The following is a 215,580-nucleotide window of genomic DNA, read 5'->3' on the forward strand; positions in this document are numbered from 1 at the left end:
CTTTTTCCAGCGCATCCGGCGTGTGGGCATAATCAACCACCACCGTGGTTTTGCCCGGCGCGCTGAACACTTCCATACGTCCACAAACCGGTTGCAGGCGCGCAGCCGTTTTCAGTAATTCTGCTAACGGATACCCGAGCGCCAGCAGCGTTGCCAGCGCCAGCAGCAGGTTGCTGACGTTGAATGCCCCCATCAGGCGGCTTTCAATTTCACCGTCGCCCCACGAAGAAGTGAAACGAATTGTCGCGCCGCTGTCGTGGTAATTCACGTCTACTGCTTTCAACCAACGTCCGTGACAGTTAGGGTTGATATGGTCTTCCATCGAAACGGCAACCGCATCCGGCAGTTTTGCCAGCCAGCGACGACCAACTTCATCATCGGCATTGACGATGGCCTGACCGCAATGATGGGTGGAGTACAGCAGCCATTTAGCCGCTTCGTAATGCTCCATATCGCCGTGATAGTCGAGGTGATCACGACTTAAATTGGTAAATACCGATGCGGCAAATTTCAAAGCCGCCACGCGATGCTGAACCAGACCGTGGGACGAGACTTCCATTGCTCCAAACGTTGCACCCTGCTCAACTAGTCCCGCCAGCACGTGCTGAACGTCAACAGCTGAACCGGTGGTATTCTCGGTCGGGATCACTTTGCCCAGCAGACCATTGCCTACCGTGCCCATCACTGCACTGGTCTCACCAAGCAACTGACTCCATTGCGCCAGCAGTTGGGTGGTGGTGGTTTTACCGTTGGTCCCGGTCACACCGACCAGGCGCATATTCTCAGATGGCTCGTGGTAAAAGCGACCCGCCAGTGCAGATAAACGTTCATTAAGCTGGCTAAGATAGATTACAGGCACACCGTGCATTTCACGGATTTCACCGTCGGTTGCCTCGTCTTTTGCCTCTGCAATTATGGCAGCTACACCTTGCGCTATCGCCTGCGGGATATATCGACGCCCGTCCGCCTGATGACCTACCACTGCCACAAAGAGATCCCCCGATGCAGCCACACGGCTGTCGAGTGTCATCTCCCGCAGTGCTCGCTCCGGTGCACCCGGCACCCATGGAGCAAGAAGGTCGCGCAAATTACGATCTGCCACCTGTTGCCTCGCCTTGATTATTCACAAATTCATTTTTATCGCTCGTTGCCAGCGCATCCGGTTCGATGTTCATGGTACGCAGTACGCCGCCCATGATGGCACCAAAGACCGGCGCGGAAACGGCGCCACCGTAGTATTTACCCGCCTGCGGATCGTTGATAACAACAACCAGCGCGAAGCGCGGCTGACTCGCAGGCGCAACACCTGCGGTATAAGCAATGTATTTATTGATGTAGCGGCCATCCGGCCCTACTTTTTTCGCCGTACCGGTTTTAATAGCGATGCGATAGCCTTTAATCGCCGCCTTCACGCCGCCGCCGCCAGGCAGCGCGACGCTTTCCATCATGTGCACCACGGTGCGTACGGTCGACTCCGGGAAGATACGCTCGCCCGGAACAGGAGGATCAACTTTGGTAATCGACAGCGGACGATAAACGCCATAGCTGCCGATGGTTGCATAGACTCGCGCTAACTGTAACGGGGTTACCATTAGCCCATAGCCGAAAGAGAAGGTGGCCCTCTCTATGTCAGACCACCGTTGTTTTTGAGGATATAAGCCACTGCGTTCTCCGACCAACCCCAAATTGGTCGCTTTTCCCAGCCCAAAACGTGAGTAAGTATCTACTAACGCTGAGGACGGCATCGCTAACGCCAGCTTGGAAACACCGACGTTACTCGACTTCTGCAAGACCCCGGTGAGGGTCAATTCGCTATAACGCGCCACGTCTTTAATTTCGTGACCATTAATTCGGTAGGGAATAGTGTTCAGTACGGTATTTTCGCGAACCACACCGCGCTGCAGTGCCGTCATCACTACCATCGGTTTGACGGTAGAACCCGGCTCAAACACGTCAGTGATGGTACGGTTACGCATTGCATCCTTCGGCGTACCGGTGAGGTTGTTTGGGTTATAAGAAGGGCTATTCGCCATCGCCAGCACTTCACCCGTGTTAACATCGACTAACACGGCGCTGCCCGATTCTGCTTTGTTAAAGGCAACAGCGTTGTTCAGTTCGCGGTAGACCAGCGCCTGCAAGCGCTCATCAATACTTAATGCAAGATTATGCGCCGCCTGGCTATCGGTCGACGAGATGTCTTCAATAACACGGCCATAGCGATCTTTACGCACCACACGCTCGCCAGGTTGACCGGTGAGCCATTTATCAAAACTCTTCTCAACGCCTTCAATCCCCTGGCTGTCGACGTTGGTGAAACCGATGAGGTGAGCGGTCACTTCCCCGGAAGGGTAGTAACGACGGGATTCTTCACGCAAATGGATCCCCGGTAGCTTCAGTTTCTTGATGTAGTCAGCCATGTCAGGGTTGACCTGACGTGCGAGGTAGATAAAACGCCCTTTCGGGTTAGCGTTAATTCTGGAGGCCAGTTGATCAAGCGGAATGTTCAACGCAGTCGAAAGCGCTCTCCAGCGTTCACCAACGCTAACACCGCCCGCATCATGCACTTCTTTTGGATCAGCCCAGATAGCCTTAACCGGCACACTCACCGCCAACGGACGTCCTGAACGGTCGGTAATCATACCGCGCGATGTGGAAACTTCCTGGACGCGCAGAGAGCGCATGTCGCCCTGGCGCACCAGCATGTCAGGCGCGATGATTTGCAGCCAGGCAACGCGCCCCAGCAGGAACCCCAGCGCCAGCAAAATACAACCGCACAGTAACGCAAAACGCCAACTGATAAAGTTGGCTTGTTCTTCCTGGCGTTTTGGTTTGTGCGTCTTTGCCGCTGCTTTCATGCGTCGCGTTTATCCTTATTTTTGTACTACGATATTTTCTTGTGAGGGATCAACATGCTGCATTTGCAGTTTTTCCGTTGCGATCCGTTCAACACGGCTATGGTCGCCGAGCGCGTTCTCCTCAAGGATCAGGTTGCGCCATTCAATATCCAGCGCATCTCGTTCCAGAACCAGTTGTTCGCGTTGCGCGGTCAGTAAGCGCGTATGGTGCGCTGTTGTTACGACGGTGACCGCCGTCAAAATAATGCAAATGAACAAGCAGAGTGGCAGCTTCCCAAACCGCAAAAGATCGTCACCGATCACGCCAGGCAAGGCATGGCGCTCGTTGCTTCCTATCGATCCTTTAACTTTGCTGAGGGCTTCTGTCACTCTGCTGATCATGCGTTCGTCCTCTCTGCAATACGCAGAACTGAACTACGGGCACGAGGATTTTCAGCTACCTCTTCTTCACCCGGCATCAACTTGCCTAGTGCTCTCAACTCACGGCCGCCCAACTTTTTGATCTGCGCTTCCGTCATCGGTATTCCAGCCGGAACCTGCGGACCGCGGCTTTGTTCACGCATAAAGCGCTTCACAATACGGTCTTCGAGCGAGTGGAAACTGATGATTGAAAGCCGACCACCTGGTGCCAGCACGCTGAGCGAGCTTTTTAGCGCCTGCTCTATCTCCTCCAGTTCACTGTTCACCCATATGCGCACCGCCTGGAAGGTACGGGTCGCGGGATGTTTAAATTTGTCTTTTACCGGCATTGCCGCCGCAATCACTTCCGCCAGCTCTTTAGTACGAGTCATCGGTTCAATGCGGTTACGCTCCACGATGGCGCGGGCAATGCGCTTGCCAAAGCGCTCCTCACCAAAGGTTTTAATCACCCAGGCAATATCAGCTTCATCGGCGGTTTGCAGCCACTCGGCGGCAGACTGACCACGTGTTGGGTCCATACGCATATCTAATGGACCGTCACGCATAAATGAAAAGCCGCGTTCAGCATCGTCAAGCTGCGGTGAAGACACGCCAAGATCAAGGAGGATTCCATCGATCTTGCCGGTAAGTCCGCGCTCGGCTACATATTCAGCCAGCGCAGAGAAAGGTCCATGAATGATGGAGAAACGGGGATCGTTAATGGTCTGGGCAACGGCAATAGCCTGCGGATCGCGATCGATTGCCAGCAAACGTCCCTCTTCGCCGAGCTGCGAGAGAATCAAACGTGAGTGACCACCGCGACCAAATGTCCCGTCAATGTAGATGCCGTCTGGACGAATATTCAGGCCGTTTACGGCTTCATCCAGCAACACCGTTGTATGTTTATAATTTTCCATCATCTTATAGAGACAAATCCTGCAATCGTTCCGACAGCGCGCCAGTAACAGACTGCTCAGCGTCGATATCTTCCCTGACCTGTTGATACCAGGTCGTTTCATCCCACAGCTCAAACTTATTGAACTGCCCAACCAGCATCACTTCTTTCGTCAACCCTGCATGTTGTCGCAGAATGGGAGCGATCAGTAATCGACCTGCGCTGTCCATCTGACATTCGCTGGCATGCCCTAACAGTAAGCGCTGTACGCGGCGCTCAACCGGATTCATGCTCGACAGGCGCGATAACTTCTGCTCGATAATTTCCCATTCAGGCAGGGGGTACAGCAGCAGGCACGGGTGATGGATGTCAATGGTACAAACCATTTGACCGGCAGCACTCTCGAGCAGTTGATCCCGATAACGGGTAGGCACAGATAAGCGCCCTTTACTGTCGAGATTAACTAACGTTGCTCCCCGGAACATGCCAGCCTCACCCCCGATTACCACTTTATCCCACAAATTCCCACTTAAAGGAGTTTACGGAGCGGAGGAAAACCTTGTCAAGCAAGTCACGGCGCTTAGCGGAGCAAAAAACCCAATGTTTACGGCTAATATCAGCGTTGAACAGATTTCGTACAGCAAACGAAGCAAATTAACGTCATGAATATTTGTAAGAAAAAGATCCAACAACTCATCACTGTTTAAAACAACTCAATATCATCTAAAGAAAATATAAAGTGTCAGTTTGCGACGCGAGCGGCATTTTAGGACAATATGCAGCGAGATAACAGTGCCAGTTAATCGGTCTGTACGCCCCGTACGACAGAGATATACGAGAATTATCTGCAATAAAGAAGCAAAGTGTTTGTTAATTCGGCAATTCCACACAAGCATGTAACAAAATAATACAACAGTAACGCGTCGTTACGTATCAATAACCCAAAAACAGACGGCAGTATTTTAAATCGAGGTAATTAAGAAATGAATTTCAGATAATTCTAAAGAATATTCTTAATTATAATGAGGTTATTTCTCATAATTGATATTTGATAGCGCCAGAAGGGTATCCTACCGGCGCATACTGCAGAGGAGACTTAGCTGCGGCTGAGAATACCGCGACGATATAGATTACGTTTAATGCGTGTGAGTCCTGGTTTTGGCTTACGCGGCTCATCCAGGCTGGCTAGCACGATTTCCAGTACGCGTTCGGCAACATCACGATGGCGTTGCGCGACTGCCAACACCGGACATTGTAGGAAATCGAGTAGTTCATGATCGCCAAAGGTAGCAATGGCTAAATCTGACGGTAATTGCCCATCGCGGCGTAGTGTCACGTCCATCACCCCCTGCAACAGGGCAAACGAAGTGGTAAACAGCGCCTGAGGCATAGGGTGCGTTTCCAGCCATTTATCAAACAACTGTGCGGCGGCCTCCCGCTCATAGCTGTTAGCGTACAGGAAATTCACTTCTCGCGGGTCATCCTTCCAGGCGGTACGAAAACCCTGCTCACGCAGGAAACTCACGGATAATTCAGGGAGAGCCCCCAGATAGAGCACGTTTTCAGCCGGAAATTTACGTAATTCCTCAGCCAGCATTTCTGCATCATCCTGATCAGCCCCCACAACACTGGTGAAATGCTCACGGTCCAGTGCACGGTCTAACGCCACGATAGGGAATGAGCTATTTGCCCAGCGCTGGTAGAACGGGTGCTCAGGTGGCAAAGACGTTGACACAATGATGGCATCAACCTGGCGTTGTAAAAGATGCTCAATACAGCGCATTTCGTTATCCGGCTGATCTTCAGAGCAGGCTATCAGCAGTTGATACCCACGCTGTCGTGCCTGGCGCTCCAGGTAGTTTGCAATCCGGGTATAACTTGTGTTCTCCAGGTCAGGGATCACCAACCCGATAGAACGTGTGCGTCCAGCACGCAGCCCGGCTGCCACAGCATTTGGGTGGTAATTATGCTCGCGCACCACTGCCATGACTTTTTCAACCGTCTTGTCGCTTACGCGATATTGCTTTGCTTTGCCGTTAATAACGTAGCTTGCAGTCGTTCGCGAAACGCCGGCCAGCCGAGCGATTTCATCCAGTTTCACAATTGCCCCTTGCGTAAAATGTACAAACCATAACCTTTGAGATGGCATGGGTTAAATTTATTAACATCTAAGCGCAGAATAATGACTGCGGCAACCGCTTTTGTCTCTGGTTACTGCTGATTTCGCAAAAAAAAGCCCAACCGCTACTGTCAGGCTTGCGAATTAAGAACATGGTCATGATTAGCGCATAATTTTATCGCCGCGAGAGAGACCCACAACACCTGAGCGAGCAACCTCGACGATCTTTGCGACTTCACGTAATGTCGCCAGGAACGCATCCAGTTTATCGCTGGTGCCAGCCAGTTGTACGGTGTAAATAGACGGCGTGACGTCAATGATTTGCCCACGGAAAATTTCCGTGTTGCGCTTCACCTCTTCCCTGCCGTATCCGCTGGCCTGAATTTTCACCAACATGATTTCTCGTTCAACATGGGCGCCCTGTCCCAGTTCACTCACACGCAGGACATCCACCAGTTTGTGCAGTTGCTTTTCAATTTGCTCGAGGACTTTTTCATCCCCTACAGTCTGGATCGTCATCCGCGATAAGGTCGGATCGTCCGTTGGCGCGACTGTCAGGCTTTCGATGTTGTAACCGCGCTGGGCGAAGAGACCTATCACACGCGACAATGCACCCGACTCGTTTTCCAGCAATACCGATAATATCCGGCGCATAATCAGGTCCTCTCCGTTTTGCTTAACCACATTTCATCCATACCGCCCCCACGAATCTGCATTGGATAAACATGCTCACTGCCATCAACGGTAACATCGACAAACACCAAACGATGGTTGCGCACATGCTCCAACGCTTCAACCAGTTTGCTCTCCAGTTCGTTTGGATGGTTTATCTGGATACCAATATGCCCATAGGCTTCAGCAAGGCGGACGAAATCAGGCAGCGACTGCATATAAGACTGCGAGTGCCTTCCGGAGTAGATCATGTCCTGCCACTGTTTGACCATACCGAGGTAGCGGTTGTTAAGATTGAGTACCAACACTGGCAGTTCATACTGCAGCGCTGTCGACAACTCCTGGATATTCATCTGAATGCTGCCATCGCCGGTCACACACACTACCGTTTCATCAGGTAGCGCCATCTTGACACCTAACGCTGCGGGTAAACCAAATCCCATCGTGCCAAGACCACCGGAGTTAATCCAACGGCGTGGTTTATCAAACGGGTAGTAAAGTGCGGCAAACATCTGATGCTGCCCAACGTCCGAGGTCACATACGCATCCCCTTTCGTTAACTGCCAGATAGTTTCAATCACAGCCTGCGGCTTAATACTTTCACTTTGGGTGTCATATTTCAGGCACTGACGGGCGCGCCATTGCTCAATCTGTTGCCACCAGTCACGGTTATCATCCAGTGGTTGCTGCGACTTCTCCTGCGCCAGCAGCTCCAGCATCTGATCGAGCACCAACCGGGCATCACCAACAATAGGAATATCCGCCGTCACTGTTTTCGAAATTGAAGTAGGGTCGATGTCGATATGCAACACGGTCGCATGCGGGCAATATTTTGCCAGGTTATTGGTCGTGCGATCGTCAAAACGAACACCGATGGCAAAAATGACATCAGAATGATGCATGGTCATATTTGCTTCATAAGTGCCGTGCATTCCCAACATGCCCAACGCCTGACGATGCGTTGCCGGAAACACGCCTAACCCCATCAACGAAGACACAACCGGCAGGTTAAGTGCTTCTGCAATCTGCCCCAGTTGCTCGTGACAGGCCGCATTAACTGCACCGCCACCAACATACACTACCGGTTTTTTGGCTGCTATCAGCGTTTGCAGTGCGCGTTTTATCTGCCCTTTATGCCCGGTGGTTGTAGGATTATACGAACGCATACTTACCGATTCCGGCCAGCTATAAGGCAGTTTCTTCGCAGGATTCAGAATATCCTTCGGTAAATCCACCACCACTGGACCTGGACGGCCGCTTGCCGCCAGCCAGAAGGCTTTTTTCAATACCTGCGGGATGTCCTCTGTTTGCTTTACGAGGAAGCTGTGCTTCACCACCGGGCGGGATATGCCGACCATATCGCACTCCTGAAAGGCATCATAGCCAATCAGAGAGGTTGCAACCTGCCCGGAGAGGATCACGAGTGGTATGGAGTCCATATAAGCCGTTGCAATTCCGGTAATCGCATTGGTAGCTCCTGGTCCCGAAGTGACCAGTACGACGCCCACTTCTCCCGTGGCTCGCGCCAGGCCATCGGCCATATGTACTGCAGCTTGTTCATGGCGGACCAGCACATGATCAATTCCACCGACCGTATGTAGTGCATCATAGATATCGAGGACTGCCCCCCCGGGATAACCGAATACCTGCTTCACACCCTGGTCGATGAGCGATCGGACGACCATCTCGGCTCCAGACAACATCTCCATGGCTTGCCTCCACTCTTATAATGAATAACGGTTTAACAACACATTAACCGCTGACGATGACGCATGGCAATTCGCACCGACGTGGTGGCATTACAGCGAATAAGAATAAAACGGAGGAAAGAGTCGAATAAACGGAGAATTAAACCAGTAGAATTAAGTGGAATGATAAATAATCGCTTAAAAATGGGAACTTACAGCGATTACTCTATTTTTTTACATTTCAGAACAAATGTAAAAAGAGGAATTCAGCATAAAATTTCAAATAAAAAGAAAAAAGCAGAATAAACCAGATATGACATCGAATTTATTCTGCTATACCCAATGGATTTCGAGTCGCATTGAGGCGGCAAGCCCGTGACACGTTCGTCTGAAACGAATATAAACAGCCAAAGACTGCATCTGGGGAGGGACAGAGATGCCTCCTCATTCCCCCAGCAGCATAGATAACAATGTGGCTGGGGAGACAAAGCTGCTTGAAAAACAAAGGATATAAATGCTACTTCTTGCAGACGGAAACTAACAATTCTTCCATCCATTTATGTCCTTTATCCCGACCTGCTGCTTCATGCCAGGAAAGATAACATGTGCGACTGTTCAATTTTAATGGTAAAGGCAATACCTGCAGGTCTAAAGACTCTGAGAACTCTTCTGCTAACCAGCGCGGTGCAATGGAGACCAATTGGGTTTGAGAAACAATATTCAATACACTTATTAATGCCATTCCCTGATAAGCAACGCAGGATTGTTTATCCGGTGTGTCGTACCATGGTTGGCTAAATGAAGCATAGCGGTCAAGAGAAACCACAGCATGTTGCTCATTATAGACATCACTTTCCAATAATGGACCACTTATGCGTGGATGTTTTTTGCTCGCTACCAGCACCATTTCGTCATTGAACAACGGTATGCTTGTGAATTCAACCCGGCGGAATTCTTCATAACTAATAACAAACTCTGTTTCCTGATAGCGCAATTGGTGTTCTGTATTTTGATTAAGTGAAGATTTAAATACGACATTAATATTAGGCGCTACATCCTCAACTCGATTATAAATCAAGGATGTCAGAATATTATCCAATGGGCTACATACGCAGAGGTTGAAAACACGCTCGCTGATGGCAGGTTCAAACCCCGATCCTGGCAATTCATTCTGCACCAATTGTAACGCCTGACGAACTGAACCAAATAGCTGGAAAGCCCTTGCTGTCGGCTGAATCCCTCGCCCATAACGAACAAAGAGCTCATCATTAAACATGACCTTCAGACGCGCAACTGCATTACTGACCGCAGGTTGTGACATCCCCAGAGAATGTGCAGCACGTGTAATGTTCTGTTCTTGCATAACCGCATCAAAGACGGTTAATAAATTAAGATCAACCATGCGAAGCTGCGGTTTCCCAATATCTATAAGATTGGATTTATCTATTATTTTTACTTCTGGCATAATTAACTCCACTGTCACTCTAAACTCCCTTTTCCCCAGACGGAGTGAATAATCTCCGATAATATGATTTACCATACATATAGAATGAGAAAAAGAGAAAACATTAAAATTAGGAAAACATAAAGGCACTAACCTAAATGAACATAAAAACAATGCGAGCGCAGTGTGGCAGATGTCACTGCACGATGATTCATATGTTTTAATTTCATAAACAATATAACCATAAGCATGACGAATGTACAATCATACACACAGTGAATACGTAATTAAGATTTAATTAAATATTTATATTTTTAATACATTAATGATTAACATTAATTTATCAATTATTTGTTACCACCTTTACCACACCCATTCAGAGTTACTATAAAAATAGATAAATCATAAAGATAAAAAATTCTTTACCGACACACCTCTTCATCTGTTCCATTACAACAATTGAAAATAATTATGCTTAAACATTTCAAATAATGAAAAGTATGTACGCCGCATACTGATTTATTTTATACAAACATAAAAATTCAGCACAATTCGCTCAAACATGGAGAGGTATTTCTCTCTGAACGGAGGGATTTGCAGTGAGCAGGGTTGACATCAGACTTCATATCCAGTACCACTAAAAGCATATCGCATTCGCCTGGAGCCTGATTGATGACTTACATTGCTCGTTTTAACGGTCTACTACTACTAAACGCATCTTCGTTGCGCGGTAGACTGGTGAACGACATTCAGCATTAAGTCAGCTCCAGTTAAGACAAAAAACCCGCGCCGTTGCGCGGGTTTTTTTATGCTCGAAGCAAGGCGCCCTAAACACCAAGGACCTAAACCATGAGCCAGCAAGTCATTATTTTCGATACCACCTTACGCGATGGTGAACAGGCGTTACAGGCAAGCCTGAGTGTAAAAGAAAAACTGCAGATTGCTCTGGCTCTCGAGCGTATGGGCGTTGACGTGATGGAAGTGGGTTTCCCTGTTTCGTCGCCGGGTGACTTTGAATCAGTACAAACCATCGCCCGTCAGGTTAAAAACAGCCGCGTTTGTGCATTAGCCCGCTGTGTAGAAAAAGATATTGACGTCGCGGCTGAATCCCTGAAAGTGGCAGAGGCTTTCCGTATTCATACGTTTATTGCCACCTCACCGATGCATATTGCGACCAAGCTGCGCAGTACGCTGGATGAAGTTATTGAGCGGGCTATCTATATGGTTAAACGCGCTCGTAATTACACGGATGACGTTGAATTCTCGTGCGAAGACGCTGGCCGAACCCCTATCGCTGATCTGGCTCGCGTGGTGGAAGCGGCTATTAATGCGGGAGCCAGAACCATCAATATCCCCGATACCGTCGGTTACACCATGCCTTTCGAATTTGGGGCAATTATTTCCGGTCTGTATGAACACGTACCGAATATCGACAAAGCGATCATATCTGTACACACCCATGACGATTTAGGTCTGGGTGTCGGTAATGCGCTGGCGGCAGTGCATGCGGGGGCTCGTCAGGTAGAAGGGGCAATGAACGGTATCGGTGAACGTGCTGGTAACTGCTCGCTGGAAGAAGTCATCATGGCGATCAAAGTCCGCAAAGATATCCTGAATGTGCAGACCCGCATCAATCACCAGGAGATCTGGCGTACCAGTCAGATGGTCAGCCAAATCTGTAATATGCCGATTCCGGCAAACAAAGCGATTGTTGGCAGTGGCGCTTTTGCCCACTCCTCAGGCATTCATCAGGACGGCGTGCTGAAAAACCGTGAAAACTACGAAATCATGACCCCGGAATCCATCGGTTTGAATCAGGTGCAGTTGAACCTGACTTCCCGTTCCGGACGTGCCGCCGTAAAACACCGTATGGATGAGATGGGTTACAAAGAGAGTGAATACAGTCTGGATAATCTGTACGACGCATTCCTGAAACTGGCGGATAAAAAAGGTCAGGTATTCGATTACGACCTGGAAGCCCTGGCCTTCATTAACAAACAGCAGGAAGAACCAGAACATTTCCGTCTGGATTATTTCAGCGTGCAGTCAGGTTCTAATGATATCGCTACCGCCTCCGTCAAGCTGGTCTGTGGCGAAGAAGTCAAAGCCGAAGCAGCCAACGGCAACGGGCCGGTCGATGCCATTTATCAAGCCATCAACCGTATTACCGATTACAACGTTGAACTGGTGAAATACAGCCTGACCGCGAAAGGCCACGGTAAAGATGCGCTGGGTCAGGTAGATATTGTCGCTAACTATAACGGGCGCCGCTTCCATGGCGTCGGTCTGGCAACAGATATCGTCGAATCTTCCGCAAAAGCGATGGTACATGTGCTGAACAATATCTGGCGCGCCGAAGAAGTCGAAAAAGAATTGCAACGCAAAGCTCAGAACAACGAGAACAATAAGGAAACCGTGTGATGTCGAAGAATTATCATATTGCTGTTTTACCGGGTGACGGTATTGGCCCGGAAGTGATGGCGCAAGCCCTGAAGGTACTGGAAGCAATTCGGACGCGTTTTAATATGCGCATTACCACCAGCCATTATGACGTAGGCGGAGCCGCCATCGATAACCACGGTCAGCCGCTGCCACCCGCTACGGTTGAAGGTTGTGAGCAAGCCGATGCCATTCTGTTTGGCTCCGTTGGTGGCCCGAAATGGGAAAACCTGCCGCCAAACCAGCAGCCTGAACGCGGTGCTTTACTGCCATTACGTAAACACTTCAAATTATTCAGCAATCTGCGTCCCGCTAAGCTGTATCAGGGACTGGAAGCATTTTGCCCACTGCGCGCCGACATCGCCGCCAACGGTTTCGATATCCTGTGCGTACGCGAACTGACCGGAGGCATCTACTTCGGTCAGCCAAAAGGTCGTGAAGGCAGCGGCCAACATGAGAAAGCCTTTGATACCGAGGTGTATCACCGTTTTGAGATTGAACGCATTGCGCGTATCGCCTTTGAGTCTGCACGCCAGCGCCGTCGTAAAGTGACGTCGATTGATAAAGCTAACGTGCTGCAAACCTCTATTTTGTGGCGCGAAATCGTCAATGAAATCGCTAATGAATACCCGGACGTTGAACTGGCTCATATGTACATCGATAACGCCACGATGCAGTTAATCAAAGACCCATCCCAGTTCGACGTGCTGTTGTGCTCAAACCTGTTTGGCGACATTCTGTCTGATGAGTGCGCCATGATCACCGGCTCAATGGGCATGCTGCCCTCTGCCAGCCTCAATGAGCTGGGCTTTGGCCTGTACGAACCCGCTGGCGGCTCCGCTCCGGATATTGCCGGGAAAAATATCGCTAACCCAATTGCCCAGATCCTGTCTCTGGCGCTGCTGTTGCGCTACAGCCTCGATGCCAATGATGCAGCCACCGCAATTGAGAGCGCCATCAACCGCGCATTAGAAGAAGGCATTCGTACGGGCGACTTAGCCCGTGGCGCAGCCGCAGTCAGTACCGATGAAATGGGCGATATCATCGCTCGTTACATCGCAGAAGGGGTGTAATCATGGCCAGAACGTTATACGAAAAATTGTTTGATGCGCACGTGGTGTATGAGGCGCAAAACGAAACTCCGCTGTTATATATCGACAGACATCTGGTGCATGAAGTGACCTCTCCACAGGCATTTGACGGTCTGCGTGCGCACAATCGTCCGGTTCGCCAACCAGGAAAAACCTTCGCGACCATGGATCATAATGTCTCAACGCAAACCAAAGACATTAACGCTTCCGGCGAAATGGCGCGTATTCAGATGCAGGAACTGATCAAAAACTGCAATGAATTCGGCGTCGAGTTGTACGACCTGAATCATCCGTATCAGGGCATCGTCCACGTCATGGGGCCGGAGCAAGGCGTGACTCTGCCGGGCATGACCATCGTCTGTGGTGACTCCCACACTGCCACTCATGGTGCGTTTGGCGCGCTGGCGTTTGGTATCGGGACTTCCGAAGTCGAACACGTGCTGGCTACGCAAACCCTGAAACAGGGCCGGGCAAAAACCATGAAGATTGAGGTTAACGGCACTGCTGCTCCGGGTATCACGGCTAAAGATATCGTGCTGGCGATCATTGGTAAAACCGGCAGCGCAGGCGGTACCGGCCATGTGGTTGAGTTTTGTGGCGATGCCATCCGTGCGCTGAGCATGGAAGGCCGTATGACTCTGTGCAATATGGCGATTGAGATGGGTGCCAAAGCGGGTCTGGTCGCGCCGGATGAAACCACGTTTAACTATGTGCAGGGTCGTTTGCATGCGCCGAAAGGCCAGGACTTTGCCAACGCGGTTGAGTACTGGAAAACGTTGAAAACCGACGACGGTGCGACCTTTGATACTATCGTAACTCTGCAGGCCGAAGAGATTGCACCACAGGTAACCTGGGGAACGAATCCAGGCCAGGTGATTTCCGTGAACGATAATATTCCCGACCCAGCATCGTTTACCGACCCAGTTGAGCGCGCTTCGGCAGAAAAAGCGCTGGCTTATATGGGGTTGAAGCCGGGGATCCCGCTGACCGATGTGGCGATCGACAAGGTGTTTATCGGATCCTGCACTAACTCACGTATAGAAGATTTACGTGCCGCTGCGGAAATCGCTAAAGGGCGTAAAGTCGCGCCAGGGGTGCAGGCGCTGGTGGTACCAGGTTCCGGCCCGGTAAAAGCACAGGCAGAAGCGGAAGGGCTGGATAAAATATTCATTGAAGCCGGTTTTGAATGGCGCTTGCCGGGTTGCTCAATGTGTCTGGCAATGAATAATGACCGCCTGAATCCCGGAGAACGTTGCGCTTCCACCAGCAACCGTAATTTTGAAGGTCGTCAGGGCCGCGGTGGACGTACGCACTTAGTCAGCCCGGCAATGGCCGCCGCTGCCGCCGTTACCGGCCATTTTGCCGATATTCGCAGCATCAAATAAGGAAACCACCATGGCAGAGAAATTTACCCAGCATACCGGCCTGGTTGTCCCACTGGATGCCGCCAACGTCGATACTGATGCAATTATTCCTAAACAGTTTCTGCAGAAGGTAACGCGTACCGGTTTCGGCGCACACCTGTTTAATGACTGGCGTTTCCTGGATGAAAAGGGCCAACAACCCAACCCAGAGTTCGTCCTGAACTTCCCGGAATATAAAGGTGCCTCAATTCTGCTGGCGCGGGAAAACTTTGGCTGCGGCTCATCGCGTGAACACGCGCCGTGGGCGTTGACTGATTACGGCTTCAAAGTGGTGATTGCACCAAGCTTCGCTGACATCTTTTACGGCAACAGCTTCAACAATCAGCTTCTGCCAGTGAAGTTAAGCGATGTAGAAGTTGATGAGCTGTTCAAACTGGTGCAGGCGCATCCGGGGATCCGCTTTGAAGTGGACCTTGAAGCGCAGGTAGTGAAAGCGGGCGATAAGTCATACAGCTTCAAAATTGATGATTTCCGCCGCCACTGCATGCTCAATGGCCTGGACAGCATCGGCCTGACGTTGCAGCATGAAGACGCCATCTCCGCTTACGAAAATAAGCAACCGGCGTTTATGCGCTGATACTCAACATGCCGGATAGCGACACAAAAGTGTCTTATCCGGCACGCTGATTACACATCTTTTACCCGTCCGGTCATCACCAGCGTAATCAGAGAAATCCCCGCAATCACCCAGTAGACGGCAAAATGCCCGTAGCTTTGCGCCACCGCCCCCTGAATAACCCCCGCCAGAATCACGCCCGTTGAAATACTGTTGGTAAACAACGTCGTCGCCGAACCAGCACGCCCAGGCATCAGATCCTGAAACCACAGCATACCGATCCCCGCAACGATACCGATAAATACCGCATTAAACAGCTGCAGGATAAGTAACGCCGTGTGGCTATGAAAGAAAATAAGGCCGAGATAAAACAACACGCCAGCCGCTACGGCAGTCATCATCATCCGCCGTTTACCGAAGCGCTTCACGTAATAGCCCGCCAGAATCATCGCCGGAATTTCCAGTCCCGCCGCAGTCCCCATCAGGATCCCGGCAAGCTTGTCAGGCAGACCAAGCTCAAGGCTGATCCACAGCGGCATATCGATGATGTACATGGTGTTACAGGTCCACATCAGCGTAGAGGCGATAAACAACATGCGCACATTTTTATCCTGCCAGCCGCCAGCCTGTTCAAGCGTGACATCAACAGGCTGTGCTACCCGAGCCACGGATGGCAGTATCAGCGCGATCAGCACCAGGCTAATCGCGAAAATGCCTGCGGCAATAGAGAACATCGCCGTGAAACCGTAATTCAACGCCAGCATAAAGGCCAGCGGCGGCCCAATCACCCACGCCAGCGAAAGCTGGGCACGCATAACCGAACTAAACATCACCACTTCGCGTGCCGAGTTATCAGCATACTCTCGTGCCAGCGCAAACAGCTGTGGCATAGCCGTATTCGCCAGTGAGGCCAGCAGTACTCCGCAGGTTATCAGCGTTAAATAATGGCGATTAAAGGCAAACAACAGTGCGTTACCAATAGCCATCAGGCAGCAGAACATAATCAGTTTACGCCGATCGCCCTGGCTATCTGATCGTTTTGCCAGACCAAGACTAACCGCAATCCCGGCAATCGCATTGACGGTGTAAAACAGACCGACCCAAAATGGCTGCGCCCCAACCTCACGACTCAGAAACAGGCTCAGCGTGGGTGCCTGTAATGCACCCGCTACGCCCATCATGAATGCAACCAGCATAAATGCGGCATAAACGCCGTTAAGGCGCCGTCCCATCGTCATAATCCAGAGCATTACCTTTCCTTTTGCGCAGCGGAAACGAAAAAAAGCCAGCAGGTAATATCTGCTGGCGGGTGAATCGAGGCGGTAGCCTGCACCAATACTCAGTCACACATGATGTCTGCAATTCGGCATTCAGAGGTCAGTTTGTCAGCTCCCACTGCATCAGTTCTTCGAGCATCTTTAAGCGCTGCGGTGCGCTCAGGCAAGCCAACCAGGACAAGCGTTCTGTCGCGGTAAAGTATTTCAACCAGAACTGACGCATAGATGACCCCTTTGTCGTCTCATCGCTTCATCGGAATCTATTATTGACTTAATATAGGGATAATAAAATTGCTGAGTTTTCCGCAGGAGTTCCCCTTTTATGTCTTCTGGTCGTTTGCAACAACAGTTCATCCGTCTGTGGCAATGCTGTGACGGCAAAACGCAAGATACTACGCTGAACGAACTGGCGGAGCTTCTTAGCTGTTCCCGACGCCACATGCGTACCCTGCTTAACACCATGCAGGAACGCGGCTGGCTAACATGGGAAGCAGAAGTCGGACGCGGCAAACGATCGCGCCTGACGTTTCTCTATACCGGGCTTGCGCTCCAGCAGCAGCGTGCAGAAGACCTGCTGGAGCAGGATCGTATTGATCAACTGGTGCAACTGGTCGGGGATAAAACAGCCGTACGGCAAATGCTGGTTTCCCATTTGGGTCGCAGCTTTCGTCAGGGCCGACACATCATGCGTGTCCTCTACTATCGCCCTATGCACAACTTGCTCCCCGGTACAGCGTTACGCCGTTCTGAAACCCACATTGCCCGGCAAATCTTCAGCGCCTTAATTCGGGTAAATGAGGAAAATGGGGAACTGGAAGCCGATATAGCACATCACTGGCAACAAATTTCCCCGCTGCACTGGCGCTTCTTCCTGCGCCCTGGGGTCCATTTTCATCATGGTCGCGAGCTGGAAATGGAAGATGTGATTTCCTCACTCACGCGTATTAACAATCTGCCGCTGTACTCACACATCACGCAAATTGTTTCCCCCACGGCCTGGACGCTGGATATCCACCTTTCGCAAGCGGATCGCTGGCTTCCCTGGTTATTGGGACAAGTGCCCGCAATGATCCTGCCGCGTGAATGGGAAACGCTCAATAATTTCTCCAGCCACCCCATTGGTACCGGCCCCTATGCGGTAATGCGCAACACGCATAGCCAGCTAAAAATTCACGCATTTGATGATTACTTTGGCTACCGGGCGTTGATCGATGAAGTTAACGTTTGGGTCCTACCGGACATCGGTGAAGAACCTGGCGGCGGTCTGATGCTGAAAGGCCCAACCGAAGATGAAAAAGCGATCGAAAGCCGCCTGGAAGAAGGCTGCTACTACATGCTGTTTGATTCACGTTCCCATCGAGGGGCAAATCAGGACGTTCGCGAATGGGTAAGCCGCATTCTCTCACCGACGAATTTAATTTTTCAGGCTGATGAACAGTATCAACGACACTGGTTCCCCGCCTACGGATTACTCCCCCGCTGGCATCACGCGAGACCAGGACTCGGTGAAAAACCGGCAGGGCTGGAAACGCTGACGCTTACTTACTACCGCGATCATATCGAGCATCGGGTTATCGCGCAGATCATGAAAACATTACTGGCGGAACATCAGGTACAGCTGAATATTGAGGAGATCGACTACGATCAATGGCATGCAGGCGAGACCGTCAGCGATATCTGGCTCAACAGTGCCAACTTTACCTTGCCACTGGACTTCTCACTGTTCGCCCATTTATGCGAAGTCCCGCTGCTGCAAAACTGTATTTCTCTGGACTGGGAAAGCGACGCCGCCCGCTGGCGAACCGGCGAAATGAGTCTGGCAGCGTGGTGCCAGCAACTGCTTGCCAGTAAAGCTATTGTGCCGCTGATCCATCACTGGCTGATCATTCAGGGACAGCGGAGTATGCGCGGGTTACGTATGAATACCCTCGGCTGGTTTGATTTTAAATCTGCATGGTTCGCACCACCGGATCCTTAAGGCTTTTGATTTATTCACGTAATCATTACAATGTGCCGTTCTCAACGGGGTGCTGCGCCGAGTGCGCGGGCTGAGAAAATACCCGTCGAACCTGATCCGGATAACGCCGGCGAAGGGATTTGAGGCTACAGCTCAAGTCCTTTGCCACTCTTTTAATGAGGTGCAAAGTGTTAAAAAAATGTCTTCCCCTGCTGCTACTGTGCGCAGCGCCTGCCTTCGCCAAACCTGTTTTGACTGTCTATACCTACGACTCGTTCGCCGCTGACTGGGGCCCCGGTCCAACCATCAAAAAAGCCTTTGAAGCTGACTGCAACTGCGAGCTAAAACTGGTGGCGCTGGAAGATGGTGTATCACTGCTGAACCGCCTGCGTATGGAAGGAAAAAACAGTAAAGCCGACGTAGTACTTGGTCTGGACAACAACCTGCTTGAAGCCGCAATGCAAACCAAACTGTTTGCCAAAAGCGACGTGGCGAACGATACCGTCGCAGTCCCTGGCGGCTGGAAAAACGACACGTTTGTACCGTTTGATTACGGCTATTTCGCCTTCGTTTATGACAAAAACAAGCTGAAAAACCCGCCGAAAAGCCTGAAGGAACTGGTCGAGAGCGACCAAAAATGGCGTGTAATCTACCAGGATCCACGCACCAGCACGCCGGGTCTGGGACTGCTGCTGTGGATGCAAAAAGTCTATGGCGATAAAACGCCAGAAGCCTGGCAGAAACTGGCAGCAAAAACCGTCACCGTCACCAAAGGCTGGAGTGAAGCCTACGGCCTGTTTCTGAAAGGTGAAAGTGATCTGGTACTAAGCTATACAACTTCTCCTGCGTATCACATCATCGAAGAGAAGAAAGACAACTACGCCGCCGCGAATTTTAGCGAAGGTCACTATCTGCAGGTTGAAGTTGCTGCCCGCACCGCTGCCAGCAAGCAGCCGGAACTTGCAGAAAAATTCCTTAAATTTATGGTCTCTCCGGCATTCCAGAACGCCATTCCGACGGGCAACTGGATGTATCCGGTTACCCAGGTCGCCCTGCCGCCAGGATTTGAGCAACTGGAAAAACCATCTACCGCACTGGAATTTACTCCGCAGCAGGTAGCAACCCAACGTCAGGCATGGATTAGCGAATGGCAACGCGCCGTCAGCCGTTAATACCCGGCTGGCTGATACCAGGGCTTTCAGCCGCCACGCTGATGGTGGCTGTCGCTCTGGCAGCATTTCTGGCGCTGTGGTTTAACGCGCCACAAGGGGACTGGTTCTCGCTGTTGCAGGACAGCTACCTGTGGCATGTGGTGCGCTTTTCCTTCTGGCAGGCGTTTTTATCCGCAGCGCTGTCCGTCATCCCGGCGATTTTCCTCGCCAGAGCACTCTATCGCCGCCGTTTTCCCGGACGTCTGGCGTTGCTGCGCCTGTGCGCGATGACGCTGATCCTGCCTGTGCTGGTCGCCGTCTTTGGTATCCTCAGCGTATATGGTCGCCAGGGCTGGCTGGCCTCAATCTGGCAAACATTCGGACTGGAATGGACGTTTTCCCCGTACGGCCTGCAGGGCATTCTGCTGGCCCACGTCTTTTTCAATCTCCCAATGGCCAGCCGCTTACTGCTGCAATCACTGGAGAATATTCCCGGTGAACAGCGTCAGCTCGCAGCGCAGTTAGGTATGCGCGGCTGGCATTTCTTCCGCTTTGTTGAATGGCCATGGCTGCGTCGTCAGATCCTCCCCGTCGCTGCACTCATCTTTATGCTGTGTTTCGCCAGCTTCGCTACCGTCTTGTCGCTCGGTGGTGGGCCACAAGCAACCACCATTGAGCTGGCTATCTATCAGGCGCTGAGCTTTGATTACGATCCTGCCCGAGCCGCCATGCTGGCGCTGATCCAGATGATTTGTTGTTTAGCCCTTGTGCTGCTTAGCCAACGTCTGAGCCGGGCGATCGCCCCCGGTACCACGCTGGTCCAGGGGTGGCGCGATCCCGACGATCGCCTGCACAGCCGCCTAGCTGACGCAATCCTGATTATTCTGGCCCTGCTGCTGTTGCTGCCGCCGCTGCTGGCGGTGATGGTCGATGGTTTAAATCGCCATGTACTGGATGTGCTTATGCAGCCAGTACTGTGGCAAGCGCTGTGGACCTCACTGCGCATCGCGCTGGCAGCAGGCATGTTGTGCGTTATTCTCACCATGATGCTGCTATGGAGCAGCCGCGAACTGCGTGCCCGACAGCAGGTACTGGCAGGCCAGACGCTGGAACTTAGCGGCATGATGATACTCGCCATGCCGGGCATTGTGCTGGCTACCGGCTTCTTCCTGTTGCTTAACGACACTATCGGGCTACCGGACTCTGCGGATGGCATTGTCATTTTCACCAATGCGCTGATGGCGATCCCTTACGCGTTAAAAGTGCTGGAAAATCCAATGCGTGATGTAACCACACGCTACAGTAGGTTGTGTCAGTCTTTGGGTATTGAAGGGTGGTCACGGCTGAAAGTGGTTGAACTGCGCGCCCTGAAACGTCCGCTGGCGCAGGCAATGGCCTTTGCCTGCGTGCTCTCTATTGGCGATTTTGGCGTGGTGGCGTTGTTTGGTAATGATGATTTCCGCACATTGCCATTTTACCTGTATCAGCAAATTGGTTCTTATCGCAGCCAGGATGGTGCGGTAACGGCATTATTGTTGCTTATCCTGTGCTTTACGCTGTTTACCGTTATTGAGAAATTACCGGGTCGAAATGTTAAAACTGATTGATATCACATGGCTGTACCACCATTTGCCGATGCGCTTTACGTTGTCAGTTGCGCGGGGTGAGCAGGTCGCGGTACTTGGGCCAAGCGGTGCCGGGAAAAGTACCCTATTGAATCTGATCGCCGGATTTCTGACACCGGCCAGCGGTACCATGTTGATTGAAGGTGAAGATCACACCGCCACGCCGCCCTCTCGTCGTCCTGTTTCCATGCTGTTTCAAGAAAACAACCTGTTCAGTCACCTGAGCGTACAGCAAAACATTGGCCTGGGCCTTAATCCGGGATTAAAACTGAACGCGTTTCAGCAGGAGAAAATGCACCATATCGCCAAACAAATGGGGATCGAAAACCTGCTGGAGAGACTTCCCGGCGAGCTTTCCGGCGGACAGAGGCAACGCGTCGCTCTGGCACGCTGTCTGGTTCGCGAACAGCCCGTGTTACTGCTCGACGAACCGTTTTCCGCGCTCGACCCCGCTCTGCGTCAGGAGATGCTAACGCTGGTAGCCGATGTTTGTCGTGAGAAGCAATTGACTCTGCTGATGGTGTCACACAGCGTAGAAGACGCCGCGCGTATTGCGCCGCGTTCAATTGTGGTCGCCGACGGACGTATAGCGTGGCAAGGCAAAACGGATGAGTTATTAAGCGGTCATGCCAGTGCCTCAGCATTGCTCGGAATTGAGCGTCAGTAGCCAACCACTTTGCGCAGAATATCAATATAAACAGGCATCAATGGATGGCGCACCAGGGCAACCAGCGCAACAACGCCGATACCGAGAATAAGTGGTGCCAGCCAGAGCAGACGGCCTCGTGGCAAATACGGCGTTAAACGATCAACCGCGGCTTTGCCACTGCGCCACAGTCGCCAGCACAGCCAGCCTCCAACCCACAGCAGCAGCGCCGTCGCCAGCAACAACCATTTGAAATCCCCGCTCTGTATCTCAGAAGGAATATCAATCGCCGCGCCAGCCAGAATACCCGGCAAAAAATAGAAAGGGGGCCACAGTATGCAACCAATGATATTGGGCACGATAAATTTTGTGACCGGCAGATCCAGCATACCCGCCACCATCGGCACCAGCGGGCGCGTCGGCCCTACAAAACGGCCTACCAGAATGGTGAACATGCTGTGCTGATGGAGCGCATGTTCAGTTTTATCCAGTAATGCCTTGTTCTTTTTCATAAAAGACCAGCGATGAAGCGGCTTTTTAAAGCGCCATCCCAGCCAGAAAGAGATCCAGTCACCCAACAAACAACCAACGATGCCCGCAAGCCAGGCGTGCCAGAAGTTCAGTTCACCACTGCCAATCAGTGCGCCCAGCCCCGCCATCATTACGGTACCGGGTAAAATCAGGCCCACCAACGCCAGTGACTCCAGAAAAGCCACCAGTAGTACGGCTATCAAAGAGTACACGGCGGACTGGAGGATAAAGTGTTCCAGCAATGCTTGCATAATGTGTCCGTCAGATTTACGAAGCAGGGATTCTGATAACCCTTCCCAACTTCGTCAAGCCATCATTTGTCTGAATAGTTTGCGAGATATGACAACTTTCAGGACACATCATTCACTTTTTATTCACACCCTGCACGAAATTCGCTTGGGCTGGCACCGGTACATTTCTTGAAAACACGCGAGAAATAGAGCTGATCGTCAAATCCAACATTACGCCCGACCGTAGCGATAGGCATGCGCGTGGTGCTCAACAGGAGTTTAGCCTGGCTAATACGCTGATCCTCACGCCAGCTCAATACGCTAATACCCAACTGCTGGCGGAACAGGTGCGATAAACGCGATGGCGACAGGCAGACATGTTGTGCGACGCTGGCAATATCAAAATTGCTGTCTGCAAGGTGATCGCTGATGTACTGGCAGGCATCACGTACGCGGTTATCCATCGGCGGGTGCAGCGATTCATTAATTGCTTCCATACGTCTGAGCAGCAGTTGCTCCAGCAGATTAATCGCCAGCAGTTCCGAGTATCGCCCTTCCCCCTGTCCGGCACTGATGATCTGACCAAACAGTTCGTTAAAATGCGGCTGATGCGCTTCGTCCGGACGAAAAAAACCAGTCTGAGCAAAAATCGTCGGCCAGGTCAGCCACTCCTGCCAGTATGCGCGTGGTCGAAAATAGACCCACTGGTGATACCATTCGCTGGCATCGGGGTGGCGTCCGTAGTGGTGAATTTCACCCGGTGGGAACAATAAAATATCACCTGGCCGGCAGACAAACTGCTTGCCCTGATTATTGATAACCCCTTCCCCACGGATGGTAAGGTTCAGGATATAGCCCTTCATGCCTAACGGCCTGTCGATAAAAAAATCCAGGTATCCGTTTGCTTCAATGGGGGTTAATCCCGCCACCAGATGTGCGTTAAACGAATAACCCGGCAGCAAGGGATCGTTTTGCGTTTCAGCCATAATTTCAATACTCCCGATGCTCTGATAAGAAACAAATCGTCCATATTGCGCAAGACATCGTCACCCTCGCTTTAGTGGATCGCCGAATTTTCAGAAATTGACCATAAACCCCGCTTGTGAAAAGCATCTTGTAAAAAAGCCGTACCACATCGACGACAAAAACGGCTAACAAAAGTGTCTATAACTACGGCAGAAATGTCCACATTGATTATTTGCACAGCGTCACACTTTGTGATGTCACAGCATTTTAATCCATAAGATTAGCGGATCCTGCCTGACGGTTTTTATCCCTACTATCTACTGTTTATCCATACCTGTTTTTTTGGATGGAGCAAGACGATGGCAATTGCAATTGGCCTCGATTTTGGTAGTGATTCAGTACGAGCTCTGGCGGTGGACTGTGACAGCGGCAAGGAAATCGCCACCAGCGTAGAGTGGTATCCACGCTGGCAGGAAGGGCTGTATTGCGATGGCCCAAATAACCAGTTTCGCCATCATCCGCGTGACTATATTGAATCAATGGAAGCGGCGCTCAAAACTGTGCTGGCCGAACTGAGCGCTGAGCAGCGCGAGGAAGTGGTCGGGATTGGCGTTGACAGTACGGGGTCAACCCCGGCTCCCGTTGATGCCGATGGCAACGTCCTCGCACTGCACCCGGCGTTCGCTGACAACCCGAACGCCATGTTCGTGTTGTGGAAAGATCACACTTCAGTAGAAGAAGCAGAAGAAATTACCCGCCTGTGCCACACGCCAGGCAAAGCCGATTATTCCCGCTATATCGGCGGTGTTTACTCCAGCGAATGGTTCTGGGCAAAAATCCTGCACGTTACCCGTCAGGACAACGCTGTTGCACAGGCCGCAGCCTCCTGGGTTGAACTGTGTGACTGGGTTCCGGCCCTGCTCTCAAATACTGTGCGTCCACAGGATATTCGTCGTGGACGCTGTAGCGCCGGACACAAGTCTCTGTGGCATGAAAGTTGGGGGGGGTTACCTCCGGCAAGTTTCTTTGATGAGCTCGACCCGCTTATCAACCGCCATCTGCAATACCCGATGTTTACTGACACCTTCACCGCTGACCTGCCTGTTGGCACGCTGTGTGCCGAATGGGCGCAACGCCTCGGTTTGCCAGAAAGCGTGGTGATTTCAGGCGGCGCATTTGACTGCCATATGGGAGCAGTCGGCGCAGGAGCGCAACCCAATACGCTGGTAAAAGTTATTGGCACTTCTACCTGCGACATTCTGATAGCCGACAAGCAAAGCGTGGGTGAGCGCGCGGTGAAGGGAATTTGCGGTCAGGTTGATGGCAGCGTCGTACCCCATTTTATTGGTCTGGAGGCTGGTCAATCCGCCTTCGGCGATATCTATGCCTGGTTTAGCCGCGTATTGAGCTGGCCACTGGATCAGCTTGTAGCGCAGCACCCTGAACTGAAAGCTCAAATTAAAGCCAGCCAAAAACAGTTGCTGCCCACGCTGACCGAAGCATGGGCGAATAATCCTTCGCTGGATCATCTGCCGGTGGTACTCGACTGGTTCAACGGTCGTCGTACACCAAATGCCAACCAGCGCCTGAAAGGGGTCATTACCGATCTTAACCTTGCGACCGATGCTCCAGCACTGTTTGGTGGCCTGATTGCCGCAACGGCATTTGGCGCACGTGCCATCATGGAATGCTTTACCGAACAAAGTATTGCAGTCAACAACGTGATGGCCCTCGGCGGCATCGCGCGTAAAAACCCGATCATCATGCAAGCCTGCTGCGACGTACTTAATCGCCCGTTGCAGATTGTCGCTTCAGATCAATGCTGTGCGCTCGGCGCAGCCATCTTTGCCGCCGTCGCCGCAAAAGTTCACGCCGATATCCCGACCGCTCAGCAAAAAATGGCAAGTGCCGTGGAAAACACGCTGCAACCCCGCACTGAACAGGCTCAACGTTTTGAACAGCTTTATCGCCGCTACCAGCAGTGGGCTGTAAGCGCTGAACAACAATATCTTCCGACTGCCGCTCCGGCGCAAACAGCCCCGGTCAACCAGGCAACCCTGACACATTAAGGACACGACAATGACGATTTTTAATAACTATGAAGTGTGGTTTGTGATTGGTAGCCAGCATCTGTATGGGCCAGAAACTCTGCGTCAGGTAACCCAACATGCCGAGCACGTCGTAAACGCGCTGAATACCGAAGCAAAACTGCCCTGCAAACTGGTTTTAAAACCGTTGGGAACTTCACCTGACGAGATCACCGCAATTTGTCGTGATGCCAGCTATGACGATCGTTGCGCTGGGATGGTGGTCTGGCTGCATACCTTCTCTCCGGCCAAAATGTGGATCAACGGCCTGACGATCCTTAACAAGCCGCTGCTGCAGTTTCACACCCAGTTCAACGCTGCCCTACCGTGGGATAGCATTGATATGGACTTTATGAATCTGAACCAGACTGCGCACGGTGGTCGTGAGTTCGGCTTTATCGGCGCGCGAATGCGTCAACAGCATGCCGTCGTCACCGGTCACTGGCAGGACAAGCAAGCGCACGAGCGTATCGGTTCATGGATGCGCCAGGCTGTATCCAAACAGGATACCCGCCATCTGAAAGTGTGCCGCTTTGGCGACAACATGCGTGAAGTGGCTGTCACCGACGGTGACAAAGTTGCCGCCCAGATTAAATTTGGTTTCTCCGTTAACACCTGGGCTGTTGGCGATCTGGTTCAGGTGGTAAACGCTATTAGCGACGGCGACATTAATGCGCTGATCGACGAGTACGAAAGCAGCTACACCATGGCACCAGCAACGCAGATCCACGGAGAAAAGCGTCAGAATGTGCTGGAAGCAGCTCGTATTGAACTGGGGATGAAGCGCTTTCTGGAACAGGGTGGGTTCCACGCCTTTACCACCACATTTGAAGATTTGCACGGCCTGAAGCAACTCCCGGGTCTGGCCGTACAACGTCTGATGCAGCAAGGCTACGGCTTTGCGGGCGAAGGCGACTGGAAAACAGCCGCTCTGCTTCGCATCATGAAGGTGATGTCAACCGGTCTGCAGGGCGGCACCTCATTTATGGAGGATTACACCTACCACTTTGAGAAGGGTAACGATCTGGTGCTCGGCTCGCACATGCTGGAAGTCTGTCCGTCTATCGCGGTGGAAGAGAAACCGATCCTCGACGTACAGCATCTTGGCATCGGTGGTAAAGACGCTCCTGCCCGCTTGATCTTCAACACCAAAACCGGCCCGGCAGTGGTTGCCAGCCTGATCGATCTCGGCGATCGCTTTCGTCTGCTGGTTAACTGCATTGATACGGTACAAACCCCGCACGACCTGCCGAAACTACCAGTGGCTAACGCATTATGGAAAGCCCAGCCGGATCTCCCCACCGCATCAGAGGCCTGGATCCTTGCTGGTGGCGCGCACCATACCGTCTTCAGTCACGCGCTGGATCTGAACGACATGCGTCAGTTTGCTGAAATGCACGATATCGAGATCACCGTGATCGACAACGATACACGCCTGCCGGCCTTCAAGGACGCGCTGCGCTGGAATGAGGTGTATTACGGTTTGAAACGTTAAGGGTGATAAACATGTTAGATGATCTCAAACGTCAGGTACTGGAAGCGAACCTGGCGCTACCGAAGCACAACCTGGTTACCCTGACCTGGGGAAACGTTAGTGCCGTGGACCGCGAGCGCGGCGTATTTGTAATAAAACCTTCCGGTGTCGATTACAGTGTTATGACCGCTGATGATATGGTCGTCATCAGTATTGCAACGGGTGAAGTGGTAGAAGGAGAGAAAAAACCGTCTTCCGATACCCCAACCCACCGTTTGCTGTATCAGGCGTTTCCGATCATTGGCGGCATTGTCCACACCCATTCGCGTCACGCGACCATCTGGGCACAGGCAGGTCAGTCGATTCCGGCAACAGGCACAACACATGCGGACTACTTCTACGGGGCTATTCCCTGCACGCGTCAAATGACCGACGCCGAAATCAACGGGGAATATGAGTGGGAAACCGGTAATGTGATCGTTGAAACCTTCGAGAAGCAAGGCATTGACGCAGCGCAAATGCCGGGGGTGCTGGTGCACTCTCACGGCCCGTTTGCCTGGGGTAAAAATGCCGAAGACGCCGTACACAACGCGATTGTTCTGGAGGAAGTCGCCTATATGGGGATCTTCTGCCGCCAGCTCGCGCCACAACTGCCGAATATGCAGCAAACCCTGCTGGACAAACACTATCTGCGTAAACACGGTGCCAAGGCCTATTACGGACAGTAGCGAATTACTCAAGCAGTGCAGCGCGCTCTGGCGGCATACAACTGTATAAAACCACAGCAAACTCCTCAGAACCAGGCTATAATCATGCCTGGTTTTTTGATGGATACACAGCGTGGCGCAGGCAGGTTTTATTTTAACCCGACACTGGCGGGATACCTCGCAGGGGACAGAGGTTTCATTCTGGCTGGCAACAGACGATGGGCCACTGCTTGTCACGCTTGCGCCTCAAGAGTCGGTCGCCTTTATCCCCACAAGTCAGGTTTCCCGAGTCACCTCATTATTAAGTAGTGAAAACGGCTATCGCCTGACGCCGCTCAATTTGCAAGATTTTCACCGACAACCTGTTTCTGGCCTGTATTGCCGTTCACATCGTCAGCTTATGCGTCTGGAAAAACTGCTGCGAGAAAACGCAGTGACGGTGTACGAGGCAGACGTGCGCCCACCAGAGCGTTATCTGATGGAACGCTTTATCACGTCCCCCGTTTGGGTCGAAGGCGACAGACGCGGCAACACGCTTGTAAATGCCCGCCTGAAGCCGAATCCAGACTACCGTCCCCCTCTGAAATGGGTATCACTGGATATCGAAACGACACGACACGGTGAACTGTACTGCATTGGCCTTGAAGGCTGCGGACAACGCATTGTGTATATGCTCGGCCCGGCAAATGGTGATGCCTCACAGCTTGATTTTGCACTTGAGTACGTGGCAAGTCGTCCTCAGTTGCTGGAAAAACTCAACGACTGGATAGCACGTCACGATCCTGATGTGATTATCGGCTGGAACGTGGTGCAGTTCGATTTACGCGTCTTGCAAAATCATGCCGAACGTTATCGTATTCCACTGCGTTTTGGCCGCGATAACAGCGAGCTGGAGTGGCGCGAGCATGGTTTCAAAAATGGCGTTTTTTTCGCCCAGGCTAAAGGCCGTCTGATTATTGACGGCATTGAAGCGCTTAAATCAGCATTCTGGAATTTCTCATCGTTTTCACTGGAGACGGTTTCGCAAGAGCTGCTGGGAGAAGGGAAATCTATTGATAACCCGTGGGATCGAATGGACGAAATTGACCGCCGATTCGCTAACGATAAGCCTGCGCTTGCCACATACAACCTTAAAGACTGCGAACTGGTCACGCGCATTTTTCATAAAACTGAAATCATGCCATTTCTGCTGGAACGCTCGACGGTCAACGGCCTGCCTGTCGACCGGCACGGTGGTTCCGTTGCCGCCTTCGGCCATCTCTATTTACCGCGCATGCACCGCGCCGGCTACGTGGCACCGAATCTGGGGGAAGTTCCCCCTCACGCCAGCCCCGGCGGCTACGTGATGGATTCGCGCCCGGGTTTGTACGATTCCGTGCTGGTACTGGACTATAAAAGCCTGTATCCCTCAATCATTCGGACTTTTTTAATCGACCCGGTGGGGTTAATTGAAGGTATGGCGCATCCTGACCCGGTACACAGTACCGAAGGTTTTCTTGATGCCTGGTTCTCGCGCGAAAAACACTGCCTCCCGGAGATCGTTACCCAGATCTGGCACGGACGCGATGAGGCTAAACGCCGCGGTAATAAGCCGCTTTCTCAGGCGCTGAAAATCATCATGAACGCGTTTTACGGCGTGCTTGGAACAACCGCCTGTCGTTTTTTTGATCCACGGCTGGCTTCATCAATTACCATGCGCGGCCATGCGATCATGCGCCAGACCAAAGCACTGATTGAAGCTCAGGGATACGACGTCATCTATGGCGATACCGACTCAACCTTTGTCTGGCTCAAAGGCGCACACTCAGAAGAGGAGGCCGGAAAGATTGGCCAGCAATTGGTGAATCACGTCAATACCTGGTGGGCACAATCGCTGCAACAACAGAATTTGACCAGCGCCCTGGAACTGGAGTTTGAAACCCACTTCTGCCGTTTTCTGATGCCGACGATTCGCGGTGCGGATACGGGCAGCAAGAAACGCTACGCCGGACTCATTCAGGATGGAGACCAACAGCGTATGGTCTTCAAAGGGCTGGAAACAGTGCGCACCGACTGGACGCCGCTGGCGCAGCAGTTTCAGCAAACGCTGTATCTGCGTATTTTTCGTAACGAGCCCTATCAGGAGTTTATCCGCGAAACCATTGATAAACTGATGGCGGGAGAGCTTGATGACCAACTGGTTTACCGCAAGCGCCTGCGTCGCCCGTTGAACGAATACCAACGTAATGTGCCGCCACACGTGCGTGCCGCACGGCTTGCTGACGAACAAAACGTAAAGCTGGGCCGCCCTCCGCAGTATCAAAACCGCGGTACCATCAAATATGTCTGGACGATAAACGGCCCGGAACCGGTGGATTATCAATTATCTGCGCTGGATTACGAACATTATCTTACGCGCCAGCTACAGCCTGTTGCGGAGGGAATTCTTCCCTTTATTGATGATAACTTTGCTACACTACTCACTGGGCAACTGGGGTTATTTTGACGCGTGACGAATGCGTCGCCATCCAGTACCATAGCGCCCTTTCCATTCCTGGACCCATTTAACATCACTACCACTGATTTATTAGCCTGGTAGCGGTGTCGTATGCTCTCAAAAACTCGGGGTGCCCGAATAATGACGAGTATTGCCTGCAATTAAAGATATAGAGCCGAACACATATGCCTTTTACACTTGGTCAACGCTGGATCAGCGATACAGAAAGCGAATTGGGACTTGGTACTGTTGTCGCCATGGATGCGCGAACCGTCACATTACTTTTCTCATCAACGGGTGAAAACCGTCTGTACTCGCGCAGTGATTCCCCCGTGACCCGGGTGATGTTCAACCCTGGCGATACGATAACAAGCCATGAAGGTTGGCAGCTGCATGTCGATGAAGTAAAAGAAGAAAACGGCCTGCTTGCTTATATCGGGACCCGCCTTGATACCGAAGAAACCGGTGTGATGCTGCGTGAAGTACTACTCGACAGCAAACTGGTATTCAGTAAACCGCAGGATCGCCTGTTTGCTGGTCAAATCGACCGTATGGACCGCTTTGCTCTGCGCTACCGTGCGCGTAAATTTCAGAGCGAGCAGTACCGTATGCCGTGGAGTGGTTTGCGCGGTCAACGCACCAGCCTGATCCCTCATCAGCTCAATATTGCCCATGATGTCGGTCGTCGCCATGCCCCTCGTGTTTTGCTGGCAGACGAAGTTGGCTTAGGAAAAACAATTGAAGCCGGGATGATCCTGCATCAACAGTTGCTGTCTGGCGCCGCAGAGCGTGTGCTGATCATCGTCCCTGAGACGTTACAGCATCAGTGGCTGGTCGAAATGTTGCGCCGTTTCAACCTGCGCTTTGCGCTGTTTGATGATGAGCGCTATGCCGAAGCGCAGCATGACGCCTACAACCCGTTTGAAACCGAACAACTGATCATCTGCTCGCTGGACTTTGCCCGTCGCAATAAGCAACGTCTGGAACATCTGTGCGACGCCGAGTGGGATCTGCTGGTGGTCGATGAAGCTCATCACCTGGTGTGGAGCGAAGATGCGCCAAGCCGTGAATATATGGCGATTGAACAGCTGGCTGAGCGCGTACCGGGGATCCTGCTGCTGACCGCAACGCCGGAACAGCTGGGCATGGAAAGCCACTTTGCACGTTTGCGCCTGTTGGATCCAAGTCGTTTCCACGATTTCGAGCAGTTCGTTGAAGAGCAAAAAAATTACCGTCCGGTTGCCGATGCCGTCGCTATGCTGCTGGCAGGCAAGAAGCTGAGCAACGATGAGCTAAACATGCTGGGTGAGATGATTGGCGAGCAGGACATTGAGCCATTGTTGCAAGCTGCGAACAGCGATAGTGACGACGCCCAGAGTGCACGTCAGGAGCTGGTTTCGATGCTGATGGACAGACATGGCACCAGCCGCGTACTGTTCCGTAACACTCGTAACGGCGTGAAAGGCTTCCCGAAACGCGAGCTGCATACCATCAAGCTGCCGCTGCCAACCCAATACCAGACCGCAATTAAAGTCTCCGGCATTATGGGTGCGCGCAAGAGCGTGGAAGATCGCGCACGCGACATGCTCTACCCGGAACAGATTTACCAGGAATTCGAAGGCGATACCGGTACCTGGTGGAATTTTGATCCGCGCGTTGAGTGGCTGATGGGCTACCTGACCAGCCATCGCTCGCAGAAAGTGCTGGTTATCTGTGCGAAAGCGACCACCGCGTTGCAGTTGGAACAGGTGCTGCGTGAGCGTGAAGGCATTCGTGCCGCCGTGTTCCATGAAGGTATGTCGATCATTGAACGTGACCGTGCCGCCGCCTGGTTTAGCGAAGAAGACAGCGGCGCACAGGTGATGCTGTGCTCTGAAATCGGCTCTGAAGGCCGTAACTTCCAGTTTGCCAGCAATCTGGTGATGTTTGATCTGCCGTTTAACCCGGATCTGCTGGAACAGCGTATCGGCCGTCTGGACCGTATTGGTCAGGCGCATGATATTCAGATCCACGTCCCCTTCCTGGAAAAAACCGCGCAGTCTGTGCTGGTGCGCTGGTACCACGAAGGTCTGGATGCGTTCGAACACACCTGCCCGACCGGACGTACCATCTATGATACTGTCTACAATAATCTGATTGGTTATCTGGCAGAACCGGAAAACAACGAGGGATTTGATGACCTGATCAAAACCTGCCGCGAACAGCACGACGCACTGAAAGCGCAACTGGAGCAAGGGCGTGACCGTCTGCTGGAAATTCACTCCAATGGCGGCGAAAAAGCACTGGCGCTGACCGAAAGTATTGAAGAGCAGGACGATGACACCAGCCTGATCGCGTTCGCCATGAACCTGTTTGATATCGTCGGTATTAATCAGGATGACCGTGGTGATAACTTAATTGTCCTGACGCCATCCGACCATATGCTGGTTCCTGACTTTCCGGGACTGCCGGAAGATGGCTGTACCATTACGTTTGAGCGTGATGTGGCGCTGTCGCGTGAAGATGCCCAATTTATTACCTGGGAACACCCGCTGATCCGCAACGGTCTGGATCTGATCCTTTCCGGAGACACCGGTAGCAGCACCATTTCCCTTTTGAAGAACAAAGCATTACCAGTAGGCACACTGCTTGTTGAACTGATCTACGTCGTTGAAGCGCAAGCGCCGAAACAGCTACAGTTAAACCGCTTCCTGCCGCCAACACCGGTACGCATGTTGCTGGATAAAAATGGTAATAACCTCGCCGCGCAGGTTGAGTTTGAAACCTTTAACCGTCAGCTCAGTGCCGTTAACCGCCACACCGGAAGCAAACTGGTCAACGCCGTGCAACAGGATGTCCACGCGATTTTGCAGTTGGGCGAAGCACAGGTTGAGAAGTCTGCCCGGGCATTGATCGACGCCGCGCGCAAAGAAGCGGACGAGAAGCTGACTGCGGAGCTGTCGCGCCTGGAAGCACTACGCGCTGTTAACCCAAACATCCGTGATGACGAACTTGCTGCAATCGAAAGCAACCGTCAACAGGTGATGGATAGCCTGGATCAGGCGGGCTGGCGCCTGGATGCCTTGCGTCTGATCGTCGTGACGCACCAGTAACGGAGTCATACATGGGGATGGAAAACTACAATCCGCCGCAGGAACCCTGGTTGGTTATCCTGTATCAGGATGAACACATTATGGTGGTCAACAAACCGAGCGGTTTGTTGTCCGTGCCGGGTCGTCTTGAAGAGCACAAAGACAGCGTGATGACACGTGTTCAGCGCGACTATCCACAGGCTGAATCCGTACATCGTCTGGATATGGCAACCAGCGGTGTGATTGTAGTGGCGCTGACCAAAGCGGCAGAGCGCGAGCTAAAACGTCAGTTTCGCGAGCGTGAGCCGAAGAAGCAATATGTCGCGCGCATCTGGGGACATCCCTCACCTGCCGAGGGACTGGTTGATTTACCACTGATTTGTGACTGGCCGAACCGACCAAAGCAGAAAGTGTGTTATGAAACCGGCAAATCCGCGCAGACCGAGTATGAAGTCGTGGAGTTTGCTGCGGATAATACCGCCCGGGTGGTGCTCAAACCTATTACCGGGCGTTCCCATCAGCTTCGCGTACATATGCAGGCGTTAGGGCATCCGATTCTGGGCGATCGCTTCTATGCCCCGCCGGAAGCCCTGGCGATGGCACCACGCTTGCTACTGCATGCGGAGATGCTAACCATCACCCACCCCGCCTACGGCAACAGTATGACATTTAAAGTCCCGGCAGATTTTTAAATCTCAGTGCCAATTTATGCCGGAGACGCTTCGCTTGCCCGGCCTACATTCATAACGTAGGCCGGATAAGACGCCAGCCGCCATCCGACAAAGCAATCACTTGAACCCTTTTTGATCCTTAATCAACTCGTAAGCTTTTTGGATTTCCTGCGCTTTCTGTTTCGCCATTTCCATCATCTCCGGCGGCAACCCTTTCGCAACCAGTTTATCAGGATGGTGCTCACTCATCAGTTTGCGATAGGCTCGCTTAATGGTCGTCGCATCATCGGTTGCTTTAACGCCAAGCACGTTACAGGCATCTTCCAGCGTAGGTCCTCGTTGCGCCTGCTGCCAGCCGCCACCAGACTGCTGCTGGTATCCTCCACCAAACTGCGCGCCCCCCTGCATCATGCGCAGGAACTGATCAAATTGCGTACGCGAGATCCCCAGTTCTTCTGCAATTACGTACAGCACTTCGCGTTCGTTAGGATGCAATGACCCATCGGCAAACGCGGCCTGGATCTGAATCTCCAGAAACATGCGGATCAGATCGAAACGGCCAAAACAGACGCTACGAAACTGGCGCATCTTTTCACGTAATGGGTAATTATCTGATTTTCCCACCCGGAAGGCATGCTGAGCGGCGGTACGTGAGTCACCGTGCAAATTCATCCGATCCATCAGTTGGCTGGCAATATGGATATCTGCTTCCGTGACGCGTCCTTTGGATTTGGTCAGATGTCCCATCACCTCAAAAGTGGTGGCAAAAAACAGTGCCTGACGTTCACGTTGATTCGCAAACCATGCCATTTTGCGCATGCGAGCTTTGTCGAACATATGGCCAACTAACAGGCCCAAAACCACGCCCCAGAAGCCGCCGCCCATCATTAAGGCCACGGCTACACCAATAATCTTTCCCCAATACTGCATAGACTCCCCAAATCTTTATGCTGTCAGCCAGGCTATGTCCCACAATATAAGGTGCTTTTACCGTTTTACGGCTGCGGTCAATTGTGGGACATCGCCTATAATTTGCATTATCATACCTGTCATTCAATGCCGTGCCTAACACCACGGATGCCTAAATGGGCAGGATTAATACTAGCGCAGTGAAGATGAGATAAGTTAGGCTGTGACCGTTTGTCACGCGCGACGCTACTGATGATGGAACAATAAATACAACGTATGAAAAAACGTATTCCCACTCTTCTGGCCACCATGATTGCCAGCGCCCTCTATAGTCAGCAGGGTCTGGCAGCCGATCTCGCCTCACAGTGCATGTTGGGCGTGCCAAGCTATAACCGTCCTCTGGTGCAGGGCGAGACAAACGAGTTACCCGTTACCATCAATGCCGATCACGCGAAAGGGAATTACCCGGATGACGCCGTGTTTACCGGCAACGTGGATATCGCCCAGGGTAATAGCCGCCTGCAGGCCGATGAAGTACAGCTTCATCAGAAACAGGCCGAGGGTCTGCCGGAGCCGGTTCGCACCGTCGATGCTCTGGGTAACGTCCACTATGATGACAACCAGGTCATTCTGAAGGGACCGAAGGGTTGGTCTAACCTGAATACAAAAGATACCAACATCTGGGAAGGTGACTATCAGATGGTTGGCCGTCAGGGGCGCGGGAAAGCGGACCTGATGAAACAGCGTGGTGAAAACCGCTATACCATTCTGGAGAACGGTAGCTTTACCTCCTGTTTGCCGGGATCTAATACCTGGAGCGTTGTCGGTAGCGAAGTGATCCACGACCGCGAAGAACAGGTGGCAGAAATCTGGAACGCTCGCTTCAAGCTGGGCCCGGTTCCGGTCTTTTACAGCCCTTATTTACAGCTTCCCGTTGGAGATAAGCGACGTTCTGGCTTCCTGATCCCGAACGCAAAATACTCCACCAATAACTATTTTGAGTTCTACCTTCCGTATTACTGGAATATCGCGCCCAATATGGACGCCACCATCACGCCGCATTATATGCACCGTCGTGGCGGTATTATGTGGGAGAACGAATTCCGTTACCTCACTCAGGCGGGTGCGGGCCTGATGGAATTTGACTATCTGAATTCCGACAAAGTTTACGATGATGAACATCCGAAGGATGACAATTCGCGCCGCTGGCTGTTCTACTGGCAACATGCCGGGGTAATGGACCAGGTGTGGCGTTTCAACGTCGACTATACCAAAGTCAGCGATACCAGCTACTTTAATGATTTCGATAATAAATACGGCTCCAGTACCGACGGCTATGCCACGCAAAAATTCAGCGTTGGCTACGCGGTACAGAACTTTGATGCCACGATATCGACCAAGCAGTTCCAGGTCTTCGACGCCCAAAACAGCAACAGTTACTCTGCGCAACCGCAGTTAGACGTCAACTACTATCAGAATGATGTGGGTCCGTTCGATACCCGCATTTATGGTCAGGCGGTGCATTTCGTCAATACCAATGACAATATGCCGGAAGCCACACGAGTTCACCTTGAGCCAACTATCAATCTGCCGTTATCCAATCAGTGGGGAAGCATCAACACTGAAGCGAAGCTATTGGCAACGCATTATCAGCAAACGAATCTGGATACGTACAATAATAATCCGGGCAACGTAAACAAGCTGGACGAATCGGCCAACCGCGTGATGCCGCAGTTTAAAGTTGACGGCAAAATGGTATTTGAGCGTGACATGGCAATGCTGGCACCGGGTTATACCCAGACGCTGGAGCCGCGCGCGCAGTACCTGTACGTACCGTATCGTGACCAAAGTCATATCTATAACTATGACTCCTCACTGCTGCAATCTGACTATAGCGGCCTGTTCCGTGACCGCACTTATGGCGGTCTGGACCGTATTGCTTCCGCCAACCAGGTCACTACCGGTGTCACATCTCGCGTATATGATGACGCGGCCGTTGAACGTTTTAATATTTCCGTGGGTCAAATCTACTATTTCACCGAGTCTCGCACCGGCGATGACAACATTAAATGGGAGAATGACGACAAAACCGGCTCACTGGTATGGGCAGGCGATACCTACTGGCGTATATCCGATCGCTGGGGTTTACGCAGCGGTATCCAGTACGACACCCGTCTGGACAGCGTCGCCACCAGTAGCAGCAGCATCGAATATCGTCGTGACGAAAACCGCATGCTGCAGTTGAATTACCGTTATGCCAGCTCTGAGTATATTCAGGCTACGCTGCCATCGTACTACTCTACAGCGGAGCAGTATAAAAACGGGATTTCGCAGGTGGGGGCGGTGGCAAGCTTCCCGATTGCCGACCGTTGGTCGATTGTCGGTGCTTACTACTTTGATACCAATGTGAACAAAGAAGCGGACTCAATGCTGGGCTTGCAGTACAACTCCTGCTGTTACGCCATCCGCTTCGGCTACGAACGTAAGCTGAACGGTTGGGATAACACCCAGCAACACGCAGTTTATGACAATACGATCGGCTTTAATATCGAACTGCGCGGTCTGAGCTCTAACTATGGCCTTGGCACCAATCAAATGTTGCGTTCGAACATATTGCCGTACCAAAGCGCTTTATGATCTGACTGATTTATACCCAATGGATTTCGAGCTGCATTGAGGCGGCAACTGAGAGAATCCCCAAGAGCTTACATCAGTAAGTGACTGGGGTGAGTGAAGGCGGCCAACAAAAATGCGGCTTGAAAGACGAAGGGTATACTACGTAATCCGCATTGCGGTTAATTAATAATGGAAAAAGTATGAAGAACTGGAAAACGCTGCTTCTCGGTATCGCCATGATCGCGAATACCAGTTTCGCTGCCCCACAGGTAGTCGATAAAGTCGCAGCCGTCGTCAATAACGGCGTCGTTCTGGAAAGCGACGTCGATGGCTTAATGCAGTCCGTAAAACTCAATGCAGGTCAGGCTGGCCAGCAACTTCCGGACGATGCAACGCTTCGTCATCAGATCCTGGAACGTTTGATCATGGATCAAATTATTCTGCAGATGGGTCAGAAGATGGGGGTGAAAATCTCTGATGAGCAGTTGGATCAGGCTATCGCTAACATCGCCAAGCAGAACAACATGACGCTGGACCAAATGCGCAGCCGTCTGGCTCAGGATGGCTTAAGCTATTCGACCTATCGTAGCCAAATCCGTAAAGAGATGACTATCTCTGAGGTGCGCAACAATGAAGTACGCCGCCGTGTCACGATCCTGCCGCAGGAAGTTGATGCCCTGGCGCAGCAGGTTGGCAACCAAAATGATGCCAGCACTGAACTCAATCTGAGCCACATTCTTATTCCTTTACCGGAAAATCCAACCTCAGATCAGGTTAACGAAGCTGAAAGCCAGGCGCGCTCTGTTGTTGACGAAGCGCGTAACGGTAGTGATTTCGGCAAGCTGGCCATCACTTATTCTGCCGATCAGCAGGCGCTGAAAGGCGGTCAGATGGGCTGGGGTCGTATTCAGGAACTGCCAGGCATCTTTGCTCAGGCGTTAAGCACCGCGAAAAAAGGCGACATTATCGGCCCGATTCGTTCTGGTGTCGGCTTCCACATTCTGAAAGTTAATGATATGCGTGGCCAGAGTCAGAGCATCTCCGTGACTGAAGTTCACGCCCGCCATATTCTGCTGAAGCCATCGCCGATCATGACCGATCAGCAGGCACGTCTGAAGCTGGAACAAATCGCAGCGGATATTAAGAGCGGTAAAACGACCTTTGCAGCAGCAGCAAAAGAGTTCTCTCAGGATCCTGGATCGGCAAACCAGGGCGGCGATCTGGGTTGGGCTGCAGCAGACATTTTCGATCCAGCCTTCCGTGATGCGCTGACCCGACTGAACAAAGGCCAGATGAGTGCACCGGTGCATTCCTCTTTTGGCTGGCACCTGATCGAACTGCTGGACACGCGTAACGTTGATAAAACTGACGCGGCGCAGAAAGACCGTGCTTATCGCATGCTGATGAACCGTAAATTCTCGGAAGAAGCAGCGACCTGGATGCAGGAACAGCGCGCCAGCGCGTACGTTAAAATTCTGAGCAACTAATGACCCGTACTCAACGCGTTGTTATCACTCCCGGCGAACCCGCCGGGATTGGTCCGGATCTGGTGGTTCAGCTTGCGCAGCGTGAGTGGCCAGTAGAACTCGTCGTCTGCGCCGATGCCGCGCTACTTTCCAACCGGGCAGCGATGCTCGGTTTACCACTCTCGCTCCTCCCCTACAATCAAGATATACCAGCCAGACCACAATCTGCGGGCACATTGACGTTGCTCCCGATTGCGCTACGCGCACCTGCCGTACCGGGTCAGTTGGTAGTGGAAAATGGGCAGTATGTGGTGGATACGCTGGCTCGTGCGTGCGACGGTTGCCTGCAAGGTGAATTTTCAGCTCTGATCACAGGCCCCGTACACAAGGGCGTGATTAATGATGCTGGCGTGCCGTTCACCGGTCATACCGAATTTTTTGAAGAGCGCTCACAGGCGAAAAAAGTGGTGATGATGCTGGCAACTGAGGAGCTGCGCGTTGCTCTGGCGACCACGCATCTGCCGCTCAGGGACGTTGCCGATGCCATTACGCCTGCGTTACTACGGGAAGTGATCGGTATTCTGCATCATGATTTACGCACGAAGTTTGGTATCCCTGATCCACATATTCTGGTATGTGGACTTAATCCACATGCGGGTGAAGGCGGTCATATGGGTACGGAAGAGATAGATACAATCATTCCGGTTCTCGATGAAATGCGCGCACAGGGGATGAAGTTAAACGGTCCACTGCCCGCAGACACCCTGTTTCAGCCCAAATATCTCAATAGCGCGGATGCCGTGCTGGCAATGTACCACGATCAAGGCCTCCCCGTGCTAAAATACCAGGGATTTGGTCGCGGTGTGAATATCACACTGGGCCTGCCATTTATTCGCACATCCGTTGATCACGGCACCGCACTTGAACTTGCGGGTCGTGGGCAAGCCGATGTCGGCAGTTTTATTACGGCGCTTAATCTCGCCATCAAAATGATTGTTAATACCAATGAATAATCGAGTCCATCAGGGCCATTTAGCCCGTAAACGTTTCGGGCAAAACTTCCTCAACGATCAGTTTGTGATCGAAAGTATTGTCTCTGCTATCAACCCACAAAAGGGTCAGGCCATGGTCGAAATCGGCCCGGGCCTTGCTGCACTGACCGAGCCGGTAGGTGAACGTCTGGACAAGCTAACCGTCATTGAACTGGACCGCGATCTGGCAGCCCGTCTGCAAACGCACCCGTTTTTAGGGCCGAAGCTGACCATCTATCAGCAAGACGCCATGACCATGAACTTCGGTGAACTGTCGCAGACAATGGGTCAGCCGCTGCGCGTGTTTGGCAACCTGCCTTACAACATCTCCACGCCGCTAATGTTCCATCTTTTTACCTATACTGATGCCATTGCCGACATGCATTTCATGTTACAAAAAGAGGTGGTCAATCGTCTGGTTGCAGGGCCAAACAGTAAAGCGTATGGTCGATTAAGCGTCATGGCACAATATTACTGCCAGGTTATCCCGGTACTCGAAGTGCCGCCATCGGCCTTCACACCGGCACCTAAAGTAGATTCCGCGGTAGTGCGTCTGGTTCCTCACGCCACGATGCCATACCCGGTTAAAGATGTTCGCGTCCTGAGCCGTATTACGACCGAAGCGTTTAATCAGCGCCGCAAAACGGTACGTAACAGCCTCGGTAATCTGTTCAGCGTTGAAGTATTGACAGAGCTGGGAGTTGATCCGGCGATGCGAGCAGAAAATATCTCTGTCGCGCAATACTGCCGGATGGCTAACTATCTGTCAGAAAACGCGCCATCGAAGGAGAGTTAAGCATGATCAATTCGCCCCGAGTGTGTATTCAGGTACAAAGCGTCTATATTGAGGCTCAATCCTCACCTGATGATGAACGTTACGTTTTTGCCTATACCGTGACCATCCGCAATTTGGGGCGAGCACCAGTGCAGCTGTTGGGGCGTTATTGGTTGATTACCAATGGTCATGGCCGCGAAACCGAAGTTCAGGGCGAAGGTGTGGTTGGCGTTCAGCCCCACATTGAACCTGGTGAAGAATACCAGTACACCAGCGGCGCGGTTATTGAAACGCCGCTGGGCACCATGCAGGGTCATTACGAAATGATTGATGAGCAGGGCGTCGCCTTTACCATCGATATTCCCGTATTCCGACTCGCCGTTCCAACACTCATTCACTAAAACAATAGCTATGGCGACATACCTCATTGGCGACGTTCACGGTTGTTACGACGAACTGATCGCATTGCTGCATCAAGTAGACTTTGCCCCTGGGAAAGATACCTTATGGCTTACCGGCGATTTGGTCGCCCGTGGTCCTGGCTCGCTGGACGTGTTGCGCTATGTCAAATCACTTGGCGACAGCGTACGGTTGGTATTAGGTAATCATGATTTACATCTGCTGGCCGTATTTGCAGGTATTAGTCGCAATAAACCTAAAGACAGACTCTCGTCGTTACTCGAAGCACCGGATGCCGACGCGCTGCTTAACTGGTTACGCCGCCAACCGCTGTTGCAGGTTGATGAAGAGAAGAAGCTGGTGATGGCGCATGCGGGTATTACGCCACAGTGGGATCTGCAGACCGCAAAGGAGTGTGCCCGTGATGTCGAAGCAGTACTGTCGAGCGACTCCTATCCATTCTTCCTTGATGCCATGTATGGCGACATGCCGAATAACTGGACGCCGGAGCTGACGGGGCTGGCACGATTACGTTTTATTACCAACGCCTTTACCCGTATGCGTTACTGTTTCCCCAACGGTCAACTGGATATGTACAGCAAAGAGTCGCCGGAAGATGCCCCTGCTCCGCTGAAGCCCTGGTTTGCCATCCCCGGCCCGGTCAGTGAAGCGTATAGCATTGCATTCGGGCACTGGGCATCGCTGGAGGGCAAAGGCACTCCGGAAGGTATTTACGCGCTGGATACTGGTTGCTGCTGGGGGGGAGATCTCACCTGTCTGCGCTGGGAAGACAAACAATACTTTGTACAGCCGTCAAATCGCCATGTAGATCTGGATCCGGGCGAAGTTGTAAACGGCTGATGAGCATTCTGTAGGCCGGATAAGGCATTTACGCCGCTATCCGGCATTCACGCCATCTATTGGCTGATGGCGCTTCGCTTATCAGGCCTACATAGTGTATTAACGACGTTCCAGAATCTCGAAGCAATAGCTGTGAGAGTTTTGCGCGTCGGCATCATGGAATTCGCTGAAAACAGATTCCCAGTCATCCGGCTCGTAGTCCGGGAAATGCGTATCCCCTTCTACTTCAGCGTCAATATGCGTCAGATACAATTTCTGCGCTTTCGGCAGAAACTGCTCATACACACGCCCACCGCCAATCACCATAATTTCAGGTTCATCGCCACAGGCAGCAATTGCCTCATCGACAGACTTCACCCACTGCACGCGATCGTCGGTGCCTGGCTGGCTGCTAATGACGATATTTTTACGCCCTGGCAACGGTCGCCCGATGGATTCCCAGGTATGGCGTCCCATGACAACTGGCTTGTTTAAGGTATTACGTTTAAACCAGGCGAGATCGGCAGGTAGGTTCCACGGCATGGCGTTTTCCATACCGATGACGCGATCTACCGCTAACGCCGCAATCAGACTGATCATTGAATATTTCCCGGATACAAAAAAATTGTCGCCACTATACGGAAAGCGCAATCTTTCGTCGACTGGCGGAAAGAGGATGAGCAGGAAAATTTTTCGTTCTGCTGGCGAACCGACCTATTTAAGGTGGTACGCCAGCATTACAGTAGTTCAAAAACAGCCAGTTAGCAGTAAAGTTTGCAGAACATCACATTTTGTACCTTATGCTGACGGTTTCACTTCCGGCTCATCGGCGACGTCGCCCGTATGTTTACCTTCATCCGTGCCTTGCCAGCCATGGCGTTGAATTAAAGATAGATGCTGACGATCCTCAGCAATAATTTCACTCAGCATTGCACTGGTGCGTTTATAGACAGCCGCACGGGAAACCGCATCGTTTTCCCCCTTCACCATCTCTTCAACCATCAACGTATTGAAGCGACGAAACACATCGGCCCGTTCACGGGCTTCATAACGCCCAAGCCCAAGACCTTCCAGTGCCAGCCGCCCGGTTTTCAGTGCACCTTCAAAAGTTTCACGTTCAGGCATCTCTACTCCCGCCTGACGCAAGCGGATGTAATGATCAACATCGCGCGCACGGGCAATAATTTGTAGATGAGGGAAATGGGTTTTCACCATTTCGGTCAGCTGCAGGCTGGTTTCGGGATCGTCGATAGCATTAATAATTACCTCAGCTTTAGCTGCGCCAGCTGACTCCAGCAGATCCATACGGGTCGCATCGCCATAAAAAACCTTCATACCAAATTTGCGCAGCGTTTCAATGTGGTCCGGATCGTGATCGAGCACGACCATCTTCACTCCACTCGACAGCAGCAGACGACCGGTTATCTGACCGAATCGCCCAAATCCGGCGATAATCACCCGGGGTTGTTCCTCGTCAATTTCATCCGCCTCACGTTCTTCATCGGTAGCCGATTTCTCAAGCCGCGTCAGGACAACCAGTAAAATCGGCGTGGCCGCCATTGAGAGTGCTACCGCCAGCGTCAACGCTTTCGCCCAGTCGGGATCGAGCACATTTGCCATTTGCGCTGCGCCAAACACCACGAAGGCAAACTCACTCCCCTGTCCTAATAATACGGCAAACCAGCGACGCTGCTTATTCGGCACCCGCAGCGGTTTCGCAATAATCCACAACATAATGGTTTTAATCGCCAGGAACCCCACCAGCAGAGTGACGATACGCAGTGGATTATCAATCAGCGTCCCAAAGTCGATAGACATGCCGACGCCGATGAAAAAGAGTCCCAACAGCAGCCCTTTAAACGGCTCGATATCGCTTTCCAGCGCGTGGCGGTACTCAGAACTCGCCAGTAATACGCCCGCCAGAAACGCCCCCATTGCCATCGACAGTCCGACCTCTTCTAGCAGTAAGCCGAAGCCAAATACGAGAAACAGTGCGACGGCACTAAAGACTTCCCGCAGGCCAGAACGCGCCACAAAACGTAATGCCGGACGGGTGACATAGCGCCCCAATAGAACCACCAGGACCAGCGCACCAGCCACTTTCAGCGCAGACAGAGCGAAAGCTCCCAGCGTCGTCGACGCGCCACTCGCAGCCAGTAGTGGAATCATCGCTACCAGCGGGATAGCGGCAATATCCTGGAACAACAGCACGGCAAATGCACTGCGCCCCATTTGTGAAACCATCAGGTTGCGTTCATTCATTGCCTGCATGGCGATGGCCGTGGAGGAGAGCGCCAGCGTCATACCAATCAGTTCCGCCACCTGCCAGCGCAGGCCGAGGAACATACAGAACACGCCGATCAATCCACCACAGACCACCATTTGCAGTGCGCCGCCGCCGAAAACCGATGCACGCAGTTTCCACAGACGCTGCGGATCCAGCTCCAGACCGATAACAAACAGCATCAGAACTACGCCGATTTCAGCAAAATGCAGTATAGACTCTGCGTCTGTGACCAGTCGTAGCCCCCACGGACCAATGATACATCCGGCAATGAGATAGCCCAGCACAGAGCCTAAACCCAGTCGGACGGCAATCGGTACAATCAACGCCGCCGAGCCGAGATAAATCAGCGCCTGTATTAGTGTATGGCTATCCATGGTGTGCCTCCTGCCATTCCAGCAAACGTTGTTTGTAATGACGGGCCTGCGCCTGTAGCGTTTCGTCATCACAGATAAACGTGCAGTGCATAGCAAACGGTGGGAGCCACTTGAGACCACAATATATCGCTGTCGCCTGCAAAGGCTGAGAGAGCACGTCAAACCCCGGATGGGAACCGATCTCAAAGTGGTTTTCCCCACCACCGGTCGTCACCGCCCACAGCAGATGTTTACCATGCAGCGCGGTCCCCCCATGACCATATGCCCAACCGTGGGAGAGAACTTTATCCATCCACAGTTTGAGTAAAGGGGGTGTGCTGTACCATTGCATAGGATGCTGCCAGATAATAAGGCTCGCGCGAGCCAGTGCATCCTGTTCAGCAGCGATATCGATATTGAAGTCGGGATAGAGTTGGTAGAGCGAGCGAATTTCAACGCCTTCCAGCGTCCTTGCCTGTTCAAGCATCCGCTTATTCGCATGCGAGTGCTGCGGATAGGGATGTGCGTAAATGATGAGAATCATGATTAGCCTGCTATCACTGCATTATTGTAATAACAGTGAGTTTAGTCACTTAATCAGCAGGCTAAAAGTCAATATTATTGAGTAGCTGAATGGAGAAAACTGAACTAGTTGTCAAGTTCGCTCATGTCTTTAACCTGGTCACGGTTGATTTGTTCCGTTTTGCCAGTTTCCGCGTTTTTATACGATACCAGGCCGGTATCATCATCTACCTGCGGTTTGCCATCGGTGACGATCGTTTTACCATCAGTGGTTTTGACCGCCTGGTTAGAGGAACAACCGGCGACGGTAAACAGAGCAGCTGCGGTAAAAATAGAGGTGATCAGAATATGTTTTTGCATGGTGTTCTCCCTGCTTTTCAGTCATTTTCAGTGATATACCCGTTAACTGTAGGCTAACTGACTGAGTAACAGGGAAAATACAGAACACTCCTAATAACTGGCCCGGGATACGGACTTGGTGCGAATCGTCATTTGACTCGTCTGAGCGAGCGTCAACCCTCGCGTTTCCGGTGCAAAAGCAATGGAAATAAGTAGTCCTATTAGCGAAATCCCTGCTCCCATTAACATCACAGAATTGATCCCATATTTAGTGATAAACACAGGGAGCGCCCAGGTTGAAATAATGGTCCCGATGCGACTCAATGACATAATCACGCCGACGGCTGACGCACGGATATCGGTAGGGAACAGTTCATTGGGATATAGCCACTGGAGATTCCCTGGCCCACCCGAGAAAAACGCATACACTGCAAATGCCAGTACCACCAGCCATGCCCCCATATCCGGGACCAGCCCCAGCACAGCCAGCGCCAGTGTCATCATCACGAAGCTGCCAATCAATAGCGGTCGACGACCTGCGCTATTCAGCCAGAACATCGGCGGAATACATCCCAGCATAAAGCATAAGCTGATCACCACATTCCCCAGCGCGGCGCTTTTCCCGACACCGAGGCCCAGCAGCCCGACAATCTGTGGACCAAAGGTGTAAATGGCAAACATCGGGATCACCTGGCAGGTCCAGATAGCGGCAACAAACAAGACAAACGGGAAGTGGCGACGGTTAAACAACTGGAGAAAACGAGTTTCCTGCGGCGCTTCTTCGTCGAACACCACCGGTTCGCCGAACAACTTTATCATCATCTCCTCACACTCTTTTACCCGGCCTTTACGCAGCAGCCAGCGTGGTGATTCAGGCAGATCAAAGCGACCAATCAGGATCAAAATGCAAGGGATCACCGCGCTGCCCAGCATCCAGCGCCATCCCCCCTCAACATCATACAGCCAGTAGCCGACCAGATCGGCACAGGTGGCGCCGACATACCACATAGCGGCAATAAAACCGATGGAGAAAGCACGCTGGCGGGTATTGGAAAACTCGGTGATCATGGAGGTCGCAATGGGATAATCTGCCCCAATCACAACGCCGATCAGCACGCGCATTACCAGCAGCTCAACAGGAGATGTGACGAACATTGTCGCCGCCGATATCACGCCAATGGCGATAATATCGATGATGAACATTTTGCGCCGTCCGACCTTATCGGAGATATAACCAAACAGTGATGTACCAACGAACAGCCCGGCCAGCGTCCCGGCTCCCAACAGGCCAATCCATTCGGCATCCAGTTTCAATGCTGGTGTGAGCTGCTCCAGCGCAACGCCTATCATCACCAGCACATAACCATCCAGAAACGGCCCACCGCTTCCCCACAGCATTATCCGACGGTGAATGGAGGTAAATTTGATGTCATCAAAGTTCCTAGGCTGCTGCATAGCGATTTCCTGTTTCAACACGGGCAAAGCGTTATATCCAGGCCGGAGGAGGCATATACGCCGCTATCCGGCACTGGCGTCACGTTATTATTGCCGGATGTCGACACAGAGGCGTCTTATCCGGCCTACGGGTGCACAAACCTGTACTTATTAGCCGTAGCGAAACTCCACGCCAAACGTCCCGCGTGGGTATTCCCATTTTTCCAGCGCCGTATCAAGCCCAAGAATCCGACATGTACCGCATTCCAGACATCCGGCGTAATCAAAACGCACACTGCCATCGTCCTGTTTTTTATACAGTCCTGCCGGACAGGCTTTAATTAACACGTCCAGCACCTGTTGATCGGGCTCAGTTTTCAGAATGATATGCGGGATTTCTTCATCCACATTGAATTTATTGACGCCCAGCTTGACGTCCACATTGACAGGAGAAGTCATAATACGGTCACTCCTTTAAGGCCATCCTTCAGCAGGTTGATGAAGCCCACTTTCTTCGCATGACGCAGCATTTTTTTACGCATAGGAACAGGGGCCGAACCATCAACGGTGAACAGGTCACGGGCGATACCAACCGCCATCTCTGGATAAGCTGTAAACATGCGTGGATTATCAAGGAATGCAGGCAAGCGCTGGTACATGCGCATGTCGCGCATCGGGCCATCGTCCAGATGCTGGTGATATTCGGTAAGCGCCTGTTTGCTAAAATCATCGCGCTTCATGGCGGAGAGCACCGTCTTAGCAGCCGCCTCTCCTGCCGACACGGCTAGATCCATGCCGCGAATGGTGAAGCCAAGGTTCATGCACATGCCTGCGGCATCACCGGCTATCAACACACCATCGCCAACCAGCTCAGGCTGCATATTCATTCCTGCTTCCGGTACAACGTGGGCGGCATACTCCACCAGCTTGCCACCCGCTATTAGTGGAGCAACAGCCGGGTGCTGTTTGAAATCTTCCAGCATTTGTGGGACCGATTTTTTAGCGTCTTTCAGGTGATGAAGACCGCACACCAGCCCCAGAGAAAGGGTTGTTTCATTTGTATAAAGGAAGCCACCGCCCATCAGACCATCGGTCGGTGAACCGGCAAACAGACAGGCTGCCCCCTGATTCCCTTGCAGATGAAAGCGATCTTCAATTACCGACTTCGGTAATTCAATGAGCTCCTTCACGCCAACGGCAACATGAGCGGCTTCAACGCGCTTTGCCATTCCCAGCTTTTCTGCCAGCAGAGAATTCACCCCATCAGCGAGGATCACAACTTTTGCTTCAAGAATATCTCCATCGGCTTCCACACCCACGACTTTGCCATCACGCTGAACAACGTTATCCACGCGAATACCGGTGATAAGCTGGGCCCCTGCTTCTTCAGCTTGCTCCATCAACCAGGCGTCAAATTTACTGCGCAATACCGAGTAAGAAACCTGCGATGCCGCGGCTTCTTCACCGTTGCAATAATCCATCGTCATCGCCCCTTGTTCGGTCATAAAGGCGAGTTTTTCGTGGGTGATCATGCGTTCAATGGGAGCCTGTTCAGCAAAACCGGGGATGATGCGCTCCAAGCTATGCGCGTAGATGCGCCCACCGGTGACATTCTTCGCGCCAGCAGAATTACCACGCTCGATAACCAACACCTGAGCCCCCTCACGGGCAAGCACCAGCGCCGCAACCGAACCGGCCAGCCCTGCACCCACGATGATGGCATCAAAGATATCTTCAGACATAAAAACTCCTGTCAGCGGCAGGGCATATAGCGCCCTGCCGAAATGGTTTAGCGCGCTAATGCAGCCGTTAATGCAGGCAGGATCTTCAGCGCATCGCCAACGATGCCATAATCCGCGTACTGGAAGATCGGGGCATTTTTGTCTTTGTTGATGGCGAAAATAGTCTGGGCACCGTTAGCACCGACCATATGTTGGATCTGTCCTGAAATCCCCACGGCCAGATACAGTTCAGGTTTGAGCATCAGGTTGGAGATACCGACGTAACGTTCATGCTCCATCCACTTCTCATTTTCCGCTACCGGACGGGAGCACGCCAACTCAGCACCAATGGTCTGGCACAGCGCTTCGGCCAGAGAAATATTCTCCTTGCTGCCAATACCGCGTCCCACGCTGACCACCAGACGTGCTTTGTCGAGATCAACGCTATTGCTCTTACGAGCCTGCGTTGTGGTACGGGTGACGGCAGTGGTCGGAGCCTGCCACTGTACGGTATGCATCTCGCCACTGCGGGAGGCATCGGGTTGTTGGGCGTCAAATGTCCCACTGCTAAGCGTCATCACGGCAAACGGCGAAGCGATCGTTTCAGCGCCCATAGCCAGTCCACCGTAGACCATATGTTTAACCGCAGCCTTACCGTCCTGCAATGCCACCGCACTGGCATCGTTAGAGACCGCCGCAGACAAACGAAAACCCAGTTTCGCCGCCAGCAGCTTACCGCGACGTGTATTCGGCAACAGCACCGCACCACCTTCACTGTGCTGGCGAATAGTCTCAGCCATCACGCCGGCATAATCTTCCACCATACGATCATCTGGCTTACCGCTGAGCAGCCAGACATGATCCGCACCAAGCTGGAACGCCGCTGCACTATCAGCTTCGTTGAGCACAAACGTGTTGATTTTTTCACCTAAAGTCTGCGCACCATTCATCAGTTCCGGCAGACGAGAAGGGGTATCGCTGAATACCCAGATACTGGAAAACTTGTTCATAACATCCCCTGATAATTAAATGATTTTGCGAAGACTCTCGACAAACGCAGCAATCTGTTCTTCACCGTCACCTTCAATCACAACGCGCTGACGCTCACGTTGCTTCGGTGCTGCAACCTGTTGTACGGAATACGCCTCCACGGCATTGAGCTCAATGTCCGCTGGCGACCAGACCTGAACCGGTTTTTTCGCTGCGCCGAGGATGGCTTTCATGGAAGGGATTTGTGGCGTGTTGATATCTGTTGAGACCGCAATAACTGCCGGGAGCGGAATGCTCAGGGTTTCAATTTCATCTTCCAGCTCACGTTCAACAATGAGGGTGTTATCAGCCAGAGAGAGGATCTTGCTCACGCCGTTAATCGCTGGAATATTCAGCGCTTCCCCCACCAGCAGACCAACCTGCTGGGCATAAAGATCGGAAGAGCCGTCGCCGCAGACGATCAAATCAAAACCGGATTTTTGCGCGGCAGCAGCCAGTGCGGTCGCCGTATGCTGCGGCAGCGCCTGCTCAAACCGATCGTCAATTACGACAATCAGTTCATCAGGCCCGCGCGAGAGCACATCTTTGCGGCCTTTTGCATTTGTCAGCGCTTTACCACCTACGCTCAAGGCGACGACCTGGGCTTCTCCCAGTTGCTGTTTTAACTGACAGGCCGCTTCTATCGCATTCAGATCGTACTGACTGATTTTGCCATCCGCTTTACTGAAATCCAGTGAACCATCAGCATTATTAATCAAAATATCCTGTTCATCAGGCACGCATTTGTAGCAAGTAATTATCTTCATTGCATCTCCAGAAATCATGAAGGAAACGTTATTCATATCGGCAGTGTTAAATACAGATATCACGCTCTTTAATTCGGAAATAAAACCTTAATCACCAATATTGAAAATGTCACACATTGATATTTGCAACTTTCAATAGTGTTACGTGCCTCACCAATATTGAAAAGATGCAAACAAATATGAAAACTTTCAATATTGTTTTCTGGATCACCAATATTGAAAGGTAGTTCGCTAAAAACACCTAAAGAATAGACATAAGCACATGATTTTCAACAAAAATAAAGCAAAAACAAAGCAAAACACACCAGAAATAAAAGTGTGACAGAGTTAACAGAATGCCCCGTAATGAATACCCATTATGAGTTACTCACTGAGGCGCCCCAGAGGTTAAATAGTTATCAACAAATTATTAATAATAAATATACAAAACAGCAAAAAAGGGAACGCTAAATAAATTTCGTTTTCAAACTGGAATTCACTTATGAAAAATGAAAAGAAAAAATCGGGAATTGAACCAAAGGTTTTCTTTCCGCCATTAATAATTGTCGGAATACTTTGTTGGCTAACAGTAAGAGATCTTGATGCCGCTAATGTTGTTATTAATGCGGTATTCAGTTACGTCACCAATGTCTGGGGTTGGGCATTTGAATGGTATATGGTCGTTATGCTATTCGGCTGGTTCTGGTTGGTCTTTGGTCCCTATGCTAAAAAGAAATTAGGCGACGAAAAACCTGAGTTCAGCACAGCCAGCTGGATTTTTATGATGTTTGCCTCCTGCACCTCAGCCGCCGTGCTGTTCTGGGGTTCGATAGAGATCTATTACTACATCTCCACGCCGCCGTTCGCGCTAACGCCAGGATCGACACCGGCGAAAGAGATTGGTCTGGCCTACAGCTTGTTCCACTGGGGGCCTCTGCCGTGGGCAACCTATAGCTTCCTCTCAGTGGCATTCGCCTACTTCTTCTTTGTACGCAAGATGGATGTTATCCGTCCCAGCTCCACGCTGGTTCCCCTGGTCGGTGAAAAACACGCGAAAGGGTTATTCGGCACTATCGTAGATAACTTCTATCTGGTCGCGCTGATCTTCGCAATGGGCACCAGTCTTGGGCTGGCAACACCGCTGGTTACCGAGTGTATGCAGTGGTTGTTTGGTATTCCGCACACGCTGCAATTAGACGCAATCATCATTACCTGCTGGATCATTTTGAACGCAATTTGCGTGGCTTGTGGCCTGCAAAAAGGGGTCAAAATCGCCAGCGATGTGCGTAGCTACCTGAGTTTTCTGATGTTGGGCTGGGTGTTTATCGTCAGCGGTGCCAGCTTCATCATGAACTACTTCACCGATTCCGTCGGTATGCTGCTGATGTACTTGCCGCGCATGCTGTTCTATACCGATGCCATCGGCAAAGGCGGCTTCCCACAGGGCTGGACCGTCTTCTACTGGGCATGGTGGGTCATTTACGCCATCCAGATGAGTATTTTCCTTGCCCGTATCTCTCGCGGCCGTACTGTGCGTGAACTGTGCTTCGGGATGGTGTTAGGCTTGACCGCCTCTACCTGGATCCTGTGGACCGTGCTTGGCAGTAACACTCTGCTGTTGATGGATAAAAACATCCTCAACATCCCACAACTGATTGAACAGCACGGCGTGGCGCGCGCCATTATCGAAACCTGGGCCGCATTGCCGTTCAGCACAGCCACCATGTGGGGATTCTTTATCCTCTGCTTTATCGCCACCGTCACACTCATCAACGCCTGCTCATATACCCTGGCGATGTCCACCTGCCGTGAAGTTCGCGATGGTGAAGAACCTCCGCTGTTGGTACGTATCGGCTGGTCAGTATTGGTAGGTGTCATCGGTATCGTTCTGTTGGCACTGGGAGGATTGAAGCCCATACAGACTGCGATTATCGCCGGTGGGTGCCCGCTGTTCTTCGTCAACATCATGGTAACGCTGTCCTTTATTAAAGACGCCAAAGTGCACTGGAAAGATAAATAAGTTTAATTAACCCATTACTGAAGAGGCTTGAAGATGGATTTCAATTTGAATGACGAGCAGGAGCTGTTTGTCGCTGGTATTCGTGAACTGATGGCCAGTGAGAACTGGGAAGCTTATTTTGCCGAGTGCGATCGCGATAGCGTCTACCCAGAGCGTTTTGTGAAAGCACTGGCGGATATGGGCATCGACAGCCTTTTGATCCCGGAAGAACACGGCGGTCTGGAAGCGGGATTCGTCACCGTTGCCGCTGTCTGGATGGAACTGGGTCGTCTTGGCGCTCCAACCTACGTGCTGTACCAATTGCCAGGTGGTTTTAACACTTTCCTGCGTGAAGGAACCCAGGAGCAAATTGATAAAATCATGGCGTTCCAGGGCACCGGTAAGCAGATGTGGAACTCCGCGATTACAGAACCGGGAGCAGGATCGGATGTTGGCAGTCTGAAAACCACTTATACACGCAAAAATGGTAAGGTTTATCTTAATGGCAGTAAGTGCTTCATCACCAGTAGCGCCTATACCCCGTACATCGTGGTAATGGCAAGAGATGGAGCATCGCCGGATAAACCTGTTTATACCGAGTGGTTTGTTGACATGAGCAAAGCGGGTATCAAGGTCAACAAGCTGGAGAAGCTCGGCCTGCGTATGGATAGCTGCTGTGAAATCACCTTTGATGACGTAGAGCTGGACGAAAAAGACATGTTCGGTCGGGAAGGTAATGGTTTCAACCGCGTAAAAGAAGAGTTTGACCACGAGCGTTTCCTCGTCGCACTGACTAACTACGGTACAGCAATGTGTGCGTTTGAAGATGCGGCACGCTACGCGAATCAACGTGTGCAGTTTGGCGAAGCTATTGGACGCTTCCAGCTGATTCAGGAGAAGTTTGCGCACATGGCGATCAAACTTAACTCGATGAAAAACATGCTGCTGGAAGCCGCGTGGAAAGCGGATAACGGTACCATCACCTCTGGTGATGCAGCAATGTGCAAATACTTCTGCGCCAATGCCGCATTTGAAGTGGTAGATACCTCCATGCAAGTGCTGGGTGGTGTCGGTATCGCGGGCAACCATCGCATCACACGTTTCTGGCGTGACCTGCGCGTTGACCGTGTGTCCGGGGGCTCTGATGAAATGCAGATCCTGACATTGGGCCGTTCGGTATTGAAACAATACCGTTAAGTCGGCGCATCTGTAGGCCGGAGAGAGAGCTAAGCCCTCATCCGGAAACATGCCCGGTAGCGCTGAGCTTACCGGGCCTACAACTCACTGCCAGGAGCTAATTTATGAACCGTCTACCAATGCCCGCTTTTGGACCGCTGTCCGGATTACGCGTGGTCTTCTCAGGGATCGAAATTGCCGGGCCGTTCGCCGGACAAATGTTTGCCGAATGGGGTGCTGAAGTTATCTGGATTGAAAACGTCGCCTGGGCCGATACCATCCGTGTACAACCTAACTATCCGCAGCTATCACGCCGCAACCTGCACGCTCTTTCGCTCAATATTTTCAAAGATGAGGGGCGGGAAGCATTTCTGAAGTTAATGGAAACCACCGACATTTTCATTGAAGCCAGTAAAGGCCCGGCCTTCGCCCGTCGTGGTATTACCGACGAGGTGCTGTGGCAACATAACCCGAAACTGGTTATTGCCCATCTTTCCGGCTTCGGCCAGTTTGGTACCGATGAGTACACCAATCTCCCCGCTTACAACACCATTGCTCAGGCATTCAGCGGCTATCTGATCCAGAACGGCGACGTTGATCAGCCCATGCCTGCCTTCCCCTACACAGCCGATTACTTCTCAGGTATGACCGCAACCACAGCAGCACTCGCGGCGCTGCACAAAGTGCGTGAGACCGGTAAAGGCGAAAGTATTGATGTTGCCATGTATGAAGTGATGCTGCGTATGGGCCAGTACTTCATGATGGATTATTTCAACGGCGGCGAAATATGTCCGCGAATGACCAAAGGCAAAGACCCCTATTATGCCGGTTGCGGCCTGTATAAATGTGCCGATGGTTACATCGTCATGGAACTGGTTGGTATCACGCAAATCAACGAATGCTTTAAGGATATTGGACTGGCGCACATTCTCGGTACGCCTGAAGTGCCGGAAGGAACGCAGCTTATCCACCGCGTTGAATGTCCATATGGTCCGTTAGTCGAGGAGAAACTGGACGCCTGGCTGGCAACGCACACCATCGCTGAAGTGCAGGCGCGCTTTGCGGAACTGAATATCGCTTGTGCGAAAGTGCTGACCATTCCTGAACTGGAAGATAACCCGCAGTACGTTGCCCGTGAATCGATTACCCAGTGGCAAACGATGGACGGTCGCACCTGTAAAGGACCGAACATCATGCCGAAATTCAAAAACAACCCGGGGAAAATCTGGCGTGGCATGCCATCACACGGCATGGATACCGCCGCCATTCTGAAAAATATCGGTTATAGCGAAGCAGACATTAATGAGCTGGTCGGCAAAGGCCTGGCCAGAGTTGAGGATTAAACGCGACGCGCTGGCCAGTTCGTTTGGTTAGCGCTCACGCCTGATTTCAGTGGATAAGTAATATGGATATCGTTGGCAGACAAAACTTACGTCAGATGTGGGACGACCTGGCCGGGGTGTACGGAGATAAAACGGCGCTTATTTTCGAATCCTGTGAAGGAAATGTTCGACAGTTTAGTTATGCCTCGCTTAATGAAGAGATTAACCGCACGGCAAATCTTTTTCATTCCCTGGGGATCCGCAAAGGCGATAAGGTCGCATTGCATCTGGATAACTGCCCGGAATTCATTTTTTGCTGGTTTGGGCTGGCAAAAATTGGCGCCATTATGGTACCGATTAATGCCCGCTTACTGGGAGAGGAAAGTGCCTGGATCCTGCAAAACAGCCAGGTCAGTCTGCTGGTCACCAGCACCCAGTTTTATCCCATGTATCGCCAGATAAAGTTGGAAAATGAGACTCCGCTCAATCACATCTGTTTGATTAGCGATCATGTTCCAGCTGACGACGGCGTAAGTCACTTTTCCGACCTGAAAAACCAACAGCCAGCAACGCTGTGTTATGCGCCTGCGTTATCCACTGACGATACGGCGGAAATCCTGTTCACCTCAGGAACCACCTCTCGTCCCAAAGGGGTGGTCATTACCCACTATAACCTGCGTTTTGCTGGCTACTACTCCTCCTGGCAATGCGCCCTGCGCGACGATGATGTTTACCTGACGGTGATGCCCGCCTTTCATATCGACTGCCAGTGTACGGCAGCAATGGCGGCATTCTCTGCAGGCAGTACCTTTGTTCTGATAGAGAAATACAGCGCTCGGGCCTTCTGGGAGCAGGTACGTAAATATCAGGCGACGGTTACAGAATGCATTCCGATGATGATCAGAACATTGATGGTGCAGCCCGCTGCATCCACGGACAAGCAGCATCATCTGCGCGAAGTGATGTTCTATCTCAATTTATCGGTACAGGAGAAGGATGACTTTATCGCACGGTTTGGCGTCAGACTCCTGACCTCCTACGGCATGACAGAAACGATTGTCGGCATTATTGGAGACCGTCCGGGGGATAAACGACGCTGGCCCTCTATTGGGCGAGTGGGCTTTAGCTATGAAGCAGAAATCCGCGACGATCAAAACCGTCCCCTACCCGCCGGAGAAATTGGCGAAATCTGTATTAAGGGCGTACCGGGTAAAACGATCTTCAAAGAGTACTATGCACAACCGGATGCGACGGCCAAAGCGCTGGAGCCTGAGGGTTGGCTGCATACCGGCGATTCAGGTTACCAGGATGAAGATGGTTTTTTCTATTTCGTCGACAGGCGCTGCAACATGATTAAACGCGGTGGAGAAAATGTCTCCTGTGTCGAACTGGAAAATATTATCTCCGCCCACCCCAAAATTCAGGACATCGTCGTTGTCGGTATTAAGGACTCTATCCGTGATGAGGCGATTAAAGCTTTTATCGTACTGAATGAAGGTGAAACATTAAGCGAAGCAGAATTCTTCAGCTTCTGCGAACACAATATGGCGAAATTTAAGGTTCCCTCTTTTATGGAGATACGAACCGACCTGCCGCGTAATTGTTCAGGAAAAATAATCAAAAAAAATCTGAAATAACCCCTCTGGCGGGAATTCCTCCTGCCGGGAAATCTATACCCAATAGATTTCGAGTTGCATTGAGACGGCAAGTCCGCTCATCCCAGGAGCATAGATAACTATGTGAATTGGGTGAGCGGGCGCAGCTAACAAAAATGCAGCCTGAAAGACGAAGGGTATATTTTTGGAGATGAACTATGAGTGAATCATTACATCTGACCCGCAATGGCCCGATTCTGGAAATTACGCTGGACAGACCAAAGGCGAATGCCATTGATGCCAAAACCAGTTTTGAAATGGGAGAGGCTTTTCTTAATTTCCGTGACGATCCTGAATTACGCGTGGCTATTATCACCGGCGGCGGAGAGAAATTCTTTTCCGCCGGTTGGGACTTAAAAGCGGCGGCAGAAGGTGAAGCTCCGGATGCTGATTTTGGTCCTGGCGGCTTCGCCGGTTTAACCGAAATTTTCGACCTCAACAAGCCTGTCATAGCGGCAGTAAACGGCTATGCCTTTGGCGGTGGTTTCGAGCTGGCACTGGCTGCGGACTTTATCGTCTGTGCAGAAAACGCCAGCTTTGCGCTGCCGGAAGCGAAGCTCGGTATTGTGCCTGACAGTGGCGGAGTACTCCGTTTGCCCAAGCTGCTGCCACCGGCTATCGTCAACGAAATGGTGATGACCGGCAGACGGATGAGCGCCGAAGAAGCTCTACGTTGGGGGATCGTAAACCGTGTCGTCAACCAAAGCGAGCTTATGGACAGTGCGCGCGAACTGGCACAACAGCTGGTGAATAGCGCCCCACTGGCTATCGCAGCGCTAAAAGAGATTTACCGTGCTACCAGTGAAATGCCGGTAGAAGAAGGCTACCGCTATATCCGCAGTGGTGTGCTGAAACACTACCCGGCGGTGTTGCACTCTGAAGATGCGCTTGAAGGTCCGCAGGCGTTTGCCGAAAAACGCGATCCGGTGTGGAAAGGTCGTTAATGTTGTCATGCCGGATAGGCTTCGCTTATCCGGCCAACAAATACCGTATACCGCCATCCGGTAAAAATAAGGAATATCGTGAGCTATTACGCTTTTGAAGGTCTTATCCCCGTGGTACACCCGTCTGCTTATGTTCATCCCAGCGCTGTGCTGATTGGCGATGTAATTGTGGGTGCGGGTGTCTATATTGGCCCACTCGCTTCACTGCGCGGCGACTATGGTCGTCTGATCCTTGAAGCAGGCTCCAATCTGCAGGATAGCTGCATCATGCATGGATACTGCGACACCGATACCATTGTGCATGAGCACGGACACATCGGACACGGCGCGATCCTGCACGGCTGCGTGATTGGTCGCGATGCGCTGGTTGGCATGAACAGCGTAATTATGGACGGTGCCGTGATAGGCGAAGAAAGCATTGTCGCCGCCATGAGCTTTGTTAAAGCAGGATTTACTGGCGAACCAAGGCAATTACTGGTTGGGGCACCCGCCCGGGTAATACGAGAAGTGACGGATCAGGAATTGCAGTGGAAGCGAATGAATACCAGGGAGTATCAGGATCTCGCTGTGCGCTGTAGGGCTGGGTTACATGAAACCCAGCCGTTAACGCAGGTCGAAGAAAACCGTCCACGCCTCAAAGGCACAACGGAGGTAAAGCCCAAAACGGCTTCCTGATGGTGCCGGATAAGCATAAGCACCATCCGGCAAAGAAAAGATTACCGACGCATACTTTTTGACAGCATCATCTGCCATTTCTGCTCGCGATTAAGCTCACTAGGGGGAACAGCCGACATCCGTGGCGTTTTCCCAACACTCACTCTTTTTTCCTGCAGACCGTGGCTCAATCGGCTATAAAGCTGAGGATCAATTCTCACAACTTTCACCAGGCGCTGACACTGACATCCGCGACCAGCAAGCTGATTAGGGATCATCTTAACTTCACAAACAATTTCACTCACTTCCGAAAGAATATAAGAGAGCGTATTAATCGCTTTGCAATGTTCAATATCGAAATGACGGGAAATTTCTTTTGCCGTCACCCAACGATCTTCTGCCATAATCCAATCGGCAATTAACAAATAAAGCGGTCTTTCAACATATTCTTCACACATAAGCGCACCATTTCACAAATTAAAAATCTGGCTACGGCTTGTCCAAAATTAATAAAAACAAAGCCATATTAAAATTGTGTATATAAAGGATAGTATGCGACTTGAATGTTGATTAGTGTGAGCAACATCGCGCTTATTACATTGAAAATGTGGTTGTGGAATTCTATTTATCCAGGAATGACCTGATAGAGCAAAAAAAACGGCTCCTTTACAGAAACCGTTTCGAATTATATTTAAAGTCCGCTTAACGCAATTATCACCGGACCATCCAGATATTATTTATTGATCTGCGCGTGCATTTCCTGAACAGACGTCACCTTCTCTGTGGCATCCGCATTCAACGCCATCGCCGTGGCAAAACCACCGTTCAGGGTGGTGTCATAATGCACTTTGTACTGCAGCGCACTGCGACGAATCAGCTTGGAATCCTCAATCGCCTGACGACCTTCCGTGGTGTTGATGATGTAGGTGTATTCGCCATTCTTGATACGGTCCTGAATGTGCGGGCGACCTTCATGCACTTTATTCACCAGACGCGGGTTAATCCCGGCCTCCCCCAGAACAATCGCTGTACCGTGCGTGGCATCCAGCTCAAAACCAAACTTCAGCAGTTTGGCCGCAAGGTCGACGACGCGCTCTTTGTCGCCTTCGCGAACAGAGAGTAAAGCGCGGCCCTGTTTTTTCATGGTGGAGCTGCTACCCAACTGTGCCTTAGCGAACGCTTCCGCAAAGGTGCGGCCAACGCCCATCACTTCACCGGTAGAGCGCATTTCTGGCCCTAAAAGGGGGTCAACGCCCGGGAATTTGTTGAACGGCAGCACCACTTCTTTTACCGAGTAGTACGGTGGGATAACTTCTTTGGTGACGCCCTGCTGTGCCAGCGTTTTACCTGCCATCACTCGTGCAGCCACTTTCGCCAGCGGAACCCCCGTCGCCTTCGACACAAACGGTACCGTACGCGCCGCACGCGGGTTGACTTCAATCAGGTAGACTTCGTTATTCTTCACCGCAAACTGGACGTTCATCAGACCACGAACCTGCAGTTCGAAGGCCAACTTTTGCACCTGCTGGCGCATTACATCCTGAATTTCCTGGCTCAGCGTGTAGGCTGGCAGGGAACATGCTGAATCACCGGAGTGAACGCCAGCCTGTTCGATGTGTTCCATGATGCCACCAATCAGCACCATTTCGCCGTCGCAAATAGCATCCACATCCACTTCTACCGCGTCATCCAGGAAACGGTCCAGAAGTACCGGCGCGTCGTTGGAGACGCTAACTGCCGTCTGGAAGTAGCGACGTAAGTCGGCTTCGTCGTAGACGATTTCCATCGCGCGACCGCCGAGAACGTAGGATGGACGCACCACCAGCGGATAGCCAATCTCTTTCGCCTTCTCAACTGCCTGTTCGATGGCGGTGACGGTGGCGTTCGCGGGTTGTTTCAGTTTCAGACGGTCAACCGCGTGCTGGAATCTTTCACGGTCTTCTGCACGGTCAATTGCATCCGGGCTGGTGCCGATAACCGGCACACCTGCGGCTTCCAGCGCACGCGCCAGCTTCAGCGGGGTCTGGCCGCCGTACTGGACGATGACACCTTTTGGTTTCTCGATGCGCACGATTTCCAGCACGTCTTCCAGAGTTACCGGCTCAAAGTACAGACGGTCAGAAGTGTCGTAGTCGGTAGAGACAGTTTCCGGGTTACAGTTAACCATGATGGTCTCGTAGCCGTCTTCACGCAGTGCCAGCGAAGCATGTACGCAGCAGTAGTCGAATTCAATACCCTGACCGATACGGTTCGGACCACCACCCAGGACCATGATTTTGTCGCGATCCTGCGTTGGGTTCGCTTCGCATTCATCTTCATAGGTGGAGTACATATAAGCGGTATCGGTGGCAAATTCTGCGGCGCAGGTATCTACACGCTTATAAACCGGGTGCAGATTATACTGTTCGCGCAGCTTGCGGATTTCCGCTTCGCGCACGCCCGCCAGTTTTGCCAGACGCGCATCGGCAAAGCCTTTACGCTTAAGAGCACGCAGGAAGTCAGCATTGAGCCCGTTGATGCCAAGCTCCGCCACTTTTTCTTCCAGACGCACCAGTTCTTCAATTTGTACCAGGAACCAGCGGTCGATGTTGGTCAGGTTGAAGACACCATCGACGGACAGGCCTGCGCGGAACGCATCGGCGATATACCAGATACGCTCAGCGCCCGCATCTTTCAGCTCACGGCGAATCTTGGTCAGCGCTTCCGGGTCATCCAGGCTCACTTTAGGGTCGAAACCGGTAGCCCCCACTTCCAGACCGCGCAGTGCTTTCTGCAAAGATTCCTGCTGGGTGCGACCAATCGCCATCACTTCACCAACAGATTTCATCTGAGTAGTCAGACGGTCGTTGGCGCCGGCGAATTTCTCGAAGTTAAAGCGTGGGATTTTGGTCACGACGTAGTCGATAGACGGCTCAAAGGAAGCCGGAGTACGACCGCCCGTGATGTCATTCATCAGTTCGTCGAGGGTATAACCGACCGCCAGTTTTGCCGCCACTTTCGCAATCGGGAAACCGGTCGCTTTTGATGCCAGCGCCGACGATCGAGAAACACGCGGGTTCATTTCGATAACAATCAGACGACCATTTTTTGGATTCACCGCAAACTGGACGTTAGAACCACCGGTTTCCACGCCGATTTCACGCAGTACCGCCATCGAGGCGTTACGCATGATTTGGTATTCTTTATCGGTCAGCGTTTGCGCCGGAGCTACGGTGATGGAGTCACCAGTATGGATGCCCATAGCGTCGAAGTTTTCGATGGAGCAGACGATGATGCAGTTGTCGTTTTTATCACGTACCACTTCCATCTCGTACTCTTTCCAGCCAATCAGCGACTCATCAATCAGCAGCTCTTTGGTTGGGGAAAGATCCAACCCGCGTTCGCAAATTTCTTCAAACTCTTCGCGGTTATAAGCGATACCGCCACCGGTGCCGCCCATGGTGAAGCTAGGCCGGATAATGCACGGAAAGCCAACATCAGCGGCAACCGCGAGCGCTTCTTCCATGGTATGTGCGATACCAGAACGCGCAGTGTCGAGGCCGATTTTCTTCATCGCGATATCGAAGCGACGGCGGTCTTCAGCTTTATCAATCGCATCCGCCGTTGCCCCAATCATGGTCACACCGAATTCAGCCAGTACGCCCTGACGCTCAAGTTCCAGTGCACAGTTCAGCGCAGTCTGGCCGCCCATGGTCGGCAGTACCGCATCCGGGCGCTCTTTTTCGATAATCTTACGCACAACTTCCCAGTGAATCGGCTCGATGTAGGTAGCATCGGCCATTTCCGGGTCGGTCATAATGGTTGCCGGGTTGGAGTTTACCAGAATAACGCGGTAACCCTCTTCACGCAGGGCCTTACATGCCTGCGCACCGGAATAGTCAAACTCACACGCCTGGCCGATAACAATCGGACCCGCGCCCAGAATCAGGATACTTTTTATGTCTGTACGTTTTGGCATGGCTCTATTAACTCCTGATTATTTCGCGGACTGACGGTAAAGCTCAATTAACTCGATAAAGTGGTCGAACAGCGGCGCAGCATCATGCGGCCCCGGACTGGCTTCCGGGTGGCCCTGGAAGCTGAACGCCGGTTTATCAGTGCGGTGGATACCCTGAAGGGTGCCATCGAACAGCGATTTATGCGTTACGCGCAGGTTTGCAGGCAGCGACGCTTCATCCACCGCAAAGCCGTGGTTTTGTGCAGTAATCATCACGGTGTTGTTATCAATATCTTTAACCGGATGGTTGCCGCCGTGGTGGCCAAACTTCATCTTGATAGTCTTAGCACCGCTCGCCAGCGCCAGTAGCTGATGGCCTAGGCAGATGCCGAATACCGGAATATCGGTTTCGAGGAATTTTCCAATCGCGTCGATAGCGTAGTCGCACGGAGCCGGGTCACCAGGACCGTTGGACAGGAAAATACCGTCCGGATTCATCTTCAGTACTTCCTCTGCGGAGGTCTTCGCCGGCACCACCGTCAGGCGACAGCCGCGATCCACTAACATGCGCAGAATATTGCGTTTAGCACCAAAATCATAAGCCACAACATGGAACGGGAGTTCATCTGCAGATTTCGCTTCTGGCAGGTCACCTGCCAGCGTCCAGCTCCCCTGCGTCCAGTTGTAAGGCTCCGCAGTGGTGACTTCTTTCGCCAGGTCCATTCCGTTCAGGCCTGGGAAGGCTTTCGCTTTTTCCAGCGCCAGAGCTGCATCCGGGTTATCCCCTGCAATGATGCAGCCATTCTGTGCGCCTTTTTCACGCAGCAGACGAGTCAGCTTACGGGTATCAATATCGGCAATCGCCACAATGTTGTGACGCTTCAGGTAAGAAGAGAGGTCTTCAGTATCGCGGAAGTTGCTGGCAATCAGTGGCAGGTCGCGGATGACCAGACCTTGCGCATGTACCTGAGAAGATTCTGCATCGGCTTCATTGGTGCCGACATTGCCGATATGGGGATAAGTAAGAGTGACGATTTGGCGGGAATAGGAAGGATCAGTGAGGATTTCTTGATAACCGGTCATTGAAGTATTGAAAACGACTTCCCCAACCGCCGAACCTGTTGCCCCTATGGCCCGACCGTGAAACTGGGTTCCGTCTTCCAGAACCAATAGCGCTGACTTAATCAAAACACCCTCCAGAGAATATTCACTCACTTTATTTGCATATTAATTCATTAAGACAGAATGAATCAATGCAAATTTGCTTACCTATGGATTTCTGGCAAACGGCGGCATTCTAGAGACAGCCCAGCTAAAAGTCTACCCAAAAGGGCAATTTTTATTATTATTTTACGCAACTGGAATGAAACATGCGATTTAACAGGCAAAAAGATCAGCTAAGTGGGGGTGGAAAACGCTTGCGGAACTTATCGAGCGTGAAAAATAGCTTACACATGAAAAAAAGTAGACCATTTGGTCAAAATTTACATTTAATCTACAAAATACTGTAGGTAAACGTATCAAATTAATCAACTCAGGACAAAAACACACAAAAACAATCAAAAATAAAAGGGCAATAAAATATTGCCCCATGTAATCAAATAATTATGATTACAATAACCACATCACGAATGATAAATAATGCCTATAAACTGCGTAAATCAAGCACATCACGCATGTCAAAAAGACCATTTGACTTAGATTTAAGCCAGATAGCCGATCTCACCGCTCCATTAGCAAACGTCATACGGCTGGAAGCCTTGTGCGTAATCTCGATACGTTCGCCAATATCAGCGAACATCGCGGTATGTTCTCCGACGATGTCCCCTGCACGCACTGTGGCAAAACCAATGGTGCCAGGTACACGTTCACCGGTATAACCTTCACGGCTATAGACAGCGCAATCTTTGAGATCTTTATCCAGTGCCCCGGCAATCGCTTCTCCCATCGCCAGCGCTGTGCCTGACGGCGCATCTACTTTATGACGGTGGTGGGCTTCGATGATTTCAATGTCGGTGTAATCACCCATCACTTTCGCCGCTTTTTCCAGAAGCTTCAGCATGACATTGACACCGACGCTAAAGTTAGCGGCGAATACAATGCCAATCTCCTGAGCAGCATCATGAATAGCCTGTTTGCCTGCATCATCAAAGCCAGTCGTCCCAATAACCATCCCTTTTCCATGCTGGCGACAAAATGCCAGATGCGTCAAAGTGCCTTCCGGGCGAGTAAAATCGATAAAAATATCGAAATCATCTTTGATCGCCTCAAGGCTACTCTGCACAGTAACGCCCGTTTTCCCGGCTCCGGCCAACTCTCCGGCATCGCTACCCAGCAAGGATGAGCCTTCACGCTCCAGCGCCGCGCCCAGCTGTACGCCATCCATGCCGAGGGTGGCCTGAATCAACTGACGCCCCATGCGCCCCCCGGCTCCCGCGATGGCAACGCGGATTTGTGCATCATGCATAGCTATTCTCTTTTGTTAATTTCACGTAAATCATTTTCAGATTAACCAGCGCATCGCTGCGCCGCCAGCCGAAAACGTCGATAATTAGAATTTAATGATAAACAGGGAGAGATATCAGTAAAAGACATGACACTACGGAATAAGCAGCGTCATATCGTTATATCGTGCAGAAATCAGGGGGCCAATGCCAACACGTGAGCAACCCACTGTTGAAAACCTTCAACGTTCAGATCCAGCGCCACCTGTGCATTTGCCGGTTGACCAAGTCGTCCTTCAATATCCACCACCGTCGTACCCGACGTGTATTCACCCTGCGTTTCTACTGCCACAAAGCACGGCTTCATTGTGAACAGATCCGGACGCACCAGCCAGGCAATGGCGCAGAGATCGTGCATACGCAGCCCTGTATTCATGCTACCACTGCGGTAATGACTGAACAGCGCATGCAGCATTCTCCCGGTCTGGTTCAACTCAGGCAATGTCGCCAGATAATCTGGTGCGAGTACTGCCTGATTAGTAACATCCAGCCCGCACATCACAATCTCCAGCCCACTCTGGAATACTTTTGCTGCCGCTTCAGGATCGATAGCAATATTAAACTCCGCATTTGGCGTAAAGTTTCCCCTACCCGCGGAACCGCCCATGATCACCAGACGACGAATATTGAACGCACATTCCGGATAGTGCATCAGCAGCAATGCAATATTAGTTAACGGACCAATAGCAACCAGGGTGAGGGGTTCAGGAGAGCTCATCAATGCATCACGGATCACCTGAAAGGCGGGTTTTACCAGCGGCTGACGGTTATGTTCGACAAACTCATATCCTTCCATACCGGACTCACCGTGTACAGAAGCCGCGTCGCGTAGCGGTCGCAGCAACGGCATTGATGCCCCTTGTGCCAGCGGGATATCCGCATTCCAGAAATGTAGCAGTTGTAGCGCGTTACGAGTGGTTTTTTCCACAGAAACGTTACCTGCCACCGTGGTCATCAGTTGCAGATCCAGCTCAGGGGCAAACAGCGCGGCGGCTATAGCAGCGGCATCATCAATGCCGGGGTCGGTATCAAGAATGATCGGTAAGCGCATGGTTTCTCCAAAAAAAATGCCAGACGTTAAGTCTGGCATCTTCTCATAATAGATAAGTGAAAGTTTTACTCTACTTCACGAACATCCACACGCAGCTCTTTAGGCACTTCGAAAACAATGTTCTCTTCACGTCCTTCCAACGGAACAGGTTCCCCGCCGCCAAACTCCTGTAGGCGAGTAATCACGTTCTGCACCAGGATATCCGGTGCAGAAGCTCCGGCGGTGACACCCACGCACTTCGCCTCTTTCACCCACAATTCCTGGATATCGGTTGCATCGTCGATCAGGTATGCCGCTTTGCCCATACGCTGCGCCAGCTCGGCCAGGCGGTTGGAGTTAGAGGAGTTTTTCGAACCGACCACCAGTACCACATCCGCTTGTTCCGCCAGCGCACGAACCGCTTCCTGTCGGTTAGTGGTGGCATAGCAGATATCGTCTTTACGCGGTCCGACAATTTTCGGGAAACGGTTACGTAGCGCGTCAATCACATCAGATGTGTCGTCCACTGAGAGCGTGGTTTGCGTCATAAACGACAGCTTCGCTTCGTTTTTAACGTCCAGCGTCCACACATCATCTGGTGATTCAACCAGATACATTCCCCCTTGCGGGTTGCTGTACTGCCCCATTGTGCCTTCGACTTCCGGGTGCCCGGCGTGGCCGATCAGGATCGACTCTTCACCGCGACGGCTGGCTCGCGCGACTTCCATATGCACTTTCGTCACCAGCGGACAGGTTGCATCAAACACCGTGAGGTCACGACCTTTCGCCTCATTACGTACTGCCTGAGACACTCCGTGAGCCGAGAAAATCAGGATCGCGCCATCTGGCACTTCGCTGATTTGTTCTATAAAAATAGCGCCGCGCTCGCGCAGGCTATCCACCACATAGCGGTTATGCACCACTTCATGGCGGACATAAATCGGCGCGCCGTAAATGGCCAGCGCGTTTTCTACAATGCTGATAGCGCGGTCTACGCCAGCGCAAAAACCGCGCGGGTTGGCCAACAGGATCTGCATTTTACGCCTCCAGTGCCGGTTCGACTTCCAGCACTTCAATATCAAAATGAACGGTATGCCCGGCCAGCGGATGGTTGAAGTCAACCGTGATTGAATCACCATTGATTTCGCGGATCACACCCGGCATCTCACTGCCGTCCATTGCGGTAAAGAGCATGATAGCGCCAATTTCTGGCTCACCCGCGTCCATAAATTCCCGACGCGAGAAATACTGAATTAAGTCCGGGCTTGCCACACCAAAGGCGGCGTCCGGCTCCAGAGAAAAAGTGGTTTTATCACCCTCTTTTAACCCCAGAAGATGTTGTTCCAGTCCTTCAGACAGAGAACCATCGCCCAGGCGGAACAGCGCAGGCTTACCGTTATTGCGGGTTGACTCTGCGGTGGAGCCATCGTCGAGCTTTAAGGTGAAGTGCACCAGCACCGCACTGTTACTCTGTACTGATTTAGACATGCAGATTGCTCTTTAAAATTGCTGCCGCCTGTTTGCCCGGTAGCGCTAAGCAAGCCGGGCAAACAAGGATCGCGATATATTACACGCCGGATAAGCATAGCGTTATCCGGCATTTTTTTATGCGGCTTTTTTCTCTTTCGAAGGTAAGAAGCCTTCCAGGACAATCAACGCAGCGCCAATACAAATCGCCGTATCAGCAAGATTGAATGTAGCGAAATGCCAGTCACCAAGGTAAAAGTCGATCATATCGACCACGAAACCATGCCACAGTCGATCGAACAGGTTCCCCAGCGCGCCACCAATGATTAGCGCATAGGCAATGTTGTTCAGCTTCTGCGTCGCCTTCGAGCGATACATCATCACCGCCAGAATGACACAAATACCAATCGCGATACCGGCGAAGAACCAGCGCTGCCAGCCACCGCTGTCGGCTAAGAAGCTAAACGCAGCGCCATAATTACGCGCATAGTGCAGATTAAGCGACGGGAATAGCGACACCGTATCCCCCAGAGCAAAGTTCTGGAGGATCAGGTATTTGCTGCCCAAATCGATTATCAGCACGACTACCACCAGCCATAGCCAGCGTAGCCCAGTTGAACAAAGAGGCTTACTCATCAGGCAAACTTACGTTTTTCGCCATCACCGGCGATGTTGCTGACACAGCGTCCGCAGATTTCTGCGTGTTCCGCCACCTGACCGACGTCGGTGGTGTAATGCCAGCAACGCGGGCACTTCTCACCTTCGGCTTTGCTCAGTACAATTTTCAGACCTTTGAGCAGTTCGCTCTGCTGAGCATCAGCAGGTGCTTCTGCATAATCCGCAACAATCGCGCCAGAGGTCAACAGAACAAAGCGTAACTCTTCGCCCAGTGCGGTCAGCTTCGCAGCCAGTTCTGGCTCAGCATACAGGGTGACTGCCGCTTCCAGAGAACCGCCCACTTTCTTATCCGTACGCGCCTGCTCGATAACCTTATTCACTTCGCCACGCACTTTCAGCAGTTCGTCCCAGAATGCGTCGTTCATCGCTTCAGTATCGGCCAGACCAAACAGACCTTGGTACCACTCACCGGTGAAAACATACTTCTCGCGATCGCCTGGCAGGTAACCCCAGATTTCATCGGCGGTAAAGGACATGATTGGTGCCATCCAACGGACCAGTGCTTCTGCGATATGGAACAGCGCAGTCTGGCAACTACGACGCGCCACGCTGTCCGCTTTCGCGGTGTACTGGCGGTCTTTGATGATGTCGAGATAGAACGAACCCATTTCAACGGAGCAGAAGCGCATCAGGCGCTGCACGACTTCGTGGAAGTCATAGGCTTCGTAGGCTTTCAGGATCTCGTCCTGTGCCGCTTGTGCACAGCCCACAGCCCAGCGATCCAGCACGACCATCTCTTCCGGTTTCACCATGTCTTTTAGCGGATCAAACCCGTTCAGGTTCGCCAGCAGGAAGCGAGCGGTGTTACGGATACGACGATAGCTGTCAGCAGCACGTTTCAGGATTTCGTCTGAAACCGCCATTTCGCCGGTGTAGTCGGTAGATGCCACCCACAGACGCAGAATATCCGCACCCAGTTTGTTCATCACATCCTGTGGGCTAACGGTGTTACCGATGGACTTGGACATCTTGCGTCCCTGACCATCAACGGTGAAACCGTGGGTCAGTACCTGACGGTATGGCGCTTTGCCCTTCATTGCGGTGGAAATCATAAGCGAAGACATGAACCAACCACGATGCTGGTCAGAGCCTTCCAGATACATATCTGCCGCGTGACCAGAAAACTCAGGGCGCACATCAACCACGGATGAATGGGTTGACCCGGAATCGAACCATACGTCCAGCGTATCCGGTACTTTGACATACTGGTCAGCTTCGTCACCGAGGATATCTTTTGGATCGAGATCCCACCATGCCTGGATGCCGTCGACTTCAACGCGTTTGGCAACTTCTTCCATCAGTTCGATGGCACGCGGATGCAGTTCTTCTGTGTCTTTGTGAACAAACAGAGACATCGGCACACCCCACGTACGCTGACGGGAGATACACCAGTCAGGACGGTTGGCAACCATTGATTCGATACGCGCCTGACCCCAGTCCGGGATCCACTGTACACCTTTGATCTCTTTCAGCGACTGCGCGCGCAAGCCTTTCTGATCCATGCTGACGAACCACTGTGGTGTTGCACGGAAGATGATCGGAGACTTGTGACGCCAGCAGCAAGGATAGCTGTGTTGCATCTTCTCAACGTGCAGCAGTGCGCCTTTTTCAGTCAGCAATGCAACGACGATATCGTTGGCTTTGAATACGTTAACGCCATCCAGCGTTGGATAAGTACCTGGCAGATAAGTGCCGTCCGGACCAACCGGGTTAGCCACTTCCAGTCCATATTTCTGACCAATGACATAGTCGTCAGGACCATGGCCTGGCGCGGTATGCACCGCACCGGTACCCGCATCCAGCGTCACGTGATCGCCAAGGATTGCCGGAACATCAAAGCCCATAAACGGATGGGTAAAACGCAGCAGTTCCAGCTCAGCGCCTTTTACTGTACCAAGGATGCTGTACTCAGCGGCGCCAATACGCTGCATTACACTTTCAACCAGGTCTTTTGCCAGAATCAGGGCCTGACCGTCAATCTGCACCAGCGCATAATCAAAATCAGGTGCCAGAGAGATAGCGCGGTTAGCCGGCAGCGTCCACGGAGTGGTAGTCCAGATGACCAGAGAGATCGGGCCGTTGACATCAGAAACGCCAAACTTCGCTTTCACCGCGTCAGGGTCGGCAGCGTGGAACGCCACGTCGATAGACGGGGACGTTTTGTCGTAATATTCAACTTCCGCTTCCGCCAGTGCAGAACGGCAGTCTACGCACCAATGCACCGGTTTCGCACCTTTGTGCAGGTGACCGTTGCCGATGATTTTACCCAGCGCGCGAATGATGTTGGCTTCGGTTTTGAAGTCCATCGTCAGGTACGGATGTGACCAGTCGCCCAGCACGCCAAGACGGATAAAGTCTTTACGCTGGCCGTCAACCTGCGTTGCGGCATATTCACGGCATTTGGCACGGAACTCTGCGGCAGTGAACTTCTCTCCCGGCTTACCAAATTCCTGCTCTACTTTCAGCTCGATAGGCAGACCGTGGCAGTCCCAGCCCGGAACGTAAGGCGAGTCATATCCCGTGAGTCCTTTGGACTTCACGATAATGTCTTTCAGAATCTTGTTTACAGAGTGACCAATATGAATGCTGCCATTCGCATAAGGAGGGCCATCATGCAGAATGAAGGTTTTTTTGCCTTTTTTAGCCGCACGAATGATGCCGTACAGGTCATCATCAGTCCAACGCGCCAGCATTCCCGGTTCACGCTTGGCGAGATCGCCGCGCATCGGGAACCCTGTTTCCGGCAAATTCAGGGTTGATTTATAGTCACTCATCAGATTCTCGGTTCCGTATTTAAAACTCGTATAGGCGTTAAGCCGGTTTTGATAGCCCAAAAAAATCGCGGGCAGTTAACTCATCACGCGCAATCTGCGCTTTTAGTTCATCCAGCGAGGCAAATCGCTGTTCGTTGCGTATTTTTTTACGCAGTACTACATCTATATGGCGACCGTAGAGGTCCATTACAACGTCCAGCAAATGCACTTCTAACTGCTGGCGTACGCCTGCCACCGTTGGGCGAGTACCGATGTTAGCGACACCGGGAATAGGTTTTTCGCCAAGCCCCATCACCTCAACCGCATACACCCCTTTTACAGGAGAGACCTGGCGACGGAGCGGTAAATTTGCCGTCGGAAAGCCGATGGTACGTCCTAACTCGTCGCCGTGTACAACCCGTCCCGAAATGGTAAAGGGATGACCCAGCAAGCTTTCAGCCAGCAACAGATTATCTTCAGCCAGCGCCTGGCGCACTGCGGTACTGCTGATTCGCACTCCACCTTCACAGAAGGTCTGGGTACTGGTGATATCGAAGCCATACTCCGCACCCGCTTCCTGTAATAACAAGAAATCGCCCTCGCGACCAGCGCCGAAGCGGAAATCATCACCAACGGCAAGAAATTGTACACCCAGCCGCTTAACCAACAGGTCACCGATAAAATTCTGTGCCGTTAATGCGGCAAAGCGTCTGTCAAAACGTATACAGAGCACGTAATCAACGCCGCATTCCGCCAGATAACGCAGCTTTTCCCGCAAACGAGTCAGTCGTGCAGGTGACTTTTCAGTCGCAAACAGTTCAAGCGGCTGTGGCTCAAAAATCATCACCATTACCGGCAAGCCCCGCTTGCGTCCTTCTTCCTGCAAACCCTGCAGCAACGCGCGGTGGCCACGATGCACGCCATCGAAATTACCAATAGTCAGCACACACCCATGCGGGGCCTGACTGAGATTATGTATGCCTCGTATCAGCTTCATGTCTGGCTCAAAACAGTGAAAATCGTGAAAGTATACCCTGTACCGCGGTCAAGGTTAACCGGCGATTGGTACCACGAAACAGAAAGAAGATTGTTTTCATTGTTATGAAACAAATTGATGTCCTTCACGGGCAAGCCAATTCAACTTTTCTCGTGGAAAAGCTGTATTCACAGCACGCAAGCTGGTAGAATCCTGCGCCATCACTACGCAACGAGTGCCGCAATTTAAACGGCGCTTATTTGCACAAATCCATTGACAAAAGAAGGCTAAAAGGGCATATTCCTCGGCCTTTGAATTGTCCATATAGAACACATTTGGGAGTTGGACCTTGGCTAATATCAAATCAGCTAAGAAGCGCGCCGTTCAGTCTGAAAAGGCCCGCAAGCACAACGCTAGCCGTCGCTCTATGATGCGTACTTTCATCAAGAAAGTATACGCAGCTATTGAAGCTGGCGACAAAGCTACTGCACTGAAAGCATTTAACGAAATGCAACCAATCGTGGATCGTCAGGCTGCTAAAGGTCTGATCCACAAAAACAAAGCTGCACGTCATAAAGCAAACCTGACTGCGCAGATCAACAAACTGGCTTAATCGCTTGCTTGTTGTCGCTTTGTGAAAAAACCCGCGCAAGCGGGTTTTTTTATGTCTGCTTATTTGTTCGCTGGCGTAAATAGCGCGGAATAATCCGCATTACAAATACGCTGCACCGCCGGATGCTGGATCATCCTCTCGGCAAAAATGGCATGATATTCCTCCATCACATTCTCCACGCGTCCAATCTCAATAATTGAGTCATCTGCATAGAAATTGTTCGAATAGAGCGTAGGTGCAACAAAAATGGCATTGTGTGTTGCACCAAAAGCTTTCATCAATGCAGCATCGTCAAACTCCCCGAGGATTTCTACGTTCAGCCCCTGAGAGTTAATCCAGTTCAGCAACTTACGCCCGAGCATTGAACGACGTCCTGGTATCAATAATCGCCGTTCCTCGAGACATGCCGGAAACGGCTTTTCTGGTAACGGATTTGTGCACCAGAAGCTTACACAACACTCGCCAATTTTCACCGAGAACAGCCCTTCCTGTTGCGTGGAGTCGATCGGGCAGTCTGAGATAATCATGTCCAGCTTGTGCTGGCTGAGCTGCTCCAGCAGCATCTCATGCGTTGATTCAAAGCAGCGCAGGTGGATCTGTTCATCTTTAACCACAGCAGCATCCAGCACGCTGCTGACCAGCTGTTTAGACAACGCATCCGCCACGCCAACGTCGAACAGTAAATTAGACTCTTTGCGATAGTTCACGATATCCAGCATCTCCTGGCTTAAGGTGAACATCTTGTCCGCATATCGAAAAACTAATTCGCCCAGCTCACTCGGCTCCAGCCCACGTCCCTTACGCTTAAACAACTTTCCCTGTAAACGTTCCTCAAGCGCTTTGATCTGCCCGGTAATAGTTTGTGGCGTCAGATAAAGCGCTTCTGCAGCCCCCACCACCGAACCTTCTTTGTACACATGCCAGAAGTAATACAGGTGGTTGTAATTTATATGAGACATACTCTCTCCCTGAAAATTGTCATAAACGGATTAACCGATCAGGCTGGCGCATTCAAACGCGTGCGCAGCCAGCTATAACCGATAACCGCCGACAGCAAGGAACCGATCAGGATCCCCAGTTTCGCCCAGTTAATTAACTCAGGATCAACGTTACCAAACGCAAGGCTGGCGATAAAAATCGACATTGTGAAGCCAATACCGCACAGAATACCCACCGCCATAATTTGCTGGAAATTCGTCCCCTCCGGCAACTGTGCCAACTTCAGACGCAGCGCCAGCCAGCAGAACAGGCTGATTCCCAACGGCTTACCAATAAGCAGGCCGGCAATAATGCCCAGAGGCAGTATGGAGGTTAGCCCATCCATCGTAACGCCCTGCAATGAAACTCCCGCATTGGCAAAGGCAAACAGCGGTAGAATCAAATATGCCACCCACGGATGCAGGACGTGCTCCAGACGCTTCGCTGGTGACCGGCCATGCTTTTCCTTCAACGGAATGAAGAAACCAACAATTACGCCAGCCAGGGTCGCGTGCACGCCGGACTTCAGTACCGCAGTCCACAGTACTACGCCAACCAGAATATAAATGCCGGTACGTCTTACCCCGCACAAATTCAACACCGCCAGAATCAAAATAGCGAATGCGGCAACCCCCAGCGAAAGCAGTGACAGGTCGCTGGTATAGAACAGCGCGATAATCACGATAGCGCCAAGATCATCGATAATCGCCAGCGCCATCAGGAATATTTTCAGCGCCAGCGGGACACGACTCCCCAGAAGTGCCAGCACGCCCAATGCAAAAGCTATATCCGTTGCCGCAGGGATCGCCCACCCTTCACGGGTGATAGGATCGGCATAGTTGAATGCGAGATAGAGCAACGCCGGAACAATCATGCCGCCAATTGCCGCAATGATTGGAAAAGCAGCCTGACGCAGGCTGGCCAGCGACCCTTGCATCAGCTCACGCTTCACTTCCAGACCAATTAGCAGGAAAAACACCGCCATCAAGGCGTCGTTGATCCACAGCAGCATATTTTTGTTGATCTCAAGCGCGCCAACCCGCAGTTGGACGGGGGTTTCCAGAAAGGCGTGGTACCATCCACTGGTTACGCCGATATTGGCCATCAACATAGCTACCACTGCAGCGATGATCAGAATAATGCCTCCCGAGGCGTCGCTACTAAAAAAACGATGCAGATGTTTCACTTTTTATTCTCTCTATTGGGTGAATACTTCGTAATTACTATCTTACTCCGCATAACTCATCGTTAATATTAGTTTATTCATGATGAATAACTCGGTATTTACGAACTAAAAAACAAAGGGGAATGACAATTTGATCAGGACGGATCGCAGAAATAAAAAAGCCTGAGGCTCTTCAGTCTCAGGCTTTTCATCAAATGTTAGGCTTGTTTATTAGCGCGTCAGATCATCGAAGAATTTCTTCACGCCGTCGAAGAAGCTTTTTGAGCGCGGGCTGTTTTGCTCACCCGTCGGACCGCCAAAGCTGTCCTGAAGATCTTTCAGCAACTGTTTTTGTTTGTCGTTCAGACCCACTGGGGTTTCAACGACAACACGGCACAACAGATCGCCCTGAGCACCACCGCGAACCGATTTAACACCTTTGCCACGCATACGGAAAAGTTTACCGGTTTGCGTTTCACCAGGTATTTTTAACTTCACGCGGCCATCCAGCGTCGGTACTTCAATTTCACCGCCCAGAGCTGCCATCGCAAAGTTAATCGGTACTTCACAGTAGAGGTTATTGCCTTCTCGTTCAAAAATCGGGTGCTGTTTCACCTGCACCTGAACGTACAGATCGCCTGCCGGTGCGCCATGCTCGCCTGCTTCGCCTTCACCAGACAAGCGAATACGATCGCCGGTATCCACCCCAGCAGGTATTTTAACGGACAGCGTTTTACTCTTCTCAACGCGACCATGACCATGGCATTTATTGCATGGATCTTTGATCAGCGTACCGCGCCCCTGGCAGTGTGGACAGGTCTGCTGTACGGCAAAAAAGCCCTGACGCATCTGCACCTGACCGGAACCGTGACAGGTTGGACAGGTCTGCGGCTGAGTACCAGATTTCGCGCCGCTGCCGTGGCAGACGTCACACTCTTCCAGTGTAGGAATACGGATCTCTTTGGTGACGCCACGCACGGCTTCTTCCAGAGTGAGATCCATGTTGTAACGTAAATCAGCACCACGTGAGGCGCGCTGACGGCCACGACCACCGCCAAAGATATCGCCAAACACGTCACCAAAGATATCGCTGAAGTCAGCACCGCCGCCAAAACCGCCGCCGCCGCCCATACCGCCTTGCTCAAATGCTGCATGGCCGTACTGATCGTAAGCCGCTCGCTTTTGCGCATCGGTCAGGATCTCGTAGGCTTCTTTGATCTCTTTGAATTTAGCTTCGGCCTCTTTATCACCCTGGTTACGGTCCGGGTGGAATTTCATGGCCAGGCGCTTGTAGGCCTTTTTGATTTCACGCTCTTCCGCTGTTTTGGAAACGCCTAAAATCTCGTAATAGTCTTGCTTAGCCATCTTTTTTTATCTGCCCCTAACATGCATGCACGGGCGGAGAGGAAACCTCTTCGCCCGTGCCAGTAATTACCCGTTCAAAGGGCGATTATTTTTTGTCTTTCACTTCTTCAAACTCAGCGTCGACAACATCGTCATCTTTCGCGTTGTTTGCAGAAGCATCAGCGCCTGCTGCACCAGCCTGCTGCTGTGCGTGCTGCTGCTGAGCGATTTCCATCAGTTTCTGGGAAACCTGCGCCAGCGCCTGCATTTTCGCTTCGATATCCGCTTTGTCTTCACCTTTCAGAGAAGTTTCCAGCGCGGTCAGTGCAGACTCGATGGCAGTTTTGTCATCAGCTGGCAGTTTGTCGCCTGCTTCTTCAACCTGCTTGCGAGTGCTGTGCAGCAGATGGTCGCCCTGGTTACGGGTCTGAACCAGCTCTTCGAACTTACGGTCAGATTCCGCGTTCGCTTCTGCTTCACGAACCATTTTCTGAATTTCTTCTTCGTTCAGACCAGAAGATGCCTTGATGGTGATCTTCTGCTCTTTACCGCTGTTTTTGTCTTTCGCGGAAACGTGCAGGATACCGTCAGCATCGATATCGAAGGTGACTTCGATCTGCGGCATGCCGCGCGGTGCCGGGCTGATGCCATCCAGGTTAAACTGACCCAGATCTTTGTTATCAGCAGCACGTTTACGTTCACCCTGCAGCACATGGATGGTTACCGCAGACTGGTTGTCTTCAGCGGTAGAGAACACCTGGCTGTGCTTGGTCGGGATGGTGGTATTTTTGGCGATCAGCGGAGTCATCACGCCGCCCATGGTTTCGATACCCAGAGACAGCGGGGTAACGTCCAGCAGCAGTACGTCTTTCACATCACCGGTCAATACACCACCCTGAACGGCAGCACCAATTGCTACAGCTTCGTCCGGGTTAACGTCTTTACGCGGTTCTTTACCAAAGAACTCAGCAACTTTCTTCTGCACCATCGGCATACGAGTCTGACCACCAACCAGGATTACATCCTGAACGTCGGAAACAGACAGACCAGCATCCTGCAGAGCAACTTTCAGCGGCTCGATGGAACGGTTCACCAGATCTTCTACCAGGCTTTCCAGTTTCGCACGGGTCACTTTGATGTTCATGTGTTTCGGACCAGACGCATCTGCAGTGATGTACGGCAGGTTAACGTCGGTCTGCTGCGCAGAAGACAGCTCAATTTTCGCTTTTTCTGCGGCTTCTTTCAGGCGCTGCATTGCCAGCGGGTCGTTACGCAGGTCAATGCCCTGATCTTTCTTAAATTCGTCAACCAGGTAGTTGATCATACGGCTATCGAAGTCTTCACCACCCAGGTGGGTATCACCGTTGGTTGCCAGAACTTCGAAGGTTTTTTCGCCGTCAACTTCGTCGATTTCAATAATAGAGATATCGAAGGTACCACCACCGAGGTCATATACCGCGATAGTACGGTTGCCGACTTCTTTATCCAGACCGTAAGCCAGCGCGGCAGCAGTCGGTTCGTTGATGATACGTTTGACTTCCAGACCTGCGATACGGCCTGCGTCTTTGGTTGCCTGACGCTGAGCATCGTTAAAGTATGCAGGTACGGTGATAACGGCTTCAGTTACCGGTTCGCCCAGGTAATCCTCAGCGGTTTTCTTCATTTTTTTCAGCACTTCTGCAGAAATCTGCGGCGGTGCCATTTTCTGACCTTTTACATCAATCCATGCATCACCGTTGTCAGCACCGATGATTTTGTACGGCATGATAGCTTCATCACGCTGCACTTCTTCGTCCTGGAAGCGGCGGCCAATCAGGCGTTTAATCGCAAACAGGGTGTTTTGCGGGTTTGTCACTGCCTGACGTTTAGCCGGCTGACCAACCAGAGTTTCACCATCCTGGGTATAAGCAATGATAGAAGGCGTGGTGCGATCGCCCTCGGCGTTCTCCAGCACACGTGCAGTAGTGCCATCCATAATCGCTACACAAGAGTTGGTAGTACCCAGGTCGATACCAATAATTTTACCCATCTAAACGTCTCCACTAAAAATTCGGTCATCATGTGGTTGTGAATCTGTAATAAGGGCGAAACGTGCGGTTTCAACTACCCTGAATCGTTTTTTTTCAGACTCACCACTGCGGTTGTCTACAAGATGGGGTCGTAACCCACGTCATCAAGGGGGGCATGCAAATTTTTTTTAGCCCTGAGACCAGAAAACGAGATAAATGGAGCTGAAAAGCAACATGAGAAATAGTTACCAATCCAAATTTATTCATAAATCAAATAAAACAAAATAAGCCATTCACGAAAAAATTGTAATAAAAAGAAAATATTACAAGAATGAATCGTTTTTCTGACAGCGGTAATATGGTGGCAGATTGCCACTTTTGAACCCGTCAAAGAGAAATCCCATGAAATCCGTTTTAACGCTGTCTGTCAGCATGCTTTTCGGTCTTCTTCTGAGCAGCACAGCACATGCTAACGATCATAAAGTCCTCGGTATGATTGCGATGCCCAGAAATCAAACCGACAGCCTCACGTTAAAAATCCCCGTTTGTCGCGTTGTGAAGCGCATCCAATTGACGGCAGATCGTGGCGATATTCATCTGAATGGAGCCTCCGTTTATTTTAAAGCAGCACGCATGTCCAGCCAGAGCCTGAATGTCCCTTCGTCAATCAAAGAAGGACAAACCACCAATTGGATCAATATCAATAGCGACAACAACAATAAACGTTGTGTGTCGAAAATTACCTTCTCAGGCCAGTCGGTCAATTCTTCTGACATGGCGACGTTAAAAGTGATTGGCGACGACTAAACCCTCTCCTTTACCTGCGCCAAATGTTCCCCCCACAAGCGTGATGCCTGTCACAGGGGAAAATAATTCATTTTCCCCTTATTAGATCATAGACAGCCCACTCTCACCTGATTATTATGCCGCGCCCCGAAGACAGTGATCGTTATTCGGGGAAACTATTTCACCATTCAATCAATGATGATTTTGAGGAATTATGGGCAACACTAAGTTGGCTAATCCGGCACCGCTGGGCCTGATGGGCTTTGGCATGACCACCATTCTGCTTAACCTGCACAACGCGGGTTTCTTCGCCTTTGACGTTATTATTCTGGCGATGGGAATTTTCTACGGCGGTATCGCGCAAATTTTTGCCGGCCTGCTGGAATATAAAAAAGGCAACACCTTCGGTTTAACCGCCTTTACCTCCTACGGCTCTTTCTGGCTGACGCTGGTTGCCATCCTGATCATGCCGAAAATGGGCCTGGCGGATGCAACAAATGGTCAGTTCCTGGGCGTGTATCTGGGTCTGTGGGGCGTGTTCACACTGTTCATGTTCTTCGGCACGCTGAAAGCTAACCGTGCTTTGCAGTTTGTCTTCCTGAGCCTGACGGTGCTGTTCGCCCTGCTGGCTGTTGGCAACATTGCAGGTAACGAAGGAGTTATCCATTTCGCTGGCTGGGTTGGTTTAGTGTGTGGCGCAAGCGCCATTTACCTGGCAATGGGTGAAGTGCTGAACGAACAGTTTGGCCGTACTATCCTGCCGATTGGTGAAATGCACTAATCTATTCCGTTATCCCCCCCTTGCGGGGGGATATTTCTTACAGGCGCTGCAACTCTCCCTGTACGTCCGTATCGCGATGATAAATATCCTGTCGCAGCCAAATTCCCAGTCCTAACCCTACCAATGATAACGCCAGCACGTACCAGGCTGGAGCCATTGGCGACACACTCATCAACATTGTCACTGCAATCGGCGTCAGACCGCCAAAAATGGCATACGAGACATTGTAGGAAAAAGAGATGCCGGTAAAGCGAACTTCCGCTGGAAACGCCCGCACCATCACGTAAGGTACGGCTCCGACCACGCCGACACATAAACCGACCAGGCCGTATAAAAGAAACAGGTGTTCAGGATAAATACCGGCAAGGTGATAGAAAAACCAGCTGGAACAGGCCAGCAGAAGGCTACCGATAATAAAGGTTTTGCTGGCACCAACTCTGTCGACAATAAAGCCGGCCAGCAGACATCCCACACACAGCATAATGGTGGCGACGCTGTTGGCTTGTAGCGTCAGAGCGGGCGCAAAGCCATACTGTTTTTGCAGCCAGACAGGCGACATCAGGATCACCACCACAATACCGGCTGAAAGCAGCCAGGTCAGTAGCATCGAAATTACCACCGCTTTTTTATGCTTGCTGACAACCGATTTAACCGGCAGTTCTTCCGCCAGCGCTTTACGCGCCTGCATTTCAAGGAAGATCGGTGTTTCCTGCAACCAACGGCGCAGGTACATCGCCACCAGCCCAAACGCCCCCCTAAGAGGAAAGGAATACGCCAGCCGTACTCATGTACGGCCTGCGGTGTCAGGCTGGTATTGACCAGCGTTGCAACCACTGACCCCAACAGAATACCGACTGTCAATCCGGCGGTCAGTGTTCCGCAGGCAATACCAATACGGCGTTCCGGGACATGTTCTGCCACAAACACCCACGCCCCCGGAACTTCTCCACCAATGGCAGCGCCCTGCAAAATACGCATCAGCAGCAACAACAGCGGTGCCAGAATCCCCATCGAGGTGTAAGTCGGTAACAGGCCAATCGCCAGCGTCGGTATCGCCATCAGCAAAATGCTCAAAGTGAACATTTTCTTACGCCCCACCAGATCGCCAAAATGCGCCATGATGATGCCACCCAACGGACGCGCCAGATATCCTGCGGCAAAAATACCAAAGGTTTGGACCTGACGTAGCCATTCCGGGATGTCTGCGGGGAAAAATAATTCGCCAACGACTGAGGCAAAGAAGACAAAAATAATGAAATCATAAAACTCCAGCGCCCCGCCGAGGGCAGCAAGCGAAAGGGTTTTATAATCCTGGCGATTCAGCGGTCGAGAGTGTTGTGACATAGCAAACCATGAGTCAGTGGAGTCAGTGGAGTCATTGAACGTTTTGTCGATACGTGTAAATTAAAAATTACTATATCGTAAACAATTCAACACTCCACCATCATTGTCATTTATATCACAAATAGGCTACTTTCAGGCGTTTGTATCGCGTATTGCGCTTTTTGGTCGAAAAGATGCTACCACTGCCGGTGCGGTTTCCACGTATGGTCCATCCAGCAACTGTATACAATACGGTACACTTGCAAAAATACCCGGCACAATAACCTTACCGTCGGCACCTTTCACGCCTTCCAGCGTCTCTTTGATCGATTTAGGTTGCCCTGGGAGGTTCAGGATCAACGCCTGCTTACGAATCACCCCGACCTGGCGGGAGAGGATCGCCGTAGGGACAAAGTGCAGACTAATCTGGCGCATTTGCTCACCAAAACCAGGCATTTGGCGGTCGGCAACAGCCAGCGTCGCATCCGGTGTCACATCGCGACGTGCCGGACCGGTGCCTCCGGTGGTCAACACCAGATGACAACTCATTTCATCAACCAGTTCGCACAACGTTTGTTCGATGATCGCCTGTTCATCCGGGATTAGCCGCGTTTGTAGCTCAAAAGGGGTCGTCAGGGCCGATGCCAGCCACTCTTCGAGAGCAGGGATCCCCTTATCCTGGTAAACGCCACTGGAGGCTCGGTCAGAAATGGAAACTAGGCCAATGCGTAAAGTGTTCATGATTATTCCGTTTAAACAGTCTCGTTAAACAGAATGATACACTGCGGAGGAAGCGACAGACAGGTTTCAGAAGAGGTATAGAACGAGAGCGTGACCGGAAGCCCGGTCACGCTTAAATGATTACAGCAGATCGCCGATCATTTTTTCCAGTTTACCCTGGTCTACAGCAAACTTACGGATACCATCCGCCAGTTTGTCTACAGCCATCGGATCCTGGTTGTGCTGCCACAGGAACTCAGCTTCAGTGATGCGTGCCGGACGCGCCTTCACTTCACCGGAGAAGGACAGTTTACGCTCGATAGCACCTTCGCTTTCCGCCAGCTCTTTCAGCAGTGCCGGAGCAATCGTCAGACGATCGCAGCCTGCCAGCTCAATGATTTCGCCGATGTTACGGAAGCTCGCGCCCATAACCACAGTTTCATAACCGTGTTGTTTGTAATACTCGTAGATTTCCGTAACGGAAACCACACCTGGATCTTCTGCCGGTGCATACTCTTTCTTGTCGGTATTCGCTTTGTACCAGTCAAGAATACGGCCAACGAACGGAGAGATCAGGTATACGCCAGCTTCTGCACATGCGCGCGCCTGCGCGAAGGAGAACAGCAGGGTCAAGTTACAGTTAATGCCTTCTTTTTCCAGCTGCTCCGCGGCACGGATACCCTGCCAGGTAGAAGCCAGTTTGATCAGAATACGATCGTTGCTGATGCCAGCATCGTTGTACAGTTTGATCAGGCGTTTTGCTTTCGCGATAGATGCGTCAGTGTCGTAGGACAGACGAGCGTCAACTTCAGTGGAGATGCGACCTGGGACCAGCTTCAGGATCTCCAGACCAATGTTCACCGCTAGTTTGTCAGTTGCATCGACGATCTGCTGTGCGCGGTCGTTACTCTGCTGCTTAGCCCAGGCGACAGCATCATCAATCAGCTTACGGTATTCCGGGATCTGCGCTGCGTTAAGAATGAGAGAAGGGTTAGTTGTGGCATCCTGAGGCTGATACAGCTTCATTGCCGCGATGTCTCCGGTGTCGGCCACTACAGTGGTGAACTGACGAAGGGAGGTCAATTTGTCCGTCATGATAGCGTTTCTCTTTAAACAGCTTGTTAGGGGGATGTAACCGATCTTCCCTGATGATAGCACGACGCACTCTCAGCGCAACCGCCGGGATTGCCCGACCTGCCGTTCAGCTCTGATTACGCATCTCCAGGCCAGCCATGCGCAATTAAGGGGGAGACCTGATGTATGATAAACTCCCGCTATCAATCTCATGACAAGGTATATACTGTTCGCTAATTGGTAGCGCTTACACGGGATTATTCGCGCTTGCCGGCATCAACAAGAGGGATGTTAATGCCTGATTTTTTCTCATTTATTAATGAAGTACTCTGGGGATCGGTGATGATCTACCTCCTGCTAGGCGCAGGGTGTTGGTTCACTTACCGTACGGGATTTGTCCAGTTTCGCTACGTTCGCCAGTTTGGCAAAAGTCTTAAAAATAGTCTCAGCCCACAGCCGGGCGGTTTAACATCATTTCAGGCACTGTGTACCAGCCTTGCGGCTCGTATCGGAAGCGGAAACCTGGCTGGCGTTGCACTGGCTATTGCTGCAGGTGGCGCTGGTGCTGTCTTCTGGATGTGGGTATCTGCCCTGATTGGTATGGCGACCTCGTTTGCCGAGTGCTCACTCGCACAACTGTATAAAGAGCGCGACAGTAAGGGGCAGTTTCGCGGCGGGCCTGCGTGGTATATGGCTCGCGGACTGGGCATGCGCTGGATGGGCGTCCTCTTTGCTATCTTCTTACTCATTGCTTATGGCCTGATTTTTAACAGCGTCCAGGCAAACTCTGTCTCTCGTGCGCTGGAATTTGCTTTCGACATCCCTCCTCTTGCATCCGGTATCTCGCTGGCATTGCTGTCTTTACTGGCTATAGTCGGCGGAATTAAAGGTGTTGCCCGCTTGATGCAATGGTTCGTTCCGTTAATGGCTTTGTTGTGGGTCGGCTGTAGCATTGCCATTTGTCTGTGGCATATCGGCCAGATCCCAGAGATCATCGTCACCATTGTGAAGAGTGCATTTGGCTGGCAGGAAGCCGCCGCCGGTGCAGCCGGGTATACGCTAAGCCAGGCCATTGCCAGTGGCTTTCAACGCGGTATGTTTTCGAATGAGGCCGGAATGGGTTCAACCCCTAACGCTGCGGCTTCAGCCGCCTCATGGCCTCCGCATCCTGCCGCACAAGGAATTGTGCAAATGATTGGCGTGCTGGGTGATACACTGATTATCTGTACAGCCAGCGCAATGATTATTCTTCTGGCAGGGAATGGAACTACATATGTCCCAATGGAAGGTATCCAGTTGGTTCAGAAAGCCATGGTATCGCTAACAGGTGAATGGGGCGCGGGATTCGTCGCTCTGATTGTTATCCTTTTTGCTTTCAGTTCGATCGTCGCCAACTACATCTATGCGGAAAACAACCTGGTCTTTTTGAATCTGGACAATATCCGGGTCATCTGGCTTTTACGTATCACGACCGTCTGCACCGTAATTGCAGGAACATTACTCCAGTTTCCGCTGGTGTGGCAGTTAGCCGACATTATCATGGCCTGTATGGCCATCACTAATCTGACGGCAATTTTACTGCTGTCCCCGGTTGTCCATACTCTTGCCAGCGATTACCTGCGTCAGCGAAAACTCGGCGTGCGACCAGAATTTGATCCACACCGTTATCCTGATATCAGACAACAGCTTGCACCGGAAACATGGCATGAACCGCCGCGCAACTAGCCAGGCAATTGCAACCATCGATCAATTCTGTCGTTTTTTTTGCTAAAGTCGCAGTAAATTTCCTGCAAGGACTGGATATGCTGATTCTGATTTCACCTGCAAAAACACTCGACTACCAAAGTCCGCTGGCCACCACTCGCCATACTCTGCCCGAGCTGCTGGATCACTCCCAGCAGCTTATTCATACCGCACGCCAGCTCTCTGCACCGCAGATTGGCAAGCTGATGGGGATTAGCGACAAGCTGGCGGACCTGAATGCCACCCGCTTTCATGACTGGCAGCCTGATTTCACACCTGAGAATGCGCGTCAGGCGATTCTGGCGTTTAAGGGCGATGTCTACACCGGATTGCAGGCAGAAACCTTCAGTGAGGCGGATTTTGATTTCGCTCAGCAGCATTTGCGCATGCTGTCGGGACTGTATGGCGTTTTACGCCCACTGGACCTGATGCAGCCTTATCGTCTGGAAATGGGCATCCGTCTTGCCAATACGAAGGGGAAAGATCTCTACCAGTTCTGGGGAGATATCATCACAGACAAACTAAATGAAGCGCTGGAAGCACAAGGCGACAACGTGGTGGTTAACCTCGCCTCTGATGAATATTTCAAATCCGTGAAGCCGAAAAAGCTAAACGCGGAGCTGATCAAACCCGTTTTCCTCGATGAGAAAAATGGCAAATTTAAAGTCATCAGTTTCTATGCCAAAAAGGCACGTGGCCTGATGAGCCGCTACATCATTGAAAACCGTTTAACAAAGCCAGAACAGCTTGCGGCGTTTAACAGTGACGGCTATTTCTTTGATGAAGAAGCGTCAGGGAACGGTGAACTGGTGTTTAAACGTCACGAACAGTGATTTGTTTAGCAATAGAGATTAACCAACAGATTTTGTAGGCCCGGTAAGCGCATACGCTACCGGGCACTATAGTTAGCTGCGGGTCATCATCAACTGACGCAGCGCGGCAAAATCGGCGGGTAAGTGATGGGAGAGCAGAGGTAAGTCCGCACGCTCCGCCAGCTCTTTTGGCAGATCCAGCGTCACATCAAGAATCTCTTCAACGCTTTCTTTAAACTTCGCCGGATGCGCAGTACCGAGGAACAAACCATACTCGCCCGGATTTAACTGATCACGTAAAGCGCGGTAAGCGACGGCTGCATGCGGCTCAGAGGTGTATCCAATCGCCTGTAGTTCACGCATGGTTTCCTGAGTGGTTGCATCATCAACGGCCGCATAACCCAGCTCACTCAGACGCCAGATTTTACGGCGGAACAGTTCTTCCACTCGCGGCCAGTTGTTCGGCTGGCTGACATCCATTGCATTCGATAAGGTTGCCTGCGTTGCTTTCGGTGTCCATTCGCCACCTTGCAGGAAACGCGGAACCGTATCATTGACGTTAGTTGCTGCGATAAAGCGCTTCACCGGCAGACCAAGGGATTTCGCCAGCAGGCCGGCCGTCAGATCGCCAAAGTTACCGCTGGGAACGGAAATCACCAGTTGATTCCGCGCCTCTTGTGGCAGTTGGGCAACGGCCTCAAAGTAGTAACAAATTTGTGCCAGTAGACGACTGATGTTGATCGAGTTAGCCGAATTTAGCCCCAGAGCCACTTTCAGTTCCTCGTCATCAAACGCCTGTTTAACCAGAGCCTGACAGGCATCAAAATCACCATCGATGGCAACGGTTTCGATATTCCCACCCAACGTACAGAACAATTTTTCCTGTAATGGACTGATCTTACCGTTCGGATAGAGGATCACCACGCGCACATTTTTCAAACCATAAAAAGCATGTGCGACTGCAGCACCGGTATCTCCGGAGGTTGCCGTCAGGATAGTAACCGGCTTATCGCCGCTGATATGTGTCAGCATTTGCGCCATAAAGCGGCCACCGAAATCTTTAAATGCCAGTGTTGGGCCGTGGAACAGCTCAAGACAGCCGACATCACCTTCAACCTGAGCGACCGGCGCCGGGAAAGCAAACGCTGCGCCCACACGCTCGGCAAGGATCTCCTGAGGGATTTCATCACCAATAAATGAGGAGAGGATCCTGGTACTACGGCTGACAAAGTCTTGCTTCAGCATGTCATCAATTTCAGTCAGACTAAATTCCGGCAGATCGTGCGGGAAAAATAGCCCCTGCTTTTTACCTAACCCTTGCGTGACGGCCTGCGCGAAACTGACCTGCTCGTTATGATCTTTAAGATTGTAGAGTTTCATTTATTATCCCAGTACCCGTGCGCCCGCCGTGTCCAGCCGGCAAATATGAACAAAGCCTTCCTGATTTTGTAAGTAATTTTTATCCAGCCAGTCTGCTACACGCTGTGCCGTATCCGGCTTATCGCACAAGGCAAACAGCGTCGGTCCTGACCCGGAGATCCCACTGGCCAACGCGCCAATTTCCGCCACCGCCTGACGTGCCTGGCTAAAGCCGGGCAGTAAGCGGGTGCGATACGGTTCCGCAATCACATCCTTCATCAACTTCGCGGCCAGTTGAGGCTGGCGGGAATAGCAGGCATGGATAAATCCAGCCAGATGACGCCCATGGGCAATACAGTCCTGGCGGCGATACTGCGCAGGTAAAATCGCCCGCGCTTCCGCCGTAGACACTTTAATACCCGGATACGCCAGCACCCACAGCCATTCATCAAATCCTGGCACCTGCTGGCTAATGATGCCGTTTTCTTCAATCATTAACTGCATGCCGCCCAAAAAGCACGGGGCGACATTGTCGTAATGGATACTGCCGGAGATACGCCCTTCCAGCTCGCCCATAATCGCCAGCAAGCGCATATCGTTAAGCGGCTTCCCGCAGTACTCATTCATCGCGACCAGAGCAGCAACGACAGAGCAGGCGCTGGAGCCTAACCCGGAGCCAATCGGCATATTTTTTTCCAGCGTCATGCTCACCGGAATATGTTTACCCAGTTCCTGGCAGAACCGCTCCCAGCACTGATAAACGATATTTTCCCGCGGCTCTGACGGCAACTTGTTGGCAAAGCGTCCGAGGTTGTTCAGGCTGAAGCTATCAGCCGCTTCGACGCTGACAACATCCCCCAACAGAGAACCATCAACGGGTGTTACCGCCGCCCCGAGCACATCAAACCCGACGCTCATATTGGCACTGGAAGCCGGGGCATAAACTCTAACCATTTTAGACTCCTAACTTCCATGAAAGGGTACGTAGCAGGTCAGCAAAGACACCCGCCGCAGTCACATCGTTACCCGCACCATATCCGCGTAGCACCAGCGGCAATGGCTGATAGTAGTGGCTATAGAAGGCCAGCGCATTTTCACCGTTTTTCACTTTGAACAACGGATCGTTGCCATCCACTTCAGCTATTTTCACGCAGCAAACGCCATCTTCTTCAATATTGCCAACATAGCGCAATACTTTACCCTCATCACGGGCTTTCGCCACACGAGCGGCAAAGGCCTGGTCCAGCCGCGACAGATTGGCCATAAATGTTGTAACGTCGCCTGAATCGTCAAAACCTTGCGGCAACACCGGTTCAATAACGATATCAGAGAGCTCCAGTTCGCGTCCGGTTTCGCGGGCGAGGATCAGCAACTTACGCGCGACATCCATCCCGGAAAGATCGTCACGCGGATCAGGTTCGGTGTAGCCCATTTCACGCGCCATAATAGTGGCCTGCGAGAAGCTCATTCCTTCATCCAGTTTGCCGAAAATAAACGACAGTGAACCAGACAGAATTCCGGAAAATCGCTGCAGTTCATCGCCTGCACTGAGCAGGTTTTGTAGGTTTTCGATAACCGGTAAACCCGCCCCCACGTTGGTGTCGTAGAGGAATTTACGCCGCGATTTTGCCGCGGCAAAGCGCAACTGATGGTAATAATCCATCGATGAAGTGTTGGCTTTTTTGTTCGGGGTTACTACATGGAAGCCTTCACGCAGGAAGTCAGCATACTGATCTGCCACAGCCTGACTTGAAGTACAGTCAACAATCACCGGATTGAGCAGATGATATTCTTTCACCAGGCGAATTAAGCGACCGAGGTTGAAAGGTTCCTTTGCTTGAGCCAGCCCCGCCTGCCAGTTTTCCAGGTTCAGACCGTGAACATTGGTGAGTAAAGCCTTTGAGTTCGCCACGCCGCAAACACGTAAATCAATATGCTTACTCTTCAGCCAGCTCTGCTGGCGTTTTAACTGTTCAAGCAGTGCAGTCCCCACACCGCCAACACCGATAACAAAGACTTCGATCACCTGATCGGTATTGAACAACATCTGATGCGTAACGCGTACACCAGTTGTAGCGTCATCATTGTTTACCACTACCGAAATAGAACGTTCAGACGAACCCTGTGCGATGGCAACAATATTGATGTTGGCACGCGCCAGTGCCGCAAAGAACTTGGCGGAGATGCCACGCAGCGTGCGCATACCGTCACCAACCACCGAGATGATCGCCAGACGCTCTGTCACCGCCAGAGGCTCCAGCAGCCCTTCTTTCAGTTCCAGGTAGAATTCATCCTGCATAGCACGCTGAGCACGCACGCAGTCGCCCTGCGGTACGCAGAAACTGATGCTGTATTCAGAGGAGGATTGAGTGATCAGCACCACGGAGATACCCGCACGAGACATCGCAGCAAAAACGCGTGCTGCCATTCCCACCATCCCTTTCATTCCTGGCCCCGAAACGCTAAACATCGCCATATTGTTCAGGTTAGAAATGCCTTTTACCGGCAAGTCGTCTTCATCGCAGCTGGCGCCAATCAGCGTACCCGGCGCTTGCGGGTTACCGGTGTTTTTAATCAGGCAGGGGATCTGGAACTGGGCAATCGGAGTGATGGTACGCGGATGAAGAACTTTGGCACCGAAGTAAGAAAGCTCCATCGCTTCCTGATAAGACATCGATTTAAGTAGCCTGGCATCAGGAACCTGACGCGGATCACAGGTATAAACACCGTCAACATCAGTCCAGATTTCACAACAGTCTGCACGTAAACAGGCAGCCAGCACGGCAGCAGAGTAGTCAGATCCGTTGCGTCCCAATACCACTAATTCGCCTTTTTCATTCCCGGCAGTAAAGCCCGCCATCAGTACCATATGATCAGCAGGAATACGGCTGGCAGCAATGCGACGAGTAGATTCAGTGATATCAACGGTAGATTCGAGGTAATGACCAACCGCAAGCAGTTTTTCAACCGGGTCGATAACCGTAACGTTATGTCCGCGCGCTTCAAGCAAACCTGCCATGATGGCGATCGACATTTTTTCACCACGGCAGATAAGCGCAGCATTGATGCTGTCCGGACACTGTCCCAACAGGCTGATGCCGTGCAGGACATGCTTAATCTGGGCAAATTCTTGTTCAACAAAAGTTTTGAGTTGAGCCAGCGGGAAATCCGGCTGCGCAGCAGCAAGACCGACCAAAAGCTCAGAGAAAATACGTTCGGCGTCACTGATATTTGGTAAAGCGTCCTGACCACCGATGGTCTTCTCAATCATCGCCACCAGATGGTTAGTAATTTTTGCGGGGGCAGACAGAACGGTCGCGACCTGCCCCTGCCTGGCATTGCTTTCCAGAATATCGGCAACTCGCAGAAAGCGCTCTGCATTTGCCACTGATGTACCGCCGAACTTCAACACTCGCATGGTTTACCTCGTTACCTTTGGTCGAAAAAAAAGCCCGCACTGTTTAGGTGCGGGCTTTTTTCTGTGTTTCCTGTACGCGTCAGCCCGCACCGTTACCTGTGGTAATGGTGATGGTTGTGGTAATAGTGGTGCTGATGCGTTTCATGATGTTGTGTGCTCTGTAATTATTCTGTGCTGTATTCTTTTAGGGTTAAAGTATCTTATGACCTAAGTCAATAAATTTTTAAATTGATCACACTCCGAAACTTGTTCACGAGCGACTGCTTACTCTTTTACTTTCAACCAATACAGCGTGCCATGCCCACTTGAAGTCAGAGTCAAACACCATAAAAAACAAAAAATGTGAAATTTTATTTTGTGATGTTTTTTTCAATATCATGTAGAAAACGGTGCAACATTGCCGTGTCTCGCTGCCCTAACAGGCCCATTCGCTGTTGCAGCCAATCCGTTAGTTTGATGTCATCAGCAACGTCCAGCGTGGTTAATAAACGTAAAACACGTGCGCGTAATGCCTGTAACTGAAGCTCATCTGTCGGCTCAATGGTTTTTGTGGGCTGTTGTATTAAACCTGCTAATTGATAGCAATACACCATCACCGCCTGCCCCAGATTGAGTGAAGGATAGTCGGCAACCATGGGGACACCGGTCAGTACATCGGCCAAAGCTAATTCATCGTTTGTCAGGCCTGAATCTTCACGACCAAAAACCAGCGCGGCGTGTTCCATCCATGCAGATTTTTCTTCCAACAAGGGGACCAGCTCGACAGGAGTGGCGTAATAATGGAACTTCGCGCGGCTGCGCGCCGTGGTGGCGACGGTAAAATCAACATCATGAAGCGCTTCAGCCAGCGTTGAAAAAACGTTAATATTATCAATAACATCACCTGAGCCATGCGCAACCCATCGCGTCGCAGGCTCCAGGTGAGCCAGGCTGTCAACGATCCGCAACTCGGCAAAACCCATGGTTTTCATAGCACGGGCAGCCGCACCAATATTTTCTGCTCTGGCAGGGGCTACCAGAATAATAGTTAAACGCATTTCGATACTCTTTTTGGCCAGTCTGCAGATAATAATGTGATGCCCATCAACATATTACGCAGCGCGAATTTACATATTTTTAACAGAAATCACTGAAAATGCATTCCACATTCAGTAAAAAATGCTAAACTATTTCGTGGATTTACTATTACTTTTTTTGTTAACAGAAGTTGTATATCCTTCTGTTTATCCATGATAATTTAATTGAAAATGGATCTCATTCATTGGATTCATTACATTTATTAGTTTGCGAGTGCAACTAGTTGTATTATTGCATTTTTGTGATGAAAGCTAACATTTGGATACGATGATTTCATCAAACTGTTAACGTGCTACAATTGAACTTGATATATGTCAACGAAGCGTAGTTTTATTGGGTGTCCGGTACGTCTTAGCCTGTTATGTTGCTGTTAAAATGGTTAGGATGACAGCCGTTTTTGACACTGTCGGGTCCAGAGGGAAAGTGCCCACGACCAAGCTAATGATGTTGTTGACGTTGATGGAAAGTGCATCAAGAACGCAATTACGTACTTTAGTCATGTTACGCCGATCATGTTAATTTACGACATGCATCAGGCAGGTCAGGGACTTTTGTACTTCCTGTTTCGATTTAGTTGGCAATTTAGGTAGCAAACATGCAGACCCCGCACATTCTTATCGTTGAAGACGAGTTAGTAACACGCAACACGTTGAAAAGCATTTTCGAAGCGGAAGGCTATGATGTATTCGAGGCGACAGATGGCGCGGAAATGCATCAGATCCTCTCTGAATATGACATCAACCTTGTGATTATGGATATCAATCTGCCAGGCAAAAACGGTCTTCTGTTAGCGCGTGAACTACGTGAACAAGCTAACGTTGCGCTGATGTTCCTGACGGGCCGTGATAACGAAGTCGACAAAATTCTCGGCCTCGAAATCGGCGCTGACGATTACATCACCAAGCCGTTTAACCCACGTGAACTGACTATCCGTGCTCGTAACCTGCTGTCCCGTACCATGAATCTGGGCACGGTCAGCGAAGAGCGTCGTAGCGTCGAAAGCTACAAGTTCAATGGTTGGGAACTGGATATTAACAGCCGTTCTCTAATCGGTCCTGACGGCGAGCAGTATAAACTGCCACGCAGTGAATTCCGTGCCATGCTTCACTTCTGTGAGAATCCGGGCAAAATCCAGTCTCGCGCAGAACTGTTGAAAAAAATGACCGGTCGCGAACTGAAACCGCATGACCGTACCGTTGATGTAACAATCCGCCGCATTCGTAAACATTTCGAATCCACGCCGGATACACCAGAAATCATCGCGACCATTCACGGTGAAGGTTACCGCTTCTGCGGCGACCTGCAGGATTAATTCGATTCTGACTGGTATAAAAACGGCGCTTTATGCGCCGTTTTTCATTTCATCATTGCCCTATTTCCACAAACGCAGCCCGTCATTCTCAGCGGTTTGAACGTCTCTTGGCTTTGGTTGAGCAAGCGAGTGCCAGTCAAGATGACGCGTCAGGAACATGATCCCGCATAGCGCTAACAACAGCACACCGGTACCCAGCAGTAAAGCGCTGTCCTGCGAACGCAACAGCACCCACATCACCCCATCCAGAGACAGCAGCGCCACTGTGAACAAAATACTGTTACGCCATCCCTGCAATATCGCCTGTAAATAAACGCCGTTCATCAACGCACCAACCATGCTGGCAATGATCCACGCCGCCGTAAAGCCAATATGTTCTGACAGCGCCAACAGCAACAGATAAAACATCACCAGCGATAACCCCACCAGCAGATACTGCATGGGATGCAGACGAAGATTGCTCATACACTCGAGTACAAAGAAAGACATAAAGGTCAGTACTATTAACAAGCTGGCATACTTTGTTGCTCTGTCCGTCAATTGATACTGATCCGCAGACGTGGCCACAGCTACGCTAAATGCAGGCATTCCCTGCCAGCCAATTTTCTCCCCCTCAAAGCGTTCGCCCAGGTTATTGGCAAACCAACTGCTTTGCCATTGGGCCTTAAACCCTGACTCGCTGACTTCGCGCTTTGCCGGAAGAAAGTCCCCCAGAAAGTTGGGATGAGGCCAGTTGCTGGTTAAGGTCATTTCGCTGCTACGCCCCACCGGAACGACAGAGAAATCTCCGGTTCCACTCAGATTGAGTGACAATGCCAGACTGAGATCCTTCTCCACCCAGTCGGCATCCGGTAGCGGAATATGGATCCCCTGAGCACGCCCATTCAACCCCGTTCCGGGCTCAACCGTTAGTGAAACTCCGTTGACCTGCGGTGCATTGACTACGCCAATACCTCGGGCATCACCTACACCAACCACAATAAACGGTTTTCCCACAGTCACATTCGGATGATTCAATTCACTCAGACGCTCAGCATTAAACTCTGCCCGTACTGACATACCGTTATGCCAGACCTGTCCCTCGTAAATACCGATCCTTCGTGCTTCGACGTCCTGATTTGCCTCTACCATTAACGACTCTGGCAGCCAGAAATGGATAAAGCTGCGCTTACGCTGGACCTCTTTGTCATCTTCCAGCTCGGTATAAACTTCGGTCACGGGAATAGCGATCAGTGGACCAACCATCTTCTGCGGCCCACTGGTACTCTGTCGGATGGCATCTTCTACTGCACTGCGGTAATCCGAGCGCTCAACGATAATTTGCCTGACCATTGTCAGAGGAATTAATAACAGCAGCATTGCACCACTTAAGGTGACTATTTTCCAAAACAGGGGGGATTTCAAGATAGCGTTCTCCTTTGCAATGCCAGCAAGGTAAAACAGCTATGTGCGGGGAGTTTGAAGTTATGTGAAGTGACGGTGAAGCGTCAACGAAGCCTGCACCCCACCTTCGGGACGGTTATGCAGTACCACTTCACCTTTAAGCAGTCGCGCGACTTCGCTCACAAATGCCAGACCTAAACCACTGCTCTTCTGCCCATTCTCACGGGGGAGCGAGTAAAAACGTTCAAAAATACGTGGCAGCGCAAAGTCAGGGATACCGCTTCCGCTGTCCGTAATCTGCAATGTGACTCTCTCATCCTGCTGATACGCACTAAGGATAATGTTTCCCTTCTCAGGTGTGAAGTCGATGGCGTTATCAAGTAAATTACCTACTGCCTGCTCCAGTAACGCAGGATCAGCCGCGACAATCAGTGATGAAGGCACAATAGTAAGCGTGATGTTCTTAGCCGCTAACTGGACGCTACGCGCTTCACGCAACTGGACAAATAGCGCATCTACCGCCACGGGGATGAATGAAATATCCTGCCGGTTTTCCAGTCGCGCCTGCCGTAGCAGGGTTTCAACCAGCACCTGCATGCGCGCATTTTGCGTCAGAATATTTTCGGTAAAGCGCGCAACCACATTAGGCGGCGGGCCTTCACGCAAAATCTCCGCCGCACCGCGAATAGCTGCCAGTGGACTTTTCAGTTCATGCGTTAACGCGTAGACGTACTGCTCAATGTAATTCTTACCCTCCAGCTTCAGACGCATACTTTCCAGCGCCTGCGCCAGTTTACGTAGCTCACTGCTGCCTAAATCAGGTAAGGCAACGGGCCGATTCTCCGTTACGGAATCAGCATAGCGCGCCAGTCTGGCAATAGATCGGTTTATCCACCACACCATCCCTGCGCCAATCACCAATGCGATACCCAGCAACACCGCACTCGCCCACAGCATCCGCCGTTCACTACGCTTAATAACCGGTGCCATCGCCGCATTCGGTTTGCCGACGCTAAGAACCCCGATAATACGCCCGCCATCTATAATCGGTGCGGCAACGTACATGACTGAGCTTTCCGGATCGTCTGAATTTTGTGGCGTACTACGTGCGCCATACTGCCCGCGCAGCGTTAACCAAACGTCGTTCCAGCGGGAATAATCTTCACCTACGGCTTTGTTGGCAGAGTCAAACAACACCCTACCCTGTGCGTCCGTCATGTAGACATGGTACTCATTTCGCACTTTGTTAATACCGCTGATATTGGCGCGAAAGGGACGATCGTGCAGTTGCGAAAATGCCTGCGCCAACTTGCCGTTAGCAGGGTCGCCTGAAAGAAGATCATCACGAGCCAGCGCGGCTAATAACGTGGCTGTATCAATCAGGGTGCCTTCGGTAGCACGGCGAACGCCAGGCTTAATCTCCTGCACAAAGATAGACAAAACGAACCAGGCAGCAACGGCCACGATCAGAAAGTAGCCCAGCAGCAAACGCATGCCGATGCGCATCAGACGCTCCTCAGGCTATACCCCATACCGCGATGAGTGTTAATCGGCGAGAGTTCGGGATTTATCGCCCGCAGTTTGGCACGCAATGTTTTAATATGCGTATCGACAGTCCTGTCAAAGGTATCCTGAGCATCGGCCCAGACTAAATCCATCAACTGTTGGCGAGAATAGATACGTCCCGGCGACATCAGCAATGTTTTCAGCAGCAGGAATTCATAGCGCGTCAGGCTTAGCGGTATGCCAAACCAGGCGATCTGCGCGGCAGGTTCATTAAGTTCAAAATCACCAAAACGCGTCGACGATGATGGAGCGGAAAATTTTTTCACCCGTCGGAGCAGCGAGCGTACACGGGCACAGACCTCACGCGGCGAGAAGGGTTTCGCAACATAGTCATCCGCGCCAATTTCCAGCCCCAGCAGACGATCCACTTCATCGCTGCGTGCGGTCAGAAAGAGAATGGGTAAAGCCGGGTGATGTTCCAACAAGCGCCGGCATAGCTCAAAGCCGCTGATATCAGGTAAACCAACATCGAGGATTATCGCATCAGGGCAGTGCTGTCGCGCTTTTTCCAGCACCGGCAACCCGCGCTCAAACGCTTCGACACTAAAACCTTCCTGTTGCAGCATGTAGATAAGCGTGTCAGCAATTCCCTGCTCATCCTCAACCAACCAGATCAACGGCTGTTGCATCTTGCTTCCTTGTTATTGTCGCCACGGCATGATGGGTACTGCACTGATGGCATTTTTAGGCGACCCGTCAACAACCTTATCTGAATAGGCCAGATATGCCAGCGTATTACGTTTCGCATCATAAAAACGCACTACCTGTAAGGACTTAAACACCAACGATGTACGTTTCTTAAAGACAACCTCACCCTCAGCTTTGCCATTCTTGATTCGGTCGCTCAGTTCAATCGGCCCCACCTGCTGACAAGAGATCGCGGCATCGGAAGTATCTTCAGCCAGTCCTAACCCGCCCTTGATGCCGCCGGTTTTCGCTCGGCTAACGTAGCAGGTCACATTGGTAACATCCGGATCGTCAAAAGCTTCGACCACAATTTTATGATCTGGTCCAAACATTTTGAATACCGTATCGACAGAACCAACTTGCTCGGCATGGGCAACCTGCGCCAGCATCAGCAAAATTGAGGAAATGACTAAGCTCTTATATTTCATATTGTTACCATTTTTAAAAGTTACTCTGTGTAATTATTCGACATTCTAAGATAAAACGTATACAGATCACAGGATTACAATAATCACGCTTTCGTATGCCCGAAAAAAGCATTTATGAGCAAAAAAAACACTGAATGCTAAAACAGCAAAAAATGCTATTATCCACATACCTGACGTCAGGTACTCGTTGTTGAAAGGATGAGGATATTTTATGGATCAGGCTGGCATTATTCGCGACCTATTAGTCTGGCTGGAAGGTCATCTGGATCAGCCCCTGTCGCTTGACAATGTGGCGGCAAAAGCGGGCTATTCCAAGTGGCACCTGCAGAGAATGTTTAAGGACGTGACGGGCCATGCTATTGGCGCCTATATCCGCGCCCGTCGTTTATCGAAGTCTGCAGTGGCGCTTCGTCTGACTGCTCGCCCCATTCTAGATATTGCCCTGCAATACCGTTTCGACTCTCAACAAACGTTTACTCGCGCGTTCAAAAAGCAATTTGCCCAGACGCCTGCGCTGTATCGCCGCTCGCCAGAATGGAGCGCTTTTGGTATTCGTCCGCCGATGAGACTCGGGGAATTTGCTATGCCACCGCATCAGTTCGTGACCCTGGAAGATACGCAACTGCTCGGCACCACGCAAAGTTACTCCTGCTCACTGGAACAGATCTCAGATTTCCGTCATGAAATGCGTATTCAGTTCTGGCGCGACTTCCTCAGCCAGGCTCCGGCGATCCCGCCTGTTCTATACGGACTAAACGAAACGCGTCCAAGCTTTGAAAAAGATGACGAGCAGGAAGTGTTCTATACAACTGCATTAACGCCAGAACAGGCCAATGGATATGTGCAATCAGCACAACCGATCCTGTTGCAGGGTGGCGAATACGTGATGTTTACGTATGAAGGACTGGGGACAGGCGTGCAGGAATTTATCCTGACGGTTTACGGCACCTGTATGCCGATGCTAAACCTCACTCGCCGTAAAGGTCAGGATATAGAGCGATACTATCCGGCAGAAGATGCCAAAGCAGGCGATCGCCCTATTAATCTGCGCTGCGAATTCCTTATCCCTATTCGCCGCTAACGCTGTAGTTCATCTAACGCAGGGGCATCCAGATGCGATATGTCCCCTGCCGTTTCGACAACCCATCCCGGCGCCAGCCACAAACTTTCCTGATAATCGACGCGGGAAATTGAGCAGTTACGCAGACGCAACCGGCGTTCCGCCCATGCTGGCAATCCCAGAATCGTGCTCACCAGACAACCCAGAGCAATACCGTGACTCACCAGCAGTGGACGACTTCCCTGTGGAAGATCCAGACAGGATGCCAGGGCGGCGTTAACACGTTCCCCCAACTCCTGCATCGATTCTCCCTCCGGGATGCGGCCATCAACCGTTCCATTCACCAACTGGCGACGCCAACCCTCTTCCTCTTGCGTCAGAGAATCAATATGGCGCTTTTCCAGCACCCCCATATTCAACTCGCGCAGTCGGGCATCAAAGGTAATATCACAGCCACAAGCCTGGGCAATGATTTCTGCGGTGCGTCGTGTACGACCTAAATCGCTACTGATGACATGAGTAATGCCAAGCGAGCGGGCGCGTTCGCCGACCTGCATGGCTTGCTGCTCACCTTTAGCGGTCAGTGGGCTATCTGACTGGCCTTGAATACGTCGCTCGGCGTTCCACTGCGTCTCACCATGGCGAACAAGGTATACCTGTAACATGCGTTTTTTCCGTTATATACTCGTCATACTTTGAGTGGCAGATGCGTTGGCTACGAGTTACTCGGCTCATCCATGAGCCTCGCCCTTACGGGCCGCCGCTTTGCGGCGTTCAAATCTGTTCCTGACAGATTAGTCGCTCCCCCAGCCACATAGTTATCTATGCACCAGGGGGTTTCTCGCTTGCAGCCTTCCTGTCACTCAAATTATATAGAATAGACTGCGATGAATTTTTTCAAACCGAGCTTAATTATGCACAAGGTTATCTCTGCTACCACCAATCCTGCCAAAATTCAGGCAATTCTACAGGCATTTGAAGAGATTTTCGGTGAAGGATCCTGCCATATCGAACCCGCTGCCGTCGAGAGTGGTGTGCCAGAACAACCTTTTGGAAGTCAGGAAACGCGTACTGGCGCACGAAATCGGGTTGAAAACGCGCGCCGTCTGCATCCGCAGGCCGATTTCTGGGTAGCCATCGAAGCAGGAATTGATGATGACGCCACGTTCAGTTGGGTGGTGATTGATAATGGCGCGCAGCGAGGCGAAGCGCGTTCAGCAACGTTACCGCTGCCTGCGGTTATTCTCGAAAAGGTCCGTCAGGGGGAAGCACTCGGTCCGGTGATGTCACAGTATACGGGTATTGATGAGATCGGCCGTAAAGAGGGAGCAATTGGTGTCTTTACTGCAGGAAAACTGACGCGCTCCAGCGTTTACCACCAGGCAGTAATTCTGGCGCTTAGCCCGTTTCATAACGCGGTGTATTGGTAGCGTTGTGCCGGATGGCGGCTTCGCCTTATCCGGCATACGGCTCAGCGTCATTTGTAGGCCTGATAAAATGCGGCAGCATCGCCATCAGGAAATTCAATTTTTTCCGAGCAGTACCTGCTCCAACCACTGACGCAGCTCTACTGGCGCCGACTTGAGGCTGTTAGAACCACGTGTAATTGTGGCGATCCCGGCCCCGAGCTCATTTTTTAACTCACGCTGACTCATCTCACCGCGCAGAAGTTCTTCAATGATGCGCACGCGCGTACCCAGCGCTTCGCGCTCATCTGGCGTTAACATCAAATTAAGCAGTGGTTGGTGTAAATCCTGATCGTAGGCGTGTTTAAGCAGGTCGACAAAACGTAACCACTCCTGGTGACGCTGTTCTGCCATCGCTGCTGAATAGGGTGATTGCTGAGTCATAAAGTGTCGCCATCGTTATGGGGGAAGCGCGCTTGCTTCCCCCTTTTGTACTCTTTAACGAGTACGATAGCATAACACACTCGACTCGATCAGTAACGACGTTGCCATTCTGCGTTGCTCATCAACTCCGGTTTATCCCCCAGGAAATAGCGATAATAGGCGTCATAAGCCAGAACGTTTTTCACATACCCTCTTGTCTCAGAGAAAGGAATACTTTCAACAAATGCCACTGCGTCAATTCGCCCAGCGCTATTACCAAGCCAGGTGCGAACGCGTCCCGGCCCGGCGTTATAGGCCGCAGAAGCAAAAATGCGGTTGTTGCCAAATTGCTGATATACATACTGCAAATAGCTGGTACCGATGTTGATATTAGTTTCAGGATCCAGCAACTGACTGGGGCTGCTGTAACCTGGAATCGAGAACATTTTCACCGTATGCGTCGCTGTGCCCGGCATAATCTGCATCAACCCACTGGCTCCAACCGGTGATTTTACTTTCGGGTTCCATGCGCTTTCCTGACGCGCAATTGCCATCGCGTAGCTTTGCTGAATATCCTTCCCGCTGGTGTAGCGAGAAAACAGATCTTTGTAGGCCAGAGGGAAACGCTCTTCCAGATGATCCCAGAGTTTGCCGGCGATCGTTGCCTGCACGCTCAGATCCCACCAGTGGTTGTTGAATGCGTAACGCGCCAGTTGCGCCTGTTCAGACTTCGTGCGGCTGGTGACCAGATTCGCCCATTCACTGCGCGCAGTATTATCCATGTTCCAGTACATTAACTCACGTACGCGTGCCATTTCAGGTCCCTGAGTCAGGGCAGAGTTGACATCTGTAGGTGCTTTGTCGACCTTCAGCTCATACTCTTCACCCAACTTTTGCGCCGCTACCATTGGATAGAAACCGCGCTGCTGCATCAAAGAATGCAGGATCTCTTTCGCTTCGGCATCACGCCCCCGCTCCAGCAACAGATCCGCCTGCCAGTAGCGCCATTCATCCTTCTCTTTGGCTTCCATCGGCAAGCGCGCCAGCCAGGTATTCAGACCACGCCGATCGCCAGTTCCCAGCGCCATCCGCACGCGACGTTCCACAAGCGTGGTGGATTGCGATCGCATAATAGCGTCATCACGCCATTTCGCCTGCTCGTCGGTAACATCATTGCCCATCAGGCGCCAGGCGACGATATCACGCAGCTCCTGAGTTTGATCGTCATTAAGCTGCTGCGCCTGCGCCAGTGACGGGATCATCAAACGTGCATTTTCCACATCCTGACGCGCAACACTGGCAAACGCCACCGCCGCCATCTGGCGAGTGAAATCCGTTGCTTCGGTCGTGCGGGCAAATGTCATAACGGAATTAGGATCATTTGCCAGCGCGATGATCGCCGAAGCTATGGTCTGATACTCGGCTGGCATCTGTCCTGCCAGCGCAGTCACCAGCCCCGTATTACCTGCTTTCATCGCCAGGCGAATACGTTCCAGATAAGCCAGCGGATCCTGAGTGCCCGATGCCCGCCAAACGCCGAATAATTTGTCACAGGCATTGGGCTGACTTTTTCCGCTCAGCCAAAGCTCTTTCGCCCCCTGCCAGGCTTCCTCTGCTTGCCCGGTGCTCCATTTCGCATAGTAGTAGTTACATTGCGCTTCGGTAGTACCGGGTTTATCCGGGCTAAACGCTAACAATCCGCGCCAGTCTTCCCGACGAGCCAGCTCGTTCACAAAACGCGATTGCAATGTGCGGGCTGGAGGCAACGTAGGATTGGCACGCACAAAATTCGTTACAGTAATGGTGGGTTGATTCATGAGATCGTCAGTTATCTGACGATATTCAAGATAGGGATACAGAGGATAGCTCTTCAGGCCAGGCATCATCTGCTCTACAACATCCATCTGTCGGTTATCCCAGGCCTGCTTAATTTGCGCATAGCGGTTACGCTGCTCATCCAGAGAATCGGCCCGCGCCATTTGACTTACCGTCAGCAGACATACGCTGGCAGCCAGTAGGTGCCAGGTAAATTTTTTGGCTTTGTCCACAAGCTCTTCCTCTTGTCGTGTTACGTCTGTGCAGCATCATGCCGCTTAATAGATTTATGCTAACCAGACATTACAGAATGTGCCACGTTCCGGACACTTTTTTACTTTTGTTGCGGGTGAGATCTGCTGGCTGGGATTAGACCGTGAAAAAGGCTACACTTCGCCTTTGATAACTATTCATCACTATAAAAGAGGCGAAGTCCAACGTGGCTCAATTCGTTTATACCATGCATCGTGTCGGCAAAGTGGTTCCGCCGAAACGTCATATTCTTAAAAACATCTCTCTGAGTTTCTTCCCTGGCGCCAAAATCGGCGTGCTCGGTCTGAACGGCGCGGGTAAATCTACCCTGCTGCGCATCATGGCCGGCATTGACACCGACATCGAGGGCGAAGCACGTCCACAGCCAGGTATCAAGATCGGTTACCTACCGCAGGAACCGAAACTGAACCCGGAACATACCGTTCGTGAATCAGTTGAAGAAGCTGTTGCCGAAGTCGTTAACGCCCTGAAAGGCCTGGATGAAGTGTACGCGAAGTACGCTGAACCCGATGCTGATTTCGACAAGCTCGCCGCACAACAGGGCAAGTTTGAAGAGATTATTCAGGCGCACGACGGTCATAATCTCAACGTGCAGCTCGAACGTGCCGCTGACGCATTGCGTCTGCCAGACTGGGATGCAAAAATTGAGAAGCTCTCCGGTGGTGAACGCCGCCGTGTCGCGCTGTGCCGCCTGCTGCTGGAAAAGCCAGACATGCTGCTGCTCGACGAACCAACCAACCACCTGGATGCCGAATCTGTTGCGTGGCTGGAACGCTTCCTGCACGACTTCGAAGGCACTGTGGTGGCGATTACCCACGACCGTTACTTCCTCGATAACGTTGCCGGATGGATTCTGGAGCTGGACCGCGGCGAAGGTATTCCTTGGGAAGGTAACTACTCTTCCTGGCTGGAGCAGAAAGATCAGCGTCTGGCACAGGAAGCCTCTCAGGAAGCGGCCCGCCGCAAATCCATTGAGAAAGAACTGGAATGGGTGCGTCAGGGTGCCAAAGGCCGTCAGTCTAAGGGCAAAGCCCGTCTGGCTCGCTTTGAAGAGCTCAACAACACCGAGTACCAGAAACGTAACGAAACCAACGAACTGTTTATTCCACCTGGACCACGTCTGGGCGATAAAGTCGTTGAGGTCAGCAACCTGCGTAAATCCTACGGCGATCGTGTGCTGATCGACGACCTGAGCTTCTCCGTACCGAAAGGGGCTATCGTCGGCATTATCGGTCCGAACGGCGCGGGTAAATCGACTCTGTTCCGTATGCTGTCCGGTCAGGAACAACCTGACAGCGGCACCATCGAACTGGGTGAAACCGTCAAGCTGGCCTCCGTTGACCAGTTCCGTGACGCTATGGATAACAGCAAAACCGTGTGGGAAGAAGTATCCGGTGGGCTGGATATTATGCGTATCGGCAACACTGAAATGCCAAGCCGCGCCTACGTAGGCCGCTTCAACTTCAAAGGTGTTGATCAGGGTAAACGTGTAGGCGAACTGTCCGGTGGTGAGCGTGGTCGTCTGCACCTCGCGAAGCTGCTGCAGGTTGGCGGCAACATGCTGCTGCTCGATGAACCGACAAACGACCTGGATATCGAAACCCTGCGCGCGCTGGAAAACGCCTTGCTGGAGTTCCCGGGTTGCGCCATGGTTATCTCGCACGACCGTTGGTTCCTCGACCGTATCGCCACCCACATTCTGGATTACCAGGATGAAGGCAAAGTCGAGTTCTTCGAAGGTAACTTTACCGAATACGAAGAGTACAAGAAACGTACCCTGGGTGCAGATGCGCTGGAACCGAAGCGTATCAAGTACAAGCGTATTGCGAAGTAATACTACTCTAGCGGATGGCTCTGCCATCCGCTTTAATAAAACTTAATACGATTTTAAGTTAGAATATAATCATTCATTTGAGAATAAAAAAATGGTAATTTTATTGCCACCTCTCCTATATCCATCAAAAAATATAAATACTCTCAATACATACCACCTAAGAAAAACCAGTAATAGACAATCACAGTTGTAGTGTTTTAACAACTGTGCTAAAAAAACAGATACGTCATCAATTAAACATTAACTTATATAGTTTATATATAAATAGACCCCAGCAATATTAAAACTCATTTGATAACATACAAAGGAATGATATGTTTCATCACATTATTTATTTTGAGCTGTATCGGCAAAAAGAATGCAATCAATGGGATAGATGAATATCTCACGCCAAGAATATTCTATCATCCCAACCGATTAATTAAGCTCATCGAATAACTCATGGAAATAAAAAACACTTTACCCGATCACTCTATTGCCAGAAAAAAAAGACTGATCTGTTCAATTTTCAAAAAATGTCGCCAAATTGATATCCAGCATCATTTGTGGAAAACGATGATCGCGGCCCCGATGTGCCTGCTAATTGTCTATCTGGTGATTTTCTGTCAACCTCGCTACGTCAGCGAAGCTAAAGTCGCGGTCAAACGTCAAAACGAACTCGACAATAGCAGTCTGAATGTTGGCTTGATATTGGGCGCATCGACCCCCTCTTCTGCGGAAGACTCGCTGTATCTGAAAGAGTACATTAACTCTCCGGATATGCTACAAAGCCTGGATAAGAAGCTCAATTTCCATCGAGCCTTCAACCAAAGCGGCTGGGACTTTCTTTACCATCTTCCCATAGCTATCACCACAGAACGCTACCTTGAATACTACCGCTCCCGTCTGAGCGTTGATTACGACGAAAAATCAGGTTTACTGTCAATTCAGACGCAAGGCTTCACGCCTGAGTTTGCTCAACAATTTAACCAAGCCATACTTAAGGAGTCAGAGCGTTTTATTAATGAGCTCTCGCATAAAATCATACGCGAGCAGATGCAGTTTGCTGAGGATGAACTACAGCAGGCGAAAGATCGCCTGAACAACAGTAAGAGTCATCTTCTGGCGTATCAAAATAATAATAATGTACTCGACCCAGCAGCTTCAGCCGAAGCAGCCAGTACGCTGGTCAATACACTGATGAGTAAAAAAATAGAGATGGAGGCAGATCTACGCAATCTGCTGACCTATTTACGTGAAGATGCTCCTCAGGTGGTCAGTACCCAAAATGCCATTAAGTCATTACAAGCCCAGATTGAAGTTGAGCAAAACAAAATTACCGCACCTGATGGCAAAAAACTTAACAGCATGGCCGCTGATTTTGAAGAACTCAAAAACACGGTGAAATTTGATACCGATATATACGCCTTAGCGCTGAAAGCCATCGAGAAAACCAGAATGGAAAGCGCACGTAAGCTAAAAACGCTATCCATAATTAGCTCACCACAATTACCGCAAGAATCTCGCTTTCCGAACATCCCCTATCTCTTAGCGAGCTGGTTATTAGTGTGTTGTCTGCTTTTTGGTACGACCAAATTATTGATCGCCATTATTGAAGATCACAAAGAATGATATCCGCCACCGATATAAATGACAGAGTCTATTATGAAATTAGTTAAATCGATTCTTGTATTGAGCATCTTACTATCCTGCCAAGTTTTGGCTGTCGGAATTACTGCGGATCAGCAGCTAACCGGTGCTGCAGCACTCCCTGAAGCACTCGTAGCCAAAACACAGACCACGGACAACAGCGGCTTTGATAACACACCGATGCCAACGCCTGCACCGGTGTTAAGCCGTATGTTCGGTGCTCAGCTGTTTACCGGTACCACCGCTGATAGCGGTGCCAGTATCGGCTTTAATCCCAATTACATTATCGGACTTGGCGATACCATTCAGATTAGATTGTGGGGAGCATTTAATTTTGACGGAGCCCTCCCCGTCGATCCCAAAGGAAACATTTTTGTCCCCAACATCGGCCCACTGAACGTTAACGGCATAAATAACAGCCAGTTAAACAGTCGAGTGACGACCAAAGTGAAAGAAGTCTATCAGTCGAATGTCAACGTCTATGCTTCGCTTCTTCAGGCGCAACCGGTAAAAGTATTCGTCACAGGGTACGTCAGAAATCCCGGGCTATATGGCGGCGTCGCCTCCGATTCGCTGCTCTCTTATCTGAGTAAAGCGGGCGGAGTGGATAGTGAGCGAGGAAGCTACGTGGATATCACTGTGAAACGTGGTAAGAGTGTACGTGCACACGTCAATCTTTATGATTTTCTGCTCAATGGTTCACTGAATCTTTCTCAGTTTTCCGATGGGGATACAATTATCGTCGGCCCTCGACAATACACCTTTAGCGTAGAAGGTGATGTTTATAACAGCTATGACTTCGAGTTCCACAATAGCACCATTCCCGTTTCAGAAGCGCTGGCATGGTCGCGTCCCAAACCGGGAGCAACGCATTTCACTATTATCCGCCAGCAGGGGGCAATGAAGCGGACGGAGTATCACCCACTAAACAGTTCACCAGGCAAAATCCTGCAGGATGGCGATAAACTTATCATCAGCTCCGACCGCTACGCTGGCACCATACAGATTCGCATTGAAGGCGCTCACTCTGGTGAACATGCTGTCGTATTGCCATACGGCTCCACAATGAAACAGGTGCTGGCGCAGATTAAACCTAACAACATGTCGCAACTCAGTAGTATTCAGCTTTACCGCCACTCAGTGGCGACCCGTCAGAAAGAGATGCTGAATACCTCTTTGCAAAAACTGGAAGAGGCTTCTTTGTCCTCTCAATCCGCTACGCAGGAAGAAGCTCGACTGCGTGTGCAGGAAGCCCAACTCGTCAGTCGTTTCGTAGCAAAAGCACGTAACGTGGTGCCTAAAGGTCAGGTCGTCCTTAACGGAAGTAATCTTGATAGCGTCATCCTGGAAGATGGCGACGTTATTACGATCCCGGAGAAAACCTCATTAGTTATGATCCATGGTTCGGTTCTTTTTCCCAACGCAATATCCTGGAACGAGAAGCTGGATGTGGATGATTACATTGAGAAGTGCGGCGGTCTGACTCAAAAGTCCGGTCAGTCGAAAATCATCGTTATTCACCAGGATGGTTCGGCGGTGGATGCCGACGACGTAGACGACGTTCTACCTGGCGATGAAATCATGGTACTGCCGATGTATGAAACTAAAAATCTGGAAGTCACACGGGGTATTTCCACCATTCTTTATCAGTTGGCTGTAGCAGCAAAAGTCATTCTGGACCTGTAAGACAAAGAGGGTGGCGGAGAGATTCCGCCACCAAAAAAACACTAACATGGAAGCCATTCAGGATGATAGGCATCTACTCTTCAGGTATCTGGCAGATCCCGCACCTTCAGAATTTTTTAGGTGAAGCGTGCCATAAACTGTCACATCTTTCGGCCCCAAATTCAGTCGACGCGATCGCCGTCTGGGGAGAGCGAGCCGTCTCTCAGCGTCCAATAGAACAGGCTAAAAAGGCCGGGCTGCCAATACTGCGGTTGGAAGACGGTTTTACCCGTTCATTAGGGTTGGGCATCAATGGAGCGCCACCTTTAGGCATGGTCGTTGATGATTTAAGCATTTACTACGATGCCAGCCGTCCCAGCCGCCTGGAAGTACTCATTCAGAAGGAAGCTAAAGAGCCACATTTACAACACGATGCTCTGCGGGCGATGGCCTTCATGGTTGAGAACGATCTCTCAAAATACAACCACTCACTTCCCTTTAATGAAGGGCACCATGCTGGCGTGACATTGGTCATTGATCAAACCTACGGGGATGTATCCATCACTCTGGGCGGTGCCAGTGAGAGACAATTCGCAGAGATGTTGTCCTGTGCCAAACGGGAGCAGCCTGAAGGCGAAATTTGGGTTAAAACACATCCTGATGTTTTGACAGGTAAGAAGAAAGGATATTTTGACAACCTGGCCCAGGATCCAAGTATTCGACTTATAACTGAAGATTTCAGCCCACAATCACTGCTACAGCATGTCTCTACCGTTTATACCGTAACATCACAATATGGTATTGAGGCGCTGATGGCAGGTAAAAAGGTCATTTGTTTCGGTTTGCCCTGGTACGCAGGATGGGGCCTGACCGATGATCGGCATCAATTCGCAGATAGACTTGCCGCACGCCGAGGAAGCGCCCCACTTACCGCTCTGGTAGCGGCTGCCTGGCTGCAATATAGCCGCTATATCGACCCGTATACAGGTAACCCTGGTACGCTATTAAATGTGCTGGAATATCTCCATTTACAACGCACATACCTTCTGACTCGCCACGGAAATCTCTGGGCTCCGGGTATGACGCTTTGGAAAAGCAGCATAGTAAAACCTTTTCTGGCTACACCTACAAACCATGTCAATTTCTCACGCAGTGGACGGGGGGCCAACATCTGCGTGGTATGGGGGATCAAAGGAGAGCAACGCTGGCATGTGGCAGCATCACAGCGCGAGATTCCCGTTTGGCGAATGGAAGACGGTTTCTTGCGATCTTCCGGTTTGGGTTCAGATCTACAGCCTCCTCTATCCCTGGTTCTCGACAAAACAGGTATCTATTACGATGCCACGCGGCAAAGCGATCTGGAAAATTTACTAAACAATTCACATCTGACAAAAGAACAGCAGCAACGTGCCGAAGCGCTGAGGCAAAAGTTGATAGCCACCAAACTCAGCAAATATAACCTTGGTGAACAATGGGTAATTCCATGCGTAACCGCGGGGAAACGAAAATTACTGGTTACCGGTCAGGTTGAAAACGATGCCTCCATGGCTCGCGGAACACGGTCCACCAACACTAATTTGGCATTATTGCAGACCGTTCGTGCTCGTTACCCCAATGCCTTCATCATCTATAAACCCCACCCGGACGTTCTGGTGGGTAATCGTCCTGGACATATAGCAGAAAAAGATATGCAACAACTGGCTGATTGCGTGGCACTTGATGCCGATATTATCGAGTGTATTCAGCAGGTTGATGAAGTACATACTATGACGTCGCTATCAGGATTTGAAGCCCTCATACATGGTAAAAAAGTCTTTTGCTACGGCATTCCCTTCTATGCTGGCTGGGGGTTAACCACTGATGAACACACCTGTGAGCGCCGACAGAACTGCATCTCACTCAACGACTTGCTGTACCAAACGCTGATTAGCTACCCCATCTACATTCACCCGGAGCTGAAACTGTGCATTACACCTGAAATGGCCATTGACTGGTTGCTGGCTCAAAAGCGCCAGAACTTAAGTCTCAACCAACACAGAGCAAGCCAGTATCTGCAACGGCAAAGTCGAAAATTGCAAATGCTTTATAACGCCATGAAAACAAGATAACGAGAAGGATCTCTATGAACAGCAATACGATCAATACACTTCTCTCTGGTAAGAGTTACTTGCTACTACAAGGACCAATGGGACCGTTTTTCAATGAGATGGCGGAATGGCTGGAATCGCAGGGACGTAAAGCCACTAATGTTGTTTTTAATGCCGGCGACCGTTTTTATTGCCGGAAGCGGCAATATCTGGCCTACACGAAGACACCGAGGGAGTTTCCACATTGGTTAAAAGAGACATGGCAAGAAAATCCATTTGATACCATTCTGTGCTTTGGTGATTGCCGCCAATTACATCAGGCAGCAAAACGCTGGGCGCAGGCCAAAGGGGTACGTTTTCTGGCCTTTGAAGAGGGGTACTTACGACCGCACTTCATTACTCTCGAGAAAGGCGGCGTTAATGCTTATTCCTCAATTCCTAGAGAGCCAGAGTTTTACCGCAATTTACCCCCACAACCGGAGCTGGAGGTTCAGAGTTTAAAGCCTTCAACTAACCTGCGTATCTGGCATGCTATTTGGTATTACCTGATCAGTTGGATATATCGGACCCAATTTCCTCAATACAGACACCATAAAGTCTTTTCCCCCTGGTATGAAGCCAAATGTTGGATCCGTGCTGGCTGGCGTAAACAGTGGTATCGCTACAAAGAACGACACGTGATGACGTTGCTGAAAACAACATTGGATAAACGCTACTTTTTGGCCATTCTACAAGTATACAACGACAGCCAGATTCGAAATCATAGCCCGTATAAGGATGTGCGTAATTATATTAATGATGTTATGTACTCATTTTCTAAAAAAGCTTCACCAGCAGATTTTTTGGTGTTCAAACACCATCCGATGGATCGCGGACACCGCCTGTATGCACCGTTAATTAAAAAATTAGGCAAACTATATGGTGTAAGTAATAGGGTGATTTATGTGCACGATCTGCCAATGCCACGTTTGCTGACCCATACGAAAGCCGTCATAACTATCAATAGCACTGCTGGGATATCTGCGCTTATTCACAATAAGCCACTTAAGGTATTAGGGCAAGCTCTATATGATATTAAAGGGTTGACTTACCAAGGACATTTAAATCAATACTGGGGTGCTCACTTTAAGCCTGACACGAGGTTATTCAAGAAATTCAGCAAATATTTACGTGTAAACACTCAAATTAATGCAGTGTTTTATGGAAAGAAATCACCTGAAATGGTGCAATATCAGGTGACTCATAAAAAGAATATTACTGAAGGGAAGTGGTTCTTACAGTGACTTCAAAATACTTACATTTAATTAATCCTAGAAACCTAAATCCATAATACTTATAAAACCATTTGTTTTTTGCTCTATATTTTTCATCATATCCCGTCCAATGAAACATGGATAACAATCCATCTCCCTACTCACCGCTGATATTTAATCGCTGTATAATATTTACCATACCTCAAGCCATTTTTGACAATATAAAACTCCAAATTACTTTCACGTTTTAAATTTTCAATACATGGGGTTGATATAAATCACATATTATTTTTTAATCGAGATGAAACCAACTCACTACTTATGAAAAACATAATTTCATTTAATGAATTTTTAACAACATTGTTGTGGCGAGTGACATACATTTCATCATTGTGAAAAACAATAAGTTTACTTCTTTTCATATAATTAATAGCATCTATTAAATGAGGTATATGATCAGAATATGTTTCATCATTTCGTGATGTAACTAGATATATCCTCCCTGGAGGAGTCAATGTTCTCCTAATAACTTCACCTAAATGCTCAGAGTAAAACTCTTTATCAGAGTCACTCGCTTCCTTAGGGTATATATACGAAAGATGGGACTTAAATTTATCAATCCATTTAACTAAATCAAACTGAGGTATTGCACAGATAGCAGCACCTACCCCAATTTCATGAGAAAAAAGCAATGCAGCGTATCCTCCCTTTGAAAAACCTAACATTATGACATCTTCCTTAAGGAGTTTATATTCTTTAATTTTCTCATTTATAAAGTAAATTACTGCATCTTTAGTATTAAGAGTTCCATTAATACCAAGATAATAATCGCCAACCATCCCATGATCATCTTTAATATATATCTTCCTGACGTTAAAGTGTTTTAGACCGGCTAAAAGAGTATAAGGATATCGTTTATCATCATCACTTGATTTTTCATCACCAAGAGATTGAAAAATAATTATTAATTTTCGCTCTCCTCGATAATTTTCAATAGGATATGGATCTTCAATATATGTTATAGTTGTTCCATTCATATGATCGAATTTTTTCTCATGAAATGCCATAATAATCCCTATCTACTCACATCATTTATTGGATATTTTCACAAAACTTAATTAATCAATTAAAATAATCGTAAAATTTTTGCGCGAACTTATTAAACTCATCATGACAATTTGCATATGGAAATTCACAAGAACTAAAATCATTTGCACAAAAAGAATGGGGTAAATTATTGCCAGCTTTCGCATCTAGTAATCGATCATAGTAGAATGACGCAGTTGGTGAGCGGATATTAAAATAGTAGCTTATATCAATTTTAGGCGTTGACACGCCATAAATATACTGTAGATAAGGTACAAAAAAAGTAGCCATATTTATATCTGTTGTAGACCTAAATTTATTAGTTAAGAAATTCAAAATACGCTCACCAAAGATATCATACGCTAATATATAATAACTTTTACGTAGCGGCACATAAGTGTGAACAAGATTATGATTAAAAGTTATATCAAACATCTCCAAAAAAAGATCATTGCTATTTTTACAAGCTATTGATGTAGATGTAAGTTTATCATGTTCGAAATTTATATTTTTATTCCCAATAAATATACTTGCAATTTCATTTGAGTGAAAAAAATGAGCTGCGCTGATTTCACGTGCCACAAAAAAATCATCATTAAAATAGATAAAATGCTCGGACAGATCATTAATATTGTGAAGACATGCTTCGATCACATGAGAGTTAAAAGTTGGTAAATATTTTTCAGGAATTATATCACGATGGTCTACAATATGTACTTTTTCTCTAATACCTATAGGAGTCGGAGGAATTTGAGAATCCGTAATAATATAGATATTACGAACCCAGGGCATATACATTTCCAAGCTTAATAGCGAATAGTAAATTTCATTATGATCATCAAACCTAGATTTTTCTAGTGCATGAGGTGTCGTATGACCGTCCCACAGATGAGAATAAGTGTCTCTTTTATTTTTCCATTGCAGGTCCAGATCCGAAACCCAAGTATAAACCACATCTATGTCAAAATCAGGAATGAATTGATTATCAATATTTTCACAAGCATCAATGATGCTATTTTCCCCACCAAAATGAGTTACTCCCTGGGTGAGATGAAGAGGATATTTATTTAACAAGGCATCTCTAAAAAAAATATTAGGTCGATTGAAAAGTTTTCTTATTTTCCGAAACATTAATTTACCTCAGCATCAACAAATATAAAATTTGAAGTATATCCAGAGTACAACAAACTATACGATTATCAGAAAGATATTTAATTTAGAAGTGTACTTATATATTGACGTTCACATCATCTTAATACACTCAATAAATATACCGTTAGCATATAAAATCTTTTGATATAAATCCATTTCAAAACCTAATCAACGCTACGAATTTTAAAATAAACAATCAGATCTCTAATAAGATATTATCTCCATTAGAGACCTTTGATCGTGATCATCTATAACAATAATGGCCAGTATTCATTCAAAAAGTTAGTATACTCGAATTTATTTATTCTAAGTTTAGTTTGTTTTTTGGAATACTAATAATAATTTCATTTTCGAGTTTAGAAGTATGTGGCACTATAGAGTCGAGAAAAGTAGAGTATTCCTCATCAACTTCCTTCCTCATCTTATTAAATGTAATTGCTAATGGACACCTACCAGAACCATGAACAGTTTGCAACCATGTTAGTTTCTCATGATGACCTCCATTAAGATTGGCAAATTGTATTTTAGTTTCCGAGCAATTTCTTCCGTAACAATTTACAGCATTTACAACCGGCAGAAATTTAAAAAAGTAAGAATCCAAATCATTTATTTTAAATAAAACTTGATGATACTGATTTAAAATTAAATTATTAACGCAACAATAATTCTCCACAGGATTAAATTTGTACTCAAAACTGCCATAAATGCTAGAAAATAAATCCTGCAATGTATTATTTTTTGATATTTGTTTTTTTATATAAGTAATACCTGACATTTCTTCATTAACAAAATAATCAAAGCCAGCCTCGCGTAAGAAGAAAAAGTTCAGTCCAACAAAAACAAAATACTCAAGTCGAAGTGAGCTTCTGGATATAACTTTCTCATAGAAATCATTATAGCTTTTATACACTGCATAATTAGCATTAGAACTTTCAATAGAATCCGATATATATGACACTCTATCGAAATATGTATATTTCTCTAATGTCCTACATTGATATTTTAATACATTACTTTTATTTTTATTTAAATTATCAATATTATCAATAATAACTAAATTGACTCTAACCGTTCCATTGTTTACTGCTAAAAGATGTTGAGCATTCCCATTCTCTTGTTTCATAGCTTTATGTCCATTTACTATTAGACTATTAGTTCTTTTTACTAACGCATCACTGAAGAACAAACGTGGCTTAGTTAGTAGTTTGGTTAATTTTGTCATTTAGAGCACTCGTTAATAAAACTCTTCATAACTTTTGAAATTTCATAGTGATCTATATACGTTCTTCGTGCCCCCTCACCAAGTTTTTTTAGTAACGTTTCATCATTCATTAGCATTTCCATTTTTCTGGAAAAATCTACGGTATCAAAGCAAGGTGATATAAGAGAGTTATAGCCATCTTTCAAAAATTCTTTTGGCCCATAACCAATGTCATAACTAATAACCGGTTTACCCATGCTAAAACTTTCAATATAAACCATACCAAAAGGTTCTTTGAACGCAGTAAGAGCACAGAATGAACTAGCATAAATCTCCTCATAAACCAAAGATGTTGGTTCACAAATCCTTACTTGTTCTGATAAATCATAATCTGCAATCATTTTTAATAATGATTCTTTCTTATCACCATCACCATATATATCAAGATTCCAGTCTGGATATTTTTTAGCAATTAAAGCAAAAGACTCTATCAATAAATTAAATTGTTTTATTTCAACTAGTCGACCAAATGATACTATTCTCTTAGGAGAGAGTATATTGCTACACCCTTTAATCATAGAAAGTTTATCTTCGATTCCATTAGGTATATTTGTTACATTAAATATACCATTATTAATATACTCCTCCTTTTGGAATCTTGTTAATGCGATCACTTTGTGTGCTTTCCGGTAAGTCCTCAGTATCGACTGTTGGATTTCATCACTATGTGAACTAAATTCTTTATGCTCCTGAGCCATAACAACATTGGAATTATGACTATATTTTATGATATTGACACATAATCCGGGAAAAGTACCAACGAGAGTACAATTTCTCAGTGTTCGTAGAATAAGAATTAGTTTTAAATCGGTTAAAATAGACAATCCAGAATATAAATCTTCAGTTTTCTTAAATAACCTTGATTTAAATTTTGATAGCAAGTTTTCATATTTATTTCGAAACTTACCTTTGCTTCTTGCGTCATTAAGATACTCTAATCTTACACTCGGGTCTAAATTGAGTTTGGGTATCGCTTCTGTTCTACGTAATGATATCACAGTGACCATATAACCAATTGATACTAAGTAATTCGCTTGATTAATTACAGTCTGAACTGTTCCTCCGACACCATATAAGTTATAACAAAAATATACGATATGATTTTGTTTTTTTTCGAGCAACTTATCTATAAGATAATTTGATTTACCAAAATTAGGATAGTCCTGTCTTACGATGGCACGATTACGTCTGGCCTTTAATGTCAATGCCTTATCAAAGTTTTCAAAAGAAAATATATTTTCCAATTCATCTATTGTTCTGACCGTTACTCCCAAAAAATCATTAGGCGAGTTCATAAAATGCCCACGTTCATGTTTGTAAAAATCGTAATCAAACTGAAGAAAAATAACAGGTATATTTAACAGGTTAAACTCAAAAGACACGGAAGAATAATCAGTAATGCATAATGCTGTATCTTTAAGGACAACATTGAAATCATTTTGACCAACAAACCCTATATTTCCTTCAAAAATTTCTTCAACCTCACGCTGTAAGTATAAAATTTTCTCATGCAGATAAAAAACTACCTTCAATTTGTGGTTATCAGCATACTCCATGATTCTTGTACTATCTTTTATTTTTTTCACAAGTGAAAGAAACGTATTTTCTTTTCCCTTAATAGTCCAATCATCTCTCCAGGTAAAAAAGAACAACATATTCTGATTGGTTTTTCTTATGTATTGAAGATTTTCATGTCTAGAAAGACCACTATTGACTAATCGGCATGATAAGAAGCCAATATTTGTTATTAACCGTTTAAGAATCTGAAGATCAGAGGAGTCCACTGATCTTCTATCATTGTAATAATTACTTAATATATATCTATAAAAGCCACGCAAATCATTCCTATCAAAATAACTTCGCAAATAAAATATCTTATGTTTAAGAATAATGTTATATGTTTGTTTTATGTCTTTCTGAGGTTGAAGAACATCTTTTACAATTTTATATTCCGAGCTTAGAGATGTGTGGAAATATCTAATCCTTCCATTATAATGCCCTTTATAAAAATGTACTTTTTTATATGATATAATTCCGTGCTGTAAATATATAATAGGAGACCACCCTCTGCTGAGAGGCTTTTTTTTGAAAGAAGGGAACACATCCATATAGCCATCATTAAGTACAAGGTAATCTGCTTTATAGAATAACCATCGATGTTTTAAACTATCTTTTATGATAACGTTTTTCGAATATGGCTTTAGCTTATCGCTATCTATATTGTTACGCCCACAAACATAATAAGTATTTTTAAACCCCTCATTAATTCTATGTGCAAAATAAGAAAATCCATTATCTCTCGCTTGCTCACCACCTTTTTCACTTATTAGAACAAGAAGATCTTCCCGATTCTTTACCGAATTCCTCATATAAAAGCACCCATCCATAGATTTTGTAATTAACAAGCAATCGTCATTTATACTTATTTTTTAGTGTGTTTATTTAAGAACGGATTCATGATATATAGTTAACGCTTCCACTACATCATCATATATAAACACTTCATTATCATTATTTATAACAATAGCCATATTACAATATTTCTTCAATAATTCATCACTATGTGACACCATTAGTAATGACATTTCTTTTGATCTTTCAGAAAATATCAAGTCACATTTTCTTTTAAATCGCGAATCACCAACAGCAGTAATTTCATCAACTAAATAATAATCAAATTTAAATGCCATACTTAATCCAAAACCTAACCTCGATCGCATCCCCGAAGAATACGTTTTAATCGGCATGTCAAAGTATTTTCCTAGTTCAGAGAACTCCTCCACAAAAGCAATAACTTCTCTGAAATCATTTTTTGCAGCATAAAGCCTGGCTACAAATTTCACATTCTCCCGACCAGTTAAGCTCCCCTGAAACCCTCCTGCCAATCCTACTGGCCATGAAATAGTTTGATCGGTTGTTATCATTCCACTATCTGGATGATCGATACCTCCAATCATACGAAGTAATGTAGATTTACCTGCACCGTTACGCCCAATCAGCGCAACACTCTTACCTGTTGGTAACTCAAAGTTTAAATCCTTGAATACGTAGTGACGCCCTTTCGACGTGATATATGATTTCGTTAAATTTTCGACTTTGATCATGATGAAGTTAGCATTGCTCTCCGCCGGAACCAATAACTGGCTAAACCAAGAAAAAAGATCCCTAGTGCACAAATAGCCAGATAGCCAAAACTCACTCCATCGCTAGTATAGTTAGCAACAACGGCCTCTCTGCTAAGTTCGACAACATGAACGATGGGATTCCAAAGGACATAGGACTGATACTGCTTAGGAATTGCCTGAAGTGGAAACATAATGCATGAAATAAAGTAAAGTGGCTTGATAACGATAGGAAGAAACTTTTCTGTTTCTGGGTGTGAGCTTCCTATCACCATAAAGATCAGTCCCACACCGCATGAAAATATAATGAGCAAAAACCATGTACTAAATAAGAGTAATACACGAGCAAGTGAAAAAATCTCACCGCACAAACTAAGAATCCCCATCAGAACCAGATAGACAAGGATATAAATAACCATTTCCAGCAAAGTCCTTGCAATTACTGTATCTACTGGTTTTACTGGTCTGTAATTAAATAGTCCCTGATTAGCTTCAATTGCTTTAACTGACCGAATGGATATGTCACTAAAAATGAAATAGGGAATAATACCATTAATCAAAAAAACCGGGAAAGATATATCAGGCATTGTGCGATGCATTATATATCCAAAGATAACTAACATTACCATAAGATGAGCAGCAGGTTCTAATATAGCCCAAAGGTATCCAAGACGATATTTTCCAAATCGTGTTTTAGCTTCCCGTAAAAATAATGCCTTAATTACTGAAATTTGGATTTCAATGCAATTTCTCGCCATGGCCATTCCATTATATTCGACATGCTACCGCCCTTAGCTTAAGCTGCCACAGGCTTATATATATTTTATTTAGTAGAAAAGTATCACGCGAAATTGTTAATGATACGCAGGAGAGTTGAAATCCACATACAAAATAACGCCCCTGATAGACATTATATGTAATACCTTTAAACCAGTAAGGGATATCTTACAATATAATGTTGAAATAGAAAGAGACTAAATATTTTTTAAGATATTATTCATATAAAACATGAATATAATTAATCTATTGTCTTTAGGAAGTGATAATATTCACAATTAATATCATGCATAATACTTATATTATACATTATGGGTAGTATATAACGTATACTACCCATAAACTCTATACCCTCTCGCCCATCAGCCCTTTTACCAGCTCCACACAGCGCAAAAACCGCGAGTCATAATCAGCCTCCTCAACGTGCACAAATTTGATGTTGTTCTTCTCCAACATCGATACCAATAGCGTCTGAAACTCTTTGCGATCCACCGAACTCCCCAAGCTTCGTAATCCATCCGCAACCCATGGCGTGTTGTTTTCCAGCAGGATCACCAGGTCAAAGCGATACTCGTCAATCAATGCCTGCACAAACGGGTGCTCACGCCCTTCATACTTTTTGCAGAACGCCTGAGTGGTGACAAAGTCTGTGTCGATAAACGCCACTTTATTAGCATACTTAACTGCAAAATCAATGTATTGCGCTTGTCCTAGCGCGATCTTGTCGTAATCAGAATACTGCAGCGCCATCTCATCGCCGCCCAAATGGGAAAAGACGTAATCACGCCCGTATTCCCATGCGCTGGTCGTATTGAAGATATTGGCAAGCTTATTCACCAGTGTCGATTTTCCACTCGACTCACCACCGAGGATCGCCACGGTACGCACAAAGAAGGGTTTCACTTCCGTCGGAATGTATTCCCAATAGCGGAATGGATTTTCACGGATTTGCGCCCCGCTGATGCTCATAAAGGTCCGTTTTGGATCGACCAACACGGTTTCAATACCCAGATGTTCCAGATATTGCGGGGCGTCAGCTTCTTCAGAAGTGTAGATCCAGTTAGGCTGGATCCCCTTCTCTTGCATAAACGTTTTAATCCCGTTGCTCCAGACATCCCAGCCGTGCGGATATGGCTCCATACCTTCCTCATTAAAGGCATGTATGCGGATATTTTTCTGATACTTAAACGTTTGCAGCAACCAGCGTAAACGGTCGGAAACCGTGGGTTGTTGTGACATAGCGCTGTCTTCAAACAGGCCCCGATCGCGCGTATCGTCATAGCCCATGATGATATGTAATTCATCGACCTGGCTACAGGCACGCTGAATCAGATAGATATGACCAGTATGCAATGGATAAAACTTACCAAAGACCACACCAATGTTTTTCTGCTGGCGGGGGAACTCCAGTCCCAGAAAACGGTGCAATGCCTCCAGTTTTTGCGCACTGGGGCTTTTTATCTTGGCGTTCAGGAGTTGGCTTAAATACCCCTTGGTCATGCCACTGGCATCCGCCACCTGTTGCAGAGTACAGCCCTTTTTCTTAATGGCAGTTTTCAGATAATCAAATGACACAAGAGCCTCCTGCTTGCTATAAATTAACGTAATACCCATGGATCTCTGGTGGCAGGAAGGCGCAAACAAATCCCGATATGATTCGGGGCAGCGAACACGACCAACACACCTGTCGCCGGAAAGACGACGGGTATTTAATTATAAGTCGTCAAAAACGCTGAGCGCATCCGTGAGTTTTTTAACGCCAAAAACTTGCATGCCTTCTGGCGGTTTTTTCGGCACATTCGCGGCAGGTACAATCGCCCGACGGAATCCATGCTTCGCGGCTTCCGAAATCCGTTCTTGACCACTGGGAACCGGACGAATTTCACCCGCCAGCCCCACTTCACCGAAGACGACTAAATCCTGCGGCAACGGCCGGTCGCGAAGGCTGGAAACCATTGCCAGCAGCAGAGCCAAGTCTGCGCTGGTTTCAGTGACTTTTACACCACCCACCACGTTGACAAACACATCCTGATCCGCCATTTGCAACCCACCGTGACGATGCAGCACAGCCAGCAAAATGGCCAAACGGTTTTGCTCCAGCCCTACCGCAACACGGCGCGGGTTCGCCATCATTGAGTGATCAACCAGCGCCTGGATCTCCACCAACAGCGGACGTGTTCCTTCCCAGACAACCATCACAGAGCTACCGGGAGTGACCTCATCACCGCGACTTAAGAAAATGGCTGAAGGATTACTGACTTCACGTAGACCTTGCTCGGTCATCGCAAAGACACCAAGCTCATTCACTGCACCAAAACGGTTTTTATGGCTACGCAAAGTACGAAAACGGGAGTCAGCATCGCCGTCAAGCAACACTGAGCAGTCAATACAGTGTTCCAGAACTTTCGGCCCGGCCAGCGAACCGTCTTTGGTGACATGCCCAACCATAACAATCGCCACGCCCCGCGTTTTCGCAAAGCGTGTCAGGTAAGCAGCCGTTTCCCGAACCTGTGCCACGCTACCTGGCGAAGACTGGATATCAGCCATGTGCATTACCTGAATGGAGTCGATAACCATCAGTTTCGGCTGTTCTTCTTCGGCGATCAGGCAAATCTGTTCAATACTGGTTTCCGACAGCATATTCATATTCGCAGTCGGTAGTCCGAGTCGATGCGCACGCATTGCCACCTGTTGCAAGGATTCTTCCCCCGTGACGTACAGGGTTTTCATCTGCTCGCTGAGCTTACACAGCGTTTGCAGCAGTAGCGTTGATTTCCCTGCACCAGGGTTACCGCCGATCAAAATAGCGCTGCCAGGCACCACGCCACCACCCAGCACGCGGTCAAACTCTTTAAAACCGGTAGAAAAACGCGGCAGTTCCTCAAGACTGATTTCCGACAGTTTCTGAACCTTTGCGACGCCTGCATTGCCAGCGTAACCGCTGAGTCGCTCGTTGCGCGCCACTGTTGGTGATGCAGCAAGGCGTACCTCGGTAATGGTATTCCAGGCCTGACAGGCGCTACATTGCCCCTGCCAGCGCGGATAATCGGCCCCACATTCGTTACAAACAAAGGCGCGCTTAGGAGCTTTTGCCACGTTTTACCTCGTTATTTCTGATTCATACTGCCGGAGAGAATGCAGAACACCCCCATCAGATCGGCATGACGGATAGTGATTTCCGTCTTTTCATTCACTTTCGGTTTAGCATGGTAAGCGATACCCAACCCTGCCGTTTTGATCATCGGCAGATCGTTCGCACCATCGCCAATCGCGACCGTTTGCGCTATAGGGATTTCATGCTCTAGTGCCAGTCGAGTCAGGGTATTAGCTTTGTACTGGGCATCGACAATATCGCCAGTCACGTTGCCGGTAAATTTACCGTCCATGATTTCCAGCTCATTCGCCACCGCTGCAGTCAGTCGCAGTTTTTGACGCAGGTATTCCGCAAAGAAGGTAAACCCCCCAGAGGCGATAGCCACTTTCCAGCCGAGAGTTTCCAGCTTCAGCACCAGTTGCGTCAGGCCGGGCATCAGGGGCAGAGTTTCACGCACCTGATGCAGAATGTTTGCGTCAGCGCCCTTGAGGGTCGCGACACGGCTACGAAGGCTGGCGGTGAAGTCCAGCTCACCACGCATCGCACGCTCCGTCACTTCCGCAACCATCTCACCGGTTCCCGCCAGTTTAGCGATCTCATCTATACACTCGATCTGGATAGCGGTTGAGTCCATGTCCATCACCAGCAGACCAGGCGTGCGCAAATGCGGGATTTTGCCCAGTGGCGCAACATCCAGTTTGGCATCATGCGCCAGTTTTGTCGCACGCGGTGTTAACGACCCTGCCAGGCGAATGACCTGATAATCTTCGACGCACCAGGCTGCCACAATAACCATCGCCGCTCCCAGCTTGCTTTGGTATTGCGTTAAGCGTTGTTTATCCAGCCCACGACCATACAGCAGCCAGCCACTCCGGCCCGCGTGGTAATCCAGCGGCATCACTTCATCGCCACTTAAAGAGAGGGGCAGACCTGGCCACAGAGAGACATCTTCAGGTAGATCGCACCAGGTAATGTTAGGCATTAAAGCTCCTGTAAAATCGTTCGGGTCGGAATCATCCAGGGAAAATAACGCATGAGGCTACCTTGTAACCAGCGCTTCTGGCAACATTAAGCCTCAAATTTTCAGTAGGTGGAATATGGCTCGCGCAAAACTGAAATTCCGACTTCATCGTGCAGTGATTGTATTGTCCTGCCTCGCGCTACTCGTCGCACTCATGCAAGGCGCATCATGGTTTAGTCAAAGCCATCAACAGCAGCGTAACCCACAGCTGGAAGAATTGGCTCGCACGCTGGCTCGCCAGGTCGCGTTAAACGTCGCACCACTGATGCGAACCGAAACACCGGATGAGAAACGTATTGCTTTCGTACTACATCAGCTCACCGAAGAGAGCCGTATTCTGGATGCGGGAGTCTATGATGAACAGGGCGATCTCATTACACATGCCGGTGAGAGCGTGGATGTACGTGATCGGCTGGCGCTGGACGGTAAAAAAGCCGGTGGCTATTTTAATCAGCAGATTGTCGAACCCATTCAGGGGAAAAACGGCCCGCTGGGCTATCTACGCCTGACGCTTGATACCCACACACTCGCCACTGAGGCGAAGCAGGTGGATAACACCACCAACATTCTACGCCTGATGCTGCTTCTGTCACTGGCTATTGGTGTAGTGTTAACCCGAACACTACTTCAAGGCAAGCGTACCCGTTGGCAACAATCCCCGTTCCTGCTTACCGCCAACAAACCGGTACAGGAAGAAGACACTGAGAAAAAAGAGTAATTTACCAGAAAGGAAATCGACCATGACAACATTACGCCTGCTCATCTCTGACTCTTACGATCCATGGTTTAACCTGGCCGTTGAAGAGTGCATTTTTCGTCAAATGCCCGCTACGCAGCGCGTTCTGTTTTTATGGCGCAACGCTGATACGGTAGTCATTGGCCGGGCGCAAAATCCGTGGAAAGAGTGCAATACCCGGCGCATGGAAGAAGACAACGTCCGGCTTGCACGTCGCAGCAGCGGCGGCGGCGCGGTGTTTCACGATCTGGGTAATACTTGCTTTACCTTTATGGCAGGCAAACCAGAATACGACAAAACCATATCCACCACTATCGTACTCAATGCATTAGCTTCTCTTGGAGTCGATGCTGATGCATCCGGGCGCAACGATCTGGTCGTCAAAACTGCCGGGGGCGATCGCAAAGTCTCTGGCTCTGCCTATCGGGAAACCAAAGACCGTGGCTTCCACCACGGCACACTGCTGTTAAATGCCGATCTCAGCCGTTTGGCTAACTATCTAAATCCGGATAAAAAGAAACTCGCCGCCAAAGGGATTACCTCCGTACGCTCACGCGTTGCGAATCTTACTGAATTGCTGCCGGGCGTCACCCATGAACAGGTGTGCAAGGCAGTAACCAATGCCTTTTTTGCCCACTACGGTGAACGTGTAGAAGCAGAGATTATCTCTCCCGACAAAACACCGGATCTGCCGAATTTTGCCGAAACTTTCGCTCGCCAGAGCAGTTGGGAGTGGAATTTTGGCCAGGCTCCTGCTTTTTCGCATCTGCTGGATGAGCGCTTCACCTGGGGCGGCGTAGAACTGCATTTCGACGTTGAAAAAGGGCATATTACCCGCGCGCAGGCCTTCACTGACAGCCTCAACCCCGCCCCGTTAGAAGCGTTGGCGAATCGTCTGCAAGGATGTCTGTACCGCGCTGATATGTTGCAGCATGAGTGCGAGGCATTGTTGGTCGACTTCCCGGACCAGAAAGAAGAACTCCGGGAACTTTCGGCATGGATTGCCAGAGCAGTGCGTTAAGCAATTGAGATAACTGCCGGATGGAGGCTACGCCTTATCCGGCAGTATTATAGACCCGGTAAGCAAAGCCTCACCGGGCACAAACCGAACTTATTCTTTATCGCCCAGCAGAACAGATTCCAGCGCGATTTTGATCATGTCGTTGAAGGTCGTCTGACGCTCAGCAGCAGTAGTCTGCTCATGAGTACGGATATGGTCAGATACGGTGCAAATGGTCAGCGCTTTCGCACCAAACTCAGCCGCAACGCCGTAGATACCCGCAGCTTCCATTTCCACACCCAGCACGCCGTATTTTTCCATTACGTCGAACATTTCGCCGTCCGGGGAGTAGAACAGATCGGCGGAGAACAGGTTGCCAACACGCGCATCTACACCCAGAGCTTTTGCAGCATCAACAGCGTTACGCACCATGTCGAAATCAGCAATAGCGGCAAAATCATGATCTTTAAAGCGGATACGGTTAACTTTGGAATCGGTGCATGCACCCATACCAATTACCACGTCACGCAGTTTGACATCCATACGCACCGCACCACAGGAACCCACGCGAATGATTTTCTTCACGCCGAAATCGGTGATCAGTTCTTTGGTGTAGATAGAGCAGGATGGGATACCCATGCCATGACCCATAACTGAGATCTTACGGCCTTTGTAAGTACCGGTGAAACCTAACATGCCACGAACGTTGTTTACTTCGCGGACATCTTCGAGGAAAGTTTCAGCAATGTGCTTAGCACGCAGCGGGTCGCCAGGCATCAATACGACGTCAGCGAAATCACCCATTTCTGCATTAATATGTGGAGTTGCCATAAATTATCCTTAATTAAATAGTGGAAATACCCTAAGGATTTCACGTTGTAGGAAGGCGGCTATTTCGTTCACCACAGGAGCATAGATTCACTATGTGACCGGGGTGAACGAATGAAGTCAACGAGCCTACGGCGCGAAAGACAACGGGTATTACAGCATGTTTTTACCGTAGTCCATTGGCGACGTACCGAAGTAGCTTGCCAGCGTCTGACCAATATCCGCGAATGTTTCACGGTGACCTAAAGAGCCTGGTTTTACTTTCGGGCCATAGATCAGCACCGGAATGTGTTCACGGGTGTGATCGGTACCAGTCCAGCTCGGATCGCAACCGTGGTCAGCGGTCAGGATCAGAATGTCATCTTCCCCCACCAGCTCCATCAGCTCAGGCAGACGGCGGTCGAAAAGCTCCAGACCTGCAGCATAGCCGGCGATGTCGCGGCGGTGTCCCCAGGAGGAGTCAAAGTCGACGAAGTTAGTGAAGACGATGGTCTCATCACCCGCTTCTTTCATCTCTTTGATCGTTGCGTCGAACAGTGCGTCCAGACCCGTCGCTTTCACTTTTTTAGTGATACCGCAGTTCGCGTAAATGTCCGCAATTTTACCAACGGATACGACATGGCCTTTTTTCTCGTCAACCAGTTTCTGCAGTACCGTCGGTGCTGGCGGTTCGACGGCCAGGTCGTGACGGTTACCGGTACGCTGGAAGTTACCGGCCTTATCGCCGATAAACGGACGCGCGATAACGCGGCCTATGTTGTAACCACCTTCGGTCAGCTCTTCGCGTGCGATTTCGCACAGCTCGTAGAGTTTATCCAGGCCATAGGTCTCTTCATGGCAGGCAATCTGGAATACGGAGTCAGCCGAAGTGTAGAAAATCGGCTTGCCGGTTTTCATATGTTCTTCGCCCAGTTGGTCCAGAATCACCGTACCGGAAGAGTGGCAATTACCGAGATAGCCCGGCAGGTTGGCACGTTTTACCAGTTTATCCAGTAGCTCTTGTGGGAAGCTGTTTTCATGATCGGAGAAATAGCCCCAGTCAAACAGAACCGGAACACCAGCGATTTCCCAGTGACCAGACGGAGTGTCTTTCCCGGAAGAGAGTTCATGCGCCCATGCGTAAGCACCAATGACTTCCGCATTGCCGTCCATACCGGCCGCAATTTTACCGGTAGAACCTTCGTGAGCTTTCACCAGGCCCAGACGGGTCAGGTTAGGCAGATTCAGCGGACCTTTGCGACCATTGTCAGCTTCGCCCTTCGCACAGGCTTCTGCAATATGTCCCATAGTGTCTGAACCTACGTCGCCAAAGCGATCCGCATCTTCAGTCGCACCAATACCAAAGGAGTCCAGCACCATAATAAATGCACGTTTCATCTTGTTCTCCATACATCTGCGCCGCAAAAAAGCGATCAGATCAGTATACAGTTATTCGGTAATACGACGATAGACTGTCGGTGTAATTTCTGGCGCTTTGTCGTCAAGGCTGATTGCCGCTTTGACGGCTTTCGCCGCTTCCTGCCAGCTGGCTTCATCTTTGGCGTGGATCACTGCCAGCGGACGCTGTCCATCTACGCTGTCACCCAAACGCGCCATATCAGTAAAGCCGACGCTGTAATCAATCGTGTCAGATGCCTGACGGCGACCGCCGCCCATGGAAACTACCGCCATACCCAGCGCACGGGTATCCATCGCGCTAACGAAACCTTCGGTATCAGCATATACCGCTTTGCTGAGCATTGCCGTCGGGAGGTACTTCGCATAGTTTTCGACAAAATCGGTCGGTCCCTTCTGCGCCGCAACCATGCGACCAAAAATTTCCGCCGCTTTACCGTTATCCAGTACCGCCTGCAACCTGGCGCGGGCTTCAGCATCGTCTTTCGCAAGTTTGCCGGAGATCAGCATCTCCACACACAGCGCCATGGTAACGTCAAACAGACGCGGATTACGGTATTCACCCGTCAGGAACTGTACAGCTTCGCGAACTTCTACCGCGTTACCGGCGCTGGAGGCCAGCACCTGATTCATATCGGTTAACAGTGCGGTAGTACGCACACCCGCACCATTCGCCACGCCAACAATCGCTTCGGCAAGGGCAGCCGAAAGTTCATAGGTCGGCATAAAGGCACCGCTGCCTACTTTCACGTCCATCACCAATGCATCCAGCCCTTCCGCCAATTTTTTCGCCAGAATAGAGCCAGTAATCAGTGGGATGGAGTCCACGGTCGCGGTAATGTCGCGGGTGGCATAAAAACGTTTATCCGCCGGTGCAAGCGAGCTGGTTTGACCAATAATCGCAACACCCACGTCTTTAATAATTTCACGGAATCGAGCGTCATCCGGGAAGATGTCAAATCCCGGAATGGCTTCCAGTTTATCAAGCGTACCACCGGTATGGCCCAGACCACGCCCGGAGATCATCGGAATATAACCACCGCATGCAGCGACCATCGGGCCTAACATCAGTGACGTTACGTCACCCACGCCACCGGTAGAGTGTTTATCCACAATCGGGCCGTTCAGTTGCAGACTCTTCCAGTCCAGCACGGTTCCTGAATCACGCATTGCCATGGTCAGCGAAACACGCTCTGGCATTGTCATATCGTGGAAGAAAATAGTCATCGCCAGGGCGGCGATTTGCCCTTCAGAGATGGTGTTATCGCGAATACCATTGATAAAGAAACGAATTTCTTCATCGCTCAGCGCATGACCATCACGTTTTTTACGAATAATTTCTTGTGCGAGAAACAAGGTAACCTCCCGATTATGGGCCGGGTAAGCAAGATGCCACCCGGCAAGTCGTATTGATGCCGGAGGGTGACTAACACCTTGTCCGGCCTACGATGGGCAATTGAAACTTAGTAGCTGCTTGCGCTCTTACCATCACCGTGACCCAGCGCTTTCAACAAGCTAGCCAGCAGGCTGGATGCACCGAAGCGGTAGTGGCGGGAATCAGCCCAATCAGCACCAAACAGTTCGTCCGCAATAGCCAGGAACTGCTGTGCGTCTTCCGCAGTACGTACGCCGCCAGCCGGTTTGAAGCCAACCGTTTTTTCCACACCCATATCGCGGATCACTTCCATCATGATGCGTGCGCTTTCCGGCGTCGCATTTACTGGTACTTTACCGGTAGAGGTTTTGATGAAATCAGCACCGGCTTTGATGGAGATTTCAGAGGCTTTACGAATCAAGGCTTCTTCTTTCAGTTCGCCTGTTTCGATAATCACTTTCAGCAGCACATTTGCCGCAGCACATGCGTCTTTACAGGCTTTAACCAGATCGAAACCAATCTGCTCGTTACCAGCAATCAGCGCACGGTACGGGAATACCACGTCAACTTCGTCCGCACCGTAAGCGATAGCGGCGCGGGTTTCTGCCAGCGCAATCTCGATGTCGTCGTTGCCGTGCGGGAAGTTTGTCACTGTGGCAATGCGGATGTCCGGCGTGCCCTGCTCTTTCAGAGTTTTACGAGCAATAGGGATGAAACGCGGATAAATACAGATTGCTGCCGTGTTACCAACCGGGGTTTTAGCCTGATGACACAGCGCGATCACTTTTTCATTCGTGTCGTCGTCATTCAGGGTAGTCAGATCCATCAGTTTCAGTGCACGCAGGCTGCTTGCTGTTAAATCGGTCATAACATTCTCCAACGGCATCGCCGTATAAAATTTCACCTTGCGAGTTTGTTAGTATTCTAACATCCGCTCGCTATTACACTTCGATATACATCACAGTTAATGAAAACCACATACAGATTTGCATTACTCTAATGAGATCTACTTCAAATAAATAACCTTTACCGGAAGGATGTGATGGCTTCAGCCGCATCCGGATCAAAGGTTGATGTTGTACAGCTTCCTACAATGACACTTAACCTTCAGCTCCTATTCGGCACATAAAGGAACCAACGATGCCCACGTCCTCTGAACTCGCGCTGCAACAGCGTTGCCAACAAATCGTGACCAGTCCGGTGCTCAGCCCTGAACAGAAACGCCATTTTCTGGCGCTGGAGGCAGAGAACGCTCTACCTTATCCCCATTTGCCTGTTGAAGCCCGCCAAGCGCTGGATGACGGGGTTATCTGCGATATGTATGAAGGTCATGCCCCGTTCAAGCCGCGCTATGTTTTACCCGATTACGCTCGTTTTCTGGCCAACGGTTCATCATGGCTGGAACTGGAAGGCGCAAAGGATCTTGATGACGCATTATCCTTGCTGACCATCCTGTACCACCATGTTCCGTCAGTAACCTCGATGCCGGTCTACCTCGGGCAGATCGATGCTTTGCTGCAACCGTATGTTAGAATTCTAACACAAGAAGAGATCGACATTCGAATAAAACGTTTCTGGCGTTATCTCGACAGAACGCTGCCAGATGCGTTTATGCATGCCAACATCGGTCCTGCTGACACACCAGTTACGCGAGCAATTTTACGTGCAGATGCAGAGTTAAAGCAGGTTTCCCCTAATCTGACATTTATTTATGATCCGCAAATTACTCCTGACGATCTTCTGTTGAACGTAGCGAAAAATATTTGCGAATGCAGCAAACCACACATTTCCAACGGCCCTGAAAATGATAAAATTTTCACAAAATGCCACTATGGCGTGGTCAGCTGTTACAACTCCCTGCCTCTCGCTGGGGGAGGAAGTACGCTGGTCAGACTCAATCTGAAAGCCATCGCAGAGCGCAGCACGTCTGTCGATGACTTCTTTACGCGCACTCTACCGCACTACTGTCAGCAGCAAATCGCCATCATTGATTCACGATGTGAATTCCTCTACGAGAAATCACATTTCTTTGAGAATAGCTTCCTGGTGCAGGAAGGGTTGATTGATCCCAAACGTTTTGTACCAATGTTTGGGATGTACGGTCTGGCGGAAGCGGTAAACCTGCTTTGTGAAAAGGCTGGCCTGAGCGCCCGCTACGGGAAGGATGAGAGTGCTAATGAGATGGGCTATCGTATCAGCGCCCAGCTTGCTGACTTTGTGGAAAACACACCAGTAAAATATGGCTGGAAGCAGCGCGCGATGCTGCATGCGCAGTCAGGTATCAGTTCTGATATTGGCACCACGCCGGGTGCGCGTCTGCCTTATGGTGATGAGCCGGATCCTATCACCCATCTGCAAACCGTTGCACCACACCACGCGTATTATCACGCCGGGATCAGCGATATTTTAACGCTGGATGAAACCATCAAACGCAATCCTCAGGCGTTGGTACAACTTTGCCTCGGGGCGTTTAAAGCTGGTATGCGTGAGTTTACGGCCAACGTGAGCGGTAACGATTTGGTACGCGTGACCGGCTATATGGTGCGCCTGTCCGATCTGGAAAAATATCGCGCCGAAGGCTCTCGCACCAATACCACCTGGCTGGGTGAAGAAGCCGCCCGCAATACGCGTATTCTGGATCGACAACCTCGTGTGGTAAGCCATGAACAGCAGATGCGCTTCGGTCAGTAAGATCATCCCTTTCTCCTGCGTGGACGGGCCAGGCAGTCGTCTGACCCTCTTTTTACAGGGGTGTAATTTGCGCTGTAAAAATTGCCACAACCCGTGGACGATGGGACGCTGCAACGATTGCGGGGAATGTGTTCCGCAGTGTCCACATCAGGCGCTAAGCCTGAATACGAGTAAAGTGGTGTGGCATTCTGATATTTGCCAGCAATGTGATACCTGCCTGCAAATGTGCCCACAGCAGGCGACACCGATGGCGCAGACCATGAGCGTCAATGAGGTTCTACGCCACATCCGTAAGGCATCATTGTTTATTGAGGGGATCACCGTCAGCGGTGGGGAAGCCACAACTCAACTCCCGTTTGTGGTGGCACTTTTTTCCGCGATCAAAACCGATCCGCAGTTACAGCACCTGACCTGCATGGTGGACAGCAACGGCTGGCTTGGCGAAACCGGCTGGCAGAAGCTGTTACCGGTTTGCGACGGTGTAATGCTGGATTTCAAAGCCTGGGACAGCGCATACCATATGCAGCTTACCGGGCGCGATAATGCGACGATCAGGCGCAGTATTCTCTTTCTGGCTGAGCGGGGAAAACTTGCGGAATTGCGCCTGCTGGTCATTCCCGGTCAGGTGGATTATCTGCATCATATCGAACCACTGGCGGCGTTTATTACCCAACTGGGACGCGTACCGGTGCGGCTTAATGCATTCCATGCGCATGGCGTATATGGCGAAGCCAAAGCGTGGGCGAGCGCAACGCCGGAGGATGTGGAGCAATTGGCGAAAGAATTACGCAAGCGCGGGGTGGATAATCTGATTTATCCAGCGTTATATTTGTGAATTGCCGGATAGCGGCTACGCCTTATCCGGCCATCAGAGGGTAAACAACGCGGTTGTATTGCGATACAGCACATCAGCAATCACGTCCGCTGGCTCTGGACGCAATTCACATAGAACATCAAACACCCGGACCACCTGTTCCGGGCGATTAGGCTGGCCCTGAAAACCGTTTAACGGCATATCCGGCGCGTCGGTTTCCAGCAGCAATGCTTCCAGCGGTAACTGCGCCACCACCTCACGCGTTTTACTGGCGCGTGGATAGGTAATGGTCCCGCCCACGCCAATTTTATAGCCCAATTGAACAAAGCGCTCCGCCTGCTGCATGCTTCCTGCAAAACCGTGTACTACACCGGTTCGCGGGAGGGCGTGGCGTTTAAGATGCATCGCCAGCTTGTCATGGGTGCGGCGCGAATGCAGGATCACCGGCATATCGTAGCGTTTCGCCAGCTTAAGCTGCGCCTCCAGTACCCATTCCTGCTTGTCGAAGTGCGGATCGTCGCGCCACAGATCCAGTCCGATCTCTCCGACGGCAACTACTTTCTGCGGTCGTTTTTCCAGTTCCTGTTGCAGTCTATCCAGACAGTCGCCGTCGTGATGTTCAATAACAATGGGGTGCAGACCCAATGCGGCAAACAACGATGGATAGGTTTGTGCTAATACCAGCACGCGTGAAAAATTCACCGCCTCAGTGGCCGGGACAATGATGCTGTTCACCCCGGCCTCAGCGGCACGCTGGATACTGTCAGGTTCATCACCGACAAAGGGCGGAAAATCGAAATGACAATGCGTATCGATAAAACGATAACTCACGCCAGATCCTCATTATTGAATGTCGTGTCGTTGGCCTGGGGTGCGTGGGTAACCACCGGGGCATGGGCATCATTGGCAACCGGTGCAGGAGGGACCACCACCGGCCCCGGCACCACAATCTTCGGAGTCTGGCGCGGCAACGGCGTATTTTTCGCCAACAACTTACCCACGGTAGCCAAAAAGTAACGACCGCAAAGGCGTCCTGTTTTGTAGTCTTCTCTCAGTGCCGGAATACGGCTACCTAACGCCATACTGTGCAGCGGTTTTGGCGGATAGATCTCAAAGATACGCAGCTTACCGGGCGGTTTTTCAATAAAATTCTGAATAGCACGATAGCTGGTTTCATGATGCTGAACTAAATTCACCAACGGTTGCAAGCTGCTTTCCCCCAGCCAGCGCTCCATCCGCTTGAACCACTGTGGCGTATAGTACATTTGCGAGGGCACGGTGCGGATCACCACCAACGTTTTTGCCCCCTGCTTTGCCGCCTCCTGCACGGGGATAGCATCGCTAATTCCCCCATCCAGATAGTTGACACCGTCAAGCAACACTCCCGAACGATAGAATCCCGGAATAGCACTGGAGGCGCGGATAAGGTCGAGCCAATTCTGTCGGGTAGGTGAAAAGTAGCCCGGGCTATAGTCATCTCCCCGACAGGCGCACATGTAAAAAGCTTTTCCCGCTGCAAACAGGCGCTCTGCGTTATCAATCGCCAGCGGCATCTGCGTCGATGTTGAATCCACCAGCCAGTCGAGATCGATAAGATTTCCCCCGCGCACAAATCGCACCGGGTCAAAGAACTCACGCTTTGTGGTGTAACGCATAATAACTTTGCGTCCGTAACCGGGCTGATTACAAAGATAGGCCGAAAGATTTTGCGCGCCAGCGGAAGTCCCGTAGTAGAAATCAAAGGGATTGAATTGCGCACGCATGAACTCATCCAGTACGCCTGCAGTAAAGATCCCCCTTTGTCCTCCGCCTTCGCACACCAGCGCCATACTGCCAGGTTGAAACGGACGTAACGATAACGGCGCAATATTACCGAGCGTGACGGGTATTCTCTGCCCCACCTCTGCCTTCCTGTATTTTTTGTGATAGAACGACAAAGTAACGCAATTTGCTCATCGCTAAAACCGTAAAAGCCAGTCCACTGGACTGGCTTGGTAGCAATTTTTCTTTACGGTTTACGCGCTAGGGTCGTTTACGACCGGTAAACAGGCTAACCAGAAACAGGATAATCCCGACCACGAAGACTATTTTTGCCGCACCTGCAGCGGTACCCGCAAGTCCACCAAATCCCAGAGCGGCGGCAATTAACGCGATAACCAGAAATATGATGCCCCAACGAAACATACGCTTCTCCTTTACCATAGTTAATGTCAACCGCTTGATATGGACGCTCAGGCCGCCCATTTGCGATATTTTTTAGTGTGGTGCACAACACGCCTTCCGACAAACATCGGGAAGGCGAATTAAGTCGAATTACTGAGTTTTGAGATCGTTTTTGACGCTTTTCACGCCATCAACGGCTTTGGCGATGCTCTCAGCACGATCGCTTTGAGCCTGTGAATCGACGGTTCCGGAAAGCTGAACTACACCATCGGTAGTCTCTACTTTCACTTTGCGGGAAGGGACTATGTCATCAGCCAGCAGTTTCGCTTTCACTTCGCTGGTGGTTGCCGTATCGCCCGCATAGCCTTTTACAGTCGTACTTTTGCTATCCCGAACGTGCAGTTTGTCGCTAACGGAGGTCACCCCTTCAACTCCTTTCGCTACTTTCACCGCTTCTTCAGCCTGGGCCTGGCTTTCAACAAACCCACTTAACGTAACCACTTTCTGGTCTGTTTTGACGGAGATATCGGTGCTCTTAATACTTTCGTGATCCACCAGCGCGGCTTTTACTTTTGCAGTGATGGAGCTGTCATCCATGAAATTACCGACTTTGTTCATAGAGCTATCGACTTTCTGCCCCGCGCTTTCAAGACCGGATTGCGCTTTGTCCATTGTCGCGTTTTCTGCAAAAGCAGAACCCGTTGCAACAGCAGAAGTCAGCATCACGGCCAGCAGCGTTTTAGAAATCTTCAGTCTTGTCATTGTCATCGATTTAATCCTGTTTTTTTGCTCATAATTCGAGCATTGGCAGCACATGTGCTGCATTGCTGAATGTGGCGAAAATCACTCAATTCAGAAGTCAATGGCCGCCATCACAATCAACAGTACTCACATTGATGTTCTGCACGACGACGACCCGAACCAGTTATTAATATCGTGATAAAAATAAATATCAGTTCTAACAACCATAAACATATATTTGCATGGCATTTAAAGCCGACACTTATGTCATCACTTTGTTAAATATAGATCACAATTTCGAAGTCGCTGACCAAACAGATTAAAAAACAGACAAAACGAAGATAAAATGCGGGATTTAAGAACATTCCGTAAGGGATTAAAAAGGCAGGGAAAGTCGCAGGGTACGGCAGAAGCCGCACCCTGGAAGGTCGATTAGTGTTCGCGCGTTTTACGGAACGTAACGTCAGGATAACGTTCCTGGGTGAGGTTCAGGTTAACCATGGTAGGGGCAATATAGGTAAGATTATCACCACCATCCAGCGCCAGCTGAACTTCGTTTTTACGCTTAAATTCTTCGAATTTTTTCACGTCTGTACATTCTACCCAGCGCGCAGTTGCCACGTTGACCGACTCATAAATCGCTTCAACGTTGTACTCGCTTTTCAGGCGTGAAACGACCACATCAAACTGCAGCACACCGACCGCACCAACGATCAGATCGTTATTGGCAATCGGACGGAAGACCTGCACCGCACCTTCTTCAGAAAGCTGAACCAGACCTTTCAACAGCTGTTTTTGCTTCAACGGATCTTTCAGGCGAATACGACGGAACAGCTCCGGTGCGAAGTTCGGGATACCGGTGAACTTCATCATTTCGCCCTGAGTAAAGGTATCACCAATCTGAATGGTGCCGTGGTTGTGCAGACCGAGGATATCGCCTGGATACGCTTCTTCCACGTGAGAACGATCTCCAGCCATAAAGGTCAGCGCATCTGAAATCACCACATCTTTACCAATGCGCACCTGACGCATTTTCATGCCTTTCTCATATTTTCCGGAAACAACACGCATAAACGCCACGCGGTCGCGATGTTTCGGGTCCATATTGGCCTGAATTTTAAAGACGAAACCAGTGAACTTCTCTTCTGAGGCTTCAACTACGCGGGTATCGGTTTTACGTGGCATTGGCGCTGGCGCCCACTCCACCAGACCGTCCAGCATATGGTCTACACCGAAGTTACCCAGTGCGGTCCCGAAGAAAACCGGTGTTATTTCACCCGCCAGGAACAGCTCATGGTCAAACTCGTTAGAAGCCCCCTGAACCAGCTCCAGCTCATCACGCAACTGCTGAGCCAGATCTTCACCCACTGCCGCGTCGAGATCCGGGTTATTCAGACCTTTGACAATACGAACTTCCTGGATGGTATGGCCTTTACCGGTCTGGTACAGGTAGGTCTCATCTTTATAAAGGTGATACACGCCCTTGAACAATTTACCGCAGCCAATCGGCCACGTAATCGGCGCACAGCCGATTTTCAGCTCGTTTTCCACTTCATCCAGCAGTTCCATCGGATCGCGGATATCACGGTCAAGTTTGTTCATAAAGGTCAGGATCGGGGTATCACGCAGACGCGTAACTTCCATCAACTTACGGGTCCTGTCTTCAACACCTTTTGCGGCGTCGATGACCATCAGGCAGCAGTCCACCGCCGTCAGCGTACGGTAAGTATCCTCAGAGAAGTCTTCGTGCCCAGGGGTGTCCAGCAGGTTCACCAGACAGTCATGATACGGAAACTGCATTACCGAGGTAGTAATGGAGATACCACGCTGCTTTTCCATCTCCATCCAGTCAGATTTCGCATGCTGGCTGGAGCCACGGCCTTTTACCGTACCGGCGGTCTGGATAGCCTGTCCGAATAACAGCACCTTTTCGGTGATAGTCGTTTTACCGGCATCCGGGTGAGAAATAATGGCAAAAGTGCGGCGTTTAGCCACCTCCTGCAAATAAGGAGACAACGTCATAGTCAAATCTTCTTAGGTAAGCACGGCATCAGGCCGGGCATGTTGAATACGAAAAATTGCGGCTATTTTACCCATCAACAGGGGGGAGGCAATCAGTGTTTACACAGGAGTTGCTCCAGTTCGCTTAATGACGCAACCGTCCAGGTCGGCTGAATGCCCACAGGCTGCTCACGATGGTGTGCATTTAGCCAGCAGGTGGACAGTCCGGAATTGATACCACCAAGAATATCTGACTCCGCAGTATCACCCACCATAAGTACTCGAGAGCGATCAGGATTGCCCGCCAGCGTCAGTGCATGATCAAAAATACGCGGATCGGGTTTTGCCACACCAACCTGTTCAGAAATGACAAGCAGATCGAAAAAGTCTCGCAGACCCGTACGCTCAAGGCGGATTTGCTGCAATGCGGTAAAGCCGTTGGTAATAATGCCAATTTTCGTTTTGCCACGAATCGCATTCAAGAGCGAAACCGCGCCCGGTAGCGGGGAGCAAATCTCCGCCATCGCATTAATAAAAGCGTCGTTCAGAGAGCCAGGCGGCACGTTCAGGCGCTCAGCCCAGCTCTGGAAACGAGCATGCTGCAGTTGTAATGACGTTATCGCACCGTTTTGATAATCCACCCACAGTGGCTTATTCACGGCCTGATAGTCCTGAAAATCTTCAGCGGTAAAGGTAATGCTATAGTCGAGAAACATCCGCTGTAGGCCGGTAAACGCATCAAATGTGAACAACGTTTCATCGGCATCAAAGAAAATCCAGTCCCACTTCATCATCATTACACCTTGTCTTACATGCTGATTGGCAATGCCATTATAATGGCGTCTTCGTGACCGTCGGCTGTCGGATAGTAATTACGACGAATCGTCGCTTCGTTAAAGCCTAAGCTTTCATATAGCGCGATAGCCGCAGCATTCGAAGCGCGCACCTCGAGCCACAGCGTCCGAATCCCCCGCTTTTCCAGTTCATCGATCAAATGATCCAGTAGTTCTCGTCCTAAACCTCGACGCTGAAAATCAGGGTCGACGGCAATATTGAACAGCGTAGCTTCATCCAGCACTACCTGCGTAATTGCAAAGGCGGCCATCGTTCCGTCAACTGTGAGCTGAAAATTCAGGTAACGATCGCCCTGGTTGCTGGCAAATGTTTTTTCACTCCATGGAAATGCATGGGCGCGTTTTTCAATCTGAAATGCTGTGGGTAAATCAGTCGGACCGAGGGAAGAAATCGTGTTCATATGCGCAGATTTGTTGCCATAAAGCGGCACGTGCCGCTGGGTTTTCCCGTAATTCATTAAACGCCGGGCTGGCGACCTGAGCGCCATCCAACTGCAAAGGCTCTTCGGTACCCAGCCGCCAGCTATTACAGCGACTGCCTTGTGGTAGCATGGCGACACGGTCAGGCGTCAGTTGTAAAACCTGATCCGGACTGACGGTCAATGCGTGTAAAATATCGCTCATCAACGGTTCGGTTAGCGCGGGTAACTCCGCGGCAACCATTACCAGACGGACATGCGCAGGAATTGAAACCGCGATCTCGCCCTGCAGTGCGCCAGGACGACGCAGCGACCACTGCGTAATGCCCAGTTGCTGTAACTGCCAGTCTCGTCGGGATGTCATAGCGAAACACTCCTGTCTATCAGGGGCGCAAATATAGCAAATCTGTCGAATCAGCGCCAACAAACAACGATACACGTCATCCCGCAGGCCGCCTTGATACAGCTTGAATGATTTTGTGTATATAATCGCAACCTGTATAAATTGAGGAGCACTCCATGTCTGCTTTTACCCCGGCAAGTGAAGTCTTGCTGCGCCACAGTGATGATTTCGAACAAAGCCGTATTCTGTTTGCCGGTGATTTGCAAGATGACCTGCCAGCCCACTTCGAAAGCGCCGCCAGCCGGGCGCATACCCAACAACTCCACCACTGGCAGGTATTAAACCGTCAGATGGGTGACAACGTTCGCTTTAGCCTCGTCGCACAGGCCGAAGACATCGCAGATAGCGATACGTTAATTTACTACTGGCCCAAAAATAAGCCGGAAGCCCAATTCCAACTGATGAATATTCTGTCGCTACTGCCGGTGGGCAGCGATATTTTTATCGTCGGTGAGAACCGCAGTGGCGTACGCAGCGCAGAACAAATGCTGGCCGAATACGCACCGCTGAATAAAGTCGACAGTGCGCGCCGCTGTGGCCTCTATCACGGTCGTCTGGAAAAACAGCCAGTCTTTGACGCCGAAAAATACTGGGACGAGTACAACGTTGACAATTTGACCATCAAAACGCTACCTGGTGTGTTCAGCCGTGATGGCCTGGATGTGGGCAGCCAGTTGCTGCTGTCAACGTTGACACCGCACACCAAAGGTAAAGTTCTGGATGTTGGCTGTGGCGCAGGTGTACTCTCCGTCGCATTAGCCAGCCATTCACCGAAAGTTCGTTTAACGCTGTGCGATGTCAGCGCATCTGCGGTTGAAGCCAGCCGCGCAACGCTGGCCGCAAATGGTATTGAAGGTGATGTTCTCGCCAGTAACGTCTTTTCCGATGTGACCGGGCGCTTTGATATGATCATCTCTAACCCGCCATTCCACGACGGTATGCAGACCAGTCTTGATGCCGCACAAACGTTAATTCGCGGGGCGGTTCGTCATCTGAACAGCGGCGGTGAATTGCGTATTGTGGCCAACGCATTCCTGCCTTACCCGAAAGTGCTGGATGAAATGTTTGGCTTCCATGAAGTCATCGCCCAGACCGGACGTTTTAAAGTGTACCGTACCGTGATGACGCGTCAGGCGAAGAAAGCATAACTGGAATATGTAACGGCCATTTACATGGCCGTTTTTGCACCAATCAACCCAGACTGCACAATTAACTATTGACGAAAAGCTGAAAACCACTAGAATGCGCCTCCGTGGTAACGATACTTTTTGAGTATCGATGGTATGCGAAGGTGGCGGAATTGGTAGACGCGCTAGCTTCAGGTGTTAGTGTCCTTACGGACGTGGGGGTTCAAGTCCCCCCCCTCGCACCAATTATCTTATTTTCCCTTCTGTTTTTTCTGTTTCACCTCACCCCTGATTCCAGTTCATCATCATCAGAACAACGCCACCAATTAGCGCTGCGCATGAAGGTAGCAAAACAAAATGCCGTAATCGCTTGTGATACAGCATGAGTGAAGTCAGTAGTAACCCTAATACAACCACCGCTTTCCATGCGTAAACTGACAGGTCAGTAAATGCCAGCCCGGCAATTAATATTCCCGGCAGTAGCACTCCCCATCCACTGCCCAGCGCACGTTGCAACATGGTTTCACCTACGATATTGATAATGATAACCAATATCATATGATATATTTTCTCATTTGTCAGCCTGGAAAGACTATCAATTATATGAGTTTTACTTAACGATTGATGACATGAATAATTGAAGGTGATAAATTGCACGGCGGTTAGCTTTTCAACAAAAAACTATAAATACCTATGTGAATGATTTTTCACTCGTTATTTTTTCCCTGACAAACACATCTTCGTATCTTGCAGATAAATAACAATATTTACCTATGACAGTACAATCCTGGCGAGCTCTGCGCACTAAAAAATACCAACTCTCTTTACGTTTGTTTCTGCTTCTCAACGCAGTCTCCTCGTTGTTTACGCTTTTCTTCCCGCTTTTTGCCGTCAAGGCATTATCCGCACCAGCAGTACTCATCTGCGCCGCGAGTACGCTGTTGTTGGTCTGGCATGAGAAATATGTCGATAAAAGAATTAATCTCCCCCTTATTTCAATCATTTTTGGCTTGTTATGGGCGACACATATTGTTCTGAAATCTTCTGTATTAGGTCATAATGATTATTATTTTCTATTGATAGCGCTTCTCAGCGTGCTGTTTATTGGCTCGATTGCTTTTGCCAATAATATCATTGCGTTTACCCTCCATTCATTACCTTCAGTCGCCGTGTGTCTGTGGCTTAACGGTAGCGAGCACGGTCTGCGAATTATCTATTTTATGGCGCTGCCCATGGCCGGGATCGCTATTCAACACGTGATACAAAAGCGCTATGACGGTTTTGCCCAGCAGTTGATGTACAAGCTGCTGGAAGAGCGTGAAACACTAAACGGACTTAGTATGCTCGACCCATTAACGGGTCTGTATAATCGCCGGGGCCTGCAAAACCGGCTTGATACGCTGCTGGCCCTCAGTAATTCCAGGCACTATGTCCTGTTGCTGGATATCGACCATTTCAAAGCCTACAACGATCATTACGGCCATATGATGGGCGATCAGGCGCTGATTCGTGTTTCTGCCGCTATTCGCGACTCAGTGCGCTCGCGGGACGTAGTGGCGCGTTTTGGTGGTGAAGAGTTTATGGTGTTGCTGACCGCTATCGATCCAGCGCAGGCACAGGCTGCTGCCGAGCGAATTCGCCAGAAGGTCTACGATCTTAAAATTCCTCACATGTTTAATGAAAGCGTGGCGACCAATGTGACCGTCAGTATCGGCATTGCACCATTGGTAGATCAGGAGATTGACGAAGCCATCGCTAAAGCAGACAAAGCCCTCTACGAAGCCAAGAAGCTGGGCCGTAATAACACTCTGGTCAGTGATGAACTACGGGTAAGCAGCCCCTCGGTCTGAGCTATCTGTGCGCTGTTGTCCAACATCGCGACAAAAATCTTGCCATCGTTTTCCCTCGTCTATAGGATTGGCAATCATTATCATTTAGATTAACATCTCTATATAGACATGGCTTACCGTTCCGCACCGATCGTTGAAGATGTCATCTGGCGAACCCCTCTCCCTCCCGAGAAAGCATCGCTGGCAGATTCCGTGCGAGCAACAATCGCTCAGACCCGCGAGCATCTACTGGACTTCATTCGTCTTGACGAAACACCGCCACAAAATGCCATGACGCTGCATGAATGGACCCAGCCCGCTACGCTAAACTCGTTGCTGGCAGTTTATTCTGACCATATATATCGTAACCAACCCACATTAACACGCGAAAATAAGCCACTGATTTCCCTGTGGGCGCAATGGTATATCGGGCTGATGATGCCTCCGCTGATGTTAGCCCTTCTGACACAAAAAGAAGCCATCGATACCGCTCCAGAACATATGCACGTCGAGTTTCACGAAACGGGTCGTGCTGCATGTTTCTGGATAGATGTACATCAGGATAAACACGCCACTGCCTTCACTCCACAACAACGGATGGAAACACTGATTCTCTCAGCACTGACACCCGTTGTTCAGGCGCTGGAGTCGACAGGTGAGATCAACGGTAAGCTTATCTGGAGCAACACCGGATATTTAATTCACTGGTATTTAACGGAGATGAAACCGTTACTCGGTGATGAATTACTGACAATGTTGCGACAAGCCTGCTTCTTTGAGAAACAGTTATCCTGTGGCCGGGACAATCCTTTGTGGCGTACTGTTGTTCCGCGTGAAGGGCTGCTGGTTCGCAGAACCTGTTGCCAGCGCTACCGTCTACCCGATGTCCAGCAGTGCGGTGACTGTACGTTGAAATAAAAGAAGAACTGCCCCCTCGTCATACTTAACTGCCTGCTTATTCTCCTTCCCTGTTAACTGAATCTGATGTTGCGGCGTTGTTACAATAAAATATTTACAGTGATACTTTCCCTGTGACAAATTACGCCATGCAGTTTTTTGCTATATAGGGCTGCTTACAGGCGATTGGGAGAAAAGAATGAGTTTACAATCAGTACGGCAGTTTTTGGCGGAGCATGCCCCGGATATTGAAATCATCGAATTAGACCAAAGCACAGCAACGGTTGATCTGGCTGCAAAAGCCCATAACGTCGAGCCAGGTCAGATCGCAAAAACACTTTCGCTGAAAGTAAAAAACGACATTATCCTGGTGGTCGCCAAAGGGGATGCTCGTCTGGACAATAAGAAGCTGAAGAATACATTTGGTGCTAAGGCTCGTATGCTGAGTAGCGATGAAGTGGTCAATGCTACAGGTCATCCCGTTGGCGGGGTTTGTCCGTTTGGCCTGGAAACACCAATTTCCGTGTACTGTGATATATCGCTGAAACGCTATGCTGAAGTACTCCCCGCGGCGGGAGCCACACACAGCGCGGTTCGCATCGCACCTGACAGAATGGCTGAGCTGACTGCTGCAACCTGGGTAGACGTGTGTCAGTAACGAACCCAGGTCTTTGTGCCGGTGACTAACCCCGGCACTAATTGATCAATAACACCGTTACGAAACTGCATGAATAAATGGTGTCGACTCCCCGGCACGCAGATATAACAGAATATCGGCAGCGTTCAATAATCCGGCATCGGAGCTAACGCCCAGTTTAGACATTGCATTAAATTTATGCGCCCTAATGGTTTTAATATTCCGCTCAAGCTGAATAGCAATTTGCGGCATCGAATAACCATTCGACATAAAGCGTAGAATTTCACGCTCTGTTGGACTCAGCATACGACTTTGGTTGATATACCAAAGGTTTTTCGTGCTTTCTGTTTCCCTGCTAGCAAAATTCAAGGCTGCAAATAATCCCTCCTGTAAAACGCTTAACGAGGATGCTTTGCTAAGAACACCATCCAGTGGTAACGGCGACAGAGAGCCAATTAAACGCACTTCAGCATCATCATCGGCAATAACCACGCGGCGAATATGAGGGAAGTTCACCGCCAATTCAGTCAGATATACCAGTCCAGCTCGTCGATCAGTTCTTATCGCGGGAAGTGAAAAAATAACCGCTGAAAATGGCATATTTATCATTGTCTGGCTAAAGTCAGACTGGCTGGAAAAGAGATGAAGTTTGTATTGATTTTTTGGCATGGTATTAAATAAATTATTAATACCCACACTGCTCATTACACACTTTTCTACCAACGCGACATTTCGTTTGACACTTCTTTTTTCCATTCCGTGGTTTCTCCATACAATGAAGGTAAATTCAGTTCTCGTGATCCTTGAGAACTATTGATCCATGCATACATCTCTGCATTGCTATGTATTGATAAACGACGCATCGCACTATTTTTTTGGGCACTGATTGTTTTATTGCTTTTCTTAAGCAACATCGCTATCTGATTAATTCCCCAACCTTTCCCAAGCAGTCGCAACACTTTTCTCTCTGACAGGGTAAGCACTATCGACTGCACGCTATGTTCCAGGATTTCAGGCGTTACGGGCGGTGAGAGCAACATCTTGCTAATTCTCTCGGCGCGAGTATTTCCCACATGAATTACATTCACTAAACTTTCGATTGGCTCCGCATCAGACAACAATGAGCTACAAGGGCACATCAACAATTCAACGGCTAGCGGATAAAATTTGCGAGAAACGAGGAAGACCCAGTGGATATCACGGTACTGAGATAATAAAGAATAATACTGTTCACAGACTGAACGCGGCTGGCTAAAGTCCCCAGTTAAATCAATCATCACCAAATCGGAACGTCGTAGCTGCAATAAAGTAAGTTCTTCTGCACTGCGGAAACAGGTGAGCTCATAATTTGGGAAATGAGTTTGAATTACACTCTTTAATCCCGCTTGCATAATCGGCAGCGTACTAATAACAACTGCGTTTTTGCTGCGTCCTGGCAACATATATCCTCCACGTCCATATGCCGTTTATCTCATTCACTCTATAAATTCTTAATGGGTAAGTAACATAATCAATAAGGAATGGTTAGAGTAAATAATAGATATTGTGAATTGTTTATCCTTAATTTAATTCATGATAATTCAGACCGCATAATAGCACTATAATCCTAATAGTACTTTGCTATAGAGCCATCGTCGCATAATTACTCATAAAACATTAAATGTACAATTAAAATAACTAAACTATAACATTAGCCATTCTAACTTATTTAGCATTCAGCCCATAAAATAATAACGCTTTCTGATCATCAGTTAGCAGGCTCAGCATGGTGAGAGAATGCTTCAAACAACTTAAATTTTCACTCAATCGCTAAAACTAAATGTCGCTTCACATTCAGCAGACAAACACGATGTCTCTTTTTTTCAACACAAATATTGATCTTAGCCAGAGCCATTGGGCTTATACTTCATGATAAAAGTAGACATTCGTCATTCAGAGAGCGTTTTTTCAGTCAGAGTGAGCTATGCAAACAGAGCAGTCGTCACAACGAACGGTTACACGGTTATGTATACAATGCGGGCTTTTTTTACTGCAACATGGGGCAGAAAGCGCACTGGTTGACGAGCTCTCCACCCGCCTTGGGCTGGCTCTTGGAATGGACAGCGTAGAAAGCGCCATATCATCTAACGCAATCGTCCTGACCACGATTAAAGACGGACAATGCCTGACATCGACCCGTAAAAATCACGATCGCGGCATTAATATGCACGTCGTTACGGAAGTGCAGCACATCGTTATTTTGGCAGAACACAAGCTACTGGATGACAAAGGTGTTGAGAAACGCTTTAGCCAAATTAAACCGCTGCGCTACCCAAGATGGTTGGTTGCTTTCATGGTCGGGTTATCCTGTGCCTGCTTTTGTAAGCTCAATAAGGGAGGATGGGATGGTGCCGTTATCACCTTTTTTGCCAGCATGATCGCCATGTACATTCGCCAAATTCTGGCCTCCCGGCATTTACATCCGCAAATCAACTTTTGTATCACCGCTTTTGTTGCCACAACGATATCTGGCCTGATGCTGACTCTGCCCACCTTTAATCACACGCCGACCGTGGCAATGGCAGCCAGCGTGCTGCTGCTGGTTCCGGGTTTCCCACTGATTAACTCCGTTGCAGATATGTTTAAAGGACACATTAATACCGGCCTTGCTCGCTGGGCTATTGCCAGTCTGCTCACACTGGCCACCTGCGTTGGCGTAGTGATGTCGATGACGATATGGGGGCTGCGAGGATGGGTGTGATGGATTTCATTTTTGCACTACTGCAGGATATGGTCCTGTCTGCAATTCCCGCCCTGGGGTTTGCCATGGTGTTTAACGTGCCTCATCGGGCACTCCCGTGGTGCGCCTTGCTCGGTGCGCTCGGGCACGGCTCGCGAATGGCTGTAATGACCGCAGGACTCAATATCGAATGGTCAACCTTTTTAGCTTCATTGCTCGTAGGTTGTATTGGGATCCAGTGGTCTCGCTGGTATCTGGCGCACCCGAAAGTCTTCACCGTCGCGGCGGTGATCCCGATGTTCCCCGGGATCTCGGCCTACACAGCCATGATATCCGCCGTAAAAATCGGTCATTTTGGTTACAGCGAAGCGCTGATGATCACCCTGCTGACCAACTTTCTGAAAGCTTCATCTATTGTGGGCGCACTCTCTATCGGGCTTTCAGTTCCGGGATTATGGCTGTATAGAAAGCGCCCGCGCGTATAACTGATTAACCTTCTTACAATCCAACGGATGGGGGCGACCTTCCCTCATCCTGCTGCTCTCCCTCTTCTCTGTGTTACTATAAAAGCAGTCCCCTTCTCGGTTGTTGTTCGGTATTGAGAAACATTATGTCCTGCAAAATTTTGACCCCGGACGTCATCAGCATTGACGCCTTATTACACGATCACAACGCGGTGCTGGCAAAGTCAGTAGGGGGTGCTGTGGCCGTTTTCGCCAATAACACACCTGCCTTTTACGCGGTTACCCCTGCGCGGCTAGCTGAGCTATTGGCGCTTGAAGAGAAACTGTCACGTCCGGGAAGCGATGTAACGTTGGACGCGCAATTTTATGAAGAGCCGCAAGCCGCTCCTGTTGCCGTGCCAATGGGGAAATTTGCGATGTACGCTGACTGGCAGCCAGACGCCGACTTTCAGCGACAGGCCGCCCTGTGGGGCGTGGCGTTGAGAGAGCCAGTCACCGCCGAAGAACTGGCTTCATTTGTTGCTTACTGGCAGGCGGAAGGTAAAGTCTTTCACCACATTCAGTGGCAACAAAAACTGGCGCGTAGCATACAGATTGGCCGGGCCAGCAATGGCGGGATGCCAAAGCGTGATGTAAATAGTGTCAGCGAACCTGACAGCCATATTCCACCAGGTTTTAGAGGATAACGATGAAAAACGTTGGCGACCTGATGAAACGTCTGCAAAAAATGATGCCACCCAATGTAAAGCCCGCGTTTAAAACGGGCGAGGAGTTGCTGGCATGGCAAAAAGAGCAAGGTGAAATTCGGGCTGCGGCGCTGGCTCGTGAGAACCGGGCAATGAAGATGCAGCGCACATTCAACCGTTCCGGTATCCGTCCCCTGCACCAAAACTGCTCGTTCGATAACTACCGGGTCGAGTGTGAAGGTCAAATGAATGCCCTGAGCAAAGCCCGCCAGTACGTTGACGAGTTTGATGGCAACATTGCCAGCTTTATCTTCTCCGGCAAACCCGGCACCGGAAAAAACCACCTGGCCGCAGCTATTTGCAACGAACTGCTGCTGCGCGGCAAGTCAGTACTGATCATTACTGTGGCTGATATTATGTCAGCGATGAAGGATACCTTCAGTAACCGTGAAACCAGCGAAGAACAGCTGCTCAACGATCTCAGCAACGTGGATCTGCTGGTGATCGACGAAATCGGTATGCAGACCGAATCCCGCTATGAAAAAGTGATCATCAATCAGATCGTCGATCGTCGTTCTTCCTCCAAGCGCCCGACCGGCATGCTGACAAACAGCAATATGGATGAGATGAACAAACTGCTGGGTGAGCGCGTGATGGATCGTATGCGACTCGGCAACAGCCTGTGGGTCATTTTTAACTGGGAAAGTTACCGTAGCCGGGTTACTGGTAAAGAGTATTAAAGTATTGGGAACACTCCTAAGTGATCCAGCGCTATACTGCGCTGAAAAGGCATAACACGAGTGACCTGTAATGATGAAAGCAACAAAACGTCTTCTTTGCTGTGCGGTTGCCGCCAGCACACTAATCTCTACTGGCGTTTTCGCCGCCTCCTGGCAAGATTCGCTCTCCAGCGCTGCCAGTGAACTGAGTAAGCAAAGCACTGGCTCACAGAGCAGCACCTCACTCTCTTCCCTGACCAGCCTGCTGAGCAGTAATCAGTCGCTCACGTCGAACAGTATGAATAACGCGGCCGGTATTCTGGAATATTGTGCAAAACAGAAGCTCGCCTCGGTCACAGATACTGAAAACGTCAAAAACCAGGTTCTGGATAAGCTGGGGTTGGGAACGACGGAACAGAAAAAAGATACCAACTACCTGGATGGTATTCAGGGCCTGCTGAACGCCAAAGATGGTCAACAGCTTAACCTGGACACGATTGGTAACAGCTCGCTGGCAAAGCAAGTTAAAACCAAGGCCTGCGATCTAGTATTAAAACAGGGTATGAACTTTATTTCCTGATGTGATAAGCGCCGCGTACCGCCTTTTCCCGGCCTGCGCGGCTTCAATCTACTCTTCGAATCTGCTCCCCACTGACCACATAGTGATCCCCCTCAAAAACACGCATATCTAAACCAATTCTGAATAACAACGTAATTAAATGTCACTAGAATTGCAGCAATATAACAACGCTATTACATTGTACAGTCCAGAAATGATTAGCCTGCCAGGCAATTAATTGCCCGGCTTACTGAGGATCGTCCGTTGTCTGAATTATTCTCCATCGCTCTGTTTCTCGCTTCGGTATTGATTTACGCCTGGAAAGCGGGTCGCAACACCTGGTGGTTTGCCGCCATGTTAACGGTGCTGGGAATTTTTATTGTCTTAAATATCACACTGTATGCCAGCAACTATTTCACCGGAGATGGCATCAACGATGCGGTGCTCTATACGCTGACCAACAGCCTGACCGGCGCGGGCGTCAGCAAATATGTTCTTCCGGGTGTAGGGATTGCACTGGCGCTGACTGTCGTATTTGGCGCCCTGGGCTGGGTACTTCGCCGCCGTCGCCATCATCCTCATCACGTTGGCTACAGTCTGCTGGCCCTGATACTGGCACTGGCTTCCGTTGATGCCAGCCCGGCATTCCACCAGATAACCGAACTGGTCAAATCCCAGTCTCGCGATGGCGATCCGGACTTCACGGCGTATTACAAAGAGCCATCAAAAACGATCCCTAACCCGAAGCTGAACCTGGTTTATATCTACGGCGAAAGCCTGGAGCGTACCTATTTTAATAATGATGCGTTCCCGGACCTGACTCCGGAGCTGGGTGCATTAAAAAACGAAGGAATGGACTTCAGCAATACCATGCAGTTACCGGGTACGGATTACACCATCGCCGGAATGGTGGCCTCACAGTGTGGTATTCCGCTGTTTGCCCCGTTTGAAGGAAACGCTTCAGCATCAGTCTCCAGTTTCTTCCCACAAAATATCTGCCTGGGTGATATCCTGAAAAACTCCGGCTATCACAACTACTTTGTACAAGGTGCAAATCTGCGCTTTGCCGGAAAAGACGTCTTTCTGAAATCCCATGGTTTTGATTATCTGTACGGCGCGGAAGAGTTAAAAAGCGTGGTGGCAGACCCGGCATACCGTAACGACTGGGGTTTTTACGACGACACCGTACTGGATGAGGCATGGAAAAAATTCGAAGAGCTTTCCCGCTCCGGCCAACGTTTTTCACTGTTCACCCTGACGGTAGATACCCATCATCCGGATGGTTTCATCTCCCGTACCTGTAACCGCAAACGCTATGATATCGATGGTAAGGCGAACCAATCCTTTAGCGCAGTCAGTTGTAGCCAGGAAAATATTGCTGAATTTATCAATAAGATCAAAGCCTCACCGTGGTTTAAAGATACCGTTATCGTGGTCTCTTCCGATCACCTGGCGATGAACAACACCGCATGGAAGTATCTGAATAAGCAAGATCGCAACAATCTGTTCTTCGTTCTGCGTGGTGACAAGCCTCAGCAGGAGACGCTGGCCGTGAAACGTAACACCATGGATAACGGCGCAACGGTGCTGGATATTCTGGGCGGCGATAACTTTATCGGCCTCGGACGTAGCAGTTTGTCGAGCGAATCCGTATCGGAAGTGTTCCTGAATATCAAAGAAAAAATGCTGGCGTGGAAGCCCGATATCATTCGTCTGTGGAAGTTTCCCAAAGAGATAAAAGAGTTTACCGTCGATCAGGACAAAAACATGATCGCCTTCTCGGGGAGCCATTTCCGCCTGCCGCTGCTGCTGCGCGTATCAGACAAACGCGTTGAGCCGTTGCCGGAAAGTGAATACTCTGCCCCACTGCGCTTCCAGCTTGCTGATTTCGCCCCACGCGATAACTTTGTGTGGGTAGACCGCTGCTACAAAATGGCGCAGTTATGGGCACCAGAGCTGGCACTCTCTACCGACTGGTGCGTATCGCAGGGCCAGTTAGGCGGCCAGCAAATTGTACAGCACGTCGATAAAGCGAAATGGAAAGGTAAGACTGCGTTTAAAGATACAGTTATCGACATGGAGCGTTACAAAGGTAACGTCGATACGCTGAAAATTGTCGATAACGATATTCGTTACAAAGCCGACAGTTTTGTCTTTAACGTGGCAGGTGCGCCGGAAGAGGTGAAACAGTTTAGTGGGATTTCACGCCCCGAATCCTGGGGACGCTGGTCCAATGCGCAACTGAGCGAAGAGGTAAAAATCGAATACAAGGCTCCGTTGCCGAAGAAATTTGATCTGATCATCACCGCGAAAGCTTTCGGCGACAACGCCAACCGTCCTATTCCCGTACGCGTGGGCAACGAGGAGCAAACGCTGGTGCTAAGCCATGATATCAGCACCACCACGCTGCATTTTGATAACCCGGCAGATGCCAATACGCTGGTGATTGTCCCGCCCGACCCCGTCGCCACCAACGAGGGGAACATTCTGGGCCACTCGCCGCGTAAGCTGGGGATCGGGATGGTTGAAATTAAAGTTGTGGATTTACAAGGGTAAAAAAAACAGCGCCCAACACCACTCCGGGCGCTGCATGGCAACCTTAATCCAGACTTTGTACTGCGTGGCGCATTCCCTGCACCAGTATTAACTCCAGGTTTGCCGTCACCTGTTCGACAAGCCCTGGCAGCAATGTAAGATCTTGCCCCCAGTGAGTCGCATCACCGAGCACAACCATCACCAGCTCACGCAGCGTCAGGTCATTACCAATCCTCGGCCAGAGATCGGCATAACGGCGGATCCACTGCTCATCATCCTGTAATGGATAATTCTCTCCCGCCCGTTCCCCGCGATAAAACGCGATTAACGCAGCCAGTGCAAACGTCAACCGCACCGGCCAGCGTGCATCTTGCTGCCCTGCCAGCAACTGCGGCAAAATACGTGTGCGAAATTTTGTCATCCCATTAAGCGCAATGGAGAGGAGCTGATGACGAATATAAGGGTTCTGAAAACGTCCACTAACCGCACCAGCAAATTCACGCAACTCATCGGCCGGAAGATCCAAAACAGGGATGACCTCCCTGTCAATTGCCTGCTCAACAAAGTGGCGTATATCAGCATCCTGCATCGCCTCACCAACGGTCTCCAGCCCACACAGCCAGGCCACAGGTACCAGTGCGGTATGAGCGCCGTTAAGAATGGCAACCTTACGTTCCTTGTACGGTTTAATATCGCTCACCACGCGGATATTTAACGGGCACTCCGCCAGTTTCAACTCTTCAGCCAGCCATAAAGGCCCCTGAATGACGAACAGGTAAAAATGCTCGGCGGTATCCAGAAATGCATCGTGATAACCCAGCGTTTGTTCCAGTGCCGCAGCTTCTTCACGTGGATAGCCTGTAACAATCCGGTCCACCAGTGTCGAACAGAAGGTATTCGCGGTTTCCACCCAGTCAGTAAACGCCGGAGAAAGCTGCCAGTCTCGCGCGTACTGCAAAACCAGGGTTTTAAGCGCATCACCGTTATAGTCGATAAGCTCACAAGGAATAATCACCCAGCCCTTATCTGCCGCCCCGTCGAAATGGTTAAAGCGCTCCAGCAGCAGACGCGTCAGTTTGGCCGGAAAACTCACTGGCGGCGCATCATCGACGCTATCACCGGCGTGATAACTAATCCCCGCCTCCGTCGTGTTTGAAAATACAAAGCGGATGTCCGGATTGTGAGCCAACGCCAGGTACGCCGCAAAATCCAGATACGGGTTGATCTCGTTATTCACCAAGCGGATTAGCCGTGCCTCACTCACCGCATCGCCCTGCTCATTCAATCCGCGAATGAGCGTGGTATATAACCCGTCCTGGGTATTCAGCGAAGGTGGAAAATCCGTATTAATCGGACGAACAATTGTCACTCCGGCCCGGAGATCTGTCTTCTCATTCAGGATATCCAGTTGCCAGTCGACAAACGCGCGCAGGAAGTTACCTTCACCAAACTGGATCACCCGCGTCGGATACCTTGCCCCAGGGAAATCTTGTCGATTCAATGTCTTCATCACAAAACCCTTCTCAGAACGTGATCACACCTTTGATTAATTCGCGGTTGTTAATCACATCCCGCTCGTAGATTTCCGCAAGCGTGGCAAACGCGTAACGGTGTGTAAGCATCATGTCAGCGGTCAGTTTGCCTTCAGACATCAGCCGCCCCACTTTGGCGAAATCTTCCGGCGTGGCGTTACGACTGCCCATCATGGTGGTTTCTTTCTTATGGAACTCAGGGTCAGAGAACTGCAAATCACCTTTGAACAGCCCAACAAAGACGATGCTGCCGCCGTGGCGAATCAAATTCACCGTATTGTTCATCGCATGCTGATTACCCGTCGCATCAATGACTTTTTGCGCCAGTGAACCACCAAACTGGGCACGTAGCTGCGCATCGAAATCTTCGGCAGCGGGATCGAGAACCGGAAGTCCCAACCGGGAGACAACATGTTCCCTGCGCGCGGGGCTGGTATCTGCCACCACTACCTGTGCGCCATCGGCTTTGGCAATTGCTGCCGCCCCAAGACCTATCGGCCCGGCCCCCACGACAAGAACCTGCTCACCTGGCATCACCGCCGCCCGGCGCACCGCATGTGCGCTGATAGCATACGGTTCAATCAGTGCAGCGGCATGTGGGTCAATTCCCTGCGCATCCAGCAGGTTCGTCACCGGAACGGACAAATACTCACTGAATCCACCATCCTGATGTACGCCAATCACCGAAATCTTCTCACAGCAGTTGGTACGCCCGCTCTGGCACGCCGGGCACTGCTGACACGCGACATAAGGAATAACTGCCACCTGCTGGCCCATTTTCAGGTTTTGTATATTCTTACCCAGCCCAACAATCTCCCCGCATATTTCATGACCTAATACGCGTGGATAACTAAAAAATGGTTGGTTGCCTCCCCAGGCATGAATATCAGTCCCACAGATCCCGACAGACTTAATTTTTATTAATGCTTCACTTTCACCTGGAATAGGTATTTCACGCTCTTTCCAGACTAATTTTTTGGGTTCCTGGCAAATCAAAGTATTCATCGTAGACATGATTCGGCTCTCCTGTTTTTTGTTGCCTCAGATATCAACGAAATTAAAAATACAGGAGAAACCAGAAACATAATCTGTGAATCCCAGCGCATAAAAATGTTTTAAATCGGGTTTTAATAGGCAAAAAGGAGATGCCATGAGCCGTTCACAGAACTTACGCCACAATGTGATTAACCAGATAATCGATGATATGGCACGCGGTCATATCCCTTCCCCGCTGCCTTCGCAAAGCGCACTGGCGGAAATGTACAACATTAGTCGTACCACCGTACGCCACATGCTGAGCCATTTAGGCGAATGCGGCGTATTAACGCAGGTAGGAAGCCACTACGTTATCGTACGCAAACCCAACCATGAGGATGGTTTTTCGTGTACCACAGCCTCCATGACCGAGCAAAATCGAATTTTTGAGCAGGCATTTTTCACCATGATCAACCAGCGCCAATTGCGCGCAGGTGAAAGTTTTTCCGAGTTGCAGCTTGCCAGAGCCGCCGGCGTCAGCCCGGTAGTTGTACGGGAATATCTTTTAAAATTCGAACGTTACAATCTGATAAAGAATGAGAAGCGCGGTCAGTGGAGCATGAAGCAGTTCGATCAGGCCTACGCCGAACAACTGTTCGAATTGCGAGAAATGCTGGAAACACATTCCCTGCAACATTTCCTGAATCTGCCCGACGATGACCCGCGTTGGTTACAGGCAAAAACACTGCTGGAGCGCCATCGCATACTGCGCGACAGCATCGGCAGTAGTTTTCGTATGTTCTCGCAACTGGACCGTGAATTCCATGCACTGTTACTCTCCGCTGCCGATAATATATTTTTTAATCAATCACTTGAGATTATCTCTGTGATTTTCCATTTCCACTATCAGTGGGATGAAAGCGACCTCAAGCAACGCAACATCATTGCCATTGATGAGCATATGACCATCCTCAGCGCGCTGATTTGCCGCAGCGACCTGGATGCTATACTCGCACTTCGTAACCACCTTGAAACAGCAAAACAGTCAATGTTGCGCTCTATCCAGCAGAACAACCAATAAAATTAAAAGCAGATTAAAAACACAATTTTGCAAATTACCCCACAATCTTATTATCAACTCATATTGAGCAATTTACTCCCTCTTACACTCGGAGTGTCTGCTAAACAAACTTTTCTATTTTATTAGCAAAAGAACATCACAACAGGAGTCAACATGGCTATTACAATCAAGGATATAAGCGTTAAAGATATCCGTTTCCCTACATCCAGGAACCTGGATGGTTCTGATGCAATGAATGCAATATCTGACTACTCCGCGACTTATGTCACATTAATTACCGACCACGCAGAAAATTTAAAAGGGTATGGTCTGACTTTTACCATCGGTCGCGGCAACGATTTATGTGTAAGCGCAGTAAAATCTTTAGCTGAATTATTTGTAATTGGCCGTACGCTGGAAGACATTACAGCTAACTTTGGTCAATTCTGGCATGAACTTGTTTCCGGGGATTGTCAGTTACGCTGGGTTGGTCCAGAAAAAGGTGTTATTCATCTGGCTACAGCGGCAATTATTAATGCATTATGGGATCTCTGGGCACGTTCACAGAATAAAACCGTATGGAAAATGCTGGTGGATATGTCACCGGAAGAACTTGTTCGCTGCATTGATTTCACCTACATCAAAGATGTCCTGACTCCTGAAGAAGCTATCACATTGCTGCGTAGGGTTGAAACTGGTAAGGCACAACGTGAAAGGGAAATGTTAGAAACAGGTTTTCCTGGCTACACTACTGCCGCAGGTTGGCTTGGATATTCAGAAGAAAAAATGCGCCAGCTGGCACGACAGGCCGTTGCTGATGGCTGGACGCATTTGAAGCAAAAAGTCGGTGCCGATCTTGAGCAGGACATTCGTAGGGCGACTATCCTGCGCGAAGAACTAGGCTGGGAACGTAAACTGATGATGGATGCCAACCAAATATGGGGAGTCGATGAAGCTATTACGGCGATGCGTCAACTTGCCAAATTTGATCCATTGTGGATTGAGGAACCCACCAGTCCTGACGATATTCTCGGTCATGCTGCTATAAAAGCACGAATTGGTGATATCGGTATCGCAACCGGTGAACATGCCCATAACCGGGTTATGTTTAAACAATTCTTCCAGTCAGGTGCAATGGATTTTTGCCAACTGGACCCTGCTCGTTTGGGTGGCTTAAACGAAGTGCTCGCAGTCGTATTGATGGCGGCAAAATTTGATGTTCCAGTATGTCCACATGGCGGAGGCGTAGGTCTGTGTCAGTATTCATTAAATATTGTTTTATTTGATTATATAGCCGTATCAGCATCATTGGAAAATAGGGTTTTAGAATATGTTGATCATTTACATGAGAATTTCGAAGAACCATTAGTTATAAAACGTGGACGATATTATCCCCTCATGCAGCCGGGCTATGGTGTAAAAATGAAACCTGACACCCTAACACGTTATTCATGGCCTGATGGTCAGGAATGGTTAAATTAATTCTTATCGTTAAACAGGTGTTCATAAACGCCTGTTTAAAACTCTTTTCATAATACTGGCCATACACTTTCTAACTACCATTATGAAAGATGGCTGTAGCTCTCCACCATTTTGATTGGAAGCATAGTTATGAGTCAAAGTGATAATGAAAAAGTTGTCAATTCTGCGGTTAAAAAGTCAATTGTACGACTTTTACCCTTTTTGGCACTCATGTATGTCATGGCTTATTTGGATCGCGCCAACATTGGTTTTGCAAAAGACGCATTCCAGGTTGATACAGGGCTAAGTAATGCAGCATATGCTTTTGGTGCAGGCGTATTTTTTATAGGTTATGCGCTATTTGAAGTTCCCAGCAATATACTTTTATATAAAGTAGGTGCTCGTTTATGGTTATCACGAATTATGGTTACATGGGGGCTCATTTCTGCTGCAATGATGTTTGCCCACGACGAGAAAACATTCATTATTTTACGTTTTCTTCTCGGTGCGTCTGAAGCCGGATTTATGCCCGGCGTCATGCTATATCTGACATTCTGGTTCCCACTAAATATCAGGGCAAAAGTAGCTGGTTATTTCTGGTTCGGACCTCCAATCGCGTTTATTCTCGGTGGGCCAGTATCCGGTGGATTATTAACTATCCATGATTTATGGGGGCTACATAACTGGCAATTAATGTTTTTGGTTGAAGGATTGCTCGCAGCTCTCGTTGGGGTCGTCGCATTTTTCTATCTTGATGATAAACCGTCAGATAAACGCTGTACCTTCCTGACATCAGAAGAAAAGCGGGCGTTAAGCGCCATTATGGAAAAAGAAGAACAGACGAAAACAAGTCATGGTCCACAGGGAATATTGAAGGCGCTGTGCGATCCCAGAGTGCTGTATCTCTGTTTAATCTGTTTTACCATTCAGGTGGGTTCCTACGGCATTGCTTTCTTCCTGCCTTCTCAGGTCGCAGCATTATCAGGGCAAGGCGTGGGCTTCATCGTTGGGGTTTTATCGGGTATTCCATGGTTATGCGCACTTTTCGCAGCCTGGTATATCCCCCATCTTTCCACAAAACTGAAAGAACGCCGCTGGATAAGTACAATAACACTGCTCTTCGGTGGTCTTGGCGTCGCACTATCCGGGATGCTTGCAGGTACGCCTGTCTGGGCTTTTATCGCACTTTGTATAGGCTGTGCTGGTTTGCTGGCCGTCCAACCCATTTACTGGACGTTTCCAACTAGTTATCTTGGCGGTGCTGCGGCAGCATCCGGTATTGCGCTAATTAACTCACTAGGTAATCTTGGTGGATTTGTAGCACCAAATATTCGCGTATGGGCTGAAAATGCGTTTGATTCGAATATTGCCGGGCTTTACTTGTTAGGTGGAATTGCGATTATTGGGGCTATTATGCTTGCCGGAATATTTCGAATTGGCATCCGGCGTGATTTGGATAGCCCAACGCCAGAAAATTGTCATGCCAAAAACACCCCTGCCTCCACGACAACGGTGACATCCGGCTCGGTAGATTGATAGACACGTATTTGTCCAACTCGTAAAAAGCGCCCTCAGTTGAGGGCGCGATAGGTTAAAACGTTTCCCAGTTCTCTCCGGCATCCGTTACCGCAGCTTTACGCGGTTGAGCGGTGGTTGATACCGGTTTTGCTGCAGCAACATCACGCGCACGCTGTTGATCGTGCTGGATACGGAATACAGCAACAGCCTGAGTCAGACGGCTGGCCTGTTCTTCCAGTGCGGCGGCGGCGGCGGCGGATTCTTCCACCAGCGAGGCGTTCTGTTGCGTCACGCGATCCATTTCAGCAACGGCCAGACCAACCTGGTCGATACCACGGCTCTGCTCGTCAGATGCAGAGGCGATCTCACCCATAATATCGGTCACACGGGTTACCGCATTCACGATCTCATCCATGGTTTCACCGGCGCTTTCAACCAGCGTTGAGCCGACATCCACACGGCTGACCGAGTCTTCAATCAGGCTCTTGATCTCGCGCGCGGCCTGAGCACTACGCTGTGCCAGGTTACGGACTTCACCTGCGACTACCGCAAACCCACGTCCCTGTTCACCCGCACGTGCCGCTTCTACCGCCGCGTTGAGGGCCAGGATGTTAGTCTGGAAGGCAATACCATCGATAACACTAATAATGTCGGCAATTTTCTGCGAACTGGAAGCGATGTCACGCATGGTTTGCACCACGTTATCCACCACTTTCCCGCCTTTTTGCGCGGTTTCTGAGGCACTCAGCGCCAGATGGCTGGCCTGGCGCGCGTTTTCCGCGTTCTGCTTCACGGTCGCCGTCAACTCTTCCATGCTGGCCGCGGTTTCTTCCAGAGAGGCCGCCTGCTGCTCAGTACGTGAAGAGAGATCGTTATTGCCCATCGCAATCTCGCTGGCACCGCTGTAAATGGCGTTGGCGCCGTTACGCACATCGCCGACGGTGCTCATCAACTCACCCTGCATGTGACGCAAACTTTCTGCCAGTTGACCAATCTCGTTGGAACCTTCCACATCAATACGTTTCACCAAATCGCCGCTGGCAATATGACGAATGCTATCGATCAGTCGGTTCATCGGGGCAATAAGCGAAAGCTTAATACCAAACCAGACAGCGATAATTGCTGCCAGTACGGTAATCAATACACATACCAGCACCCACAGCGCCTGGCTGTAGGAACTGTTGTTGTCCTCAACCGCGATGTCATACAGGCGATCGTTCTGCTGCATGTAGCTCATATACTGCTTCTCAAAACCATCCTGATAGCTTTGAGTCGGTTGATCAAAGAACGCATTGATCTTCCCATCACCCAGCAACTGGATCAGCTCCGCCAGCGCACCGTGGTAGATATCATACGTGCGGTTGATCTCCTGGAAAGCGGCTTCGCTTTGACGCGGATCGCGTGGGAGCGATTCATAAATCGCCCAGTTTTTTTCCGTCAGTTTCAGCGCGGTGCTGGCTACCTGCATCAGTTCTGCAACGGTCGCACCGCTGCCAATATTGCTCTGATCCATCATGTAGCGAATGCCTGCCCGGTTAAGGGTATTTCGCGTTTGCAGCAATTCAACCCAGGTCGCATTCAGCGCAGACTGCTGCTGGCGAATAGTTTGCAGAACGGTAAAGTTCTCTTTGTCATTCTTTAATGAGTTAAAGAACAAACCCCCTGAGGCAAGCTGTAAAAGGCCAAACAGCGCCAGTACCAGCAATAGGCTGGTAACAATCTTCATTCGTTTTAACATGTTTTCTCTTTCCGCTAGACAGATGTCAGAATTTTCGGCCTGGAAAGCGAAAACTTTACGAATATCGTTCAAAAAGCAGATGTTCTGGCGACATCTGGCGCAGAAAAAAGCAGTAAATACCACTCGTATACATAACGCAAACTAGCGCCATGACTCCTTTCCCCACCTTTTAAGAGGGCTTTTCATTGCCGTAAGCTTCGGCTACCAATAGTGGGTCTGTTTTATCATCGGCTATAACAAGGAAGTCCTTCTGTGAAAAATAATTATCTCGACTTACTTTCTAACGCGTTTCCCTTCATGGTATTGGGACTCTTTTTAGGGGCGATGACCCCGGTCGTGCCAAAGCTATTTATTCCGGAGATTTCAGATATTTTACTGGAGAATGTCGCGCCCAAAAGCATCATGTTCCTGATAATTTTGAATGCGTTACTCACCGTCATTTTACTGAGATTCAGTGGCAGGTTTGATCCAGACAAAAAATTAGCTGCTTTTTTCTATGAAAAATTTTCATTTAAATTCAATGAACTAGGGAAATCCATCACGGCGGCCACTGTTGGCACACTGCTCGGTCTCACGCTGGCAATGCTGCCCTATGGCGAATTTCGCATGGCTGGAATCGGTATTTATTTTTCGGCGATGCTGCTCGTGATATGGAGGGTATTCGACTTCCTTAACCACCTGAGTAGAAACGAAGTCGATAAAGCAGAGAAGTACATATTTTATACCGTTGTTATTCTCATAACCCTCTATTACCTCTACCTCATTGCAAAGCCAGTGTGACTACTGTCGACAGTTCATAATCGCCCCATGAAATTATGTGATGAAAATCACATAATTTCATACTGTTACGCCGAATGAAAACCGCTCACTGACACTTGGGACCGCTTAAGCTGACATACAACCACTCACTTATTTACCTTACTTTACGCGCGTAATTCTCTGGCAAGATCCTCTGCAGCATAGCAGTCAATTTACCTCCTCAAACACAAGATCAAACCCAAGCGGCTTCGGCCAATTATTAATCTAATACCAGGTTTTACTATGGATACGAAAAAGATATTCAAGCACATACCCTGGGTGATTCTCGGAATCATCGGTGCTTTCTGCCTCTCGGTAGTGGCCTTACGTCGGGGTGAACACATCAGCGCCCTGTGGATTGTGGTCGCCTCTGTCTCTGTTTATCTGGTGGCTTATCGCTACTACAGCCTGTACATCGCCCAGAAGGTGATGAAACTTGACCCGACGCGTGCCACGCCGGCGGTCATCAACAATGACGGTCTGAACTACGTACCGACCAACCGTAACGTATTATTCGGTCACCACTTTGCCGCTATCGCCGGTGCAGGTCCGCTGGTTGGGCCGGTACTGGCCGCACAGATGGGCTATCTGCCTGGTACGCTGTGGCTGCTGGCCGGCGTTGTGCTGGCGGGTGCTGTGCAGGACTTCATGGTGCTGTTTATCTCTTCCCGCCGTAACGGTGCGTCTCTCGGTGAGATGATCAAAGAAGAGATGGGCCCGGTACCGGGAACCATTGCGCTGTTCGGCTGCTTCTTAATCATGATCATCATCCTGGCGGTGCTGGCGTTGATCGTGGTGAAAGCGCTGGCGGAAAGCCCGTGGGGTGTATTCACCGTCTGCTCAACCGTACCAATCGCGCTGTTCATGGGTATCTACATGCGCTTCCTGCGCCCAGGACGCGTGGGCGAAGTGTCAGTGATTGGTATCGTGCTGCTGGTTGCCTCCATCTACTTCGGCGGCGTGATTGCTCACGACCCGTACTGGGGCCCGGCGCTGACCTTTAAAGACACCACCATTACCTTTACGCTTATCGGCTACGCGTTTATCTCCGCGCTGCTGCCGGTATGGCTGATCCTCGCCCCGCGCGACTATCTGGCCACCTTCCTGAAAATCGGCGTTATCGTCGGTCTGGCGGTAGGTATCGTTATCCTTAACCCAGAGCTGAAAATGCCGGCGATGACCCAGTACATTGACGGTACCGGTCCGCTGTGGAAAGGTGCTCTGTTCCCATTCCTGTTTATCACCATCGCCTGTGGTGCGGTATCTGGTTTCCATGCGCTGATCGCCTCTGGTACCACGCCGAAACTGCTGGCCTGTGAAACCGACGCGCGTTTCATTGGTTATGGCGCAATGCTGATGGAATCCTTCGTTGCGATTATGGCGCTGGTTGCAGCATCCATCATCGAACCGGGTCTGTACTTCGCAATGAACACCCCGCCTGCGGGCCTTGGCATCACCATGCCGAACCTGCATGAAATGGGTGGCGAGAACGCGCCGCTGATTATGGCGCAACTGAAAGACGTTACCGCACACGCCGCGGCTACCGTTAGCTCCTGGGGCTTCGTGATTTCGCCTGAGCAGATCCTGCAAACTGCGAAAGATATCGGCGAACCGTCCGTACTGAACCGCGCTGGTGGCGCGCCAACACTGGCTGTTGGTATCGCTCACGTGTTCCATAAAGTACTGCCGATGGCTGACATGGGCTTCTGGTACCACTTCGGTATTCTGTTTGAAGCACTGTTCATCCTGACCGCACTGGATGCCGGTACCCGTTCTGGCCGCTTCATGCTGCAGGATTTACTGGGTAACTTCGTACCGTTCCTGAAGAAAACTGACTCTCTGGTTGCGGGTGTTGTCGGTACTGCGGGCTGCGTAGGTCTGTGGGGCTACCTGCTGTATCAGGGCGTGGTTGATCCGCTGGGCGGCGTTAAGAGCCTGTGGCCGCTGTTCGGTATCTCTAACCAGATGCTGGCAGCCGTAGCACTGGTTCTGGGCACCGTGGTTCTGGTTAAAATGCAGCGTACCAAATACATCTGGGTTACTGTTATCCCGGCAGTATGGCTGCTTATCTGCACCACCTGGGCGCTGGGTCTGAAACTGTTCAGCACCAACCCGCAGATGGAAGGCTTCTTCTTCATGGCAAATCAGTACAAAGAGAAGATTGCCAACGGCGGTGAGCTGACCGCACAGCAGATTGCCAACATGAACCATATCGTCATCAACAACTACACCAACGCCGGCCTGAGTATTCTGTTCCTGGTGGTGGTGTACAGCATCATTTTCTACGGGTTCCGTACCTGGCAGAAAGCCCGCGCCATCAACGGTCGCTCTGATAAAGAGACGCCGTATGTACCGGTGCCGGAAGGCGGCGTGAAGACCTCTTCACACCACTAAGATGTATTCAGCCCCGCTCCGGCGGGGCTTTTCGCTTATCAGGATTGTTTATGTTTGGTACTTTAGGTCAGGCAAAAAAATATCTCGGTCAGGCGGCGAAGATGTTGATTGGTATTCCGGACTACGACAACTACGTCGAGCACATGAAGACCAACCATCCCGATAAGCCGTACATGACCTACGAAGAATTCTTCCGCGAGCGCCAGGAAGCCCGCTACGGTAGCGGCGGAAGCAGTTGCTGTTAGAAGGAGAAATGAATGACCCCGATTGCAGTCACCCTACTCACCGGTTTTCTTGGCGCAGGTAAAACGACCCTGCTGCGCCATATTCTCAACGAGCAGCACGGTTACAAAATTGCCGTCATCGAAAACGAATTCGGCGAAGTCTCGGTGGACGATCAACTGATTGGCGACCGCGCCACGCAGATCAAAACCCTGACCAACGGCTGTATCTGCTGCACCCGTTCGAGCGAGCTGGAAGACGCATTGTTAGACCTGCTCGATAACCTCGACAAAGGCGCCATCAATTTTGACCGTCTGGTAATTGAGTGCACCGGCATGGCCGATCCCGGCCCGATTATTCAGACCTTTTTCTCCCATGAAGTGATTTGCGAACGCTACCTGCTGGACGGCGTGATTGCGCTGGTTGATGCGGTACATGCCGACGAACAAATGAATCAGTTCACCATCGCCCAGTCGCAAGTAGGCTATGCGGATCGCATTCTGCTGACTAAAACTGACGTCGCTGGCAACAGTGAAAAATTGCGCGAGCGCCTGGCGCGCATCAATGCCCGCGCCCCGGTATATACCGTGACTCACGGCGATATCGACCTCGCACAACTGTTCGACACCAATGGTTTTATGCTGGAAGAGAACATCGTCAGTGCCAAACCGCGCTTCCACTTTATCGCCGACAAGCAAAACGATATCTCCTCGATCGTCGTCGAGCTGGATTACCCGGTGAACATCAGCGACGTGTCCCGCGTGATGGAAAATCTGCTGCTGGAATCCGCCGAGAAGCTACTGCGCTACAAAGGCATGCTGTGGATTGACGGCGAACCAAACCGCCTGCTGTTCCAGGGTGTACAACGCCTGTACAGCGCCGACTGGGACCGCCCGTGGGGCGACGAACAACCGCACAGCCAGCTTGTGTTTATCGGGATTAATTTGCCGGAAGACGAGATCAGAGCAGCGTTTGCGGGATTGAAGAAGTAACGCCCTGCTGATTTGCCCGGTGGCGCTACGCTTACCGGGCCTACAAATAGCACTTTCCCGTAGGCCGGATAAGGCGCAGCCGCCATCCGGCACTCACTCCCCACTCACTCCATAATCACAAACCGCGTCGCGGCAAAGCAGTTCAGGATCCTGTGAACCAGAAATACCATCGTCAGCGTTGCCACCAGCGCGACGGTGACGGAGGTGATGCGGTACAGATCGCTGAATACCAGGTCCTGATCCGGGTGCAGATTCTGGCCAAACATAATGCCGATGGTGGTGATACTGGCAAAGCCCACGCCTGCGCCGACTTTTTCCATTACGTGCAGGCGGGCGCTGAACGCCAGCCCGAGGCCAATCAGCGGCATCATCAACACCATATGGTTGCTGAAATCATAGATAAGCAGCTGCACCAGCAGAATATACAGGCAGGCCAGCACCACACCGACCACGCGCCAGAGAGAACTGATCACCGCGCCGCGGTAGTGCATCGGAAACAGGATCAAAATGCCCGCCATCAGTGCCGACAGCGAATCACTCAAATCACAGATCTGGAAGATGACAAAAATCATCGTCGCCACCGTACCGGAAAGCAGCGACTCATGGCGGACCCGGGCAGCATCTTTCTCAATGCGCGGCGGTGGCTGGCGCGCCTCCACATCCGGGATCAGATAATTCAGCAGCGCGCTCAGCGCCACTGCCATGACGCAGGCCTCCATATTGGAGAACATCAGCGTATGCCAGTTGGTGGTGGGATAGCTCATAAAGTTGAGCATCGTGCTCTGGCACACCACGCCCATCGAGCCGAGCAGAAACAGCGGCCCTTTGCTCATAAAGCGAAAACGCATCACGTACAAGCCGAACACCACCAGCGTCATAATCAGCGGCCACTGTGAGAGATAGCCGACGATTAGCACCATTTCAACACAGTTCACCGCTGCGCTGAACACGAACTGTTTTGCCACATGGCGGTTGAACACCGGCACCAGCGACAACAGCATCAGCGGATAAACCACAAAAAACACGCCATACTGCACGTTGTAGAAGGTCGAGATACTTAGCGCGATTGTCCCGGCAACGGAGATACGCAGGGTCTGGCGAAAATCATTGGCGGTGTAGACAATGTTCCCGTGCGGCGTAAAGACGTGGGCCAGAGTGTTAATAGACATAATGCAGCCAGCTAACGAGATGGATCTGCGCCCCGGCAAAGGTGCGGGCGAACATCCCCTCGCTGTTATACAGCTGTACCGTGGCGCGCGCCCCGGTCGGTAACGGCGTGTCGAGCGGTTCGTTCAGCGCTACGTGAATGCGCATACGCTGGGCATCGCGCACCCAACGGGTAGACTGTTCCGGTTGCGACAACTGGCCGTTAACCTGCTCCTGACCCGCCAGAATACCGGCATCACTGCTGGTGACACGGGCAGAGAAAACCTTGCCCGGCATAGCGTCGAACACCACGGCGGCATCGGTATCTACCCGAGTGTGGCGCAGGCTTTTCTCGCGAAAATCAGCCACGATATCAGTCTGATGGCTGACCAGCGCCAGCAGCGGCGTGGCGGCGGTCGCGTAAAGTCCGGGGCTAAGCTGAAGATTGCTCACCGTGCCGTTGGTCTCTGCATACACTTTGCTCCAGCCGAGGTTCAGTTGCGCCTCTTCCAGCGCGTTACGGTATTTTTGCAACGTCACGTTACGCTTATCATCGCGCTCACCGCGCTGAATCAGCAGGTTCTGAATACTGGCATTAAGTGCCGCCACCGACTGCTCGCTGGTTTGCCAGGCGGTGCGCACCTTGTCGAGATCGGATTGCGACACGTTCTGCATGGCACTCAGGCGCTGATAGCGGTCAAAGGTAGTCTTATCGTTGCGGGCGTTGAATTGCGCGGTGCGCAGGTTGGCACGGGCAGAGGAGATCTGCGCATCCAGCTGTTGGTTGCCCAGCTTCGCCTGCTCAAGGGCGATTTGCGCGGCCTCGACCTTATTGAAAAACGGCGTCGGATCCAGTTCGTACAGCAAATCGCCCTTCTTCACCTGGCTATTATTGTGTACATGCACCTGCGAGACGTATCCGGATACGCGTGAGGAAACGGGCGTTACCACGCGCATCACCGTGGAGTCCGGCGTCAACGGGATCCAGATATCGGCAACGATAAACCAGGCGAATACTACCAGGAAAGCGGCAATACTCACCCTTACCCAACGGGCAAATTTTTGTTCTGGGGTCATCATAGTTTTTTAGTGTTGATTGTCTTCTTCGCGGATTGTCCGCAAATTGCAGGCGAGTTGATTTAAGGTCGCGCTGAAAGAGTCAAGCTCCGCTTCAGGAATGGTGCAGGTGACGCGATGTTGATATGTCTCAATCACCCGGTTAAGTTCTTCAAGCCTTAAGCGGCCTTGCGCGGTCAGCGTTAGCAGGCGGATGCGTTTGTCATAAGGCGATGTGGAACGCAGCAGATACCCCTGCTTTTCCAGCTGCGAGAGGGTGCGCATCAGCGGCGGCAGTTCAATGCCCTGCACCTCCGCCAGTTCGCTGACTGAAACATTGTCACCCAACTGATGCAGTTGCATCAGCACCGTCCAGCTTGATTGCGTCAGGCCAGTATCGGTGATGGCAGCATCAATAATGGCCCGCCACTGGCGCACCACCATTGCCATGCGCATCCCCATCGGTCGGCAGGCAAACAGTTCATCTTCAGTCATCTTACTTTCCTCTCATCGCTGAAAAGAAAATAATACTTATCAGGGTAAGTATCAAGAAACGGACCAACCAGAAGCATGAATTGATAAATATCGTGAATATAAAAAAGGCCAGGGCGATAACCACCTGCCTTTGTCATCGGAAGAAAAATCATTCCACCTGATCGCGTCGCAGCCCGACATCCCGCAGCCGCTCGTCGCTCATCTGCTGCAATATACGCCGCGTTTGCGCCCGCAGATGCCAGCGTTTTATCGCCTGCCAGATCTGCACCAAACCAATAAACGGCTGTTTTGCTTTATTCTCGTGAAATTCCATACTTTGCCTCCCCGCCTTGCCAGAGGCTTATCTTCGCGGATTTACCGCCAGACAATACAGATTCAAAAAGTACTTTTATTTAACATACAGATTGATTAAAACAGTATCTGCATACGGTTTTTTCCATCGTTCTGTATTGGTTTATCCATCTGTATGGCAACAATGAGGGATACAGCATGACCCGTTACCAACATCTGGCCACACTACTGGCCGAACGCATTGAGCAGGGGCTGTATCGCCATGGTGAAAAACTGCCGTCGGTGCGCAGCCTGAGCCAGGAACACGGGGTGAGTATCAGTACCGTCCAGCAGGCGTATCAGACGCTGGAACAGCGGCAGCTGATCACCCCGCAGCCGCGTTCCGGTTACTTTGTCGCGCCGCAAAAAGCGCAGCCGCCCGTACCACTGATGTCGCGCCCGGTCCAGCGTCCGGTGGAGATAACCCAGTGGGATCAGGTGCTGGACATGTTGGCAGGTCATGCAGACAAATCGATAATTCCTTTCAGTAGCGGCGTCCCCGATATCAATCAACCCAGCCTGAAACCACTCTGGCGCGAATTAAGCCGCGTAGTGCAGCACAATTTAGGAGCGGTGCTGGGCTACGACGAACTGGCTGGATGCCGCGAACTGCGTAATCAGATTGCCCGTCTGATGCTGGACGGCGGCTCGGTCGTCAATGCAGATGACATTATCATCACCAACGGTAGCCAGAGCGGAATGTCGCTGGCGCTACTGACGGTCTGCCAGCCAGGAGATATCGTCGCCGTAGAATCGCCCGCCTACTACGGTACGATGCAGCTACTGCGCGGTTTAGGGATTAAGGTTATTGAAATCCCAACCGATCCGGATACCGGCATCAGTGTTGAGGCGTTGGAACTGGCGCTGGATCAGTGGCCCATTAAAGGGGTGATTCTGGTCCCTAATTGCAATAATCCGCTCGGGTTTATTATGCCGGATGCGCGTAAGCGGGCGGTCCTCGCCCTCGCTCAGCGCCACGATATTGTTATTTTTGAAGACGATGTGTATGGCGAGCTGGCAACAGAATACCCGCGCCCGCGCACCATCCACTCCTGGGATATCGACGGTCGGGTACTGTTGTGCAGTTCGTTTACCAAATCCGTAGCGCCGGGCCTGCGCGTGGGTTGGGTTGTTCCTGGCCGATACCATGACAAACTTCTGCATAAAAAATACGCCGTTATCGGCACCAACGTTCCTGCCACGCAGTTGGCAGCGGCAACCTTTGTGCGCGACGGCCACTATCATCGCCATGTCCGGCGTATGCGCCAGATCTATCAGCGTAATATGGAGATCTACACCTGCTGGGTACGGGAATATTTCCCCTGTGGGATCTGCGTCACCCGCCCCAAAGGCGGCTTTATGCTGTGGGTCGAGTTACCGCTGCAGGTCGATATGGTCTGTGTCGCCAAACAACTCTGTCGGCTGAAAATACAGGTCGCACCGGGATCGCTGTTCTCTGCCTCAGGGAAGTATCGCAACTGTGTACGCATTAACTGCGCGTTACCGCCAAACGAGAAGCATCGGGAAGTGATGCAGAAGCTCGGCGAAGCGGTAAAGGTGGCGATAGAATAAATTGAATGCCCGGTAGCGTAAGTTCACCAGGCTGGAGAGTACGCCATTCCCGTAATACCTAATGGCTCAGGTTATAAAGTTCATCAGTGGGAAGCCGGGTAATTTTTTGTACCGTACTGATCTCAATACCGTCTGCCAGCATGGTGCGAGCAATACGCCGTGCTTCAGCGCGTTGACCTTCGATAAGCCCTTCTTGTAGCCCTTCCTCTCGACCTTCCAGCCTCCCTTTTTGTAATCCTGCTTCATGCAGCCTTTCTGCGATCGTCATCAAATTCTCCTTATGTTGCGGTGAACGTTCGGCAATCTCACGGATAAACTCATTGAAGCAAGGTGCATCGCCGGTGCACAAAATATAATTAAACAGTGTCTTAATCTGGCTGTCATTAGTGGACCCGGTAACGAGCAGAGAAACAATTTGTTCAACCAATCCCATAAGATCGCGCTGACGGATATGTTTCTGGATTAGCTCAAGCAATGCCATACGTCGATGCTGCACAATTTCATCGTCAGGGATAACCGTAATATCTACCAGCGGAAACGCTGCAGCATACAGCTGGCGTGCCAGCCCTGGGTTAGCAAACTCATCCAGCCAGCACAGCGACCAGGGATACGGGCTTTTGGCACCGTGATAAAACAGCATCGGCACCACCAAAGGCAGTTGCTTATGTCCGGCATCTAAATGTTTCTGCATGGCTGCTATCGCATAGCGCATCAACCTGAACGCCATATGCGCATCCGGTGTGCTCTGGTGTTCAATCACCACATAAATATATCCATCCCCTTCCGTCGTTTTCACAGACCACAACACATCGGAATAATACGCACGTAGATCCTCTTCAATAAAACTGTCAGACTCGAGATTCAGCGTCTGAAGATCGCAAATTTCACGAAGCGAAGCAGGAAGATGAATCTGCAGAAAATCCCGCGCGGTCTCAGGGTGACGTAAAAACGTCTTAAAAACTGCATCATGCGGTGTGGAGGCTGGCGCTTTATTCATAGCAATCCGTCACCTGAAAGTAAGATGTCGTGACTGTAGCGCCGGTAAACCACGCCCTCACCTCCTACTTTTTACCTTTGCGAGGCATTTTCAGAGATAAATTCGTCTCTCTGCAACGTTCGCATTTCTCTGGAATGCATTACGTAAAAGCACCATGTCGATACACAACACCACTTTTTCACCATGCGGCCTGTGCTATAACAAACCATCAGTTTCATGGAGGACACGATGTGACGCATACCCGCGATATTCCACAGTCATTCTGGCGTGATGAACAGCTTCCGTGGCTGGAGCTGCGCAGCACCTGGTGCAGTCAGCAGGCCTATAAGCGTCACCACCATCCCCAGCTTTCGATTGGGGCGATTCTTGAAGGAGAGACATGCTGCATATGTGATGGCAAGGAATACCGCCTGAGCGTAGGCGATCTCATCGTGATCCCGCCTCTGGTGCCTCACAGCTGCAACCCTGTCAGCGGGCAGTTTCGCAGTTACCATATGCTCTATCTTGATGCGCAGTGGTGTCGCTCTCATCTTTCAGCATTGAACTGTAACCCGCAATTTTACTCGCCCACACCCGTGATCCATGACCCACCGTTATTTCAGTGCTATGTGCATCTTGTGGCGTTAATGCGCCAACAGCGGACGGCGCAAATAACCGATGCAGCAGTTGTGCTGCTGCGTTCACTGCCATTGCTGTCGAGAAAACCAACTAACCTAAGCGTCACCAGTCAGTATCTGCGTGAGCGGTTGCAGTCCAGCCTGTTGGCGCCGCCCTCGCTGGATGAGCTGGCCAATGAATGCAGCATGCGTAAAGAAACGCTGATCCGTACTTTCAAACAAGATACCGGGCTGACGCCGGGAAGCTACCTGAATATTGTGCGGATTAACTATGCCCGCGGGCGGTTGCGCGCCGGGGATGATATTGCCGATGTCAGCTACCAGAGCGGGTTTGCCGACCAGAGCCATTTCCATCGCACCTTTGTTCGTTACACCGCAGCCACGCCGCGTCAGTACGCGTTGGGACGATCAATATCAGACAATAATTAACGTTATGTCAGGCGTAGGGTGATCGCAGATTCACATTCTGAGGTCACTATGGAACGGCTTTCTGCACTCTTCCCCTCCGCTTTTCCCGCACTGGCGCTGGCGCATTTTATGGCGTTGCTCAGTCCCGGGCCGGATTTCTTTTTACTGATCGCCTACGCTGTACGTTATCGGCTGCGTGGTAGCGCCGGGCTGTGCGTGGGCATCGCCATCGGCAATGGGTTGTATATCCTGCTAGCAATTATCGGCTGGGGGATCCTGCGACAGATCCCTCTGCTGTTTACAGCCATTGAATTACTGGGTGCGCTCTATTTATTGTGGATTGGTAGCCTGCTAATCCGCAGTCGTCCGCAAATCGTGGCTGGAGCAGATGCCCGCCTCAATCGCCCTGGATTTGGCAAACAACTGCTGCTGGGACTGGGTTCATCACTGCTCAACCCCAAAAATGCGCTGTTCTATCTGGCGCTGATGACCGCCCTGCTCGGCCCGTCGGTGACGTTGCTACAACAAACCGTTAGCGGTATCTGGATGACGAGCGTAGTGCTGGTCTGGGATCTGTTGATCGTGATGTTCATCGGTTTGCCGCAGATCCAGAAACGGTTAACCAGAGGGATCCTGTGGATCGAGCGCATCGCTGGAGGCGTGTTGATCATCTTCGGCAGCGCGATCGCACTGCGGTTTTTACACAGCCTCACGCTCAGTTAAGCATGGTGATTTTCTTCAGATTAACCCTATAAACTCGTTTAATTATCATCCAATTCGCATTACACTGCGGTTTGACTATTTTCCGTTCAACTTAATTCTCTTCCCGAGGTGTGATGTGCTGATTGTTACCTGTAATCGTTACGCTTTCTGACCTCATCAGAGATGCGTATGTCCTGTTTGTGCTTCGCGCAGACAGCGTTTTTGATTACATGAAATTCAGTACATCTGCAGTCTGTTTTTTCTGTCACCAGCCTGACGTCTCAAAAGACGGTATTGAATTTCGCTATTCCCGTTGAGGGTATTCTCCCGACAAGGAGCTGTTTTTATGCAACGGATTTTCGCGTTTTTCGCCCAACGCGCCACAACGCTATTCTTCCCCATCGCGCTGATTTTATATGACTTCGCCGCCTATTTGTCGACGGACCTGATCCAGCCCGGCATCATTAATGTAGTACGGGATTTTAACGCCGATGTCAGCCTGGCGCCGGCTGCGGTCAGTCTGTATCTGGCGGGAGGTATGGCGCTGCAGTGGCTGTTAGGTCCGCTTTCCGACCGAATTGGCCGCCGACCGGTACTGATTGCAGGAGCATTAATCTTTACTCTTGCCTGTGCGGCCACGTTGTTCACCACCTCAATGACGCAATTTCTGATCGCGCGTTTTATTCAGGGCACCAGCATCTGCTTTATCGCCACGGTAGGTTATGTCACGGTGCAGGAGGCATTTGGTCAAACTAAGGCCATTAAACTGATGGCGATAATCACCTCCATTGTGCTGGTTGCGCCGGTTATCGGCCCACTCTCCGGGGCGGCGCTGATGCACTTTGTACACTGGAAGATCCTGTTTGCCATTATCGCCGCTATGGGGCTTATCGCCCTGATTGGGTTAGCGTTAGCGATGCCGGAAACTGTCCAGCGCGGCTCGGTGCCGTTCAGTGCGCGCAGCGTACTGCGTGATTTCCGCGACGTTTTTCGCAACCGGGTGTTCCTCTTTGGCGCAGCCACACTTTCGCTGAGTTATATCCCGATGATGAGCTGGGTAGCGGTTTCGCCAGTGATCCTGATTGATGCCGGCGGCATGACCACATCGCAGTTTGCCTGGGCGCAGGCTCCGGTATTTGGTGCCGTGATCGTCGCCAATATGGTGGTCGTGCGTTTTGTGAAGGATCCAACGAAGCCACGCTTTATCTGGCGTGCTGCGCCCATTCAACTGAGCGGACTGGCGGTGCTGATTGGCGGTAATTTGCTGTGGCCGCATGTGTGGCTGTGGTCGGTGCTGGGGACCAGCCTGTATGCATTTGGCATCGGGATGATCTTCCCGACGCTATTCCGTTTTACGTTGTTTTCTAACAACTTGCCGAAGGGTACGGTCTCCGCGTCGCTAAACATGGTGATCCTGACAGTGATGGCAGTTTCGGTCGAAGTCGGACGCTGGCTGTGGTTTAACGGCGGCAGGCTTTCGTTTCACCTGCTGGCGGTCGTGGCGGGTATTGCCGTGGTGTTCACGCTGGCCGGATTATTGAAGCGTGTGCGTCAGCATGAGGCAACAGCGTTAGTCACCGAAAACTAAACTTCTATAAGCTGCCCCCGGTACCTGAACACTAATATTCGTGTTTGCAGGTCGGGGGCAAGCCATAACAAGCCATAAATAGTGCATCTACTTTTGATCATCTGGCTAAATGTAACGGGACTTCAGCATCCGGTTCATGCGTGATCCGATTTCTCAGGTCACGGCGAATCATTTCAATCACCCAAAACCAAAAAATGTGCCCCACTATTTCAGAAACATATTCATCGAATGGTAGTTGGGACAACGGTGGTGAAAGATGAAATGCCGGGATGAAGATACCATGAACAGCCACTGTCACGATCAATCCCGCTAACACACCTTGCCAAAGTTTTACTTTCGGAAAAATTTCAGCAGCGACACAGTAACCCACTGCAAAGACTAAGGAAAAAATGATGTGCGTTACCATCACCGGATTAATCACGTGTTCTGAAAAAGTGTAAACCGTCTGCGTCGGATCAATCCCCAGATAGTCTCTCAGGAAAAGATACGGCGGATTAAATTCATTACGTCCCAAAGAAAACGTTCTGGGAGGAAGTGGGACTTCAGCCCCCCACTTAACAAATGCAGAGAGAATCCCGGAAACGATACCAACCAGTAACGCGACACCATAATGACGACGTTCCGGCGCTGTTCTTATAAAAAAATCATTAAGATTCATAATATAACCATCCCTTACGTAAAATAATAACATTGAGGATCCTGATCAATGCTACCCGTATGAGATGATGAAAATTGTGACAAAGATTAATTTTGACAAAAAATGATCTAATTTGATTCTAAATGATGTGTTTTGATTAGTATTGTCGACCACAACTTCTATGCAACCCCGCAAAACAAGCACTTTATCCGGCCTGTGTAGCTACAGCAGGCCGGATAAGTGTCTGCATTTATCACTTTACGTTACGCGATTCGTGCAAACCCCGCTTCCAGATCAGCAATCAGATCGCCAACATCTTCCAGGCCGATATGCACCCTGACCAGCGTTCCGCTGAAATCGACATCCCCGGCTGGGCGAATGCTGTTCAGCTCTTCCGGCTGGTTGGCCAGAATGAGTGATTCGAATCCTCCCCACGAATAGGCCATATGGAACAAAGAAAAATTATCGAGAAAATTCGCCATCTGTTCGTCGGTCAGTCTCTTTTTCAGGACAAACGAGAACAGGCCTGAGCTACCGGCAAAATCACGCTGAAAATACTCATGACCGGGGCATTCCGGTAACGCCGGATGATTCACCCGCGCCACTTCAGGTCTCGCCGACAGCCAACGCGCAATATGGATGCTGCTCTCCTGGTGCTGTTTAAGACGTACAGCCAGCGTACGTAATCCGCGGCTACCGTTGTAAGCCGTATCGGCATCCAGCGTTTGCCCCATCAGATAGGAGTTTTCACGCAAACGATCCCAACAGCGGGCGTTCGACACCGCCGTCCCCAGCATGCCGTCCGAATGGCCAATGGTGTACTTCGTGCCAGCCTGAATGGAAATATCCACGCCGAAGTCCAGCGCTTTAAACAGCACTCCCGCCGCCCAGGTGTTGTCGATCATGATGACGATCTCTGGGTTCACCGCGCGGATCGCCTTCACCATTCCCGGCACGTCCTGCACTTCCATGGTGATTGAACTGGGGGATTCCAGGAACACCACTTTCGTCTCAGGGCGCAGAAGATCGACAATGCCTGCACCAATTAGCGGATCGTAATAAGTGGTTTCCACATTGAATTTACTCAGGATCTTATTACAGAAATCCTGAGTGGGTTCATAGGCCGCTCCGGTCATCAGGATATGATCGCCGCTTTGGACAAACGCCAGAATCGCATTGGTGACCGCCGCCGCACCGCACGGGTACAGCGCACAACCCGCACCGCCTTCCAGGTCGCTCATTGCCTTCTGGAATGCGAAGTGTGTGTAAGTTCCGCGACGACCGTAGAACAGTTCGCCATTCGCACGATTGGCGGTGGCAAATTTTTTGTCCTTCACGGTATCGAACACCAGCGAAGAGGCGCGCTGGATCACCGGATTCACCGCTCCCTGGGTGTAACGTTTGTCGCGACCAGCAACGACCAGTTGCGTTTCAAGCTTGATTGCGTCTTTCATAACTTCTCCTGTTCTAAATCCGTGTGAAAACCTATACCACCGCAGCAGTAGAGTTTATTTCAGTATTGGCCTGCTTTTTTCCAGCGAACCGCTCGACAATCTGTGCCGCATTCAAATCATGGATCACGTTAATCAGCGTGGCCGGAGCATCGGTAATCGTGCCCAGCACCACCAGCATCGGGATGGCTTCCATCGGCAAGCCCAGCGTCGTCACGATAAAAATCTCGCCTAAAAACGCCCCACCCGGTACACCGCCGACAATAATGGCGGAGAGAACGGCAATCAGCATCGTCAGGAAGAATGTCTCAGTGGTGAACTCCATGCCCAGCACCGAATAGATAAAGACGATTTTCAGTGCGGCAATCATCGCCACGCCGCCTTTATTCAGGTTGACCAGTAGCGGAATAGAGACATCAACGATTTCCGGGTTAATTCCCATCGCCTTACCCGCACGTAGTGTCACAGGAAGTGTGCCCAGTGAAGAACACGTCCCTAACGCCGTGGCTGACGGTTCAATCGCATTACGCCAGAAGGCTTTAACCGCCGGAATACCGCCGCCAATATACGAATAGAGAATAGAACCCAAAACGAAGTAGACCAGCGTGGCAACCATAAACAGACCAATTGCGCGGGCAAAGGTTAACAGTAGACCAGAGTCCTGGCTGGCCATCGTGGCGGCGAAATAGCAGCCAAGACCAATCGGCGCCACTTTCATAATGATTGAAACGATCTTCATGATGACGGTGTTGGCATCTTCCAGCAGCGACGCAATACGCTTACCCGCCTGTTCAGATTGTCCTATCGCCACTCCGGCGATAATCGCCATCACGATCAGCGCCAGAATATTGGACTTAGAAAACAGCCCGATAAAGTCACTGGTGGTGATCATACTGACAAAATCCATCTTGCCGCTGCCCGCCTGTACAGACTGCGAAAGATCGATAGTGACGCCCTGCGCCGGGTTATACCATAGCGCCAGCGCCACAATTCCGGCAGCCGGAATAAAGGCCATTGCGATCGAGACAATAAAGATAATCGCCATAATACGTCCCAGCCTTTTCAGGTCGGTCATACTGGCGATGGAGGACATGACGCTGATACCCACCAGCGGCACAATAATCATAAATAACAGGTTTAAAAATATCTGACCTATTGGTTGGAGTTTACTTGCAAACGTCGGGGCATAAATACCTAATAAGCCACCAATAACCAGAGCAATTAATAAAATAATCGACGATTTGTAGGGTTCGAGTCGTGACCACATAATGGGTACCTTTAAAATTATAAAATATTAAATGAGATTAAATTCACATTTTGATGAGTTTTCGCTCCGCCTCCTTATATTTGTGATGCAACTCACTTAAGTTGTTATTTTTTCATTTTGCCAGCAAGTTGTTTCCTGTGATTCAATAGTTGCATGTTTAAAACGCGAATGTAACGGCCTATTCGTACCGTTTATGCAAATCACTTGTGAATTTAAGGAAACAATGAGTACGCCGATTTCACTCAAGCATCTGGAGTTTTTTGTCAAAATCGTCGACTGCGGAGGATTATCTGAAGCCGCCGCGCAACTCAACGTATCGCCTTCAGCGGTAAGTAAAAGCCTGACTGCCATGGAGGACACGCTGGGTACGACATTAATTAAACGTACCACCCGCAGTATTACTCTGACCGATGCAGGGCAATATTTATTTAACCGCGCGAATAAGTTATTGAAAGAGTTTGATGAAACGCTGAACACGACCTCCGGCTATTACCACAGTCCGCAGGGTGAATTACGTATAACCTGTTCGATTGCTTTTGGTTATTCACGACTGGTAAACCTGGTAGATAAATATCGCTCCCAGTTCCCGGATGTGAATCTGTATATCGATCTCAACGATAACTTTGTCAATCTGAACGAAACAGATTTCGACATCGCCCTGCGCATCTCCACAGCACCGCCACAAAACTATGCGATGCGCAAGCTGGTGCCTATCCGCTGGGCGTACTGCGCATCACCCGGCTACCTTGCCAAAAAAGGTATGCCCCAGCACCGTAGCGATCTGGTGAATCATGATTGTCTGGTTTACCCCGGCCTCACGCCGGTGCTAAAAGTGGCAGATGAACAGGATCGTCTGCATCAGTTGAAGCTGCACATGCCAATCCAGGCCAACAGCAGCCTGGTATTGCTGAAATCGGTATTAGAAGATCAAGGGGTGGCGTATTTACCCACCTATCTGATTGGCGATCATATTCAAAAAGAAGAGATAACGCCGCTGATGCTCGATGGCACCATCACCTGCGAAACCCACGCCCTTTACGCGCTCTATTTTCCCAGCAAGTACAGTAATCCGAAGGTGCGATCGTTTATCGACTTTCTGGTAACGGAACTCGGCCCATTACCCGCATGGGACAACTGGATCCCTGGGTAAAATCTCCACCTAAAAATGGGAGGTACGCCACATTTTTTGCGCGATCCCAGCGTCTGGCTCTATCCTTAAACCTATGAATAAAATTACTGAACTCAAACGCGCCAAGCGACTGGCGCTCTCTCTGCTGCTGATCGCTGCTGCGACGTTCGTCATCACCCTGTTTCTGCCGCCAAACTTCTGGGTACTCGGAATCAAGGCGATAGCCGAAGCGGCGATGGTTGGCGCACTGGCGGACTGGTTCGCCGTGGTGGCACTTTTTCGTCGGGTACCGATTCCATTTATCTCGCAACACACGGCGATCATCCCGCGTAACAAAGACAGAATCGGCGAGAACCTCGGTCAGTTCGTGCAGGAAAAATTCCTCGATACCCAGTCGCTGGTGGCGTTGATCCGCCGCCATGAGCCGGCCTTGCTGATTGGTAACTGGTTCAGCCAGCCGGAAAACGCCCAGCGCATTGGTCAGCACCTGCTGCAAATTATGAGTGGTTTTCTCGAACTGACCGACGACTCCCGCATCCAGCGGCTGATCAAGCGCGCGGTGCACAAGGCTATCGACAAGGTTGATCTTTCCGGTACCAGTGCGCTAATGCTGGAAAGCATGACCAAAAACAATCGCCACCAGGAGCTGCTCGACACGCTGATTACGCAGTTGATCACCCTGCTACAGCGCGACAGCTCACGGGCGTTTATTGCGCAACAGATCGTGCGCTGGCTGGAGACAGAACACCCGCTAAAAGCGAAACTCCTGCCGACCGAATGGCTGGGCGAGCACAGCGCCGAGCTGGTGTCTGATGCGGTCAACTCCCTGCTGGATGACATCAGCCACGATCGGACGCATCAGATCCGCCATGCCTTCGATCGCGCCACGTTTAAACTGATTGATAAGCTCAAACACGATCCGGAGATGGCTGTCCGGGCGGAAAGTCTCAAAAGCTATCTGAAAGAGGATGAAGCCTTTAACCGTTATCTCGGCGAGTTGTGGGCGGATCTGCGCCAGTGGGTGAAAACCGACATTAACGCCGACGATTCCCGCGTGAAACAGCGTATCGCCAGTGCCGGGCAGTGGTTCGGTGAAACGCTGGTTGCCGACAGCGCCTTGCGCGCTTCGCTGAATGGGCATCTTGAGCAGGCCGCGCGTAAGATCGCACCGGAGTTCGCTACCTTCCTGACACGCCATATCAGCGACACGGTAAAAAGCTGGGATGCGCGTGATATGTCACAGCAAATCGAGCTTAACATCGGCAAAGATTTGCAGTTTATTCGCGTCAACGGCACGCTGGTTGGCGGTTCTATAGGACTGGTGTTATATCTGTTGTCGCAAATTCCTTCCCTGCTGACACTGCCGAATTTTTAAGGAGAAAAAATGGCTGAAATCACTCTGGCCCCGGCGGATCGTGATCGTCTGCGTAGCGAGCTTGAAACGTACTGTAGCGACCACTTTGATCTTGAGCTTGAACAATTCGACGCCGAGTTCTTTATTGATTTTATTATCGAAAAACTGGGATCTGCTTTCTACAACGCGGGAATTGAAGAGGCGATCCGCACCCATATTGCCTGGAGCGAACGGATCCAGGAAGAAATGGATCTGAAGAAAATTCTATGACCGCATACTGTAGATGGACAAATGTATACATCGCGAGGGAGATCAATAAATACACAATAACTATAAGGTTATAATGCGGCGTCTTTTCACTGTCTCCCGTGTTACGGGGAAGGAAAACCATGTCGCTTATCACTGATTTACCCGCCATTTTCAACCAATTCTCCGACGCTCGTCAGAAAGGCTTCCTTACCGTAATGGATCTTAAAGAGCAGGGAATTCCGCTCGTTGGGACCTATTGCACCTTTATGCCGCAAGAGATCGCGATGGCTGCTGGCGCTGTTGTCGTTTCGCTGTGTTCCACCTCTGACGAAACCATTGAAGAAGCTGAAAAGGACCTCCCGCGTAACCTCTGTCCGTTGATCAAAAGCAGCTACGGCTTTGGTAAAACCGACAAATGCCCCTACTTCTACTTTTCTGACCTGGTGGTGGGCGAAACCACCTGCGACGGCAAGAAGAAGATGTACGAGTACATGGCCGAATTTAAAGCGGTACATGTGATGCAACTGCCCAACAGCGCCAACGATGCGGCCTCTCGTACGCTATGGAAAGCTGAGATCCTGCGTCTGCAACAAGGTATCGAAGCCCGTTTTGGTACCCCTATTACCGAAGCTGCGCTACGTGAAGCCATTATGCTCAAAAACAGAGAACGTCGCGCGCTGGCGAATTTCTACCGCGTTGGCCAACTCAACCCGCCTGCGCTCAGCGGCAGTGACATCCTGAAAGTGGTGTACGGCGCGACCTTCCGTTTTGATAAAGAGGCGCTTATCGACGAGCTGAACAGCATGGCCGAGCGCGTACGTCAGGAATGGCAGGACGGCAAACGCCTGGAATCACGGCCCCGCATTCTGATCACCGGTTGTCCTATTGGCGGTGCGGCAGAAAAAGTAGTCCGCGCCATTGAAGATAACGGCGGCTGGGTGGTGGGCTATGAAAACTGCACCGGTGCTAAAGCCACAGAACAGTGCGTGGAAGAAACCGGCGACGTCTATGATGCGCTGACCGATAAATATCTCGCTATTGGTTGCTCCTGTATCTCACCTAACGATCAGCGTCTGAAAATGCTCAGCCAGATGGTCGAAGAGTATCAAGCCGACGGCGTTGTCGATGTTATCCTACAAGCCTGTCATACCTATGCCGTTGAATCACTTGCGATTAAACGCCACGTTCGCCAGCAACACAATATTCCTTATATCGCCATTGAAACTGACTACTCCAGCGCAGATATCGGCCAGCTGAGCACCCGCGTTGCAGCGTTTATTGAAATGCTGTGAGGAGCACGGATGACATACTCAATAGGGATCGATTCCGGCTCCACGGCGACCAAAGGCATTCTGCTGGAAGGAGGTATTATCAAACGCCGCTTCCTCTGTCCTACGCCTTTTCGCCCCGCAGAAGCGATCGCGCAGGCATGGGAAACACTGCAAGCCGGGCTGGATGTACGACCGTTTTTAACCCTCACGGGTTACGGACGTCAGCTCGTGGATTATGCCGATAAGCAGGTCACTGAAATTTCCTGTCATGGACTGGGGGCGCGCTTGCTGGCGCCCGACACCCGTATGGTGATTGATATCGGCGGTCAGGACAGTAAAGTCATACAGCTGGACGATGATGGCAACCTCAGCGATTTTTTAATGAACGACAAATGTGCGGCCGGGACCGGACGGTTTCTGGAAGTCATCTCACGCACTCTTGGCGCCAGTGTGGAGCAACTCGATACCATTACCGCAGGCGTAGAACCACATGCTATCAGCAGCATGTGTACAGTGTTTGCCGAGTCAGAAGTTATCAGCCTGCGCTCAGCAGGCATTGCGCCGGAAGCAATTCTGGCAGGCGTGATCAATGCGATGGCCAGACGCAGCGCGAACTTTATCGGGCGGCTTTCAGCACAAGGGCCATTGTTGTTTACCGGCGGCGTCAGCCACTGCAACGCCTTCGCGCGTATGCTCGAAGGGCATCTCGGCATCCCCGTTCATACCCATCCCGACGCACAATTTGCCGGTGCCGTGGGTGCAGCACTGATTGGCCATCGTCAGAGGAAACGCCAGTGACGGAAACGCTGTTCTTATTTCATTCCACCGTCGGCGTCATCAAAATGCGCAAGGCGTTACAGGCTGCAGCGATCAACTTTCGGGTGGCGGATATCCCCCGCCAGCTGCGCGGTGGCTGCGGATTGTGTATCTATGTGAACTGTGCTGCGGATGAGGAAGCGCAGTGGGTGATCCCGGGACATACCGAATCTATTTACCGCTTTGAGGACGGAGAGTGGCGCTGCATTGCCACGTTTGCCGCCTCCTGACCGCTCAAGCCCGTCTGTTTATAATACATACCAAAATAATTCGAGTTGCATGAAGGCGGCAAACGAGTGAATACCAAGGAGCGAACACAAGTACGTGACTGGGGTTAGCGAGTGCTGCCAACGCACAGGCAACTTGAAGTATGACGGGTATATTCATAAAGAGTAACAGGATCCCAGTAAGCGTATATTGTTGGTGTCAGTTTGGACACGGGCAGTGCTCAAACTGGCAAGTAAAATAGCCTAATGGGATAAGCTCTAAGCCAGAAAGTCACCAGATATATATAGTGTTCAGATGACTCCGCAATTCAATATCAAAATTTAATAGCACACAAATAACAGCCAGACATTTTCTAGTTCTTTTTACAAAGAACTGGCGGAAAATGCGTAAAAATGGACATATCAATTCAACATCAACAACGCTCGCGGAAATAGCTTATACCATGACTAAAAACCCCATTATTGGTCTAATTGTTCTTTTCAGTTTAGTTGATATAGTAAAGGGTTATAGAAATTGTTGGCAGCGTGGTTTCGTTTATTATATTGACATCCACAACGATGTTTCTTTGGCAGGAGGTAGCGTTTGTTTTACAAGTCTGCGCCATTGCTTGTGTTTTTTTATCAATATGAAAATAGCGGGAAGAAAGACTCAATATAAAAAGGTATCTTACTGAAGATACCTTTTTCATATCATAACAAAAAGTTAGAACTGATAGGTCAGGCCTGCAACGACTTCGTTGTCACCGTTAGTGCCATTGAGGAGGTTAATCTTGTAACCAACATCAGCAACGATGTTTTTATTGAAGTAGTAGTCTGTACCCAGCGCGACATATTCGGTCAGGTCAGTATTGTTGTCATCACGCGCATGTACATAAGCCACGTTCGGGCGCAGACCGAAATCAAACACATAGGCAGCCATCGCTTCAAAGTGCTGCGCTTTGTCCGCGTCCTGAATCAGGTTATGGGATTCGCCATACATGGTCGCAACGTAGATAGCGTTAGCGTCATACTTCAGGCCAGCCCCCCAGAACTCTGCGTTTTCCCCATTCCAGCCGTGGTGTTTCTGATCGGTAGTCACCGCACTGGTTGAATAGGCTGCAACAGCAGACACACCAGAATCCGCGATGTTGTCATAGCCCAGAGAGAAGCCGTAGCCGTTACCATGCTGCTTAGCAGGGTTAGCGTCGGAATCATCCTGACCCTGGTATTGCGCAGCCACGTTTACGCCATCAACGGCGCCAAACAGATTTTTGGTACGGAGTGTTGCAACACCAGAAGTGCGTGTAGTAAGGAAACGGTCAGTATCTTCATAGGAGTCACCACCGAACTCTGACAGAGTGTCAGTGTAAACTCCCACATCGTAAGCGATACCGTAGTTACGGCCATAGTCAAAGCTAATGTTGTGACCATAATCCAGGCCAGCAAACGCCAGACGTGTATTAACGCCATTCTGCGACCCTTCTGCTTTAGAGGCATCAAACTGACTTTCAAACTGGCCATAACCGGTCAGTTGATCGTTGATTTGTGTCTCGCCGCGGAAACCCAAACGTGCATAGGTACCGTCAGTATCAGTACCATCAGTCCAGGAATGAACCGCTTTTACTTTGCCGTACAGATCCAGTTTGTTGCCATCTTTGTTATAAATTTCCGCTGCATGAACGGAAGTTACCCCTAATGCCATCACTGTTAATGCCACTGCTGTCTTTTTCATATTTTTACTCACTTTTAATTGTGAATTTTGCTATCAACTTTGTTATGAGGGCAGCGTACCCACATAAAAAAGTCCCCTATCAAGTAAGGGGAAAAATCAATAACATACCAATAAAGGTAATAATGAAGTGGCAAGACATAATTCATTTTCAGGATTTTAAATAAAATCCAGACAGAGAATGACTATTTTTATTCCTGGGGTTCACTCTGATTAATAGAACGATGTAACATTAATGCCTCAGCAATAATATCCTGTTTACTTTTTCGTGTTTCAAATGCCAGCGTTCGAACATATTCCCACAGAGAGGTATCGACACGAGCACTTAAAAGAACCATATCTTTAGATCGGGTACCCCTTGCTTTTCGAATATCGGGATAATCTCGAGAGGGCATAGTCAACTCCTGAACGCAATAACACGCTTATGGCGATGAAATATGCAGCCAGTGTAAAAACATGTCAATGGCAAAAATATCCTCACAATAGTAATAAAACTGTTAATAAACAGCCAAAAAATGGAACATCATTTCAAATGAAAGATAACTTTATTATAGAATAATATGTAATGATTGCTTTACGTATATTGTTTCTTATTCACCTGACTAAAAAATTGGGTACTGGAAATGATAATCACGATACGTAATCAAAACATCATTCCGGCCAATAGGTTACATAGCGTTATTAATGTCTACATTCGCATAAAACGCCTTTTTTTATGCGATGTTAGGCAAGATTAATCGCCTCAAACTTCTGCGCAAATCACTTTAATTCTCACTTAACATTGGTCAGCTTTGTCTAAAAATAAGCACGGAAAGGTAAATTTAAGGTAACGAAGGCATTCTTTCGCCTTTAAAAATAAGTCATTTTTAATTGATACAAATCAATTTTTACTCTGCTCTCACGGCGCAAGAAAATCACCATCCGGCAGGATGGAAACAATTTATTACGCCGAATTTAACGTGCGAAAATGGGGGAATGTATCGTAATACAACAGAACAAAGTGAAGCGCGGACTGAAACAGTCCGCGTTGTACTCAGCGGGAGAAATCAGGCGTTAACTTTATCCAGTGGCCAGGATTCAAACAGATAGCCATCAAAGTCGATATCATCGACATTAGAAAACTCCAGCAGACGCTGTTTGACGTTTTCCAGATGCTGCCACATCGCCAGCTTGGCCGCACGGGCGTCCTTTTTGATCAACGCCGCCAGGATCTGCTTATGGTCACCCAGCCATTCTTTGCGGTAATGCGTATCGTCGAGATGGCTGTGTAGCTGGATCCACATTGGGTTGTTCTCACGCCACTGCCAGGACTGGCGAAACAGTTCCACCAACATACTGTTATGCGTCGCCTCAGCAATGGCGAGATGGAACTGCATATCACCGCTTTCTGTACCGTTCGGTTCGCTGGAAGCCAGTTCTCGCTCTTCCAGTTGCAACGCCTGGCGCATTTTGACGATATCTTCGCGGGTAGCCTGCAGAGCAGCAAATTCAGCAATATTGCTTTCAAGTAGCTGACGAGCCTGTAACAGCTCAAAAGGACCGGCATCGTTACAATGGTTCACATCGGTGTTATCCATTGCATGAGCGTCTGCGTTATCAAGCACATAGATCCCGGCTCCACGCCGCACGTCCACCAGCCCTTTAATTTCCAGCATGATTAACGCTTCGCGTACCACCGTTCGGGTGACATTGAGCATCTCGGCAATTTCACGCTCCGGCGGCAGGCGCTCACCAGGGTTGTACGGCGTCTGTACAATAAGATCGCGGATCATTGCGCCCACTTCCTGGTAGGGCCTTTGCTGAGAAGTGTTCGATTTCATAATGTTATGCCCGTCAGATACGTTTATTCAGATCCGGTGATTCGGTATCGAACTATAGCATTTGTGGAGAGCCAAAAACAGGAAACGGGTCAACCAAATAGACTTTTGATTGACCCGTCATCGTGGGGAAGTTATGCGTCAGCGCTTAACGCCGCAACGCACTCACGCGCGCCCTGCTCACACAGCTGTTGATAGCTCGCGATAATCGCATCGACAAAGTCGGCCTTTTCCGCTAAATCGTGACCAAAAATCCCGCTCAATCCCAGCAGAGCCGTAACACGTTCGGATCCCTGATATTGCTGGTTGATCCGCTGATATTCCGCCAGTAATGGGTCGACAACGTCAATTGCCTGCCCCTGCTCATCCACACCCAAGGTGTAACGCATCCAGCCCGCCACACCGAGCGCCAGGTGTCGCCAGTCGCTGCCGTTCTGCAAATGCAGACGTACTGGATCCAGCAAGCGCTGCGGCAGTTTCTGGCTGCCGTCCATCGCAATCTGCCATGTACGGTGGCGCAGGGAAGGATTACTGAAGCGCTCAATCAGCAGCGTCGCATAGGCTTTAAGATCGGTGCCTTCCGGCATAGAGAGCGTCGGAGCCTGCTCCTGCATCATCAGTGCAAAGGCTGCTTTGCGGTATGCCGGATTAGTCATGGTATCCGCGATGGTTTCATACCCACCGAGGTAGCCCAGATAGGCAAGGAAAGAGTGGCTGCCGTTAAGCATGCGCAGCTTCATCATTTCAAATGGCACCACGTCGGCAACAAACTGCGCACCGACTTTATCCCAGTCAGGACGACCATTAACAAAATTATCTTCAATCACCCACTGGCGGAACGGCTCACAGGCGATAGCACACGGATCATACACGCCCAGTTGATCAGCGACTTCCTGTAACATCTCAGGGGTCGCCGCCGGAACGATACGATCCACCATAGTGCACGGGAAGGTAGCGTGAGTTTCAATCCATTTCGCCAGCTCCGGATCGCGCGCTTGTGCCAGCCCCAGCACCGCGACTTTTGCCACATGACCGTTTTCACGTACGTTGTCGCAGGACATCACGGTAAAGGCCGCCAGTCCCTGCTCACGGCGCAGATGCAGCGCCTGCACAATGTAGCCAATAGCTGATTTCGGTGCCGCCGGGTTTGCCAGATCATGTTGGATCAGTGGATTATTGAGATCTAACTGACCGCTGGCAGCATCCGTGCAGTAGCCTTTTTCGGTTACCGTCAGAGAGACAATCGCCGTCTGCGGTCGCGCCATAGCCTGCAGAATACCGTCACAACCATCAAGATCCGGGTGTAACGCTTCTTTCATCGAGCCGATGACTTTCAGCACGGTGTCGTCAGCCCCTTTCTCCGCCACGGTATACAGAAGCTGCTGCTTTTTCAGATTTTCGATCAGCACACGGTCATTACCCGGCATCAGGTTCACTTCACAGATGCCCCAGTCGCTGTCTGTTTGTTCCAGTAAATGGTGCGTATACAACGCCTGATGCGCACGGTGAAAAGCACCGCATCCCAGGTGAACAATACGGGATTGCAGACGAGAATGATCCCACGCCGGGCGTGCAACCGGCAGGTTGCTGTTAGCAATTGTCGTAGTCATCGCGAACTCCATAACCCATCGGAAATGCCGACGGGAAGAGAAAAGAACAAAGCCGGCACGGCACGTCGCCCTGCCGGTCTGGTTTAGCGGCTAAAAAAAGCGCGCTGAATAGCCATTTCAACGCCACGGACTTCCGCCAGCCCTTTCAGGCGCCCAATCGCGGAATAGCCAGGGTTGGTTTTCTTTTTCAGATCGTCGAGCATCAGGTGACCATGATCCGGGCGCATCGGGATCAAATCCTCCTGGCCCTGGGCCTTACGGCGATGCTCTTCTTCCACGATTGCCTTCACTACTTCGTACATGTCGACATCACCATTGAGATGCGCCGCTTCATGGAAGGTTTTCGGGTTGTCTTCACGCAGTGTCGACCGAAGATGGGTGAAGTAAATACGCGGACCAAACTGCTTGATCATATCGACCAGATCGTTGTCTGCGCGAACACCGTAAGAGCCGGTACACATGGTGAAACCGTTGGCCATGCTGCTGACCGTATCGACCATCCATTGCATATCTTCCACGGTGGAAACAATACGCGGCAGGCCGAGGATTGGGCGCGGCGGATCGTCCGGATGTACCGCCATGCGTACGCCCACTTCTTCCGCGACCGGGATAATCGCCTTCAGGAAGACGGCGAAATTCTCACGTAGCGCGGCTTTATCAATATCTTTATAACGCTCAAGGTGCTGGCGGAACTGATCGAGGGTATACCCTTCTTCCGCGCCCGGCAGGCCGGCGATGATATTGCGGGTCAGACGGGCCTTATCTTCATCACTCATGGTCGTGAAACGTTGATTCGCCTGGGCGATTTCTTCAGCGCTGTAGTCGGCTTCTGCGCCTGGACGTTTGAGGATATGCAGCTCAAATGCGGCAAATTCAATCTGATCAAAACGCAACGCTTTGGAACCGTCCGGCAGAACATATTCCAGATCGGTACGTGTCCAGTCGAGAACAGGCATAAAGTTGTAGCACACAGTACGAATGCCACACTGTGCCAGATTGCGCAGTGACTGCTGGTAATTGGCAATCCACTGAAGATAGTTACCGGAACGGGTTTTGATATCTTCGTGGATTGGCACGCTCTCCACGACTGACCACACCAGACCCGCCTGTTCAACAATGGCTTTACGCTTCTGGATCTCATCAACTGACCATACTTCCCCGTTCGGGATATGGTGCAAAGCAGTAACAACGCCCGTCGCCCCCGCCTGACGTACATCAGCTAAAGTGACCGGATCGTTCGGACCATACCAGCGCCATGTCTGTTCCATGCTCTATTCCTCATTTACCTAATGGGCTCGACAATATGGCACATAAATTCCTCCTTTTGGTATGACATGTCAACCTGAATGGGTGTATTGGTTAACCAAATCACAATAATGGCGATGTTTGCCAGTGATGACAAAACCCAAAACCACATCAGCAGTGCAAATCTGTAACGCAATGTGACATTCATCGCATCAATGGTTAACCAATTTATATAACATCTCAACCAAAATCATAATGGTTCAACCAAAGAAGGCAGACGTTTTATGCACGTTCTCAATATTCTGTGGGTAGTATTCGGCATCGGTCTGATGCTGGTTCTCAATTTAAGATTCAAAATAAACTCAATGGTCGCCTTGCTATTGGCGGCGCTCTCCGTCGGTATGCTGGCGGGCATGGATTTAATGGAACTGCTGCACACCATGAAGTCCGGCTTTGGCAGTACGCTGGGGGAACTGGCGATTATCGTGGTGTTTGGTGCGGTTATCGGCAAGTTGATGGTCGACTCCGGGGCGGCACATCAGATTGCCCATACGCTGCTGGCGCGCCTCGGTCTGCGCTATGTACAGCTATCGGTGATCATTATTGGCCTGATCTTCGGCCTGGCAATGTTCTATGAAGTGGCCTTTATTATGCTGGCTCCGCTGGTGATCGTCATTGCCGCCGAAGCGAAGATCCCGTTCCTGAAACTGGCTATCCCTGCCGTCGCCGCCGCAACCACCGCGCACTCGCTGTTTCCACCTCAGCCGGGACCGGTAGCGCTGGTCAACGCCTATGGCGCCGATATGGGCATGGTTTATATCTACGGTATTCTGGTGACGATCCCAAGCGTGATCTGTGCGGGGCTGATCCTGCCGAAGTTCCTCGGTAATCTTGATCGCCCGACGCCTTCATTTATGAAAGCCGATGTGCCGGTTGACCAGAATAATTTGCCGTCATTCGGCGTGTCGATTCTGGTGCCGCTGATCCCGGCGATCATTATGATCTCCACTACCATCGCCAATATCTGGCTGGTTAAAGGGACTCAGGCCTGGGAAGTGGTGAACTTCTTAGGTTCTTCTCCGATTGCGATGTTCATCGCTATGATTGTCGCCTTTGTGCTGTTCGGTACCGCGCGTGGCCATGACATGCAGTGGGTAATGAACGCCTTTGAAAATGCGGTGAAAAGCATCGCGATGGTGATCCTGATTATCGGTGCGGGCGGCGTACTGAAGCAGACCATTATCGATACCGGTATCGGTGATACGATTGGCATGCTGATGTCACACGGCAACATTTCACCGTACATCATGGCGTGGCTCATCACCGTACTTATCCGTCTGGCAACCGGCCAGGGCGTCGTGTCAGCAATGACCGCCGCGGGGATTATCAGCGCAGCGATCCTCGATCCCGCAACGGGTCAGTTAGTGGGCGTCGATCCGGCATTACTGGTACTGGCAACGGCGGCGGGCTCCAACACCCTGACCCATATCAACGATGCCTCATTCTGGCTGTTCAAAGGTTACTTTGACCTGTCAGTGAAGGACACGCTGAAGACCTGGGGTTTACTGGAGCTGGTTAACTCAGTGGTCGGCCTGATTATCGTATTGATCATCAGTATGATTGCATAATATTGTCATTCCGCTCTGGCCTTCAGTGCCAGAGCGTTCATCAACAAAAATCTCAACAATCCTCAATAATCAGATACACCGCCTTCACCGGACCATGCACCCCAACCACCTTAATCAGCTCAATATCCGCCGTTGAACTCGGCCCACTGATGATGTTAATGCACGACGGCATACGCTCACCGGCCAGCGCTTTCTGATGCAGAATTTCTGCCAGCTGCGCCACGCGCGGCAGGATGGTGCTTTTGCGCAGGACAAAAATAGAAGACTCCGGCAGCAGGCTTAATGAGCGTCCGCGCTCGGGTGCAGAAAAGAGGACCACACCGCCCGACTCCGTTAAGCCATACTCGGCATACACCACCCCGACTTTCGCCTGCTCGGCCTGGGTAATATTCTCCTCGCCACGGGCCGGGTCCCAGACCACGGCGTTACATTCCTGTTGCAGGCGCTCGCTGATCCCCAGAACTGCCAGCCGACTGTCGCCGCTAAGCACCACCGATTGCTGACCAAGTTCTTCACACAGACGTAATGCCGCGTCTGCCGCCTGCGCTTCACTGGTCAGTTCGCAGCGTGCCAACATGACATCAGTAGCGAACTGGATAAAGGCATCACAACGCTGCTGCTGGTTGAGTTCAGTCAGTCTCTCGTTCGCATAGTTGTTAACCGGTGCCGCATCTGGTTCCGGTACAAATCGCACCTGCCGACCCAACGCTCCGGCGATAGTGTTTAAAAACGCGGTACGGTTATCCATTCTTTTTATCCTCCGCCTGATGTTTTCTAAACCAGCTACGGAAACTCTCTCCGTCAGCACCAGGAAGATCGCGTGACTCCATCCAGTCGTTAATGGCTCCCACCTTAAGCGGTGTTTTTCCGCCATTAATAAACCAGCTCGCCGCATGGGCTCCCGCCATCATCCCGACTTTCCACAACCCTGGATGGCTATTAGCATACGCAAACATTTTGATCGCCCGCCGCTCCGCTTTAGGGGTAATGCCCTGCTCCGCCATCACTCTGCGATGACGCAGAATCAGTTTAGAAAGAGGGATATGCACCGGACATACGCTGTCGCAAGCCGTGCATAATGAACAGGCATAAGGCAGATCTTTAAAATCCTTATAACCGCCGAGCAACGGAGAAATCACCGCACCAATAGGACCTGGATAGATAGAGCCATACCCGTGCCCACCAATATGGCGATATGCCGGACAGGTGTTCATACAGGCCCCGCAGCGTATACAGCGCAGCACGTCACGAAACTCAGAACCAAGCACCTGCGAGCGCCCGTTATCCACAATGACCAGGTGAAACTCTTCCGGCCCGTCAACGTTATCCGCCTCACGCGGACCGGTAAGCCAGGTATTGTAGCCTGTCAGACGTGCGCCAACAGCACTACGCGCCAGCATGGTGATGAGCACATCAACATCAGCAAACGTCGGTGCAATACGCTCCATTCCCATCACCGCAATGTGCGTTTTCGGCAATGTGGTACACATCCGCGCATTACCTTCGTTGGTGACAAGGCAAACAGAGCCGGTCTCCGCCACGGCGAAATTACACCCGGTGATCCCGATTTCGGCACTGAGAAAATCTTCGCGGATCTTCTGACGGATAAATAAAGTCATTGCTTCGGGCGTTTCCGGGCCGTCGTAGCCCAGGCGTTCGTTTAGCACGCGGCGGATCTGATACCGATCTTTATGGATAGCCGGAACCACCACATGCGAAGGAGGATCCTGATCCAACTGGAGAATATATTCACCCAGATCGGTTTCGATCACCTGGATTCCGGCATCCTGCAACACATGGTTGATACCGATTTCTTCAGTCACCATCGACTTTGACTTCACCACTTTGCGCGCATTTTTACTCTGCGCGACCTGCAAAATGTAGCGGGTGGCCTCTTCTTTGGTCTTCGCGAAATAGACGTGGCCGCCATTTTCGGTCACTTTCTCGGAGAGTTGATACAGATAAGCATCGAGATTACTCAGAACATGGTCACGGATCTGGCTGGCCCGGTCGCGCCACGCTTCCCAGTGCCCTAATTCGTCGACCATTTTTTGGCGATTCGCACCGATACGCTCCTGCGCATTGGCCACAGCTTTGCGCATAATCGGATCTTCGATTTGCTGACGAATGCGCATCTTGAACTCTACATCGCTGGTTTTTATCGACATACTTTTCTCCTCAGCGGCTCATCAGCACTTCAGCAATATGCATCACTTTGACCGGCTGGCCTTCTCGCTGCAGACGGCCACCGATGTTCAGCAAACAACTGACATCAGCACCAATCAAATATTCCGGACGGGCATCCATCATGTGGACGACTTTCTCTTTCACCATCTCGCCCGATATTTCGGCCATTTTGACCGAGAAAGTACCGCCAAAGCCGCAGCAGGTATCCTGATCGGCAAACGTCAACAGCTCCAGACCACGCACATTTTTCAGTAGCGTAAGCGGTTCTTCCTTCACGCCCAGCTTGCGAGTCAGGCTGCAGGACGGATGATAAACCGCCTTCCCTTGCAAACTGGCCCCCACATCAACTACCCCCAACTTGTTAACGATAAAGGAGGTGAGATCCTGCATGCGCGCAGCAACCTTTTCCGCACGCAGCGCCCATTCAGGCTCATCGACCAGATACGCCGGATAGCTTTTCACCGCGTAAGTACAAGAGCCTGCCGGAGAGATTATCGGGTCATCATTATCTTCCATCGCGGCGATCAGGTTTTTCATCCCCGGAATCGCTTCTTTGATATAACCACTGTTGATGGCTGGCTGGCCGCAGCACCCTTGTTTCTCAGGGAAATTAACGCGGCAGCCCAGTTTTTCCAGCAGCAATACGGAATCACGTGCCATCCGGGACTTCAGCGCGTCACCAATACAGGTGACAAAGAAATTTACATTCACAATAACTACTCCATTGCTTCATTTCTATTTATTGCGCTTGATATCGCTATATCAAGCAAAGGTTCAGCCGTGTATCACGCCCAGTTTTTCGGTTTTTTTGGTTTTACTAATGACTGAGTTCATAGTGATGCCCGGATCGTTTTCCGTTGGTGGCGACTCTCCGCTTCTTATATCAGGACAATCGCAAACGTCTGTATTTTCATTTGTATGACAAAACCAAATAATCCTCTAATCAACAAGCATATGCAATACCCATGTTTATTTCTTTCGGCCTTGCTCACATTTTTATATTGGAAACCATAGCGTTATTAAAACCTTAAAAACAGTTTCAGGTGATGACTAATCTCGTCATTATCATTATTAAAAAGGTTATTAAATAACTACTTATAGGTATTTGCCTTACTCTTAAGTGTATTTATCTGGCAGCAGCCTTTAATTAAAAGATTACAATAGTTACAAAACTATTAATCATAATTACTTTATTCACTGAAGCGATTCAGTTTGCATACTTTATTTATACGCCAATGTAGCCTTTCCGCCATAAATATAAATCAGGTTTAATGAACCAAGCAGGAATAATAATGAACGAATATTTTATGTTTGCCCTGGCACTATCTCCTTTACTGCTAATGGTATTTTTAATACTGAAATTGAAAATGCCCATCCATTATTCTGTGTTGATCTCTCTGGTATTCACCGCCGCGCTATCAGCGATATTCTGGGCGATGCCAGTACAGAATCTGAAAGCCGCGATAGGCTATGGCGCACTGAAGGGATTATGGCCGATAGTGATTGTGATCCTCGGGGCCATATTCAGTTATAACGTGATGCAGGCAACAAAAGCGCTGGATATTCTCCGCGATATTCTCGCCAGCATCAGCGAAGATAAGCGAATTCAGGTACTGCTTATTTCGTGGTGCTTTGGGGGATTTCTTGAAGCTGCGGCAGGTTACGGCACGGCGGTCGCAATCCCTATCGGCATTCTCATCGCACTGGGATTCAATCCGCTGAAAGCAGCCATTGCCTCTCTCGTGGCGAACACCGTACCGACGGCTTTCGGTGCGGTCGGTATTCCGGTCTCTATCCTCGCTGAACAGGTTAACCTGTCGGTTTATACTTTAGGCGGGACGATTATTCTGCAGTTAGCCCTGTTTAATATCCTGCTGCCGTTTGTCATTGTCTGCATTATTGGCGGTGGCCTGAAAGCCCTCCGCGGCGTATTCCTTATCACTCTGATATGCGGCATCACTACGCTTATCCCACAATATTTTGTCGCGATACATCTTGGCGCAGAATTACCCGCTTTTGCCGGCAGTCTGGTCAGTCTTTTCGCCGTCGCCATCGCGGGTCGATTGCGTAACGGGAAAACAGATCCCGAGTGGCGTATTGAGGTCAGCCATACCCGTGAAACGACTCCGCGCTCAGCAAAGGTGCTGTTTCGGGTCGGTTCAATCTACATGTTGATTTTTATCTTTATTCTGCTGTGCTCTCCATTATTCCCGGCGGTAAAATCGGCGGCTTCTCAACTGGCTTCAGTACTGCATTTCACGCTGGCTGACGGTAAATCTCTGGCGCTAAAAATCGAATGGATCACGACACCCGGAATGCTGATCATCTTTGCGACCATTATTGGTGGTTTTATTCAGGGGGCATCCGCTCGCGGTATGCTGGAAGTCTTTGGCAAAACCGTGTTCCAGCTCAGGAACTCCATCATCGCCATTATGGCGATCGTCGCGCTGGCAACGGTGATGGATCTCAGCGGTATTATCTCCACACTTGCCCAGTCCATTGTCGATCTGACCGGCAGCTCTTATGTCTTTATTGCACCGGTGATTGGCGCACTGGGAACATTTGTCACCGGCAGCGACACCAACTCGAATATTCTGTTTGGCAAATTGCAAACCATTGCTGCCAGTAAACTGAATATTGATCCTAACTGGCTGGCTGCGGCCAATACTTCCGGTGCAACCGGCGGGAAAATGATTTCGCCGCAAAGCATCGCCATCGCGGTTTCCGCGACCAAAATGGAAGGACAGGCTAACCAGATAATGTCCGGCACGATGAAATACTGCTGTGCCTACATTGTGATCCTGGGATTAAAGGTCGGCCTCTTTTATTACTGGTTTATGGCCTGAATTCTGTTGAAGGCTGGCGTTGTTCACAATCTATCCTCTTGTCAACCCCATCGAGGGTCTGGCGGTTTGTTGTTCATCAACCTGACCGCCCAGTGAACCAAAAGGTTTACACCGCCTTCGCGATAAGAACGAAGCGGCTGGCTTTACGATTTGTTGGCGCTGACTAAAATAGCGCCGATGTTTCAAATTGAGGATAGTTGTTATGTTGTTCTGGAAAAAGATGGTGAAGAAGTTCGACGCCTTCTCTGCGTTGATTCCACCACGCTACTTCCGGGTGTAAAGCCAGGCAGGCCTGTCAACGACAGGCCTGAGTCTTTCTCCCTGTTTTCTTCTTGCGCAGCCCGCATTTTCTTAACACCACTACCCGCATCCGCAGCCACGCAAAACGGTAGACCAGCGGATGCTGAAACCTGAGCAATGTCAGAAACATAGAGCCTCCCTTCGGCGCTCGCGATGCGCTATAGCACCGTCGCCCGATAACGAACCTGTGGATCCATTATCTGATAACGTGCTTCTATCAGCCGCAGTTCATACGAGCCACGCTCTTTGGTCAGATGCATCACCGAATCCACAATACTGGTGGTTCGCTCCAGCGCCTCTTTATCCTCAAAACCGTTGAGCAACGAGGCCAGCATGACGCTGCATATCAGATCCCCAACGCCGACGGGCATTTTGGCAAAGGTATACAGCGGTCTGGCTATATGTAATGTCTGTTCCGGTGTGACCAGCAACATTTCAAACGCCTGTTTGTCGCACGAGCAATCACCGAGATGCTTCACCAGAACCTTCTTCACGCCCCACGCCACCAGTTGCTGCGCCGCTGCAACCACCTCGTCAAAGCTGCGTAGTTGTCTGCCCGTCAGCACACCCAGCTCATAGAGATTCGGTCCCATTATGTCGGCCAGTTGAATGGCGTCATCAACAAAAAAGGACTCGACACCCTGGGCCACAATGCAGCCTTTTTGCGGGTCACCCATTACCGGATCGCAAAAATAGAGCGCCTGCGGATTGCGCTGGCGGATGGTCGTCACCGCGTGCTTCACCTCTTCGCAATGCCTTTTATCGCCGAGATAACCAGACAGCACGGCATCGCACTGCGCGAGCTTTTGCAGGTCATCCAGTCCGCTGATGATCGCACTCAATTCACCGTGCGGCATTGCCATCCCCTGCCACATCCCGTACTGGGTATGGTTAGAAAATTGCACGGTGTAAAACGGCCAGACATCAATGCCGGAGAGCTGCATTGGCAACACCGCGGCTTTATTGCCGGCATAGCCGTAAACGACTGACGACTGAACAGACAACACGTTTTTCATTTTCACTCCGTCTAACGAAACGTTGGCAGCAGACCAAATACGTCCAGAACAACCGTCAGATAAACAATTCCCCCGCAAACAATCACAAGGTTGAGCACCGTGTTATTGCAGGGCGCGGTATAGCTGGCAGTCGGAAAACGTTTACGTGCAGCCTTCACCAGGAAAGGTGGCAGGATCACGCTCCAGATGGTGAAGGCCAGACCGGCGTAGCCAATCGCGTGTACAAAACCATTCGGAAAGAAGAAGCAAACAGCCGCTGGCGGGAAATAGGTCACCAGCGCGGTTTTCAGACGACCGACGCCGTTATCCGGGAAGTGAAACAGATCCGCGATATAATCAAACAGGCCGAGCGTCGCCGCCAGCAGGGAGCTAGCTACGGCAAAGTTGCCGAAGAATGTCAGGATCAGATCCATATAGCGGCTGGTAAACAATCCGCTGATAGCCTCGACAAACACATCAATATTTCCACCTTTGGCAATAATCGGCGGGAACTCAGCGCGGCTGATATTGCCCATCGTTACACCCAGCCAGAAAATATACAGTAGCAGAGCAAATAGCGTTCCAATGATGATGGAGCGCGTAATATTGCGAACCCCTCCTGTTCCATACAGCTTAACCAGGCTCGGCACGTTGCCATGGAAACCAAACGAAATAATGCAGAATGGCAGCGTCATCAGAATATAAGGAATGTACTGCGAGCCCGGTATTGCCACCGCTACGCTATCGATGAGCTTCGCCACTTCGATATGGCCGACCAGTCCGGAGAAAGTGGCAAAGAACGCCACAAATTTACCGATAATCAACACGGTAGTGATCCGCCCGACCAGCAATGAGCTGTACCATGCGATTGCGCCAACTAACATACTGACGATCACCACCGATATATTCGCCGGAAATCGCACGCCACTATATTTAAATACGGTTTGCGCCATCACTGCCGATGACCCGGAGATATAGGCATAGGTCAGAATATAGAGTACAAAGCCAAAAGCGATACCCACCACGATATTCCACTTGCGGCCTAATAAATCCTGAGTAAATGTATTGAAACTGGCACCAGCGCCATAATGTAGATTAACTTCTACCAGCATCAACCCGGTTAATAACATCATGATGGCAATAAAAAGAAGAATAACAGAGGCACCGGGGAACCACACGCCTGCCATCGCAATCGGCAGAGAAAACATCCCACCACCCACTACGGTCGCGATAACCAACATGGTTCCGCTAATCAGTCCGGGGGTACTACTTTGTCGCTCAATGGCGTTAATATCCATGATAAATGTTCCTGTAGACTATTAGTTATAATTACAGCTGTCATTTGTACATCATGCGGATAATAAAAATGTTGGAGTCAGGGTTTGCTTTTTTTATGTCTGTCACGGTAACGGGCACCGCAAAGGCTTCCTGTTCATGGAAAATGAATACAAAAAAGCCCCATCAAAAGATGGGGCCAGAAAAAGATTTAGATATAATCAAAACGTGCAGTAAAGAAGCGAAGCTGCTTCGGCTCATAAATAAACTTCAGCCCGCGAATATCTTCTTTATGCTGGTAAAGTTTAATGATGCCGTCAGCTACCACATCCATATGCGCGTAAGTATAAACACGGCGCGGAATAGTCAGGCGTACTGTTTCCAGTTTCGGTCTGTGGTGTTCACCAGTCACATTATTACGGCCCGCAGAGATAATACCGCGTTCCATACTACGCACCCCGGTCTCTACATAGATGCTTGCGGCAAGGCTTTGTGCCGGGAATTCGTCCTGCGTCAGATGCTCACAGAAGCGACGCGCATCAAGGAATACCGCATGGCCGCCCACTGGTTCAACAATCGGTACACCGGCTGCTTTCAGTTTGTCACCCAGGTAGCGAACCTGCTTCACGCGATGCTCAATATACTCATACTGCATGGCTTCACGCAGGCCAATCGCCATCGCTTCCATGTCGCGTCCGGCCAGACCACCGTAGGATGGCATTCCTTCATAAACCACGACTAACTCTTTGGCAGAAGAGAACATTTCGTCATCGTTCATGCACAGGAAGCCGCCGATGTTCACCAGACAGTCTTTTTTACCACTCATGGTACAACCGTCGGCATAGCTGAACATCTCATGCACGATTTCTGCGATGCTCTTGTTCTCAAAGCCCTGCTCTTGCTCTTTGATAAAGTAGGCATTTTCTACACAGCGGGTTGCGTCGTAGAACACTTTAATGCCATGTGTCTGAGTCAGTTCACGCACCGCACGCATATTGGCCATTGAGACCGGCTGCCCGCCCGCGAGGTTAACCGTTACCGCCAGACAGATATAGGCAATATTCTCTGCGCCTTTTTCGTCAATCAGTTTTTGTAATTTTTTAAGATCGATATCACCTTTAAAAGCAATATTAAGACCGGCATCGTGCGCTTCGTCACGAACGATATCAACAAACACCGCTCCATTTTTTTCCTGGTGATAACGAGTGGTGGTGAAATACATATTACCGGCAACATACTGCCCCGGCTTAATTGCCAGTTGCGATAACAGGTTTTCCGCGCCGCGGCCCTGGTGAGTAGGAACAATATGTTTAAAGCCAAAAAGTTCCTGCACCGTTCTTTCCAGATGATAGAAGTTTTCGCTGCCCGCGTATGCTTCATCACCCATCATCATTCCGGCCCACTGCTTGTCGCTCATTGCGTTGGTGCCACTGTCAGTCAGCAGGTCAATATAAATATCTTTTGAATTTAACAGGAATGTATTGTAACCCGCTTCCTGCATTTTTTTAAGGCGCTCATCACGCGGGATCATAGATACAGTTTCAACGCTTTTAATACGGAAGGGTTCTGCCGGATAATTCATTTTGTTTCTCCAGTAACAGTGGTCATGTACGTATTAATGTGAAGTAAAGCATACCTGGCTCATCAACAGAATCTGATGAAATATAACTATTCGCCTCCTGATTCAGGGGGAGAAATAATGTGGAGGCACTATGCAAGATTTGATTGATTATGGAAATAGTCAGGTCAACATTAATCACTGGCAATAATTTAAAAAGCTGTAAATATGAGTGATGAAAATCACATATATTTTTTTTACCCATTCATATTCAACAAGTTTTTTTTTGCCTTTTGATTTGCAGTTTGCCATCAGATGTCGTCGAAGAGGGGAAATACTGAAAACTTAACTTTCCAGGCTGTTCTCATAATGTATTGGCGAATGAGTACACCCCGTTTTGTGAGAGTCGGATCACTTCACGGGATTATAATTGTGATTCACATCACTAAAAGTGTAAAGCAAAGTGTACAAAACACTGTAGTTTCATAGTTTGCTATTTACTTCAGTGATTTAGATCTCATTTTATACCTGATGCAGATAGGTGTTGTTTTCTGGAACGTGATTCTGCTTGGGCAGGCAAATGGAGATGGAGTTATCGGATGAACAATACCGTATATCCGCATATTTATTGGGATGGGAAGGGTTTTCTCTTATTCTTAATAACGAGTTAATGACTCTTATTAGATCTTATTTTCACCTGGATTTTATCCTTTTCACTGAAGTAATTTACAGGTGTTTTTATTAGGGCGATGCGAAGATGCGGATAATAGAAGGTTGCATCGTGTTGACCATCTGCGGACTCAAACCCGAAACGTCTGAATGCGCGCAGTGGAAAAGTTGTCGGTGCATAAAAAAAAGCAAGTGCGGGGTTTATAGGAGTGATTGCGGGGAAGCGTTAAAAGGGGATGAGCTGGTAAAAGCGCCAGCGGGCGCCTTTATTGAGCCTTTAGCACAGCATATTTTTCAGTTCTTCTGGGGTATACGGCGGCATGCGACGGTGCAGCATGGCATGACAGTTTGGACACACGGGGATCAGGTCATTGATGGGAACAAAGCGGTAGTTTTCTTTTATTGCCGATTAGGGTACCTGGTGATGAACATGGATAAACCCTTCAGCAATCTTGCCGTAGACCTTTGACATATCGATGCTACACACTTTGCACTGACAGCCGTGATGGCGAAGCGCCACCTGTCGGGCATTGCGGTCGCACTCATAGCGATTCACGGTCACCTGAGTCGCTGCCCCCTCTATATATTCAGTTTGCGCCTCGAGTTCTTCAGGGAAGATCGTGTCACTCACCGCCGCAGCACGATTTTTATCCTGAACAATATAAAAACCTTGCTCAGTCAATAATCTGACGCATTTCGAACTAATACCGCCGGAGAAATCCTGAGGGGTAAACGCTTTGCCCGTCAAAAGCGTCGCTGCAATTCCGGCAATGGCTTTTGATGGATAGCGACGCCCCTGAAATTCCAGCTCGTAATTTGAAACGGTGCGAAAAGCCCGCGTCATAGGTGTGAATGGCCTTGATAATGTACTCGCACGGCAGCGTGTCAGGGAGTTCATTCATGGGTCAGGTTCCTTTAACCAAAGGCTTTCTGAAATAACGGCAAGCGATAAAGTGACGTCGATAGTGTATCGGCCTCACTCCTCTTGATCAGGTGATATTTTGCGAGCATCATCGCAATTATTTACCTGATAATGAAATCAATGACTTCCAGTAAAACCCTGCAACAGGCAGTTGCCGACATCACCATCTGGCGTAAAGGCGAGCAGCGTGCGCCGCACAAGCCTCTGCTGCTGCTTCATGTGCTGGCGGGTTATCAGCAGGGCCACGGCCGCCTGTTTGACTTCGGTTCGGAAGTTCGCGACCCGTTGCATAGCCTACTGGAGCGATTTGGACCACAGCGCGCGCAGTACCGCCCGGATATGCCCTTCTGGCGCTTACAGGGAGATGGATTCTGGGAGCTACAAAATGCCGAGCAATGCTCAACATCCGGTAGCAACAAACAGCCCCCTGCCGGAGAATTGGTGGCACACAACGTTGCCGGAGGCTTTGATGAACAACATTTTTCCCTGCTGAAAAAGAGCAAAAACCTCATCAACACCCTGGCACAACAAATTCTTGAGGCACACTTCACCGAAAGCATTCAGGAAGAGATCGCGGATGAACTGGGATTTGATATCCTGCAAATCCGCAAACAGCGGGACCCGTTGTTCCGCCAGCAAGTTCTGCGCGCTTATAACTATGAATGCGCCATTTGTGGCTTCAATATGCGCCACGATAGCACTTCAGTTGCGCTTGAAGCCGCCCATATCAAATGGAAACAGCACGGCGGCCCGTGCGAGATTTCAAACGGCCTGGCGCTGTGCGCAATTCATCATAAAGCCTTTGATAAAGGTTCGATTGGGCTGGATGAAAGTATGCGGGTTCAGGTGTCACCCGCAGTGAATGGCAGCGGCATGGTGGGCAGACTGTTCTGGGATTTCGACGCTAAGCCGATAGCACTACCGATGGTGCGCGAAAACTACCCAAAAGAAGGTTTTTTGGAGTGGCACAGGAAGGAGGTGTTTCGGGGGTGAGTGCGAAGGCCGCACCGCGATTTAATCCATAACCAATTGAAATAAGTAACTTTATAAAAACAATGAATCACGATGTATACTCACATGTATACTCAACGAGATTCCCTGTGAATACAGCTAGCTAAAAACTACTCTTCATCTTCTTCCACAGGCTCCAGCGCGTCAAGTACGACTCGTACCATGGCAATAGAACCAATACGGATAAAAGCATCTTCTCCATCTTCGTCGGTTAACATATAACGATCTGTGGTTTCAGGCTCACAGTCCAGTTTGTCAAAGAACGCATTCAACTGACCGATATCATGCGCCTCTTCATTTTGCGGCACATCAGGCTCAACGCTCAGCGGAATCACAGGGCCACCGTTCACCAAGGTGATATGGACATTAAAATAATCGTCTTCGTAATCATCATCTTCTTTAGCAACGATTGGCGGTAGACTATCAGACAAGAACTGGTGAAATACCACTTCACGCATATTTAACGCATAACGATACTGGTCCGAGTCAAAGACAAAGAACCGCTCTACATTCGGGCTAGCTGTTTCCTGAAAATAATAATAAAACCTCCGCTTATCAGCAGCAGAAATGGGCAACAATAAATAATCCTGCAGCCCCTGTAGCCAAAGTTTTACGGTCCAGAGACCGCTATCCATTTCAATGCCACTTGTAGCTATTACCTCAAGATCTTCATCGGTTTTACGACGCTTCTTACGGAAGTCGTCTATCAACCGATCGCTTTCCGGGAACACGACGTTTAGAGGTTTATCCAGGGCATTGCATATTGCCTGAGCAAGGCCCAACTTTGCTGCAACCTTCCCGGTTTCGATGCGCTGGATTTGCTGCTGGCTGGTGCCGACCATAAACGCCAGTTCGCGCTGAGTGATCGACAATTGGGTACGAAGCTGTTTGATGTTGTTCTGTAACATGGCATCGCTCTTCTCATGAGGTTGATGGCTGACACTAAAACATAAAAACGCGTAAAAACACATATATGTGTTTTCAGATAGAAACTTGTCATAAGTGTGGAAGATTTAAAAAGCCCTCACCCAAAAGAGAAGACCTTTTACACTTACTTAGCAGCCAGCATCCCCGGATAATGCCTGGCAACAATGTCATTCATCTTCTCAACCAAATCAGGGCGTTTGAAAGTAATGTGCCCTGAGCCCTTCTGGAAGTAGCGTATCGACACGTACTCATCTTCGTATACGTTACTGTGTTGCTTGCTTATGTGATCATCTAATCTGATGCTAAGATCATGACGGTTTTCGGGAACAGGTTTACCATCGAGCAGATTCAGCATGCGATCCAGATCCGCCAACTGAGCCCGTCGTTTCCCGTGAAGTAATCTAAATCCCCAACGGCCATAATTCACCAGTCCATCGACGATAATCTTTTTGCCAAACCGGCACGGTGAGTTCGACTTGTAATCCCAGCTCAGGCTCTTAAATACGTTGATGATCCCACGCTCAAACACATCGTCTTTGCTGTGGTGCAGTTGCTTAAAGGTACTGATAATGTTCTCTTCGCTGATGGCGGGGATATCATCCTGCTCAAGATTACGATTCCATTCGTCGCGAGCGGCGGCATCCATCAGCGCAATCATGCCGGATTTCTTCATCAAATCGCGCCAGATGCTACGGTCGAGATTGCAGGTGATCACTTTCATGGCGGTGTGTTCTTTCTCAAGTAACCAGCAACCACGGCGAAATTCCTGACGCATTGCCCAGTCAATGGCTGTTTTACCCCCAATACTCTCGGTTAGCGCAGAGATATCAGCGAGCTGATGGATAATCGCTTTGATTTGTTCCAGTGCGGCATTGCGCCCGACAACGATACGTTCAATGCTGGTGGAGCTGATAAGCTCGGTATGGCCTGTCAGAACATCGGATTCAGTGTGGGTGTATTGTTCGGACATTTGCTTTCCTTTATATAAACGCAAAACGCCAGCCGGGTCAGGGCTGGCGTTTATGCTGTTTGATGAGAGGCTACGGTTTATTGACGTTGTGCAGGAGCTGAAGATGGCAGAGATCCCGGACATCGTTCCTTGCCTGCTGGATGCAGGGTAATAGCGTGGCGGAATCGGTTCTGTCTTCGTCGTTATCGAAAATTAGCGTGGATTCACAGTCGATATTGTCCTGCAGCCAGTCGATCAGAATATCCAGCGCCGCTTCGGTAGTGAGTGTCAACATGGGGTTGCCTGTGATAATGAAGAGAAGATTTACCAGTCAAAGATATCAAAGCCTGGTAGCAGTTCACCAAAGGCATCGAGGTTAATGATGCTCAATGGGTAGCGACGCATCAGAGTGATAATCAACCGGCGACCGGCTTTCGACAGTCCGCATCGTTTCAGTTGCAGAACCGGAAAAGCCCACGCATTCAGACGGATGAGATAGCCTGATCCGGTATAGCAAATCCACTCCGCATCCTCGTGAGCTTCCCGTTGTTGCGAGAGCCGATACAGTAGATCGTTGTCATCGCAGGTGATATGCGCCGTGCTGCACTGAATGCCATGGTAGCGGGCGCTGGCAGGAAGCGGATCTTCAATCAGCAGTTTTCCGGGCTCGTCTGCAATGCGAAGCGAATAGCCATTATCACAGACCACATCGATCAGATCGGCCAGTTCAATACCATCGATATCCACGGAGATCCGGCCCATGTTGAGGGCCAGGACGCTGACAGTATCAGCTTCCACTGTGAGGGAGAGTTTCATCGTGTCCCCCCGCTGTATTTGCCGGTGGTGATGTCGGTGACCACTTTGTAATCGTTGCGGGTCATCAGCCCGGTCGCTTTTCGTGCACGAAGGATATCGATGCTGCCAATAAGCGGTGACTGTGTTTCTGTGCTGAAACCGTGACGATCGATACGGACCAGTTCGTACTTTTCGACGATAAAATTGACGCCATCGCACAGTGAGATACCAGCCTCAATATGCTCCTGGATCACCCTGTCGTTGCCAAACGGGGTGTCGTTAAGTGTGAGCCCGTAATGTTGCTCCAGGAGGTACGTCAACAGGGTTTGCCAGATATCGACAGGAGATGGGCGTGACGCCGTCGCCCGTACAGGGTGTATAGATTGGGTTTGCATGATGTTCTCTTTCTGAGGTGAAACGAGGAAGGTGGTGCCGGATGCTGTTGCAGGTCTGGTGATTACGCTGCTGGCGGTTCCCCCGGATAAATCGCGAGGTAGATATAACCACAACTGCCCAGTGTGTCCGCTTCGCAGATGAGACCATTGTAATACAACGTGACGCAGTGCTGGTGGCGTGGGTTGAGCTCACCGGATACCAACATCAACTCAAGCTGTTTGAGCATCAGCGGAAAAACCTGATCCAGATGGCGCAAATCCGCCTCGCTGAATTGACCGGTGATGCTGGCGCGGTCAGCCAGGTAATGCAGGCAGTTGCCTTCCTGCACCAGTCGTGCGCCAAAACACGGTGTGATATCGCGATGCAGGCCCCAGCTCGGTGCATCCATATTGTCATTTTGGGTGGTGTTGATGTCTGGCATGGTTAAGCCTCACTAAAAAATGGATTAAGGAATGCTTAAAAATTATGAGGTCAGCCGAAGCGCTGGCCGGATCTGGTGAAGGTATATTCACCGGCGATGATGGACTGGTCTGTTACGACATCAGAAGTCTGCCATTCGTAATCGCTTTCCAGCCAACCGCATAGCCAGCGGGCCAGATCCCGAAGGGCTTCGGTGGCAGTCGCTTCACTGCCTTCGGACATCCCCAGCCCGGACAGGTTGTGGCGTTCGACCGCGATTGCCATGCAGGATTCATGGATATGCTGGCCGTGATGACGGATCGTGGCGCAAAGCTCGCCGCTGTTGTGCAACTGGATAGCCTGCAGTGAATCGGCTATCCGGTGAAGGTCAGTGTCTTCAGGAAAGTGTTCCCTGATCCGGCATACCGTCTGCGGCTGGTAAGCATAATCTCCCTCAAAAACAGCGCCGCTTCCCTGATGGCAAAAACCGCTGAACCAGATGCAGGGCTGCTGACGATTGCCGCCTGACAGGTGAGGAACTCGGTACAGCTTAATATCCACGCCCAGGATGTTGCAGATGTCGCGGAACTCGTCAAACACGTTCTGATACCCGTCATCATTCAGCGCATGTTCACGATACCAGCTACGGGCGTTCTCCCAGGCGGATTCAGATAGTTCATCCAGCGTATAAACTGTGGTGGAGATAATTCTGCTCATCTGTTTTCCTCAGTTCAGCGTAACACTGCGCAGGACGACATACGGACCGTGACGGTCATGACGGCGCTCCGCGAAGACCGCCAGCACACCGCTGACATCCTGTACCTCCCGCCCTGCGTAGTGGCAGATACTGCCGGACCATGCGTATTTGCCGGTACAGAAGCGAAACAACCGGGATTGCGGATGCTGACGATAAATCGCCATGGCCTGACGCTTGCTGATAATTTTCATCACAGGTCCCCTTACAGCCAGCCGCGTTCAGCTAGCGAGACGATCTCCATCCCGCCAACAACCAGGTGATCCAGAAGACGGATGTCCACCAAATCCAGCGCCTGCTTAAGACGTTCTGTGATCCGTCTGTCTGCCTCGCTGGGCTCTGCGTGCCCTGAAGGGTGGCTGTGTGCAACGAGCATGGCAGCAGCGTTATGTTTCAGTGCAGCCTTCACTACTTCCCGTGGATGGACCTGCGTATGGTTGATGGTGCCGGTGAAGAGGGTTTCATGCGCAATCAGCCGGTGCTGGTTATCCAAGAAGAGCGCAATAAATTCTTCACGCTCCTGCGTGGCAAGCTGCAGGCGTAACCAGTCCCGGACGGCGTGGCTGGAGGTAAATGACGCACCGGGTTCACGTAACTGACGCTCCAGCAGGGTTAGAGCCTCACGGATGGTGTGCTGTGCGGATGCCGGTAATTTGGCGGCAAACAGCGGTAACTGTGTTTCCATTGTGGGGTCCTCAGTCGATGATATGCATGATGGCGCTGCATTCTGCGTGGTTGAGCGCGTAGTCCCGCAGACGGTAATAGTGCTCCGTCATGGTGTCGCATTCGGTGCGCATGGCGTGGTGGCTGTAAGTCATCAGACAGACGGCTATTCCGGCGGCTTCGGCGCTGAGTTCACCACCGTTGCCGTTCATCGGATTGAACAGCGTCCATTTTTCATCGATATCCTCATTCGCTTCCGGGGCCATAAAAGCACCGCCGTTGCTCAGCGTGTAAAACTGCCAGATGCCGCCACTGTAGCTGGCGCAGAAGCGGTCCATCCAGGCGAAGGCTGTCGGTTCAAGGATTATCCACTGTGGTATGTTGCCGAAGTGCAGTGGCCAGAAGCCAACACGCTGTTCGTCCGGTACGAGCGTGGCGGCCAGTGCGGAGACTTCATCGGCAGATTTCTGGTGTAACAGGTTGTTATCGTTAAGGTTGATAATGTCGGTCATGTCAGTTGTTCCTTTTGTAGAGGTCATAAGCGCACTCCCGCTGAGCGGGAACGTGTAAGTCGTGTGATTTTTGGCGTAACAGGCGTGCCGTGTTACCGGCAGGTAAGTTCAGCAGGTGATGTGGTCAGGAGTTGCCGTGGGCAGGATTGTGCATAGCCATCGATATCGCACCGTGAGGGCCAGATACCATTCGCATCAGCCTGCTGACAAAGGCTAAGTTCACCAGGCCGGTAGCAGAGATGCCTGCACCAGGCGCAGAGGTCATCGTCGGATACAGAACGGCAGCCGGGCTGGTTTTGCAGAGAGACGGGCCAGACTGCTGATAAGCATTCGCAGGAACGTGCTGCATCAGCTCAGTGCCTGTTGTAATTCTTCGGCCATCACCCACAGCGCGCGGTTCAGCTTGATATCGCCGTCGATACCGTTAACCGCGCGTGTACGGCTGCGTTTACCCTGTGCGGAGCGGCCATTTAAGCCTCCCTTACTCAAATTTTCCTGAAGCGTATTGAAAGTCGTCCACAAATCACTTTTTTCGTCCTGCCAGCGACGTGGCGTCAGTACCTGGGATTCGGTGATGGGCTGATGCTCTTCGCCAAAACGGTAGGCCAGCGCTGCTTTCGCAAACGCCTGCTGAGCGGGTGGCGGCACCAGCAGTGACTGCATGGCCTCGCGTTTCTCCTCCACCCGGTCAAACACGCCGAGGACTTCGTAAGCGCCTTCAATCACTTTTTCAACGACATCACCGCGATGCGGTACGCGGATCTCGCCAAACGACTGACCGCAGACGAGCGAGTTTGTACAAACACTTCTGAAGATCCCTGGTAATAACTGAAAGCTGGATGCGCCATCGTGCGAATTAAGAATGATGATTTCCGGCACCTGCTGACCGTTTATCTGCCCGGCACGGCGCAGACGGAGCATGTGCTTCGTATGCTCACGCTTGCTCTGATCACGCACTTTAGTCTGACAGGCAAAGAAAGGCTCAAATCCTTCGCGATGAAGATTCTCCAGCAGAGTGATAGTCGGGATATAGCAGTAGCGCTCCGAGCGGGATTCGTGCTTGTCTTCGCCAAAAACGCTGGGAACATGCTGGTGTAATTCGTCGTGGGTTAGTGGACGATCACGGCGTATCTGGTTGGTTCGGCCAAAGCGGCTGGCTAATCGCATAATGAAAACTCCTTGTGGCTAACGGCATAAAAGCAAAAGACCATGCTCCGAAGAACATGGCCTGATGCAGGGGGTGGCGGTTGTGATAAAGAACGACGATGGACGCTGACTGTGGTTAGTTGTCGTCAGAGAGTGAAGGAACAGGGATACCATCACTGACGATATAGCGATTGAGCATCACCCCGGCATCCGGGGCAAAGTTCCAGTCGCGCCAGATAAGCATGTCGTCGGTATCGCGGATAACCAGACGAAAATGGATGCCCTGGTCATCTTCTATAGAAATATTGATGTATGCGGCGGCTATAGCTTCAGCCTGAGCGCGGGTGAACGTCCCTTGTGGCAACGAGGGAACCTGATGATTTCTCATGATTTCCGTTGCCCCGGATAAGGTGGCAGAAACGTGGTGCAGGCAATGCGGCCAATTGTGCGGGTGGTGGTGACATCCACCGCCCCGCTGACCACACCACCGGCCAGGGGCACCAGACGAATAAACTGACCGCCGGTGCGTATGCCTGTCCGGGTAGCCATCAGCACCAGGGTTTTCTCCACAATCCTCCGTGTGAAGGGCCGGGTCCAGTTCTCCATCGCCTGTAACGCCACTTCCTGCAACAGCGCTTTGGCAGCGTTACCACACAGACACAGCCCGGCAAGTGCCCGGATACGTTCATCAGCCAGATTGCGTTTACCAAGGCAGGCGATGGCTGCCACCAGTCGGGTCTGGAGAAACAGTACGCTGGTGATGTTCAGGGGCAGCGTGACGGGCATCGCCACCACCCCGCCCACTCCGGATAAAAAGCCGGTACTGCCCGCCTTAACGCTCTCCCAGCGGATCATCGCATGAGCGGCCTTTGTCACATCCCCCTCCGCATCCGTGAGATAGCGTTCTGCCAGGGTTTCAGCCGACTCGATCCCGGCAATCCCACTGACGGCTTTGTCATAGAGCCAGCCCATCATCGCCTGAATGCTGCGGGGGTTGTGTTCTTCTGCTGGCATCTCATCGTCATACTCAACGTCAATATCATCGTTATTTTCCATTCGTTCTCCTGCTTAAACAGTGGATAAAAGAAAGGCCAGGGACATTGCTGTAATGAGCCTGGCGGGGGGTTTGCTGTCAGAGGACATAAAAGCAACAGGCCACGCCCTCCTGAGAGGGTGTGGCCTGCTGGCAAGGGTTATCCCTGTGGTTAATGATTTTTACTGTCAGTTCAGGGTGAAGTGTTCACCCATTTTTTCGTTGTCAACGTGACTGTCCTGGGGAAGCTCGCGGGTATCGAGCGTCAGACGGGTTTTACATTCATGAGCCGAAATCAGATCCCCGTTTTTGTACACCCGGATGCCCTGAAACTCTTCATGTCCGGTGTCTTTATTCAGCAGAATGTAGTCGTATACCCCTTTGTTAAAGCGGATGTAACTGGCCGACCCCATTCCCAGCGGTGCGTGGTAGTGGAAGGCTTTCACACCGAACAGCCCTTCCGTTAACTCCAGCTCGGGTTTATCGTTCTTATCCGTGTAGGTGTAGCGATAATCCTTCCCTGCGGCGGCATAGACCCCCACATTTTTCCCGTTATCCAGGGTACAGAACGCATTCACCGGGAGATCCGCAGGCTGCTGAGCTGTCTGCTTCTCTGGTTCTGTTATTTTTGGGGTAGTTTTCGACACACGATTTTGTGCCGCGAGGCGGCGGGCTTCGTTTGCCGCTTCTGCATCCTTTTGCGCCAGGCTACCCGGGTCATAAAGATTTTTACTGGCTCCCTCACCATGGAACCCACCTTTTCCAGAGCCTTCAGCAACGCCCGCTTTTGGATTGTAACTGGCAGCTATTTCCGGGTCAGCCTCGCGTGAAAATGCCTGCTTTGACTGTTTATGCCATTGGCCGTTTTCATCCTGTTTGTAACCCATCTTTGCCATGCCCTGTTTGTATTCTGACTGAGGATCGAATCCAGCCACCTTCTGATTAATCACCGAGCTACACGCGCTGGCAAAATCAGCGGTATTGACAGTAAAAGAGGTCCCAAAGGTATTGAAGGTCACCTGTTTACTGTCAGTCATGGTATTGATAACTGAACGAATATCTTTCGTGGTGGGCGTGAACTGGATGGTGTGGTACTGCGTCTGAGCGTTACACATCGCACTGGATGGATAACTGGTACCCCCGACGCCAAAGTTGCTGCCTGTCAAATCAAATGAGCCACGACCATTACACTGGGCCTGCATTTCAATCAAGCCGATATTATCGGGCTTCACCCGGACAATGATTCCACCGTCATCACTGTACGTCTGGCAATAGCTACCGTTAACAGTCCATGCGGCAGAGGCATTAAACGCTGCCATGCAGAGCACAACAGCCAGCATGGTTTTCTGATGTGGACGGTATTTTTTCATTCAATTTTCTCCTTTTTTATGACTGAACGAGAAACGGGCTTGTTTCTCTGAATGGTTTTACTTCCTGAAACTGCTCATCACCTCGCTAACCAGCGGGAAACCTTCATCCTGTCCTCTTCGTTGTCGATCCCCTTTCCGGGCCGTGGAATTGACCCGCCAAAAACCCACGCCCAAGTGCGTGTAATCGACAACATCATGATCGTTTTTATCGATCGATTTAATAGAATTGATCTGTATAATCAATTAATTTTTTTGTAAAGACAACACATGAACGATGGTGAAATATTTTTAATGGTCTGTTTTATAAGAATTTACCTAACCAGGACTGAAAGTGGCAGGCTCAAAGGGATACAGGTGTCGGAATGAAAAGATGTGCAAGATGTAACAAGAGAAGGGGCGTCATCAGCCGCCTGTTTGGGCTTGATAAGGAATACTGCGACGAGTGCTTGTTTGATACTGAGCAGGAAATCAGGGAAAAACGCATTCTCCCCGTCAGGCGTCAGAAAGATGACAGTGAAGGGAAAGCGTAGCCCGATATGCAGCCTAAAATTGATGTCAGTGTCATTATCCCGGTCTTCAATGCGCAGGCCAGCATCGGCCATCTGGTGCATGTACTCCTCAGTGAACAAACACTCAGCATTGAGGTGATTGTCGTTGATGACGGCTCTACCGACGAAACGTCGACCATACTTAACGCCATCACCGATGAGCGGCTGATTCTTGTTCATCAGGAAAATCAGGGGGTATATGCTGCACGTAACACCGCGCTGGCGGTTCACGGCGGTGAGTGGGTGGTCTTTCTGGATGCGGATGACCGGATTGAAGAGGGGTTTCTCCGGGAGCGTCTGAAGAGCGCACGGGAGAACCAGGCCGATGTTGCCCTTTTCAATGGCTGGCACACAGACAGCAGTTGCCTGCAGCGGCGACCTGTTCATCGCAAACAGCCCTGCGGTCACGCGCTCAACGGGCATGCCTGGATACAACATTGCGTGGCGCAGAAAGAGTGGCCGCACTACCTGTGGCTGCAGATGGTACGCTCGTCTTACATCAGGAAGAATAATCTGCGCTTTCAGGAAGGAAAAAGCCACAAGGACATTCTCTGGACGATTAACCTGGCCGCTGCAAACGGTCTGTTTTATTTCGCTGACAGGAAAGACTATTGCTACATCACGAATCCGGCATCCATTACTCACCGACAGGACTATTACGATATCCGGGCGCACAGCTACATTGACGTTATTAGCGGCATTCTCGCGCTCTCATCTCTACCACAGCACCACGAAATCAGAACCCCTCTGAGAAGGCATGCGCTGGTTGAGTGCCGCCATTTTCTCGGACTGTACCGGCGTAAGATTGCCAACCGGCAGGCAGCCAGGATGCGGTTCAGGCAGCGAATCGCGTTGCATCAGTTGATTGCCGGGGTCAACAGCCTGAGCGATGTCTTTTTTCTGCTGAAATTCATGAGAAAGATTTATCTGTAGCCAGAGAGATGACGCAGCGGTGAATCTCGCGAGATAGCTGCTGCTGGGAACTGCCGCATAAAACTAAAAAACCCGGAACGCTACATCAGTAACGAACCGGGTAAGTCGCGCAGAAAATGGCTTATAGACTGTTGGATGAAAGATTCCTTGCTTCTTCAGATAAGTAATATAGCCGCAAAAATATCTGGAATATCCTTTATTCAAAAGTAAGATCTTCCCCCAAAAGAAGCCATAAATCGACAGGTGCCTTCTTCTGTGATGGTACATAGAAAAAGGTGGTGGCAGAACTCTTGATGCCTGTACAATAGCGATAACACACAACTTCATCGTCGGCATCACCAGGCGCAATTATCTCCTGTGAGTAAAAACCATTGTAGAACGCCACCACGGCTTCCCTGTCGTCTACCTCAACGCTGAAGTAGCGACGAAGATACTTACTCAGTAAGCGATACATCAGGTCGATACACTGCTTGTGTGGCTCACGTAACAACGAGGTGGCGTCGAAGCATTTATTAAAAACACGGCATAAAAGCGCCATGACGCGATCGGGATCGCCAGATAACACCGCATGAAAACCAACGATTGCCAGTAACTCCAGATACAAGGGATATTCGGGGAACAGCTGCCGGATCTCCCCCAGGCATTCTGAGATTTTGTTATGCCCAAGACGCCACAACTCCCCATGAAGTAAAGTGAACAAGGGAAGCTGTTGCTCAATACCCCCAAACTCAATCTCTCTGGGAACATTGCCATAAAAACGTTTAGCAGGTGTAATTTCTCTTAATGCCGCATTCACCTCCTCTGAACCAAATCGCGCAGTTAAACTGTCATACAGACTGCCGTTAAAAGGGATCAACTCCCCCGTTGACTGAATCCCCCCGAACCCCTGTCCCTGATACGGGATAGCATCATTATTCCTGCGATTAATAAATGAAGGCGCTATAATCAGATTTTCAGCCGTATTTGCTCCGCCCTTTGCGTTCGGATATAAATGGCTGATATCCAGACAAAACAGTGGAACAAGCGTTGTTTTTCCATCACATCCCTTCTGTGGAGAGGTATAACTTCGTTGGTGTCGAGACTTGCGTATATACAGATGATAATAATTAACGATATCTCCCATATTCGAAACTGATCCTAACAAATAAAGATTCCGTTTGATTGCATTTTCCATATGTGTCCAGTACGATGAACTCAGAACACTTTCAGCGTTGAAGTTATCGAATTTCCTGGAATCACGTTGTCGACAGACTGCACTGCAATATATTCTATTCCTTGTTCCTGATAACGTATTCTGACAAAGTGAATATCCGCATCGGGTATTTTCTCTCCGTTCACGTCTGTTGACCCCGGATAAAAAGATCTGATAATGGTTATCACATAATCGTTCCTGTCGTGCTAGCCAGAATCTGGAAACAAGGTTATCGCAATCTCTCCTGCATTTAGTCATGATGTGTATGTACTTTAATTCATTGAATGTTATCACTAATGATTGCTATAGCTGGTAAAGAATAGTGATGTGATATTTAGTTAGTATATATTACGTATAATTACCTTATTGCGTTACGAACACCTGGTACGTGAATACAGTCATACAGCACTATTTTCCACTACCAAATCGAAAGTGACGATCTGCTTCATGGGGTGTTCCGGGCATCATGCACTCCAGACATCATGAGCGAATTTTGAACAAACACCCGTCACCATCACGCTCTGAAAAGCTGATATATCTGCTAAATTAGCAATACTAGCAACTGTTTTAAGACGAGCAAGTGCATATCTGGTCATTTATTCATCAACCTCAGCATGATCGCTGCGATGATTGCCTTCATTTCAAATGAAACAACACTGGCATTCGAAAGTAATAAATACTGTTTTGTTTGACAATTGCCTGTATGGTCGTAAATATCTTACAAATCAACATGCCAGAAACCTTCATCCTTCAGGTTTTGCATTTGTACGATGCTGTAGTTGTGGGGAAAACCGCCTGTACATATAGAGCCGTTTGAATAATAACCTGCAATATGTAACATGCTGGAACCGTTGTATCGTATAATGCAACACAATCTCTGATTGATAAGTTGATTTAACGCAGGCGTTAATTTATCTATGTGCCTGAGACGACCCGGACCAGACTGAAGCAATTCACATTTAGGAAATGGTATACCTTGACTTTTGTTCAGTCTTTTAACAATAAAGCTCCAGAGGCTTCGAACTTCGCATTCAAACTGGTATCGCTCTGACAGTGGATAAAATAAGTCGCTCGCCTGCTGCAAATACCAATCCACTATTGTCATGGCATTTCTTATCTGACGAGCATCGATAATCTTAGTATAAATAAGGTCAGCGGCCGAACTGCCTCCTGTAGGTTTAGTTAAATAAAAAGTCATTATTGTAGCCAGTCGCAGTGCCTGCTCTATAGCTTTTGACGCAAAATCCCGGATATGTGAATACTTCCCGCCTGGTAAAATAGCCTGCTCAATTTCTCTCTGTTTTTCCTGAAGAAACATTTTTGCATCATCTGACAGTCTCAGTTGATCTTTCGGTATACTGTCATCATAAAACCGGGCTTCAAGAAGGCTTAACAGCCCCTGAATGTGGTCATAAAACGGAGCTAATACTGCATTCAGCCCTTCTTCATCAATACGGCTATTACGTTGCCCTATTGAGCTTTTTACCTTCATAACAAGGAATCGGGCAAGTAAACCACTGCTTTTAGCCATCTCTCCATGTTTTTCTAAATAATTACTAAATACGCCAGGCTGAATCATTAGTGAAAGCATCAGACATAATGGGAGTTCGTAGTTCTCACCATCTGTTCTGTCAAATGAATATTTCCCTCCATCCCAGCCTTTATTCAACAGTCCGAGATGATTTTTCAACCCGCTTCTGAAAAAAGAGATCGCTTCATCCATAATGATGCCAGCTTCAGCATGTAGGCTTAAGCCCTGGATAAGAGCTTTAAATGTCACATCCTGATAGCTGAATTTTGGCTCAACAGGACGTTTTGGTTCACCTTTATAATGTTCATCCAGCTGAACCTGAGCATCCTCGACACCCTTTCCATTTTTTATAGCCTGACGTTGATTGGCATCGAATCCCTGTAAGCTAGTTTTCCAGATACGATGTTGTCTTTTATAGATGGTAAGCCGATCTCTGTATTCAAGCTGCATTTTCTCAATCTGGCTGTAAAAGGGCCTCATTAACAGTCGTGACAGAAACGTCTTACCTTCACCAGACTCGGCAAGCGTAAGTAGGTATAAAGAGCATGGGCCAGGTATACCCGAGTAAGGTGATACAACACCAACAAGGTACTGGCAGATAATTGAAAGCATGGTAAAAATAATGTTTATCGTAAGTTCCATTGACATTCCTGTAAACATATTCACACGCTCAACTGTATCTTTTAGTTGCTCAGGTAAACAGTGCAAAGGGAAGGTTGTCCTGTGTTCTTTTTCTGTTTTTTTATTTAAAGACATCAATGCATTTCCTGTTTGTTGGTTATTTTATTATGTTTTCTATTTTCGTTATTTTCGCTATTGCTGCTTGGGTATTATCTGGCAGCAGCACGCTCATTTAACCATGCTTCATAATCACTTCTCCGCCAGCGACTGGATCGACCTATTTTCAGGGGGCGAGGGAATAATCCTCGATTAATGAGGGAATAATAATGCTTGTCGCTAAGACCACTGTGAGCGGTGATGTCTTTCATACTGAGCAGAATGTCATCACCCATTGCAAAGCGGGTACGTTTTTCAACATCTGGTGAAAGTCGTTGCCCGGTCTGTTCGTTGTTATGCCAGTTTGCGTAAACCGGATATTCTGTTTGTGGCGGGTTTGTCATTGTGGGTTCCTCTTGATTGATTACCGGAGCTCGCTGCTCCCTACGAAAGAGAAATCTACAGACTGTCTGAATGCACCACGACACCATCAGCAAAAAAATTATTTAAATTTTACTTGATGTCTTGACTTTTTCTATTTGTCACTTTTAAAGTGCAGGGGCAAAGTGTTACGTTTCAATTTTTTCAAGCCTGTCTTAATGTGATCAATCACATAGAAACGTATGATGATTTCAACAGAATACTGGTTAGGCTGGTAAGTTTAACTATGACAATGAGGAGGGTATTTGGTGGGAAGAGCAAGGAAGGCAAAACTTTTTGTGGATGAGCATGGCGATACACCGGGGAATCATTACTGGCATCGGTTTATGTCACTGTACTATGTAGAACATCCATCAACATTGGGTAAGTATGCTTACAGTAGATTCAGTTCCCTTGAACCGCTTGAGCAGGTGTATATAGGCGAATTAAAAAATGCTTTTGAGATATGGTTTGATGTGCTTCATGCCAACCCCCCCTCAGAACCTACAGCCTTTCAGAAGAGGTTCCTTGATGAACCTATGTCAAGTTTGATGATAATAGATGAAACGCTGGTGTACGATATCTTCTTCCGTTTTATCTATGAAATGGATATCAAGCGGGAAGATGTCTCAGAACGTCTGGATGCACTTCTTGTCGATGATAAAATACCGTATCCCTATCTTTTTGAAGTTTCATGCTATTTTTACATCATTGCTACACGAATTTTTGCCGACGAAAATTTTGATAATAAAGAGATTCAGTTTTTTAGAGCAATGTTTGAGGCTATCAATAGCTTAAAAGAGTTCACAAGCAAGCATGATGCGTACCTGCAAGAGAAAAACAAGGAACTGCATAAAAAAATATCAGGTAAAGGAGGTGAGAACAAATGGTCAAAGATCCGTGCAGAAGTCATCCGATTACTGAGAGAAGAAATTAGCTCAGGCCAATATTTAGGACGGTTTAACAGTAATGCTGATTTGACTGAATACTTACTTCCTATGGTAGAAAAGTATATTCGTATTTGCGATATAAAATCGCCCGATGATTTGTTTTATACGCTCGAAAGCTGGTCAACAAGCCCTAAATCAGATATCTCGGCACTGTATGGGCTGTTGGTCATCTAATCAGCCAACATAAGGCACTGTAATAAACGATTCAACAATACATTAAGATATGGAAGACTGGGGAAGGTGCGAATAAGCAGGTCATGTCTTCCCAAGCTGACTCGTTGATTAAAATTTCGCGGATCTGGGCCGATTTTTTTCCCGCAAACACATCGAATCAGCCTATTTAGGCTATTTTTTCCACCATTTCTGGCGTTATTTCCGGTTTTTACTGAGATCTCTCCCACTGACGTATCATTTGGTCCACCCGAAACAGGTTGGCCAGGGTGAATAACATCGCCAGTTGGTTATCGTTTTTCAGCAGCCCCTTGTATCTGGCTTTCACGAAGCCGAACTGCCGCTTGATGATGCGAAACGGGTGCTCCACCCTGGCACGGATGCTGGCTTTCATGTATTCGATGTTGATGGCCGTTTTGTTCTTGCGCGGATGCTGCTTCAAGGTTTTTACCTTGCCGGGACGCTCGGCGATCAGCCAGTCCACATCCACCTCGGCCAGCTCCTCGCGCTGTGGCGCTCCTTGGTAGCCGGCATCGGCTGAGACAAATTGCTCCTCTCCATGAAGCAGATTACCCAGCTGATTGAGGTCATGCTCGTTGGCCGCGGTGGTGACCAGGCTGTGGGTCAGGCCACTCTTGGCATCGACACCAATGTGGGCCTTCATGCCAAAGTGCCACTGATTGCCTTTCTTGGTCTGATGCATCTCCGGATCGCGTTGCTGCTCTTTGTTCTTGGTAGAGCTGGGTGCCTCAATGATGGTGGCATCCACCAAAGTGCCTTGGGTCATCATGACGCCTGCTTCGGCCAGCCAGCGATTGATGGTCTTGAACAATTGACGGGCCAGTTGATGCTGCTCGAGCAGGTGGCGGAAATTCATGATGGTGGTGCGATCCGGCAGGGCGCTATCCAGGGATAATCGGGCAAACAGGCGCATGGAGGCGATTTCGTACAGGGCATCTTCCATGGCACCGTCGCTCAGGTTGTACCAATGCTGCATGCAGTGAATACGCAGCATGGTCTCCAGCGGATAGGGCCGTCGGCCATTGCCCGCCTTGGGATAAAACGGCTCGATGACAGCGGTCATATTCTGCCATGGCAGAATCTGCTCCATGCGGGAGAGGAAAATCTCTTTTCGGGTCTGACGGCGCTTAGTGCTGAATTCACTATCGGCGAAGGTGAGTTGATGGCTCATGATGTCCCTCTGGGATGCGCTCCGGATGAATATGATGATCTCATATCAGGAACTTGTTCGCACCTTCC

At 50.0% G+C, this 215,580-nt stretch carries 194 protein-coding genes, 1 tRNA gene, 3 pseudogenes, 1 riboswitch and 1 other annotated feature (1 of these 200 only partly in view); of the genes and pseudogenes, 78 read left to right on the forward strand and 120 right to left on the reverse strand.

All coding sequences use genetic code 11. The features are described from left to right. The 8 genes from murE to ilvI form a co-directional block, all read right to left on the reverse strand. Window positions 1–1,102, reverse strand: the 5' portion of a protein-coding gene (gene murE / locus OGY01_RS18525; protein WP_048222059.1) for a UDP-N-acetylmuramoyl-L-alanyl-D-glutamate--2,6-diaminopimelate ligase. It extends 386 nt beyond the left edge of the window; only the first 1,102 of its 1,488 coding nucleotides appear in the window; its start codon is at window positions 1,100–1,102; its stop codon lies off the left edge, out of view. Next, a complete protein-coding gene (gene ftsI, locus OGY01_RS18530) occupies window positions 1,089–2,855 on the reverse strand; it encodes a peptidoglycan glycosyltransferase FtsI (RefSeq protein WP_045439796.1) in 1,767 nt (588 codons plus the stop codon). The genes murE and ftsI overlap by 14 nt, the downstream gene beginning before the upstream one ends. Window positions 2,856–2,870: 15 nt before the next feature. Continuing rightward, window positions 2,871–3,236: a cell division protein FtsL gene (gene ftsL, locus OGY01_RS18535; protein WP_000625651.1), complete on the reverse strand. Its 366-nt coding sequence runs from the start codon at window positions 3,234–3,236 to the stop codon at window positions 2,871–2,873. Continuing rightward, a complete protein-coding gene (rsmH, locus tag OGY01_RS18540; protein WP_045439790.1) occupies window positions 3,233–4,174 on the reverse strand; it encodes a 16S rRNA (cytosine(1402)-N(4))-methyltransferase RsmH in 942 nt (313 codons plus the stop codon). The genes ftsL and rsmH overlap by 4 nt, the downstream gene beginning before the upstream one ends. A gap of 1 nt (window position 4,175) precedes the next feature. Beyond that, window positions 4,176–4,634: a division/cell wall cluster transcriptional repressor MraZ gene (gene mraZ, locus OGY01_RS18545; protein WP_045439788.1), complete on the reverse strand. Its 459-nt coding sequence runs from the start codon at window positions 4,632–4,634 to the stop codon at window positions 4,176–4,178. Window positions 4,635–5,245: 611 nt separating this feature from the next. Beyond that, the gene (gene cra, locus OGY01_RS18550) at window positions 5,246–6,250 is read right to left on the reverse strand and encodes a catabolite repressor/activator (RefSeq protein ID WP_045439785.1); all 1,005 of its coding nucleotides are present in this window, start codon (window positions 6,248–6,250) and stop codon (window positions 5,246–5,248) included. 180 nt (window positions 6,251–6,430) lie between these two features. Then, window positions 6,431–6,922, reverse strand: coding sequence for an acetolactate synthase small subunit (gene ilvN / locus OGY01_RS18555; protein ID WP_003829566.1), 492 nt, complete (start codon window positions 6,920–6,922; stop codon window positions 6,431–6,433). 2 nt (window positions 6,923–6,924) lie between these two features. Further along, complete coding sequence (gene ilvI, locus OGY01_RS18560) at window positions 6,925–8,649, reverse strand: acetolactate synthase 3 large subunit (RefSeq protein ID WP_071828890.1); 1,725 nt, start codon at window positions 8,647–8,649, stop codon at window positions 6,925–6,927. Window positions 8,650–8,712: 63 nt separating this feature from the next. Here ilvI and OGY01_RS18565 point away from each other — a divergent pair, with 63 nt between their 5' ends. Further along, window positions 8,713–8,934 (forward strand): hypothetical protein, encoded by a 222-nt coding sequence (locus OGY01_RS18565; RefSeq protein ID WP_144243044.1) that lies wholly within the window; start codon window positions 8,713–8,715, stop codon window positions 8,932–8,934. Between the two features lie 211 nt (window positions 8,935–9,145). Here the strand turns inward: OGY01_RS18565 and leuO are convergent, their stop codons facing one another. Further along, complete coding sequence (leuO, locus tag OGY01_RS18570) at window positions 9,146–10,093, reverse strand: transcriptional regulator LeuO (RefSeq protein ID WP_048222061.1); 948 nt, start codon at window positions 10,091–10,093, stop codon at window positions 9,146–9,148. A 651-nt stretch (window positions 10,094–10,744) separates the two neighbouring features. Here leuO and leuL point away from each other — a divergent pair. The 5 genes from leuL (at window position 10,745) to leuD (ending at window position 15,603) form a co-directional block, all read left to right on the forward strand. Further along, window positions 10,745–10,831 (forward strand): leu operon leader peptide, encoded by an 87-nt coding sequence (gene leuL / locus OGY01_RS18575; RefSeq protein ID WP_049002746.1) that lies wholly within the window; start codon window positions 10,745–10,747, stop codon window positions 10,829–10,831. A gap of 90 nt (window positions 10,832–10,921) precedes the next feature. Then, the gene (leuA, locus tag OGY01_RS18580) at window positions 10,922–12,493 is read left to right on the forward strand and encodes a 2-isopropylmalate synthase (RefSeq protein ID WP_286493501.1); all 1,572 of its coding nucleotides are present in this window, start codon (window positions 10,922–10,924) and stop codon (window positions 12,491–12,493) included. Then, on the forward strand, window positions 12,493–13,584 hold the full coding sequence (gene leuB, locus OGY01_RS18585) for a 3-isopropylmalate dehydrogenase (RefSeq protein WP_286493503.1): 1,092 nt from the start codon (window positions 12,493–12,495) through the stop codon (window positions 13,582–13,584). The genes leuA and leuB overlap by 1 nt, the downstream gene beginning before the upstream one ends. Before the next feature lie 2 nt (window positions 13,585–13,586). Beyond that, window positions 13,587–14,987 carry a 3-isopropylmalate dehydratase large subunit gene (gene leuC / locus OGY01_RS18590; protein ID WP_045439758.1) on the forward strand — a complete coding sequence of 467 codons (1,401 nt, stop codon included), beginning with the start codon at window positions 13,587–13,589 and terminating at the stop codon, window positions 14,985–14,987. A 10-nt stretch (window positions 14,988–14,997) separates the two neighbouring features. Beyond that, complete coding sequence (gene leuD / locus OGY01_RS18595; protein WP_045439755.1) at window positions 14,998–15,603, forward strand: 3-isopropylmalate dehydratase small subunit; 606 nt, start codon at window positions 14,998–15,000, stop codon at window positions 15,601–15,603. Window positions 15,604–15,653: 50 nt separating this feature from the next. On the opposite strand, the gene OGY01_RS18600 is transcribed toward leuD, so the two are convergent. After that, window positions 15,654–16,832: a sugar efflux transporter gene (locus OGY01_RS18600; RefSeq protein WP_045439752.1), complete on the reverse strand. Its 1,179-nt coding sequence runs from the start codon at window positions 16,830–16,832 to the stop codon at window positions 15,654–15,656. 127 nt (window positions 16,833–16,959) lie between these two features. Further along, entirely contained in the window at window positions 16,960–17,082 is a 123-nt protein-coding gene (gene sgrT / locus OGY01_RS18605) for a glucose uptake inhibitor SgrT (RefSeq protein ID WP_045439749.1), read from the reverse strand. A gap of 99 nt (window positions 17,083–17,181) precedes the next feature. Here sgrT and sgrR point away from each other — a divergent pair, with 99 nt between their 5' ends. From sgrR to thiQ, 4 genes are all read left to right on the forward strand, one after another. Continuing rightward, a complete protein-coding gene (sgrR, locus tag OGY01_RS18610) occupies window positions 17,182–18,837 on the forward strand; it encodes an HTH-type transcriptional regulator SgrR (RefSeq protein ID WP_045439740.1) in 1,656 nt (551 codons plus the stop codon). Between the two features lie 35 nt (window positions 18,838–18,872). Further along, window positions 18,873–18,973, forward strand: a riboswitch (TPP riboswitch). A 31-nt stretch (window positions 18,974–19,004) separates the two neighbouring features. Beyond that, on the forward strand, window positions 19,005–19,988 hold the full coding sequence (gene thiB / locus OGY01_RS18615; RefSeq protein ID WP_045439737.1) for a thiamine ABC transporter substrate binding subunit: 984 nt from the start codon (window positions 19,005–19,007) through the stop codon (window positions 19,986–19,988). Beyond that, complete coding sequence (gene thiP / locus OGY01_RS18620) at window positions 19,964–21,574, forward strand: thiamine/thiamine pyrophosphate ABC transporter permease ThiP (protein ID WP_045439734.1); 1,611 nt, start codon at window positions 19,964–19,966, stop codon at window positions 21,572–21,574. The genes thiB and thiP overlap by 25 nt, the downstream gene beginning before the upstream one ends. Then, window positions 21,558–22,259 carry a thiamine ABC transporter ATP-binding protein ThiQ gene (gene thiQ, locus OGY01_RS18625; RefSeq protein WP_048222068.1) on the forward strand — a complete coding sequence of 234 codons (702 nt, stop codon included), beginning with the start codon at window positions 21,558–21,560 and terminating at the stop codon, window positions 22,257–22,259. The genes thiP and thiQ overlap by 17 nt, the downstream gene beginning before the upstream one ends. Here thiQ and OGY01_RS18630 read toward each other — a convergent pair. Both OGY01_RS18630 and araC read right to left on the reverse strand, forming a co-directional pair. Then, a complete protein-coding gene (locus OGY01_RS18630; RefSeq protein ID WP_045439729.1) occupies window positions 22,253–23,020 on the reverse strand; it encodes a DedA family protein in 768 nt (255 codons plus the stop codon). The genes thiQ and OGY01_RS18630 overlap by 7 nt on opposite strands. A 119-nt stretch (window positions 23,021–23,139) precedes the next feature. Next, window positions 23,140–23,985 carry an arabinose operon transcriptional regulator AraC gene (gene araC / locus OGY01_RS18635; protein WP_045439726.1) on the reverse strand — a complete coding sequence of 282 codons (846 nt, stop codon included), beginning with the start codon at window positions 23,983–23,985 and terminating at the stop codon, window positions 23,140–23,142. 339 nt (window positions 23,986–24,324) lie between these two features. Here araC and araB point away from each other — a divergent pair, with 339 nt between their 5' ends. From araB to rluA, 6 genes are all read left to right on the forward strand, one after another. Then, window positions 24,325–26,034: a ribulokinase gene (araB, locus tag OGY01_RS18640; RefSeq protein ID WP_286493504.1), complete on the forward strand. Its 1,710-nt coding sequence runs from the start codon at window positions 24,325–24,327 to the stop codon at window positions 26,032–26,034. Window positions 26,035–26,044: 10 nt separating this feature from the next. Then, window positions 26,045–27,547: an L-arabinose isomerase gene (gene araA / locus OGY01_RS18645; protein WP_286493505.1), complete on the forward strand. Its 1,503-nt coding sequence runs from the start codon at window positions 26,045–26,047 to the stop codon at window positions 27,545–27,547. Window positions 27,548–27,558: 11 nt separating this feature from the next. Beyond that, window positions 27,559–28,254 carry an L-ribulose-5-phosphate 4-epimerase gene (gene araD / locus OGY01_RS18650; RefSeq protein ID WP_286493506.1) on the forward strand — a complete coding sequence of 232 codons (696 nt, stop codon included), beginning with the start codon at window positions 27,559–27,561 and terminating at the stop codon, window positions 28,252–28,254. A 112-nt stretch (window positions 28,255–28,366) separates the two neighbouring features. Then, the gene (polB, locus tag OGY01_RS18655) at window positions 28,367–30,718 is read left to right on the forward strand and encodes a DNA polymerase II (protein WP_284096601.1); all 2,352 of its coding nucleotides are present in this window, start codon (window positions 28,367–28,369) and stop codon (window positions 30,716–30,718) included. Window positions 30,719–30,894: 176 nt separating this feature from the next. Continuing rightward, the gene (rapA, locus tag OGY01_RS18660) at window positions 30,895–33,801 is read left to right on the forward strand and encodes an RNA polymerase-associated protein RapA (RefSeq protein ID WP_286493508.1); all 2,907 of its coding nucleotides are present in this window, start codon (window positions 30,895–30,897) and stop codon (window positions 33,799–33,801) included. Window positions 33,802–33,812: 11 nt separating this feature from the next. Further along, a complete protein-coding gene (gene rluA / locus OGY01_RS18665) occupies window positions 33,813–34,472 on the forward strand; it encodes a bifunctional tRNA pseudouridine(32) synthase/23S rRNA pseudouridine(746) synthase RluA (protein WP_045439709.1) in 660 nt (219 codons plus the stop codon). 96 nt (window positions 34,473–34,568) lie between these two features. Here the strand turns inward: rluA and djlA are convergent, their stop codons facing one another. After that, window positions 34,569–35,381 carry a co-chaperone DjlA gene (djlA, locus tag OGY01_RS18670; RefSeq protein ID WP_045439706.1) on the reverse strand — a complete coding sequence of 271 codons (813 nt, stop codon included), beginning with the start codon at window positions 35,379–35,381 and terminating at the stop codon, window positions 34,569–34,571. Between the two features lie 255 nt (window positions 35,382–35,636). Between djlA and lptD the strand changes: the two genes are divergently transcribed. From lptD to apaH, 6 genes are all read left to right on the forward strand, one after another. Further along, the gene (gene lptD, locus OGY01_RS18675) at window positions 35,637–37,997 is read left to right on the forward strand and encodes an LPS assembly protein LptD (protein WP_045439703.1); all 2,361 of its coding nucleotides are present in this window, start codon (window positions 35,637–35,639) and stop codon (window positions 37,995–37,997) included. Window positions 37,998–38,176: 179 nt separating this feature from the next. After that, window positions 38,177–39,463, forward strand: coding sequence for a peptidylprolyl isomerase SurA (gene surA / locus OGY01_RS18680; RefSeq protein WP_045439701.1), 1,287 nt, complete (start codon window positions 38,177–38,179; stop codon window positions 39,461–39,463). Then, window positions 39,463–40,455, forward strand: coding sequence for a 4-hydroxythreonine-4-phosphate dehydrogenase PdxA (gene pdxA / locus OGY01_RS18685; protein WP_045439698.1), 993 nt, complete (start codon window positions 39,463–39,465; stop codon window positions 40,453–40,455). Before surA ends, pdxA begins: the two co-directional genes overlap by 1 nt. Next, window positions 40,448–41,269: a 16S rRNA (adenine(1518)-N(6)/adenine(1519)-N(6))-dimethyltransferase RsmA gene (gene rsmA, locus OGY01_RS18690; RefSeq protein WP_045439696.1), complete on the forward strand. Its 822-nt coding sequence runs from the start codon at window positions 40,448–40,450 to the stop codon at window positions 41,267–41,269. The genes pdxA and rsmA overlap by 8 nt, the downstream gene beginning before the upstream one ends. A 2-nt stretch (window positions 41,270–41,271) precedes the next feature. Then, window positions 41,272–41,649, forward strand: a complete 378-nt coding sequence (gene apaG / locus OGY01_RS18695) for a Co2+/Mg2+ efflux facilitator ApaG/CorD (protein WP_045439694.1) — start codon at window positions 41,272–41,274, stop codon at window positions 41,647–41,649. A 10-nt stretch (window positions 41,650–41,659) separates the two neighbouring features. Beyond that, entirely contained in the window at window positions 41,660–42,508 is an 849-nt protein-coding gene (gene apaH, locus OGY01_RS18700; protein ID WP_045439691.1) for a bis(5'-nucleosyl)-tetraphosphatase (symmetrical) ApaH, read from the forward strand. A 99-nt stretch (window positions 42,509–42,607) separates the two neighbouring features. Here apaH and folA read toward each other — a convergent pair whose 3' ends face one another. The 9 genes from folA to OGY01_RS18745 form a co-directional block, all read right to left on the reverse strand. Then, a complete protein-coding gene (gene folA / locus OGY01_RS18705; RefSeq protein ID WP_136345316.1) occupies window positions 42,608–43,087 on the reverse strand; it encodes a type 3 dihydrofolate reductase in 480 nt (159 codons plus the stop codon). Between the two features lie 198 nt (window positions 43,088–43,285). Then, window positions 43,286–45,148: a glutathione-regulated potassium-efflux system protein KefC gene (gene kefC, locus OGY01_RS18710; protein WP_045439686.1), complete on the reverse strand. Its 1,863-nt coding sequence runs from the start codon at window positions 45,146–45,148 to the stop codon at window positions 43,286–43,288. Continuing rightward, window positions 45,141–45,671: a glutathione-regulated potassium-efflux system oxidoreductase KefF gene (gene kefF, locus OGY01_RS18715; RefSeq protein ID WP_045439684.1), complete on the reverse strand. Its 531-nt coding sequence runs from the start codon at window positions 45,669–45,671 to the stop codon at window positions 45,141–45,143. Before kefF ends, kefC begins: the two co-directional genes overlap by 8 nt. A gap of 104 nt (window positions 45,672–45,775) precedes the next feature. Next, entirely contained in the window at window positions 45,776–46,009 is a 234-nt protein-coding gene (locus OGY01_RS18720; protein WP_005124493.1) for a YgdI/YgdR family lipoprotein, read from the reverse strand. A 90-nt stretch (window positions 46,010–46,099) separates the two neighbouring features. Then, window positions 46,100–47,443, reverse strand: a complete 1,344-nt coding sequence (locus OGY01_RS18725) for an MFS transporter (RefSeq protein WP_045439678.1) — start codon at window positions 47,441–47,443, stop codon at window positions 46,100–46,102. A 150-nt stretch (window positions 47,444–47,593) separates the two neighbouring features. After that, window positions 47,594–47,881 carry a ferredoxin-like protein FixX gene (gene fixX, locus OGY01_RS18730; RefSeq protein ID WP_045439675.1) on the reverse strand — a complete coding sequence of 96 codons (288 nt, stop codon included), beginning with the start codon at window positions 47,879–47,881 and terminating at the stop codon, window positions 47,594–47,596. Next, entirely contained in the window at window positions 47,878–49,164 is a 1,287-nt protein-coding gene (locus OGY01_RS18735; protein WP_045439672.1) for an FAD-dependent oxidoreductase, read from the reverse strand. The genes fixX and OGY01_RS18735 overlap by 4 nt, the downstream gene beginning before the upstream one ends. A 47-nt stretch (window positions 49,165–49,211) precedes the next feature. Further along, window positions 49,212–50,153, reverse strand: coding sequence for an electron transfer flavoprotein subunit alpha/FixB family protein (locus tag OGY01_RS18740; protein WP_286493509.1), 942 nt, complete (start codon window positions 50,151–50,153; stop codon window positions 49,212–49,214). 15 nt (window positions 50,154–50,168) lie between these two features. Then, window positions 50,169–50,939 (reverse strand): electron transfer flavoprotein FixA, encoded by a 771-nt coding sequence (locus OGY01_RS18745; protein ID WP_045439668.1) that lies wholly within the window; start codon window positions 50,937–50,939, stop codon window positions 50,169–50,171. A gap of 481 nt (window positions 50,940–51,420) precedes the next feature. On the opposite strand from OGY01_RS18745, the gene caiT reads away from it, so the two are divergent. The 6 genes from caiT to caiE all read left to right on the forward strand — a co-directional run bounded on the left by caiT (window position 51,421) and on the right by caiE (window position 58,689). Continuing rightward, on the forward strand, window positions 51,421–52,938 hold the full coding sequence (caiT, locus tag OGY01_RS18750) for an L-carnitine/gamma-butyrobetaine antiporter (protein ID WP_045439665.1): 1,518 nt from the start codon (window positions 51,421–51,423) through the stop codon (window positions 52,936–52,938). A 33-nt stretch (window positions 52,939–52,971) separates the two neighbouring features. Then, window positions 52,972–54,114 (forward strand): crotonobetainyl-CoA dehydrogenase, encoded by a 1,143-nt coding sequence (gene caiA / locus OGY01_RS18755; protein ID WP_045439656.1) that lies wholly within the window; start codon window positions 52,972–52,974, stop codon window positions 54,112–54,114. 104 nt (window positions 54,115–54,218) lie between these two features. Continuing rightward, on the forward strand, window positions 54,219–55,436 hold the full coding sequence (gene caiB, locus OGY01_RS18760; RefSeq protein WP_045439653.1) for an L-carnitine CoA-transferase: 1,218 nt from the start codon (window positions 54,219–54,221) through the stop codon (window positions 55,434–55,436). Window positions 55,437–55,498: 62 nt separating this feature from the next. Then, window positions 55,499–57,052: a crotonobetaine/carnitine-CoA ligase gene (gene caiC / locus OGY01_RS18765; protein WP_048222077.1), complete on the forward strand. Its 1,554-nt coding sequence runs from the start codon at window positions 55,499–55,501 to the stop codon at window positions 57,050–57,052. Between the two features lie 176 nt (window positions 57,053–57,228). Further along, complete coding sequence (gene caiD / locus OGY01_RS18770) at window positions 57,229–58,014, forward strand: crotonobetainyl-CoA hydratase (protein ID WP_045439647.1); 786 nt, start codon at window positions 57,229–57,231, stop codon at window positions 58,012–58,014. Window positions 58,015–58,092: 78 nt separating this feature from the next. Continuing rightward, complete coding sequence (gene caiE / locus OGY01_RS18775; protein WP_045439644.1) at window positions 58,093–58,689, forward strand: carnitine operon protein CaiE; 597 nt, start codon at window positions 58,093–58,095, stop codon at window positions 58,687–58,689. 41 nt (window positions 58,690–58,730) lie between these two features. Here caiE and caiF read toward each other — a convergent pair whose 3' ends face one another. The 11 genes and pseudogenes from caiF to OGY01_RS18830 all read right to left on the reverse strand — a co-directional run bounded on the left by caiF (window position 58,731) and on the right by OGY01_RS18830 (window position 72,257). Next, window positions 58,731–59,126: a carnitine metabolism transcriptional regulator CaiF gene (gene caiF / locus OGY01_RS18780; RefSeq protein ID WP_045439642.1), complete on the reverse strand. Its 396-nt coding sequence runs from the start codon at window positions 59,124–59,126 to the stop codon at window positions 58,731–58,733. Window positions 59,127–59,401: 275 nt separating this feature from the next. Next, on the reverse strand, window positions 59,402–62,626 hold the full coding sequence (carB, locus tag OGY01_RS18785; protein WP_045439640.1) for a carbamoyl-phosphate synthase large subunit: 3,225 nt from the start codon (window positions 62,624–62,626) through the stop codon (window positions 59,402–59,404). 18 nt (window positions 62,627–62,644) lie between these two features. Continuing rightward, the gene (carA, locus tag OGY01_RS18790; RefSeq protein ID WP_045439637.1) at window positions 62,645–63,793 is read right to left on the reverse strand and encodes a glutamine-hydrolyzing carbamoyl-phosphate synthase small subunit; all 1,149 of its coding nucleotides are present in this window, start codon (window positions 63,791–63,793) and stop codon (window positions 62,645–62,647) included. A 457-nt stretch (window positions 63,794–64,250) separates the two neighbouring features. Then, on the reverse strand, window positions 64,251–65,072 hold the full coding sequence (gene dapB / locus OGY01_RS18795; protein WP_045439634.1) for a 4-hydroxy-tetrahydrodipicolinate reductase: 822 nt from the start codon (window positions 65,070–65,072) through the stop codon (window positions 64,251–64,253). Between the two features lie 173 nt (window positions 65,073–65,245). After that, on the reverse strand, window positions 65,246–66,160 hold the full coding sequence (rihC, locus tag OGY01_RS18800; RefSeq protein WP_225760452.1) for a ribonucleoside hydrolase RihC: 915 nt from the start codon (window positions 66,158–66,160) through the stop codon (window positions 65,246–65,248). A 65-nt stretch (window positions 66,161–66,225) separates the two neighbouring features. Continuing rightward, entirely contained in the window at window positions 66,226–67,176 is a 951-nt protein-coding gene (gene ispH, locus OGY01_RS18805; protein WP_045439631.1) for a 4-hydroxy-3-methylbut-2-enyl diphosphate reductase, read from the reverse strand. 1 nt (window position 67,177) lies between these two features. Next, complete coding sequence (gene fkpB, locus OGY01_RS18810; RefSeq protein ID WP_045439628.1) at window positions 67,178–67,627, reverse strand: FKBP-type peptidyl-prolyl cis-trans isomerase; 450 nt, start codon at window positions 67,625–67,627, stop codon at window positions 67,178–67,180. Between the two features lie 117 nt (window positions 67,628–67,744). Further along, window positions 67,745–68,242 (reverse strand): signal peptidase II, encoded by a 498-nt coding sequence (gene lspA / locus OGY01_RS18815; RefSeq protein ID WP_286493510.1) that lies wholly within the window; start codon window positions 68,240–68,242, stop codon window positions 67,745–67,747. Further along, window positions 68,242–71,058: an isoleucine--tRNA ligase gene (gene ileS, locus OGY01_RS18820; RefSeq protein ID WP_048222080.1), complete on the reverse strand. Its 2,817-nt coding sequence runs from the start codon at window positions 71,056–71,058 to the stop codon at window positions 68,242–68,244. The genes lspA and ileS overlap by 1 nt, the downstream gene beginning before the upstream one ends. 37 nt (window positions 71,059–71,095) lie before the next feature. Next, window positions 71,096–72,034: a bifunctional riboflavin kinase/FAD synthetase gene (gene ribF, locus OGY01_RS18825; protein ID WP_045439613.1), complete on the reverse strand. Its 939-nt coding sequence runs from the start codon at window positions 72,032–72,034 to the stop codon at window positions 71,096–71,098. 7 nt (window positions 72,035–72,041) lie between these two features. Then, window positions 72,042–72,257 (reverse strand): annotated as a pseudogene (locus OGY01_RS18830) (DUF2575 domain-containing protein). 105 nt (window positions 72,258–72,362) lie between these two features. Between OGY01_RS18830 and rpsT the strand changes: the two are divergent. Then, a complete protein-coding gene (gene rpsT / locus OGY01_RS18835; protein WP_003018940.1) occupies window positions 72,363–72,626 on the forward strand; it encodes a 30S ribosomal protein S20 in 264 nt (87 codons plus the stop codon). 59 nt (window positions 72,627–72,685) lie between these two features. Here the strand turns inward: rpsT and nhaR are convergent, their stop codons facing one another. The 4 genes from nhaR to dnaK all read right to left on the reverse strand — a co-directional run bounded on the left by nhaR (window position 72,686) and on the right by dnaK (window position 78,142). After that, window positions 72,686–73,585, reverse strand: coding sequence for a transcriptional activator NhaR (gene nhaR / locus OGY01_RS18840; protein ID WP_045439611.1), 900 nt, complete (start codon window positions 73,583–73,585; stop codon window positions 72,686–72,688). Window positions 73,586–73,623: 38 nt separating this feature from the next. Continuing rightward, window positions 73,624–74,790: a Na+/H+ antiporter NhaA gene (gene nhaA / locus OGY01_RS18845; RefSeq protein WP_225760450.1), complete on the reverse strand. Its 1,167-nt coding sequence runs from the start codon at window positions 74,788–74,790 to the stop codon at window positions 73,624–73,626. Window positions 74,791–75,000: 210 nt separating this feature from the next. Further along, window positions 75,001–76,134: a molecular chaperone DnaJ gene (dnaJ, locus tag OGY01_RS18850; protein WP_045439607.1), complete on the reverse strand. Its 1,134-nt coding sequence runs from the start codon at window positions 76,132–76,134 to the stop codon at window positions 75,001–75,003. Between the two features lie 85 nt (window positions 76,135–76,219). Further along, window positions 76,220–78,142, reverse strand: a complete 1,923-nt coding sequence (dnaK, locus tag OGY01_RS18855; protein ID WP_045439604.1) for a molecular chaperone DnaK — start codon at window positions 78,140–78,142, stop codon at window positions 76,220–76,222. 382 nt (window positions 78,143–78,524) lie between these two features. Between dnaK and OGY01_RS18860 the strand changes: the two genes are divergently transcribed. Together OGY01_RS18860 and satP are read left to right on the forward strand one after the other, a co-directional pair. Further along, window positions 78,525–78,929 carry a DUF2541 family protein gene (locus OGY01_RS18860; protein ID WP_200042203.1) on the forward strand — a complete coding sequence of 135 codons (405 nt, stop codon included), beginning with the start codon at window positions 78,525–78,527 and terminating at the stop codon, window positions 78,927–78,929. 193 nt (window positions 78,930–79,122) lie between these two features. Continuing rightward, the gene (satP, locus tag OGY01_RS18865; protein ID WP_045439598.1) at window positions 79,123–79,689 is read left to right on the forward strand and encodes an acetate uptake transporter; all 567 of its coding nucleotides are present in this window, start codon (window positions 79,123–79,125) and stop codon (window positions 79,687–79,689) included. 37 nt (window positions 79,690–79,726) lie between these two features. Here satP and OGY01_RS18870 read toward each other — a convergent pair. The 3 genes and pseudogenes from OGY01_RS18870 to tal form a co-directional block, all read right to left on the reverse strand. Continuing rightward, window positions 79,727–81,033: pseudogene (locus OGY01_RS18870) on the reverse strand (MFS transporter). Window positions 81,034–81,165: 132 nt separating this feature from the next. Further along, window positions 81,166–81,753: a molybdopterin adenylyltransferase gene (gene mog, locus OGY01_RS18875; RefSeq protein WP_045439588.1), complete on the reverse strand. Its 588-nt coding sequence runs from the start codon at window positions 81,751–81,753 to the stop codon at window positions 81,166–81,168. Between the two features lie 120 nt (window positions 81,754–81,873). Further along, window positions 81,874–82,827 carry a transaldolase gene (gene tal / locus OGY01_RS18880; RefSeq protein WP_045439585.1) on the reverse strand — a complete coding sequence of 318 codons (954 nt, stop codon included), beginning with the start codon at window positions 82,825–82,827 and terminating at the stop codon, window positions 81,874–81,876. 273 nt (window positions 82,828–83,100) lie between these two features. Here tal and OGY01_RS18885 point away from each other — a divergent pair, with 273 nt between their 5' ends. Both OGY01_RS18885 and yaaA read left to right on the forward strand, forming a co-directional pair. Next, entirely contained in the window at window positions 83,101–84,531 is a 1,431-nt protein-coding gene (locus OGY01_RS18885) for an alanine/glycine:cation symporter family protein (RefSeq protein ID WP_045439583.1), read from the forward strand. A 77-nt stretch (window positions 84,532–84,608) separates the two neighbouring features. After that, window positions 84,609–85,382 (forward strand): peroxide stress protein YaaA, encoded by a 774-nt coding sequence (gene yaaA / locus OGY01_RS18890; protein WP_045439581.1) that lies wholly within the window; start codon window positions 84,609–84,611, stop codon window positions 85,380–85,382. A 72-nt stretch (window positions 85,383–85,454) separates the two neighbouring features. Here yaaA and thrC read toward each other — a convergent pair whose 3' ends face one another. The 6 genes from thrC to yjjY form a co-directional block, all read right to left on the reverse strand. Then, the gene (gene thrC, locus OGY01_RS18895; RefSeq protein ID WP_045439578.1) at window positions 85,455–86,741 is read right to left on the reverse strand and encodes a threonine synthase; all 1,287 of its coding nucleotides are present in this window, start codon (window positions 86,739–86,741) and stop codon (window positions 85,455–85,457) included. A 3-nt stretch (window positions 86,742–86,744) separates the two neighbouring features. Further along, on the reverse strand, window positions 86,745–87,674 hold the full coding sequence (thrB, locus tag OGY01_RS18900; RefSeq protein ID WP_045439573.1) for a homoserine kinase: 930 nt from the start codon (window positions 87,672–87,674) through the stop codon (window positions 86,745–86,747). Window position 87,675: 1 nt separating this feature from the next. Next, a complete protein-coding gene (gene thrA, locus OGY01_RS18905) occupies window positions 87,676–90,138 on the reverse strand; it encodes a bifunctional aspartate kinase/homoserine dehydrogenase I (protein WP_045439570.1) in 2,463 nt (820 codons plus the stop codon). A 23-nt stretch (window positions 90,139–90,161) separates the two neighbouring features. Continuing rightward, window positions 90,162–90,288: a sequence feature (Thr leader region), on the reverse strand. Continuing rightward, window positions 90,218–90,283, reverse strand: coding sequence for a thr operon leader peptide (gene thrL / locus OGY01_RS18910; protein WP_001386572.1), 66 nt, complete (start codon window positions 90,281–90,283; stop codon window positions 90,218–90,220). It overlaps the preceding feature by 66 nt. A gap of 200 nt (window positions 90,289–90,488) precedes the next feature. Further along, window positions 90,489–91,175, reverse strand: coding sequence for a tRNA/rRNA methyltransferase (locus OGY01_RS18915; RefSeq protein ID WP_286493512.1), 687 nt, complete (start codon window positions 91,173–91,175; stop codon window positions 90,489–90,491). Between the two features lie 399 nt (window positions 91,176–91,574). After that, window positions 91,575–91,715 (reverse strand): YjjY family protein, encoded by a 141-nt coding sequence (gene yjjY / locus OGY01_RS18920; RefSeq protein WP_001541509.1) that lies wholly within the window; start codon window positions 91,713–91,715, stop codon window positions 91,575–91,577. A gap of 95 nt (window positions 91,716–91,810) precedes the next feature. Here yjjY and arcA point away from each other — a divergent pair, with 95 nt between their 5' ends. Then, a complete protein-coding gene (gene arcA, locus OGY01_RS18925) occupies window positions 91,811–92,527 on the forward strand; it encodes a two-component system response regulator ArcA (RefSeq protein WP_001194359.1) in 717 nt (238 codons plus the stop codon). 60 nt (window positions 92,528–92,587) lie between these two features. Here arcA and creD read toward each other — a convergent pair whose 3' ends face one another. The 4 genes from creD to creA are packed head-to-tail and all read right to left on the reverse strand — an operon-like array spanning window position 92,588 to window position 96,591. Further along, window positions 92,588–93,934, reverse strand: coding sequence for a cell envelope integrity protein CreD (gene creD, locus OGY01_RS18930; protein WP_286493546.1), 1,347 nt, complete (start codon window positions 93,932–93,934; stop codon window positions 92,588–92,590). A 57-nt stretch (window positions 93,935–93,991) separates the two neighbouring features. Further along, on the reverse strand, window positions 93,992–95,416 hold the full coding sequence (creC, locus tag OGY01_RS18935; protein ID WP_286493513.1) for a two-component system sensor histidine kinase CreC: 1,425 nt from the start codon (window positions 95,414–95,416) through the stop codon (window positions 93,992–93,994). After that, complete coding sequence (creB, locus tag OGY01_RS18940; RefSeq protein ID WP_045439551.1) at window positions 95,416–96,105, reverse strand: two-component system response regulator CreB; 690 nt, start codon at window positions 96,103–96,105, stop codon at window positions 95,416–95,418. Before creB ends, creC begins: the two co-directional genes overlap by 1 nt. A 12-nt stretch (window positions 96,106–96,117) precedes the next feature. Then, window positions 96,118–96,591, reverse strand: coding sequence for a protein CreA (creA, locus tag OGY01_RS18945; protein ID WP_200011386.1), 474 nt, complete (start codon window positions 96,589–96,591; stop codon window positions 96,118–96,120). 211 nt (window positions 96,592–96,802) lie between these two features. Here creA and robA point away from each other — a divergent pair, with 211 nt between their 5' ends. After that, entirely contained in the window at window positions 96,803–97,672 is an 870-nt protein-coding gene (robA, locus tag OGY01_RS18950) for an MDR efflux pump AcrAB transcriptional activator RobA (RefSeq protein ID WP_045439547.1), read from the forward strand. On the opposite strand, the gene gpmB is transcribed toward robA, so the two are convergent. Further along, entirely contained in the window at window positions 97,669–98,316 is a 648-nt protein-coding gene (gene gpmB, locus OGY01_RS18955; RefSeq protein WP_045439544.1) for a 2,3-diphosphoglycerate-dependent phosphoglycerate mutase GpmB, read from the reverse strand. The genes robA and gpmB overlap by 4 nt on opposite strands. Before the next feature lie 249 nt (window positions 98,317–98,565). Here gpmB and yjjX point away from each other — a divergent pair, with 249 nt between their 5' ends. Continuing rightward, the gene (gene yjjX / locus OGY01_RS18960; RefSeq protein ID WP_200011384.1) at window positions 98,566–99,081 is read left to right on the forward strand and encodes an inosine/xanthosine triphosphatase; all 516 of its coding nucleotides are present in this window, start codon (window positions 98,566–98,568) and stop codon (window positions 99,079–99,081) included. A 93-nt stretch (window positions 99,082–99,174) separates the two neighbouring features. Here yjjX and trpR read toward each other — a convergent pair whose 3' ends face one another. Both trpR and sltY read right to left on the reverse strand, forming a co-directional pair. Further along, the gene (trpR, locus tag OGY01_RS18965; RefSeq protein WP_045439539.1) at window positions 99,175–99,501 is read right to left on the reverse strand and encodes a trp operon repressor; all 327 of its coding nucleotides are present in this window, start codon (window positions 99,499–99,501) and stop codon (window positions 99,175–99,177) included. Window positions 99,502–99,590: 89 nt separating this feature from the next. After that, window positions 99,591–101,528 carry a murein transglycosylase gene (sltY, locus tag OGY01_RS18970; RefSeq protein ID WP_286493514.1) on the reverse strand — a complete coding sequence of 646 codons (1,938 nt, stop codon included), beginning with the start codon at window positions 101,526–101,528 and terminating at the stop codon, window positions 99,591–99,593. 206 nt (window positions 101,529–101,734) lie between these two features. Here sltY and ettA point away from each other — a divergent pair, with 206 nt between their 5' ends. From ettA to OGY01_RS18995, 5 genes are all read left to right on the forward strand, one after another. Next, window positions 101,735–103,402: an energy-dependent translational throttle protein EttA gene (gene ettA, locus OGY01_RS18975; protein ID WP_045439535.1), complete on the forward strand. Its 1,668-nt coding sequence runs from the start codon at window positions 101,735–101,737 to the stop codon at window positions 103,400–103,402. Between the two features lie 555 nt (window positions 103,403–103,957). Next, window positions 103,958–105,013 carry a capsule biosynthesis protein gene (locus OGY01_RS18980; protein WP_286493547.1) on the forward strand — a complete coding sequence of 352 codons (1,056 nt, stop codon included), beginning with the start codon at window positions 103,958–103,960 and terminating at the stop codon, window positions 105,011–105,013. Window positions 105,014–105,046: 33 nt separating this feature from the next. Further along, entirely contained in the window at window positions 105,047–106,717 is a 1,671-nt protein-coding gene (locus OGY01_RS18985) for a polysaccharide biosynthesis/export family protein (protein WP_200011381.1), read from the forward strand. Window positions 106,718–106,779: 62 nt separating this feature from the next. Continuing rightward, window positions 106,780–108,804 carry a capsule polysaccharide biogenesis protein gene (locus tag OGY01_RS18990; protein WP_286493516.1) on the forward strand — a complete coding sequence of 675 codons (2,025 nt, stop codon included), beginning with the start codon at window positions 106,780–106,782 and terminating at the stop codon, window positions 108,802–108,804. A 14-nt stretch (window positions 108,805–108,818) separates the two neighbouring features. Then, the gene (locus OGY01_RS18995) at window positions 108,819–110,066 is read left to right on the forward strand and encodes a capsule polysaccharide biogenesis protein (RefSeq protein ID WP_286493518.1); all 1,248 of its coding nucleotides are present in this window, start codon (window positions 108,819–108,821) and stop codon (window positions 110,064–110,066) included. A gap of 248 nt (window positions 110,067–110,314) precedes the next feature. On the opposite strand, the gene OGY01_RS19000 is transcribed toward OGY01_RS18995, so the two are convergent. From OGY01_RS19000 to serB, 9 genes are all read right to left on the reverse strand, one after another. Then, window positions 110,315–111,103 carry a hypothetical protein gene (locus OGY01_RS19000; protein WP_045439524.1) on the reverse strand — a complete coding sequence of 263 codons (789 nt, stop codon included), beginning with the start codon at window positions 111,101–111,103 and terminating at the stop codon, window positions 110,315–110,317. A 55-nt stretch (window positions 111,104–111,158) separates the two neighbouring features. Next, the gene (locus OGY01_RS19005; RefSeq protein ID WP_045439521.1) at window positions 111,159–112,253 is read right to left on the reverse strand and encodes a stealth family protein; all 1,095 of its coding nucleotides are present in this window, start codon (window positions 112,251–112,253) and stop codon (window positions 111,159–111,161) included. Between the two features lie 322 nt (window positions 112,254–112,575). Beyond that, entirely contained in the window at window positions 112,576–113,496 is a 921-nt protein-coding gene (locus OGY01_RS19010; protein WP_286493520.1) for a hypothetical protein, read from the reverse strand. Further along, complete coding sequence (locus tag OGY01_RS19015; protein ID WP_048222109.1) at window positions 113,493–115,904, reverse strand: glycosyltransferase; 2,412 nt, start codon at window positions 115,902–115,904, stop codon at window positions 113,493–113,495. Before OGY01_RS19015 ends, OGY01_RS19010 begins: the two co-directional genes overlap by 4 nt. Window positions 115,905–115,973: 69 nt before the next feature. After that, window positions 115,974–116,639: an ABC transporter ATP-binding protein gene (locus OGY01_RS19020; protein ID WP_048222111.1), complete on the reverse strand. Its 666-nt coding sequence runs from the start codon at window positions 116,637–116,639 to the stop codon at window positions 115,974–115,976. Then, the gene (locus tag OGY01_RS19025; RefSeq protein WP_286493521.1) at window positions 116,636–117,415 is read right to left on the reverse strand and encodes an ABC transporter permease; all 780 of its coding nucleotides are present in this window, start codon (window positions 117,413–117,415) and stop codon (window positions 116,636–116,638) included. Before OGY01_RS19025 ends, OGY01_RS19020 begins: the two co-directional genes overlap by 4 nt. 364 nt (window positions 117,416–117,779) lie before the next feature. Next, window positions 117,780–119,009, reverse strand: coding sequence for a multifunctional transcriptional regulator/nicotinamide-nucleotide adenylyltransferase/ribosylnicotinamide kinase NadR (nadR, locus tag OGY01_RS19030; protein ID WP_502873416.1), 1,230 nt, complete (start codon window positions 119,007–119,009; stop codon window positions 117,780–117,782). A 138-nt stretch (window positions 119,010–119,147) separates the two neighbouring features. Then, window positions 119,148–120,530: a DNA repair protein RadA gene (gene radA, locus OGY01_RS19035; protein ID WP_045439506.1), complete on the reverse strand. Its 1,383-nt coding sequence runs from the start codon at window positions 120,528–120,530 to the stop codon at window positions 119,148–119,150. A gap of 11 nt (window positions 120,531–120,541) precedes the next feature. Further along, window positions 120,542–121,510, reverse strand: a complete 969-nt coding sequence (gene serB, locus OGY01_RS19040; RefSeq protein WP_045439503.1) for a phosphoserine phosphatase — start codon at window positions 121,508–121,510, stop codon at window positions 120,542–120,544. 115 nt (window positions 121,511–121,625) lie between these two features. Between serB and OGY01_RS19045 the strand changes: the two genes are divergently transcribed. Both OGY01_RS19045 and lplA read left to right on the forward strand, forming a co-directional pair. Beyond that, complete coding sequence (locus tag OGY01_RS19045; RefSeq protein WP_045439500.1) at window positions 121,626–122,267, forward strand: YtjB family periplasmic protein; 642 nt, start codon at window positions 121,626–121,628, stop codon at window positions 122,265–122,267. A 22-nt stretch (window positions 122,268–122,289) separates the two neighbouring features. Next, window positions 122,290–123,306, forward strand: a complete 1,017-nt coding sequence (gene lplA / locus OGY01_RS19050; RefSeq protein WP_286493523.1) for a lipoate--protein ligase — start codon at window positions 122,290–122,292, stop codon at window positions 123,304–123,306. Between the two features lie 90 nt (window positions 123,307–123,396). Here lplA and deoD read toward each other — a convergent pair whose 3' ends face one another. From deoD to deoC, 4 genes are all read right to left on the reverse strand, one after another. After that, on the reverse strand, window positions 123,397–124,116 hold the full coding sequence (deoD, locus tag OGY01_RS19055) for a purine-nucleoside phosphorylase (RefSeq protein WP_000224864.1): 720 nt from the start codon (window positions 124,114–124,116) through the stop codon (window positions 123,397–123,399). Between the two features lie 150 nt (window positions 124,117–124,266). Continuing rightward, window positions 124,267–125,490, reverse strand: coding sequence for a phosphopentomutase (gene deoB / locus OGY01_RS19060; RefSeq protein WP_045439490.1), 1,224 nt, complete (start codon window positions 125,488–125,490; stop codon window positions 124,267–124,269). Window positions 125,491–125,541: 51 nt separating this feature from the next. Beyond that, window positions 125,542–126,864 carry a thymidine phosphorylase gene (gene deoA, locus OGY01_RS19065; protein ID WP_045439487.1) on the reverse strand — a complete coding sequence of 441 codons (1,323 nt, stop codon included), beginning with the start codon at window positions 126,862–126,864 and terminating at the stop codon, window positions 125,542–125,544. 107 nt (window positions 126,865–126,971) lie between these two features. After that, on the reverse strand, window positions 126,972–127,751 hold the full coding sequence (gene deoC / locus OGY01_RS19070; protein WP_197086132.1) for a deoxyribose-phosphate aldolase: 780 nt from the start codon (window positions 127,749–127,751) through the stop codon (window positions 126,972–126,974). A gap of 272 nt (window positions 127,752–128,023) precedes the next feature. On the opposite strand from deoC, the gene OGY01_RS19075 reads away from it, so the two are divergent. After that, a complete protein-coding gene (locus OGY01_RS19075; RefSeq protein ID WP_286493524.1) occupies window positions 128,024–129,574 on the forward strand; it encodes a YjjI family glycine radical enzyme in 1,551 nt (516 codons plus the stop codon). Next, window positions 129,546–130,409, forward strand: a complete 864-nt coding sequence (locus OGY01_RS19080) for a YjjW family glycine radical enzyme activase (protein WP_286493527.1) — start codon at window positions 129,546–129,548, stop codon at window positions 130,407–130,409. Before OGY01_RS19075 ends, OGY01_RS19080 begins: the two co-directional genes overlap by 29 nt. Before the next feature lie 33 nt (window positions 130,410–130,442). Here the strand turns inward: OGY01_RS19080 and OGY01_RS19085 are convergent, their stop codons facing one another. The 8 genes from OGY01_RS19085 to holD form a co-directional block, all read right to left on the reverse strand. Further along, window positions 130,443–131,219, reverse strand: coding sequence for a metal-dependent hydrolase (locus OGY01_RS19085; protein WP_284096624.1), 777 nt, complete (start codon window positions 131,217–131,219; stop codon window positions 130,443–130,445). Then, entirely contained in the window at window positions 131,216–132,289 is a 1,074-nt protein-coding gene (locus OGY01_RS19090) for a patatin-like phospholipase family protein (protein WP_045439472.1), read from the reverse strand. Before OGY01_RS19090 ends, OGY01_RS19085 begins: the two co-directional genes overlap by 4 nt. A 121-nt stretch (window positions 132,290–132,410) precedes the next feature. Next, window positions 132,411–132,572, reverse strand: a complete 162-nt coding sequence (locus tag OGY01_RS19095; protein WP_003019081.1) for a DUF1328 domain-containing protein — start codon at window positions 132,570–132,572, stop codon at window positions 132,411–132,413. A 129-nt stretch (window positions 132,573–132,701) separates the two neighbouring features. After that, window positions 132,702–133,319 carry a molecular chaperone OsmY gene (osmY, locus tag OGY01_RS19100; RefSeq protein ID WP_045439469.1) on the reverse strand — a complete coding sequence of 206 codons (618 nt, stop codon included), beginning with the start codon at window positions 133,317–133,319 and terminating at the stop codon, window positions 132,702–132,704. Window positions 133,320–133,724: 405 nt separating this feature from the next. Continuing rightward, window positions 133,725–135,314, reverse strand: a complete 1,590-nt coding sequence (prfC, locus tag OGY01_RS19105) for a peptide chain release factor 3 (protein WP_045439466.1) — start codon at window positions 135,312–135,314, stop codon at window positions 133,725–133,727. 92 nt (window positions 135,315–135,406) lie between these two features. Then, on the reverse strand, window positions 135,407–136,084 hold the full coding sequence (gene yjjG, locus OGY01_RS19110) for a pyrimidine 5'-nucleotidase (RefSeq protein ID WP_045449431.1): 678 nt from the start codon (window positions 136,082–136,084) through the stop codon (window positions 135,407–135,409). 17 nt (window positions 136,085–136,101) lie between these two features. After that, the gene (gene rimI / locus OGY01_RS19115; RefSeq protein WP_045439463.1) at window positions 136,102–136,548 is read right to left on the reverse strand and encodes a ribosomal protein S18-alanine N-acetyltransferase; all 447 of its coding nucleotides are present in this window, start codon (window positions 136,546–136,548) and stop codon (window positions 136,102–136,104) included. Then, on the reverse strand, window positions 136,517–136,930 hold the full coding sequence (gene holD / locus OGY01_RS19120) for a DNA polymerase III subunit psi (protein ID WP_045439461.1): 414 nt from the start codon (window positions 136,928–136,930) through the stop codon (window positions 136,517–136,519). The genes rimI and holD overlap by 32 nt, the downstream gene beginning before the upstream one ends. Before the next feature lie 155 nt (window positions 136,931–137,085). On the opposite strand from holD, the gene rsmC reads away from it, so the two are divergent. Beyond that, entirely contained in the window at window positions 137,086–138,117 is a 1,032-nt protein-coding gene (gene rsmC, locus OGY01_RS19125; RefSeq protein WP_225760437.1) for a 16S rRNA (guanine(1207)-N(2))-methyltransferase RsmC, read from the forward strand. Window positions 138,118–138,254: 137 nt separating this feature from the next. Beyond that, window positions 138,255–138,341 (forward strand) — tRNA-Leu (locus OGY01_RS19130). 37 nt (window positions 138,342–138,378) lie between these two features. Here the strand turns inward: OGY01_RS19130 and OGY01_RS19135 are convergent. After that, window positions 138,379–138,654: a DUF1435 domain-containing protein gene (locus tag OGY01_RS19135; protein ID WP_045439455.1), complete on the reverse strand. Its 276-nt coding sequence runs from the start codon at window positions 138,652–138,654 to the stop codon at window positions 138,379–138,381. 215 nt (window positions 138,655–138,869) lie between these two features. On the opposite strand from OGY01_RS19135, the gene OGY01_RS19140 reads away from it, so the two are divergent. From OGY01_RS19140 to OGY01_RS19150, 3 genes are all read left to right on the forward strand, one after another. Continuing rightward, window positions 138,870–139,946: a GGDEF domain-containing protein gene (locus tag OGY01_RS19140; protein WP_045439452.1), complete on the forward strand. Its 1,077-nt coding sequence runs from the start codon at window positions 138,870–138,872 to the stop codon at window positions 139,944–139,946. 108 nt (window positions 139,947–140,054) lie between these two features. Continuing rightward, entirely contained in the window at window positions 140,055–140,843 is a 789-nt protein-coding gene (gene fhuF, locus OGY01_RS19145) for a siderophore-iron reductase FhuF (RefSeq protein WP_045439449.1), read from the forward strand. 178 nt (window positions 140,844–141,021) lie between these two features. Then, entirely contained in the window at window positions 141,022–141,480 is a 459-nt protein-coding gene (locus tag OGY01_RS19150; RefSeq protein WP_045439446.1) for a YbaK/EbsC family protein, read from the forward strand. Between the two features lie 57 nt (window positions 141,481–141,537). On the opposite strand, the gene bglJ is transcribed toward OGY01_RS19150, so the two are convergent. Next, a complete protein-coding gene (bglJ, locus tag OGY01_RS19155; RefSeq protein ID WP_045439444.1) occupies window positions 141,538–142,215 on the reverse strand; it encodes a DNA-binding transcriptional activator BglJ in 678 nt (225 codons plus the stop codon). Further along, window positions 142,176–142,901, reverse strand: coding sequence for a response regulator transcription factor (locus tag OGY01_RS19160; RefSeq protein WP_045439442.1), 726 nt, complete (start codon window positions 142,899–142,901; stop codon window positions 142,176–142,178). The genes bglJ and OGY01_RS19160 overlap by 40 nt, the downstream gene beginning before the upstream one ends. A 521-nt stretch (window positions 142,902–143,422) precedes the next feature. Here OGY01_RS19160 and OGY01_RS19165 point away from each other — a divergent pair. The 6 genes from OGY01_RS19165 (at window position 143,423) to opgB (ending at window position 149,162) form a co-directional block, all read left to right on the forward strand. Beyond that, window positions 143,423–144,199 carry a threonine/serine exporter family protein gene (locus OGY01_RS19165; RefSeq protein WP_045439439.1) on the forward strand — a complete coding sequence of 259 codons (777 nt, stop codon included), beginning with the start codon at window positions 143,423–143,425 and terminating at the stop codon, window positions 144,197–144,199. Then, a complete protein-coding gene (locus OGY01_RS19170) occupies window positions 144,190–144,663 on the forward strand; it encodes a threonine/serine exporter (RefSeq protein WP_045439436.1) in 474 nt (157 codons plus the stop codon). The genes OGY01_RS19165 and OGY01_RS19170 overlap by 10 nt, the downstream gene beginning before the upstream one ends. 125 nt (window positions 144,664–144,788) lie before the next feature. Beyond that, a complete protein-coding gene (gene dnaT, locus OGY01_RS19175; protein WP_286493528.1) occupies window positions 144,789–145,328 on the forward strand; it encodes a primosomal protein DnaT in 540 nt (179 codons plus the stop codon). Between the two features lie 2 nt (window positions 145,329–145,330). Further along, entirely contained in the window at window positions 145,331–146,068 is a 738-nt protein-coding gene (dnaC, locus tag OGY01_RS19180; protein WP_045439430.1) for a replicative helicase loader DnaC, read from the forward strand. A gap of 70 nt (window positions 146,069–146,138) precedes the next feature. Continuing rightward, window positions 146,139–146,627: a YjjA family protein gene (locus tag OGY01_RS19185; protein ID WP_045439427.1), complete on the forward strand. Its 489-nt coding sequence runs from the start codon at window positions 146,139–146,141 to the stop codon at window positions 146,625–146,627. Window positions 146,628–146,870: 243 nt separating this feature from the next. Then, a complete protein-coding gene (gene opgB, locus OGY01_RS19190; RefSeq protein WP_200011357.1) occupies window positions 146,871–149,162 on the forward strand; it encodes a phosphatidylglycerol--membrane-oligosaccharide glycerophosphotransferase in 2,292 nt (763 codons plus the stop codon). Between the two features lie 43 nt (window positions 149,163–149,205). On the opposite strand, the gene OGY01_RS19195 is transcribed toward opgB, so the two are convergent. Further along, window positions 149,206–150,651, reverse strand: coding sequence for a tagaturonate reductase (locus OGY01_RS19195; RefSeq protein ID WP_286493529.1), 1,446 nt, complete (start codon window positions 150,649–150,651; stop codon window positions 149,206–149,208). A gap of 13 nt (window positions 150,652–150,664) precedes the next feature. After that, window positions 150,665–151,687, reverse strand: a complete 1,023-nt coding sequence (locus OGY01_RS19200) for a zinc-binding alcohol dehydrogenase family protein (protein WP_200011355.1) — start codon at window positions 151,685–151,687, stop codon at window positions 150,665–150,667. Window positions 151,688–151,823: 136 nt separating this feature from the next. Between OGY01_RS19200 and OGY01_RS19205 the strand changes: the two genes are divergently transcribed. The 3 genes from OGY01_RS19205 to OGY01_RS19215 all read left to right on the forward strand — a co-directional run bounded on the left by OGY01_RS19205 (window position 151,824) and on the right by OGY01_RS19215 (window position 155,705). Further along, window positions 151,824–152,729, forward strand: a complete 906-nt coding sequence (locus tag OGY01_RS19205) for a GntR family transcriptional regulator (protein ID WP_200011353.1) — start codon at window positions 151,824–151,826, stop codon at window positions 152,727–152,729. Between the two features lie 153 nt (window positions 152,730–152,882). Next, window positions 152,883–154,190: an enolase C-terminal domain-like protein gene (locus tag OGY01_RS19210; protein WP_200011351.1), complete on the forward strand. Its 1,308-nt coding sequence runs from the start codon at window positions 152,883–152,885 to the stop codon at window positions 154,188–154,190. A gap of 129 nt (window positions 154,191–154,319) precedes the next feature. After that, window positions 154,320–155,705 (forward strand): MFS transporter, encoded by a 1,386-nt coding sequence (locus OGY01_RS19215; RefSeq protein ID WP_286493530.1) that lies wholly within the window; start codon window positions 154,320–154,322, stop codon window positions 155,703–155,705. Between the two features lie 55 nt (window positions 155,706–155,760). On the opposite strand, the gene tsr is transcribed toward OGY01_RS19215, so the two are convergent. Next, on the reverse strand, window positions 155,761–157,425 hold the full coding sequence (tsr, locus tag OGY01_RS19220) for a methyl-accepting chemotaxis protein (RefSeq protein WP_045449429.1): 1,665 nt from the start codon (window positions 157,423–157,425) through the stop codon (window positions 155,761–155,763). Between the two features lie 252 nt (window positions 157,426–157,677). On the opposite strand from tsr, the gene OGY01_RS19225 reads away from it, so the two are divergent. The 4 genes from OGY01_RS19225 to yjiA all read left to right on the forward strand — a co-directional run bounded on the left by OGY01_RS19225 (window position 157,678) and on the right by yjiA (window position 161,831). Continuing rightward, on the forward strand, window positions 157,678–158,205 hold the full coding sequence (locus OGY01_RS19225; protein WP_048222146.1) for a hypothetical protein: 528 nt from the start codon (window positions 157,678–157,680) through the stop codon (window positions 158,203–158,205). Window positions 158,206–158,466: 261 nt separating this feature from the next. After that, the gene (gene btsT, locus OGY01_RS19230) at window positions 158,467–160,617 is read left to right on the forward strand and encodes a pyruvate/proton symporter BtsT (RefSeq protein WP_286493531.1); all 2,151 of its coding nucleotides are present in this window, start codon (window positions 158,467–158,469) and stop codon (window positions 160,615–160,617) included. A 50-nt stretch (window positions 160,618–160,667) separates the two neighbouring features. Continuing rightward, window positions 160,668–160,862, forward strand: coding sequence for a YbdD/YjiX family protein (locus OGY01_RS19235; RefSeq protein ID WP_003830038.1), 195 nt, complete (start codon window positions 160,668–160,670; stop codon window positions 160,860–160,862). Between the two features lie 12 nt (window positions 160,863–160,874). Beyond that, on the forward strand, window positions 160,875–161,831 hold the full coding sequence (yjiA, locus tag OGY01_RS19240; protein WP_286493532.1) for a GTPase: 957 nt from the start codon (window positions 160,875–160,877) through the stop codon (window positions 161,829–161,831). Window positions 161,832–161,935: 104 nt separating this feature from the next. On the opposite strand, the gene OGY01_RS19245 is transcribed toward yjiA, so the two are convergent. From OGY01_RS19245 to OGY01_RS19260, 4 genes are all read right to left on the reverse strand, one after another. Continuing rightward, on the reverse strand, window positions 161,936–163,000 hold the full coding sequence (locus OGY01_RS19245) for a DUF2955 domain-containing protein (RefSeq protein WP_286493533.1): 1,065 nt from the start codon (window positions 162,998–163,000) through the stop codon (window positions 161,936–161,938). Next, window positions 162,990–164,057 carry an HlyD family secretion protein gene (locus OGY01_RS19250; protein ID WP_286493534.1) on the reverse strand — a complete coding sequence of 356 codons (1,068 nt, stop codon included), beginning with the start codon at window positions 164,055–164,057 and terminating at the stop codon, window positions 162,990–162,992. Before OGY01_RS19250 ends, OGY01_RS19245 begins: the two co-directional genes overlap by 11 nt. 6 nt (window positions 164,058–164,063) lie before the next feature. Further along, window positions 164,064–164,528, reverse strand: coding sequence for a MarR family transcriptional regulator (locus OGY01_RS19255; RefSeq protein ID WP_286493535.1), 465 nt, complete (start codon window positions 164,526–164,528; stop codon window positions 164,064–164,066). A 148-nt stretch (window positions 164,529–164,676) separates the two neighbouring features. Beyond that, window positions 164,677–164,841, reverse strand: a complete 165-nt coding sequence (locus OGY01_RS19260) for a DUF1127 domain-containing protein (protein WP_071828888.1) — start codon at window positions 164,839–164,841, stop codon at window positions 164,677–164,679. Between the two features lie 176 nt (window positions 164,842–165,017). Between OGY01_RS19260 and OGY01_RS19265 the strand changes: the two genes are divergently transcribed. Further along, window positions 165,018–166,430 (forward strand): aminotransferase-like domain-containing protein, encoded by a 1,413-nt coding sequence (locus OGY01_RS19265; RefSeq protein WP_286493536.1) that lies wholly within the window; start codon window positions 165,018–165,020, stop codon window positions 166,428–166,430. A gap of 58 nt (window positions 166,431–166,488) precedes the next feature. On the opposite strand, the gene OGY01_RS19270 is transcribed toward OGY01_RS19265, so the two are convergent. Further along, the gene (locus tag OGY01_RS19270; protein WP_286493537.1) at window positions 166,489–167,427 is read right to left on the reverse strand and encodes an Rpn family recombination-promoting nuclease/putative transposase; all 939 of its coding nucleotides are present in this window, start codon (window positions 167,425–167,427) and stop codon (window positions 166,489–166,491) included. Between the two features lie 230 nt (window positions 167,428–167,657). Here OGY01_RS19270 and OGY01_RS19275 point away from each other — a divergent pair, with 230 nt between their 5' ends. The 3 genes from OGY01_RS19275 (at window position 167,658) to mdtM (ending at window position 170,742) form a co-directional block, all read left to right on the forward strand. Next, complete coding sequence (locus OGY01_RS19275) at window positions 167,658–168,473, forward strand: helix-turn-helix transcriptional regulator (protein ID WP_045439387.1); 816 nt, start codon at window positions 167,658–167,660, stop codon at window positions 168,471–168,473. 48 nt (window positions 168,474–168,521) lie between these two features. Beyond that, on the forward strand, window positions 168,522–169,175 hold the full coding sequence (locus tag OGY01_RS19280; RefSeq protein ID WP_045439384.1) for a LysE family translocator: 654 nt from the start codon (window positions 168,522–168,524) through the stop codon (window positions 169,173–169,175). 325 nt (window positions 169,176–169,500) lie between these two features. After that, window positions 169,501–170,742: a multidrug efflux MFS transporter MdtM gene (mdtM, locus tag OGY01_RS19285; protein ID WP_045439381.1), complete on the forward strand. Its 1,242-nt coding sequence runs from the start codon at window positions 169,501–169,503 to the stop codon at window positions 170,740–170,742. A 97-nt stretch (window positions 170,743–170,839) separates the two neighbouring features. Here the strand turns inward: mdtM and OGY01_RS19290 are convergent, their stop codons facing one another. From OGY01_RS19290 to OGY01_RS19300, 3 genes are all read right to left on the reverse strand, one after another. Then, the gene (locus OGY01_RS19290) at window positions 170,840–171,400 is read right to left on the reverse strand and encodes a YagU family protein (protein ID WP_045449427.1); all 561 of its coding nucleotides are present in this window, start codon (window positions 171,398–171,400) and stop codon (window positions 170,840–170,842) included. A 242-nt stretch (window positions 171,401–171,642) separates the two neighbouring features. After that, window positions 171,643–172,833 (reverse strand): cystathionine beta-lyase, encoded by a 1,191-nt coding sequence (gene metC / locus OGY01_RS19295; RefSeq protein WP_045439378.1) that lies wholly within the window; start codon window positions 172,831–172,833, stop codon window positions 171,643–171,645. Between the two features lie 31 nt (window positions 172,834–172,864). Continuing rightward, window positions 172,865–174,097 carry a dicarboxylate/amino acid:cation symporter gene (locus OGY01_RS19300; protein WP_286493538.1) on the reverse strand — a complete coding sequence of 411 codons (1,233 nt, stop codon included), beginning with the start codon at window positions 174,095–174,097 and terminating at the stop codon, window positions 172,865–172,867. 223 nt (window positions 174,098–174,320) lie between these two features. Between OGY01_RS19300 and OGY01_RS19305 the strand changes: the two genes are divergently transcribed. The 6 genes from OGY01_RS19305 (at window position 174,321) to OGY01_RS19330 (ending at window position 179,146) form a co-directional block, all read left to right on the forward strand. Further along, window positions 174,321–175,247: a LysR family transcriptional regulator gene (locus OGY01_RS19305; RefSeq protein ID WP_045439367.1), complete on the forward strand. Its 927-nt coding sequence runs from the start codon at window positions 174,321–174,323 to the stop codon at window positions 175,245–175,247. 73 nt (window positions 175,248–175,320) lie between these two features. Beyond that, window positions 175,321–176,601, forward strand: coding sequence for a DUF445 domain-containing protein (locus OGY01_RS19310; RefSeq protein ID WP_045439364.1), 1,281 nt, complete (start codon window positions 175,321–175,323; stop codon window positions 176,599–176,601). A 9-nt stretch (window positions 176,602–176,610) separates the two neighbouring features. Continuing rightward, complete coding sequence (locus tag OGY01_RS19315) at window positions 176,611–176,850, forward strand: DUF2164 domain-containing protein (RefSeq protein ID WP_045439361.1); 240 nt, start codon at window positions 176,611–176,613, stop codon at window positions 176,848–176,850. Window positions 176,851–176,969: 119 nt separating this feature from the next. Continuing rightward, entirely contained in the window at window positions 176,970–178,121 is a 1,152-nt protein-coding gene (locus OGY01_RS19320; protein ID WP_286493539.1) for a double-cubane-cluster-containing anaerobic reductase, read from the forward strand. 9 nt (window positions 178,122–178,130) lie between these two features. Beyond that, window positions 178,131–178,898: a putative 2-hydroxyacyl-CoA dehydratase activator YjiL gene (gene yjiL / locus OGY01_RS19325; protein WP_045439357.1), complete on the forward strand. Its 768-nt coding sequence runs from the start codon at window positions 178,131–178,133 to the stop codon at window positions 178,896–178,898. Further along, window positions 178,895–179,146, forward strand: coding sequence for a putative Se/S carrier protein (locus OGY01_RS19330; RefSeq protein WP_045439354.1), 252 nt, complete (start codon window positions 178,895–178,897; stop codon window positions 179,144–179,146). Before yjiL ends, OGY01_RS19330 begins: the two co-directional genes overlap by 4 nt. 700 nt (window positions 179,147–179,846) lie before the next feature. Here OGY01_RS19330 and OGY01_RS19335 read toward each other — a convergent pair. The 5 genes from OGY01_RS19335 to uxuA form a co-directional block, all read right to left on the reverse strand. Then, the gene (locus OGY01_RS19335; protein WP_286493540.1) at window positions 179,847–180,854 is read right to left on the reverse strand and encodes a porin; all 1,008 of its coding nucleotides are present in this window, start codon (window positions 180,852–180,854) and stop codon (window positions 179,847–179,849) included. A gap of 188 nt (window positions 180,855–181,042) precedes the next feature. Next, a complete protein-coding gene (locus tag OGY01_RS19340) occupies window positions 181,043–181,246 on the reverse strand; it encodes a hypothetical protein (RefSeq protein WP_045439348.1) in 204 nt (67 codons plus the stop codon). A 651-nt stretch (window positions 181,247–181,897) separates the two neighbouring features. Continuing rightward, on the reverse strand, window positions 181,898–182,671 hold the full coding sequence (uxuR, locus tag OGY01_RS19345; protein WP_045439346.1) for a Uxu operon transcriptional regulator: 774 nt from the start codon (window positions 182,669–182,671) through the stop codon (window positions 181,898–181,900). Between the two features lie 131 nt (window positions 182,672–182,802). Continuing rightward, window positions 182,803–184,278, reverse strand: coding sequence for a fructuronate reductase (locus OGY01_RS19350; protein WP_286493541.1), 1,476 nt, complete (start codon window positions 184,276–184,278; stop codon window positions 182,803–182,805). 83 nt (window positions 184,279–184,361) lie between these two features. Then, window positions 184,362–185,546 carry a mannonate dehydratase gene (gene uxuA / locus OGY01_RS19355; protein WP_286493542.1) on the reverse strand — a complete coding sequence of 395 codons (1,185 nt, stop codon included), beginning with the start codon at window positions 185,544–185,546 and terminating at the stop codon, window positions 184,362–184,364. 261 nt (window positions 185,547–185,807) lie between these two features. Here uxuA and gntP point away from each other — a divergent pair, with 261 nt between their 5' ends. After that, the gene (gene gntP / locus OGY01_RS19360) at window positions 185,808–187,151 is read left to right on the forward strand and encodes a gluconate permease GntP (protein WP_038636883.1); all 1,344 of its coding nucleotides are present in this window, start codon (window positions 185,808–185,810) and stop codon (window positions 187,149–187,151) included. A 52-nt stretch (window positions 187,152–187,203) separates the two neighbouring features. On the opposite strand, the gene OGY01_RS19365 is transcribed toward gntP, so the two are convergent. From OGY01_RS19365 to OGY01_RS19375, 3 genes are read right to left on the reverse strand one after another with little or no spacing between them, the layout of a single operon-like run. Next, on the reverse strand, window positions 187,204–187,899 hold the full coding sequence (locus tag OGY01_RS19365) for a LutC/YkgG family protein (protein WP_045439336.1): 696 nt from the start codon (window positions 187,897–187,899) through the stop codon (window positions 187,204–187,206). Continuing rightward, a complete protein-coding gene (locus OGY01_RS19370; RefSeq protein WP_048222173.1) occupies window positions 187,892–189,319 on the reverse strand; it encodes a LutB/LldF family L-lactate oxidation iron-sulfur protein in 1,428 nt (475 codons plus the stop codon). Before OGY01_RS19370 ends, OGY01_RS19365 begins: the two co-directional genes overlap by 8 nt. Before the next feature lie 10 nt (window positions 189,320–189,329). Continuing rightward, the gene (locus OGY01_RS19375; protein WP_045439330.1) at window positions 189,330–190,049 is read right to left on the reverse strand and encodes a (Fe-S)-binding protein; all 720 of its coding nucleotides are present in this window, start codon (window positions 190,047–190,049) and stop codon (window positions 189,330–189,332) included. A gap of 581 nt (window positions 190,050–190,630) precedes the next feature. Here OGY01_RS19375 and OGY01_RS19380 point away from each other — a divergent pair. Beyond that, a complete protein-coding gene (locus OGY01_RS19380; protein ID WP_286493544.1) occupies window positions 190,631–192,184 on the forward strand; it encodes an L-lactate permease in 1,554 nt (517 codons plus the stop codon). Between the two features lie 458 nt (window positions 192,185–192,642). Here the strand turns inward: OGY01_RS19380 and pdxY are convergent, their stop codons facing one another. The 4 genes and pseudogenes from pdxY to OGY01_RS19400 all read right to left on the reverse strand — a co-directional run bounded on the left by pdxY (window position 192,643) and on the right by OGY01_RS19400 (window position 197,883). After that, window positions 192,643–193,500, reverse strand: coding sequence for a pyridoxal kinase PdxY (gene pdxY / locus OGY01_RS19385; RefSeq protein ID WP_045439325.1), 858 nt, complete (start codon window positions 193,498–193,500; stop codon window positions 192,643–192,645). An 11-nt stretch (window positions 193,501–193,511) separates the two neighbouring features. Beyond that, complete coding sequence (locus OGY01_RS19390; protein WP_045439321.1) at window positions 193,512–194,777, reverse strand: aromatic amino acid transporter; 1,266 nt, start codon at window positions 194,775–194,777, stop codon at window positions 193,512–193,514. Window positions 194,778–194,965: 188 nt separating this feature from the next. Next, the gene (locus OGY01_RS19395; protein WP_045439318.1) at window positions 194,966–196,336 is read right to left on the reverse strand and encodes a tyrosine phenol-lyase; all 1,371 of its coding nucleotides are present in this window, start codon (window positions 196,334–196,336) and stop codon (window positions 194,966–194,968) included. Window positions 196,337–197,258: 922 nt separating this feature from the next. Then, window positions 197,259–197,883, reverse strand: a pseudogene (locus OGY01_RS19400) (HNH endonuclease). A 140-nt stretch (window positions 197,884–198,023) separates the two neighbouring features. On the opposite strand from OGY01_RS19400, the gene OGY01_RS19405 reads away from it, so the two are divergent. Further along, window positions 198,024–198,896: a phosphorothioated DNA-binding restriction endonuclease gene (locus OGY01_RS19405; protein ID WP_284096645.1), complete on the forward strand. Its 873-nt coding sequence runs from the start codon at window positions 198,024–198,026 to the stop codon at window positions 198,894–198,896. A 128-nt stretch (window positions 198,897–199,024) separates the two neighbouring features. On the opposite strand, the gene OGY01_RS19410 is transcribed toward OGY01_RS19405, so the two are convergent. The 15 genes from OGY01_RS19410 to OGY01_RS19480 all read right to left on the reverse strand — a co-directional run bounded on the left by OGY01_RS19410 (window position 199,025) and on the right by OGY01_RS19480 (window position 207,858). After that, entirely contained in the window at window positions 199,025–199,822 is a 798-nt protein-coding gene (locus OGY01_RS19410) for a helix-turn-helix transcriptional regulator (RefSeq protein WP_047359029.1), read from the reverse strand. Between the two features lie 143 nt (window positions 199,823–199,965). Continuing rightward, a complete protein-coding gene (locus OGY01_RS19415) occupies window positions 199,966–200,811 on the reverse strand; it encodes a DUF4942 domain-containing protein (RefSeq protein WP_045405106.1) in 846 nt (281 codons plus the stop codon). A 70-nt stretch (window positions 200,812–200,881) separates the two neighbouring features. After that, on the reverse strand, window positions 200,882–201,085 hold the full coding sequence (locus OGY01_RS19420; RefSeq protein WP_023312607.1) for a DUF957 domain-containing protein: 204 nt from the start codon (window positions 201,083–201,085) through the stop codon (window positions 200,882–200,884). A gap of 29 nt (window positions 201,086–201,114) precedes the next feature. Next, the gene (locus OGY01_RS19425; RefSeq protein WP_045405103.1) at window positions 201,115–201,606 is read right to left on the reverse strand and encodes a DUF5983 family protein; all 492 of its coding nucleotides are present in this window, start codon (window positions 201,604–201,606) and stop codon (window positions 201,115–201,117) included. After that, the gene (locus OGY01_RS19430; protein WP_045405101.1) at window positions 201,603–201,980 is read right to left on the reverse strand and encodes a TA system toxin CbtA family protein; all 378 of its coding nucleotides are present in this window, start codon (window positions 201,978–201,980) and stop codon (window positions 201,603–201,605) included. Before OGY01_RS19430 ends, OGY01_RS19425 begins: the two co-directional genes overlap by 4 nt. A gap of 62 nt (window positions 201,981–202,042) precedes the next feature. Continuing rightward, complete coding sequence (locus OGY01_RS19435) at window positions 202,043–202,402, reverse strand: type IV toxin-antitoxin system YeeU family antitoxin (protein ID WP_045405099.1); 360 nt, start codon at window positions 202,400–202,402, stop codon at window positions 202,043–202,045. A 50-nt stretch (window positions 202,403–202,452) separates the two neighbouring features. Next, window positions 202,453–203,097 (reverse strand): DUF8835 domain-containing pootine, encoded by a 645-nt coding sequence (locus OGY01_RS19440; RefSeq protein ID WP_045405098.1) that lies wholly within the window; start codon window positions 203,095–203,097, stop codon window positions 202,453–202,455. Window positions 203,098–203,106: 9 nt separating this feature from the next. Further along, window positions 203,107–203,328, reverse strand: coding sequence for a DUF987 domain-containing protein (locus OGY01_RS19445; RefSeq protein ID WP_045405097.1), 222 nt, complete (start codon window positions 203,326–203,328; stop codon window positions 203,107–203,109). Window positions 203,329–203,339: 11 nt separating this feature from the next. Continuing rightward, window positions 203,340–203,819 carry a RadC family protein gene (radC, locus tag OGY01_RS19450; protein WP_045405095.1) on the reverse strand — a complete coding sequence of 160 codons (480 nt, stop codon included), beginning with the start codon at window positions 203,817–203,819 and terminating at the stop codon, window positions 203,340–203,342. A gap of 10 nt (window positions 203,820–203,829) precedes the next feature. Continuing rightward, entirely contained in the window at window positions 203,830–204,309 is a 480-nt protein-coding gene (locus OGY01_RS19455) for an antirestriction protein (RefSeq protein ID WP_080461205.1), read from the reverse strand. Between the two features lie 124 nt (window positions 204,310–204,433). Then, the gene (locus OGY01_RS19460; RefSeq protein ID WP_045405093.1) at window positions 204,434–204,658 is read right to left on the reverse strand and encodes a hypothetical protein; all 225 of its coding nucleotides are present in this window, start codon (window positions 204,656–204,658) and stop codon (window positions 204,434–204,436) included. After that, on the reverse strand, window positions 204,658–205,476 hold the full coding sequence (locus tag OGY01_RS19465) for a DUF932 domain-containing protein (protein WP_045405091.1): 819 nt from the start codon (window positions 205,474–205,476) through the stop codon (window positions 204,658–204,660). Before OGY01_RS19465 ends, OGY01_RS19460 begins: the two co-directional genes overlap by 1 nt. 115 nt (window positions 205,477–205,591) lie before the next feature. Further along, on the reverse strand, window positions 205,592–205,843 hold the full coding sequence (locus OGY01_RS19470) for a DUF905 family protein (RefSeq protein ID WP_023312599.1): 252 nt from the start codon (window positions 205,841–205,843) through the stop codon (window positions 205,592–205,594). Beyond that, window positions 205,840–206,511, reverse strand: coding sequence for an EcsC family protein (locus OGY01_RS19475; RefSeq protein ID WP_045405089.1), 672 nt, complete (start codon window positions 206,509–206,511; stop codon window positions 205,840–205,842). Before OGY01_RS19475 ends, OGY01_RS19470 begins: the two co-directional genes overlap by 4 nt. Before the next feature lie 165 nt (window positions 206,512–206,676). Continuing rightward, window positions 206,677–207,858: a hypothetical protein gene (locus tag OGY01_RS19480; RefSeq protein WP_052671753.1), complete on the reverse strand. Its 1,182-nt coding sequence runs from the start codon at window positions 207,856–207,858 to the stop codon at window positions 206,677–206,679. Between the two features lie 536 nt (window positions 207,859–208,394). Between OGY01_RS19480 and OGY01_RS19485 the strand changes: the two genes are divergently transcribed. Continuing rightward, window positions 208,395–209,339: a glycosyltransferase gene (locus OGY01_RS19485; protein ID WP_047359030.1), complete on the forward strand. Its 945-nt coding sequence runs from the start codon at window positions 208,395–208,397 to the stop codon at window positions 209,337–209,339. Between the two features lie 196 nt (window positions 209,340–209,535). Here the strand turns inward: OGY01_RS19485 and OGY01_RS19490 are convergent, their stop codons facing one another. The 3 genes from OGY01_RS19490 to OGY01_RS23710 all read right to left on the reverse strand — a co-directional run bounded on the left by OGY01_RS19490 (window position 209,536) and on the right by OGY01_RS23710 (window position 213,183). Next, the gene (locus OGY01_RS19490; protein WP_047359031.1) at window positions 209,536–210,513 is read right to left on the reverse strand and encodes a hypothetical protein; all 978 of its coding nucleotides are present in this window, start codon (window positions 210,511–210,513) and stop codon (window positions 209,536–209,538) included. Window positions 210,514–211,249: 736 nt separating this feature from the next. Next, entirely contained in the window at window positions 211,250–212,818 is a 1,569-nt protein-coding gene (locus tag OGY01_RS19495) for a YfjI family protein (RefSeq protein WP_052951288.1), read from the reverse strand. A 74-nt stretch (window positions 212,819–212,892) separates the two neighbouring features. Then, the gene (locus OGY01_RS23710; protein WP_308412129.1) at window positions 212,893–213,183 is read right to left on the reverse strand and encodes a helix-turn-helix transcriptional regulator; all 291 of its coding nucleotides are present in this window, start codon (window positions 213,181–213,183) and stop codon (window positions 212,893–212,895) included. Window positions 213,184–213,468: 285 nt separating this feature from the next. Here OGY01_RS23710 and OGY01_RS19505 point away from each other — a divergent pair, with 285 nt between their 5' ends. After that, window positions 213,469–214,323, forward strand: coding sequence for a hypothetical protein (locus tag OGY01_RS19505; protein ID WP_047359033.1), 855 nt, complete (start codon window positions 213,469–213,471; stop codon window positions 214,321–214,323). A 208-nt stretch (window positions 214,324–214,531) separates the two neighbouring features. On the opposite strand, the gene OGY01_RS19510 is transcribed toward OGY01_RS19505, so the two are convergent. After that, complete coding sequence (locus tag OGY01_RS19510; protein WP_000019445.1) at window positions 214,532–215,512, reverse strand: IS5-like element ISKpn26 family transposase; 981 nt, start codon at window positions 215,510–215,512, stop codon at window positions 214,532–214,534. Window positions 215,513–215,580 lie beyond the last annotated feature (68 nt).

It is taken from the genome of Citrobacter sp. Cm038 (assembly GCF_030333105.1).
In the GTDB taxonomy this organism is placed as follows: Bacteria; Pseudomonadota; Gammaproteobacteria; order Enterobacterales; family Enterobacteriaceae; genus Citrobacter; species Citrobacter murliniae.

What these genes read in the sequence shown, in the direction of transcription:
- ftsI (WP_045439796.1), bottom strand. Translation starts at nt 2,855, where the DNA reads ATGAAAGCAGCGGCAAAGACGCACAAACCAAAACGCCAGGAAGAACAA.
- ftsL (WP_000625651.1), bottom strand. Translation starts at nt 3,236, where the DNA reads ATGATCAGCAGAGTGACAGAAGCCCTCAGCAAAGTTAAAGGATCGATA.
- rsmH (WP_045439790.1), bottom strand. Translation starts at nt 4,174, where the DNA reads ATGATGGAAAATTATAAACATACAACGGTGTTGCTGGATGAAGCCGTA.
- mraZ (WP_045439788.1), bottom strand. Translation starts at nt 4,634, where the DNA reads ATGTTCCGGGGAGCAACGTTAGTTAATCTCGACAGTAAAGGGCGCTTA.
- ilvN (WP_003829566.1), bottom strand. Translation starts at nt 6,922, where the DNA reads ATGCGCCGGATATTATCGGTATTGCTGGAAAACGAGTCGGGTGCATTG.
- ilvI (WP_071828890.1), bottom strand. Translation starts at nt 8,649, where the DNA reads ATGGAGATGTTGTCTGGAGCCGAGATGGTCGTCCGATCGCTCATCGAC.
- OGY01_RS18565 (WP_144243044.1), top strand. Translation starts at nt 8,713, where the DNA reads ATGGCAATTCGCACCGACGTGGTGGCATTACAGCGAATAAGAATAAAA.
- leuO (WP_048222061.1), bottom strand. Translation starts at nt 10,093, where the DNA reads ATGCCAGAAGTAAAAATAATAGATAAATCCAATCTTATAGATATTGGG.
- leuL (WP_049002746.1), top strand. Translation starts at nt 10,745, where the DNA reads ATGACTTACATTGCTCGTTTTAACGGTCTACTACTACTAAACGCATCT.
- leuA (WP_286493501.1), top strand. Translation starts at nt 10,922, where the DNA reads ATGAGCCAGCAAGTCATTATTTTCGATACCACCTTACGCGATGGTGAA.
- leuB (WP_286493503.1), top strand. Translation starts at nt 12,493, where the DNA reads ATGTCGAAGAATTATCATATTGCTGTTTTACCGGGTGACGGTATTGGC.
- leuC (WP_045439758.1), top strand. Translation starts at nt 13,587, where the DNA reads ATGGCCAGAACGTTATACGAAAAATTGTTTGATGCGCACGTGGTGTAT.
- leuD (WP_045439755.1), top strand. Translation starts at nt 14,998, where the DNA reads ATGGCAGAGAAATTTACCCAGCATACCGGCCTGGTTGTCCCACTGGAT.
- OGY01_RS18600 (WP_045439752.1), bottom strand. Translation starts at nt 16,832, where the DNA reads ATGCTCTGGATTATGACGATGGGACGGCGCCTTAACGGCGTTTATGCC.
- sgrT (WP_045439749.1), bottom strand. Translation starts at nt 17,082, where the DNA reads ATGCGTCAGTTCTGGTTGAAATACTTTACCGCGACAGAACGCTTGTCC.
- sgrR (WP_045439740.1), top strand. Translation starts at nt 17,182, where the DNA reads ATGTCTTCTGGTCGTTTGCAACAACAGTTCATCCGTCTGTGGCAATGC.
- thiP (WP_045439734.1), top strand. Translation starts at nt 19,964, where the DNA reads ATGGCAACGCGCCGTCAGCCGTTAATACCCGGCTGGCTGATACCAGGG.
- thiQ (WP_048222068.1), top strand. Translation starts at nt 21,558, where the DNA reads ATGTTAAAACTGATTGATATCACATGGCTGTACCACCATTTGCCGATG.
- OGY01_RS18630 (WP_045439729.1), bottom strand. Translation starts at nt 23,020, where the DNA reads ATGCAAGCATTGCTGGAACACTTTATCCTCCAGTCCGCCGTGTACTCT.
- araC (WP_045439726.1), bottom strand. Translation starts at nt 23,985, where the DNA reads ATGGCTGAAACGCAAAACGATCCCTTGCTGCCGGGTTATTCGTTTAAC.
- araB (WP_286493504.1), top strand. Translation starts at nt 24,325, where the DNA reads ATGGCAATTGCAATTGGCCTCGATTTTGGTAGTGATTCAGTACGAGCT.
- araA (WP_286493505.1), top strand. Translation starts at nt 26,045, where the DNA reads ATGACGATTTTTAATAACTATGAAGTGTGGTTTGTGATTGGTAGCCAG.
- araD (WP_286493506.1), top strand. Translation starts at nt 27,559, where the DNA reads ATGTTAGATGATCTCAAACGTCAGGTACTGGAAGCGAACCTGGCGCTA.
- rapA (WP_286493508.1), top strand. Translation starts at nt 30,895, where the DNA reads ATGCCTTTTACACTTGGTCAACGCTGGATCAGCGATACAGAAAGCGAA.
- rluA (WP_045439709.1), top strand. Translation starts at nt 33,813, where the DNA reads ATGGGGATGGAAAACTACAATCCGCCGCAGGAACCCTGGTTGGTTATC.
- djlA (WP_045439706.1), bottom strand. Translation starts at nt 35,381, where the DNA reads ATGCAGTATTGGGGAAAGATTATTGGTGTAGCCGTGGCCTTAATGATG.
- lptD (WP_045439703.1), top strand. Translation starts at nt 35,637, where the DNA reads ATGAAAAAACGTATTCCCACTCTTCTGGCCACCATGATTGCCAGCGCC.
- surA (WP_045439701.1), top strand. Translation starts at nt 38,177, where the DNA reads ATGAAGAACTGGAAAACGCTGCTTCTCGGTATCGCCATGATCGCGAAT.
- pdxA (WP_045439698.1), top strand. Translation starts at nt 39,463, where the DNA reads ATGACCCGTACTCAACGCGTTGTTATCACTCCCGGCGAACCCGCCGGG.
- rsmA (WP_045439696.1), top strand. Translation starts at nt 40,448, where the DNA reads ATGAATAATCGAGTCCATCAGGGCCATTTAGCCCGTAAACGTTTCGGG.
- apaG (WP_045439694.1), top strand. Translation starts at nt 41,272, where the DNA reads ATGATCAATTCGCCCCGAGTGTGTATTCAGGTACAAAGCGTCTATATT.
- apaH (WP_045439691.1), top strand. Translation starts at nt 41,660, where the DNA reads ATGGCGACATACCTCATTGGCGACGTTCACGGTTGTTACGACGAACTG.
- folA (WP_136345316.1), bottom strand. Translation starts at nt 43,087, where the DNA reads ATGATCAGTCTGATTGCGGCGTTAGCGGTAGATCGCGTCATCGGTATG.
- kefC (WP_045439686.1), bottom strand. Translation starts at nt 45,148, where the DNA reads ATGGATAGCCATACACTAATACAGGCGCTGATTTATCTCGGCTCGGCG.
- kefF (WP_045439684.1), bottom strand. Translation starts at nt 45,671, where the DNA reads ATGATTCTCATCATTTACGCACATCCCTATCCGCAGCACTCGCATGCG.
- OGY01_RS18720 (WP_005124493.1), bottom strand. Translation starts at nt 46,009, where the DNA reads ATGCAAAAACATATTCTGATCACCTCTATTTTTACCGCAGCTGCTCTG.
- OGY01_RS18725 (WP_045439678.1), bottom strand. Translation starts at nt 47,443, where the DNA reads ATGCAGCAGCCTAGGAACTTTGATGACATCAAATTTACCTCCATTCAC.
- fixX (WP_045439675.1), bottom strand. Translation starts at nt 47,881, where the DNA reads ATGACTTCTCCTGTCAATGTGGACGTCAAGCTGGGCGTCAATAAATTC.
- OGY01_RS18735 (WP_045439672.1), bottom strand. Translation starts at nt 49,164, where the DNA reads ATGTCTGAAGATATCTTTGATGCCATCATCGTGGGTGCAGGGCTGGCC.
- OGY01_RS18740 (WP_286493509.1), bottom strand. Translation starts at nt 50,153, where the DNA reads ATGAACAAGTTTTCCAGTATCTGGGTATTCAGCGATACCCCTTCTCGT.
- OGY01_RS18745 (WP_045439668.1), bottom strand. Translation starts at nt 50,939, where the DNA reads ATGAAGATAATTACTTGCTACAAATGCGTGCCTGATGAACAGGATATT.
- caiT (WP_045439665.1), top strand. Translation starts at nt 51,421, where the DNA reads ATGAAAAATGAAAAGAAAAAATCGGGAATTGAACCAAAGGTTTTCTTT.
- caiA (WP_045439656.1), top strand. Translation starts at nt 52,972, where the DNA reads ATGGATTTCAATTTGAATGACGAGCAGGAGCTGTTTGTCGCTGGTATT.
- caiB (WP_045439653.1), top strand. Translation starts at nt 54,219, where the DNA reads ATGAACCGTCTACCAATGCCCGCTTTTGGACCGCTGTCCGGATTACGC.
- caiC (WP_048222077.1), top strand. Translation starts at nt 55,499, where the DNA reads ATGGATATCGTTGGCAGACAAAACTTACGTCAGATGTGGGACGACCTG.
- caiD (WP_045439647.1), top strand. Translation starts at nt 57,229, where the DNA reads ATGAGTGAATCATTACATCTGACCCGCAATGGCCCGATTCTGGAAATT.
- caiF (WP_045439642.1), bottom strand. Translation starts at nt 59,126, where the DNA reads ATGTGTGAAGAATATGTTGAAAGACCGCTTTATTTGTTAATTGCCGAT.
- carB (WP_045439640.1), bottom strand. Translation starts at nt 62,626, where the DNA reads ATGCCAAAACGTACAGACATAAAAAGTATCCTGATTCTGGGCGCGGGT.
- dapB (WP_045439634.1), bottom strand. Translation starts at nt 65,072, where the DNA reads ATGCATGATGCACAAATCCGCGTTGCCATCGCGGGAGCCGGGGGGCGC.
- rihC (WP_225760452.1), bottom strand. Translation starts at nt 66,160, where the DNA reads ATGCGCTTACCGATCATTCTTGATACCGACCCCGGCATTGATGATGCC.
- ispH (WP_045439631.1), bottom strand. Translation starts at nt 67,176, where the DNA reads ATGCAGATCCTGTTGGCCAACCCGCGCGGTTTTTGCGCTGGCGTAGAC.
- fkpB (WP_045439628.1), bottom strand. Translation starts at nt 67,627, where the DNA reads ATGTCTAAATCAGTACAGAGTAACAGTGCGGTGCTGGTGCACTTCACC.
- lspA (WP_286493510.1), bottom strand. Translation starts at nt 68,242, where the DNA reads ATGAGTAAGCCTCTTTGTTCAACTGGGCTACGCTGGCTATGGCTGGTG.
- ileS (WP_048222080.1), bottom strand. Translation starts at nt 71,058, where the DNA reads ATGAGTGACTATAAATCAACCCTGAATTTGCCGGAAACAGGGTTCCCG.
- ribF (WP_045439613.1), bottom strand. Translation starts at nt 72,034, where the DNA reads ATGAAGCTGATACGAGGCATACATAATCTCAGTCAGGCCCCGCATGGG.
- nhaR (WP_045439611.1), bottom strand. Translation starts at nt 73,585, where the DNA reads ATGTCTCATATAAATTACAACCACCTGTATTACTTCTGGCATGTGTAC.
- dnaJ (WP_045439607.1), bottom strand. Translation starts at nt 76,134, where the DNA reads ATGGCTAAGCAAGACTATTACGAGATTTTAGGCGTTTCCAAAACAGCG.
- dnaK (WP_045439604.1), bottom strand. Translation starts at nt 78,142, where the DNA reads ATGGGTAAAATTATTGGTATCGACCTGGGTACTACCAACTCTTGTGTA.
- OGY01_RS18860 (WP_200042203.1), top strand. Translation starts at nt 78,525, where the DNA reads ATGAAATCCGTTTTAACGCTGTCTGTCAGCATGCTTTTCGGTCTTCTT.
- satP (WP_045439598.1), top strand. Translation starts at nt 79,123, where the DNA reads ATGGGCAACACTAAGTTGGCTAATCCGGCACCGCTGGGCCTGATGGGC.
- mog (WP_045439588.1), bottom strand. Translation starts at nt 81,753, where the DNA reads ATGAACACTTTACGCATTGGCCTAGTTTCCATTTCTGACCGAGCCTCC.
- tal (WP_045439585.1), bottom strand. Translation starts at nt 82,827, where the DNA reads ATGACGGACAAATTGACCTCCCTTCGTCAGTTCACCACTGTAGTGGCC.
- OGY01_RS18885 (WP_045439583.1), top strand. Translation starts at nt 83,101, where the DNA reads ATGCCTGATTTTTTCTCATTTATTAATGAAGTACTCTGGGGATCGGTG.
- yaaA (WP_045439581.1), top strand. Translation starts at nt 84,609, where the DNA reads ATGCTGATTCTGATTTCACCTGCAAAAACACTCGACTACCAAAGTCCG.
- thrC (WP_045439578.1), bottom strand. Translation starts at nt 86,741, where the DNA reads ATGAAACTCTACAATCTTAAAGATCATAACGAGCAGGTCAGTTTCGCG.
- thrB (WP_045439573.1), bottom strand. Translation starts at nt 87,674, where the DNA reads ATGGTTAGAGTTTATGCCCCGGCTTCCAGTGCCAATATGAGCGTCGGG.
- thrA (WP_045439570.1), bottom strand. Translation starts at nt 90,138, where the DNA reads ATGCGAGTGTTGAAGTTCGGCGGTACATCAGTGGCAAATGCAGAGCGC.
- OGY01_RS18915 (WP_286493512.1), bottom strand. Translation starts at nt 91,175, where the DNA reads ATGCGTTTAACTATTATTCTGGTAGCCCCTGCCAGAGCAGAAAATATT.
- yjjY (WP_001541509.1), bottom strand. Translation starts at nt 91,715, where the DNA reads ATGACTAAAGTACGTAATTGCGTTCTTGATGCACTTTCCATCAACGTC.
- arcA (WP_001194359.1), top strand. Translation starts at nt 91,811, where the DNA reads ATGCAGACCCCGCACATTCTTATCGTTGAAGACGAGTTAGTAACACGC.
- creC (WP_286493513.1), bottom strand. Translation starts at nt 95,416, where the DNA reads ATGCGCATCGGCATGCGTTTGCTGCTGGGCTACTTTCTGATCGTGGCC.
- creB (WP_045439551.1), bottom strand. Translation starts at nt 96,105, where the DNA reads ATGCAACAGCCGTTGATCTGGTTGGTTGAGGATGAGCAGGGAATTGCT.
- creA (WP_200011386.1), bottom strand. Translation starts at nt 96,591, where the DNA reads ATGAAATATAAGAGCTTAGTCATTTCCTCAATTTTGCTGATGCTGGCG.
- robA (WP_045439547.1), top strand. Translation starts at nt 96,803, where the DNA reads ATGGATCAGGCTGGCATTATTCGCGACCTATTAGTCTGGCTGGAAGGT.
- gpmB (WP_045439544.1), bottom strand. Translation starts at nt 98,316, where the DNA reads ATGTTACAGGTATACCTTGTTCGCCATGGTGAGACGCAGTGGAACGCC.
- yjjX (WP_200011384.1), top strand. Translation starts at nt 98,566, where the DNA reads ATGCACAAGGTTATCTCTGCTACCACCAATCCTGCCAAAATTCAGGCA.
- trpR (WP_045439539.1), bottom strand. Translation starts at nt 99,501, where the DNA reads ATGACTCAGCAATCACCCTATTCAGCAGCGATGGCAGAACAGCGTCAC.
- OGY01_RS18980 (WP_286493547.1), top strand. Translation starts at nt 103,958, where the DNA reads ATGATCGCGGCCCCGATGTGCCTGCTAATTGTCTATCTGGTGATTTTC.
- OGY01_RS18985 (WP_200011381.1), top strand. Translation starts at nt 105,047, where the DNA reads ATGAAATTAGTTAAATCGATTCTTGTATTGAGCATCTTACTATCCTGC.
- OGY01_RS18990 (WP_286493516.1), top strand. Translation starts at nt 106,780, where the DNA reads ATGATAGGCATCTACTCTTCAGGTATCTGGCAGATCCCGCACCTTCAG.
- OGY01_RS18995 (WP_286493518.1), top strand. Translation starts at nt 108,819, where the DNA reads ATGAACAGCAATACGATCAATACACTTCTCTCTGGTAAGAGTTACTTG.
- OGY01_RS19000 (WP_045439524.1), bottom strand. Translation starts at nt 111,103, where the DNA reads ATGGCATTTCATGAGAAAAAATTCGATCATATGAATGGAACAACTATA.
- OGY01_RS19005 (WP_045439521.1), bottom strand. Translation starts at nt 112,253, where the DNA reads ATGTTTCGGAAAATAAGAAAACTTTTCAATCGACCTAATATTTTTTTT.
- OGY01_RS19010 (WP_286493520.1), bottom strand. Translation starts at nt 113,496, where the DNA reads ATGACAAAATTAACCAAACTACTAACTAAGCCACGTTTGTTCTTCAGT.
- OGY01_RS19015 (WP_048222109.1), bottom strand. Translation starts at nt 115,904, where the DNA reads ATGAGGAATTCGGTAAAGAATCGGGAAGATCTTCTTGTTCTAATAAGT.
- OGY01_RS19020 (WP_048222111.1), bottom strand. Translation starts at nt 116,639, where the DNA reads ATGATCAAAGTCGAAAATTTAACGAAATCATATATCACGTCGAAAGGG.
- OGY01_RS19025 (WP_286493521.1), bottom strand. Translation starts at nt 117,415, where the DNA reads ATGGCGAGAAATTGCATTGAAATCCAAATTTCAGTAATTAAGGCATTA.
- serB (WP_045439503.1), bottom strand. Translation starts at nt 121,510, where the DNA reads ATGCCTAACATTACCTGGTGCGATCTACCTGAAGATGTCTCTCTGTGG.
- OGY01_RS19045 (WP_045439500.1), top strand. Translation starts at nt 121,626, where the DNA reads ATGGCTCGCGCAAAACTGAAATTCCGACTTCATCGTGCAGTGATTGTA.
- lplA (WP_286493523.1), top strand. Translation starts at nt 122,290, where the DNA reads ATGACAACATTACGCCTGCTCATCTCTGACTCTTACGATCCATGGTTT.
- deoD (WP_000224864.1), bottom strand. Translation starts at nt 124,116, where the DNA reads ATGGCAACTCCACATATTAATGCAGAAATGGGTGATTTCGCTGACGTC.
- deoB (WP_045439490.1), bottom strand. Translation starts at nt 125,490, where the DNA reads ATGAAACGTGCATTTATTATGGTGCTGGACTCCTTTGGTATTGGTGCG.
- deoC (WP_197086132.1), bottom strand. Translation starts at nt 127,751, where the DNA reads ATGACCGATTTAACAGCAAGCAGCCTGCGTGCACTGAAACTGATGGAT.
- OGY01_RS19075 (WP_286493524.1), top strand. Translation starts at nt 128,024, where the DNA reads ATGCCCACGTCCTCTGAACTCGCGCTGCAACAGCGTTGCCAACAAATC.
- OGY01_RS19080 (WP_286493527.1), top strand. Translation starts at nt 129,546, where the DNA reads ATGAACAGCAGATGCGCTTCGGTCAGTAAGATCATCCCTTTCTCCTGC.
- OGY01_RS19095 (WP_003019081.1), bottom strand. Translation starts at nt 132,572, where the DNA reads ATGTTTCGTTGGGGCATCATATTTCTGGTTATCGCGTTAATTGCCGCC.
- osmY (WP_045439469.1), bottom strand. Translation starts at nt 133,319, where the DNA reads ATGACAATGACAAGACTGAAGATTTCTAAAACGCTGCTGGCCGTGATG.
- prfC (WP_045439466.1), bottom strand. Translation starts at nt 135,314, where the DNA reads ATGACGTTGTCTCCTTATTTGCAGGAGGTGGCTAAACGCCGCACTTTT.
- yjjG (WP_045449431.1), bottom strand. Translation starts at nt 136,084, where the DNA reads ATGAAGTGGGACTGGATTTTCTTTGATGCCGATGAAACGTTGTTCACA.
- rimI (WP_045439463.1), bottom strand. Translation starts at nt 136,548, where the DNA reads ATGAACACGATTTCTTCCCTCGGTCCGACTGATTTACCCACAGCATTT.
- holD (WP_045439461.1), bottom strand. Translation starts at nt 136,930, where the DNA reads ATGACATCCCGACGAGACTGGCAGTTACAGCAACTGGGCATTACGCAG.
- rsmC (WP_225760437.1), top strand. Translation starts at nt 137,086, where the DNA reads ATGTCTGCTTTTACCCCGGCAAGTGAAGTCTTGCTGCGCCACAGTGAT.
- OGY01_RS19135 (WP_045439455.1), bottom strand. Translation starts at nt 138,654, where the DNA reads ATGATATTGGTTATCATTATCAATATCGTAGGTGAAACCATGTTGCAA.
- OGY01_RS19140 (WP_045439452.1), top strand. Translation starts at nt 138,870, where the DNA reads ATGACAGTACAATCCTGGCGAGCTCTGCGCACTAAAAAATACCAACTC.
- fhuF (WP_045439449.1), top strand. Translation starts at nt 140,055, where the DNA reads ATGGCTTACCGTTCCGCACCGATCGTTGAAGATGTCATCTGGCGAACC.
- OGY01_RS19150 (WP_045439446.1), top strand. Translation starts at nt 141,022, where the DNA reads ATGAGTTTACAATCAGTACGGCAGTTTTTGGCGGAGCATGCCCCGGAT.
- bglJ (WP_045439444.1), bottom strand. Translation starts at nt 142,215, where the DNA reads ATGGAAAAAAGAAGTGTCAAACGAAATGTCGCGTTGGTAGAAAAGTGT.
- OGY01_RS19160 (WP_045439442.1), bottom strand. Translation starts at nt 142,901, where the DNA reads ATGTTGCCAGGACGCAGCAAAAACGCAGTTGTTATTAGTACGCTGCCG.
- OGY01_RS19165 (WP_045439439.1), top strand. Translation starts at nt 143,423, where the DNA reads ATGCAAACAGAGCAGTCGTCACAACGAACGGTTACACGGTTATGTATA.
- OGY01_RS19170 (WP_045439436.1), top strand. Translation starts at nt 144,190, where the DNA reads ATGGGTGTGATGGATTTCATTTTTGCACTACTGCAGGATATGGTCCTG.
- dnaT (WP_286493528.1), top strand. Translation starts at nt 144,789, where the DNA reads ATGTCCTGCAAAATTTTGACCCCGGACGTCATCAGCATTGACGCCTTA.
- dnaC (WP_045439430.1), top strand. Translation starts at nt 145,331, where the DNA reads ATGAAAAACGTTGGCGACCTGATGAAACGTCTGCAAAAAATGATGCCA.
- OGY01_RS19185 (WP_045439427.1), top strand. Translation starts at nt 146,139, where the DNA reads ATGATGAAAGCAACAAAACGTCTTCTTTGCTGTGCGGTTGCCGCCAGC.
- OGY01_RS19195 (WP_286493529.1), bottom strand. Translation starts at nt 150,651, where the DNA reads ATGAAGACATTGAATCGACAAGATTTCCCTGGGGCAAGGTATCCGACG.
- OGY01_RS19200 (WP_200011355.1), bottom strand. Translation starts at nt 151,687, where the DNA reads ATGTCTACGATGAATACTTTGATTTGCCAGGAACCCAAAAAATTAGTC.
- OGY01_RS19205 (WP_200011353.1), top strand. Translation starts at nt 151,824, where the DNA reads ATGAGCCGTTCACAGAACTTACGCCACAATGTGATTAACCAGATAATC.
- OGY01_RS19210 (WP_200011351.1), top strand. Translation starts at nt 152,883, where the DNA reads ATGGCTATTACAATCAAGGATATAAGCGTTAAAGATATCCGTTTCCCT.
- OGY01_RS19215 (WP_286493530.1), top strand. Translation starts at nt 154,320, where the DNA reads ATGAGTCAAAGTGATAATGAAAAAGTTGTCAATTCTGCGGTTAAAAAG.
- tsr (WP_045449429.1), bottom strand. Translation starts at nt 157,425, where the DNA reads ATGTTAAAACGAATGAAGATTGTTACCAGCCTATTGCTGGTACTGGCG.
- btsT (WP_286493531.1), top strand. Translation starts at nt 158,467, where the DNA reads ATGGATACGAAAAAGATATTCAAGCACATACCCTGGGTGATTCTCGGA.
- OGY01_RS19235 (WP_003830038.1), top strand. Translation starts at nt 160,668, where the DNA reads ATGTTTGGTACTTTAGGTCAGGCAAAAAAATATCTCGGTCAGGCGGCG.
- yjiA (WP_286493532.1), top strand. Translation starts at nt 160,875, where the DNA reads ATGACCCCGATTGCAGTCACCCTACTCACCGGTTTTCTTGGCGCAGGT.
- OGY01_RS19245 (WP_286493533.1), bottom strand. Translation starts at nt 163,000, where the DNA reads ATGTCTATTAACACTCTGGCCCACGTCTTTACGCCGCACGGGAACATT.
- OGY01_RS19250 (WP_286493534.1), bottom strand. Translation starts at nt 164,057, where the DNA reads ATGATGACCCCAGAACAAAAATTTGCCCGTTGGGTAAGGGTGAGTATT.
- OGY01_RS19255 (WP_286493535.1), bottom strand. Translation starts at nt 164,528, where the DNA reads ATGACTGAAGATGAACTGTTTGCCTGCCGACCGATGGGGATGCGCATG.
- OGY01_RS19260 (WP_071828888.1), bottom strand. Translation starts at nt 164,841, where the DNA reads ATGGAATTTCACGAGAATAAAGCAAAACAGCCGTTTATTGGTTTGGTG.
- OGY01_RS19265 (WP_286493536.1), top strand. Translation starts at nt 165,018, where the DNA reads ATGACCCGTTACCAACATCTGGCCACACTACTGGCCGAACGCATTGAG.
- OGY01_RS19270 (WP_286493537.1), bottom strand. Translation starts at nt 167,427, where the DNA reads ATGAATAAAGCGCCAGCCTCCACACCGCATGATGCAGTTTTTAAGACG.
- OGY01_RS19280 (WP_045439384.1), top strand. Translation starts at nt 168,522, where the DNA reads ATGGAACGGCTTTCTGCACTCTTCCCCTCCGCTTTTCCCGCACTGGCG.
- mdtM (WP_045439381.1), top strand. Translation starts at nt 169,501, where the DNA reads ATGCAACGGATTTTCGCGTTTTTCGCCCAACGCGCCACAACGCTATTC.
- OGY01_RS19290 (WP_045449427.1), bottom strand. Translation starts at nt 171,400, where the DNA reads ATGAATCTTAATGATTTTTTTATAAGAACAGCGCCGGAACGTCGTCAT.
- metC (WP_045439378.1), bottom strand. Translation starts at nt 172,833, where the DNA reads ATGAAAGACGCAATCAAGCTTGAAACGCAACTGGTCGTTGCTGGTCGC.
- OGY01_RS19300 (WP_286493538.1), bottom strand. Translation starts at nt 174,097, where the DNA reads ATGTGGTCACGACTCGAACCCTACAAATCGTCGATTATTTTATTAATT.
- OGY01_RS19305 (WP_045439367.1), top strand. Translation starts at nt 174,321, where the DNA reads ATGAGTACGCCGATTTCACTCAAGCATCTGGAGTTTTTTGTCAAAATC.
- OGY01_RS19310 (WP_045439364.1), top strand. Translation starts at nt 175,321, where the DNA reads ATGAATAAAATTACTGAACTCAAACGCGCCAAGCGACTGGCGCTCTCT.
- OGY01_RS19315 (WP_045439361.1), top strand. Translation starts at nt 176,611, where the DNA reads ATGGCTGAAATCACTCTGGCCCCGGCGGATCGTGATCGTCTGCGTAGC.
- OGY01_RS19320 (WP_286493539.1), top strand. Translation starts at nt 176,970, where the DNA reads ATGTCGCTTATCACTGATTTACCCGCCATTTTCAACCAATTCTCCGAC.
- yjiL (WP_045439357.1), top strand. Translation starts at nt 178,131, where the DNA reads ATGACATACTCAATAGGGATCGATTCCGGCTCCACGGCGACCAAAGGC.
- OGY01_RS19335 (WP_286493540.1), bottom strand. Translation starts at nt 180,854, where the DNA reads ATGAAAAAGACAGCAGTGGCATTAACAGTGATGGCATTAGGGGTAACT.
- OGY01_RS19340 (WP_045439348.1), bottom strand. Translation starts at nt 181,246, where the DNA reads ATGCCCTCTCGAGATTATCCCGATATTCGAAAAGCAAGGGGTACCCGA.
- uxuR (WP_045439346.1), bottom strand. Translation starts at nt 182,671, where the DNA reads ATGAAATCGAACACTTCTCAGCAAAGGCCCTACCAGGAAGTGGGCGCA.
- OGY01_RS19350 (WP_286493541.1), bottom strand. Translation starts at nt 184,278, where the DNA reads ATGACTACGACAATTGCTAACAGCAACCTGCCGGTTGCACGCCCGGCG.
- uxuA (WP_286493542.1), bottom strand. Translation starts at nt 185,546, where the DNA reads ATGGAACAGACATGGCGCTGGTATGGTCCGAACGATCCGGTCACTTTA.
- gntP (WP_038636883.1), top strand. Translation starts at nt 185,808, where the DNA reads ATGCACGTTCTCAATATTCTGTGGGTAGTATTCGGCATCGGTCTGATG.
- OGY01_RS19365 (WP_045439336.1), bottom strand. Translation starts at nt 187,899, where the DNA reads ATGGATAACCGTACCGCGTTTTTAAACACTATCGCCGGAGCGTTGGGT.
- OGY01_RS19370 (WP_048222173.1), bottom strand. Translation starts at nt 189,319, where the DNA reads ATGTCGATAAAAACCAGCGATGTAGAGTTCAAGATGCGCATTCGTCAG.
- OGY01_RS19380 (WP_286493544.1), top strand. Translation starts at nt 190,631, where the DNA reads ATGAACGAATATTTTATGTTTGCCCTGGCACTATCTCCTTTACTGCTA.
- pdxY (WP_045439325.1), bottom strand. Translation starts at nt 193,500, where the DNA reads ATGAAAAACGTGTTGTCTGTTCAGTCGTCAGTCGTTTACGGCTATGCC.
- OGY01_RS19390 (WP_045439321.1), bottom strand. Translation starts at nt 194,777, where the DNA reads ATGGATATTAACGCCATTGAGCGACAAAGTAGTACCCCCGGACTGATT.
- OGY01_RS19395 (WP_045439318.1), bottom strand. Translation starts at nt 196,336, where the DNA reads ATGAATTATCCGGCAGAACCCTTCCGTATTAAAAGCGTTGAAACTGTA.
- OGY01_RS19405 (WP_284096645.1), top strand. Translation starts at nt 198,024, where the DNA reads ATGACTTCCAGTAAAACCCTGCAACAGGCAGTTGCCGACATCACCATC.
- OGY01_RS19410 (WP_047359029.1), bottom strand. Translation starts at nt 199,822, where the DNA reads ATGTTACAGAACAACATCAAACAGCTTCGTACCCAATTGTCGATCACT.
- OGY01_RS19415 (WP_045405106.1), bottom strand. Translation starts at nt 200,811, where the DNA reads ATGTCCGAACAATACACCCACACTGAATCCGATGTTCTGACAGGCCAT.
- OGY01_RS19420 (WP_023312607.1), bottom strand. Translation starts at nt 201,085, where the DNA reads ATGTTGACACTCACTACCGAAGCGGCGCTGGATATTCTGATCGACTGG.
- OGY01_RS19425 (WP_045405103.1), bottom strand. Translation starts at nt 201,606, where the DNA reads ATGAAACTCTCCCTCACAGTGGAAGCTGATACTGTCAGCGTCCTGGCC.
- OGY01_RS19430 (WP_045405101.1), bottom strand. Translation starts at nt 201,980, where the DNA reads ATGCAAACCCAATCTATACACCCTGTACGGGCGACGGCGTCACGCCCA.
- OGY01_RS19435 (WP_045405099.1), bottom strand. Translation starts at nt 202,402, where the DNA reads ATGCCAGACATCAACACCACCCAAAATGACAATATGGATGCACCGAGC.
- OGY01_RS19440 (WP_045405098.1), bottom strand. Translation starts at nt 203,097, where the DNA reads ATGAGCAGAATTATCTCCACCACAGTTTATACGCTGGATGAACTATCT.
- OGY01_RS19445 (WP_045405097.1), bottom strand. Translation starts at nt 203,328, where the DNA reads ATGAAAATTATCAGCAAGCGTCAGGCCATGGCGATTTATCGTCAGCAT.
- radC (WP_045405095.1), bottom strand. Translation starts at nt 203,819, where the DNA reads ATGGAAACACAGTTACCGCTGTTTGCCGCCAAATTACCGGCATCCGCA.
- OGY01_RS19455 (WP_080461205.1), bottom strand. Translation starts at nt 204,309, where the DNA reads ATGACCGACATTATCAACCTTAACGATAACAACCTGTTACACCAGAAA.
- OGY01_RS19460 (WP_045405093.1), bottom strand. Translation starts at nt 204,658, where the DNA reads ATGCAGCACGTTCCTGCGAATGCTTATCAGCAGTCTGGCCCGTCTCTC.
- OGY01_RS19465 (WP_045405091.1), bottom strand. Translation starts at nt 205,476, where the DNA reads ATGCGATTAGCCAGCCGCTTTGGCCGAACCAACCAGATACGCCGTGAT.
- OGY01_RS19470 (WP_023312599.1), bottom strand. Translation starts at nt 205,843, where the DNA reads ATGAGAAATCATCAGGTTCCCTCGTTGCCACAAGGGACGTTCACCCGC.
- OGY01_RS19475 (WP_045405089.1), bottom strand. Translation starts at nt 206,511, where the DNA reads ATGGAAAATAACGATGATATTGACGTTGAGTATGACGATGAGATGCCA.
- OGY01_RS19480 (WP_052671753.1), bottom strand. Translation starts at nt 207,858, where the DNA reads ATGAAAAAATACCGTCCACATCAGAAAACCATGCTGGCTGTTGTGCTC.
- OGY01_RS19485 (WP_047359030.1), top strand. Translation starts at nt 208,395, where the DNA reads ATGCAGCCTAAAATTGATGTCAGTGTCATTATCCCGGTCTTCAATGCG.
- OGY01_RS19490 (WP_047359031.1), bottom strand. Translation starts at nt 210,513, where the DNA reads ATGGAAAATGCAATCAAACGGAATCTTTATTTGTTAGGATCAGTTTCG.
- OGY01_RS19495 (WP_052951288.1), bottom strand. Translation starts at nt 212,818, where the DNA reads ATGTCTTTAAATAAAAAAACAGAAAAAGAACACAGGACAACCTTCCCT.
- OGY01_RS23710 (WP_308412129.1), bottom strand. Translation starts at nt 213,183, where the DNA reads ATGACAAACCCGCCACAAACAGAATATCCGGTTTACGCAAACTGGCAT.
- OGY01_RS19510 (WP_000019445.1), bottom strand. Translation starts at nt 215,512, where the DNA reads ATGAGCCATCAACTCACCTTCGCCGATAGTGAATTCAGCACTAAGCGC.